This window comes from Micromonospora sp. NBRC 110038, from assembly GCF_020884815.1.
Taxonomy (GTDB): Bacteria; Actinomycetota; Actinomycetes; order Mycobacteriales; family Micromonosporaceae; genus Micromonospora; species Micromonospora haikouensis.
The window spans coordinates 622,852-851,983 of sequence record NZ_BBOL01000002.1 but is presented as its reverse complement, the minus strand read 5'-3'; the positions used below and the strand labels follow the sequence as shown (position 1 = coordinate 851,983).

The following is a 229,132-nucleotide window of genomic DNA, read 5'->3' as shown; positions in this document are numbered from 1 at the left end:
CTACCTGTTGATGCTGGCCGCGTTCGTGCTGCTCGGCGGGGCGCTGGGCGACCGCTTCGGGCGGCGGCGGGTCTTCCTCCTCGGGGTGGTCTGGTTCGCCGTCGCCTCTGCGCTGTGCGGCCTGGCCCAGGGCACCGGCTGGCTGGTCGCGGCCCGGTTCCTCCAAGGGGCCGGCGGCGCGCTGCTCACCCCCGGCTCGCTGTCGGTGCTCCAGTCCAGCTTCCACCCCGACGACCGGGGCCGGGCCATCGGCACCTGGTCCGGGCTCGCCGGGGTCTCCACCGCGCTCGGCCCGTTCGTCGGCGGCTGGCTGATCGACGCCCTGTCCTGGCGGTGGATCTTCTTCATCAACCTGCCGCTGGCCGTGCCGGTGGTCCTCGCCGCGCTGCGCTGGGCACCCGAGAGCCGCGACGTCGACGCCTCGCGTACCGGATCGGGCCGGCGACGGTTCGACGTGGCCGGCGCGCTGCTCGGCGCGCTCGGCCTCGGTGGCGTGACGTACGCCCTGATCGACGCACCGGCCCGCGGGGTGACCTCGCTGCCGGTGCTGGCGTCGGTGCTGGTCGGCGTGCTCGCCGCCGTGGCGTTCGTGCTGGTGGAACGCCGCCGGGGCGACACCGCGATGCTGCCCACCGGCCTGTTCGGCAGCCGGCTCTTCTCGGTGCTGAACGTCTTCACGGTGGTGGTGTACGCGGCCCTCGGCGGGTTCACCTTCTTCCTCTCCGTCTACCTGCAGAACGTCGTCGGCTGGTCGGCCATGCTCACCGGCCTGGCCACCGTGCCGATGACGGTGCTGCTGCTGGTCGGCTCGTCGCGGGCCGGCGCGCTGTCGGCCCGGATCGGGCCCCGGCTGCCGCTGACGATCGGGCCGGTCGTGGCCGCGCTCGGCCTGCTGCTGCTGCGCGGGGTGTCCCCGGGCGCGTCGTACTGGACGGACGTGCTGCCCGGGGTGACCCTCTTCGGCCTCGGCCTCACCCTCGTGGTGGCCCCGCTGACCGCCTCGGTGCTGGCCGCCGTCGCGGACCGGTTCGCCGGGGTGGCCAGCGGGTTCAACAACGCCGCGTCGCGGGCCGGCGGCCTGCTCGCGGTGGCCGCGCTGCCGCTGCTGGTCGGGCTGAGCGGCACCGGGTACGAGCAGGCAGCGGCGCTGACCGACGCGTTCCGGGGGGCGATGCTCTGGTGCGCGGGCGGGCTGCTGGCGGGCGCGGCGATGGCCGGCCTGCTGATCCACCGCCCCAGGTGAGCGGCAGCGCCCATGGGGAAGGGCCCCCTGCTACGCGGAAAGCGTCAACAGGGGGCCCTTCCTCGCACCTCAGGCGCGGGCGCGGTTGACGGCGCTGGTGACCGCCTTCACGGAGGCGGTGACGATGTTCGCGTCCACCCCGACGCCCCACACCGTGCGACCGTCCACCTCGCACTCGACGTACGCGGCGGCCTGCGCGTCGCCGCCGGAGGAGAGCGCGTGCTCGTGGTAGTCGAGCACCCGTACCGCCACGCCCACCGACTCCAGCGCGTTGACGTACGCGTCGATGGGGCCGTTGCCGACGGCGGTCAGCGACCGGGTGTCCGACCCGCCGACGCCGACCCGGGCCTCGATCTCGACCTTGCCGTCGACGGTGCCGATGGCGTAGCCGGCCAGCGTCAGCGCCGGGTCGCTCTGGTGGTCGACCAGGTAGTGCCCGGCGAAGATGTCCCACATGGTGCCGGGGTCGACCTCGCCGCCGCCGTGGTCGGTGACCTGCTGGACCACGCCGGAGAACTCGATCTGCAGGCGGCGGGGCAGGTCGAGCTGGTGCTCGCTCTTCATGATGTACGCGACGCCGCCCTTGCCGGACTGCGAGTTGACCCGGATGACCGCCTCGTAGGTGCGGCCCAGGTCCTTCGGGTCGACCGGCAGGTAGGGCACGGCCCAGGCGAACTCGTCGACCGGCACCCCGGCCGCCGCCGCGTCGGCGTGCAGGGCGTCGAAGCCCTTCTTGATGGCGTCCTGGTGGGAGCCGGAGAAGGCGGTGTAGACCAGGTCGCCCGCGTACGGGTGGCGTTCGTGCACCGGCAGCTGGTTGCAGTACTCGACGGCCCGCTTGATCTCGTCGATGTTCGAGAAGTCGATCATCGGGTCGATGCCCTGGGAGAACAGGTTGAGCCCCAGCGTCACCAGGTCGACGTTGCCCGTGCGCTCGCCGTTGCCGAACAGGCAGCCCTCGATCCGGTCCGCGCCGGCCAGCAGGCCCAGCTCGGCGGCGGCCACGCCGGTGCCCCGGTCGTTGTGCGGGTGCAGGCTCAGCACCAGGCTGTCGCGGCGGGGCAGGCGACGGTGCATCCACTCGATCGAGTCGGCGTACACGTTGGGGGTGGCCATCTCGACGGTCGCCGGCAGGTTGATGATCAGCTTGCGGTCCGGGGTCGGGTCGATCACCTCGATCACCGCCGAGCAGACCTGGAGCGCGTACTCCAGCTCGGTGCCCGTGTACGACTCCGGAGAGTATTCGTAGTAGATCTCCGTGTCGGGGGTGTGGATCTCCGCGTACTTCTGGCAGAGCCGCGCGCCGCTGGTGGCGATGTCGGTGATGCCGTCCCGGTCCAGGCCGAAGACCACCCGACGCTGGAGCGTGGAGGTCGAGTTGTAGAAGTGCACGATGGCCCGCTTCGCGCCGCGCAGCGACTCGAACGTCCGGTCGATCAGGTGCTCCCGGCACTGGGTGAGCACCTGGATGGTCACGTCGTCGGGGATCAGGTCCTGCTCGATGAGCTGCCGGACGAAGTCGTAGTCGGTCTGGCTAGCCGACGGGAAGCCGACCTCGATCTCCTTGTAGCCCATCTGCACCAGCAGCTGGAACATCCGGCGCTTGCGCTCGGGGGACATCGGGTCGATCAGGGCCTGGTTGCCGTCGCGCAGGTCCACGGCGCACCAGCGGGGCGCGGCCTCGACGTGCCGCGTCGGCCAGGTGCGGTCGGGCAGGTCGATCCGGAACTGCTGCTGGTAGGGCTGGTAACGGTGGTACGGCATCCGGCTGGGGCGCTGCCGGGCGAAGGGATCAGCGTCGGTGTCGGAGGTGGTGGCGGGTTGAGCCATGGCGGAGTGTTCCCCCTGAGTCAGGTGGCGTCAGCAATCGGAAGGCCGGCGACGGTGCGGCAGCGGCGGCTGGGCCGGTGCGGCGACGGTGCCGGGGCCGGCGCGGGGCGCCGACGGGAGGTTCGGATCTGCTGGACGGCGCGCTTCGACTCCGCGACGAGGTGCCGGCCGGTCAGGCCTCGTCGCGGCGACCAAGGAGAAGGTACGCCCGCCACATGACAGAGTGACCCTACGTGATGGGACGGGGGGTGGGAAGGCCGGTCCGCAGATTGAGACGGGAGTCGCAGCCGGCGGACATTCCTGCTGCTCCGACGCGGCGACCCCCGGCCGCGAGCGACCGGTGGCCGTCCCAGCTCGGCGTCACGCTCGGCCCCGCATCCGGCGCAGCTCAGCGCAGCAGCAGGTCGGCCAGGGGCCGGCGGCGGCGCAGGCCGACCTCCTGTTCCCGCAGCGCGGCGGGCAGGCTGGACGGGTCGCCGAGCCGGCCCACCGCCGCCACCACCAGCGGGCGGACACCGGCCGGCAGGTCCAGGTCGGCGGCGAGCCCGGCGTGGTCGAAGCCGGCGATCTGGCGCACGTAGAGCCCGAGCGCGGTGGCCTGCACGGTCAGGTGGGCCACCGCCTGGCCCAGGTCGTACGCCGCGCCGGTGCCGGCGTCGCGGGCGGCACCGCCGCCCGCGCCGGTGCCGGCGGCGAGGTGGGCGCCGAGCAGCAGGGCGGCGGCGTGCCGGGCCCACGGCTGGTCGTCCTCGGGCAGGTTGACCAGGATGCGTTTCCAGGTCTCGTCGTCCCGGTGGCCGAGGGCGAACCGCCACGGCTGGCCGTTGTCCGCCGAGGGTGCCCAGCGGGCCGCCTCCAGCAGCGAGGCGGCCTCGTCGGCGGTCAGCGTGGCGGCGGGGTCGAACGCCCGGGGGCTCCAGCGGAACGCGAGCAGCGGGGTCAGGTCAGCCATGGATCAAGCATGCCGTATCGGACTTTTCACCCCGCCCACGGGTTGGGCGAATGTGGCCGGAGCCACCCGTAACGGACAGTCGTTCAGGGCGTTGCCGTGCCCGACGGCGTCTCCGCCGAGGACTCCGCCGAGGGCTCCGGCGCGGCGACGCCGAGCGGCTCGCCGTCGGTGACCGGGCCGGCCAGCTGCACCGTCGCGGGCCCCGGGCCGGCCGGCCCGGCCAGGACGAGCGTGCCGCCGGTGGTCCGCACCGCCGTCGGGGTGCCGTCCGGGGCGTAGCAGTAGATGCCGACGTCCAGCGGGGCGTTCAGCGAGGCCGAGGTGGTGTCGACCGAGTAACAGGACCCGCTCGCGCCCTGCGGCGGCCGGGCCGGGGAGACCGCGAGCGGGGCCCGCCGGTCGGTGAGCACCTCCAGCCAGTCGGTGAACGGGTGCTGCACCCGGGGGTCCAGCCGGTGCGGGACGGTGTCCGTCGGGTCGCCGAGGCGTACGCAGCTCGCCGGCTCCGGCCGGCCCGCCGACGGCAGGCCGCACTGGTAGAGCCCGTCGGCCGTGGCGGCGAGCGACACGTCCGCCGTGCCGCCCAGCGCCCCGCCCGGCACGTCCACCCGCCAGGTGCCGTCGGCGGCGCTGGTCACCACGATCGAGCGGTCGGAACCGGTGCCGTCGGCCAGGGTGTAGCGGGCGGTGAAGCTCCGGTCCTGGGCCGCCGCGGCCAGGGCGGCCAACTCGTCGCGGGCGGCGTCGGCGGCGGCGGGCGCGGGGTCGGTGGGCGTCGGCGGGGCCGGCGCGGGGGCCGGATCGTCGGCGCAGGCGGCGAGCAGGGCCGGCAGGACGGCGAGCGCCGCGACGCCGGTCAGCCGCCGGGCCGCGCGGAGGTGGGCGTGCACCGGGTCATTCTGCGGTGCGCGGGCCGCGCCCGGGACCCCGCCGACGCCGTTGCGTGGGCGTGTCGCGTACCCGTCGGCGGGCTGGTGAGGGCGCGGCCCGGCCGGTCGGGCGGGCCGGATGGTGGGATCACCCGACCCGGCCTTCCGGGCCGCCGGATACCCTGATGGGGTCTGACAAGGTGCCACCGGCTGGTTGCCGGCGGTGCGACACGCTCGAAGGACGCGGGGAGGGAGTGCACCGTCGTGGCACTCGTGGTGCAGAAGTACGGCGGATCCTCCGTCGCCAACGCCGAGCGGATCAAGCGGGTGGCCGAGCGCATCGTCGCCGCCCGCAAGGCCGGCGACGACGTGGTCGTGGTGGTCTCCGCCATGGGCGACACCACCGACGAGCTGCTCGACCTGGCCAACCAGGTGAGCCCGCTGCCGCCGGGCCGCGAGCTGGACATGCTGCTCACCGCCGGGGAGCGGATCTCCATGGCGCTGCTCGCCATGGCCATCCACAACCTGGGGTACGAAGCCCGCTCGTTCACCGGCTCGCAGGCCGGCGTGATCACCACCTCCGTGCACGGCAAGGCGCGGATCATCGACGTCACCCCGGGGCGGCTCAAGGGCGCGCTCGACGAGGGCGCGGTGGTCATCGTCGCCGGCTTCCAGGGCGTCTCGCAGGACACGAAGGACGTCACCACGCTGGGCCGGGGCGGCTCGGACACCACGGCCGTGGCGCTCGCCGCCGCGCTGCACGCCGACGTCTGCGAGATCTACACCGACGTCGACGGCATCTTCACCGCCGACCCCCGGATCGTGCCGAACGCCCGGCACATCCGCCACGTCACCTACGAGGAGATGCTGGAGCTGGCCGCCTGCGGCGCGAAGGTGCTGCACCTGCGCAGCGTCGAGTACGCGCGCCGCGCGGGGCTGCCGATCCACGTCCGCTCGTCATACTCGACCAACACCGGCACGATGGTCACCGGATCGATGGAGGACCTTGCTGTGGAACAGGCACTGATCACCGGCGTCGCCCACGACCGCAGCGAGGCGAAGATCACGATCGTCGGGGTGCCGGACGAGCCGGGCGCCGCCGCGCGGATCTTCGACACCGTCGCCAGCGCCGAGATCAACATCGACATGATCGTGCAGAACGTCTCCACCGAGGGCACCGGCCGCACGGACATCTCGTTCACCCTGCCCAAGACCGACGGCCCGACCGCCATGGCCGCGCTCAGCAAGATCCAGGAGCCGGTCAAGTTCAAGGGCCTGCTCTACGACGACCACGTCGGCAAGGTCTCGCTCATCGGCGCGGGGATGCGGTCGCACCCGGGCGTCGCGGCCGGCTTCTTCGCCGCCCTCGGCGCTGCCGGCGTCAACATCGAGATGATCTCCACCTCCGAGATCCGGGTCTCCGTGGTCTGCCGGGACACCGACCTCGACAAGGCCGTCCGGGCCATCCACGACGCCTTCGAGCTGGGCGGCGACACCGAGGCCGTCGTGTACGCGGGGACCGGGCGGTAACGCCGTGCCGGCGCGGCCCACCCTCGCCGTGGTCGGGGCGACCGGTGCCGTCGGCACCGTCATGTGCGAGCTGCTGTCGTCGCGGCGCGACGTGTGGGGCGAGATCCGGCTGATCGCCTCCGAGCGGTCGGTCGGGCGGCGGGTGCGCTGCCGGGGCGAGGAGCTGACCGTCGGGGCGCTCACCCCGGAGGCGTTCGACGGCGTCGACGTGGCCATGTTCGACGTGCCCGACGACGTCTCCGCCGAGTGGGCTCCGGTCGCGGTGTCCCGGGGCGCGGTGGCGGTCGACAACTCCGGCGCGTTCCGGATGGACCGCGACGTCCCGCTGGTCGTCCCCGAGATCAACCCCGAGCAGGTGCGCAACCGGCCGAGGGGGATCGTCGCCAACGCCAACTGCACCACCCTCGCGATGATCGTGGCGATCGCCCCGCTGCACCGCGAGTACGGGCTGCGCGAGCTGGTCCTGGCGTCCTACCAGGCGGTCTCCGGGGCGGGGCAGGCCGGGGTGGACGCGCTGCACCTCCAGCTCGGCAAGATCGCCGGGGACCGGGTGCTCGGCTCCCGCCCCGGCGACGTGCGGCAGGCGGTCGGCGACGAGCTGGGGCCGTTCCCCGCCCCGCTGGCGCTCAACGTGGTGCCCTGGGCCGGCTCGCTCGCCGACGGCGGGTGGTCGTCCGAGGAGCTGAAGATGCGCAACGAGTCGCGCAAGATCCTCGGCCTGCCCGACCTGAAGGTCTCCGCGACCTGCGTACGGGTGCCGGTGGTGACCGGCCACTCCGTGGCCGTGCACGCCGTTTTCGCCACCGAGGTCGACGCGGAGGGCGCCCGGGAGGCGCTGCGCAACGCCCCCGGCGTGATCCTGGTCGACGATCCGGCCGCAGGCGAGTTCCCGATGCCGATCGACGCCGTGGGCACCGACCCGTCCTGGGTCGGCCGCATCCGCCGCGCCGTCGACGACCCGCGCGCCCTCGACCTCTTCGTCACCGGCGACAACCTGCGCAAGGGCGCGGCCCTCAACACCGCCCAGATCGGCGAGCTGCTGGCCAAGGAGCTGACCGCCCGCTGACGCCCTCCCGGTGAGGCGGCCGCTCAGGCGGCGGCCAGGCGTACGCCGTCGCGCCCCTGGCGCTTGACCGCGTAGAGGGCCTGGTCGGCGCGGCGCAGGGTCTGCTCGGGCGACTCGCCCGGCCGGGGCAGGGCGACGCCGACGCTGATCGTGCGGCCGGTGCCCCGGGCCGCCTCGGCCAGCCGCTCGGCGATGCGTACCGCCTCCTCGGGGCGGTTCACCTCGATCACGGCGACGAACTCGTCCCCGCCGATCCGGTACAGCTCGTCGCCCTGACGCAGCGCCGCCTCCAGCGCTCGGGCCAGCCCCACCAGCAGCCGGTCCCCGGCCTGGTGGCCGTACGTGTCGTTGACCGCCTTGAAGCCGTCCACGTCGATGGCCAGCAGCGCCGTACGCCCCGGGGTTGCCCGCGCGATCCGCTGCCCGAACGGCCCGGTGTGCCGCAGCCCGGTCAGCGGGTCGGAGCTGGCCTGCTCGCGCAGCCGCGCCAGCGTACGCAGCCGGTCCAGGCACGTCCACGCCTGCCCGGCGAGCAGCTCCATCAGGTTGACCGTCGTCGGGTCGGGCCGCAGCAGCCGCTCGTCGGCGACCAGCAGCACCCCGCCGCCGTCGGGCGGCCCGACGGGCACCGCCACCAGGGTGCGCACCCCGGCGTCGGCGAGCGGCCGATATTCCTCCGTGGGCGGGTGCCCCGCCTCGCCCAGGGTGTAGCCGGCGCCGTGCCGGTGGGCGCGGGTCACCATCCGGTGCAGGGCCGGCGCGCCCGCCTCGGTCAGCTCGGCCCGGATGCGGGACTCCAGCTCGCCCGGTGCCCCGGTGGGCGCGCCCAGCCGGGGGCCCCTCCCGCCGCCGGACAGCAGCAGCACGGCCGCGGAGAGGGTGGAGACCTCCCGGGCCGCGCAGATGGCCGCCGTCATCAGGTCCCACTCGGTGGGGGCGGCGGTCAGCGCGGCGGCGTGCCGCAGCAGCTTCTCGCTGCGGGTCTCGGCGGGCGGGCCGCCCAGTGCGGTGATCCGGGCGCCGAGCCGGGCGGCCACGCGTTCGGCGGTCTCCCGCCACGCGTCCAGCTCGACCGGGCCGGACCACTGGAGGTCGAGCACCCCGATCGGCCGACCCGCCGGGTCGAGGACCGGCACGCAGACCTCGGCGGTCACGTCGGGGCGTACCGGGAGGTAGTCGGGGTCGGCGGCCACGTCCGCGACGGTGGCGGGCTCGCCGGAGGCGTACACCCGGCCGACGACGCCGGCCTTCGGCGGGACGGTGGCGAAGACCTGCCACGCGCCGGTGGCGGCGACGCAGCGCAGCCGGTCGCGCACCTGGAGCAGCACGGAGATCGTGGCCGGCGCGTACCGGGCCAGCGCGGTGACGGTCCACTGGCACGCCTCGACGGCGGTCGACGCCATCGGCAGGCGGACCGTGACGTCCCGGACGACCCGGTGGTGATCTACGCGCACGTGGTTCCTGACAGGGGAGGGAAGCGGCCCGACCAAGCGTACTCACCGCAGCTCAGCAGGCTGCCACCAAGATCATTTACTTCGTACACATGTGCTATCCACAGGCTGTGGACGCGGCCTGTGGACGGGGCCGTGGGCCGAGGGCGGCGGCGATAGCCTGAAGACACCGGTCGACCTGGAGGCACGCGATGCTCATCGCCCAGCTCAGCGACACCCACCTCACCACCGGTCCGCTCGCCGCCGAGCCCGCCGCCGCGCTGCACCGGGCGCTCGGCCGGGTGCTCGGCCTGCGCCCCCGACCCGACCACGTCGTCATCACCGGCGACCTCACCGAGCACGGCAGCCCCGAGGAGTACGTCGCGCTGCGCGACCTGATCGCCCGGTTCCCGGTGCCGGTGCACCTCGTCGCCGGCAACCACGACGACCGCGAGTCGCTGCTCGACATCTTCGGCGGCACCCCGCACCTCGGCGGCGGCTACCTCCCCCACTACGCCGTCGAGCAGCCCGACGCGACCATCGTCGTGCTCGACTCCGTCAGCCCCGGCGAGCCGGCGGGCCGGCTCGGCCCCGAGCAACTGGCCTGGCTCGACGAGACGCTCGCCCGCCGGCCCGGGCTGCCCGCCGTCGTCTGCCTGCACCACCCGCCCGTCCCGGTGGGCCTGCCCTACCTCGACGGCATGCGCCTGCTCGACGGCGACGACCTCGCCACGGTGGTGGCCGCCCACCCGCACGTCGTCCGGGTCGTCGCCGGGCACGTGCACCGCCCCGTCACGGTCGGCTTCGCCGGCACGGTGCTGACCACCGCGCCGAGCACCTGGCGGCAGTCGTCGCTCACCCTCGACGAGGGCGACGAGATGGGATACGCCCTCGAACCCACCGCCTTCCTGCTGCACCTCGTCGCCGACGGCGGCTGCGTCACCCACACCGTGCAGGTGAGCCACGCGGCGGCCCGCACCGGCGCGTACTGACGTGCGCGAACTTCTTTGGTACGTCGCCTACGGCTCGAACATGCACGCCGACCGGCTCGGCTGGTATCTGGGCGGGGGCCGGCCGCCGGGCGGGCTGCGGACGTACCCCGGATGTCGGGACTGCCGGCCGCCCCGCCGGTCGGCGGCGGTGCTGGTGCCCGGCGGCATCTACTTCGCAGGGGAGTCCCGGGCCTGGACCGGTGGGATGGCCTTCTACGATCCGGGGCTGCCCGGCACGGCGGCGGCGCGGGCCTGGCTGCTCACCCGGGAACAGTTCGCCGACGTCGCCGCGCAGGAGATGTACCGGGAGCCCGGCGCCGACCTCGACCTGATCGGCGTCGCGGTCGCCCACGGCCGGGCCACCCTCGGCCCGGGGCGCTACGAGACGCTGCTGTGCACCGGGCTCCGCGACGGCGTGCCGATGCTGACCTTCACCGCACCGTGGCGGGCGGCGGACGTCGAGTGGACCGCGCCCGCCCCCGGGTACCTCGCGATGCTCGCCGCCGGCCTGCGCGAGGCGCACGGCTGGGAGCCGGCACGCATCGCCGGCTACCTGGCGGGCCGCCCCGGCGTCGCCGACCGCTGGGACCCTCGGGCCGTCGACTCGTTGGTGGCGGCCACACTCGCCGGGTGAGGCTCGCCCGCCCGGGACGTGCCCCGGTACTGCCGTTCGCGTCACGCTGCGTCGCCGTTCGCCCCGTGTTCTCCCGCCGTTCGCGTCACGCTGCGTCGCCGTTCGCGCGGTCCCTCGGCACCGTTCGGCCGCGATCGGTGGGCCCTGCGGGCGTAGTTGCCGGCGCGGGTGTCGAACCATCCACAGTGGCCGTCCGACGCCGATAGCCTCTGCTCACGTTCCGCGCCGGCACCCGTCGAGGGCCGGCCGTCAGCATGTGGGGGATCGTGTTGAAGAAGAGGCTGACCGGCATCGCCGTCGCTCTCGCCGTCACCGTCGGTGGCTCGCTCACCCTGGCCGCGCCCGCGCAGGCCGCCACCCCGGCGATCCAGATCACCAAGGCCTACTACAACTCGCCGGGCACCGACGACCGGTCGAACAGCAGCCTGAACGCCGAGTACGTGAAGCTGACCAACCGCAAGACCACGACCGTCAACCTCAAGTCGTGGACGCTGCGCGACAAGTCGAGCCACATCTACACGTTCACCAGCGACTTCAAGCTCGCCGCCGGGGCCAGCGTCACCATCCACACCGGCAAGGGCACCAACACCTCGACCCACCGGTACTGGGGGTCGGGCGCGTACATCTGGAACAACAGCGGCGACACGGCGTACGTGCGCGACACGGCGGGCAAGACCATCGACTCCTGCTCGTGGGGGAGCAGCGGCAGCTACACCAACTGCTGACGCTGTCTGTTGGTCGGCCGGCTCTCATGAGGGGGGAGCCGGCCGCCAGCGGCAGACCCTCCCGGCGCTGCGCGGGCACGTGCCGCTTGGCGGGGTCAGACCCTTCGGGCGCTGCGGGGGCACGTGCCGTTTGGCAAGATCGTGCTCGATCCCGGATCGAGTGGCCTCGGTCCCGGCTCGGAGGCCACTCGATCCCGGATCGAGCACGATCTCGAACGGTGGCCTCCCGCCGGGCCGGGCTCGGCGCGCCGTACGCCGGGTGGGTCTGCCATCCTGGGAGCGATGACGACGACCTGGCGACACCTGCCCGCGCCGGCCCGCGAGATCGCCCGGGCAGCCACCGACGCCGTGGCCGCCGCCCGGGTCCGGGACACCGAGGCGTACGACGAGGCGGTCGACCGGCTCGCCGGGGCGGACCGGTCCGGGCTGGTCCTCGGCGCGGTGGTCCGCCTGCTGCTGGAGGAGACCCACCCCGACGGGCTGGACGGCGACGACGTCCGGCAGGTGCTGGAATCGTGCGTGCGGGGCGCGGCGAGCTGGCGGCCGGACGTCGACCCGCACGTGGTGCTGGTGCTGCTGGCCGGCGCGCTCGGCGTGTACGACCCGGGCGACGACCCCACCCCGCCCGATCCGGCCGCGCTGGCCCGGCACGCGCCGCTGCTCCTCGCCCACCTGCTGACCGCGGACGCTTCGGAAGGGCCTCCGGCTGCGCCGGACCGGCCGCTCGACGGCCTGCTGACCGCCGCGTTCGCCGAGATCCGGCGCACCGAGCTGAACGACTGAGGCGTACGCGTGCTGCTCCGGGACGTCGACACCGGCGACGTCGGCGCGTACCGAAGGATGCTGCTCGACCTCTAAGTCATCCTCGATCATCCGTCATTCGAGGTTTCGCGAAGCGTTCACCTGCGGGTTCTGGTTGTGGGAATGTCGTCTGTGTCTATATACATGGAAGACGATGCATCCCGCCTACCCGGACGGAGCACCATGAACCGCACGCCGCGCATGGCCGCGACCACCCTCGCCGCCGCCCTCGTCGCCACCATCGGCCTGGCCGACCCCGCCTGGGCCGCCAGCTACTCCGCGCCCCTGCAGACCGCCGTCGCGGCCCTGCCGGTGGCCACCGAGATCCGCACCGGCTACAGCCGGGACCTCTTCCCGCACTGGATCGACGCCGACGGCGACGGCTGCAACACCCGCAACGAGGTGCTGCTCGCCGAGGCGGTCTCCGCGCCCACGATCAGCGGAACCTGCACGCTCTCCGGCGGACGCTGGTACTCCTACTACGACAACGCCTACTGGACCGCCACTGGTGACGTCGACATCGACCACATGGTGCCGCTCGCCGAGGCGTGGGACTCCGGCGCCCGCAACTGGTCCACCAGCCGCCGCCAGGCGTACGCCAACGACCTGGGCGACTCCCGCCCGCTGGTCGCGGTGACCGACAACGTCAACCAGTCCAAGGGCGATCAGGACCCGGCCACCTGGATGCCGTCGTACAGCTCCGCCCGCTGCCGCTACGTCAACGAGTGGGTGGCCACCAAGACCCGCTGGCGGCTCACCGTCGACACGGCCGAGAAGGACGCCCTGACGAGCTGGGCCAGCTCCTGCCCCAACGTCACCATCTCGGTGACGTACGCGTACTGAGCCACTGCCGTACGGTCGTGCACCCCGGCAGAACATCATCAGAGTGGCCGGCTCATGACGTCGGCATCTGTGATCGTTTCCGGGTTTCGAAGGCTGCGGCTGTTCGGGCGATCCGAAACAGCCTCGGAGTGCCCTGCCCCTCTGATTCCGAGACAGGGCACTCACTGGTGAGCCGTTACTGCACGAGCTTGTGTAGCCTGCTTGCGACGACCAGGCCGGTCAGAACGAGAGTTACGACGCCGGCAGCGATGCCCAGGGCGATCCCCGCGCCCGTGCCGATCGCTGACCCTGTCTGCATCCCTACGGTCAGACCGGTGACCGTTGCGGCCAGTAGACCCACGCTTGCCGTTACCAGCAAGATCAGTAGGTCTCGCTGGGCCAACAGGTACTGCTCGTGATGGTTGTCGGGCATTAGCCCCCCTTGATGGATCGATGTGTGCATCGTCTCGGACTCCAAGGTCTTTCGCGCCGTGCATGCACCCGTTGGTTACCGCCTGAGAGTGCGACGCTCAAGGCCTTGGCATGTGGTTGAACGACCCGGACCGCCTTTGGCAGCGGCACGGGTCAACCTTTTGGCCTCAAAACCATCTGGCATCCCATGATTTGCAACGTATGCCCGCTTTCGTGGCTTCCGATCTCGGAGTGTGGAAGACGGAAGGATTCTCTTCCGGGACTGCGCAGGTGAGCTGCGGTTCACCTGAAAGGGCTAGAAGCTGGCGAGATCAAGCCGATCCCTTGTCTGATTCTCATCGTTTAAACAGGTGAGAAGTGAGTCGGTTGTCTAGATGGATCGGCGCACGTCTCGGACAGGACGACCCTCTGTTACCGCAGGGGGTCGTTCGTCCCTGGCGAGCGTCCCAGGTTCTCGTGCCAGTGCTGGTGGCCGTGTCGAACCCGCTCGGTCGCAGCATCCGGTGATGAGCCGGTCACGATCCAGATATCACGCGTCCAGTCACCTGTCGGTGGGGGCGGGACACCGTTCGGACGTAGGCGGACAGGTGACCGGTTCCGGGCAGCGATAGAACGCGCACGGCTCGGGTGGTGCCGGCCTTGGGCTGCGTCAGTCGGGGGCTCGTCACCGGTTCCTCACGGAACCGGGGGGTGAGGTGCGGGGCGTGGGCATCGGGCATCCGCCACGCTGAACCGGTACGCGCGCACTCGACCAGCGGAGGTGACCGCCGGGTGCAGGCGTCGTTTGCTGCCTCCCGACCAGCACTGATCGGCAGGCAGGCCGGTCGGATCGGGTGTCATCCGAGGTCATCCGGTGTGCTGGGGGTCGTCCCGGTCCGGTATGGCTGGCTGGGTTGCTGTTCTCCGCTGCTGTACTTCCTCGGCGGTGTCGATGACGTCGCGGGCGGCTGCGGCCACGGTGCATCCCGACGTCCGGCAGATCGGGCAACGCCCGTCGCTGCCGGGTTGGTGGTCGCGGAGGATCTTGCGGGCGGTGAGGGCCAGCCGGTTGCGGATCTGGGCCAGGGAGACGACCGCTTCGTGGGCGTTGCCGAGGTCGAGGGCGGCGGCGACCCGGGCCGTCGACACGGCTGCCTGGGTCCGCCCGTAGGCGCGGAGCGCCTAGCCGAGTTGCACGGTGGCGGCGGCCACCAGGATGGGATCGCCGGTGGCGGTGAGCATGGCCCGGTCGGCGGCCAGCCAGGCAAGCTCGGCCTCACCCAGCTTCGTCAGCAGCGACGCGGTCACCCGGTACGCCTCCACCAGTGTCGCCCGCGCCTGCTCAGGGTCGTCGGCGTGCGCGCGCTGCGCGCCGGCCAACAGCTCCGGGACCATCGCGGTCACCCGCGCGTACCGGGCGTACTGGAAGCTGACCCACGTGTGGGCAGCATCCCGCGCGAGTTGATCCGCCGGCACCACGGCACGGTTGGTGACCGAGTGACCCACCGCGATGTCGTACGTCGACAGGGCCTCCCGGACCTGTTCGACGCCCTCGACCCGCCCGGTCACGTCGGCGGGCTGGGTGTCCCGGCCCAGCAGCACCGCCGCGCCGATCCGCAGCACGGCGGCGATGTCGTGGAGGGTCGAGACCCGGTCGAGGGACCGGACGCCCCGCTCGACCTTGTCCACCCAGCTCTTGGACTTGCCGAGCCGATCGGCGAACACCTGCTGCGACAACTGCCGTCGCCCCCGCCAGTGCGCCACCCGCCGGCCCACCGGCAACAGCTCAAGGCCGTTCACGACGCCACCGCCGGTCGGGCACCGCCCGGGTGGTCTCCTCGGCCGGTATACGTTCCTGCTCGGCCTGCGCCAGGATCCGCCGTCGGGCAGCTTCCCGTTCCGTCTGCTGGATCTGCTCACCCCTGCTGCCCTCGACTGGACCGGTGTCGCCCATTCCCCACCTCCGCTGGTAGGGGCGCGACGGCGTGCTCGTGGAAGGACCAACACCGCCGCGCCCGGCTCCGGGCGGGTCTCGGCGCTCTGGCGTGTTCGCGTCGATCCCGCCCTCGCTCACAGCATTGAGTGATCGGGCGGTTGCTCAAAGGTGTCGGGTGTCCGCTGGGCGGGTCGGCTGTCCTCTGTCAGCCGGCGGGCCGGTATGCCTCGTACACCTCGCGCAGCGCCGACGCCTCTGCCGTGTCGGTCTGCTCGACCCTTCGCAGCACCTCGCGCGCCCGCCACCAGTTCGACGGTGCCACCCGCCCGGAACGGATCGCCTCGGCGGCGACCGCGCTTGCCTCATCGGGCTGATCGGCAGCGACCAAGGCCAGGGCCAGGTCGAGGCGGGCAGACGCGGACCGCCGTGGCCTGTCGCCCCCGTCACCGCGCGGGTCCAACTCCGCCAACGCCACCCGGGCCACCTGCTCGGCAGCCGGGTCACCCGCCCACGACAACGTCGTCGCCGTGTACGCCAGCGCCTTCGTCGGGTCGTACCGGTAGTGGTGCTCGGCTCGCTCCGGCACGGGCAGGTTCGCGGTCAACCGCTCCAGGCGGTCCAGCGCTTCACGGGTCCGCCGCACGTCACCCACCCGGGCCAACCCCCGGCGCCTCCTGCGCCGTCGCCTGGATGTGCGCCGAGCTGCCCCGAGGTGCCAGCTGTTGGGCCTGCTGAGACAGGTCGATAGCCTGCCGATGCTCACCCTGGGTGAGCCGGTCCCACGCCCGGGTCTCCAGACACCACGCCTGAATCTCCGCATGCTCGGCATGTTCGGCGAGCGCCGCAGCAGCGACCAGGTGCGCGCCGGCTGCGGAACGCTGCCGAAGGTCGATGTGCACCGTCGCACGCAGCACGGTCAACCACCCGCCGGCAACGACCAGCCGCCGCCGCTGCACCAGGGTTCCCCGGCCATCCAGCAGCCGGCCCACGTACGCCAGGTGCCGGCGCACCATCGGCAGCAGGTCTGCCGGCGGGGTCGTCGCGTACGCGCTCGCCAGGCCGTCGACGCTGGCCTCGATCCGGGCGAGCGTCTCGGCGCTCACATCGCTGGCCCGCACCCGGGCAAGCAACTCGTCGGCCTCAGCATCATGGTCGACAGGCTGACCAACCAGCCGCGCGAGCGCACCGCCAGCCTGAAGAACCTCATCGAGATGCCGGGCCGTCTCGGGCGTCGGAGCCTTGGCACCCGTCTCCAGATCATGGAGGTGGCTCTTGCCCCGGTGCGCGAGCTGCCCGAGCGCCCGCAGCGACAGGCCCCGGTCGGCACGCAGAGCCCGCATCCGAGCCCCGAAACGCGGATCGACGTGCGACACAACGGCGCTCCCAGCCGGAATGACGAACCCGCTCAGCTTTAGTCAGCGGACAACCACTACTGACGGTACATCGAGACTGATGGAAAGTAGCGACCGCCGCTCGCGGACCCGGCCGGTCACCGCTTGACGACGATTAATGGTGTCCTGTGCGTCCTGGTGCCCCCGACGCCGACGCGAGGGAGTAGCGCTCGCATCCCGGCCGGGCCCTCACCGTGCGCCCCAGGCAACGCCTCCTAGGCGCACTGCTCGACCGCCGCCCAGCCGACGAGGACCCCACACCGACCCCCGTTGGGGGTGCGGACACAGGCTGTCGGCCGCTGCCAACCGGTGGCGGCCCTCGTCAACGAGCAGGTTCCGGACGTTGTCGGTTCGTGTTCCGCGTCGGACCGACCTAGGCGTTGGAGCGGCTCCATACTCTTGTCCCGACGCTAATAAAGCTAGCACGGGCGTAGGACATTCGGTATCGGTCGACAGACTGATTACAAGCTCACCGCAATCTCGCTAGATTCGCCGAGCTAATCAACGGGGGAAGGATCCGAAGTCTGTGCAGGCTCTACAGGGTCAAAAGAACGGTCACGCTTCCAGACGAGGCTCGGCCGACGATCAAGCGCAAAAGCCATCGATGCTGGTCCGACGAGGGCTGATTCCCGATACGCGTTCGCAACGGGTTCTCGCTCTGGCAACGTTCGTCAACATGATCGGCAGCGGCGTCTTTATGGTCAGCGCCGCGCTTTTCTTCACCCGTGTCGTTGGACTTCCATTGGCTCAAGTCGGTCTCGGAATGGGCATCGCGGCTGCCGTTGGCCTTTTTGCTGGCGTGCCGGTCGGGCATCTCGCTGACCGACGAGGGCCACGAGAGATCTATCTCTGGATGCTGGTCATTCAGGGCGCGGCGATGGCGGCGCTGGTACTCGTCCAGTCGTTCTGGTTGGTCTTGGTGGTGCTCTGTATGGGGGAACTCGCTCGCTCAGCGGGGGGTGCGGCGCGCGGTCCGCTGGTTCGCGGAATCGGCGGTGCTGACCTCACCAGATACCGCGCTTATCTACGCTCGATCGCAAATCTCGCCGGAAGCTGCGCCGCCGTGGCTGCTGGCTTCGCCGTGCAGTACGACACACGTCCGGCTTACCTGGCCCTGGTGCTGGGTAATGCGCTCAGTTTCGTGGCCAGTGCCGCCATCATTGCAGCGCTGCCGTCGCTACCGCCCGTGCCCGCGCCGCAAATAGCCAGCCCGTGGGAGGTGCTGAAGGACCGGGCGTATGTTGCCGTCACCGTGCTCGACGGCATCATGTCGATTCACCACCAGGTACTGCTCTTCGCACTGCCACTCTGGATCGTCGGGCACACCGACGCACCCCGATGGCTGATCGGCGGGGCAGCACTGGTCAACACCGCCTTAGTGGTCCTGCTCCAAGTCAGGGCTAGCCGAGGGGTCGATGACAGGGCCACCGCCGGGAAAGCCATGCGGCGTTCGGGCGTGGCGTTCTTCGTCGGCATGGCCGCGATGGCCGCAGCGGCAGGACTTCCCTCACGACTTGCGCTCACAGGCATCGTCGTCGGCATCATCGTCCACACGATCGGTGAACTGTGGCATACGGCCGGCTCGCTGGAACTCCGATTCAGCCTCGCTCCTGCCCACGCCCAAGGGCAGTACATGGGACTGTTCGGGTTCGGGGCCGGCCTGGCGAACGTGATCGCCCCCACCGTACTGGCACTCTTCTGCATCGCCTGGGGAGTCCCTGGTTGGCTCCTGCTCGGCGGGGTGTTCGTCGTGGCGGGTCTGCTGACGCCGTACGTCGTGCGGTGGGCGGAGCAGACGCGCCCGTACGCGAAGCAGCCCGCGTAGCTGGGCTCCCACCGCCACCACCCGGACGCCACCCGCGACGCCCTCAAGCGCCTCGGCGAGAGCCTGCGCTGACCGCTGCTGTACTCCACTGCTGTACAAAGCACCAGAGGGCACATCCTTCGAAAGGATGTGCCCTCTGACCTCTGTCGGGGTGGCCGGATTCGAACCGACGACCTCTTCGTCCCGAACGAAGCGCGCTACCAAGCTGCGCCACACCCCGAGGCGTGCGGACAAATACTAGCCCACCCGCCCCGATGGTCAAACTCGGTACCCCCACCGCCCCGCCGGGCCCCCGGTGCGCCCCCGGCCGATGTCGTAGACGGCTCAGCTCCCTAGCGCTCCGAGCAGCCCTGTCGTCCCGGAGCGGCCGCACCCGGCGGCTTCCGCGCCCGCCCCGACCGCGCCCGCCGCGCCTCCGCGAAGGGCGGCGGGCACGCCCGGGACGGCGGCCCGAGGCGGCGTACGTCACACTCGCCGCCACCCGCAGGGCGGCGGGGAGCGTCAGCGGGGGATCAGGGTGAGGATGCTCGCCTCGGGCCGGCAGGCGAACCGCACCGGGGCGGTCGGATGGGTGCCCAGGCCGGCCGAGACGTGCAGCCAGGCGTCCGACTCCGGCCAGCGGTGCAGGCCCTTCGCCATCGACCGGGGCAGCCCGCAGTTGGTCACCAGCGCCCCGAAGCCCGGCACGCAGACCTGCCCGCCGTGGGTGTGGCCGGCCAGCAGCAGCTCGAAGCCGTCGGCGGCCATCTCGTCGAGCACGGCCGGCTCGGGGGAGTGGGACAGCGCGATCGACAGCTCCGCCGCTGCCGAGACGGGGCCGGCGACGGAGTGGTAGTCGTCCCGCGCGATGTGCGGGTCGTCGACGCCGACCAGCTCGATCAGTCGCCCGCCCGCCTTGAGCGTCGTCCGGGCGTTGTTCAGGTCCGCCCAGCCGGCGCCGGTGAAGACGTCGCGCAGCTCGTCGTACGGCAGCTCGGCGCCCTCGCTGTATTCCCGGTCGGGCAGGAAGTAGCTGAACGGGTTCTTCAGCACCGGCCCGGTGTAGTCGTTCGAGCCGAACACGAAGGCCCCCGGGAAGTCCAGCAGCGGCGCGAGGGCGCGCAGCACGCCGGGCACCGCGCCCGGGTGGGCCATGTTGTCGCCGGTGACGACGACGAGGTCCGGGTCGAGCGCGGCCAGCGACGCCACCCAGTCCTGCTTGCGCCGCTGTTCGGGCATCATGTGCAGGTCCGACAGGTGCAGCACGCGCAGCGGCTCGGTGTCGGCCGGCAGCACCGGCACGTCGAACCGGCGCAGGGTGAACAGGTTGCGCTCGACGAGTGACGCGTACGCCAGGGTTGCCGCCCCGGCCGCGACGGTGCCCACGCCGAGTCGGAATAGTGTGCGCTTTCGCATGCCGTTCAGGGTAGTTTCACCGGTCATGAGCACGCTGAAGGACCGCCTCACCGCCGACATGCGCGCCGCCCTGAAGGCGCGCGACGAGCTGACCACCTCCACCCTGCGGATGGCCTTGGCGGCCGTCGGCACGGCCGAGGTCGCCGGCAAGGCCAAGCGCGAGCTCACCGACGACGAGGTGCTCGCGGTGCTGACCAAGGAGGCGAAGAAGCGGCGCGAGGCCGCGACCGCCTTCGCGGACGCCGGGCGCGCCGAGCAGGCCGCGAAGGAGAGCGCCGAGGGCGAGGTGCTGGACCGGTACCTGCCGAAGCAGCTCTCCGACGACGAGCTGGCCGAGCTGGTCGCGGGGGCGCTCGCCGCCGGCGGCTTCACCGGCAAGGCGCAGATGGGCCCGGCGATGAAGGCGGCCCAGGCCGCGGTGGCCGGCCGGGCCGAGGGGGGCCGGGTGGCCGCCGAGGTACGCCGCCAGCTCGGCCTCTGACGCGGGTGCCGGCGAGCGGGGAAACCGGCGGGGCAGGCCGTCCCCTCCGTCGGCGACGGCGTCTGACGCGCCTGGCTGGCGTGGGCGTCGTCGGCCTGCTGCTGGTCAGCGGCCCGTGGCTCTGGACGAAGATCGCCGCGCACGGCCACGTGCACGGCGAGGCCGACGCGCCGTCCGCCGACGTCGTCATCGTGCTGGGCACCGAGGTGGCGGCCGACCGGCGTCGTCCCGCCGACCGGCTGGCCGGTCGCCTGGAGACCGCTGCCGCGCTCGTGCGCGACGGGCGGGCCCGAGTGGTCCTCGTGTCCGGCGACGGTGGCGGCGCGTCCGGCGACGAGCCGACGGTGATGACGTCGTACCTGGTCGAGCTCGGCGTGGATCCCGGGCGGGTGGTGGCCGACCCGTTCGGGCTGGACACCTACGACAGCTGCGCCCGGGCCCGCGAGGTGTACGGGGTGACCCGGGCGCTGATCGTCACCCAGTCCTACCACCTGTCGCGGGCGGTGACGTTGTGCCGCGGTCTCGGCGTCGACGTGGACGGGGTGGCCGCCCGGTGTGCGGGCTGCCCGGCGGCCCTGCTCGCCGAAAAGGCGGTCCGTGACTACTTCGCCAGCGGGAAGGCGGCGTGGGACGCGGTCAGCGGGCGGCCGCCGGCGGTCCGCTCACCCGTCGACCCCGCCGTCCGGGACGCGCTGGCGCTCGGCTGACCGCCCGGCAGGCGGGCCAACGAGAACGGGCGGGCACCCCGGTTGAGGGGTGCCCGCCCGTCGTCACACGGGGTGCGGGTGCGGCCCGGTCAGCCGTTGCGACCCGGTCGGCCGCCCTGGCCGGGTGGGTTGCCCGGGCCGGGCCCGCCACCGGTGCCGCCGTTGGCCGGCGGGCTGGCGGGGGTGCCGCCGCTGCCGCTGCTGACCTCGATGACCACCACGCCGCCCTTGATGGTGCGCCCGTTCGGGCTGGTGCCGGCGGCCTGGCCGGCCGCGCAGCTCGACGGCACCTTGGCCGAGGAGACCACCGGGTCGAAGCCGGCGCCCCGCAGCCGGTCCTTCGCGGTTTCGACGTCCACGCACTTCACGTCGGGGATCGACCGCTGGTCACCCTCCATGATCTTGCCGCTGGGCGGGGTGAACTCGATGCCCTTCTTGCCCTTCATGGCGTCGCGCAGCGTCTCGTACACCGGGGGGTTGATGCCCGTCGGGGTGTCGTGGCCCATCTGCTGGTTGGTCTGCGGCCAGTCCGGGTCGGCCATGATGCCGGCGACCGAGTACTGCTTGGTCATCGCGACCAGCGACGAGGTCTTCTCCGAGTCGGTGGTGCCGGACTTGCCGGCCACCGGCTTGCCGACGATGCCCCGAACGTTGGGAGCGGTGGCACCGGTGCACTTGGAGGTGGACGACCGGTCGCCGACCGGGCAGCGGGCCGCGTCCACGGCCGCGCGGGCGACCTGGGTGCTGATCCGCTGCTCGCAGCGCGGGTTGGCGACGTCGAGCTTCTTGCCGTCCGGGCCCTTGATCTCCTGCACCGGGATCGGCTCGCAGTACTTACCGTCGGCCGCGAGGGTCGCGTACGCGTTGGCCAGGTCCAGCGGGGTGGTGGCCGACACGCCGAGGGTGAACGCGCCCCACTGGTGCGCCGCCTCCTTGTTGTTGGCGAAGTCCGCGTCCTCGGTCGAGCGGAACTGGATGCCCAGCTTCTGCGCCGCCTTGACCACGTTCTCCGCGCCGACCTGCTGCTGGAGCGGGACGAAGTAGGTGTTCACCGAGCGGCCGAACGCGCTCCACATGTTGTGCACGCCGGCCATCGACTCGACGGAGTTGGTCGGGCAGTAGTAAGGGCCCTGGCAGGCGGCCGGGCTGCTGGGACTGATGATGTATTCCGACTTGAACTGCTTCGGCGAGTTGATCGTGTAGCTGAGCGGGATGCCCTTCTCCAGCGCGGCCACGATCGTGAAGATCTTGAACGTCGAGCCGGCCTGGTATCCCTTGATGTCGCCGCCGCCGGAGAGCAGCGGGTTCACCGTGTTGGGGTAGTTGCCCCGGATGCCCTTGCTGCGCTTGCGCGGGTCGCTGTTCAGCTTGTTCTGCGGCTTCTTCGGATCGTCGATCTTGAAGTTGCGGTTCACCGAGAGCGCGCGGACCCGGCCGGTGCCCGGCTCGACGACCGCGACCATCCGGGCCGCCTTGCTGTTGACGCCCAGGTTCTTGCGGACCGCCTTGTCGGCGCCGTTCTGCGCCTGCGCGTCGAGGCTGGTGACGATCGTGTAGCCGCCGCTCTTGAGCCGCCGCTCCCGGTCGTACGAGGTCGAGCCGAACGTCTCCTGCTGCATCCACCAGCGGTAGAAGTAGTCGCAGAAGAAGCCCCACTCCTTCTTGTTGGTGGCGACGCAGCCGTTCGGGGTGGTCTTGTCCTTGATCACCATCTTGGTGGCCTTGGCCGCGTCACCCTCCTGCTGGGTGATCGCGCCGATCTTGACCATGTTGTCGATCACGTAGTTGCGCCGGTCCAGGGCGAGCGGGTACCCGGTCTTGGTGGTCGGGTCGTTCGTGCTCGGGGCCTTCACCATGCCGGCGAGCATGGCCGCTTCCTCGATCTTGAGCTTGCTCGGCGGCTTGCCGAAGTAGACCTGGCTGGCGGCGTAGATGCCGTACGCGCCGTTGCCGAAGGAGGCGAGGTTGAGATAGCGGGTGAGGATCTCGTCCTTGGAGAACTCCTTGTCGACCTGGAGGGCCAGCCGCATCTCGCGCAGCTTGCGGGCGCTGGTGTCCTCGGTCGCGGCGACGACGTCGGCCGGGTGGGTGGCCGAGTAGGCGATGGCCAGCCGGACGTACTGCATCGTCAGCGTCGACGCGCCCTGCTGGGAGTTCGCGCCGGACTGGTTGTTGACGAACGCCCGGGCGACGCCGTTGAGGTCGACGCCGTTGTGCTTGTAGAAGTCGTGATCCTCGGCGGCGATGATCGCCTTCGGCATGTACGGCGACATGTCGCCGAACTTCACGTCGCGCCGGTTCTCGTCGTACATGGTCGCGAGCGGCGTCTTGGCGTCGGAGGCGAGCAGGTAGCTGATCTGCGGCGCGCGGCCCACCGTCAGCTCCTTGGGCAGCGCCCCGAAGGTCTCAGCGCCGGCCTTGGCGGCCAGCCCGGACATCGCCACCGCGGGGAAGGCCGCCGCCGCGACCACCACGCCGGCCAGCAGGCCACAGACGAGCAGCGATGCGGCGTTGGTCAGCACATTATGGTCACGTTTCCGCATCCAGGTCACCTCGACAGGGTACGCGAGTAGGGAACGAGGGGCGCTGGGGCGTCTTTTCCCCATTTCCTGCGCGCGCCGACCTCGTTGTGCTAAACGCACGAGCCCTGGTGCGGGGTTGCGCGGATCCGCGATGAGTCTCCACCGATCGGAGGAGCGGCGCAGCGTTTTCACGTACTGCGGTCGGGTAGACGGGGGCCGAAGGCCCGGGAAGCCGGGAGTGTCCGTAATGATGGATTTTGCCGACAACGTTGCGTAATCATCCAACTACAGAGCATGATGGTTGGGGTGACAGCCACACGTCGTCCGTGCCGCCCTGGGGAGGCCGGCCGGACGACCGGGGGGATTCGACGGCTGGTCGCGCGAAGTCGGTAGGTACTGCAAGGGGGGACGTGTACACATGGGCATGATCACTGACTGGCCGTCACTGGCGGCGTGTCAGAACGGGGACCCGGACGCGCTGTTCGTACAGGGCGCTGAACAGAACGTGGCGAAGCGGATCTGCCGGAGCTGCCCAGTTCGGTACGAGTGCCTGGCCGACGCGCTCGACAACCGGATCGAGTTCGGGGTCTGGGGCGGCATGACCGAGCGGGAACGCCGGGCCCTGCTGCGCCGGCACCCCCAGGTCGCCAGCTGGCGGAAGATGTTCGAGGCGGCCATGAAGAAGAACGCGAAGGACAAGTCCGGCAAGGACAAGGTCCTCGTCCCGACCGGCTGACGGCCGGTCAGGCAGGCCAGGGCCGGCCGATCGCGGGCCGGCTCACGGCCGGCTGATCGCCGCGCCGATCGTCCGCAGCCCGTCGACGTCGTGCACGTCGGCGGGCTGCGCCGTCACCGACACCGCCGGCACCTGCGGGAACGCCTCGGTGAACCGGGCCGCCACCCGCTGCTCGCGCTGCGCCTGCTGGACCAGCGCGGCGTGCGCCCGCAGCACGTCGACCGTGCCGTCGTGCCCGCCGGCCTCGGCCAGCCGCTGCGCGGCGGCCAGGCACGCCTCGGCGTCCAGCGCCGGCACCGTCGGCTCGTGCACCCGGTTGAGCACCAGCCCGGCCAGCGGCATCCGCTCGGAGTGCAGCCGACCGGCGAAGTAGGCCGCCTCCCGGACCGCGTCGGGCTCCGGGGCCGCGACCAGCAGGAAGGCCGTCTCCCGCGCCTGGAGGATCCGGTACGTCTGCTCGGCCCGCTGCCGGAAGCCGCCGAACATCGAGTCCAGCGCCGCCACGAAGCCGGACAGGTCGGTGAGCAGCTGCGCGCCGAGCACCTTCTGCACCACCTTCGAGAACATCCCGAAGCTCGCGGTGACGAGGCTGAACATGCTGCGGCCCCCGCTGCGCGCCGGAGCCAGCAGCAGCCGCAGCATCCGGCCGTCGAGGAACCGGGAGAGCCGGGCCGGGGCGTCCAGGAAGTCCAGCGCCGAGCGGGACGGCGGGGTGTCCACCACGATCAGGTCCCACTCGCCCCGGGCGTGCAGCTGGCCCAGCTTCTCCATCGCCATGTATTCCTGCGTGCCGGCGAACGTCGAGCTCATCGCCTGGTAGAACGGGTTGGCGAAGATCTCCTGCGCCTTCGCCGGGTCGGTGTGCTGGAGCACCACGTCGTCGAACGTGCGCTTCATGTCCAGCATCATGGCGTGCAGCTCGCCGCCGCTGGCCTCCACGTCGATGCCCTTGACCTGGCGGGGCGTGTTGTCCAGCTCGGTCAGGCCCAGCGACTGGGCCAGCCGGCGGGCCGGGTCGATGGTGAGCACCACCGTGCGCCGGCCGTGCTGCTCGGCGGCGCGCAACGCGAGCGCGGCGGCGGTGGTCGTCTTGCCCACCCCGCCCGCCCCGCAGCACACCACGATCCGCACGCCCGGGTCGGCGAGGATCTGGTCGACGTCCAGCTGCGGCGCCGCGGCTTCGGAAGGCACCAATCGAGCGTATCGGGCTGAGCGCGGTCTCCGCGCCGTGCCGGCCGCCAGTGTGAGTCAATCCGCCCGCACGAGCGCCCGGGACAGCTCCGCCAGCCCCGCCCGGTCCACCCCTTCGGGCAGCAGCGGCAGCTCGGTCAGGGGCAGCCCCAGCTCGGCCAGGTCGCCGCGCAGCGAGTCCTCCAGCTCCCGGCGGACCCGCTGGTCCCGGGCCTCGGCGGCGAGCCCGGCGACGGTGTCCCGGTCGGCCGGCAGCCCGGCGGCGAGCAGGCCGCGCCGCAGCTCGGCGGCGGTCACCGGCCGGCCGGCGGGCAGCGGGGGACGGGCCGCGTTGACGATCACCCGCCCCACCGGGAAGCCGAGCTGGGTCAGCTCGGCGACGGCGTCCACCGTCTCCTGGACCGGCATCTCCTCCAGCAGCGTCACCACGTGCACCGCGGTCATCGGGGAGCGCAGCAGCGCGGCGACCCCCTCGCTCTGGGTCTTGATCGGGCCGACCTTGGCGAGCCGGGCCGTCTCCGCCGTGACGTTGAGGAACCGGCCGATCCGCCCGGTCGGTGGGGCGTCCAGCACCACCGCGTCGTACGCCCGGCGTTGGCCGGCCTTGCGGGTCGTCGCCTCCTTGACCTTGCCGGTGAGCAGCACGTCCCGCAGGCCGGGGGCGATGGTGGTGGCGAAGTCGATCGCGCCGAGCTTGCGCAGCGCCCGGCCGGCCGCGCCGAGCTTGTAGAACATGTCGAGGTATTCCAGCAGGGCCTCCTCGGCGTCCACCGCGAGGGCCCGCACCTCCCCGCCGCCGGGGGCGTCGGTGAGGTGCCGCTCGGCGTACGGCAGCGGTTCGGTGCCGAAGAGCTGGGCGATGCCCTGCCGCCCCTCGACCTCGACCAGCAGGGTGCGCCGGCCGTCGGCGGCCAGCGCCAGGGCCAGCGCCGCCGCCACGCTGGTCTTGCCGGTGCCGCCCTTGCCGGTCACGACGTTCAGGCGCGCCGGCCACTGCGTGGGGGCCGGGTCGGCCGGCCGCTCAGCTGCTCGCACCCGTCGAGCCTATCCACCCGGCCGGTGCCCCTCGGTCGGGTCGTCCGGTCAGGCGATCTCGCAGACCCACCAGCCGGTCTTCTGCACCACCGTGAAGCGGAGGTCCTGGTCGGCGACCTTCTCGTCGGAGGTCGTCATGGTCACCCTGGTGGTGACGGTGGCCCGGTCGCCGGTCTGGTTGTCCACCTTCGGGCTGGTCCAGCGGAACCGGGCGTCGGAGTACTGCTCGGCGTACCGCTTCAGCTCCGTGACCTTGGCGGTGATCTTCCGGTCGTCGCGGGCGGCGGCGCAGACGTAGCCGGCCGCCTTGCGGGCGTCCCGCTCCCGGTAGACGGCGGTGAGGAAGTTTTCCACGGCGACCGCCGGCTCCTTCGCGCCCTCGCCGCTCTCCGTGCTGCGCAGGGTGAAGAACGCGGCGGCACCGCCACCGCCGCAGAGCAGCAGCGCCAGGACCGCCACGATCGAGGCGACGAGCACGCCCCGCCGCTGCTTCGGCGCGACCGGGGCATGGTAGGGCGGGTATCCCGGTGGGGGCGGCGGGATCGCGCCTGCCCCCGGGCCCGACGGGCCGCCGAAGGGGGTGGGCTGGGCCGTCGGGGCGCCGAACGGCGCGGGTCCGGCCGGGGCGCCGAACGGGCCGGTGCCGGCCGGGGCGGGGGAGACCGGCCCGACGGGTGGGCCGGGCGTGTGGTCGCCGGAGGGCGGACCGCTGGGCGATCCGGTGGCGCCGCCGTTGGGCGGTTGGGTCATGTCGGTCCCCCGGGGGTGCGGCGCGTCGTCGTCCCGGTGGGACGCGAGCGCTGGTCGAGCGAAGGCGGGTGCGGAGGCGGCCGGGCCCGCGTGACCCGTCCGACGGGAAGGGTAACGGTGAACCCGGCCCAGGGTGGGGCCCCGGGCGGCCCGACCGACACGTCGATCACGGAAGCACGTTCGGCGCCATCCAGTACCGGACCGCAATCTGTCGCATATGTGACTTTCGGTGCCTGATCATGCGCGTCCCGTTGTCCCTGTCCGAAAACGGTCCTACGTTCGTGCCGACGCGGGGGCGGATCGGCGGATGGCCCGAGCCGGATGGTGACGACGTGATCAGGTGCGAGGCCCGGAGGCAGTAATGCGCGACACCGACAACATCTCCCGAGCCCAGTTCCCGCCGCAGACCGGTTGCGCCCGGCGCGCCGGGGCCGGCCCCGCCGGCGAGGACGGCCCGGTCACCGGCCTGCCGTTCAACGAGCGTTCCTACCGCCGGCTCACCGACCCGGGGGAGATGCTGCGCACGCTCAGCCGGCCCGCCGAGCGCCCCCGCGACGAGGAGGAGACCGGCTACGTCATCCACCTGCCGATCCGGGTGCCCGACCTGGCGACGGCGACCGCGCTGGCCGGGCGCGTGGCGGTCTCGCTCGGCTTCCTGCCCGAGCTGGACGCCGGGGAGACCACCGTCTCGACGGCCGACGACCAGAACAACCGGCACCGGGTCTTCTGCGACCTGCTGCTGCCGGACCGGTCGCGCTGCCCCCAGCGGTACGACCACGAGGGCCCCTGTGGCGAGCCGCCGATCGCCCCGGAGCAGCGTCCCGCGCCGGGCGGTCCCGCCGGATCGTAGGCTGGGGGCCGAAACAGTCGCCGCCTCCTAGGGAGCCCCGCACCGATGCAGAAGTGGGAATACTCGACCGTCCCGCTGCTGGTCCACGCGACCAAGCAGATCCTCGACAACTGGGGCGAGGACGGCTGGGAACTCGTCTCCGTGGTCCCCGGCCCCAACCCGGAGCAGCTCGTCGCGTACCTCAAGCGGCCGAAGGCGTGAGCGGCGTGGGCAACGGGCCGCACGCGAAGCTCGCCGAGCTCGGGTTGACGCTGCCCGAGGTGGTGCCCCCGGTGGCCAGCTACGTGCCGGCCGTGCAGTCCGGGCAGCACGTCTTCGTCTCCGGTCAGCTCCCGATGGCCGACGGCAAGCTGCTGGCCACCGGCAAGGTCGGCGCGGGGGTCTCCGCCGAGCAGGCCAAGGACCTGGCGCAGCGGTGCGCGCTGAACGGCCTCGCCGCCATCGACGCGCTGGTCGGCCTGGAGAACGTGGTCAAGGTCGTCAAGGTGACCGGCTTCGTGGCGAGCGCCCCCGGTTTCACCGGCCAGCCCGGCGTGATCAACGGCGCGTCCGACCTGTTCGGCGCGGTCTTCGGTGAGGCGGGCCGGCACGCTCGTTCCGCGGTGGGCGTCTCGGAACTCCCGCTGGACGCCCCGGTAGAGGTCGAGCTGATCGTCGAGGTCGCCTGACCCGCACCCCACCCCCGCGATCTTGCACTTCGGGCCCTGGGCGAAAGCCGCGTAGAGGCACGAAACCCGGGCCGCAAGTGCAAGATCGCGGGGAGTGGCGGGGGGAGTCGTACGATCGCTGGCATGACCGGGCACATCACGGCGGCCGTGGCCGCGCTGGCTGACGAGCTGCCGGGATGGGTGACCCTGCTGCGGGCACCGAACCCGGGGCCGATGACCCTCGACGGCACCAACACCTGGGTGCTGCGGGCCGGGCCCGGCGAACCCGCGCTGGTCGTCGACCCGGGGCCCGCCGACGACGGTCACCTGGCGGCGATCGCCGCCCACACCCCGGTCGCCACGGTGCTGATCACCCACGGGCACCCCGACCACACCGAGGGCTCGCCCCGGCTGCGCGAGCTGCTCGGCGGAGCGCCCGTGCGGGCCGTCGACCCCGCACACAGCCACGGCGGTCCGCCGCTGGCCGCCGACGCCGTCCTGCACGCCGCCGGCCTCACCGTGCGGGCGCTGCCCGCCCCCGGGCACACCGCCGACTCCGTCTGCTTCCTCGTCGAGCGCGGCGACGAGCGGGTGGTGCTCACCGGCGACACCATCCTCGGGCGGGGCACCACCGTCGTCGCCCACCCCGACGGGCAGCTCGGGGCATACTTCGACAGCCTGGAGCTGCTCTCGACGTACCGGGGGATCCCGGCGCTGCCCGGCCACGGCCCGGCGCTGGCCGACTGCGGCGTCGCCGCCGAGTTCTACCTCGCCCACCGCCGCGCCCGGCTCGACCAGGTGCGGCAGGCGGTCGCCGAGGGCGCGCGGACCGCGCCCGAGGTGGTGGCCCGGGTGTACGCGGACGTCGACCGGTCGCTGTGGTGGGCGGCCGAGTGGTCGGTCCGCGCGCAGCTGGACTACCTGGGGGTGCCCCCCGAACCGGCGGACCGGCCGTGACCTGCCCCGTCTGCGGGACGGTCGCCGTACCGGGGGCCCGGTTCTGCCACAACTGCGGAGCCGCGCTGCCGGCCGCCGCCACGCTGCCCGCCGCCGAACGGCGGGTCGTCACCGTGCTCTTCGGTGACCTGTCCGACTTCACCTCCTGGTCGGAGGACCTCGACCCGGAACGCGTCGGCGCGGTCACCGACCGGGTGCTCGCCGCCCTCGCCGGGGCCGTCAAGACGTTCGGCGGGCACGTCGACAAGCTCACCGGCGACGGGATCATGGCCGTCTTCGGCGCGCCCGTCGCCCACGAGGACGACGCCGAGCGGGCCGTCCGCGCCGCCCTGTCCATGCAGCGGGCCGTGCGCCGGGTGCTCGACGACGAGCGGGGCGGCGGCGCGCCGCTCGGCCTGCGCGTCGGCCTCAACACCGGCGACGTCATCGCCGGCATCCAGGCGGCCATCGAATACACGGTCATCGGCGACACCGTGAACACCGCCGCCCGGCTCGCCGACGCCGCCGCCGTCGGCGCCGTCTACGCCGGGGCGCGCACCTCCGCCGCCACCCGGCACGTGGCGTCCTGGCGGGCACTGCGCCCGCTGCGGCTCAAGGGCAAGCGGGAACCCGTCGAGGCGTACGAGCTGCTCGGCCTCCTCGACGCCCCCGGCACCCGATCCGGCCTCGGCGACGAGGCGCCGTTCGTCGGCCGGGAGACCGAGATCGGCCGGGTCGCCGGCCGGCTCGCCGAGGTCATCGACCGGGGTGAGCCCCGGGTGCTGCTGATGACCGCCGAGGCGGGCATCGGCAAGTCCCGGTTCGCCGCCGAGGTCGAACGCCTCGCCGCCGGCTACGACGTCGGCGCCGGCCGGTACGCCGCGCACACCGGCGCCCGGGTGCTGTCCGTGCGCTGCGCCGCGTTCGGCGAACGCCGCCGGCTCGCGCCCCTCGCCGACCTGGTCCGCGCCGCCGTCGGCCTGCCCAACGACGCGGCCACCGCGCTCACCCGGCCCGCCGTCGAGGAGCGGCTGCGCCGGCTCAACCAGCGCATCGGCCGGCTCGGCGACGACGCCCCGCCGGTCGCCGCCGACCAGCTGCTGGCCCTGCTCGGGTACGCCGACCTGCCCGCCGGCAGCCCGGCCGACCAGGGCGAGTGGGGCGGCGGCGCGCAGCAGCCCGCCGACGCCGACGCCGTGCCCAACGCGGTCGCCGACCTGCTCAGCGCCCTGGCCGCCGAGGCGCCGCTGGTGGTGCTCGTCGACGACCTGCACGACGCCACCACCGAGACGATCCGCGCCCTCGGGGTCACCCTGTCCCGCATCGCCGGCCCGGTGCTGGTGCTGCTGCTCGGCCGCCCCGAGCTGGTCCGCACCGCCGGCGCGCTGACCCGGGTCGCCGACGCCGAGGTGCACGCCCTGCCCCCGCTGCGCGGCGCCGACGCGGCCCGGCTGCTCACCAGCTATCTCGGCGGCGGGAAGCTGCCGCAGCCCGACGCCGACCGGCTGCTCGCCACCGCCCAGGGCAACCCGTTCTACCTCGCCGAGCTGGTCACCCTGCTCATGGAGCGGGGCGCGCTGACCGCCGTGGCCGACCGGTCCGCCCCGGCCAACTCCGGCTGGCGGCTCGCCCCCGGCTCGCTGGGCAGCCGGCTGCTCTCCCGCGACCTCGCCGCCGTGCTCGCCGCGCGCATCGACGCGCTGCCGCCGGACGCCCGGTCGGTGCTGCGCGACGCCGCCGTCGTCGGCGACACCGTGCCCGACGGCGCGCTGGAAGCGCTGCGCGAGCAGCGCGCCGGGCGGGACGGCCGACCGGCCGCCGTGGTCGCCGTCGAGCTGGACCGGGCCGTCGAGGAACTGCTGCAACGCCGGATGCTGCACCGCACCCGCACCGGGTACGCGTTCGCCACCCCACTGATGCGGGAGGCCGCGTACTCCGGGGTGAGCAAGGCCGAGCTGGCCGAGCGGCACGCGGCGCTGGCCCGGTGGGCCGCCCCCGACGGGTCGGCCGCGCCGGGCGGGTTCACCGACACCGCCCGGGACGCGTTCGTCGCCGAGCACGTCGAGCGGGCCGCCGCGCTCGCCGACGCCGTCAAGCTGCGCCCGGACGCGCCGGCCCGCACCGTCGCGCCGCTGGGCGTGGCTGCGCTGGGCCGGGCCGCCCGCCGGTCCCTGCAGGCCGGGGAGCCGGCCGCCGCCGTCGAGTACGCCGAACGCGCCGCCGAGCTGGCCCGCGACGGGCTGCCCGCCGCCGACCGGGTGGTGCACGCCCGCGCGCTGCTCCAGGTCGGCCGGCCCGGTGACGCGCTCGCCTACGCCGAGAAGATCGCCGCCAACGCCGGGGACGACGCGGGCACCCGGGCCAGCGCCCTGCTGCTCGCCGGGCAGGCCCACCAGACCCTCGGCGACCAGGGCCGGGCCGTGGCCTGCTGGCAGGAGGCGTTGCAGGTGGCCGGCGTCGGCGGGCTGCCCAACCTGCGCGCCTCGGCGATGCGCCGGCTCGGCATGGCCGACTTCATCGCCGGTCGGCTCGGCCAGGCCAGCAGCCGGCTCGCCGCGTCGTACCAGGTCAGCCTCACCGCTCAGGACCGGCGCGGCCAGGCGTGGTCGTTGCAGAACCTGGCCTGGGTAACCACCACCCGCGGCGACTTCGCCGGCACCGACGCCGTGCTGGGCCGGGCCGCCCGGCTCTTCGCCGAGCTGAAGGACCCGTACGGGCGGGCGTGGCTGCGCGGCACCACCGCGTTCGCCCGGCTGCTCGCCGGCCGGCTGCGCGAGGCACGCCGGCTGGCGCGGGTCTTCCTGCCGTTCGGGGAGCGGGTCGGCGAGGCGTGGGCCGTCGGCACGCTGCGCGCCGTCGAGGCGTTCGCCGGGGCGGAGCTGGGCGAGCTGAGCGAGGCCGACGGGGCGGCCCGCCGGGCGTACCGGGACTTCGCCGAGGTCTCCGACGACTGGGGGCGGGGCTTCGCCCTGGTGGCGCGGGGGGTGGTCGCCCGAGGGCTGGGCGAGCCGGAGCACGCCGCCGACCTGCTCGCCGACGCCATGTCGTACGCCGAGCGGACCTCGCACCCGCTGCTCACCGGGATGGCCGGCACGCTGCGCGGCTTCGTGGCGCTGGACCTGGGCGACTGCGAGACCGCCGAACGGTCGGCGCGGGCCGTGCTGACCGCCGTCGAGCCGCACAACCCGCAGGCCCCCGCCCAGGTGGGCCCCCGGGTGCTGCTGGCGACCGCCCGGCTCGCCGCCGGTGACCCGGCGACCGCCGTGGGGCTGCTCGCCCCGGTGGCCACCGCCGCCGCGAACGCGCCCTCGCTGCTGTTCTCCCGCCAGCAGACCATGGCCCGGTACGCTTCCGCGTTGCTCGCCCACGGCCAGCTCGACCAGGCGCTGGACTGGGCGCACCGGGCCGTGGCCGTCCCCGCCGAGGACGTGCGCAGCCAGGTGATCGCCGTGAGCGTGCTGGCCGAGGCGCTGGCCGCCTGCGGGCGTCCCGCCGAGGCGCTGGCCAGGGCCGAGGAGGCGGTGCGCCTGGCGTACGCGACGGAGCAGCGCAGCGAACGGCTCGCGGCGGACGCGCTGCGCGTGCGCCTGCGGGGGTAGGGCGGCGATCCTGTCGGTTCCGCCGATGCGGGTGTCGGCGGTAGCGACTACGGTGGCATCCCATGAGGCGGTCCACTGTGGGGCCGCCGTGCCCGTCCCCGGGAGGCGTGATGAGGCTGCCCCGCTCCAGTGCCGGCTGGACGATCGCGGTCTTCGGCGTCCTGGCGCTGCTGATGGGCGCGCTCGGGCTGCTCTGGCCGGAGGCGCAGCTGCGCATGCTCGGCTTCGAGGTGCCGCAGAGCCGGGCCGCCGGGGACTACACCGGCACGTTCCTGACGGCGTCGGCGATGGCGTCGTTCAACATGGGGGTCTACTACCTGCTGGCCACGGCCACCGAGTGGCGGGCCTTCTACCGGTTCACGGTCGTCTTCCGGCTGGTCACGTTCACCGTCTTCACCATCGTGGTGCTCGCCGACGTCGCGCCGGGGCGGTTCTTCATGGTGGCGCTCTGGGAGGGCCTGGGCGCGGTCGCCACCGCCGTGGCGCTGCACCTGGACGCCCGCCGTGCGGCCGCCGCGCCGGACGCGGCGGAGCCCGGGCGGCGGGTGCCGGCGGCGGCGGACAGCGGGCGTCCGGCAGCCGCGTCGGCGGACGGCGCCTCCCGGTCTGCGGGCGCGGACCGCTGAGTCACCGGACCGGTTAGGTATTTTCGAGCAGTGACCGACACCCCGCCCGGCGCCCTGCGGCTGCCCATCGTGCCTGGTCTGACCGATCTGGAGGTATTTGCCCGGGGAGGGTACGCGACCGTCTACCGGGCCACCCAGATCTCCGTCGGGCGGGAGGTCGCGGTCAAGGTCGAGAACCGCACCCTGGACAACGAGCGGGACCAGGCCCGGTTCCTGCGCGAGGCGCGGGCCGCCGGGAGGATGTCGTCCCACCCACACGTGGTGGACCTCTTCGACGTCGGCGTCACCGTCGACCGGCACCCCTACCTGATCATGGAGCTGTGCGACGGGTCGTACGCCGAACGGATGCGCACCTCGCCCCTGGGCCCGGCGGAGACCCGCGACCTCGGCGTCAAGATCGCCGATGCGCTGGCCCACTCGCACGCCAACGGCGTCCTGCACCGCGACGTCAAGCCGGCGAACATCCTGCACTCCCACTTCAACCCGGCGGTGCTGGCCGACTTCGGGCTCGCGGTGCTGGCCGAGGTGCGCGACCCGACGGTGACCCTGGAGGTGCTCACCCCCGCCTACGCGCCGCCGGAGATGTTCAACCACAGCCCGCCGTCGCCGGCCGTCGACGTCTACGCGCTCTGCGCCACCCTCTACGCCGTCATGTTCGGCCGGCCGCCCCGCTGGCAGTCCGAGCGCAGTCCCAGCCTCGTCACCGTGCTGGAGATGTTCCACCAGCCGATCCCCGGGCTGCCCGGGGTGCCGGAGGAACTGGTCGACGTGCTGCGGGCCGGCATGTCCAACGACCCGGGGGCCCGCCCGTCCGCCATCGAGCTGCGCGGCCTGCTCGCCGCCCTGCCGCTGGACCCGGTCAGCGCGCCCGTCAGCGGCGCCCCGGTCTCCGGTGGCCCCACGTCCGGCGGCCCGACGGGCACCACCACCGGCAGCCCGTCCACGTCCGGGGGCCTCTACGGCACCAGCCAGCCGGGAGTCACCGGCGGCCCGTCCACCTCCGGCGGCCTCTACGGCACCGGCCAGCCGGGCCGCGCCGCCCCGCGCCCCCCGGTGGACCACGACCATCCCACCGAGCCGGTGACGTCCGGGCGTCGCTGGCGGCGACGCTGGTTCCTCGGCGGCGCCGGGGCACTCGCGCTGGCCGCCTCGGCGAGCGCCGGGGCCTGGGTCGCCGGCAGCGCGCCGGCCACGCCGACGCCCACCCCCGTCGTCACGGTGGGCGGCACGACGACCGCCAGCAGGTGGGGGGCCCTGCCGGGCTGCGTCTCCGGGTCGGCGGGCCCGGCCGAGCTGCCGGCGGGCGCGCGGTGCGTCGCCGAGTTGCAGTGCTACGGGCCGATGCGGGTGCGCGGCACCCGGGCGGACGCGCCCCGACTGCCCTGCGACGGCCGGCACACCTGGGAGGCATACGCCGAGGGCGAGCTGCCCGCCGCCCTGGTCGACGCCGCGCACGACGAGGTGGCCGCCGACCCGCAGGTGCGCCAGGTGTGCAGCCCGGTGACGTTCCGGCTGACCAGCGGGATCGCGTACACCAGCGGTTGGCGGCTGGAGGTGCTGCCGCCGGCGGCGGACGGCCCGGACCGGACGTTCCGGTGCCTGGCCGGGCGCGGCGTCGACGGGCTGTACGAGCCCACCCTCACCGGTCGCTGAACCCGTTCGCGCCCTGGCGGCGTTCCCGCATGGCCCGCAGGTCGCGGCTGTCCAGCGCCTCCAGGGTGTCGGCGTCGACGTCGCTGAGCCGGGCCACGGGTTGCCCCGACCACTGCGCCGGCTCGTCGCCCCCGCGTTCGCGGGCCTCCTCGCGGCGGTGCCGCCCCTCCGTCACCGACACCCCGGCGATCATCACGAGCAGGACGCAGAGCAGGGCGAGCACCACCGCCACGATGCTGCGCGGCTGCCACCAGACCAGCGCCACCAGCAGGGCGACCGCCGCCAGCGACGCGGCGACCGCCACGACGGGCACGTCGGGCCGAGGGATTCGGGTCACCCGTCAAGGATGGCGGAGCCGGCCGCCCTGTCAACCGCCGCCCCCCGGTCACCGGCCCTGCGGGCCGCCCGCCCCGCCGGCCCGTCCGAGCTGCCGACGCCCGCCCGTCGCGGCGGCGCTCGCTCCCCAGTGGACGGGTGACGGCGCAGCGTCGAAGCGGCGAAATTCGTTACATCAGTCGGGGAAACGACCCTTTGCTGGGCATTTTCCGGGCGGTGTTCGTTGGCCTCGGTCCCTAGAGTGACGGGGGTCGGGGATGCCCCGACACGTCCTGTTCCCCACCGGAAGGCAGCCGAATGCCACGCACAACCCGGTCTCTCGCCGCAGCAGGAATCGCGGGGATCGTCCTCGCCGGAACGGCCGTCGCGCCGGCCGGCGCGGCACCGACCACCGCCGGCTTCGGTCGTCCGGCCACCTCGGACCGGACCGACCCCGTCGAGGCCAGGCGCGTCGACAGCGTGCCGACGCCGAAGCTCGACTGGTACGCCTGCTACGGCACCGCCGAGTGCGCCACCGTGCAGCTCCCGCTCGACTACGACAAGCCGAAGGGCGCCACCACCGAGGTGGCCGTGCTGCGGGTCAAGGCGCGCGACCAGAAGAACCGGATCGGCAGCCTCTTCGTCAACCCGGGCGGCCCCGGCGGCTCCGGCACCGACCTGGCGCTCGCCGCGCCGTACTTCCTCGGCGACGACCTGCTCGACCGGTTCGACATCGTCGGCGTCGACCCGCGCGGCGTCGCCGCCAGCGAGAACGTCAAGTGCTTCCCGTCGGTCAAGGAGCAGACCAAGGCGTACGCCGGGCTGAACGTGGCCTTCCCGTGGACGAAGGCCGAGGAGCAGGCGTACGTCGCCTCGTCGAAGGCGATCGGCAAGGCGTGCTCCAGCACCGGCAAGCCGCTCACCGGCGCCATGTCGACATCCGAGGTCGCCCGGGACATGGAGGTGCTGCGCCGGGCCGTCGGTGACAAGAAGCTGAGCTACCTCGGCTTCAGCTACGGCACCGCCCTCGGGCAGTACTACGCCAACATGTTCCCCGACCGGGTCCGGGCCGTCGTCGTCGACGGCGTGCTCAACCCGAACGCGTGGGTGGGGCAGGGCAAGGCCCGCAACCAGCTCCAGGAGACCCGGCTGGCCAGCGCCGACGGCGCGTACGCGGCGCTTCGGGAGATCCTGAAGCGCTGCGCCTCCGCCGGCCCGCAGGCATGCCCGCTCGCCGCCGGTGACCCCGTCGCCGCCGTCGAGACCGTGGCGAAGCGGCTGCGCAAGAAGCCGCTGGTCATCGAGGACCCGGACACCGGGGAGACGTACCCGGTCAGCTACGCCGACTACGTCGGCGCGATGCTCAGCGGGCTCTACTCGCCCTACGGCTACTCGGACATCGTCGGCATCACCGCCGACCTGCTGGTGCTCACCGACCCGGCGACGGCCACGGCGGCCCGCCGCGCCGAGGCCCGCACGGCGCTCGCCCACCGCGCCGCCACCGCCGCGACCCAGCAGGCCCGCCGCGGGTACGACTTCCCGTACAACAACAGCCTGGAGACCTTCCTCGGGGTGGACTGCACCGACGCGTACCACCCGAAGGACGCCGGCTCCTGGCCGGCGCTGGCCGCGAAGGAGGACGCGCGGGCGCCCTACTTCGGCCGGCTCTGGGCCTGGGCCACCTCGCCGTGCGCCCGCAACACCTGGACGGTGCGCGACGAGGACGCCTACACGGGGTCGTTCGACAAGCGCACCAGCGCACCGGTGCTGGTGGTCGGCAACTACTGGGACCCGGCGACCAACTACCAGGGCGCGGTCACGTCGGCGGCGCTGCTGCCGAACAGCCGCCTGCTCAGCAGCGACAACTGGGGCCACACCGCCTACGGCACCTCGGCGTGCGCGACCGGCGCCATCGAGGCGTACCTGATCAAGGGGACGCTGCCGGCCAAGGGCAAGGTCTGCGTCGGCGACGTCCAGCCCTTCGCCGAGCCGGCCGCCGGTGCGGCCGGCGACCGGGTCGCCGCGACCAAGGACGACCTGGCCCGGCGGGCCGCGCCGGCCCGGGGCGAGCCGAAGCGGCTGCCCCCGGTGGTCGCCCCGCTGCCGGCGGTCGGCACGCTGACCGTCCGCTGAGGACACCCGGGGGCACGGCGGGCGATCGGGCGCCCGCCGTGCCCCCGGGCCCGTCGGACGGGTGACCACGGTAATGGATCCCTTTGGCTACTGTCGGTGTCCCGCAGTTGCACGGGTCAGCGAGGTCGCCGATGAACCAGTTCCTCACCCGGTCCCGGGTCCGCTCCGTCGCCACCACCCTGGCAGTCGCGCTGACCCTGCTGCTCGCGGCTGCCGCCGGCTGCGACAGCCGGCAGGAGCCCCGGATCCCGTCCGTCAACGACAAGCTGCGCGAGACGCACATCTACGGCCAGCCGACGATCAGGATCGGCGTCTCCACGGTCGGCCCGCTGATGGGCGAGCTGCGCGACGGCACCTACGCCGGCTTCGACGTCGAGATCGCCCGGTACATCGCCGCCCAGCTCGGCTACGCGGGCGACCACCGGATCGAGTGGGTGCCGGTGTCCACGGAGGACCGCATCCCCGCCCTCCAGGGCGGGTCGGTCGACCTGGTGGTCTCCACCTTCTCGATGACCGAGGAGCGCGCGAAGCTGGTCAGCTTCGCCGGCCCGTACCTGGTGACGACCCAGGAGGCGATGGTCCCCAACCGGCTCCGGGACAGCATCCGTACGATCGAGGACCTGCGCGACCCCCGCTACAAGGTCTGCACCAGCGGCGGCTCGACCACCGAGGCCGAGCTGGGCAGGCACCAGATCCGGGTGTTCGTGGTCAAGGAGGTCGGCGACTGCGTCGAGGGCATCCTCGCGGGACGGTACGACGCGGTCAGCTCCGACGAGACCATCCTCGCCGGGTTCCTCTCCCGGCACCCGAAGGACTTCACGGTCGTCGACATGCCCTTCGGCACCAGCGAGCAGATCGGCGTCGGGGTGCCGATCAGCGACCCGGCGCTGCGCGACCTCGTCGCGTTCTTCCTCGACAAGAGCTACCAGCAGGGGCGCAGCGGGCAGAGCAGTCCCTGGCTCACCGCGTACCACCGGACCCTCGGGCCGTGGCTGCGACAGCCGAAGACCCAGCCGCCGACGCTGGACGTCCCGGAGCTGGTCGACTTCGACGACAAGGTCCGCCCCTCATGACCGCGCCGGTGGCCACCGGAGGCGACGACGTGCACGCACCGGGCTCCGGCGCGGCCGAGCGCCGGGCCCGCGCCAGCCAGTCGTTCTGGGCGGTCGTGGTGGCCGTGCCCGCCGTCTTCTCGGTGCTGCGGCTCGGCGTGGAGGCCGGCGGCGAACTCCAGACCACCCTGCTGCTGGTCGCCAACGTCGGGCCGGTCAACCTGCTCGCCGGGTTCCTCACCACGGCCGCCCGACTGCTCGCCACCGGGCTGGTCGCGGTGTTCGCCCTCGGCGCGGTGCTCGGCGTCAGCGTCGACCGGCTGCCCGGCCACCGCCGCCCGCTCTTCGCCCGCTGGGCGGAACTCACCCCGACCTGGTTCGTGTTGACCAGCTTCCTGCTCGCCCTGACCACCTGGCAGATCCTCTACCTGCCGCTGCTGCTGCCCGCGTTCGCCGCCGCGTTCCAGCTCCGCCCCGAGCGCCTGCACGAGCTGGCCGCGGCGCGGGTGCTGATCGTCGCGGCCCTGCTCGGCGGCTGGCTGTTCCTGCTCGCACCGACCCTGCTCGACGCCTGGCAGCAGGGCGAACCGCTGGTCGTGGCGCTCTTCGTCGTGCCGCCGGTGCTCGCGCTCGCCATCGCCGGCCCGCTGCCCGGCGCGGTGATCCGGCCGCTGGCCTCGATCACCCAGGCCGCCGTGCTGGCCATGCTGGTCTGGGCGGCGCTGCCGGTGATCAGCACGCCGGTGCTGCCGCTGACCGTCACCACCGTGCAGACCGCGCCCGACACCACGGAGGACGTGCGCGGCCACGTCGTCGTCGTGGACGACGTGAGCATGGTGTTGCTCCAGGAGCACGGCGGCGTCCGGTACGTGCCGATCGACCAGGTGAAGGCGCAGGTGCTCTGCCCGAGCGAGGGGGAGCTGCCCCGGCACCGGCTGCGGGTGCGCGACTTCCACGTGGAGGACTCGCTGCTGGAGGCGCTGGGGCGGCGGGTCCGCCCGGTACACCGCATCGACGCTGCCTGCCGGGTCACCGGCTGACCCCCCAGTTTGCTGGCCGAGGCGACGCCACTGCGGACCCCTGGACTCGCCGGGCGGCGATCACGGTATGTGATAGCTGCGCGGCCCGGGTCCGCTGAGCGGTTGATCTGACTCTTCGTCACGTTCCTTCGACCTCGCTGGGCGCCTCCCGTCCCCTTTGCTCTGCACCCCTATCCGCAACACCTGTCATGAGCTGGTTCTAGGCGAGAACGAGAACGCAGGAGGATGTGACGGCGGGTTGCGCTGCGTGATCCGTTGCGTAGGTGGGTGCAGAGCAAAGGGGCTCGCTGGGGTGGTGGCGTCGGGTGAGATGGTTGCGCTGCGTCACGCCTCGGTGGGGAACAGCGGGTGTGGGAGCGCCCGTCGCCAGTGTCGAAAGTGGTCGCGGGGAGTTGCGGAGAATGTGCGCAGCGTAGGCATACTGGGCGTTCCGGTTCGCGACGGCCGGGGAGCCGGCCGCCCTGCCACCGAGGAGTTCTCATGCTTCTACGTCGTACCGTCGGGCTGATCGTCACGGGTAGCCTCGCCGCCGCCGCGCTCCTGGCCCCGGCCACGCCGGCGGTCGCGGCCGTGACCTCCGGCGCGGTCTTCAACAACCCGACGGTGGCCAGTCAGCAGTACGCCATCGTCGAGCACGTGCAGCGGCTGATCCAGGGTGCCGCCTCCGGGTCCACGATCCGGGTGGCGATGTACCACTTCACGCTCACCCGGGTGTCGAACGACCTGTCGGCCGCGTACGACCGGGGGGTGAACGTGCGGGTCGTGGTCGACAGCCAGTCCCGCTCCTACCCGGCGGTGACGGGCCTGATCGCCAAGCTCGGGACGAACCGGGCCGCCGCCTCCTGGGTGACCGTCTGCACCACCGACCGGGCTTGCATCGGCAACCTGGGCACGCCGATCATGCACAACAAGTTCTTCCTGTTCTCCGACACCCTCGGGTCGACGAACGTCCTGGTGCAGAGCTCGGCCAACCTGACCAACGACAACGCCGAGCGGTACTGGAACAACGCGGTCACGATCGTCGGCAACACCGCCGTCTACAACTCCTACGTCACCTACCACGGTGACCTCGCCGCGCAGGTGAAGAACAACGACTACTACCGGACGACGTCCAGCGGCACCGCGAAGTCCTACTTCTTCCCCCGCGCCGGCACCACCCAGGACACCGACACGATCTACAACATGCTCAACGAGAACGTCACCTGCGAGGGGAACACCTCGACGGGCACCGAGACCGGCCGCACGATCATCCGCATCGGCATGTGGCACTTCAGCCGCAACCCGATCGCGACCAAGCTGCGCGAGCTGGCCGACCAGAAGTGCTGGGTGGAGGTCGTCTACACCGAGACCGACACCGACGTGCGCAACATCCTCTCCGGGCACGACCGGATCAAGCTGTACCAGATCACCGGCGACTACATCGTGCACTCGAAGTACATGCTCATCGAGGGAACGTACGACGGGCAGAAGGACACCAAGTGGGCGGTGACCGGCAGCCACAACTACTCCAACGCCGCGCTCCGCGAGAACGACGAGGCGCTGCTGCGGATCCAGTCGGCGACCATCCACGACCAGTACCGCTCGAACTTCTGGAGCCTGCGCGACGCCGCCGTGCCGGTGAGCTGACCGCGCCGGACGACGTACCCCGGGATCCGGCTGACCGGGCTACATTCCGATCATGGCGGAATACGACGGATCAGCCCCCGGGGTACGCGAGCTGACGGCACTGACCCTGAGCAAGATCTCGGTCGGGCCGGGCGACAACAACTGCTACCTGCTGCGCTGCCGCGCAACGGGTGCGCAGTTGATGGTGGACGCGGCGAACGAGCCGGAACGGCTGTTGGAGTTGTGCGGCGGGCGGCTCGACGCGGTGGTGACCACCCACGATCACTGGGACCACTGGGAGAACGGCCTGCCCGACGTCGTGTCGGCGACCGGGGCGCGCACCTACGCCGGCGCACCCGACGTGGACGGCATCACGGTCCCGACCGACGTACCCGTGGAAGACGGCGACGTCATCCGCTGCGGCGAGATCTCCCTCGAGGTCATCCGGCTGACGGGCCACACGCCCGGCGGCGTCGCCCTGCTGTACGACGATCCGGCCTGCCACCCGCACCTGTTCACCGGCGACTCGCTCTTCCCCGGCGGAGTCGGCAACACCTTCGGCAAGGCCGACGACTTCGCTTCGCTGTTCACCGACGTCAAGACGAAGGTCTTCGACCGGCTGCCGGACGACACGTGGGTCTACCCGGGCCACGGCCGGGACACGACGCTGGGCGCGGAGCGCCCGTCGCTGGAGGAGTGGCGCACCCGCGGTTGGTGACGTCAGCCCTGGCCGACGCCGCAGGCCACCGACTGCAGCCGAATCTTGGTACGAAAGCGCCCCCAGAGGGGCCCTTCCGTACCAAGATTGCCAGCGAGATCCGGGGTCAGCAGGCCTGGCGCTGGCCCGTGTAGTGGACGCCGGCGCGGCCGATCACGGTCTCGTCGCCCAGTCCGGTGTTCGCGCCGCGCGCGATGTAGCACGAGTACCGGTGCTGGTTGATCACCTCAAGGTGCACGTGGGCGCCGCTGTCGCCGTTGACCTGGTAGCAACTCGAATAGCGGAACCGGCCGGTCTCGCCGAGCTTGGTCCACGGCCCCACCGTCGCGCCCACGGCGATGCCACCGGGCTTGTTGTTGACGTGCATGACGTCCGCGCGGGCGAGGACCTGACCGGTCGTGGTGTCCCGCGCCTCCAGGCCGATGCGGTAGCCGCCGTCGGCGAGGTTGCCCGTGGCGCAGCCCGGCCGGACGGTCACGACCGTGACGGCGACCGGGTGGCCGGACGCGGTCTTGGAGCCGAAGGGGGAGACGATGGTGCCACCGGGGTTGCGGTAGATGTCCACCGCCCAGTCGTTGGTGTAGCCCCAGTTGCCGAAGACGATGTGGTGGGAGGCGGGGCCGGATTCCCCGAAGCGGTCCCAGGTCGAGGAGTCCTGGATCGGCGGGTAGACGCTGACCCAGTCGCCGTCCGGGTGGGCGCTGGCGGCGGTGGCCGGCGCGACGGCGGCACCGAGCGCGAGGACGACGGCTGCTGCCGTACGGGCGAACCTGAGGTGCATCGTTCCTCCGGGGTCTCCTGGCGAGGCGGGCAGGACCGGTCCGGCAACCGGTGGGCAGCGGCGGACCGGCGATGTCCAGCGATGCTATACCTGTCGATCTATCGATTTCTTGCCCTGCCTCGCGACGCTCTGCCCCCTACGTCGTGATCAAGAGAAGAGCGTCAAAGTTGATCTCGTCGATGACACAAACCTCTTGATCACCGAGGCGGGACGAGACGGTGGGCCGGCGGCGGCGCAGGATTCAGTAGGACTTGTCCTGGCCTAGGACGTGCTGGGCGACGAAGTTGAGGATCATCTCCCTGCTCACCGGGGCGATCCTTCCCGCCCGCACCGCGCCCAGCAGCGTCGCCACGCCGTACTCCGTGGTCATGCCCGCGCCGCCCAGCGCCTGCACCGCCGTGTCGACCGCGAGCGCGGCGGCCTCGCCGGAGGCGTACTTGGCCATGTTGCCGGAGACGCCGGCCTCCAGGTCGCGCCCCGCGTCGTACAGGGTGGCCGCCTTGTAGATCATGAGACGGGCCAGTTCCACCTGCACGGCCGCGTGCGCGAGCGGGTGCGCCACGCCCTGGTGGGTGCCGATGCTCCGGCCGCCCCACACCTTGCGGGTGGCCGTGTACTCGCTGGCGCGCTCGATCGCGTACCGGCCGGTGCCGACGCCCATCGCGGCCACCGTGATGCGCTCGGGGTTGAGCCCGGCGAACAGGGCGGGCAGGCCGGCGTCGAGCGACCCGCCGACCAGGGCGTCGGCGGGCAACCGCACGTCGTCGAGGTAGAGCATGAACTGGTTCTCCGGGGAGACGATCTCCATGTCCAGCTTGGACCGGGTCAGCCCGGGGGCGTCGGTCGGCACCAGGAACAGCGCCGGCTTGAGCTTGCCGGTCGCCGCGTCCTCGGTGCGGGCCACCACCAGCACGTACTGCGCCTCGTCGACGCCCGAGATGTAGCACTTGCGGCCGGTCAGCAGCCAGTCGTCGCCGTCGCGGCGGGCCACCGTGCCGAGCCGGTGGAAGTTGGATCCGGCCTCCGGTTCGGTGATCGCGAAGACCACCTTCAGCGTGCCGTCGGCCATGGCGGGCAGGAACCGTTGGCGCTGCTCCTCGGTGCCGTGCCTGCTGACGATCGTGGCGACGATGGCGGGGGAGACCACGAGCAGCAGCAGGGGGCAGCCGGCGGCGGCCAGCTCCTCGCAGACGATGGCCAGCTCGGTGATGCCGCCGCCCCCGCCGCCGTACCCGGTGGGGATGTTGACGCCGAGGTAGCCGAGCCGGGCGGCCTCCTCCCACAGCTCGGTGGTGTGCCCGCCGGCCTTCGCCTTCTCCACGAAGTAGCCGTGACCGTACTTTCGGCCCAGCGCCCGGACGGCGTCGCGGAGCTGCTCCTGCTCGTCGGTGAGGTCGAAGTTCATGACGTTGTCTCCTCGGGGGTGGTGACGACGGCCAGCACGGCGCCGGTGTCGACCTGGCCGCCGGCCGGCACCGGCAGCTCGGCGACCACGCCGTCGGCGGGGGCGAGCACGGGGTGTTCGAGCTTCATCGCCTCCAGGGTCAGCAGCAGGTCACCGGCGGCGACCCGCTGGCCGACCTCGACGTGCACCCGGGTCACCGCGCCGGGCAGCGGCGCGAGCAGCGACCCGGCCGCCAGCTCCGCCGTGGGCAGGGGGAAGCGCGGCAGCTCGGTGAGGCTCGCCGCCCCGTCCGGGCCGTCCACAAAGACCTGCGACCCCACCCGGTGTACGGAGTACGCGCGCCGCACGCCGTCGACGTCGAGGACCACCCGGTCCGGGGCGGCGGCGACCAGCACCACGCTGGGCGGGAGGGAAGGGGCGGCGGGCGGCCCCGAGCCCTCGGCGGGCGAAACCGAGCCGCCGGCCGACACCACCCAGTCGGCGAGTGCGCCGGTGCGGTCCAGTCGGTAGCGGACCTCGATCCCGTCGCCGTTCGGCACCGCGTACCGGGTGACCTGCGGGAACGCCGGCACGTTGCGCCAGCCGGAGGGGAGCCCGGCGAGCACCGGGGCCGCCGCCCGACGCGCCGCGGCCGAGGCGAGCGCGGCGGCGAGGGCGGCCAGCGGCAACTCGTCGGCCGGCAGCAGCGGGGCGAACACGTCGGGGTGCCGGTCGAGGAAGCCCGTGTCCACCTCGGCCGCCCCGAACGCGGGGCTGCGCAGCACCCGGACCAGCAGGTCCCGGTTGGTGGTCACCCCGTGCAGCTCGGCGCGGGCCAGCGCGCCGGCCAGCAGCCGGGTCGCCTCCGCCCGGGTCGGCGCCCAGGCGACCAGCTTCGCCAGCATCGAGTCGTAGTGCACGCCGACCGTCGAGCCGTCCGCCACGCCCGAGTCGAGGCGCAGCCCCTTCGTCGGGGCGAACTCGCCCGCCACCTGCGGCACCGCGAACCGGTGCAGGACGCCCGTCGCCGGCCGGTGGTCGCGCGCCGGGTCCTCGGCGCACAGGCGTACCTCGATGGCGTGGCCGTCGGGCGGCGGGGTCGCCGCCAGCGGCAGTGGCCCGCCCTCGGCGACCAGCAGTTGCAGGCGCACCAGGTCCAGCTCGGTGACCGCCTCGGTGACCGGGTGTTCCACCTGGAGGCGGGTGTTCATCTCCAGGAAGAAGAACTGCCCGTCCGGGGCGAGCAGGAACTCGACCGTGCCCGCGCCGACGTACCCGACCGCGCGGGCGGCGGCGACGGCCGCGGCGTGCAGCCGCTGCCGCACCCCGTCCGGCAGGACCGCCGGGGCCTCCTCGACGATCTTCTGGTGCCGGCGCTGGATCGAGCAGTCCCGCTCGCCCAGCGCCACGACCGTGCCGTGGGTGTCGCCGAAGACCTGCACCTCGACGTGCCGGCCCCGCTCGACGTACCGCTCGACGAAGACCGTGTCGTCGCCGAACGCCGCCGCCGCCTCCCGCCGCGCCGAAGCGACGGCCTCGGCGAGGCCGGCCGGGTCGGCGACGATCCGCATGCCGCGCCCGCCGCCCCCGGCGGACGCCTTGACCAGGACCGGGAAGTCGGTGATCTCGTCGGGATCGGTCCAGGTGGGCAGCATCGGCACGCCCGCGTCGGCCAGCAGCGCCTTCGCCGCCACCTTGTCACCCATCGCGGCGATCGCCTTCGCGGGCGGGCCCACCCAGGTCAGGCCCGCGTCGGTCACCGCCGCCGCGAACTCGGCGTTCTCGGCGAGGAAGCCGTAGCCGGGGTGCACGGCGTCCGCGCCGGTGCGGCGGGCCGCGTCCAGGATGAGGTCGACCCGCAGGTACGTCTCGGCGGGCGCGTTCCCCGGCAGGCGTACGGCGAGGTCGGCCTCGGCGACGAACGGCGCGTCGGCGTCGGCGTCGGAGTGCACGGCGACCGTGGCGACGCCGAGCGCCCGGCAGGTGGCGAGGACGCGCCGGGCGATCTCGCCCCGGTTCGCGACCAGCAGACGGGTGATCATGAAAGCAGCCCCCTACATCCGGAAGACGCCGAAGCCGGCCGCGCCCTTGACAGGTCCACTGTGGATCGCCGACAGGCAGAGCCCGAGGACGGTACGGGTGTCCCGGGGGTCGATCACCCCGTCGTCGTAGAGCCGGCCCGAGAGGAACAGCGCCCCCGACTGGGACTCGATCTGCTGCTCGACCATCATCCGCATGGCGGCGTCGGAGTCCTCGTCGAACTCCTGCCCCCGGGCGGCGGCGGCCTGCCGGGCCACGATCGACAGCACGCCGGCCAACTGCGCCGGCCCCATCACCGCCGACTTCGCGTTCGGCCAGGTGAACAGGAACCTCGGCTCGTACGCCCGCCCGCACATGCCGTAGTTGCCGGCCCCGTACGAGGCCCCCAGGTTGACCGTCAGGTGCGGCACCTTCGAGTTCGACACCGCGTTGATCATCAGCGCGCCGTGCTTGATGATGCCGCGCTGCTCGTACTCCGTGCCGACCATGTAGCCGGTGGTGTTCTGCAGGAAGACCAGCGGGGTGTCGGCCGCGTTGGCGAGCTGGATGAACTGGGCCGCCTTCTGCGCCTCCTCGCTGAACAGCACGCCCCGGGCGTTGGCGAGCACCCCGACCGGGTAGCCGTGCAGCTCGCCCCACCCGGTGACCAGCGCCGTCCCGTACGCGGGCTTGAACTCGTCGAACTCGCTGCCGTCGAGCACCCGGGCCAGCACCTCGCGCGGGTCGAACGGCACCTTCAGGTCGGCGCTGACGACGCCGAGCAGCTCCTCCGGGTCGTGCTTCGGCGGCGCGGGGAACGCGGTGCGCGGCGGCGGGCCCTGCTTGCGCCGGTTGAGCCGGCGGACGCACTGCCGGGCCAGCCGGATTCCGTCCCGCTCGTCGGACGCGAGGAAGTCGGCCAGGCCCGACCTGGTGGCGTGCATGGCCGCGCCGCCGAGGGACTCGTCGTCGGTGACCTCGCCCGTCGCCATCCGCACCAGCGGCGGCCCGGCCAGGTAGACCTGCGACCGGTCCCGGATCATGATCACGTGGTCGGACATCCCGGGCACGTACGCGCCGCCGGCCGTGGCGTTGCCGAACACCACGCTGACCGTGGGAATGCCCTCGGCCGAGAGCCGGGTCAGGTCGCGGAACACCCGCCCGCCCGGGATGAAGATCTCCGCCTGGGTGGGCAGGTCCGCCCCGGCGCTCTCCACCAGGTTGACCATCGGCAGCCGGTTGGCCAGGGCGATCTCCCCGGCCCGCCGGGTCTTCGCCAGCGACCACGGGTTGACCGCGCCGCCGCGTACCGTCGGATCGTTGGCCACGACCAGGCACTCCACGCCCTCGACGACGCCGATCCCGGTGACCACGCTGGCCCCGACGGGAAAGTCCGTCCCGTACGCGGCGACCGGCGACAGCTCCAGGAACGGGCTGTCCGGGTCGAGCAGCAGCTCGATCCGCTCCCGGGGCAGCAGCTTGCCGCGCTGGTGGTGGCGGGCCACGTACTTCGCGCCGCCGCCCGCGCGGGCGGTGTCGAGGGCCGCCTCCAGCTCGGCGAGCCGCTCCAGCAGGGCCTCCCGGTTGGCCCGGAAGGCCGGCGCGGCCGGGTCGAGCGTGCTGTCCAGTGTGGTCACCGCCCCATCTCCTCCGTCGGCAGGTCGACGACGCGGGAGCGCAGCAGCTCGCCCAGCGCCTTCGCCTGCGGGTCGAACCGGGTCGACGCGGCCACGCCCTGCCCGAGCAGCCCCCGGATCACGAAGTTCACCGCGCGCAGGTTCGGCAGCTCGTGCCGTTCGACGGTCAGCGGGGCGGTCTCCGGCAGCAGCTCGGCCAGCCGTTCGACGGTCAGCCAGTGGCGCAGCCACGCCCAGGTCGCGTCGGTACGCGCCCAGACGCCCAGGTTCGCGTCGCCGCCCTTGTCGCCGGAGCGCGCCCCGACCACCTCGCCCAGCGCCCCCCGCCGCGTGCGCTGAGGCTGCGGCTGCTCCGCGCGCTGCGGGTGCAAGGAAGGGCCCCCTGTTGACGCATCCTGTTGCACAGGGGGCCCCTGCAAGCACGTCACCGGCGGGGGAGCGACCGGCACCCGCTCGCCCGACGGCAGGACGGCCACGTGCTCCACCGCGTCCTGCGGCACGGCGTCGGCGGTGAACACCCCGTACGGGGTCGCGTCGCCGGGCAGGGTGGTCAGCGTGCAGCCCGGGTAGGAGGCCAGTGCCAGCTCCACGGCGGCGGCCGAGAACGCCCGCCCGGCCCGCGCCTTGTCGCCGTCCCGCAGGTGTACGTGCAGCAGCGCGCTCGCCGCCTCCGTGTCGCTCGCGTCCGGGTGGTCGGTACGGGCCAGCACGAACTCCAGCCCCGCCGGGCCGACCGCCGCCTCCAGTTGGCCCCGGACCAGGGCCGCCTTCGCCGGGATGTCCAGCCCACACAGGACGAACGTCATCGAGTTGCGGAACCCGCCGAGGCTGTTCACCCCCACCTTGAGGGTGGGCGGCGGGGGCGTGCCCCGGACCCCGGCGACGCGCACCCGGTCCGGCCCGTCGGCGGTCAGCTCGACCGTGTCCAGCCGGGTCACCACGTCCGGGCCCAGGTAGTCGGGGCCGCCCACCTCGTACAACAGCTGGGCGGTGACCGTCTCCACGGTGACCGCGCCGCCCGTGCCCGGGTGCTTCGTGACGACCGAGGAGCCGTCCGGGTGGATCTCGACGATCGGGAAGCCGGGGCGGTGCCCGCCGTCGGGCAGCTCGGTGAAGAAGCTGAAGTTGCCGCCGGTGACCTGCGCCCCGCACTCGATGAGGTGCCCGGCCACGGTCGCCCCGGCCAGCGCGTCGAGGTCGCCGCGCCCCCAGCCGTACCGGGCGATGGCCGGCCCGACCGCCAGGGAGGCGTCGGTGACCCGGCCGGTCACCACGACGTCCGCCCCGGCGTCGAGGCACGCGGCGATCCCGAAGGCACCCAGGTACGCGTTCGCGGTCAGCGCGTCGGGGCGGGGCAGGGCGTCGCCCTCGACGTACCCGATGCGGGCGGTGAGGCCGAGCCGGTCGGCGAGCGACCCGATCGCGGCGGCCAAACCGGCCGGGTTCAACCCGCCGGCGTTGGTCACGATCCGCACCCCGCGCTCCAGCGCCGTGCCGAGGCACCCCTCAAGCTGACGCAGGAACGTCTTCGCATACCCCAGGGCGGGGTCGCGCAGCCGGTCCCGGCCGAGGATCAGCATGGTCAGCTCGGCCAGGTAGTCGCCGGTCAGCACGTCCAGCTCGCCACCGTCGAGCATCTCCCGCCACGCGGTGGCCCGGTCGCCGTAGAAGCCGGACGCGTTGCCGACCCGCAGCGGCGCGCTCACGCGGCGACTGCGCAGGTTCGTAAGGTCGACCATCATGCCTCCAGTGGGCCGGTGGGGCGGGCCGGTCAGGGGGTGAGCAGGGTGGCGAGCTGGCGCTTCCAGGTGGTGAGCAGGGCGGCACGGCGGGCCGAGTCGTCGCTGAGCAGGTTGGCCACCCCGAGCCCGCGCAGCAGGTCGAGGGTCGCCTGCACGGCCTCGCGGACGCCGGGGCGGCGCTCGTCGACGCCGAGCAGCGCCACGGTCAGCCGGTGCATCTCCCGGCCGACCTGCCGTTCGAGGGGGACCAGGGCGGCGCGCAGCTCGGCGTCGGTGCGGGCGGCGACCCAGAGTTCGAGAGCGGCCACGAAGAGCGGGCCGGTGAACGCCGCGCCGAGCAGGTCGATCACCCGGTCGAGCCGTTGCGGCCCGGCGGGCAGCGCCTCGGCCTCGGTGCGCAGCTCGTCGGCCCGGCGCTGGGCCAGGTGCGCGACGGCGGCGGTGACCAGGGCGGCCTTCGTGGGGTAGTGGTGCAGCTGCGCACCCCGGGACACCCCGGCCCGGGTCGCGACGACCGTGGTGGTCGTGCCGGACCAGCCGTGCTCGACCAGGCACTCGACGGTCGCCTCCAGCAGCCGGGCCCGGGTGGCGCGGCTGCGCTCCTGCTGCGGGACGCGGGTCGGTGCGGCGGTCACCCGGTCAGCGTGCCGCCGCCAAAACAAACAGTCAAGCCTGACTTTTTTGTGCGCCGGATGGGGCCCGCCGGTCGGGATGCGCGCGTGGCGGGTGTCGTCCGCGCGCCAGGGGGCTGATGTGGTCCGCGCCCGCTAGGGAGCTGATGTCGCAGACGACTCACTGGCCGGGCGCCGGGCGATGTCGTAGACGACTCAGCTCCCTAGTGTGCCGCGCGGATGCCGTCTTGGGCGGGACCGGCGGGGTGCCGTCGCGGGGTCGGGTCAGCGACAGCCGTCGGGTCGGCGACCGTCGCGGGGTCGGGTCAGCGGCCGTCGCGGGGGGCGAAGACGGCCAGCGCCTCGGCGTCGCTGTACCGGGAACGCAGGTACTCGTCGGCCCAGCCGGCGGCGTCGGGGAAGCCGGACTCCGTTGCCACCCGCGCGCACGCCGCGTCGACGTCGAACGCGGTGCGCCGTAGCTGCACCCCCGGCCCGAGCAGCGCCCAGTCCGCCCCCGGCCCGCCGTACGGCATGCCGACGCTGCCCGCGTTGACCACCAGGCGCCGGTCGACCAGCCGGGCGAACGGCATGTGGGTGTGCCCGCAGACCACGGTCCGGACCTCGGCCGGCACGTCGGCGAAGACCTCGGCCCAGCGGGAAAGCCGGGAGTCCACGAGGACGACCTCCTCGTCGTCGCGGGGCGTGGCGTGGCAGAACAGCACCTCGCCCAGCCCCGCGACCGGCAGGGTCACCGCCGTCGGAAGCGCCGCCAGCCGGGCGACCTGGTCGTCGCGGAGCTGCCCCGCGGCCCAGTTCGACACCTCGTCCACGGCCGGCCGCCCGGCCCGCGCCTCGACCAGTTCCCGGTCGGCGTTGCCGCCCACCCAGCGGACCCGGTCGCCGAGCCCGGCGAGCAGGTCCAGCACCTCGACGGGCTGGGGGCCGGCCGCGATGTCGCCGGTGAGCACGATCAGGTCGGCGGCGGCCACGTCCGGCTCGGCCAGCACCGCCTCCAGCGGGGGCAGCGCGCCGTGGACGTCGGAGAGGACAGCGACCCGTTCCAGCATCTTCCCACGGTGACCCGGCCCGGTCGGGAGGTCCAGGGATTCTCCGCCGGGCAGAACCCGACCGGCGCGCGCGGGTGGGAGCGGTCAGACGCGGGCGCGGCGGGCCAGGCGCTCCGGGTCCAGGATGATGATGCTCTTGCCGTCGAGCCGCAGCCAGCCGCGCGAGGCGAAGTCGGCGAGCGCCTTGTTGACGGTCTCCCGGGAGGCGCCGACGAGCTGGGCGATCTCCTCCTGGGTCAGGTCGTGGGTCACCCGCAGCACGCCGCCGTCGCGGGTGCCGAAGCGCCCGGCCATCTGGAGCAGGTTCTTCGCGACCCGGCCGGGCACGTCGGTGAAGATCAGGTCGGCCAGCGAGTCGTTCGTCCGACGCAGCCTGCGGGCCAGCACCCGCAGCAGCTGCTCGGCGATCTCGGGCCGGTTGTTGAGCCACGGGCGCAGGGCCTGCTTGCGCAGGCGCACGAGGCGGGTGTCGGTCACCGCGGTGGCCGTCGCCGTGCGGGGGCCGGGGTCGAACAGCGACAGCTCGCCGACCATGTCCGACGGGCCCATCACGGCGATCAGGTTCTGCCGGCCGTCCGCCGCCCGGCGACCGACCTTGATCTTGCCGGACAGGAGGATGTAGAGACTGTCGCCGGGCTCGCCCTCGTTGAACACGACCTCGCCCTTGCGGACCTCGATCGTCTCCATCTCCTTGGCGAGCGCCTCGGCAGCCTCCGGGTCGACTCCCTGGAAGATCCCGCTGCGAGCCAGTACCTCGTCCATCGCGCACCTCCGCCTGCGCGTGCCGTCTTCTCGGCCGGGCCGCCGTCCGCTGATCCCTCGCGCGAGGCCAGTCTAGGCGCACGTGAGCGGTAATCAGAGCCGCACCCCTGGGAAACCCCTGGTCCCCCTCGCCGCGCCCGGGACGTAGGGTCGGCGGCGTGCTGACCGAGCCGACCCTGACCAGCCGCCACGAGGACGGCCGGGACGTCCCGCTGCTCGTGTGGCGCGCCGACCGGCCGTTACTGACCGTCAGCTCCGCGCCACTCGGCGGCGGGATCGGCGTACGGCACTGGGTGGTCAACGCGACCGTGCCCATGTCGTACCACCGGGACGACCCGGCCGACCACCTGGCCGAGCTGGCCGAGCAGCTCGGCCTCGACGGGCCCGGCGTCGGCCTGCTGACCGGCGTCGACGTCGCCGAGGTGGTCGCCCGCGTCGACTCCGCGGTGCGGGTCTGGGCGACCGTCGGGCTGGGCACCCCCGTCCAGGCCGCCGCGCCCGACCCCGCCGTCGCCACGCCCGCGCCCGCCCCGGCCCGGTGCGCCGCGTCCGCCCACCGGGTCGGCACGGTCAACATCGTGGTCGAGGTGCCCGCCCGGCTCGGCGACGCGGCCCTGGTCAACGCGGTGGCGACCGCGACCGAGGCGAAGGCACAGGCGATCCGGGAGCTGGGGCTCGCGGCCACCGGCACCCCCACCGACGCCGTCACCGTGCTCTGCCCGGCCGACGGCGAGCCGTCCGCCTACGGCGGGCCCCGCTCCGCGTGGGGCGCCCCGCTGGCCCGCGCGGTGCACGCCGCCGTGCTCGCCGGCGGGGCCGGGACCGTGGTCCCCTGGTCCGAACGGCGCACGGCCTGATTTTTCGGCCGATCGGCCATCGTCACCGCGTATCTCGCCCGGTAGCGTCGCGGGCGATGTATTCTCCCGCCCGCCCTGGCCCCCGTCCCCGCCTGCCCCGCGCCGGTGCCGCCCGCCCGCGCCGCCGCACAGCGCTCGCCCTCGGCGTGCTGCTCGGCACGCTGCTCGCCGGCTGCGCCGAGACGACCGACGCGCCCACCTGGCAGCCCGGCACCCGGGCCGGCGCGACCGGCACCGCCTCCCCGGCCCCCTCCGGCGACACCCCTGAGGGCAAGGTCGAGAGTGTGTCGCTCTCGGCCACCGGCGACATCATCATGGGCAACGCGCCGAACCGCCTCCCGCCGAACGGCGGCAAGGGCTTCTTCGACTCGGTGCAGAAGGCGCTCGCGGCCGACCTGGTGATGGGCAACCTGGAGGAGCCGCTCACCGTCGACACCGGCACCGGCAAGTGCGGGGCCAACTCGACCCGCTGCTTCCAGTTCCGCGCCCCGCCGGAGTACGCCGCGCACCTGCGCGACGGCGGGTTCGAGCTGCTCAACCAGGCCAACAACCACGGCTACGACTACGGCCCCAAGGGCTACCGCAACACCCAGGCCGCGCTGGAGAAGTACGACCTGGCGCACACCGGGGCGCCCGACCAGATCACCGTGGTCGAGGTCGAGGGCGTCAAGATCGCCGTCGCCGGCTTCTCGTCGTACGTCTGGTCCAACAGCCTGGTCGACATCGACGCCGCCAGCGCGGTGATTAAGAAGGCGGCCACCATGGCCGACCTCGTCGTGGTGCAGGTGCACATGGGCGGCGAGGGCGCGGACAAGACCCGGGTGCGCCCGGGCACCGAGATGTTCCTCGGCGAGAACCGGGGCGACCCGATCAAGTTCTCCCACGCCATGATCGACGCGGGGGCGGACCTGGTCGTCGGCCACGGCCCGCACGTGCTGCGCGGCATGGAGTTCTACCAGGGCCGGCTGATCGCCTACAGCCTCGGCAACTTCGCCGGCGGCGGCAACTCGCTGAGCAACAACGGCCGGCTCGGCTGGGGCGGCGTGCTCAAGGTGTCGCTGAAGCCGGACGGCAGCTTCGCCGGCGGCTCGTTCACCTCGACGTACATGAACTCGATCGGCAAGCCGACCATGGACCCGGACGACCGGGGCCTCGGCCTGGTCCGGGAGCTGAGTCGGCTGGACTTCCCGAAGAGCGGCGCCCGCCTCGACGACGAGGGCCGGATCACCGAGCCGTAGCCGGCGCCCGGCCACCCGGTCGCCGGGCGCGGCCGGGCCGCGTGGCTCGGCGGGCCGTCACCGGGTCGACGTAGGCTTTCCGTCGTGACCACCAGTCCCCCCGCAGCCAACGAGACCGACCTCGGCCGCACGCGTCGCGCCCGGAAGATCCACCGGGTGCTCACCCAGACGCACCCCGACGCCCACTGCGAGCTGGACCACACCAATCCGCTGGAGCTGGCCGTCGCCACCATCCTGTCCGCCCAGTGCACGGACAAGAAGGTCAACGAGGTCACCCCGAAGCTGTTCACCCGCTACCCGACGGCCGCCGACTACGCCGGGGCGGACCGGGCCGAGCTGGAGGAGCTGATCCGGCCCACCGGCTTCTACCGCAACAAGACCAACTCGCTGATCCGGCTGGGCCAGGCCCTCGTCGAGCGGTACGACGGGCAGGTCCCCGGCAAGCTCGACGACCTGGTGACGCTGCCCGGGATGGGCCGCAAGACCGCCAACGTCATCCTCGGCAACGCCTTCGGCGTCCCCGGCATCACCGTCGACACGCACTTCCAGCGGCTGGTGCACCGCTGGCGGCTGACCGCCGAGACCGACCCGGTGAAGATCGAGCACGCGATCGGCGCGATGTTCCCGAAGCGCGACTGGACGATGCTGTCGCACCGGATCATCTTCCACGGCCGGCGGGTCTGCCACGCCAAGAAGCCGGCCTGCGGCGCGTGCACGCTGGTGAAGCTCTGCCCGTCGTACGGGACGGGGCCGACGGAGCCCGCGCCGGCCGCGAAGCTGCTCAAGGGGCCCCGGGCGCGGGACCTGGCCGTCGCGGCGGGCGTCGACCCGGAGCTGGTGCCGCAGCAGGCGGTCGCCGCGGAGGCGCCGTGACGCACCGCTCCACCGCCCGGCGTCGGCCGTCCATCCCGGCGTCACGGTTGGCCCTGCGCCGGCCGGCGGCCCCACGTCTGCTGGCCGCCCTGCTCCTGCCGCTCGCGCTGCTCGTCGCCGCCTGCACGGCGACCCCGGCCGAGGAGAAGACGGCCGAGCCCCGGCGGAACACCCGGCCGTCGCCGTTCGCCGCCTGCGCGACCCTGACCGTGCCGCCCCCCTCGGCCGCGCCCACCCCCGCCGGGTCCGGCGGGCCGGAGCTGCCCGAGCTGACCCTGCCCTGCTTCACCGGCGGCGACCTCGTCGCCCTGCGGGACGTGCGCGGGCCGGCCGTGGTCAACCTGTGGGCGTCCTGGTGCCCGCCCTGCCGCAAGGAACTGCCCGCGTTCCAGCGGCTCAGCGAGCGCGCGGACGGCAGGCTCCAGGTGATCGGGGTGAACACCCGCGACAGCCGGGACGCCGCCCAGTCGATCGGCGAGGACTTCGGCGTGCGCTTCCCCGTCCTGTTCGACCAGGGCGAGAGCCTGCGCCGGGCGCTCAACCGCAACGCCGTCCCGCTGACCGTGCTCGTCGGCGCGGACGGCCGCATCCGGCACGTCGACACCTCCGGCGCGCTGGACGACGCCCGGCTCGCCGCGCTGGTCCGCGAACACCTCGGCGTGGTGGTGCCGGCGTGAGCCGTACGCCGCCGCCCTGGATGCAGCCCCTGCTGTCCCGGCTCGGCTCCGCCCGCGCCGAGGACTTCACCCGGATCGCCACCCCGGCCAGCGGCGGGCGGGAGAGCGCCGTGCTGGTGCTCCTCGGCGAGGAGCCCGGGGCAGGCCCGGACGTGCTGGTCCTGCAACGCGCCGCCACCCTGCGCAACCACGCCGGGCAGCCGGCGTTCCCCGGCGGGGCGGCCGACCCGGGCGACGCCGACTCGGCCGCCACCGCCCTGCGCGAGGCCAACGAGGAGGTCGACCTCGACCCGGCCAGCGTCACCGTCCTCGCCGAGCTGCCGAGGCTGTGGATCCCGGTCAGCGACTTCGTGGTGACCCCCGTGCTCGGCTGGTGGCACCGGCCGCACCCGGTGCACCCCCGGGAGCCGGCCGAGGTCGCGCACGTCGCCCGACTGCCGGTCGCCGAGCTGGTCGCCCCCGAGAACCGGCTGCGGGTACGCCACCCGAGCGGCTGGGTCGGCCCGGCCTTCTCGGTGCGCGGCATGCTGGTCTGGGGGTTCACGGCCGGGGTGCTCGCCGCCCTGCTGGAGATGGGCGGGTGGACCCGCCCCTGGCCGGACGACCGGGTCGTCGACCTGCCGCCGGCCGGGGCCGCCCCGGCGCCCTCCGCCGGCACCGACGCCGCCGACGAGATGGCCGGACCGCTGGCCTGACCGCCGGCGCGGCGGCGGGACGCTGACCGGACCGTCACGTTCCGCGAGCGGTGGGCACCCGGCGGGCCCGCTGCCCGTACCCTTGGGGCGTGTCCGCCGTGGATCTCGTTCTGCTCCTGCTCATGCTCGTGTTCGCGATCAGCGGATACCGTCAGGGCTTCGTCATCGGGGTGCTGTCGTTCTCCGGGTTCTTCCTGGGCGCGCTCATCGGTCTACAGGTCGGCCCGCTGCTGGCCCGCCAGTTCACCGACAGCGGCACCCGGGTGCTGATCTCCCTCGTCGCCGTGTTCGGGCTGGCCGTGGTGGGGCAGGCGCTGGCCGGCTGGCTCGGCTCGCACCTGCGCCAGACCATCACCAGCGACATCGCCAAGCGGGCCGACGACATCGGCGGGGCGGTCGTCTCGCTCTTCGCCGTCATGCTGGTCGCCTGGCTGGTGGCCGTGCCGCTGGGCTCGTCCTCGCTGCCCTGGCTGGCCTCCTCGGTGCGCAACAGCGCGCTGCTCACCGTCGTCGACCGGGTGCTGCCCGACCAGGCGCAGGAGTTGTCCACCGCACTGCGGGACACCGTCGACACCAACGGCTTCCCGGACGTCTTCGGCGACCTCGCGCCCACCCGGGCCCGGCAGGTCGAGCCGCCCGACCCGGCGCTCGCCGGCTCCCAGGTGGTGGCCGACGGCCGGCGTGCGGTGGTCAAGGTGCTGGGCTCCGCGCCGAGCTGCGCGCGCCGCATCGAGGGTTCCGGCTTCGTGTACGCCGACGACCGGGTGATGACCAACGCGCACGTGGTGGCCGGCACCCGGTCGGTGGCGGTCGAGCTGAACGGCGACCGGTACGACGGGGAGGTCGTCGTCTACGACCCGGACCGGGACCTGGCCGTGCTGCGGGTGCCGGGGCTGCCCGGCCCGTCCCTGCGGTTTGCCGCCGGCAACGCGGGCAGCGGGGCGGACGCGATCGTGCTGGGCTTCCCGCTCGACGGGCCGTACAACGCCCAGTCGGCGCGGATCCGGGACGTCGACCGGATCACCGGCCCGGACATCTACTCCTCCGGCGACGTGACCCGGGAGATCTACACGATCCGGGCGCTGGTGCGCAGCGGCAACTCGGGCGGGCCGCTGCTCTCCTCGAACGGCCTGGTGCTCGGGGTGATCTTCGCTGCGGCGGCGGACGACCCGAACACCGGCTTCGCGGTGACGGCGGCCGAGGCCCGCCCGGTCGCCCTGGCCGGCGCCGAGCGGACCCGCCCGGTCGGCACCGGCGAGTGCACCTGAGCGGCAGGGGCGCTGCCGCCCCCGGCGGCCGGCTCGGTCGCCCGGCTCAGGCGGTCGGGACCCGGCCCGGCCGTCCGGCTCAGGCCGTCGGGACCCGGGCCGGCCGTCCGACCGTGGGCAGCTTCTCCCGGCTCCACCGCACCCCCCGGTCCAGCACCGCCCGCGCCATGATCACCACGCACGTGCCGCCGTTGAGGAACGACGCCAGCACGTCGCTCGGGTGGTGCATGCCCCGGTACATCCGGGTCAGGGCGACACCGACCGGCACCAGGACGAGCAGCGCCCACCAGGCGACCTTCGCCGGGGTGCTCCGCGCCCGCAGCGCCAGCAGCACCGCGATGCCGACGTAGAGCGCCACGGCGGCCGACGTGTGCCCGGACGGGAAGCTGGACGTCGGCGGGGACACGTCCATGTGCTCGACCGCCGGGCGGCGGCGGTCGATGGCCATCGTGGTCAGCAGGAACACCAGCGCCTGGGCGCTGACCGCCGCGCACAGGAACAGCGGCTCCCGCCAGCGGTGCAGCACCAGCCGCAGGACCACCGCCACGATCGCGGTGACCAGCACGATCAGCTGGGTGCTGGCCAGCGTGCTGAACACCAGCGAGACGTTGTTCCAGCCGGCGGTCCGGTCGGCGGCCAGCTCACGGTTGACCGCGTCCTCCACCGTGAGCGGCCAGGTGTGCGCGAAGACCCGGGTGACGAGGACGCCGAGCAGCACCATGACGGAGAGCAGCAGGGCCACCGGCAGCAGCACCCGCCTGGCTGCCTGACCCACCAGTTCGGACATGGCCCGCCCAGTACCCGCGCGGGCCGCCCGCTACGCCTGCCCCCGGGCCGGGCGGGGCCGCTCCACCCCGTCGGCCGGTTCGGCCCCGTCGGCGGGCTCCGCCCCGTCGGCCAGTTCCGGCTCGACGCCTTCCGTGGTGGCGGGGCGCGCGGACCGGTGACCGGCCCGGGTGCGCCAGGTGCGGAAGGCGGCGGTGGTGGCGGCCACCGTCGCCACGCCCAGCAGCCAGCCGGCGACCACGTCGCTCGTGTAGTGCACGCCGAGCGCCAGCCGGCTCACCCCGGTCAGCACCGTCACCACGACGGCGGCGACCCAGAGCGCCCACCGCAGGGCGGGCCGCCGCCGGGCGTACGGGAGGAAGACCAGCAGCAGCACCCCGGCGGCGAGGGCCGCGTTCAGCGCGTGCCCGGAGGGGAACGAGTATCCGGCGGCCCGGGCGACCGGGTCCAGCAGGTCGGGCCGGTCCCGGCCCACCAGCAGCTTGAGCAGCGCGCCGAGCAGGCCGCCCGCCGCCATCGTGGTGACCGCCCACCAGGCCAGCCGCGGCGCGCGCCGGGCGAACAACCAGACCACCACGGCGAGTACGGCGACCCGCAGCGGCCCGGGACCGAACACGTTCGTCCACACGGTCATGAACCACACCCAGCCCGGGTGGCCGACGGCGTAGCCGTGCAGGTCGTGCGCGACCGCGGCGTCCAGCCGGTGCAGCGGCGGCCAGGAGCCCAGCACCAGCAGGGCGAGCAGGGCGAACGGCACCAGGACCAGGAAGACGGCGGTCGCGGCGAGGGTGAGCCGCAGCCCCAGCGAACGGTCGGGGTCGAGCCGGCGGGCCCGCCACGACGGCGACGCGTGGACGTGGGTGCGCTGACCGGACGTGCTCATGCCCGGCATCCCTACCCAGCGGGACGCCGGATCAGACCGGCAGGGCCGGGAATCGGGCAGGCCGGGCACGGAACCGGGCCGCGCCGCCGGGATGCGGTCAACGGCTGCGCTGGCGCAGCCGGCGGACCACCAGCGCGGCCCCGGCGACCAGGGCGGCGAGGAGGACCACGCCCGCCCAGAGCCGATGCGGGCCGGCGTCGTCGCGGCCGCCGGCCGGCTGGGCCGTCCAGCGGGTGTGCTGGCGGGGCGCGGTGAAGCCGAGCGGGTCCCCGCCGGCACCCGCGACCGGGGCGTCCTGCTCGGCGCCGGGCGCCGGGCCGAAGCCCACGACGCCGGGGGAGGACTGGTCGTCGAGCGGGTTGCGCCCCACCGGTGGCACGTCGGCGGTGAGCGCGGCGACCGGGTCGACCAGGCCGTACCCGAAGCGGTCGTCCCGGCCGGTGGGCCCGATGTCCCGGGCGGTGCTGATCAGCCGGTTGACCACCTCACCGGCGGACATCTGCGGCCAGCGGGCCCGGATCAGCGCGGCGGCCGCGGCCACCAGCGGCGACGCGAAGCTGGTGCCCTGCACCCGCCAGTAGCCGCTGCCGGGCCGGGCCCCGACCAGGCCGGTCGCCGGGGCGGTGAGGACCGTGGCGCGGCCGGTGATCGACCCGGACCACAGGTTGTCGCTGGCCCGTTCCAGGCCGGCGACGGCGATCACGCCCGGCTCCCGCGCCGGATACCAGACGTTGGTGTCGGAGGAGGCGGCGACGTTGCCGGTGCAGGCGACCACCACCACGTCGCGGGCGAACGCGTAGTCCAGCGCCGCAGCCAGGGCCGGGCTGTCGCCGCTGCCGCCGAGCGACAGGTTGATCACCCGGGCGCCGTTGTCGACGGCCCACCGGACGCCCCGGGCGACGATCAGCGCGTCGTCGTAGCGGTTCTCGTCGTCGAGGACCCGCACCGGGAGGATCTTCGCGTCGGGGGCGAGGCCCACCGCCCCCCGCCGGTCGTCGTTGCGGCCGGCGATCAGGCCCGCCACCGTCGTGCCGTGCCCGACCGGGTCCGGCCCGTCGGTGTCGCCGTCGTCGACCAGGTCGATGCCCGGCAGCACCTGGCCGGCCAGGTCCGGGTGGGAACCGTCCACCCCGGAGTCGATCACGGCGACGACGACCCCGCGCCCGGTCGAGGTGCGCCAGGCCGTCGACGCCCGCAGCTCGTCGAGCTGCCACTGCTCGTCGCGGACCTGGTCGGCACGGGCCGGCGTGTCGACGGGGGACACCCGCCAGAACGAACCCGCCGACACCGGCGCGGCGAGCGGGGCGAACCCGGGCAGCGCGGTGGGGGGCGGTGCGGCGAGGGCCGCCGGCGGAACCGGGCCGACGAGCGACACCGCGAGCGCGGCGGTGCCCACCAGCGCGCGGCCGGTGAACCGTCGCGCGGTCGCGGGCCTGCCGTGCCGAACCCCAGTCACATTCCCAGCCATTCATCGCGGCGGACACATGCTGCTCGGAGATTACCGGTTCCCACCCCCGTCACGCGCCATTCCGGGGTCGGATCACCGGGTCGTCGGTGGGGCGGGCCCCTACGGCGGGGGAAGATGGGCCAGCTGCACCAGGCGTACGCCCTCGCGCCGGGTCACCAGCCGGGCCCGCCCCGGCGGGAGCGGCCCGGGCCGGACCTGCCCGACGATCGCCCCCTCGTCGGGGCTGCCGGCCATCACCAGCCCCGGGGTCGACAACTCCTTGAGCCGCTGGAGGAACTGGTCGTAGCCCCGGCCGGTGCCGCCGGCCCGGCGCGCCAGCACCAGGTGCAGGCCGATGTCCCGCGCCTGGGGGAGGTATTCCTCCAGGGCCCGCAGCGGGTTGACCGGCCCGCTGGCCACCAGGTCGTAGTCGTCGACCAGCACGAACAGCTCCGGCCCCGACCACCACGACCGCTGGCGCAGCTGCGCCGGGGTGACGTCCGGGCCGGGCAGCCGCAGCTGCATGTAACCGGCGGCGGACTCCACCAGTTCCGTGGTGCGGGCGGCGGCCGTGCCGTAGCCGATCCGGTGCTCGGTCTCGATCGCGCCGAGCAGGCTGCGCCGGTAGTCGACCAGGATCACCCGCGCCTGCTGCGGGGTGAACCGGCTGACGATGGTCGCCGCGAGGGCCCGCAGGAACGACGACTTGCCGCACTCGGCGTCGCCGAAGACCAGCAGGTGCGGCTCGGTGGCGAAGTCGAGCACCACCGGGCGCAGGTCCGCCTCGGCGATCCCCACCGGCAGCGCCAGCCCGGCCGTCGCGCCCAGGTCCAGCTCCGCGTACGGCAGCACGGGCGGGAGCAGCCGGACCGGGGGCGCCGCCGGCCCGTCCCACGCCCCGGCGACCGCCTTGACCAGGGTCGCCGTGTCGCCCCCGGGCTCGGCCAGCCGGGGCAGGGCGGTGAGGAAGTGCAGGCTCTCGCCCGTCATGCCCCGCCCGGGCGTCTTGTCGGGGACGGTCGTCGCCGCCGCGCGGCGCACCAGCAGCGAGTCCGACGGGTCGCCGAGGCGCAGCTCCACGCGGGAGCCGAACAGGTCCCGGATCGCCGGGCGGTAGTCCGTCCAGCGGAGCGCGGTGGCCACCACGTGCACCCCGTACGACAGGCCCCGGGTGGCCAGCTCGGTGACCAGCGGCTCCAGGTCGTCGTACTCGCTGCGCAGCGTGTTCCAGCCGTCCACCACCAGGAACACGTCGCCGAAGGGGTCGGTGACGGGCTGCCCGGCGGCGGCGAGGGCGGCCCGTCGCTGCCGGTACGCGGCCATCGACTCCACCCCCAGCTCGGCGAAGCGGCGCTCCCGGTCGACCAGCACGGTGACCAGCTCCCCGACGGTGCGCCGCACCGCGGTCTGGTCGGTGCGGCCGGACACCCCGCCCACGTGCGGCAGGTCGCGCAGCGCGGTCAGCCCGCCACCGCCGAAGTCCAGGCAGTAGACCTGCGCCTCGACGGGCGTGTGGGTCAACGCCAGCGCGCACACCAGGGCGCGCAGCAGGCCCGACTTGCCGCTCTGCGGGCCACCGACCACGCCGACGTGCCCCGCCGACCCGCCGAGGGTGAGCCAGAGCAGGTCCCGCCGCTGCTCGAACGGCTTGTCGACGACGGCCACCGGCACCTGGAGCGCGCCGTGCAGCTCCGGGTTGGCGAAGGTCAGCCCGCGCGCCGGGTCGACGCCGACCGGGCCGAGCAGCTCGTCGAGGGTGGGCGCGGCGTCCAGCGGCGGCAGCCACACCTGGTGCGCGGGCGGGCCCTGCCCGGCCAGCCGCCCCACCAGCACGTCGAGCAGGCTGTCCCGGCCGGCGTCGTCCTCGGCGGTCGCCGTCAGCGCCGGGGTGGGCGGCTCCGGCACCGGCACCACGTGGGTGGTGAAGGTCAGCAGGCGGGGCGCGCCGGACCCGCCCGGACCCGTCGCGCCGCCCCGCCGCCGCAGCGGCCCCGAGACGTACGCGGCCTTGAAGCGCATCAGCGGCTCGGTGCCGAAGCGCAGGTAGCCGTGGCCCGGCGAGCGGGGCAGCTCGTGCGCGTCCGGCACCCCGAGCACCGTCCGGGACTCCAGGGCCGAGAAGGTCCGCAAACCGATCCGGTACGACAGGTGGGTGTCCAGCCCGCGCAGCCGCCCCTCCTCCAGCCGCTGGCTGGCCAGCAGCAGGTGCACCCCTAGCGACCGGCCCAGCCGGCCGATCTGCACGAACAGGTCGATGAAGTCGGGCTTGGCCGACAGCAGCTCGGAGAACTCGTCGCAGACCAGCAGCAGCGACGGCAGCGGGGCCAGCGGCGTGCCGGCCGCCCGCGCCCGCTCGTAGTCGCGCAGGCTGGCGTAGTTGCCGGCCCGGCGCAGCAGCTCCTGGCGGCGCATCAGCTCCCCGTTGATCGCGTCGACCATCCGGTCGACCAGCGGCAGCGCGTCGGCCAGGTTGGTGATCACCGCGGCGGTGTGCGGGAGCCGGTCGAAGGAGGCGAACGTGGCCCCGCCCTTGAAGTCGACCAGGACGAAGTTGAGCTGCTCGGAGCTGTGCGTGGCGGCCAGCCCGAGGACCAGGGTGCGCAGCAGCTCGGACTTGCCGGAGCCGGTGGCCCCGATCAGCAGCCCGTGCGGGCCCATCCCGTCCTGCGCGGACTCCTTGAGGTCCAGCTCGATCGCGCCGCCGTCGGCGCCCACCCCGATCGGCACCCGCAGCCGGTCGCGCGCCGACCGGGGCGCCCAGCCCTGCTCGGCCGTGAAGCCCTCCGGGTCGCCGATGCCGAGCAGCTCGGGCAGGCCCAGCTCGGCGTTGACCGGGGCGTCCGGCCCGCGTACGGCGGTGGCGAGCCGCAGCGGGGCGAGCCGGCGGGCGACCGCCTCGGCGTCGGCGGGCGCCAGCCGGTCGGGGGTGCCCACCTCGGCGTGCCCGTCGGCGGAGTGCGAGTGCAGCCGGCCGCCGCGCAGGTCGAGCAGGAGGGCGTACCGGTCGAGCAGCCGGGGCGGCGGGGTGTCCAGGTCGACCACGGTGACCGCGTCGATGCCGCCGTCGCCGACGAGGTCGGTGGCGCCGGTGAGGTCGCCGCCGTCGAGCACCACCACGACGTGCGGCCCGTCGGTCGCCGGGCCGGACGGACTGAACCGGGACCGGCTGGCCAGCACCTCGTCGAGGAGCCGTTCCAGCTCGACGGCGGAGCTGGTGACCAGCCGGACGGGGCCGACGGCGTCGGTGCGGGTGGGGTGGTGCGCGTGCGGCAGCCACTTCACCCACTCCCACAGCGCCCGCCGCTCGGGGCCGGCGCAGACGGCGATCAGCAGCTCGTCGGGGGCGTGGAACACCGCGAGCTGGGTGAGCAGCGCCCGGGCCAGCGCCTGCGCGTCGGGCGACCCGGTGCCGGGGCGGATGCCCGCCTCCGCGCCCTCCCGGGACGCCCCGCCGCGCACGAAGACCCGGGCGAAGCTGCGCAGCGACAGGGCCACCGGCAGATCGGGCACCACCGCGTACGCGTCGAGGAACCGCCGCAGCGCCCCGGCGGTCATCGGCTCCAGCTCCTCCAGCGGGCGGGTGACCGGGCCGACCAGCGGGGTGGCCAGGGTCTGCGGGCCGACGCCCACCCGCACCACGGCGAAGTCCGGGTCGCCGGGCCGGCGCTCCCACACGCGGTGGCTGTCGACGGTGGACCACAGCCGGCCCGGGTCGGGGTGGCGGTAGTGCAGCCCGGCCCGCTGCCGCTCGGCGGTCTGCCGGACCCGGCGGCGCAGCGTGCCCAGGTGCCGCAGGTATTCCCGGCGGGCGGCCATCATCTCCGACTTCTTCGGGGTGCCGGAGGCGCTGCCCCACGAGGTGACCAGCATGGCCAGGGAGGAGAGCCCGAACATCCCGCCGACCACGTACGAGTACGCCCCGCCGCCCCGGCCGAACATCATCGCCATCGCGACCGACCCGCCCAGCATGGGCAGCACCATCAGCGCCTGCTGCCAGCGGCCGCCGGTGACGGCGGGGATCTCCGGCGGGGCCTCGACGGGCAGCTCGCCGACCGGGATCTCCGGTGCCGGCCGCCGGGGTGGTCGCTTGATGACGACGGTGGACACTCGGCCTCCCCACAGCGCTCGGTAACCCGAGCCTGGCTCATCGTAGGTAAAGTCCTGTCGTCCGCGCAGCCACCGTCCCCCCTCGATATGGAGATGCGCCGATGACAGTCGGGTTGGCCCGGGTCACGATCAGCGCCCCCCAGCGCCGGGTCGACGTCGCCCTGCCCGAGCAGGTCCCCCTGGCCGAGCTGCTGCCCGAGGTGCTCCGGCACGCCGGCGAGGGGCTGGCCGACGACGGCGAACGGCACGGCGGCTGGGTGCTGCGCCGCACCGACGGGGCGGTCCTGGCCACCGCCCAGGCGCTGCTGCCGCAGGGGGTCCGCGACGGCGACGTGCTGCACCTGGTGCCGGCCCGCGCGCAGTGGCCCGAGCTGGAGTACGACGACGTGGTCGAGGCGATCGTCGACGGGGCCCGCCGCCGGGGTGCCGCCTGGTCGCCGGCCGCCACAAGGTGCGCCGCCCTGGCCGGGGCGGCCGTGCCGCTCGGCGTGGGGCTGCTCGCCGCCCTCGCCGCCGGCCCGGGGCCCGGGGCCGGCTGGCCCGTCGCGGTCGCGGTGGCGCTGCTGCTCACCCTCGCCGGGGCGGTCGCCTCCCGCGCGTACGGCGACGGGGCCACCGGCGCGACCCTCGGCGGCTATGCCCTGCCGTACGCGTTCGCCGCCGGCGCCCTCGCGGTCAGCTCCGGCGACCCGGTCGGCCCGGTCGCGCCGCTGCCCTGGCTGGGCGCCCCCGAGCTGCTGGCCGGCGCGGTGGCGCTGCTGCTGGTGGCGGTGCTCGGCCTGCTCGGGGTGGCCAGTCGGGTGCGGGTCTTCGTGGCCGGCGCGACCGTCGGCGCGGGCGGGGCGCTCGCCGCCCTCGGCGGGCTGACGCTGACCGCCGGGGGTGCCGCGGCGGTGCTGCTCTGCGCCCTGGTCTTCGCGCTCGGCGCGCTGCCGCTGCTGGCCATCCGGCTGGGCAAGATGCCGCTGCCGCCGATCACCCTGCCGGGCGACGACGGCCCCGGCGCGGACGCCGCCCGGGACCTGCCGGACCGGGCCCGGGTGCACGCGGCGGTGGCCCGCACCGAGGAGATGCTCACCGGGATGCTGCTCGGGCACGCCGTGCTGGTGGCCGGGGCGGCGGTGGTGCTGGTGACGGCGGGCGGCGTGGCCGGGCGGCTGCTGGTCGCCGTGGTCTGCGCGGTGCTGCTGCTGCGCACGCGGCTGTTCGTGGCGGTCCGCCACCGGGTGCCGCCGGTCGTCGCCGGGCTGGCGGGGGCCGTCCTGCTCGGCGGGGTGCTCGCCGTGGGCTCCGGGTCGGCGGGTCGGCTGGCGCTGGCCGTCGGCGGGCTGGCCGTCGCCCTGCTCGCCGTGGCGGCCGGCACCACGTACGCGCGGCGGCCCGCCTCCCCGTATCTGGGCCGGGCGGCCGACCTGGTGGACACGGCGCTGGTGGTGTCCGTGGTGCCGGCGGCCTGCGCGGTGCTCGACCTGTACGAGCGGGCCCGGGGGCTGCTCGGTTGAGCGGCTCCCGGGCCCGTCGGCGTGGGTGGGGTCAGTGGATGGTCTCGCCGCGCTCCTCGGCCTCCTTGGCCCGCCGGTACGACGCGCGGATCTCGGCCTCCGCCTCGACGCGACCGACCCAGGTCGCGCCCTCGACCGACTTGCCGGGCTCCAGGTCCTTGTACACCTCGAAGAAGTGCTGGATCTCCAGCCGGTCGAACTCGCCCAGGTGGTGGATGTCGCGCAGGTGCTCCTGGCGCGGGTCCTCGTAGGGCACGCAGAGGACCTTGTCGTCGCCGCCCTTCTCGTCGGTCATCCGGAACATGCCGATGGTGCGGCAGCGGATCAGGCAGCCCGGGAACGTCGGCTCGGGGACCAGCACCAGCGCGTCCAGCGGGTCGCCGTCCTCGCCCAGGGTGCCCTCGATGAACCCGTAGTCCGCCGGATACTGCGTGGACGTGAAGAGGGTGCGGTCCAGCCTGATCCGGCCGGTCGCGTGGTCCACCTCGTACTTGTTGCGGTGACCCTTGGGGATCTCAACCGTGACGTCGAAATCCATTTCCCACGCTCCCTCGTTTGCCCACGCTGGCTGACGGAACCAAGTGGCGGCGCCCCCGAGCAGGTGAATGCCCACCTGCCCGCTCCGGCCGCCGCATAGTGTTCGGACCGAAGTAGTGTCACCCAAGCTGTTTTCCGCACGGGGAGGAGGGGGTCGTGGGGAGGGAAGATTCACACTACCGCCCGCAGGGGGTTGACGGGCGGAAGAAGCCGCGCCCGGGGTCCGGGAGCGCGACCGGCCGGGTGCCGGTGCCCGAGGCGCACGTCCCGCGTGCCCAGGAGCCGGCCGTGGACGACTTCGATCCGGAGGCCACCGCCCCGATCGTGGGGTCCGGCGAGCCGGTGTGGCGGCCCCCGGACGCCGACCGCTCCCCGGAACTCGTCGCGACCCCCGCCCCCGCCGCGCCGGCCGTCCCCGGCGGGTCGGAGCCGGCCGCCGCGTCGGCCCCGCCCACGCCCGGCGGTCCCGGTGACCCGCCGGCCGGCCCCCCGCCGGGGTACGACCCGTCGCCCGCCCGCCGACGCCGCCTCCCGCTGGCCGTGCTCGCCGTGGTGCTGCTGTTCGCCCTGGTCGGCGCCGGCCTGGCGGTGGTCCGGCCCGGCCCGGTCGCCGGCTGGCTCGGCGACGGCAAGGACACCTCCCGGGCCGACGCCGAGGTCGTCGAGCCGGATCCGACCCCGGTCCTCGCCGGTCCGGACGCGCACGCCCCGGAGCCCACCGCCGACGGGGTGAAGGCCGCGATCGAGCCGCTGCTGGCCGCCCCGGAGCTGGGCGACCGGGTGAACGTCTCCGTGTCCGACGTGACGACCGGCCGGTCGCTCTACTCGCGGGGCGGCGACGACGCCACGGTGCCCGCCTCGGTGACCAAGCTGGCGACCGCGGTGACCGTGCTGGCCGCCCGCGGCCCCGACCACCGTGTGCCGACCCGGGCGGTGGCCGGCGCGGCACCGGGCGAGGTGGTGCTCGTCGGCGGCGGCGACCCGACCCTCGCGGTCGACGGCGACGGCTTCTATCCCGGCGCGGCCCGCCTCGACGACCTGGCCGAGCAGGTCAGGAAGGCCCTCGGCGGCACCGTGCCGACCCGGGTCACCGTCGACTCCTCGCTCTTCCCCGGCCCGGTCTACGGGCCCGGCTGGGACGCCGACATCCCGACCGGCGGGTTCGGCGCGGCGATCAGCGCGCTGATGACCGACGGCGCGCGGGTGGACCCGGTGGCGGCGAAGAAGAACTTCGAGGCGAGCCACGGCTGGGCGCAGCGCAGCCCCCAGCCGGACCTCGCCGCCGGCCGCGCCTTCGCCCGGCTGCTGGGGCTCTCCGGCGCCGCCGCCGAGGTCAAGCGGGGCACCGCGCCGGCCTCCGGCGGCGAGTCGACCGGCGCGGCCCCGGCCCCCGGCGCCGAGCTGGGCAAGGTCGAGTCCCCGCCGATGATCCGGCTGGTCGACATGATGATCACCGACAGCGACAACGTGATCGCCGAGGCGCTCGCCCGGCAGGTGGCGCTGGCCCGGGACCAGCCGGCGTCCTTCGCCGGCGGCGCGGCGGCGATGGACATCGTCCTCGGCGAGCTGGGCCTGCCCGCCGACGAGATCACCCTCTCCGACGCCAGCGGGCTGTCCCGCAGCGACCGGATCAGCCCCTCCCTGCTGACCGACCTGATCGCCATCGCCGGCGACGGCTCCCACCCGGAGCTCGGCAGCATCTTCGGCGGCCTGCCGGTGGCCGGCTGGTCGGGCACCCTCGACGGGCGGTACCGGTCGGACGGCACGACGGCCGGGGCCGGCGTGGTCCGCGCCAAGACCGGCACGCTGACCGGGGTGCACGCCATCGCCGGGCTGGTCACCACGGCCGACGGGCGGCTGCTCACCTTCGCCGTGCTCGCCGACAAGGCCCCGGCGGGCAGCCTCGACGACACCCGCCGCGCCCTCGACCGCGTCACGTCCGCCCTGGCCCGCTGCGGCTGCCGCTGACCGGTCCGCGGTGGTATGTCCTCCGATCACCGAAAGGTGGGGGTGTTCCGGCGCGGGTACGGTGGGTGCATGGCGCAGTTCGTGGACTGGGATCTGGCCGCCGCGACGGCGGGGGCCCTGGGCAAGTCGGGGCCCCGGGTGTCGTACGCCGAGGCCACCGAGGTGGTCTCCGAGCTGCGGCGGCTGACCGACGAGGCGGCCGGGCACGTGGCCGACTACACGGGGCTGCGGTCCCAGGTGGTCCACCCGCCCGTGCGGGTGGTGGACCGCCGGGACTGGGCGGCCACCAACATCGCCGGGCTGCGGGAGGTGATCACCCCACTGGTCAGCCGGCTCTCCGGCGACAAGCGGCCGGGCCCGCTCACCGAGGCGGTCGGCTCCCGGCTCACCGGAGTGCAGGCCGGCACCGTGCTGGCGTACCTGTCCGGCCGGGTCCTCGGCCAGTACGAGGTCTTCTCCGGCGACCCCGGCCAGCTGCTGCTCGTCGCGCCGAACATCGTCGAGGTGGAGCGGAAGCTCGGGGCCGACCCGCGCGACTTCCGGCTCTGGGTCTGCCTGCACGAGGTCACCCACCGCACCCAGTTCACGGCCGTGCCCTGGATACGGGCCTACTTCCTCGGCGAGGTGCAGGCGTTCGTGGACGCCTCGCAGGGCGGCGAGCACCTGCTGGAGCGGCTGCGCCGGGGTGTCGCCACCCTCTCCGACGCGGTGAAGGACCCGGACAGCCGGGCCAGCGTGCTGGACATCGTGCAGACCCCCGCCCAGCGGGCCGTGCTCGACCGGCTCACCGCGCTGATGACCCTGCTGGAGGGGCACGCCGAGTTCGTCATGGACGGCGTCGGCCCGCAGGTCATCCCCAGCGTCGAGTCGATCCGGGCCGCGTTCAACCGGCGCCGGGAGACCGGCAACCCGCTGGAGAAGGCGATCCGCCGGCTGCTCGGCGTCGAGGTCAAGATGCGCCAGTACGCCGAGGGCCGCAAGTTCGTCCACGGCGTCGTCGAGCGCGTCGGCATGGAGGGCTTCAACAAGATCTTCGGTTCCCCGCTGACCCTGCCCCGGCTCGACGAGCTGGGCGACCCCGACGCGTGGGTGGCCCGGGTGCACGGACCGGCCGGCACCCCGACCGCCGGCTGACCGTACGCCGATGCCCGCGCTCGCCCCGGCGGTCGCCGCCGTCCGGCTCGCGGTCCGCCGCGCGCTGACCGGGCTGCCCGGGGCCGGGCCGGTGCTCGTCGCCTGCTCGGGCGGGGCCGACTCGCTGGCACTGGCCGCCGCCGCCGCGTTCGTCGCGCCCCGGCTGGGCCGCCCGGTCGGCCTCGTCACCGTCGACCACGCGCTGCAGGCCGGCTCCGACCGGCGGGCCGCCGACGTCGCGGCCTGGGCCGCCGGGGCCGGCTTCGCGCCGGCCGAGGCGGTACGCGTCGACGTCGCCGGCCGCCCCGGCGGCCCCGAGGCGGCGGCCCGCGAGGCGCGCTACCAGGCGCTCGCCGAGGCGGCCCGGCGGCACGGGGCCGCTGCCCTGCTCACCGGGCACACCCGCGACGACCAGGCCGAGACGGTGCTGCTGGCGCTGGCCCGGGGCGCCGGCCCGCGCGGGCTGGCCGGGATGCCGCCCCGGCGGGACCTGGCCGGGGTGCCGCTGCTGCGGCCCCTGCTCGACGTGAGCCGCGAGCAGACCCGCAAGGCGTGCGCCGCGCTCGGCCTCACCCCGTGGGAGGACCCGCACAACGCCGACCCGTCGTACGCCCGGGCCCGGGTCCGGGCCGACGCGCTGCCCGCGCTGGTCCGCGCCCTCGGCCCCGGGGTGGTGGACAACCTGGCCCGGACCGCCCGCCTGGCGGCCGCCGACGCGGCGGCCCTCGACGAGCTGGCCGCCGCCGCCCTGCCCGCGACCTCGTCGGCCGGCAGCTCGTCCGCCGTCGACGGTCCGGCCGGCGTGCGGGCCCCAGGCGGCGGGCTGGTGGTGGCGGCGCTGGCCGGGCTCGCCCCGGCCGTGCGGACCCGGGTGTTGCACGCCTGGGCCCGGGAGCTGGGCGCGTCGCCGGCCGCGCTGTCGCACTGGCACGTCGAGGCGCTCGACGCCCTGGTCACCGCCTGGCACGGACAGGGCGACGTCCATCTGCCCGGCGGCCTGCGGGTGGCCCGCCGCGCGGGCCGGTTGACCGCGGCCGGCCCGGCCGGCTGACCGACGTCGCGCCGGCTGCGCCCACGCCGCCGCCCCGGCCGGCTCGGGTGATCGACTCCGTGCCGGCGACATGGGGGCTTCCGGCTCACGGTGACCCCGCCAGGTCGCCGGCCTGGAGTGGAGCACGCTGGAGGCTCAGGAGGCGGCGACGCGGTCGCGGAAGGTGGTGCGGTAGGCGTGCGGGGTGGTGCCGACCCGCCGGGCGAAGTGGTGCCGCAGCGCCGCAGCGTCGCCGAAGCCGGACCGGCCGGCCACGCTCTCCACGCTCAGCGCGGTCTCCTCCAGCAGCCGCCGGGCCAGCAGCACCCGCTGGTTGGTCAGCCAGTCGTGCGGGGTGGTGCCGGTCTCGGCGCGGAACCGGCGGGCGAAGGTGCGCGGCGTCATCCCGGCGCGGGCGGCGAGCTCGTCGACGGTGACCGGCCGGTCGAGGTGACCCACCAGCCACGCCAGGACCGGCTCCAGGGTGGGCGCCTCGGGGGCCTTCGGGATGGGTGCCTCGACGTACTGTGATTGGCCGCCGTCGCGGTGCGGCGGGACGACCATCCGGCGGGCGAGTCGGGTGGCGATTGCCGACCCGTGCTCGTGGCGCACCAGGTGCAGGCAGGCGTCGATGCCGGCGGCCGTGCCGGCGCCGGTGAGCAGGCGGCCGTCGGCCACGTAGAGCGAGTCGCAGCGGACCCTGGCCCGGGGGTGGCGGCGCTGCAGTTCGTCGACGTGCCGCCAGTGGGTGGTGCACTCCCGGTCGTCGAGCAGCCCCGCCGCGCCGAGCACGAACGCGCCGGTACAGACGCTGAGCACGTACGCGCCGCGCGCGTGCGCCCGGCGCAGCGCCGCCAGCACCTCGGGCGGTGCGACCGCGCCGTCGTGCCCGGGGACCGCCACGAGGTCGGCGTCCTCGACCGGCGTCAGGTCCGCGTTCGGGGTGACGAGGAAGCCGGAGGAGGTACGCACCGGAGCGCCGTCGGCGGCGCAGACGTCGAACCGGTAGCCGGGGAAGCCGTCGTCGGTGCGGTCGGTGCCGAACACCTCGGCGAACACGCCCAGCTCGAACGGGACCACCTGGTCCATCATGACGACGGCGACGGAACGGAGCATGTGACGAGGGTAACCGCTCGGGTGGCAGGAAATCGAGGTGCAGTGGCGTTCCTGCCACTGTCCCGCCGCCCGGCGGGGGCGCAGACTTGGGTCAAGTCCGGTGCGCACCGGCGGCGAAAGCATCCCAAAGCCTGCGAAAGCGAGCGCCGCCATGGAATCCCTGTTGCTCCTGCTCTTCCTGCTCTTCCTGGCCGCCGCCTCGGCGGCCGGCCTCACCGCCGACACCCGGGACTCGGCGGACTGGAAGCCCACCGACGGCGGCCGCCGGTGGCGGTCCCGCACCTGCTGACCTGATTGCTGTCGGTATGCGCGAGAAATGCCAGGCGGGGCCGGCCCCGAAAGAGGCGGCCCCGCCGACGGCGGACATCCGGCGTACGGCAGGCTAGGAGCCATGGCTGACGGCTCCTGGTACGACGCCGACATCGACCACGTGATCATTTCCGAGGCGCAGATCCGCGAGAAGACCGCAGAGCTGGCCAAGCAGGTGTCGGCGGATCACGCCGACGTCGACGGGCTGCTGCTCGTCTGCGTGCTCAAGGGCGCGGTCATGTTCATGGCCGACTTCGCGCGGGCGCTCGGCCGGCAGGGCCCCCCGGTCGAGCTGGACTTCATGGCGATCTCCTCGTACGGCCAGGGCACCACCTCCTCCGGCGTGGTGCGCATCCTCAAGGACCTGGACCGGGACATCGCCGGCCGGCACGTGGTGGTCGTGGAGGACATCGTCGACTCCGGCCTCACCCTGTCCTGGCTGCTGCGCTACCTGGAGTCGCGGTCGGCGGCCAGCGTCGAGGTCGTCGCCCTGTTCCGCAAGCCGGAGGCGATCAAGGTCCCGGTGCCGGTGAAGTACGTCGGGTTCGACATCCCGACCGAGTTCGTCGTCGGCTACGGCCTCGACTTCGGCGAGCGCTACCGCGAGCTGCCCTACGTCGGCGTGCTCAAGCCCGAGGTCTACGCCCGCGCCTGACCGACGGGCGCGGCGCGGTGCCCGTCAAGCGGACGTTCAGCGCACTCTCAGCTGATCGGACTACGGTAGAGGCCGGTGGTGTGGACGCACCCTCCACGTCCGACCCCTCGACCCGCGTGACCGGGCGGTCGGGTGGCCGGGCGGGGAAACCACGCCACGCCGGCTGAAACCCGGTTCGCCTTACGCGTAACTGCTGGCCTCGCAAGGCCACATGTCGCGCACACGGTGTACCGTCGAGTGACCGTGACGCGGCAGTGACGCGTCCCGGGGTCGAGGCCGGCCCGCACGGCGGCTCCGGCCGCCGCCGCGGCGGCGACAGCCATTCAGACGGTCAGGACGTCGATCAGGAGGATGCGGGCGTCTCGGCGCTCGACAACAGCATGGAACGTACGCGTTTCTTCCGCCGACCGGTGGTCTGGATCATCCTGGTCATCCTCGGCGCCGTTGTGCTCAGTCAGCTGTTCACCGCTGGTCCCAGCTACCACCGCGTGGACACTTCCGTTGCGCTCGACCAGCTGCACACCGCCAAGATCAAGAAGGCGGTCTTCCAGGACAAGGAGCAGACGCTCCAGCTGGACCTGGAGAACAAGACCAAGTTCGGTGACACCACCACCGACCGGATCGAGGCCCAGTTCCCGTACGAGGTCGGTGACGAGGTCTGGAACGACGTCCTCGCGGCCAAGGCGGCGAACCGGATCACCGGCCCGGCCGACACCAAGGTGTCGTCCGACAGCGTCTGGGTGAGCCTGCTGGTCAACCTGCTGCCCATCGCGCTGCTCGTGCTCCTGCTGCTGTTCTTCATGTCGCAGATGCAGGGCGGCGGCTCCCGGGTGCTCAACTTCGGCAAGTCCAAGGCGAAGATGATCACCAAGGACACCCCGAAGACGACCTTCGCGGACGTCGCGGGCGCCGAGGAGGCCGTCGAGGAGCTGCACGAGATCAAGGACTTCCTGCAGAACCCGGCGAAATACCAGGCCCTGGGCGCGAAGATCCCGAAGGGCGTGCTGCTCTTCGGCCCGCCCGGCACCGGTAAGACGCTGCTCGCCCGCGCCGTCGCCGGCGAGGCGGGGGTGCCGTTCTACTCGATCTCCGGCTCCGACTTCGTCGAGATGTTCGTGGGTGTCGGCGCGAGCCGGGTCCGCGACCTGTTCGAGCAGGCCAAGTCCAACGCCCCGGCGATCGTCTTCGTCGACGAGATCGACGCCGTCGGCCGCCACCGCGGCGCCGGCATGGGCGGCGGCCACGACGAACGCGAGCAGACCCTCAACCAGCTCCTCGTCGAGATGGACGGCTTCGACACCAAGGGCGGGGTCATCCTGATCGCCGCCACCAACCGGCCGGACATCCTCGACCCGGCGCTGCTGCGCCCCGGCCGCTTCGACCGGCAGATCCCGGTGGACGCCCCCGACATGGAGGGCCGCAAGGCCATCCTGCGGGTGCACGCCAAGGGCAAGCCGTTCACCCCCGACGTCGACCTCGACTCGGTGGCCCGGCGCACCCCGGGCTTCAGCGGCGCCGACCTGGCCAATGTGATCAACGAGGCCGCGCTGCTCACCGCCCGCAAGGACCAGCGGGCGATCACCAACGACTCCCTGGAGGAGTCGATCGACCGGGTCATCGCCGGCCCGCAGCGCCGCACCCGGGTGATGAGCGACCAGGAGAAGAAGATCACCGCGTACCACGAGGGTGGGCACGCGCTGGTCGCCTGGGCGCTGCCGCACGCCGCACCGGTGCACAAGGTGACGATCCTGTCGCGTGGCCGCTCGCTGGGCCACACGCTGGTCCTGCCGACGGAAGACAAGTACACCCAGACCCGCGCCGAGATGGTCGACACCCTGGCGTACGCGCTGGGCGGCCGGGCCGCCGAGGAGCTGGTCTTCCACGAGCCGACCACCGGCGCCGGCAACGACATCGAGAAGGCCACCGGGCTGGCCCGCGCGATGATCACCCAGTACGGCATGAGCTCCAAGCTCGGTGCGATCAAGTACGGCACCAGCGGCGACGAGCCGTTCCTCGGCCGCAACATGGGCCACGAGCGGGACTACTCCGACGCGGTGGCCGCCGAGATCGACAACGAGATGCGGGCGCTGATCGAGCTGGCCCACGACGAGGCCTGGGAGATCCTGGTGGAATACCGGGACGTCCTGGACAACATCGTCCTGGAACTGATCGAGAAGGAGACCCTCTCCACCGCCGACATGGCCCGGATCTGCGCCCGCGTGGTGAAGCGCCCGCCGATGGCCCCCTACAACGGCTTCGGCAAGCGTCAGCCCTCCACCGAGCCCCCGGTCCTCACGCCGACCGAGAAGGAGGCGCTCAAGGCGCAGGCCCAGGCCGACGGTGCCTCCGTCGGCGGCGGCCTGCCGGGCTCCAACAACTCGGACGGTACGCACTGAGCACCGACCCGACGCCCGGTCACGAGGCACCGATCCCGAGTGCCTCGTCGACCGAGCCCGACACCGACGGTCTGGACTACCTCGCCGCGCGGCTGGTCAACGGTAAGTTGACCGGTCGCCCGGTCGAGGAGTCCGTCGACCTGGCCCGCATCGAGAAAGCCGTACGCGAGATCCTCATCGCCGTCGGCGAGGATCCCGACCGCGACGGTCTCGTGAAGACCCCGGCCCGGGTCGCCCGCGCGTACGCCGAGCTCTTCGCCGGCCTGCGGGTCGACCCGGCGCAGGTGCTCAGCACCACCTTCGAGGCCAACCACGAGGAGCTGGTGCTCGTCCGCGACATCGATGTGATGAGCCTCTGCGAGCACCACCTGCTCCCGTTCCGGGGCAGCGCGCACATCGGCTACATCCCCGGGCCGGACGGCCGGATCACCGGCCTGTCCAAGCTCGCCCGGCTCGTCGAGGTCTTCGCCCGCCGTCCCCAGGTGCAGGAGCGGCTCACCTCGCAGATCGCCGACCTGCTGATGAGCAGCCTCGCCCCGCGCGGCGTCGTGGTCGTGCTCGAATGCGAGCACATGTGCATGGCCATGCGCGGCATCCAGAAGTCCGGAGCGAAGACCATCACCTCCGCGGTACGCGGCGTGCTCCAGCACGACGCCAAGTCCCGCGCCGAGGCGATGGCCCTGATCATCCCCCGCTGACCGGCGGGGCAATCCGACGCCGGGGCGACCACGCGGTCGCCCCGGCGTCGTCGTACCCGGCCCCTGGCCGCGCGGCCGGTCACGGCCCTGTTGGTCAACCGGCCAGCATCGCCAGCACGAGCCCGGCGGTGGTCAACACAGCCGGGACGAGACACACCAGGACCCCCCACCGGGGCGTCCGGTCCACCGGGCTGCCGGCCGGGGCACCGGCCCGCCCGCCCGGAGCGGAGGGCACGGCACCACCGCCGGTCAGCACGGCCGGGTCGCCCGCCGGGCGGACCGGGGCCGCACCGTGCGCCGCTGCCCCACCGGCGGGCCGTTCGGCGTTCCGTCCGGCGTGGTGTGCCGCCGCCGTCCCCGAGGTCTCGCCGAAGAGGCGGCCCACGCCGATCCAGCCCACGACGAAGGCGGCCGCAGGCATCGGGAGCCCGCACACCAGGGCCACCACGCTCGCCGGACCGGGACCCGTCGTCGCGTACAGCAGCACCTGAAGCAGCGGAACGACCAGCGCGAGCGGCCCGTAGACCAGCAGGTTGCGCAGCCGTGGCGGCCAGGTCCCCGCACCGGTCCGGCCGCGCCCGGCCAACAGGCCGTCCGCCCCGTCCGCCCACTCCCGCGCCGCGCGCAGGGCCGTCGACACCGCCGTCGGCCCGCCGACCATCTCCCGGGCCGCCTCGCTCAACTCCGGCGGCGACGGCGCCAACACGATCGGGGGTACGCCCAACTCGCGCAGCCGGGACCGCTGTGGTGCCAGCCGCTCGCGTACCCCGGTCAGCTCCTCGCGGGCGGCCTGCACCGCCCGGGCCTGCTCTGTCGCGGCGGTCGCCGCGCCCCGGCGTACCCCGTCGAGCTGGCGGGCGGCGGCGACGTACTCCGTCCACGCCGCGGCGCCGTCGACGGCGGGCACCGGGTCGACGCCGGTCCGCTGCCGGACCGGCCCCGCAGCCGGCGGCGCGGCGACGACGCTGATCGACTCCCGGCTCACTCGCCCTCCCCGTCGTCGGTCCCTGCCGTGGCACCGGCGGCCCCCGTCGCGGTGCCGCCTTCCGTCGGGGTGCCGCCTCCCGGCGTGGTGTCGGCTTCCGTCGGGGGGCCCGTCGACGGCGGAGCGTCACCGCCCGGACCGGCGAACGGCACCAGCAGGACGCCCCGCTCGTCCGGGCCGTCCCAGAGCATCGCCCGGCCCGGCCGGGGACGCCACTGCACCGGACGCCCGAACAGCGCCGCGAGCTGGGCTCCCGGCACGTCCACCGCGACCACGGCGGCCAGCTTGTCGAGATCGTCCTCGGCCCGGGCCATCGCCGTGAACGGCGGCACCGTGCGCCACCAGCCGAGCAGATGCCGGCCGGCGGGCGGGCCGTCCCGCAGCAGGACCCGCAGCCGGTCCGCCAGCAGCTCGTGAACGGCGGCCGGGTCGGCCGGCCGATCGCGCGTGTCAGGCCCGTTCGCCGGCCGCTCGTTGGCGGCGCGCCGGTCCGTCGGCCGCCCCTGCGGGGCAGGCCCGTCAGCCGGTCGCTCCTGCGAGGCGACCCTGTCCAACCCGAAGACCACGAGGTAACCGGGTTCCTCGGCGTCGACGGCGGCGAGCAGTCCCGGCAGGTCGACACGCTCCACCCGGTGCTGGCCGGCGAGGTCCGCCGCGAGGGAGTCCGCCACCGGTGCCGCCTCGGCGGCGAGTGCGGCCACCACGAACCGTCCCGTGCCCGGTGGGTGGTGCGCCGCGACACTACGGGCCGCGGTGGCCAACAGGGCGACCGCCTCCGCCCCCGGGCCGAGGACGGCCAGATTGCGGCCGGCACCCGCGCCCAGCGGCACCATGACCGTCGACCGGGACAGATCCACCGCCCGCCCCAGCAGAGCCACCGGTCCCCGAGCCCGTCCCGCGAAGGCCGCCCGGTAGTGCGGATCGTTACGCAACGACGGGCGCGCCCAACCGGCGAAGACGACCGGCGGAGCCGACCGCTCCGGACGGGCCGTCCAGAGCCTGCGCCGCAGCTCCCCGATCGTCTCCGGAGCCTCGTGCGGGTCGGGGAAGCGGACCATCCGCTCGTGCCCCCGGGTGGCACCCCGGGGACCGCCCAGGCCGCCCGCAGTGTTCACCACCGCACTGCCCACCGGCAGCCCGGCCGCGGCGTCGTTGCTCGGCTCCAACACCGGACCGCCGCCGGCCAGCGCCACCCGCACCGGGAACTGCCCGAGCATCGAGTCGCGGGTCGTCGGCCCGCCGGCGATCCCGAGACCGCCCTCCCCGGCCAGGACCAGGTGCACGCCGTACGCCCGACCGGAGCGGGCCAGGGCGTCCAGCCGGGCGACCGCGTCGGTGGCCAGCCGGTCCCGCTCGGCCAACAGGAGCGGAAGATTGTCGATCACGCAGACCACCCGGGGCAGGGCCTGGTGCTCACGCAGGCCGGCGAACCGCTGCCCACCGGCGCGCTGGCCGGCCTCCTCCCGGCGACGGGCCTCCGCCGTCAGCTCGTCGAGGAGGTCCAGCACGTACTCCCGGTCGGCGGCCATCCCCGCCGACCGCACCTGCGGCACCCAGGACCGGTCCCGCTCGGTCTGCAGGAACTCCGCGAACGACTCGCCGTCACCCAGGTCGGCCAGGTGCAGGACCAACTCGTCCGGGCCGTACCGGGCGGAGAGGCCGAGCAGCACGTTGCTGAGGAACGCGGCACGATCCGCCCCGGACCGCCCGCTGACCAGCCAGTGCGGGGTCAGCTCGGTGAATCCCACGGTCACCGGACGACCACCCGCGTCCCCGACCGTGGTGGAGACGCCCTCCGCGGAGCCCACCGCCCACAGTGGCGCGGTCGGGTCGGGCAGCAGGTCGGCCAGGCTGAGCCGGGAACCGGCCTCGATCTCCGTGGCCAGCCGTCGGCACACGGCGTCGACCAGCTCCGACGGCGGATCGTCGTCGACGAAGACGGGGGAGTTCAGCCCGCCGGGTGGCTCCGCCCCCGGACCCGCCAGGGAACTACCCGGCGGGTCACCCAGCAGCGCGTACGCGTTGCGCATGGCCAGGGGGGTGGCCTGCGGCAGGGGAGCCCGGGTCGCGTACGGGCCGGCCGGTGGCCAGCCGGCCACGATCAGGTGCAGGCCGGCAGCCCGACCCCGCGCCGCCAGCGCCTCGACCCGATCCAGATCGGCCGGACCCGTCGCCTCCGGCCACCCGGCCACGACCAGCAGCAGCGTACGGTCGTGCCGGCGCGGCCGGCCACTGCCCGGCGACACCCACTGCTCCGCCTCGGTGAGCACGGCCCGCAGCCCGGCGACGTCCGTGGCCGGCGGGGGCAGCAGGCCGGCGTCCGCGAGCCCGGCGAACGGGGCGAACGTGCCATCCGGTGGTGCAGCCCGTCCGGTGCCGGTGCCGCTGGTGTCGGTGGTCGCGGCCGGGCTCGCGCCTGTACCGCTGGTCGTGGCCGTGCGCGCGGCGGTGGCGGTGCTCGGTCCTGCGCCGGGCACCGTGTTCGTTCGCGCGCCGGTCGCGGTGCCGACGGTGGTGGTGCTGATGCTTGCGGCGCCGGTCCCGTCGACGACGCGGACCAGCAGGCAACCGGCGGGCGTGCCCGCCAGCAGGCGCAGCAGCACGGCCCGGAGCAGCCCCGCCACTCGTGGATCCCGGGCGTCGCTGTCGATCGTCAGATGGCCGGTGCCGAGCAGCGGCACGAGGGCGGGGAAGCGTGCGTCGTCCAGCGGCGCCGCCATGCCCACCCGGACGAACGGCGGTGGACCCTCGCCCGAAGGGGCCGCCACGGTGAGCGTCTCCAGTGACGCCCCCGCCCAGCCCGGTGCGAGCAGAGCCGCCGTGGACCGCAGCCGGTCCGCCAACTCGTACTGGCGGCGCTGGTCGGCCGGCGCGGGCCGGATCTCGTCGAGGATGGCGGCCGCCGCGGCGGCCGTCGCCTCCGCCCTGCGGTGCAGGGCAGCGGCGCGGTTGGTGCGTGTCCTCGGACCGAACACCGCGTCCACCCCCTCGTCCCGAGGTTGGGAACCCCTCCCCGAGCAGTGACGGTATCCCAGGTCCCGCCCGTCCTCAGGGATGCGGCACGGCGGGTGCGCCGGAGATGTCCATGACCGGTCGGATTCTCACCGCTGGGGGTCGTCCTGTCACGATCCGCTGCATCCTGGGCATTGGGTACGAGGCGTCCAGCCGATAGCCTCAAGGGGTGGAATCAGTGCAGCCCCCCGCCGGTTCCCAGGTCTCCCGCGTACCGGCGCAGCGGACCCCGCCGGAGCAGTTGGTGCCCCCGTCGGGGACACCGACGCCGGCACGTCGGCCGGGGCGGGTGCGGACCATCATCACGGTGGTGGCCGGGGTGCTCGGGTTGCTGCTCGTCGGCGGCGGTATCACCGCCTTCGTGCTGTACGACCGCGCGACCAGACCGGATCGCAGCGCCCCGGACGTGGTGGTCGACAACTATCTGCGTGCGTTCCTTGTCGACCGCAACGACATCAAGGCCGACCAGTTCACCTGCTCGCAAAGCACCCTTGAGATGGTTAGAGGGCTCCGCAGTGAGATCGAACAACGCGAAGCTCGCTTCGATGTCGATGTTCGGATTAGTTGGGGAGCGTTGACCCGCACGAGGACGGCTGATGGTGAATCGGTCGAGACGACGTTGACGATCTCAAGCTCAGCCAACGGCCAACCTCGTAGTAGCCGTCGGGAAGCTTGGACTTTCCAGGTCAGCGACGAAGCGGATGGCTGGCGTGTTTGTGATGCGCGCAAGGCCGGTTAGGACTCATTCGATCCAGAGGAGATGGACCGGAACCTCCAGGGTGGTGGGCGGCTGGCCTCGCCAGGCCCAGCGATACCACTCCAGTTCCGGCGTGACCCGAACGCAGATGTCCCCCTCGGCCCCCGAGTAGGTCTCGGTCACCGCGCGGAGGTCCCGCTGCTCACCGGAATCGGCTACGTGCACGACCCGGCGTCCCGTGACAGCGCCGGCCTCGAAGACGGGAGCCGGTGCCCGATGGGTCGGCGCGTCCAGGGAGACCAGGTTGACGCTGGAGACCCCGACCGGCGGGACGCTCGGCCGGTTTCCCAGGGTCTCGACCCACACCCGCTCGACCGGCACCAGCGGGGCAAAGACCTCGACCTGCTCGGACTCCGCGCGGTACCACTCCTGCTCGGGAATGACCGGCACGTACGTCCGGCTGTTTTGCACCACGCGTTCGTCGGCGCGCAGGTCGCCGCGCCAGCCGAGACCGGGCAGCCCGACCAGCACCCGCCGTCCCCGCAGTTCGACCCGTCCGGTCGCGGGCACGATCTCGACCGGCCTGGGTGGCTGGGGTGCCCAGTCAGGCTGGTCGGCGAAGGGGTCGGGAAGTGGCCCGGTCATGCGTACCGGAGTCCTACGCCTTGCCGTTCAGCGGCGCGCCCCGGTCCCGCATGAAGGGCACCGGGTTGACGGCACCACGACTGGACCGGTCCCCGTCGAGGTGTACCTCGAAGTGCAGGTGCGGGCCGGACGAGTTTCCGCTGCTCCCGACCTCACCGATCACCTCACCGGCCTTGACCAGTTGGCCGGGGACAACCCGAGGCTTGACGATCATGTGGCAGTACCGGGTCACGTAGCCGCCGGCGTGCAGTACGTCGACGAACCAGCCACACCCACCCTTGCCCGGATAGCCGTCCACATCGCAGCTCAGTTGGCCGTTGTTGGCAGGGTCGCAGCGGGCGACCAGCACCCGGCCCGTTGCCGCCACGCGGATCAGGGTGCGCTTCGGCGCAGCGATGTCCACCCCGTTGTGCCGGGGGCGACTGGCCGTCCGGAATCCGGAGCCGACGCCCCCCGGAATCGGCGCCGTCCAACCCGAGGCGGCGATCTGGCCGCGGGAGGCGGCATTGCAGATGCTGCGCTGAGCCACCTGCACCGTGCGGGCCGCCCCGCCGGCGAGCGCGTCGACGATCTTGCTGGCCAGTTCCTCGTGCTTTGCGTAGGCGTCGGGGAAGGCGCTCACCTGCACCCGCTGGGCGGCCCTGGTCAGCGAGAGCTGCTCCCATCCCGGGACCTTCACCAGCTTCTCGTAGAACTTGCGTGACGAGTAGGACGGATCCTGCAACTGCTCGGGAGACCCCCAGCCCTGGCTGGGACGCTGCTGGAACAGGCCCACCGAGTCGTGGTCGTTGCGGCTGCCCAGGTGGGGGAGGTTACGTAGGCCGGACTCCTGCATGGCGGTCGCGACGGCGATCACCCACCCGCGAGGCGGGACCTTCATGTCCGAGCCGACCTTGATGATGACCGCGGCGTTGCGGATCTGGCTCTCCCCGTACTGTGCGAAGCGAGGCATCTTGCCGGAGACCTTGACCTGGTGGGACGAGCCGCAGGCGGACTGGGCCTCTGGGGAAAGATCGTCGCTGCCGCCGCTCAGTTCGGTGAGGAAGAACGCCGCGGTCCCTCCGGTGCAACAGAGCAGCGCGAGCGTGGCGGTCAGTGCTACGGCCAGCGCGCCGAGCCGCAGCTTGCGCCGCGGGTTGTTGCTGTCTCCCGTTTGCTCGCTCATGTCCGCTCCCAGTCCACAGCGTCGACCAGCCACTGCCCCTCGGGGGCAATCAGTTCCAGGCGCAGCCGCCCGGTGTCGAGCGGAACCAACACCTCGACGAAGCGTTCCGTCCGCGGGCGGAGGCTCGCTTCGCCGGCCGTTCGTTCCGCCGGAACACCCGCCGGATCGGCGCCCGAAAGCTTCTCGGTGAGCTCCGGGGTGGAGAGCGGGCGCAGGGCCTCGTGCCACTCGTCCGCGCTGTTCCCGCGGCCACCGAGCCACGCGGCGACGAACCGGTCCGCGATCTGCTCGGGGGTCGGTGCGCCGGGGCGGGTCACCGGCGTCGGGGGCGCGGTGCCGCCGAGTACGCCGTCGTCACCGGAGGTCGGGTCGACGGTGGTGATCGGCTGCCGGGGCCGACTGCTCAGCCCTGCCGCCGGGTCCCCCGGACCGGACGCCAGCCGGGCGGCACCGATCACGCCGAAGACCAGAACCCCGATGGCCAGCGCGATGCCCAGGCGGGACCGCAACACCCGAGTGAAGAGGAACTCCACCACGCGTCGCATGGCCCTCACCGCGCTTCGGTGCGGATCCGCGGTGCGGAAGGCCGGGGCGTGGCCGGCTCGGCGGTGCCAGGCCGGTAGATGACGAAGGACGGGTTCTCCGCCGGAACGTCCGGCTCGGTCCAGGTCGAAGGCTGACGGCGTCGTGGTCGGGGCGCGGCGGGCCGCGCGGGGCTGCGTTGTTCCGGCACGGTGGCCTCGTCGGGACGTTCGCGTCCGTCGGGCCGCTGCCGCTCCGCGGCGTTCGCGTTGCCGACGGCGGCGTGGCTCGGGTCCTCGTGCCGGGCCTCGGGCCGCAGAGTCGTCCGCTCGACCGTCGCGCCGCGCTTCCGGGCCAGGGCCGGCTCGTTCGTGCCACCAGGCTCGGCCACGTCGAGCCTCGCAGCGGTGCGCATGTCCCGGAAGAACCGGCGGTGCCACGATCCCGCAGAGCTGACGGCCTCGCTGCTGTCCTTGCCGCCGAGCTGGGTGATCCGCCGGTACGGCCGCAGCAGCAGCCAGCCGACCACCCCGCAGAGCCAGACGAGCACCACCTGGAGCCAGCCCGCCAGGGTCGCCGTGCTCATGATCAGATCCACGGCGAAGAGGTAGATGGCGGCCCCGGTGCCGAAGATGGCGATGTTGAACACGGCGGCGACGACGGCGTTGGCCAGCCGGCGCAGCCCGGCGCTCGCCGGGCGCATCAGCCCAATCGTGCCGAGGATCGGCGCCGCGATCACCGCCCACCGGAAGATGAGGAAGCCCAACAGCACCAGCAGCGACGCGGTGAGGTCGAACATCGCGAAGAGCAGCGCGGCGAGCACGGCGATGAAGCCCGAGCCGACCCGGTCCATGTCCCGAAGGCCCTGGAGGTACTCGTACGCCTCCCGATCCTCGTTCTTGATCTGCTCCGCGACCCGGGCCCACTGCTGCTGCTTGGCGGAGATGGTCGTGTCCCGGGTCGCCGGATTGGCCCGGATCTTCTCCGTCTCCTCCCAGGACAGCGACTTGGCGTCGTAGAGCGCCGGTCCATACTTCTTGGCGGTCTCGCTGTCTGCCGATCCGAGCACCCCGCGCAGCCAGTTGCGGTAGAGCATGGACTCGGTCGCGGTGTCACTGGCCCGCACGGCAGGAGGCCGATTGTCCTTACACGCGGCGGGATCGGGATCATCGCACTGTTCAGGCGGGGTGTCCCGCGTCGCTGGCCCGACGGCGTCGTGGACCACGCCGAGGGTGGTGACGAGCGTGCCGTCGGCGATGTTCGCGGACTTCACGGGCCACGCGGCGAGGGCGGTCACCGCCACCATCACCAGCAGGGCCCAGCCGGCGGTGGTCATGGCGTTGCTCATGTCGGACTGGCGAGACCGCCAGAGCAGGTAGAGCCCCACCACGCAGAGCGTGATGATGCCGAAGACGCTGAACACCTTCTGGTAGACGGCCTTGGTGGCCTGCTCCACCAGGGGGTCGGCCCAGGCCCACATCGACCGGGGATCCCAGGCCCGCTCCCGCAGCGCGTTCGAGCCGCCGATGATCGCGGTGGCGATCATGAACTCGCCGTTCGCCACCGTGGTGGTGAACTTGTAGTCCGGATGGATCACCGCGGAGGCGCAACCGCCGGGCAGGTCGTAGGTCGGGAAGCTGTATCCGGCGTATCCGTAGTCGCTGTAGAGCCCCTTGGGGCCGGGCAGCTTGGCGGAGTCGGGGCGGGCGGCGAACCAGCCGGCGAGCCCCGAGTCGGGTGCGGAGGGGACCGGGGCGTTGCGGCACTCCACCTGGTCCTTGCTGACCGCGCCCAGCTTGCCGACGCAGGTGCGGAAGTCCGCCTGCCATTCCTGGGTGCTGCACAGGTCAGCCTTGGCCTGCGCGGTCGGCAGGGCGGCGTACGCCGCGTCGCCGCCCACGACCGGCCAGGAGACCGTGGCGCCGGCGAGTACGCCGAGCGCGAGCAGGAACGCCGCTATTCGGGCCCGGCCCCTCGCCATGTCACGCCTCCAGGTCCGCGATGGTCGGCAGTTGGCCCGCTGCCGCGGCGACCGCGGCGGGGGTGGTGTCCAGGTGGTCCAGCAGCCCGTCGACGTACGACACGTCCACCCGGACCTTCTGCACCCGCCCGTCGACGTCGCGCATGACGAACTCGCGGAAGCCGAGCCGGGTGGCGGAGGTGGCGTCCGCTGTGGAGAGGGAGGCCAGTGTCGCCTCGTACCCGTCGTTGACGGGGACGCGGAGCAGCCGCAGCGCCTCGGAGGCGATCTCGGTGTCCTCGGCGATGCGGCCGACGAACACGGTGGAGACGAGGTTCTGCACGTCGAGGCCGAGGATGTCGCGCGGGTTCTGCGAGGCCACCAGCGCGGCGAGGTTCCATTTGCGGGAGTCGCGGGCGAGGCGCACGAGGAACGACCGGCCGGAGCGCCAGCCCTCCATGAAGTGCGCCTCGTCCAGGCCGACCAGCTTCCTGGAGGACATCGACCCGCCGTAGCAGCGCCGCACCGCGAGCCGGTGAGCGGTGTGCAGCATGGGCAGCGCGAGCGCCTCCTCGGCCGACCAGTACTCGCGTTCGATCTTGAGGTCGGGCAGTCGCAGCCCGGCCATGGTGATCACGGTCAGTGCCGCGTCGGCGCCGAGCAGCCCCTCCGGCGGGCGGCCGAAGAAGAGCATGGCCAGCGGCATCTCGGCGGTGTCGAGCAGCAGGTTCGCCAGTTCCTTGCCGGCGTCGTCGTCGAGTTGACCGAGGCAGGCGACCACGTCGTCCAGGGTGGACGTCTCCTCGGCCGGCACCTGCCGGACCGCGTGCCGGAACAGGGTGGCGGTGGACGCCTCCCGGGCCACCTGCGGCGGCACCAGCATCATGCAGATGTCCTGCACCAGCATGCGCCGCTCGGCGCGGGCGTTGGAGACCGCGATCTCGAACTCCCGGTCGCCGGCCGCACCGGCGCTGAACTCGCTGCGCAGCGGCGTCGGGATGAGCGCGTACGGCGCCAGCGTCCCCTGCTCGGACCCGGTGAGGTTGAGCACCCGCGAGTATGGTCGCAGCTCCGGCATGCTGCACAGCCGGGCCAGCGGGCCGGACGGGTCGAGCAGGGTCACCTGCACCCCGCGCCGGGCGGCCAGGTAGCCCAGCGCGCCGAGCAGGGTCGACTTGCCGCCGCCGGGCTCGGCGACGAAGACCGCGAGCCCGGAGCGTTCCCGCACCTCCATCGGGAAGTGCAGGTCGAGGAAGACCGGCCGGCGGCAGGTGCCGGCGGTACGCCCGATCAGGTCGCCCCGCCGGTCGCCGACGGTGGACGCGGCCTGTGGGAGCGCGGCGGCGAGCAGGTTGACCGGCATCCGCCGGACGTAGCCGGTGTTGGCGATCGGCTCGCCGGGGATGAACTCGCGGGCCAGCCAGTCCTGGTTCTTCGGGTGCTGCAACGACACGCGCAGTTCCCGGGAGTAGAGCTGGATCAGCCGGCGGGCCCGCTCCAGGCACTCCTCCCGGGTGCGGCCGCCGACGGCGATGCGGTGCCAGCCGTGGGCCCGGGCGGAGTCGACCGGCAGGCCGGTGGTCATCTCGTCGCCGATGACCAGCGCCCGCTTGGCCAGCCGCTCCAGCTCGGGCGGGGCGTCGATGCCGTGCTCGGCGTAGTCGAGCTGCTGGGAGCGGATCATCCGCAGCCGGTGTTCGAGGTTGCGGAAGGAGTCACCGGAGCCGAGGATGTCGACCCGGGTGGAGATCTCCATCGGCCAGGGCAGCCGCTCGTGGAAGTGCAGCCAGGGCTCGTGCCGCTCGGGGATCTCCAGCGGCTCCATCCGGCCGACGGCGAGCACGGCCACGTGCCGCTCCTCGCCGGTCATCCGGTTGACCAGCTTGACCGTCGACCCGTACGGGGTGCGGTACCGCTCCACCTGCTCGGTGAGGGCGAGCAGGTCGCCGCGTTCCCACCGGCCGTTGGTGACGGGGGAGAGGGCGCCGGGCGGGGCCATGCAGAGCGCCACCGAGCGGTAGAGCAGCCACTCCAGCTCCTGGGCCGTGACCCGCCGGCCGCGCATGCCGAACGCCCCCAGCACCTCGTCGAACTGCTCGACGGTGCGGCCGAGCTTGCGGCGTTCGCCCTCGGCGACGCCGCGGCCGAAGGTGCGCAGGAGCCGTTCGGTGAGCGAGTCGCCGAGGGAGCGTCGGGCGAAGGTCACCCCGAGGTACGTCTGCCCCTCGGCGTGGTTGACGGACAGCAGGTGTCGCTGGGCGGCCACCAGGTGGTCGCCCCAGCCGGTGGTGCCCGGCACGTCCGGCAGCGGGGACGCGGTGTGCGCGTCGATGGTGCGGGCCCACTCGTCGGCCGGGAACGGGCGGGTGGTGCGGCGCAGGTGCAGCCGGAAGCCGGCGAGGCCGGCGTACTGCTCCGAGATCGCGGCGAGCAGGGCCTCCCGCTCGGCGTCGGGCCGGAACGCCCAGCGCACCTCGGGCAGCCAGTACCACGCCGTGACGGTGTTGGGGGTGAAGGTCAGGTGGCCGGCGATCTCGGTGATGGCCAGCTCGACCGACGGGTCACGGTCCCCGAACTTGATCTTCGGCGGCTTCACCTGCCGCGCGGGGCGGGCGGGCTTCGCGGGCTTGGCCGGCTTGGCGGGTTTGCCGGCCCGCTCCCGCCGTTCGGCCGTCCGCTGCCGGGGTGCCGTCACCTCGCGGCCGGCCGAGGGCTGCGCTGGCTCCGCCGCCGGGCGTGCCGGTCGGTCCGGCTCCCAGCCCCGGGGCGCTGCCTCGGCGTTGCGCTGCGGGGACGAGACGGAACCGCGCTGCGGGGACGGCGTGGCACCGCGCTGCGGGGCGTGCGCGTCCTCCCGCCGTGCCGACGGCTCGGCGTCCCGCTGCGGGGACCGCTCGGGTTCCCGGCGTGCGGGCGGCTCGGCGTCCTGCCAGCCGTACGTCTCGTCGTCGGGGTCGGTGGGCGGCGCGACCACGACCGGGGGTGGCGGCAGGTCGGGCGCGGGCGCCGGTCGCGCCGCCGGCAGCCGCTCGACGTGCTGCTGGGGGACCCGGGGCCGGCCGTGCGGCGTGGGGGCGGCGGGGGGCCGTTCGGCGGGGGCCGGCGGGATCTCGGCCCGTGCGGGCGGGGCCGCGACGGCCGGCGGCTGGTGCGGGATCGGGGGGTGCTCGCGGGCCGTGGGTCGGGGCGGCGCGGGCAGCGCGGGCCGGGGCACCGGGTGGGCGCCGCCGAAGAGGTCGAGGAACGGCGAGTCGATGTCGGCGCTGTCGGCGACCATCGGCGGGCTCGGCTCGGGGCCGGCCGGCACGGGGCGCCCGGGCGTGGGTCGGGGTGCCTGGAAGACGCCGACGCGGCCGTGGCCGGGGGTGGTGGCCAGGGCGGGGTCGAGGGCGACCTCGTCCAGATCCTCGTCCGGAGGGTAGTCGAACGAGCGCGCACGGTTACCGTGCGTGGCCGCGTGACGTCCTGCCGGGGAACCCGGCGTGGAAGAGCGACTCATGCCACCGCCTCATCCGCGTGCTGCTTCGGCCCGATCGGCGTACGCCCGGTCATGCCAGTTCCTCCCGGATCCTGATCCGGCTCGCCACCAGGCGCGGATCGCGCTGCTCGGCGGCCGACTCCCGGGTGCGCCGCCAGTCGGTCAGCGCGGTGCGGATCACCATGCGCGCGGGCCGGTCGGGGTCGACGTACCGGAAGATGAACGAGGTGCTCACGATGGCGAGCGCGATCTCCCAGGCGGGAAAGAGCTCGACCTGCAACGTGAACAGCCAGTGGATGAACATGTAGAGGGGTACGAGCAGCATGAACACGCCGTACTGGGCGTACGGCAGGTGGACGGGCAGGGTGTAGCCGGGCGGCCCGAGGTAGACCAGGCGGGCCCGGTAGATGTCGTCGTCGGTGCGCAGCCGCATCTGCCCGGGCCTATTCGAAGATCAGGTCGATCAGGTAATCACCGACGAAGAAGAGTGTGGCCGCTCCGGCGATGAAGGCCAGCCCGACGATCGCGATGGCGGAGCTGGTCAGGACCTTGGAGATCTCGCCGCGGCTGGCCCGGCCGATGAAGATGACGCCGAGCACGGCCAGCAGGATCGGCGCGATCTTGCTGGCGAAGAACGTGACGACGCTGTTGGTGTCGATGCCCTTGGGTGCCGGCTCGGCGAGTGGAGTCGACGCCAGGGTGTGGAGCGCGTGGGTGACGCCGGACGACGTCGCCTCCATGAGCTCGATGGCGATCACTGGAACCTCCCCATGTTGCGGCCGGCAAAGCCGCGGCGGTGCGGTAGGCGAGCTTGGCGGGATGGTGCTCACTCTGCGCAGTGTCGGCGACCCTGCGTTCGTCACCCACCACGCGGAGTAGTGAGCTTTGGGGGGATTTTTCCCGCTTCGGCCCTCCCTCCAGGCTTCGCCGTCTCGCTGCTGGGCAATTCCAAAGGGTACGGGCCGCCCCCCTTTGCGACAAGCCGCGAAGAGTCGGCCCGGAACGACCCGGACGACCGATCGTACACTCGTTCTAATTGCCATGTCAGGGGTGTCGCCGGCGGGGCGCACCGGGCTGCCGGAGCCCACCGCCACGACCGGTACCGTGCAGTCGTGACCGATCTGGTACGGACTCGGACCCCGGTGGTGATGGGCGTCCTCAACGTCACGCCCGACTCCTTCTCGGACGGCGGCCGATACGCCGATCTCGACGCCGCCGTCGCACACGGGGTGCGACTTAAGGAGGAGGGCGCGCACCTGGTCGACGTCGGCGGCGAGTCCACCCGTCCGGGGGCCGACCGGGTGGACGCCGCCACCGAGGCAGCCCGGGTGCTGCCGGTGGTCCGGGAGCTCGCCGCCACCGGCGTCGCGGTCAGCATCGACACCAGCCGGGCCCGGGTGGCCGAGGCCGCCCTCGCGGCCGGGGCGGCGGTGGTCAACGACGTGTCCGGCGGGCTGGCCGACCCGGACATGGCCCGGGTGGTCCGCGACGCCGGCTGCCCCTGGGTGCTCATGCACTGGCGCGGGCACTCGCGCGGCATGAGCGCGCTGGCCCACTACACCGACGTGGTGACCGACGTGCGGGCCGAGCTGGCCGAGCGGGTCGACGCGGCCCTGGCCGCCGGGGTGACCGCCGACCGCATCGTCATCGACCCCGGGCTCGGCTTCGCCAAGACCGCCGAGCACAACTGGCAGCTCACCGCCCGCCTGCCCGAGCTGCTGGAGCTCGGGCTCCCGCTGCTGTTCGGGGCGAGCCGCAAGTCGTACCTGGGCCGGCTGCTCGCCGCCGCCGACGGCACCCCCCGGCCGACCGCCGGCCGGGAGACCGCCACCGCCGCGACCAGCCTGCTCGCGGTCGCGGCCGGGGCCTGGGGGGTACGCGTGCACGACGTGCTCGGCACCGTCGACGCCCTGGCGGTCTGGCGGGCCAGCGGCAGTCCGCGCCTCGCGCCCGCCCGCGAGGGTGGGCGGGCGGCCGGCAGGGGCCCGAGGGCGACGGCAGGAGTCGGAAGTCCGACGGAGGGGGAACGGTGACCGACCGGATCACGCTGACGGGCCTGCGGGCGCACGGCCGGCACGGCGTCTACGACTTCGAGCGGGAGCGGGGGCAGGAGTTCGTCGTCGACGCCGTCCTCGAACTCGACCTCGCGCCCGCCGCCCGTTCCGACGAGGTGACCGACACGGTGCACTACGGGGAGCTGGCCGACCGGCTGGTCGCGGTGCTGACCGGCGAGCCGGTGAACCTGATCGAGACGCTCGCCGACCGGCTGCTCGCGATCTGCCTGGCCGATGACCGGGTGACGCGCGCGACGGTCACCGTGCACAAGCCGGAGGCGCCCGTGCCGCACGCCTTCACCGACGTCGCCGTCACCATGACCAGGACGCGGACCGACCCCCCACCGGCCGCACCGGACGGGGGTGCGGCGTGACCCGCGCCCTGCTCTCCCTCGGCAGCAACCTCGGCGACCGGGCGGCCCACCTGCGCTCGGCGGTCGACTGCCTCGGCGAGGCGGTGCTGCTGGTCTCGGGCGTCTACGAGACCCCGCCGTGGGGCGACGCGGACCAGCCCGCGTACCTCAACGCGGTGGTGCTGGTCGAGGACTTGGCGGCGGCCCCCCGGGACTGGCTGGCGCGGGCCCGGGCAGCCGAGCGGCGGGCCGGCCGCGAGCGCGACCCGGCGCGCCGCTTCGGCCCCCGCACCCTCGACGTCGACGTCGTCGCCGTCTGGGACGACGCCGGCGAGCCGGTGGTCAGCGACGACCCGGAGCTGACCCTCCCGCACCCCCGGGCCCACCTGCGGGCGTTCGTGCTCCGGCCGTGGATCGACATCCAGCCGTACGGGCGGCTGCCCGGGCACGGCTGGCTGACCGACCTGCTCAACGCCGAACCGGTGGCCGGCGACGCCCTGGAACTGAGCCCCCGACCGGATCTGGCGTTAGAGTCGTCGGCATGAGCCAGTGGAGCCGGCCGGCATGACCCAGGCGCAGTCCCGACCGCCGGGCGGGTCGGATCCCGACCGCTCCAGGATGGGCCCCACCCGGATCTCCACCCTGGTCGTCGCCGGCCTGGCCGCCGCGGCGGTGGCCTGGCTGCTGATCAGCACCCTCTACGGCGGCTTCCCGCGGCTGCCCTGGCTGCCGGTGGTCACGCTGGCCGCGTTGGCGGTGCTGGAGGCGTACGCGGCGGTCAACACCCGCAGCCGGATCGAGCGCCGGCCGGGGCGCGACCCGGTCAATCCGCTGCTGGTGGCCCGGTTCGTGGTGCTGGCGAAGGCGTCCGCCCTGGCCGGGGCGATCTTCGCCGGCTGGTGCGCCGGGCTGACCGGGTGGCTCTTCGTCGAGCCCACCCGGGCCGCCGCAGAGGACCGCCCGGCCGCCGGTGCCGGCCTGCTCGCGGCACTCGCCCTGGTGGCCGCCGCGCTGTGGCTGGAGCGGTCCTGCCGGGTGCCGGAGCGGCCCGAGGACGAGCGTGACGCCGACCGGCGGGAGGGCGGCCCGGGTCAGCGCTGAACACGGGGGGTTACGCCCGGAGCGGCGCGCAGGTACCGTGCCTGGCGACCGGAGAGCAACGGCCGCCCCGGTCCGCCCGGGTCGGACCCTGCGGCCGTGACCTGGGGAGGGCACGCGTCATGGGGCACGAGGATCCGGGCCGGCACAACCCCGTGGAGCCCTCGTCGGGCGTGCCCGCGTCGGTGCTGGAGAACGTCTTCGACGACCCGGCCCACGGCGAGCCGGGCCGCGACCGGGTCGCCGTGCACGTCGTCTGGGAACTGCTGCTGGCCGCGGCCCTCGCCGTACTGACCTGGCTGCTGTGGCAGGCCGAGCCGGCCGCGCTGCGTGACGACGGGCTGCGGTCCCTGCTGGTCGACGTGGTGGCGCTGGGGCTGCTCGTGCTGGCGGCCGGGCTGACCCTGCGGACCTCGGCCGTGAACCTGGCGGTCGGCCCGGTGGCGGTCGCCGCCGCCCTGCACGTCGCCGAGCAGGGCGACCGCGGGGTCGAGGTCGCGCTGGGCCACGCCGTGGCGGTGGCCGCCGTCGGCGGGCTGGCCGTGGGGCTCGCCGTGGTGCTGCTGCACGTGCCCGGCTGGGCGGCGAGCCTGGCCGGCGCGGCCGGCGTGGTGGTCTACATCCAGCAGCGCCCCGCGCCGGTGCTGGTGCAGGGCGGGTACGACCCCCGGGACACCGCGTTCTACCTCTTCGCCGGCTTCGCCGCCGTGGCCGTCCTCGGCGGACTGTTCGGGGCCATCCGCCCGGTGCGCCGCCTGATCGGCCGGTTCCGCCCGGTGGCCGATCCGGCCCGCCGCCGGGGCGGGGTGGCGGCCACCATCGTCGTGTTCGCCTTCGTCCTCTCCACGGTGTTCGCCGCGCTCGCCGGCATCCTGTTCGCCAGCAACGGCGACGGGCCCGTCGTCCCCACCGAGGGGCTGGGCTGGACGACGCTCGCCGTCGGCATCGCGCTGCTCGGCGGCACGAGCGCGTACGGCCGGCGGGGCGCGATCTTCGGCACGCTGCTCGCCGTCAGCCTCGTCGTGGTCCTGCGGGCCTGGCTGGACGCCGAGGGCTGGATCGTGAGCCGGTGGGCGGTCGGCGGGGTGGCCCTCGGCGTCGGGCTGGTGGTCACCCGGCTGGTCGAGACGTACGGGCGGCCCCGGACGGCGGGCGCGGACCCGGAGCCGGTCCCCCGGGGCGACGGCACGATCAGCTCCGGCTGGTCGGTGCCCCGGCCGGCGCCGGTGGGCGACTGGCCCCCGGCCCTGCCCACCCGCACCGACGACACCCCGACCGACCCCTGGGACGCGTCGCGCTGGGACGACCGCCCGCCGCGCTGGGACGCTGGCGACCGCTGACCTGCACGAGTAGGGGGCGGCGGCGCGCCGCCGGTGATCTCGCCGGTTAGGCTCGGCGGCATGACCGAGACACCTTCCACCGGCACCGGCGGGCACACGTTCGACGAGTTGGACGCGCTCTCCACGGAGGAGCTGCGGGAGCGGGCGTTCGCGACGGCCCGGGAGCGGCGCGACGTCGGGTTCTTCTGGTCGGTGCTGCGCCACCTGCCGAACGCCGACGAGGCCGCCGCGCTGGACGGCGCGCCGAACTCCGTCGGCCCGACCATCGACGAGGCGGCGGCGCTGTGGCGGGAGCTCACCGGGCACGGCTACGAGGAGTCCGCGCCGCTGCTGCGGGCCAAGTTCATCGACTACCTGATGAAGCACTGACCGGAGCGCGGTCACCGTGGTCCGCAGGTTTGCCCGCCGGGGCGCGCCGGGAACTGGTCGCCTCATGGCCGCCATCAACCGCTCGGGTGTCACCAGCCGGTCGGGCCCCGTCAGCCGGTACGGGACCGCGGCCGGCACCGGCACCCTCGCGGTGCTGCTGCTCGTCGCGGTCTGCGGCAGCCCGCTGTACGTCGGCTGGGCCGAGGACCACACCGACCCCGAGTCTGCCGGCGGCTGGTTCCTGCGGCTGCTGGCCTGGCCGGCGTGGCGGTTCGGCTCCGGCGACTCGGGGCAGGGCGTGCTCGCCACCGACCTGCGCGCCATCCTGCTGGTGGTCCTGGCGGCGGCCCTGCTCTACCTGCTGCCCGCGTCCCAGGTGGCCCGGGTGCAGGGGTCGGTGAGCCAGTTCTTCTCCGGCTGGGGCGCGTACGTGCTGGCCGCCGGCCTGGCCGCGCTGCTGAGCACGCTGCTCGGGCCGGCCCCGTCGCTGCTCGCCGCGCTGCAGGCCGCCGGCACCGGGGCCGGGTACGGCTTCCTCTCCGGCTGGATCATCGGCACGGCGAGCCTCGGCGGCCGGGCCTGACCGCCGCTGCGCAGCCCCGCCGCCCCGCCTGACTCAGGCCGTCTCCCGGCCGGCGCCCAGCGCGCGTTCCCGGGTGAGCACGCCGGCCGGCCCGCCGTCGGCGGTCACCAGCACCCGGTCCGCACCGGAGGTCAGCATCACCGCGAGCGCGTCGTACGCCGACGTGCCCAGCGCGACCTGCGGCAGCCCGGCCGGGTCGGCGGGGGCCGGCTCCAGCGCCTCCCGGGTGACCGGGGTGACCGCCAGCGCCCGGATGCCCCGGTCCGCGCCGACGAAGTCCCGGACGAACTCGGAGGCGGGCGCGGCGAGCAGGGCCGCCGGGGTGTCGTACTGCTCCAGCCGGCCGCCCTGGGAGAGCACGGCGATCCGGTCGCCGAGCCGGACGGCCTCGTCGAGGTCGTGGGTGACCAGCACGATGGTCTTGCGCACCTCGGCCTGGAGGCGCAGGAACTCCTCCTGCAGCCGGGTCCGCACGATCGGGTCGACCGCCGAGAACGGCTCGTCCATCAGCAGCACCACCGGGTCGGCGGCGAGCGCGCGGGCCACCCCGACCCGCTGCCGCTGCCCGCCGGAGAGCTCGTGCGGGTAGCGCCGGCCGAACCGGCCCGGGTCGAGCCCCACCAGCTCCAGCAGTTCCTCGCTGCGGCGGCGGATCCGGTCCCGGGGCCAGCCGAGCAGCCGGGGGACGGTGCCGACGTTGGCCACGACCGTCTGGTGGGGGAACAGGCCCACGTTCTGGATGACGTACCCGATGCGGCGGCGCAGCGCGACCGGGTCGACGCGGGTCACGTCCTCGTCGCCGAGCAGGATCCGGCCGGCGGTCGGCTCGATCAGCCGGTTGATCATGCGTAGCACGGTCGACTTGCCGCAGCCGGACGGCCCGATCAGCACCACCAGCTCGCCGGCCGGCACCCGCAGGCTCAGCTCGCGGACCGCCTCGGTGCCGTCCGGGTACCGCTTGCCGATGCCCTCCAGCGCGATGGCCGCCGCGGGGGTTCCGGCCGCCTCGGGTCCGGCGGCGCTCCGGGTGTTCGGGGTAACGTCCACGCATGTCCTTCCGCCTGAGCTACCGGGCCGACCCGAGTAACCCGTGGTTCTCCTGGCAGTACGTGCGGGACAACTCTGACACGATCGTCGCCGCGCTGCGCGACCACGCCTCCCTGACCGCCCGGGCCGTGCTGATCGCCGCCCTGGTGGCCCTGCCGCTCGCGGTGGCGGCCCACTGGTTCCGCCCCCTCGCCGGCCCGATCCTCGCGTTCACCGGGGTGCTCTACACGATCCCGTCGCTGGCCCTGTTCGCGTTCCTCGCGCCCTACCTCGGGATCGGGGCGGTGACGGTGCTCAGCGTGGTGGTGCTGTACGCGCTGCTGGTCATCGTCCGCAACGCCGTCGCCGGGCTGAGCCAGGTGCCGCCCGAGGTCCGCGAGGCGGCGGAGGGGATGGGGTACGGCCGGTGGGGCCGGCTGCTGCGGATCGAGCTGCCGCTGGCGCTGCCCGGCATCCTCACCGGCCTGCGGCTGGCCACCGTGTCGACCGTGGCGCTGGTGACCGTCGGCGTGGTGGTCGGCCGGGGCGGGCTGGGCCAGCTCATCTTCGCCGGCTTCCAGAACAACTTCTACAAGGCCGAGATCATGACCGGCACGCTGCTCTGCGTCCTGCTCGCCCTGGTGCTGGACCTGGTCCTCGCCGGGCTCGGCCGGGCGGTCACCCCCTGGCTGCGCGGGAGGGCCCGGTGAGCAACCCGGTCGGCCAGGCGGTGCTCTGGCTCAACGACCCGCTGAACTGGACCAACCCGGGCGGCATCCTCGACCGGCTCGGCGAACACCTCGGCATGTCGGCCGCGGCCGTGCTGCTCGGCTGCCTGGTGGCCTGGCCGGTCGGGCTGTGGCTCGGGCACACCGGTCGGGGCGGCGGGCTGGTCGTGCTGGTGTCCAACGTCACCCTGGCGATCCCCACCCTGGCCCTGCTGACCATCCTGCCGCTGACCTTCCTCGGGTTCGGCCGGCCCGCCGTGGTGGTCGCGCTGGCCGTGTTCGCGGTGCCGCCGCTGCTGGCCAACGCGTACACGGGGGTGCGGCAGACCGACCCGGAGGCCCGGGACGCGGCGCGCGGGATGGGGCTGTCGGGCGGGCAGGTGCTGCGCCGGGTGGAGCTGCCGCTGGCGGTGCCGTACCTGGCCGCCGGGTTCCGTACGGCGGCGGTGCAGGTGGTGGCGACGGCCGCGCTGGCCTCGTTCGTCAACGGCGGCGGGCTGGGCCAGATCATCCGGGCCGGCTTCGGCCTGGACATCGCCGCCGGTGGCGGGCAGATCATCGCGGGCGGTCTGCTGGTGGCGGGGCTGGCGATGCTGGTCGAGCTGGTGTTGGCCCTGGTCGAGCGGCTGGTCACCCCGCGCCCGCTGCGCCCGGCGCGGCGGCGGGCCAACCGCCGGGCCGCCGACGCCGTCGCCGGGAGCTGACGGCCCGGGTCACGCTCGGGTGACGATCCGGTGACGAACCTCGCCTCGGGTTGTCGGTCCCGGCGGGCAGGATGTTGGGTGGAAGATCGCGGGCGACGACAGGAGATCGTCCGTCGGACACGCGGCCGGCCCGGAGGGTCGCGCCGGGACACGGAAGGCGGGCTTGATGCGCGCACGTACACGGCTGGCCATCGGCGCGGTCGGCGCCCTCGCGGCGGCCGGTTTCCTCACCGGCTGCGGCGACGCCGGCTCCTCCGGCACCGAGGCCCCGCAGCAGGGGGCGTCGGGGGCGGGTTGCGCCCCGGTGGCCGGTGACCAGCTTGTCGTCCTCGCCGACGACAAGAAGCTCCAGAACACCGACAACGTCATCCCGGCGGTCAACGCCAAGGCGGCCACCCCGGAGCTGCTCGCGGCGCTGGACAAGGTCTCCGCCGCGCTGGACACGCCGAAGCTGATCGCGCTCAACAAGGCCGTCGACGTCGACCGCAAGACCAGCAAGGTCGCCGCCGAGGAGTTCGTCACGGCCAACAACGTCACCCAGGGCATCGCCAAGGGGTCGGGCGGCACGATCGTCGTCGGCGCCGGCAACTTCACCGAGAGCCAGACCATCGCCGAGCTGTACCGCATCGCGCTCACCGCCGCCGGCTACCAGGTCAAGGTGCAGCAGATCGGCAACCGGGAGCTCTACGAGCCGGCCCTGGAGAAGGGCGAGATCCAGGTCGTCCCCGAGTACGCGGCGACCATGGCCGAGTTCCTCAACACGAAGGCCAACGGCAAGGACGCCCAGCCGGTCTCCTCGCCGGAGCTGGACAAGACCGTCGCCGCCCTCAAGGCCGCCGGCGAGAAGGCCGGCATCGCCTTCGGCACGCCGTCCGCCGCCCAGGACCAGAACGCGTTCGCCGTCACCAAGGCGTTCGCCGACAAGTACGGGGTGAGCACGCTGTCCGACCTGGCGGCGAAGTGCTCCGGCAGCGCGACCGTGCTGGCCGGCCCGCCGGAGTGCCCGCAGCGTCCGAAGTGCCAGGCGGGTCTGGTGGAGGTCTACGACTTCAAGGCCGGCTCGTTCAGCTCGCTGGACGCGGGCGGCCCGCAGACCAAGAACGCCCTGAAGACGGGGAGCGCCAGCGTCGGCCTCGTCTTCTCGTCCGACGGGGCGCTCGCGGCCAGCTGACCCGCCCACCGGTCGCCGGTGTCCCCACCGGGCCCCGGCGACCGGTGCTGGCAGGGCGTTCCCAGTAGGCGGAACTCTCGGTAGGCTGCACATCCATGCCCGCCCCGGTTGCCGCCACCGACAGGCGTGATCCCCGACTGCTGTCCGTGCTGTTCTGGATCGGCGTGGCGCTGGCCCCCGTCGCGGCGCTGATCCTGCTGGTCGCCGACGGCAACGGCCCGCTGCGGTTCGCCGCCGTGCTGGCGATCGTCGCCGTGGTGCTGATCGGCCTGTCGATCGCGCTGCGCGCCGACGGCGACGGCGGGCACGGCGAGGCCGAGGAGCTGCGGGACGAGATCGACCAGCTGGGCCGGGAGCTGCGCGGCGAGATCGCGGCCGCCGCCCAGCGCGGCAACCAGGCGCTCGATGCGTCCCAGCGGGCCCAGGAACAGGTCGGCGCGCTGCGTCGCCGGCTGGACGCCGCGGCGGCCGGGATCGCCGCCGACCCCGAGCCGCCGGCTGCGCAGTCGGCGGGCACGCAGCCGGCGGGTGCGGGCCGGGCCCGGGTCGCGCCCGCCGAGACGTACGCCGACGCCGGCCCGCCCGGCGACGCCGACGCGGCCCCGGCGGGCCTGTTCCGTGCGCCCGCCCGCCCGGACGACGCGTCCCCCGGCCACCGCCCCCGGCCGACCCCACGCCACGGCGCGGACGGCCCGCCCCGACCGGGCGTCTACGGCGGCGACCGTCCGGCCCAGCCGGGCGTCTACGGCGGCGACCGTCCCGCCCAGCCGGGCGTCTACGGCGCGTCGGCCCGCCCGGCCGAGCCGGGCATCCGGGTGCCGCAGCCGGCCGCCCCCGACCCCGCGCCGGCCCCGGCCGCCGCCCCGGCCCCGCGCCCGGTCGGCATGGTCCGGCACACGGAGACCGTGCACGTCACCACCCGGCACACCGTCGTCGACGGGCCGGACCCGGCAACGGGCGGCTACGGCGGCTACGGCGGCGAGCGCTGGTCACCGGCTCCCGGAGGTTACGGCGACGGGTGGTCCCCGGCTGCGGACGACCGGTGGTCACCGCCTTCCCCGGAGCGGTCGTGGGCCGGCGGCCGACGACCGGCGACCGGCGAACCGGAGGGCCGGTCGTGGGCCGGGCACGCCGACCCGGCCGCCCACGTGCGGGGTGCCGACGCCCACCGGGACCCTGCCCAGGTCGACCCGGAGCCGTTCGACGACCGCGCCTGGGCGCGGCAGCCGCCCTCCCGGGACGAGCCGGCCCACGCCCCCCGCCCCCAGGCTTGGAGCGCGCCCGTGCAGCCGGAGGCGCGGGGCGTCTACGGCGGTGTGCCGGCCGGCGGCGGCGCGGCGGGTCGGTACGAGGCGGACCGCGCCCCCGCGTCCTCGCCCGCGCCCGCCGCCTCGGGCCAGTGGTCCGAGGCGGAGGCCGGCGACCGGTGGGCGGAGGTACGCGACGACGACCGGGGCCGGGAGGTCCGGGTCGGTGAGCGCCGGGCCACGGCGCACGCCGACGCGACCGGCAGCGGATACCGGGTGGAGGACCGCTGGGCGGCGGTCCGGCAGGGCGACCCCCACCCGGAGGGAGGCCCGGTGGACCGCTGGTGGGACGCCGCCGCTGCCGGACCGGGGACCGACCGGTCGGGCGGTTGGCCGGACGCGGACCGCAGCGGCGCGGGCCCGGACGGTCGGCCCGGCCGCGCGGAGCCGGGCAGCGGCACGGACTGGGACCGCGGGACGTGGTCGGAGCCGGCCTCCCCGGCGCTGCCGGCGGGCGGCGTGCCGGTGCCGGCGCAGTGGCGGCCGCCGGCACCGCGTGACGCGTGGTCGGCCGAGCCGGCACAGCGCGAGGCCCCGGCGGCCGGGTGGCGACCGCCGGCCCAACGCGAGGCACCGCCGGCGGAGCAGTGGGGCGCGGCGGAACCCGAGCCGGCCCGGCCCAGCCGGCACCAGCGCGCCGACGGGCAGCGGTACGGGTACCCGCCCCGCGACGAGACGCCCCGCGCCGGCGCTGCCCGCCCGGCCGACCACTGGCGCTGACCGGCGGCACGGGCCGGTCAGGACCGGGCGACCCGTTACTTGTCGATGTCTCCCACCACGAAGAACATCGAGCCGAGGATCGCGATCAGGTCCGGCACCAGGCACCCCGGCAGCAGGGTGGCCAGCGCCTGCACGTTCGCGTACGACGCGGTGCGCAGCTTCAGCCGCCACGGCGTCTTCTCGCCCCGCGACACCAGGTAGTAGCCGTTGATGCCGAGCGGGTTCTCCGTCCACGCGTACGTGTGCCCCTCGGGGGCCTTCACCACCTTCGGCAGCCGGGTGTTCACCGGCCCGGTGAGCCGGTCCACCCGCTCCAGGCACCGCTCGGCGAGGTCGAGCGAGACGTACACCTGGTCGAGCAGCACCTCGAACCGGGCGTGGCAGTCCCCGGCGGTCTTCGTCACCACCGGCACGTCGAGCTGGTCGTAGGCCAGGTACGGCTCGTCGCGGCGCAGGTCCAGGTCGAGCCCGGAGGCGCGGGCGACGGGCCCGGACGCGCCGAACGCGGCGGCGTCGGCGGCCGACAGCACGCCCACCCCGACGGTGCGGGCCAGGAAGATCTCGTTGCGCCGGATCAGGTTGTCCAGGTCCGGCAGGCGGCGGCGCACCTCGCCGATGGCGGCGCGGGCCCGGCCGGTCCAGCCCGCCGGCACCTCCTCCTTGAGCCCGCCGACCCGGTTGAACATGTAGTGGATCCGGCCGCCGGAGACCTCCTCCATGACCGCCTGGATGGTCTCCCGCTCCCGGAACGCGTAGAAGACCGGGGTGATCGCGCCGATCTCCAGCGGGTAGGACCCGAGGAACATCAGGTGGTTGAGCACCCGGTTCAGCTCGGCCAGGGCCATCCGCAGCCAGGTGGCCCGCTCGGGCACCTCCATGCCCATGAGCCGCTCGACGGCGAGCACCACGCCCAGCTCGTTGGAGAACGCCGACAGCCAGTCGTGCCGGTTGGCGAGCACGATGATCTGCCGGTAGTCGCGCACCTCGAACAGCTTCTCCGCGCCCCGGTGCATGTACCCGACGATCGGTTCGGCGGCGACCACCCGTTCCCCGTCGAGCACCAGCCTGAGCCGCAGCACGCCGTGCGTGGAGGGGTGCTGCGGGCCGATGTTGAGCACCATGTCGGTGCCGAGCTGCTCGCCGCCGGCCCCGGTGCCGACGGTCAGCTCGCGCAGGTCACCGGTGTCCGTGGTCATGCCCGTCATCGTGCCATGAGCGCATCGACGGCGACGCCGACCGGCTGGAGCAGCCACCAGTGCCCGCCGAGCCCGGCCGGGTCGGTCAGCTCGGCCACCGCCGACGCGGCGGCGAGCGCCCGCACGTAGCCGGCCGGGTCGGTGCCGGCCAGGCTCAGCGGCGGTCGCCCGCCGTCGGCCCCGAGCGCCCGCAGCGCCTCCCGCTGCGACACCAGGGTGTACGCGCACCCGGCGACCCGCTCACCGGCGGCGGCGACGGAATCCATGGCCACGTGGGCGGTGACGTCGCACGACCCGTCCGGCACCGGCGGCACCTGCCGCCCGCCCCGGTATCCGGTCAGCGTCCCGCCCACCGGCCGCGCCTGACGCAGGTGCCCGTAGTCCACGCCCAGCGCCACCCCCCGCCGCAGGCGCCCCACGACCCCGGCCCAGGCCAGATCCCGCCCCCGCCCCACCTCAACCCGCCCCCCGTACTCGGTGATCAAGAGGTTTGCGTCAGGTTCGGGCCCTTCCGCTGACGCAAACCTCTTGATCACCGGGCCTGGGGTGGGGGTGGGGGTGGGGTGGGTGGGGTGCCAGTGGGTCAGCCAGGTGTGGTCCTCATCGGTCAGTGGGGGGCCTGGGGTCTCCTCGCCCGTGCTCGGGTTCACCAGCTGGTAGCGCCAGCCGGTTTCGGTGGGGACGGCCACATCGACGGGGACGTTGTCCAGCCATTCGGTGGCCAACAGCAGGCCGGTGATTCCCGTCGGGGTCTCGGTCGTCCAGCCGATGGCCGGAGGCAGGTCCGGCGGGCGGGGGGCCAGTTCCACGGCCGTGAGGCGCAGGCGGCTGCTGAGGGACCCGGCCGCCTCGTCGGCCAGGGTGGCCAGGGCGCGCAGCAGCTCGCCCCGGCCGGCGCCCACGTCCACGATGTCGAACGGCGTGGGGAACCCGAGGGCGGCGTCGAGCCGCGTGACGAGCCGGAACACCGCCGCCGCGAACGCCGGGGAGGCGTGCGCGCTCGTGCGGAAGTGACCGGCCGGGCCCGCCCCGGCGACGAAGAAGCCCGCCGGCCCGTACAGGGCACGTTCCATCGCGTCCCGCCAGCGCAGTGCCGTGGAGTTCATCCCGCGTTCAGGGTCCGTCACCGTGCCGACCCTACGGTCTGCGGGCATGAGACGAATCGCGATCCCCGCGCTGGTGGCCGTACCGCTGCTGCTGGCCGCCTCCGGTGCCGCCGCCGCCCCCGCCCGGGACGACGCGCTGCGCGCGGTGCGGGCGGTGGCCGAGACCCCCAGCCTGTACGACGACGAAGCCGGCGGCGACGCCGACGCCGACGACCCCGCGATCTGGGTGCACCCGACCGACCGGGCCGGCAGCCTCGTGATCGCCACCGCCAAGAACGGCGGCCTGCGGGTCTACGACCTGGCCGCCCGCGAGCGGCAGGCGATCGCCACCCCGCCCGCCCCGGGCCCCGACGACGAGTCCGGCCGGTTCAACAACGTCGACCTGGTGGCCGGGTTCCGGCTCGGCGGGCAGCGGGTCGACCTGGCGGTGGTCACCGACCGGGGGCGCGACCAGCTCCGGTTCTACCGGATCGACCCGGCGACCCGGCTGCTCACCGACGTGACCGCGCCGGGCGTGCCGTACGCGTTCAGCCGGGACCAGGCCGAGGTCGACGTGCAGCGCACCGCGTACGGGCTGGGCACCTACGTCGACCCGGCCGGTGCCGCGTACGCGGTGGTGAGCCGGCGCAGCACCCCGGAGGTGGGGGTGTTCCGGCTGGTCGAGCGCGCCGGGCGGGTCACCTACCGGCCGGTGGACCGGCTGACGCTGCCGTCGGCGTTCACCCTGCCCGACGGCACCGCCTGGTCGCCGTGCACCGACCCGGGCGACGGCCCGCAGGTGGAGGGGACCGTGGTGGACCCGGACACCGGCGTGGTGCACCTGGCGCAGGAGAAGGTGGGCCTGTGGCGGACCCGGCTCGCGGGCGGCCGGTTCGCCGGGGCTCCGAAGCTGGTCGAGCGGGTCCGCGAGTACGGCGTGCCGGCGGCGTTCGACCCGGCGGAGGACGACTGCGTGACCGACTACCCGGCCGACCCCGGGTTCGGCGGTCGGATCGCGCAGGACGTGGAGGGGCTGACGATCTACCGGACGGGCCGCCTGACCGGCACCCTGGTCGTCTCCGCGCAGGGCGACGACACGTTCCACACGTACGACCGGCGCACCGGCCGCCCGACGGGCCGCTTCGCGGTGGTCGACGGCGCGGTGGACGGCTCGCAGGAGTGCGACGGCGCGGCGGTGACCGCGACCCCGCTGCCGGGCTTCCCCGGCGGGCTGCTGGTGGTGCACGACGGCCGGAACACCCCGGAGACCCCGGGCGGGGACGGCGAGGCACGCCCGGACACCGACTTCAAGTTCGTCGACGCCGGCTTCCTGCGCGGCCGGTGACCGTGGCCGGGCCGGGCCGCCGTGGCACCCTGCGGCGGCCCGGCCCGCGCCGGCGGTGAAGGTTTTCACACCTTCTTGTTGCGACCTCTTCACCGCGGCGCATACTTGCCATCGACCGGTACCCCCTTCGAGGACTGGATCGTTGCCATGAGCGCACCGCTGCGCCCGCGTCCGGCCGCCCCCGCGCGGGCCGTCGCACCCTCGGGCGGCGCCACACTCTCCTTTCCCCGCGTGCTGACCGTCGGCGTCCTCGGCGCCGGCCGGGTCGGCGCCGTGCTGGGCGCGGCGCTCGCCGCCGCCGGGCACCGGGTGGTCGCCGCCTCCGGCGTCTCCGGGGCGACCAAGGCCCGCATCGCCCTGCTGCTGCCCGACGCCGCCAACCGTTCCGCCACCTCCGTGGCCCGTGCCGCGACCGACCTGCTGCTGGTCGCCGTGCCCGACGACGAGCTCGCGGCGGTGGTGGCCGGCCTCGCCGAGACCGGGGCGCTGCGCCCCGGCCAGGTGGTCGCGCACACCTCGGGCGCGCACGGGCTGGGCGTCCTCGCCCCCGCCGCCGCCGTCGGGGCCCGCCCGCTGGCCCTGCACCCGGCGATGACCTTCACCGGTACGCCCGACGATCTCGGCCGGCTCGCCGGCATCTCGTACGGCGTGACCGCGCCGGCCGAGCTGCGCCCGCTGGCCGCCCGGCTGGTGGCCGACCTCGGCGGGGTGCCCGAGTGGGTGGGGGAGGCCGACCGCCCGCTCTACCACGCGGCGCTGGCGCACGGCGCCAACCACCTGGTGACCCTGGTCAACGAGGCGGCCGACCGGCTGCGCGACGCCGGGGTGGGCCAGCCGGAGAAGGTGCTCGCCCCGCTGCTGCGGGCGGCGCTGGAGAACGCCCTGCGCCTCGGCGACGACGCGCTGACCGGCCCGGTGTCCCGGGGCGACGCCGGCACCGTACGCCGGCACCTGGAGCGGCTGGCGGCGACCGCGCCCGAGTCGGTCGCGGCCTACCTGGCCCTGGCCCGGCGCACGGCGGACCGGGCCATCGCGTCGGGCCGGCTGCGCCCGGCGGACGCCGCGCCGCTGCTCGACGTGCTCGGCGGGACCCGACGAGAGGTGAGGCACGCATGACGGAGCTGGTGCGGACCCGCGCGGAGCTGGCGAAGGCGCGCGCCGCCCTGACCGGCACCGTCGGCGTGGTGATGACCATGGGCGCGCTGCACGCCGGCCACGAGACGCTGCTGCGCGCCGCCCGGGAGCGGGCCGACCACGTGCTGGTGACGATCTTCGTGAACCCGCTCCAGTTCGGGCCGAACGAGGACTTCGACCGCTACCCGCGCACCCTGGAGGCGGACCTGGAGGTCTGCCGGCGGGCCGGTGCCGACGTGGTCTTCGCGCCGGACCGGGGCGAGGTGTACCCGTACGGCGAGCCCCTCGTGCGGGTGGACCCGGGTCGGCTCGCCGACGACCTGGAGGGCCTGAGCCGGCCCGGCTTCTTCCACGGGGTGCTCACCGTGGTGCTGAAGCTGTTCCACCTCACCCGCCCCGACCTGGCGTTCTTCGGCGAGAAGGACTACCAGCAGCTCACCCTGGTGCGGCGGATGGCCCGGGACTTCGACGTGCCCGTCGAGGTGGTCGGCGTGCCGACCGTGCGGGAGCCGGACGGGCTGGCCCTGTCCAGCCGTAACCGCTACCTCTCGCCCCCCGAGCGGGAGGCCGCGCTGACCCTGTCCGCCGCGCTGCGGGCCGGCGCGGCGGCAGCCGACCGGGGCGAGCCCGGCGGCGAGGTGCTGGCCGCCGTGCACCGGGCGCTGGGCGACGGCCCGCCCGGGGTCGAGGTCGACTACGTGGCGCTCACCGACGCCGACCTGGAACCCGGGCCGCCCCCCGGGCCGGCCCGGCTGCTGATCGCGGCCAGGGTCGGCACCACCCGCCTGATCGACAACGTGGCGATCCGGCTCGCCCCCCGACCCTGACCCGTCCTCCCGCCCCGCGAAAGGCAAGGCACCCCGATGTTCCGCACCATGCTCAAGTCGAAGATCCACCGGGCCACGGTGACCCAGGCCGACCTGCACTACGTGGGCTCGGTGACCGTGGACGAGGACCTGCTCGACGCGGCCGACCTGCTCCCCGGCGAGCAGGTGGCGATCGTGGACGTCACCAACGGCGCCCGGCTGGAGACGTACGTGATCCCCGGCGAGCGGGGCAGCGGCGTGATCGGCATCAACGGCGCCGCCGCCCACCTCGTGCACCCGGGCGACCTGGTCATCCTGATCTCGTACGGGCAGTTCGACGACGCCGAGGCGCGGGCGTACCGGCCCCGGGTGGTGCACGTCGACGCCGACAACCGGGTGGTCGAGCTGGGCGCCGACCCGGCCGCGGCCGCCCCGGGCACCGCCGGCGACCCGGTTCCGAGCCCGCTGGCCGTCGTCGGCTGACCCGGGCCGCCCCGGCCGGATCCCCGCCGCCCGCGCCGCCGGGCGTCCGGGTCGACCCCCGCAGTCGACGCGGATGTCTGCCCGTACGCGGTATGTCACCGATGGTCATCCCTGGATACTCTTGGGTCCCGTCGCGAGCTGGTGGTTGGGGAGGCCCGATGCGTCGTGCGTTGACGAGCGTGTGCGCCGCCCTGGTCACGGCGGTCGTGCTGGCCGGCTGTGGGGGCCAGGCGGGCCTCGACGGCGACCTCACCGACGACTGGGCCGCCCCGCGGCCGGCGGGCCCGTTCACCCCGGCCGCCGAGGTCTGCCAGGTGGCCGACTTCGTCGACGTGCTGCCCCTGTCGGCGTACGCGCCGGTCGACTGCGCGCTGCCGCACCGGGTGGAGACCGTGCACGTCGGCGCGTTCCCGGCCGACCGGGCCGCCCCGCCCGGCAGCGGCTCGCCCGAGCTGCGCGCCCCGTTCGCCGACTGCGACACGAAGGCCACCGCGTACGTGGGGGACGACTGGCGGGCCGGCCGGCTCCGGCTGGCCGTGGCGGTGCCGTCGAAGACGGGCTGGACGTCCGGGGCCCGCTGGTACCGCTGCGACCTGACCGAGGTCAGCACCGCCGAGGCGGGCGCGACGCCGGTCACCCGCACCGGCAGCCTGCGGGACGCCCTGAAGGGGCCCTCCCCGCTGCGGCTGGGCTGCCAGCGCAGCGACAACGTCGGGCGGCGCGGCGCGCAGGTGCTGAAGCCGGTGGAGTGCGCCACCCGGCACGACGCCGAGTTCGTCGGGGTGTGGAAGGCGCCGGACAAGCCGTACCCAACCCGGGACGCCGACTGGCTTCCCTTCTACACCGGCTGCCGCACCGTCCTGGCCCGGTACGCGGGGGTGCCGGACGACGACGACCTGCGCTACCGCAGCGGCCTGGTGGTGCGCCCGCCGGGCGCGGGGCGCTGGCGGGTCGGCGACCGGGGGGTCCGCTGCTACCTGTGGCTCAGCGACCGCACGGTGACCGCCTCCCTGAAGGGCGCGGGCCCGGCCGGCCTCCCAATCCGGACGAAGTGACCGCCGCCCCGTCGGCCGGGCGCGGCGACGCCCCCCGCCCGACCCGGACGCAGGGCACGCCGGGCGCCCGGGGTAGCCCAAACCACTCGTCCCGCCCCCGCCGCCCGAGGTGAACGGCGTTCGGGTTGACTGTGCTCATGGACCTACCGACCGTCGACCTGCCCGTCCTGCCGACGATGCTGGCCGCGCCCGCGCCCGGTTGGGTGGAGACCACCGACGTGATCGTGGTCGGCTCCGGGGTGGCCGGGCTGACCGCCGCGCTGCACCTGCGCGAGGCCGGCCTGCACGTCACCGTGGTCACCAAGGTCAACATCGACGACGGCTCGACCCGCTGGGCCCAGGGCGGCATCGCCGCCGTGCTCGACCCGGCGGACACCCCGGCCGCGCACGCCTTCGACACCGAGGTCGCCGGGGTGGGGCTGTGCGACCCCGCCGCCGTGCGGGTGCTGGTGGAGGAGGGGCCGACCCGGCTGCGGGAGCTGATGCGCATCGGCGCGGAGTTCGACCGCCACCCCGACGGCTCGCTCATGCTCACCCGGGAGGGCGGGCACCGGGCCGACCGGATCGTGCACGCCGGCGGGGACGCCACCGGCGCGGAGGTGCAGCGGGCCCTGCACGCGGCGGTCCGCCGCGACCCGTGGATCCGGCTGGTCGAACACGCCCTCGTGCTCGACCTGCTGCGCGCCCCCGGCGACGGGCCCGGCGGGCTCGGCCCGGCCTGCGGGATCACCCTGCACGTGCTCGGCGAGGGCAGCGAGGACGGCGTCGGCGCGCTGCTGGCCCGCGCGGTGGTGCTCGCCACCGGCGGGATGGGGCAGGTCTTCTCCGCCACCACCAATCCGGCCGTCTCCACCGGCGACGGCGTGGCGCTGGCCATGCGGGCCGGCGCGGCGGTCACCGACGTGGAGTTCGTCCAGTTCCACCCCACGGCGCTGATCACCCCGGCCGGCGCCGGCGTGCCGGGGGCCGGCCGGGCGCAGCAGCCGCTCGTCTCCGAGGCGCTGCGCGGCGAGGGCGCGCACCTCGTCGACGGCGACGGCAAGCGGTTCATGGTCGGCCAGCACGAGCTGGCGGAACTGGCCCCCCGGGACGTGGTGGCCAAGGGCATCCACCGGGTCATGCTGGCCACCGGCGCCGACCACGTCTACCTCGACGCCCGGCACCTCGGCGGCGACTTCCTGGCCGGGCGCTTCCCGACCATCGTCGCCTCCTGCCTGGCCATCGGCGTCGACCCGGCCACCGACCTGATCCCGGTCGCCCCGGCCGCCCACTACGCCTCGGGCGGCGTCCGCACGGACCTGCGCGGTCGCACCTCCATCCCCGGCCTGTACGCCTGCGGCGAGGTGGCCTGCACGGGCGTGCACGGCGCGAACCGGCTGGCCAGCAACTCGCTGCTGGAGGGGCTGGTGTTCTCCCGCCGGATCGCCGAGGACATCGCCGCCGGCCTGCCCGAGCAGGCCCGGCCCGCCGAGGGCGGCGCGTGGGCCGGCGGGGGCGGCTGGGTGGTGCCCGCCGAGGGGACGCCCGCGCTGCAACGGGCGATGACCCGGGGCGCCGGGGTGCTGCGCTCGGCGGACACGCTCGCCGCCACCGCCACGGAGCTGGGCGAGCTGGGTTCCGGCCGGGGCACCCCGCGCACCGCCGACTGGGAGGCCACGAACCTGATCACGGTGGCGTCGGCGCTGGTCGCCGCCGCGTACGCCCGCCAGGAGACCCGGGGTTGCCACTGGCGGGAAGACCACCCGACGGCGGACGAGCGGTGGCGGGGCCACCTGGTCGCCGAGGTCGGGGCGCAGGGCAGGCTGACGTCTCGCTGGGAGGCTGGAGAGCGATGAGGGACACGACGGAGCAGGCGCTGCGGGCGGCCGGGCTGGACCCGGCCGAGGTACGGCGGGTGCTCGTCACCGCGTTCGCCGAGGACCTCGGCCCGGACTTCCTCGACGTCACCAGCGTCGCCACGATCCCGGCGACCCAGACCGACACGGCCGACCTGGTCGCCCGCGCCGACGGGGTGGTCGCGGGGCTGGCCGTGGCGGCCGCCGCGTTCGAGCTGGCCGCCGAGGTGACCGGCTTCCCGGCCGGCCCCGGTGCCGGGCCGGCTGCCGGCGCGAAGGCGGGCGGTGGCCGTACCGTCGAGGTGTCGGTCGTGGCCCACGACGGGCAGCGGGTGGCCCGCGGCGACGTGCTGGCGACGGTGGCCGGGCCGACCCGGCTGCTGCTCACCGCCGAGCGCACGGCGCTCAACCTGCTCTGCCGGATGTCCGGGGTGGCCACCCACACCCGGGCCTGGGCGGACGCGCTGGCCGGCACGAAGGCGACCGTGCTGGACACCCGCAAGACCACCCCGGGCCTGCGGGCGCTGGAGAAGTACGCGGTGCGGGCCGGCGGCGGCACCAACAAGCGGATGGGCCTGTACGACGTCGCCATGATCAAGGACAACCACAAGTTCGCGGCCGGCGGTGTCGCGGCGGCCTACCGGCGGGTCCGGGAGGTCTTCCCCGGCGTGGCGGTGCAGGTGGAGGTGGACACCCTCGCCGAGGCGCTGGAGGCCGTGGAGGCGGGCGCCGACTTCCTGCTGCTGGACAACATGACCCCGGCGACGCTGCGCGAGGTGGTGGCCGCGGTGGGGGACCGGGCGGAGCTGGAGGCGACCGGCGGGCTGACCCTCGACGTGGTGGCGGAGTACGGGGCGACCGGCGTGGACTACCTCTCGGTCGGCGCGCTGACGCACTCCTCGCCGATCCTGGACGTCGCGCTGGACCTGCGCCCCCGGTGAACCTCCGCGCGTCTAGGCTGCGTGCGTGCTGCTCTGCATCGACATCGGAAACACCAACACCGTGCTGGCGACCTTCGACGGCGACAAGCTGGTGCACTCCTGGCGGATCAAGACCGACGCCCGTTCCACGGCGGACGAGCTCGGGCTGATGTTCCGGGGGCTGCTCGCCGGTGACGCCGTGGAGATCACCGGGGTGGCCGCCTGCTCGACGGTGCCGGCCGCGCTGCGCTCGCTGCGGACGATGCTCGCCCGCTACTACGCCGACCTGCCGAGCGTCATCGTCGAGCCGGGGGTACGCACCGGCGTGCAACTGGCGATCGACAACCCGAAGGAGGTCGGCTCCGACCGGGTGGTCAACACGCTCGCGGCGTACACGCTGTTCGGCGGGCCGTCGATCGTGGTCGACTTCGGCACCACCACCAACTTCGACGTGATCAGCGGCCGGGGGGAGTTCCTCGGCGGCGCGTTCGCCCCCGGCATCGAGATCTCCTTCGACGCGCTCGCGGCCCGCGCCGCCCAGCTGCGCAAGGTGGAGGCGGCCAAGCCACGCTCGGTGATCGGCAAGAACACCGTCGAGTGTCTCCAGTCGGGGCTCTACTTCGGCTTCGCCGGGCAGGTCGACCGGATCGTCGAGCGGATGACCGAGGAGCTGGGCGAGGTGCGGGCGGTGATCGCCACCGGGGGGCTGGCGTCGGTGGTGATCGGCGAGTGCCGCACCATCACCCACCACGAGCCGATGATCACTCTCATCGGCCTGCGCATGGTCTACGACCGCAACGTGTGAGGTGCAAGGAAGGGCCCCCTGTCAACGCTTTCGGTAGAGAAGGGCACCCCTCTCACCCCGTACCCGTTGGGGCGGCGGCCGCGCCGAACGACAGGGCTTCGGTGGGGTCGGTCATGGCGGGAGGTTATCCCGTAACGGCCGCCAGAGCCCTTGAGTACGCTCGGCCCTGACCCCGCCGAAACTCCTTAGCTGAGGAAGCGTGCCGTGACCGAGCAGAACACCGTGCCAGTCGACCCCGCCGACGACCTTCCCGAGCAGATGAAGGTCCGCCGGGAGAAGCGGGACCGGATGCTCGCCGAGGGCGTCGAGCCGTACCCCGTCGGGTTCGCCCGGACCGACACCCTGGCCGAGGTCCGCGCGCGTTACGCCGACCTGCCCACCGACACCGCCACGGGCGACCGGGTCTCGGTCACCGGCCGGGTGATCTTCGTACGGAACACCGGCAAGCTCTGCTTCGCGACGTTGCGGGACGGCGACGGCACCGAACTCCAGGCGATGCTCTCCCTCGACCGGGTCGGGGCGGAGCGGCTGGACGACTGGAAGCGCCTCGTCGACCTGGGCGACCACGTCGGGGTGACCGGCGAGGTGATCACCAGCCGGCGCGGCGAGCTGTCGGTGCTGGCCGAGCAGTGGGCGATCACCGCGAAGGCGCTGCGCCCGCTGCCGGTGGCGCACAAGCCGCTCAGCGAGGAGGCCCGGGTCCGCCAGCGCTACGTCGACCTGATCGTCCGCCCGCAGGCGCGGCAGATGGTGCGTACGCGGGCCGCTGCCGTGCGGAGCCTGCGCGACTGCCTCCACGGGCAGGGCTTCGTCGAGGTGGAGACGCCGATGCTCCAGTTGCTGCACGGCGGTGCGGCGGCCCGGCCATTCGTGACCCACAGCAATGCGTTGAGCACCGATCTGTATCTGCGAATCGCACCGGAACTGTTTCTCAAGCGCGCCGTGGTCGGCGGCGTCGATCGGGTGTTCGAGATCAACCGTAACTTCCGTAATGAGGGCGTCGACTCTTCGCACTCGCCCGAGTTCGCGATGCTGGAGGCCTACGAGGCGTACGGCGACTACGACACGATGGCGTCGCTGACCCGTAATCTGGTGCAGGAGGCCGCGATCGCGGTCGGCGGCTCGACCGTGGTGACGCACGCGGATGGCCGCGAGTTCGATCTGGGCGGCGAGTGGCGCTCCGTGACGCTCTTCGGGGTGCTTTCGGAGGCGCTCGGTGAAGAGGTCACCGTCCGCACCGAGCGGGCCCGCCTCGTCGAGTACGCCGACAAGGTCGGCCTGGCCGTCGACCCGAAGTGGGGGCCGGGCAAGCTCGCCGAGGAGCTGTTCGAGGAACTGGTCGTGCCGGGGCTCCAGGCGCCGACGTTCGTGCGGGACTACCCGGAGGAGACCAGCCCGCTGACCCGGGCCCACCGCAGCGAGCCGGGGCTGGCCGAGAAGTGGGACCTCTACGTCCTCGGGTTCGAGCTGGGCACCGCGTACTCGGAGCTGGTCGACCCGGTCGTGCAGCGGGAGCGGCTCGTCGCCCAGGCCCAGCTCGCGGCGCGCGGCGACGACGAGGCCATGCGGCTCGACGAGGACTTTCTCCGGGCCATGGAGTACGGAATGCCCCCGGCCGGCGGCATGGGAATGGGAATCGACCGGCTGTTGATGGCGCTGACGGGCCTGGGAATTCGGGAAACCATCCTCTTCCCGTTGGTCCGCGCGGAGTAGCCGACCGGCCACACCGCTAGGGGCAGTTACCGCATCCTATTGACGAGGCAAGCATCGGGCGGGTTATTGTGCTCTCAGTTTGCAGGATCACCCTGCTCGAAAGGAATGTGGGACGTGGCCAAGCAGATCATTCACAAGCTGGTCGATGACCTGGACGGCGGGGACGCTGACGAGACCGTCAAGTTCGCGCTCGACGGCGTTCAGTACGAGATCGACCTGTCCGCCACGAACGCCGAGAAATTGCGGGAGGTTTTCTCGCCCTACGTCGCCAACGGCACCAAGGTGGGCCGGGGCGGCGTGGTGGTCGGCGGGCGGGCTGCGCGCGGCCGGGGCGGCGCCACCGCCGACCGTGAGCAGAACAAGGCGATCCGGGCGTGGGCCAAGCGGGAGGGCAAGGAGATCTCCGACCGGGGGCGCATCCCCCAGGAGATCGTCGACGAGTTCCACGCGAAGCGCTGAGCGCCGAGGCGGTCCCGGGTGACCGCCGCAGTCGCCGGGTGCGACAAGGCCCTCGGCGGGACAACCCCGACACGGGCGACACCGACGCCGGACCGGAGCACACCTCCGGGCCGGCGTCGCCGTGTCACCCCGCCGGGAAGAACCCGCTCCGCCGCGGCGTTGTCCACAACCGGTGGAAAACTCGTCCACAGCCTGTGGACAACCGGCCGTCGGCCTGGTCCGCTCGTCGGCCCGGCCGAACCGCCGCCCGACCCGGGTCTCCGGAGGGCGGCTGCGGGCCCGCGGGGAGGCCCGCAGCCGGGTCCCACCGCCCGTCCGAATTTCGCTCTGCGCGTACACGCGGAGACCCCGGAACACGCCCTGAGCGCGGACGGTTGGCTAAAACGACGCGTACCGGACCCCCGCGGAGGACACACGACCTCAGCGGAGTCGGTCCGCGGCGATAGAGTAATGAGGCAAGGACGCCCGTCCCGGACGTCCGCGCACCGGCCCCGCCGAGATCTGACCATCAAGGCGCACGGCACGTGAGGAGCACGAGGGCATGTTCGAGCGGTTCACCGACCGAGCGCGACGGGTTGTCGTCCTGGCCCAGGAAGAGGCCCGGATGCTCAACCACAACTACATCGGTACGGAGCACATCCTGCTGGGCCTGATCCACGAGGGTGAGGGTGTCGCGGCGAAGGCCCTGGAGAGTCTGGGGATCTCGCTGGAGGGTGTGCGTCAGCAGGTCGAGGAGATCATCGGTCAGGGCCAGCAGGCGCCGAGCGGGCACATCCCGTTCACGCCGCGGGCGAAGAAGGTCCTGGAGCTGTCGCTGCGCGAGGCGCTGCAGCTCGGCCACAACTACATCGGCACGGAGCACATCCTGCTCGGCCTGATCCGCGAGGGCGAGGGCGTCGCCGCCCAGGTCCTGGTGAAGCTCGGGGCCGACCTCAACCGGGTCCGCCAGCAGGTGATCCAGCTCCTCTCCGGCTACCAGGGCAAGGAGCCCGCGGCGGCCGGCACGACGACGGGCGAGGCCGCGCCGTCGACCAGCCTGGTGCTGGACCAGTTCGGTCGGAACCTGACCCAGGCTGCCCGCGAGGGCAAGCTCGACCCGGTCATCGGGCGGGAGAAGGAGATCGAGCGGGTCATGCAGGTGCTGTCCCGCCGCACCAAGAACAACCCGGTGCTGATTGGTGAGCCCGGCGTCGGCAAGACCGCCGTCGTGGAGGGCCTGTCCCAGAAGATCATCAAGGGCGAGGTCCCGGAGACGCTGAAGGACAAGCAGCTCTACACCCTCGACCTGGGCGCGCTGGTCGCCGGCTCCCGCTACCGGGGTGACTTCGAGGAGCGCCTGAAGAAGGTGCTCAAGGAGATCCGCACCCGGGGCGACATCATCCTGTTCATCGACGAGATTCACACCCTCGTCGGCGCGGGCGCGGCGGAGGGCGCGATCGACGCGGCGTCGATCCTCAAGCCGATGCTGGCCCGTGGCGAGCTGCAGACCATCGGCGCCACGACGCTCGACGAATACCGCAAGCACCTGGAGAAGGACGCCGCCTTGGAGCGGCGGTTCCAGCCGATCCAGGTGGGTGAGCCGTCCCTGGCGCACACGATCGAGATCCTGAAGGGCCTGCGCGACCGGTACGAGGCGCACCACCGCGTCTCGATCACCGACGCCGCCCTCGTGGCCGCCGCAACTCTGGCCGATAGATACATCTCCGACCGCTTCCTGCCGGACAAGGCGATCGACCTGATCGACGAGGCGGGCGCGCGGATGCGGATCCGCCGGATGACCGCGCCGCCGGACCTGCGGGACTTCGACGAGCGCATCGCGCAGGTGCGCCGCGACAAGGAGTCCGCGATCGACGCGCAGGACTTCGAGCGCGCCGCGCAGCTCCGCGACAAGGAGAAGCAGCTGCTGGGCCAGAAGGCGCAGCGGGAGAAGGAGTGGAAGGCCGGCGACCTCGACGTCGTCAGCGAGGTCGACGACGAGCAGATCGCCGAGGTCCTGGGCAACTGGACCGGCATCCCGGTCTACAAGCTGACCGAGGAGGAGACCTCCCGCCTGCTCCGCATGGAGGACGAGCTGCACAAGCGCGTCATCGGCCAGGAGGACGCGGTCAAGGCCGTCTCGAAGGCCATCCGGCGCACCCGGGCCGGCCTGAAGGACCCGAAGCGCCCGTCCGGCTCGTTCATCTTCGCCGGCCCGTCCGGCGTGGGTAAGACCGAGCTGTCCAAGGCGCTCGCGGAGTTCCTGTTCGGCAGCGAGGACGCCCTCATCCAGCTCGACATGTCCGAGTTCCACGACCGGTACACGGTGTCCCGGCTCGTCGGTGCCCCTCCCGGCTACGTCGGGTACGACGAGGGCGGGCAGCTGACCGAGAAGGTGCGGCGTCGGCCGTTCTCCGTGGTCCTCTTCGACGAGATCGAGAAGGCCCACCCGGACGTCTTCAACACCCTCCTCCAGATCCTGGAGGACGGGCGGCTGACCGACGGCCAGGGCCGGATCGTGGACTTCAAGAACACGGTCATCATCCTGACCACCAACCTCGGCACCCGGGACGTCGCCAAGGCCGTGTCGCTGGGCTTCCAGGCGTCGGAGGACTCGGAGTCCAACTACGACCGGATGAAGCAGAAGGTCAACGACGAGCTGAAGCAGCACTTCCGGCCGGAGTTCCTCAACCGGATCGACGACACCATCGTGTTCCACCAGCTGCGGCAGACCGAGATCCTCTCGATCGTGGACATCATGATCGCCCGGATCGAGACCCAGCTGCGCAACAAGGACATGGGGCTGGAGCTGACCGACAACGCCAAGAAGTACCTGGCGAAGAAGGGCTTCGACCCGGTCCTGGGCGCGCGGCCGCTGCGGCGCACGATCCAGCGCGACATCGAGGACAACCTGTCCGAGCGGATCCTGTTCAACGAGTTGACCCCCGGCCAGATCGTCGTGGTCGACTGCGAGGGCGACCCGGAGGACATCGACAAGTCCAAGCTGGTGTTCCGCGGCTCGGACCGACCCGCCGAGGTCCCCGACGCCGTCCCCGCCGAGCTGGGCGGCACCGAGGCCGCCTGAGCCGAGGGGCGGCACGGCAGCGGCAGCACGACAGCACGACGAGGAGCAGCGCGGCAGCGCGGCGACGAGTAGCACGACAGCGCGAGGCGACGGCCCGGCGGCGAGAGCCGCCGGGCCGTCGCCCGTTCCCCCGGGAGCGTGGATGCCGGGGATATGGGGGCATCAGGGGGCCCGGAAGCCGCCATGTCGGCGACATGGCGCCCCCGTCCCGGCGAGGCGGACCCCAACGGCCCGGGGCGGGTGCGCAGCCGGGCTGGGCGGGACCCGGGCCTGGTCGGGTCAGGCGTCCAGGGCCGGGGCCGGGATCGCCGGGCCGTCACCCGCGAGGCGGAACGACTCCCCACCGGCCGGTTCCACCAGGCCGTCGGTGACCAGCCCCGCCAGCGCCCGGGAGCGCTGCACGTCGTCGGTCCAGACCTGGTCCAGCCGTTGGCGCGGCACGGGCCCGCTGGACTCCCGCAGCACCGCCAGCAGCAGCCCGCGGACCTGGCGGTCCGTGCCCGCGTACCGCTGGGGACGCCGCGTCGGGCCGGCCGGCGCCGCCTGGCCGGAGGCCCGCCAGGCGCAGATCGACTCCACCGGGCAGACCGCGCACCGGGGCGACCGGGCGGTGCAGACGACGGCCCCCAGCTCCATGAACGCGGCGCTGGCCAGGGCGGCCTCGGCCGGCTCCGCCGGCAGCAGTTCCTCGGTGGCCACCAGGTCGGCGGGGCGGGTGGCCGGGCCGGCGTCCGGCTCCCCGGCGACCGCCCGGCTGACCACCCGCCGCACGTTGGTGTCCACCACCGGGTGCCGCTGCCCGTACGCGAAGGCGGCCACCGCCCGCGCCGTGTACGTGCCGACCCCCGGCAGGGCGAGCAGCTGCTCCAGCCGGTCCGGCACCTCGCCGCCGTGCCGCTCGACGATCGCCACCGCGCAGTCGTGCAGCCGCATCGCCCGGCGCGGGTAGCCCAGCCTTCCCCACATCCGGATCGCCTCGGCGGGCGGGTCGGCGGCGAGCGCGGCGGGCGTGGGCCAGCGGGCCAGCCACGCCTCGTACGCCGGCAGCACCCGCACCACGGGCGTCTGCTGGAGCATGACCTCGCTGACCAGGATCGCCCACGCGCCCACGCCGGGCACCCGCCACGGCAGGTCGCGGGCGTTGCGCTCGTACCACCGGCTGACGAGGGTGGCGAAGGTGTGCTCGGACATCGCGCCGTCGATCATGTCACGGGCCGCCTTCCCGCAGGTTGGGCGGGCCGGGCGGGGCGACGCGGAGGCCGCCCCCCGATCGGGCAGAATGCCCGGATGAGCGAGCTCGCGATCACCGTCATCGGCCGGGACCGGCCCGGCATCGTGGCCGACGTCGCCGAGGTGCTCGCCCGGCTGGGCGCGAACCTCACCGACTCCACCATGACCCGGCTGCGGGGCCATTTCGCGATGACCCTGATCTGTGTGGGCCCGGCCGCCGCCGACGTCGAGGCCGCGCTGGCCCCGCTCGCCGCCGACGGCCAGCTCCTGGCCACCGTACGGGCGGTCGCCCCCGACGGCGCGACCGCGCCGACCGGTGAGCCGTACGTGCTGGCGGTGCACGGCGCGGACCGGATGGGCATCGTCGCGGCGATGACGCGGGTCCTGACCGACGCGGGCGGCAACGTCACCGACCTGAGCACCCGGCTGACCGGCTCCCTCTACGTGGTGGTGGCGGAGGTCGACCTGCCGCCGGGCACCTTCGACGAGGTGGCCGGCCGGCTGGCGCGTACCGCCGCGGAGTTGGGCGTGGGGGTCAGCCTCCGCCCGGCGGACACGGACCTGCTGTGACGACGGAGTACGCGGGCCTCGCCGGCTGGACACCGGCGGCGCTGCCGGTGCCGGGGGAGGTGCGCCCGGTGGTGTCCGCCCCCGACCCGGTGCTCAGCCGGCCGGGGCCGGAGGTGGATCCGACCTCGGACGAGGTGGTCCGCCTGGCCGCCGACCTGATCGCCACGATGCGGGTCTCACCGGGTTGCGTGGGCCTCGCCGCCCCGCAGGTCGGCGTGGGCGCGCAGGTGTTCGCGGTGGACGTCACCGGTCACCCGAAGGCGCTCACCGTGCACGGCACGTTCGTCCTGTGCAACGCCCGGGTGGTGGAGGCGACCCGGTGGAAGAGCGGCCGGGAGGGCTGCATGTCGGTGCCCGACCTCACCGGCGACGTCAAGCGGGCCAGCCGCCTGGTCGTCGAGGGGCTGCTGCCGGGCACCGGGGCGCCGGTGCGGCTGGTCACCGACGGCTTCGAGGCGCGCGCCTTGCAGCACGAGATCGACCACTGTCTCGGCCTGCTCTTCCTGGACCGGGTGGCCGGGGCGCACGCGATCTACCAGCGCAAGGTCTACCAGTGACCGGTCCCGGCACCGCCGGGCCGGGTGCCGCTGCGGGCGGGACCGCCGTCCCCGGCGGGGTGTCGCTGTCGTGAGTGGAGGGTCGTCACGGTGAGCCGAGGGTGCTCCGGCGCGTCGCGCCCGACGACGGTGCGTCGCGCCGCTACGGTGGGGGCATCATGCGTCTGACGGTCGGCCCCCTGCCACCCGCCGTGTACTGGCGGCGTCGCGCCGTCGTACTTGGAGCGGGCCTTCTCTTCCTGATTGTCCTGCTCTATTCCTGTAATGGCGCGGGCAACACCGGCACCACGCCGCAGTCGAAGTCGACCCCGACTCCGACGGCGACCCCGGGTGCGGGCGACCCGTCGGCGGTGCCCGACCCGAGCGGCTCGGTGCTGACGCCGCAGACCGGCCTGCCGCCCGGCGGGTCGGACGACCCGGGCAGCGACCCGGGCTCGTCGGGGGGCGACGAGGGCGGGTCGAACGGCGGCCCCTCCGGCGGCGACGGCGCTCCGGCCGGGCCCGGTGCGGACGCCGGGACGTGCACCGACGCGGAGATCTCGGTGACGCCGGTGGTGCTGCCGACGTCGGCGCAGCAGGGCACCGTGGTCAGCCTCCAGCTCAAGATCAAGAACAAGTCGGACCGCACCTGCAGCCGCGACGTGGGCGCGGACTTCCAGGAGCTGTTCGTCAAGTCGGGCGCGGAGAAGGTCTGGTCCTCCGACACCTGCGGCAACGTCAAGGGCTCGGACGTGCAGTCGTTCACGCCCGGCTTCGAGCGGTCGTACCAGGTGGACTGGAACGGGCGGGACACCAGCCGCTGCAAGGACGGGCTCGCCAACGGCCCGTTCCCGCCGGCCGGGGCGTACCAGGTCTTCGGGCGGCTCGACACCAAGCTCAGCTCGCCGGTGAAGCTCACCATCACCGGCTGACGGCCCGCCCCGCCGCCGAGGCGGTTCCGACGCCCGGCACCCGGCGGCTCGGTTCCGCTGCCGCCGGGCGTCGGGCGCGTCAGACGTAGCGTTCGAGGATGGAGGCCTCGGCGAGCCGGGACAGCCCCTCCCGGACGCCGCGGGCGCGGGCGTCGCCGACGCCCTCGACGGCCTGCAGGTCCTCCACGGTGGCCCCGAGCAGCCGCTGGAGGCTGCCGAAGTGCAGCACCAGCCGGTCGACGATGGCCACCGGCAGCCGGGGGACCTTCGCCAGCAGCCGGAAGCCGCGCGGGCTGACCGCCGCGTCCAGCGCGTCGGAGGCAGCCGGGTAGCCGATGGCCTTCGCCACCGCGACCAGGTCGATCAGCTCGGTGGCGCCCAGCAGGTCCAGCTCCACCAGCGCCTCGTCGAGCGTGCGGGACTTGCGGCCGGCGGGCAGGTAGTCGCGGATGACCAGGGTGCGGTCGGCGTCCACGCCGGCCATCAGCTCGTCGAGCTGCAGCGCCAGGAGGCGACCGTCGGTGCCGAGCTCCACCACGTAGCCGGCGATCTCGTCGGCGATCCGGCGGACCATCTCCAGCCGCTGCACGACCGCCACCGCGTCCCGGACCGTCACCAGGTCCTCGATCTCCAGGGCGGAGAGGGTGCCGGAAACCTCGTCGAGACGCAGCTTGTAGCGCTCCAGGGTGGCCAGGGCCTGGTTGGCCCGGGACAGGATGGCCGCCGAGTCGTCCAGCACGTGCCGCTGGCCGTTGACGTAGAGGCTGATGATCCGCATCGACTGGCTGACGGAGATGACCGGGTAGCCGGTCTGCCGGGCCACCCGCTCGGCGGTGCGGTGCCGGGTGCCGGACTCCTCGGTCGGGATCGACGGGTCCGGCATCAGGTGCACCGCCGCCCGGACGATGCGGGTGCCGTCGCTGGACAGCACCACCGCGCCGTCCATCTTGCACAGCTCCCGCACCCGGGTCGCCGAGAACTCCACGTCGAGGGGGAAGCCGCCGGTGCACAGCCCCTCGACGACCTTGTCGTAGCCTAGGACGATCAGCGCGCCCGTGCGGCCACGCAGGATCCGCTCCAGGCCGTCACGCAGCGCGGTGCCGGGGGCCATGAGGGCGAGATTGGCCCGCAGCGGATCACCGCTCGCGCCGCCGACACTCCCGGTCACGCTGACGCTGATCGGACGGGCGGGCGAGCCCACGGCACCGGTGCGGGCGTGGGGTGTCGCGCCGGCGGTTTTGCTGGCATCGCGGTCGATCGGCACGCGCACAGTCTACGGACTGGCGTGCGGTGGGTGCTGTCGTGGTTACTGTGATGTGTCACGATGCCCCCTGTCGACCGTGTCGGGAGGCCCGCCGCGCTTGTCCGGAATCGCACCGGCGGTCCGACCCGACGGCCACCGTCGGTCACTCCGCCGATGCGCGGGCGGCACACTGGAGCGCCGAGCGCACGTCGGTGACCTCCATCACGCGCATGTTCTCGGGGCCCGCCCCGGCGCTCTCCGGGCCGCATCCCGGCGGCACGAGGGCCACCCGGAAGCCGAGCCGGGCCGCCTCGGCGAGCCGGCGGGGCACCGCGCCGACCCGGCGCACCTCGCCGGTGAGGCCCACCTCGCCGATCGCCACCAGGTGCGGGTTGATGGCGAGGTTGAGACCGCCGGAGGCGACCGCGAGGGCCACCGCCAGGTCGGCGGCCGGCTCCACCACCCGGATGCCCCCGACGGTGGCCGCGAAGACCTCCCGGTCGTGCAGGGTCAGCCGCTCGGCGCGGCGCTGGAGCACCGCCAGCACCATCGCCAGCCGGGCCCCGTCCAGCCCCGACACGGTGCGCCGGGGCGAGCCCGCCACGGTCGCCCCGATCAGCGCCTGGACCTCGGTGACCAGGGCCCGCCGCCCCTCCATCGCCACCGTGACGCAGGTGCCCGGCACCGGCTCCGAGTAGCGGGTGAGGAACAGCCCGGACGGGTCGGCGAGGCTGCTGATGCCGCCCTCGTGCATCTCGAAGCAGCCGACCTCGTCGGCGGCGCCGAACCGGTTCTTCACGCCGCGCACCATCCGCAGCGACGAGTGCTTGTCGCCCTCGAAGTGCAGCACCACGTCGACCAGGTGCTCCAGCACCCGGGGCCCGGCCACCTGGCCGTCCTTGGTGACGTGGCCGACCAGGACGGTGGCGACCCCCCGCTCCTTGGCCACGGCGACCAGGGCGGCGGTGACCGCCCGCACCTGGGTCACCCCGCCGGGCACCCCCTCGGTGCCGGCGGTGGAGATGGTCTGCACCGAGTCGAGCACCAGCAGCCCCGGCTTCACCGCGTCGAGGTGGCCGAGGACCGCGCCGAGGTCGCTCTCGGCGGCCAGCCAGAGCTGGTCGTGCAGGGCGTTCATCCGCTCGGCGCGCAACCGCACCTGGCTGACCGACTCCTCGCCGCTGACCACCAGCGACGGGCTGCCGGCGGTGGCCGCCCACTGCTGGGCGACGTCGAGCAGCAACGTGGACTTGCCGACCCCCGGCTCGCCGGCGAGCAGCACCACCGCGCCGGGCACCAGGCCGCCGCCGAGCACCCGGTCGAGCTCGCTCACGCCGGTGGGGCGGGCCTTGGCCGGTGCGGCGCTGATGGTGGCGATCGGCCGGGCCGGCTCGGCCGGCATCCGGGAGCTGACCACCCGCCCGGAGACGGTCGGGCCGGTCACCGTGCACTCGACCACCGAGCCCCACTCGCCGCACTCGGGGCAGCGCCCCACCCACTTGGGCGGCTGGTGACCGCAGGCGTCGCACTCGTAGGCGGGGCGGGGCTCACGGGCGGCCCGGCCGCGCGGGGTCGCCCTGGAGGGTGTCGATCGGGGCGTCGTCACACCGGAACGTTAGTCCCCCCGTACGACGAAGCACCGCCGGCGTGGCGGGTGCCACGCCGGCGGTGCGGTCGAGCTGTTACCGGTCGGCGGTCAGCCGCCGTGGCCGGAGCCCTCGGTGCCGCCCTCCGCGCCGTGCGCGCCCTCGCGCTGCACGATCTGGGACGGCTGCGGGAGCGGGGTCAACGGGACGCCGACCGGGGCCGGGGTGCTGACGGTGTTGCCGTTGCCGAAGTCGAAGGTCAGGTTGACCTGCTGGCCGGCGAGCAGCGCCTGGTTGAGGCCGACGAGCTGGAGCGACCGGCCACCCTGCACGTTGAGCTGGACGTAGCCGAGGGCGGGGATCTCGAACCGGGCCGGCTCCCCGGCCGGGGCCGACGGGCTCGGCGAGGCGGACGGGCCCTCCGACGCGCCCTCGGACGGCGAGGCCGACCCGGACGGCGAAGCGGACCCGGACGGCGACGCGGACCCCGAGGGCGAGGCGCTCTCCGACGGCGACTCGCTGGCCGACGCGGACGGGCTGGCCGAGGTGGCCGCGCCGCCGCTGATCACGATCTCCCGTGCGCTGTCCGTGGTGACGGTCACCGTCACCGGGCTCTGCGTGTCGTTGTAGAGCACCGCGTTGACGGCGGCGTTCGCGCCGGCCTGGTAGCCACCGGCGCCCGGGTACTCCACGTAGAGCCCGCGCACCTTGTAGGCGTTGTCCGAGGTCTGGATGTTGACGCCCTGGACCGACGGCTCCTTGTTGGCGGTCTCGGCCACCTGGCCGGCGCCGCAGCCGGTCGCCAGCAGGCCGGTCGCCGCCGCCACGCCGGACAGCAGCAGGGCCGCCCGCCGGGAACCCCTGATCGAGCGCGTCACGTCGGTCCTCCTCGTCACGATCCCCACCCGGCCGTCGCCGGGCACGGTGGCCATACCCGCGCAGACCGGCTTCAGGGTAGTTGGGGTTGATCGGGAGCCGCACGCCGACCCGGCACCACCACCTTCCCGGGCACTCAGAGCACCCGGCCGCCGGTGACCAGCAGCACCACGTCGATCAGGGCCACCAGCAGCACGGCCCGGAACGCGGCCACCCCCCGGTCGCCGGAGCGGCGGGCGTTGCGGCCGGCGTACCAGGTCAGGGGCGGGACCAGCGCGGCGGTCGCGACCGCCGACAGCCCGAACCACGACGGCGGCCCGGGCGGCCCGGCGACCAGGGTGACGGTCGCGGCGAGCAGCAGCGCGGCGGCGGCCACCCGGCTGCCGGCCGCGCCGAGCCGGTGCGGCAGCCCCCGCACCCCGGTCCGGGCGTCGTCGGCCAGGTCGGGCAGCACGTTGGCGAAGTGCGCGCCGGCACCCAGCAGAGCGGCGGCGGCCACCAGCCAGGCCGGCGGGCCGGGGGCGCCGGGCAGCGCGAGCACCACGAAGGCGGGCAGCGCGCCGAACGACACCGCGTAGGGCAGCACGGAGAACGGCGTCGACTTCAGCGGCCAGTTGTAGGCCAGGGCGGAGACCAGGGCCACGGTCGCCCAGACCGCCGCCGTGCGGTTGGTCGTCGCCGCCGCGAGCAGCACCGTGGCCAGGGCCGCGGCCCGCGTCGCCAGCCCCACCGCGCGCCGGCTCACCGCGCCGGCGGCGACCGGCTTGTCGGTACGCCCCACCGCCGCGTCCCGGTCGGCGTCCAGGTGGTCGTTGGACCAGCCGACGGCGAGCTGGCTGGCGAGCACCGTGAGCGCCACCGCGGCGACCCCGGACGCACGGTGCCCCACCCCCACGGCGAGCAGCCCCGCCACCACGGTCACCGCCGCAGCCGGCTCCGGGTGACTTGCCCTGAGCAGCCCTAACACCGTCGTCGCCATATGGGAAGTCTGGTCGTTACCGTCCGGTCGTGCCACGCTCGGTGCCATGCGTGACGGATCGTCCCCGGTGTCCGACCGGCCGCGCGTGCTGCCGCCGAACGATCCCCGGCAGTACGACGACCTGGCCGACGAGTGGTGGCGTCCCGACGGGGCGTTCGCGATGCTGCACTGGCTCGCCCGCGCCCGGGCGGCCCTGGTGCCGCCGGCCACCCGGCCCGACGCCCTCCTGGTCGACCTGGGCTGCGGCGCCGGCCTGCTCGCCCCGCACGTGGCGGGCAAGGGCTACCGGCACGTCGGCGTCGACCTCACCCGATCCGCCCTGGCCCAGGCCGCCGCGCACGGGGTGACCCCGGTCAACGGCGACGCCACCGCCGTGCCGCTGGCCGACGGCTGCGCCGACGTGGTGGCCGCCGGTGAGCTGCTGGAACACGTGCCGGACTGGCGGGCCGCCGTGGCGGAGGCGTGCCGGCTGCTGCGGCCGGGCGGCCTGCTGGTGCTGGACACGCTCAACGACACCGCGCTGAGCCGGCTGGTCGCGGTGGAGATCGGCGAGCGGCTGCCGACGGTGCCCCGGGGCATCCACGATCCACGGTTGTTCGTGGACGACCGGGAGTTGATCGCCGAGTGCGCCCGGCACGGCGTCGAGCTGCGGGTCCGGGGCGTCCGGCCGGAGGTGGGCGGCACCCTGCGCTGGCTGGTCCGCCGGCTGCGGGCCGCCCGCCGGCCGCCGCTGGGCGGCGGCCTGTCGCCGTCGGGCGGGCGGGAGCCCCGGATCAGGCCGGCCTGGTCGACGGCGGTGCTCTACCAGGGGCGCGGCGTCCGGCGCGGATAGCCGGGCGCGCGCCGGGGTACAGGTGAGGCCGGACCGCGACAGCTCCGCCTCTCGTTGGTGACGACGTGGGGTACGCGAACGAGAGGTGGGGAACGTGGCCGTACCGGTGATCGCGGGTCTGGGCACGGCGCAGCCGCCGGGGGCCACGCAGGACGAGCTCTGGTCGGGCTTCTTCGCCGGCCACTTCCCCGACGCCACCCGGGCGCTCGCGCAGCGGATCTTCGCCAACTCCGGCGTGACGCGGCGGCAGGCGGCGGTCAACCCGCTGCTGGAGGACGTCTCGGACTGGCCGACGGAGCGCCGGATGCGCCGCTACCAGGTCGAGGCGCTGCCGCTGGGCAAGGAGGCGGTCGGCCGGGCGCTCACCGCCGCCGGCCTGGACGCCGGGGACGTCGGCATGTTCATCGTCTGCTCGTGCACCGGGTACGCCACGCCCGGCCTGGACATCCTGCTCGCCCGGGACCTGGGCATGGCCCCGCACACCCAGCGGATGGTCGTCGGCCACATGGGCTGCTACGCGGCCCTGCCGGGGCTCGGCGCGGCCGGGGACTTCGTCACCGCCCGGCAACGGCCGGCGCTGCTGCTCTGCGCGGAGCTGACCAGCCTGCACATCCAGCCCGCGACGGCCCGGCTGGACACCCAGCAGATCGTCTCCCACGCCCTCTTCTCGGACGCCGCCGTCGCCGCCGTGGTCGTCCCCGGCGGCCGGGGGTACGCGCTGCGCGAGGTCACCGCCATCACCGACACGTCCACGGCGGACCACATGACCTGGGACGTCACCGACACCGGCTTCCGGATGGGGCTGTCCCCGAAGGTCCCGCAGGTGCTCTCCCGCCACGTCCGGGGCCTGGTCGACGGCCTGCTGGCCCGGCACGGCGCGACGCTGTCGGAGGTGGGCGGCTGGGCGGTGCACCCGGGCGGCCCGCGCATCCTGGACGTGGTGGAGCGCGAGCTGGCGCTGCCGCCGCAGGCGCTGGACGCGGCCCGCGCCACCCTGGACGCCCACGGCAACTGCTCCTCGGCGACGGTCATGCTGATCCTGGACCGGCTCCTGCGGGCGCAACGCCCGGCCGAGCGGATCCTGATGCTCGCCTTCGGCCCCGGCCTGACCCTCTACGCCGCCCTCCTGGACCACACCCCCTGATCCACCCCGCCCCTCCCCACCCCGGCCTCGCTTCGGTGATCAAGAGAAAAGTGTCAAAGTTGATCTCGACGATGACGCAAAGCTCTTGATCACCGAGCCGAGCGGGGGTGGGGCGGGGGGTTAGGCTCGGCGGTGTGGGTGGGGCGGGGGATGTCTGGGTGGATCGGCTGCGGGGCGGGGTGCTGGCCGGGCTGGCCGTGCTCCTCGTGGTCGCCGGCGGCGCGTGGTGGCGGGGTGCGGCTCCCCGGATCGACCCGACGGGCGGGCCGGACCGTTCGTCCGCCGTGGATCCTGTAGACGCTGTGGACTCCGTGCCAACGGGTCGGGAAACGGGTCGGGTCGTCCCCGGTGACAGTCCCCATGTCGTCGTCGATTCGGCGAACGGTCGGGTGATCTTCAGGTCCCCGCGCCGGGCCGTCGTCCTCGACGGACCCACCGGGCAGGTGCTGGCCGACGATGCCAGCGGGTCCGTCCCCTACGACCGGGGCGGCGACCTCGGTGGGTTCGGCACCCTGTGGCAGGCCCGGCTGACCCTGCGCCCCGGCATGCCGCCGCAGCAGCGTGCCGTTCCCGCCGCCGGGTCCCGGCCCCACCTGCTGCAGGCCCGGTGCACCGGCCCGGGAGAGCTGCTGCTGGTGGCCTTCCCCTTTGGTCAACGCGAGAGCCACCGGGTGGCGTGCGACGGCTCGTCCGCCACCGTGCTGCTGGACGGCGGGAAGAAGCTCCGCTTCGTCCTTGCCGTGTCCGGCGACGCCCCGGTCGTGGTCGATGCCCGGCTGGCGGCCCTGGCCTTCTGAGCCACCGCCCGTTCCTCCTGATCAGGTGCCGAGGCGGGCCAGGTCGGCGCGGTAGTCCTCGGCGGAGCGCAGCTCCGGCACCACCCGGACCAGCACGCCGGCGCGGTCGACCAGCAGCGCGGTGGCCGCCCCGGGCTGCGCCGGCAGCCGCAGGAAGGTGCGCAGGCCGCCGGCCGGGTCGGCGAGCGGGCGTACGGTCGCGGTGGCCGACGCCGGGGTGGCGTGGACCGTGCGGCCACCCTCCACGGTGACCACGGTCACGCCGGGCGGGGCGAGCGCCGCGGCCTCGGCGACCCGCTCGGGGCAGGGGCAGGCGTCCACCAGGATGATCACGGCGGGCGTGAGGCCGCGCAGCGAGACGGCCGAGTTCCCGGCGTCGACCAGGTCCAGCGCCGGCAGCGCCCGGCCGCTCAGGTCGGTCGCCGTCGGGTACGGCACGACGGTGGGGCGGTCGCCGCCCCGGGGCGACCGGGGCCAGGTGACGGCGAACAGGCCGGCGAGGGTGATCAGCAGCGTGACCAGCAGGACGAGCAGCGGCAGCCGCAGCGGTGGCCGGCCGCCGGGGCGGGGGAGCAGGCCGAGGCGGCGACGCCAGCGGGTCTGGTTGGCCTGGCGGCGCAGCTCGCGGCGGACCCGTGCCGCCTCCTCCGCGAGCGCGGACGGGTCGTCCGGCACGACGATGCGGCCCCACTCCGGTGGCAGACCGGGGAGGCCGTCGGCGGAGCCCTGGCCCTCTGCGTCGGGCATGCCCATCGGACCCCCTGCAACCGTCTCGGCGCGCGGACAGTGTTGTGCCTCCAGGGTCCCGCACCGCCGGGTCCTCCCGCTACACCTGGGCGCGGCTGGCGCGACCGGGATACCATGGGAACAGCGCATAGCCCGAGAAATCCACGCTCCGATCACCCGCGTCGGGGTGTCATCTGCCAATCACGGAGCGTGTTCAGACCATCGGTTTGGCCTCCTGTCAAGCTGAAGAAATACCTCTCACAGGGCCCCTGAGCTGCGCCAACGGTCAGGACAGCGGTGGGACATCGGTGCCTGAGCGTGTTACCCTAGACACAGCGAAAGGGGTTTCGAACCTATGGTTTTCAGTGTCGGCGAGACCGTTGTTTACCCCCACCACGGGGCCGCACTCATCGAGGCAATCGAGACTCGGGTCATCAAGGGCGAGCCCAAGCAGTACCTCGTCCTGAGGGTCGCGCAGGGTGACCTGACGGTCCGGGTGCCCGCTGAGAACGCCGAGATCGTGGGTGTGCGCGAGGTGGTCGGCGAAGAGGGCCTGGGCAAGGTCTTCGACGTCCTCCGGGCTCCGCACACCGAGGAGCCGACCAACTGGTCGCGGCGTTACAAGGCGAATCTGGAGAAGCTGGCCTCCGGCAACCCGCTGAAGGTGGCCGAGGTCGTGCGCGACCTGTGGCGCCGGGAGCGGGAGCGGGGCCTGTCGGCGGGCGAGAAGCGCATGCTCGCCAAGGCGCGGGACATTCTCGTCGGCGAGGTCGCGCTGGCCGAGAAGAGCACCAAGGACGAGGCGGAGACGCTGCTCGACAAGGTGCTGACCGAGGCCTGATCCGCACCTGATCATCGACCACCCCGCAGCAGCAGAATCCGAGGACCGCGACGTGACCGCGCAGCTCAATCCGCGCGGTGACGTCGCGGTCCTCGTGCCTGCGGCCGGTGCCGGCGTACGCCTGGGCCCGGGCGCGCCCAAGGCCCTGCGCCCCCTTGCCGGTGAGCCGCTGCTCGTGCACGCCGTGCGCCGGATCGCCGCCGCCGCGTCCGTGCACACGATCGTGGTGGCCGCCCCGGCGGCCGAGGTCGACGCGGTCCGCGACCTGCTGACCCCGGTCGCCCCGGTGACGGTCGTCCCCGGCGGGGCGGAACGCCAGGCGTCCGTGGCCGCCGCGCTGGCCGCCGTCCCCGCCGGCCCGGAGATCATCCTGGTGCACGACGCGGCCCGCGCGCTCACCCCGCCCGAGCTGGTCGAGTCCGTCGCCGCGGCGGTCCGCTCCGGGCACGACGCGGTGATCCCCGTCCTCCCGGTCGTCGACACGATCAAGGAGGTCGGCCCGGGCGAGGTGGTCCTCGGCACGGTCGACCGGTCCGCCCTGCGTGCCGTGCAGACCCCGCAGGGCTTCCGCCGCGCGGTGCTGACCGCCGCCCACGAGGCGGCCGGCGACCCGCTCACCGACGACGCGGGCCTCGTCGAGAAGCAGGGCGTGCCGGTGGTCTGCGTCCCCGGCTCCGAGCACGCCCTCAAGGTCACCCGCCCGTTCGACCTCGCGCTGGCCGAGCACCTGCTGGCCGGCGGCGCGTGACGCGTACCCTCGGTTCATGATCGTTCCTCGGGTGGCCATCGGCACCGACGTGCACGCCTTCGAGGCGGGCCGACCCTGCTGGCTGGCCGGCCTGCTCTGGCCCGACCAGGACGGCCTGGCCGGGCACTCCGACGCCGACGTGGTCGCGCACGCCGCCTGCAACGCGCTGCTCTCCGCCGCCGGCCTCGGCGACCTCGGCGCCAACTTCGGCGTGGCCGAGCCCGAATGGGCGGGCGCGCCCGGGGTGGCGCTGCTCACCGAGACCGCCCGCCGGGTCCGGGCGGCCGGCTTCGAGATCGGCAACGTCTCCGTGCAGGTCGTCGGTAACCGGCCGAAGATCGGGCCGCGTCGCGCCGAGGCGGAGGCGGTGCTCTCCGAGGCGGTCGGTGCGCCGGTGACCGTCTCCGCCGCCACCACCGACGGGCTCGGCTTCACCGGGCGCGGTGAAGGGCTCGCCGGCATCGCGGTGGCCCTGGTCCACCCGGTCCCGCCCGCGTAGGGTCGCCCGATGCCGAGCGACGCCACCGCCGAGGGGTACCTCCAGCGCGCCCAACTCCTGGCCGACCTCGGCCGGTACGACGAGGCCGCCGGGGAGGTCGGCCTCGCCCTCGCCCTGGAGCCGGCGAACGCCGACGCGCTGACCACCCTCGCCCGGGTGCACCTGGCCGCCGGCCGCCCCGTCGAGGCGCGCGCCGCCGCCGAGGCGGCCCTGGCCCTCGCGCCGGACACCGTCGCCCCGCTCGTCGCCCGGGGGCTGGCCCTGGTCGAGCAGGGCGAGTACGCCGAGGCGGCCGGCACCGCGGGCCGGTTGCTCGCCGCGGCCGCCGATGACGCGTACGCCCAGCGCAGCGCCGCCGCGATCCTGTCCGGCTCCCGCAACGGGCAGCCGGCCCTCAACGCCGCCTGGCGGGGCGTCGAGCTGGCCCCGGAGGAGTCCCAGGCGCACCTGGTGCTCGCCCTCGTCGCCGCCCGGCTGCGGCTGTACGACCTGGCCGAGCGGGCGTACCGGGAGGCGCTGCGGCTCGACCCGGAGCTGGACCGGGCCGGCGACGAGCCGGGGATCGTCCGGCTGGAACGACGCTGGTACGCGGCGGCGCTCGCGGAGCTGGCGGAGAGCGTGCCGGCCGTCCAGGCGGCCCCGGTCGCGCCCGACAGGCCCCGGGGCGTCGTCGACGACCTGCGCCGGCTCGTGCTGTACGGGGCGGGCTGGACCCTCGTGGGTGCCGTGCTGGTGGCGGTCGCGGCGGCCGGGACGTCGTCGTCCGGCCCGTCGAGGTTCCTCGCGGTGCTGGTGGCGGTGAGCGGGGCGGTGCTGGGCTGGTTGCTCGCGGCGCGGGTGCCCGGGCTGACCCGTACGGTGCTGCCGGGGCTGCTGCGCTCGGACCGCTCGCTGGCCCTGGCGGTGTACGCGGTGGCCGCCGGGCCTCTGCTGTTGCTGCTCTATGCGGTGGTGGGGACGCCGTGGCCGCTGGTTCTCGCGATCGCGGTGGCCGCGGTGGGGGAGTTGGCGGTGTTCTCCCGGACGGTGCGCTGAACGTCGTCCTGATGCTTCCAAGGCGCGTTCGTTGCGGTGCGTTGTGGTGGGGGTTCGCCGGGGCCCGCCCGCTCCGGGCGGTCAGGCTTGATCCCTGCGCGGGCGGGCCCCGGCGAACCCCTGACGTGGTCGCTGTCCGCCCCCGCTAGCCCGTGGCGAGGGCGGTCAGGCGGTCTGTCGAGATGCAGGAGGTCAGGCAGCGTTCCTTGGCGTCGTTGGTGAGCTGGGCCGTCCAGGTGGTGAAGCCACCGTCGCCGAGCTCGACGGGCTCGCCGCCGGGCGTCGCGGTGATCCGCAGCGCGGCGTCGACGTAGTAGCCCCGGCCGCGGGTGCGCTCGGGTTCCTCGGCGAGCGGCACGCCGCCCGCCGCGAGGGCGGGCCGGACCGTGTCGTCGAGGCGTTCCCGCAGCACGGGGGAGTCGAGGACGGTGAACCGCAGCGTCGGCGCGGCCGACGGCGCCAGGCGGGCGAGGACCCGCTGCCAGTAGCCGAGGTGCAGCGTCAGCAGCCGGGCCTCGGTGCGGCCCGAGCCGGTGTCGCGGGCGCTGGACACCAGCGCGAAGAGCCGGAAGTGCGCCTGCATCCCCGCGCCGAACCGCTGCGCCCGCAGCACCCGGTGGCTGGCCGCGAGGTGCACCGCGCCCCGCCCCTTCCCGCGTCGCCGCCGGTCGGCGGCCTCGACCGCCAGCGCGTTGGTGGGGTCGCTGACGACCTCCACCGGGCGGATGGTCGTGACGATGCGGTCCTGGCTGCCCGGGCCGACCGCCGCGCAGGTGCCCAGCGGCGCGACGGGGGACAGCTCCACGCCTGCCACCTCGGCGGGCAGCAGCTCCCACAGCAGCGCCTGCACGGCGGCGCTCGCGCGTGGGTCGCCGTCGGCGGGGCGGACGAACCGGTCGTCCCGCCAGCGGCGCAGCACCTCGGCGGGCCGCACCCGCGCGGCCCGCGTCCGGGCCAGGGAGAGCAGGAGCGTGGTCAGGTCCGCCGCCGGCAGGGCTTCCAAGGTCTCGCGTACGTCGCCGGGCAGCGCCGCCCACACCCGCCGCTCGGCGTCCGACATCCTGGCACCGCTCATCCGGTCACGATGGTCGATGCGGGGCGGCCGGTCCACCGAGTTACGCGGGCGGCCCGCCCGCGTCGGGTTCCTGCCGGGAGCTGTCGTATGCCTGGCGGGAGCTGCGGACGTGGTCGTGGTGGCGCATCGACCAGTGCAGCAGGCCGGTGAGCGGGTCGGTGAGGCTGCTGCCCTCGTCGGTGAGGGCGTAGTCGACCCGGGGCGGCACGCACGGGTGCACGGTGCGGGTGACCAGTCCGTCGCGTTCCAGGTTGCGCAGGGTGTGGGTCAGCATCCGTCGGCTGATGCCCTCGGTGGCGCGCTGGAGGTCGCTGAACCGGCGCGGGCCACCGCGCAGCAGCACCACGACGATCACCGTCCAGCGGTCGCCGATGCGGTCGAGGGTGTCGCGGAGCGGGCAGTGCTCGCGCATCGCCTCCGTCACCCGGACGTCGGGCGGGAGGGCCAGCTCCTGGGCCAGCCGGGCACCCGGCGGGGGCGTCGTCATCGGTTACTCCGGTGTGCCTGAGGCAGGCAGATGTGCCGTCTTCCGCGATCGATCCTCGCTGTCCAGGATGGGGGCGGCAACCGCCTTTCCCATGGCGGGCGAGGCCACGTTCGTGAACGGAGCGGGATCAGATGATCGTTGGGGTGACGGGGGCGTCCGGTGGGCTCGGCGGGCGTACGGTGCGGATGCTGGCCGGGGCGGGGCACCGGGTCGTGGCGCTGACCCGCGATCCGGGCGCGGCCCTGGCCGGGGCGGGCCGGGCGGCACCGGAGCGCGTCGAGGCACGGCGGGTCGACTTCGACGAGCCGGCCGGTCTCCCGGCGGCCCTCGCCGGGATCGACCGGCTGCTGATCGTGAGCACGGACGCCTGGGAGCCCGCGCGGCGGATCGCCCAGCACCGGGCGGCGATCGACGCGGCGGTGGCCGCCGGGGTGGGGCACGTCGTCTACACCTCCCTGGTGGCTTGCGACGGGCCGCCGGATCTGCTCAACGCCGCCCACCGGGCCACCGAGGAACAGCTGCGCGGCTGCGGGCTCCCGTGGACGATCCTGCGCAACGCCATCTACGCCTCGGGTGTCGCGGAGCTGCTGGCCCCCGCCGTGTCCACCGGGCGGCACGTGACGAACGCCGGGGACGGCGCGGTGGCGTACGTGGCCCGGGACGACTGCGCGGCCGTGGCCGCCGCCGTGCTGACCGCCGGGCCGGAGCCGGCCGGTGGCCTCGCGGGGCGGACGCTCGACGTGACCGGCCCCGAGGCCCTCACCGCCGCCCACCTGGCCGGCCTGCTCGGGGGGCGCCTCGGTCGGCCCGTCGAGGTCGTCCACCTCGACGACGACGCCTACCGGGACCGGCTGGTCGGGGCGGGGACCCCGGAGCCGGTGGCGGCGGCGCTCGTCGCCCTCGGGCAGGCCGTCCGGTCGGGGCGGTACGGGCGGGTCTCGACGACGGTGCCGGAGCTGACCGGCGGGCCCGCCCGCCGGGTCGATGCCTCCGTGGTGGTGGCGTCCTAGCCGGCCGGAGGGGCAGCGGGCCGGGCCCAGGTCCAGGCGTACGCGGGGTCCTCGCACTCGTCCGCCGCGGCGCACAGGTCGAGGGGGCGGAACGTGTCGACCATGACGGCCAGCTCGTCGAAGAAGTCGACGCCGATCGAGCGCTCGGCCGCGCCGGGCTGGGGGCCGTGGGTGAAGCCGGACGGGTGCAGGGAGATGGAGCCCTGCCCGATGCCGGAGCCGCGCCGGGCCTCGTAGTTGCCGCCGGTGTAGAACAGCATCTCGTCGGAGTCGACGTTGTGGTGGTTGTAGGGCACCGGGATGGCGTCGGGGTGGTAGTCGACCTTGCGGGGCACGAACGAGCAGATCACGAAGTTGGGGCCCTGGAACGTCTGGTGCACGGGCGGCGGCTGGTGGATGCGGCCGGTGATCGGCTCGAAGTCGTGGATGGAGAACGCCCACGGGTAGAGGTGGCCGTCCCAGCCGACGACGTCGAACGGGTGGTGGGCGTAGACGTACCTCGTCCAGCCGCGCCGGTGCCGGACCAGGACCTCGACGTCGGAGCCGTCGACGAGCAGCGGGGCGTCCGGCCCCCGGACGTCGCGCTCGCAGTAGGGCGAGTGCTCCAGGAACTGGCCGCGCACCGACAGGTAGCGCTTGGGCGGGCCGACGTGCCCGGCGGCCTCGACGGCCAGCAGTCGGGCCGGCTCGTCGCCGGTGGGGACGAGGCGGTGGATGGTCGACGTCGGGATGATCACGTAGTCGCCGGCCACCGCGTCGAGCGCGCCGAACGGTGACTCGACCCGCAGCGACCCGGACTCCAGGTAGAGGCAGTGGTCGCCGGTGGCGTCGCGGAACAGCGGGGACGGCCGGTCGGCCGACACGTACGCGATGCGCACGTCGTCGTTGGCGAGCAGGTAGCGCCGGCCGAGGATCGGGTCGGCCCCGGTGTGGTCGAGCTGGTGGGTGCGCAGGTGGCGGGGCTTGAGCGGCAGGTTGGGCACGCGGGTGACGGCCGGCGGGTCGTACGCCTCGGCGGCGACGATCGCGGTGGGGGCGTGCCGGTGGTAGAGCAGGGACGAGTCGGCGGAGAAGCCCTCCTGGCCCATCAGCTCCTCGGCGTAGAGGGTGCCGTCGGGCTGGCGGAACTGGGTGTGCCGCTTGCGGGGCACCTCGCCGACGCTGCGGTAGTACGGCATGTCGCCTCCCGATTCGTCGCGTTCACCCGAGCATGGGCGCGTTCACCGGTCATCGTCCCGTTCACCGGCCGCTGGCGTCCGATAGTCGGACGCTGTTGTCCGTTCCTTGTAGCGTCCCGTAAGTTCTTGTTCCGTGTCAACGCACGTGCCACACCTCCTCGCCGGCCTCGTCGACGACGCCGCCGTCTTCCCGCCCGGCAGCGCGGCGCTGCCCGACGCGCTCGCTGCGCACCGCCGGCACCGCGACTCCTGGTACGCCGACCTGGTCGGCCCGCTGCTCGTGCCCGCCTCGGCGGTCGTCTCCGGCGAGCTGGCCGCAACTCTGGCCGGCGGGCCGGGCAGGTCGGCCGGAGCGCCGGGCGGCCCGGCCGACCCCGCCGCGCCGGGCGGCGACAGCGCCGGAGGCCGCCTCGTGGTCGGGCTGATCGGCGACACCGGGATCGACGGGCTGCCCGCCGCGCTGGCCGCCCTGCCGGCCGGCGTCACCGCCCGCCAGGTCGAGGTGGCCGTCGCCAAGCGCGGCGAGGACCCCCTGCCCGGCCTGACCGCGCTGCTGGGCCTGGCCGGGCGGTCCGGCGGGGTCGACGTCCACGCCGAGCTGCCGCTGACGTTCGGGCTGATGGGGGCGCTCGACGCGGTCGCCGCCGCCCGCGCCGACGGGGTGCCGGTCGCGGCGAAGTTCCGCACCGGCGGGCTGGCCGCCGAGCTGTTCCCCACCCCGGTCGAGCTGGCCGCCGTGATCTGCGCCTGCCGGGACCGGGCGCTGCCGTTCAAGCTGACCGCCGGGCTGCACCACGCCGTGCGGCACCGCGACCCGGAGACCGGCTTCACCCACCACGGCTTCGGCAACGTGCTCGCCGCGACCCTCGCCGCCGCCGACGGGGCCGAGGTGGACGAGGTGGCCGCCGTGCTCGCCACCACCGACCCGGTGCCGCTGGTCGAGCGGGCCCGGGCCGCCCGCGCCGCCGACCGGCCGCTGTGGGTGGGGTACGGCTCGTGCAGCATCACCGAACCACTGACCGACCTGATCCGGCTGGGCCTGGTCGACGCAGGACACGACGTGAACGGGGGAGACGAGGCATGACCTGGGTGACGGGTGTCGAGGGCTCGGCGTACGGGGTGCGCAACCTGCCGTACGGGGTGTTCCGCTCCGGCGGCGGCGACCCCCGCGTCGGCGTACGGATCGGGGAGTTCGTGCTCGACCTGGGCGCGGCCGAGGCGGCCGGGCTGGTGCTGGCCGCCGGCGCGCTGGGCCGGTCCACCCTCAACGCGTTCCTGGCGCTGGGGCGGCCGCAGTGGACCGCCGTCCGGCAGCGGGTGACCGAGCTGCTCACCGACTCCACCCACCGGCCGGCCGTCGAGCCGCTGCTGGTGCCGCTGGCCGAGGCCGAGCTGCTGCTGCCGTTCGAGGTGGCCGACTACGTCGACTTCTACTCCTCCGAGCACCACGCGGGCAACGTCGGGCAGATCTTCCGCCCCGGCCAGCCGCCGCTGTTGCCCAACTGGAAGCACCTGCCGATCGGCTACCACGGCCGGGCCGGCACGGTGGTGGTGTCCGGCACGCCGATCGTCCGCCCCACCGGGCAGCGGGCCACCCCGGACGGGCCGGTCTGCGGGCCGTCCGTGCGCCTCGACATCGAGGCCGAGGTGGGCTTCGTCGTCGGCGTGCCCAGCGCGCTCGGCGAGCCGGTCGGAGTGGCCGACTTCGCCGACCACGTCTTCGGGGTGGTGCTGGTCAACGACTGGTCGGCGCGGGACATCCAGGCCTGGGAGTACCAGCCGCTCGGCCCGTTCCTCGGCAAGTCCTTCGCGACCTCCGTGTCGGCCTGGGTGACCCCGCTGGACGCGCTCGCCGACGCGTTCGTGCCCGCGCCCGAGCAGGACCCGCCGGTCGCGGAGTACCTGCGGGACGTGCCGCACGTGGGGCTGGACCTGCGGCTGGCCGTGGAGTGGAACGGCGAGCGGGTCAGCGAGCCGCCGTTCGCCACCATGTACTGGACGCCCGCCCAGCAGCTGGCGCACCTCACCGTCAACGGCGCGTCCCTGCGCACTGGCGACCTGTACGCCTCCGGCACCGTCTCCGGCCCCCGGCGGGACCAGGTCGGCTCGTTCCTGGAGCTGACCTGGGGCGGCGCGGAGCCGGTCACGGTCGGCGGCGCGGAGCGCACCTTCCTGGCCGACGGCGACACGGTCACCGTCACCGCCACCGCGCCGGGCCCCGACGGCACCACGATCGCCCTCGGCGAGGTGACCGGCACCATCCGCCCCGCCCGCTGACAGCCAGAGATCCCGGTCGCACATCAGGTGCGACCGGTGCCTGACCCCGCTCGTTGATCGAGCCGGGTTCCCCGCGTGGCGGAACCCGGCCGGCGGCTCCGGGTGGTGCCGCCCGGCCGTCGTGGGACGTCCCAACGGAGTGGAGGCAATCAACATGATCGATCTTGCGGGTGCCGTCTGGCGCACCAGCAGCCGCTCGAACGACCAGGGGCTGTGCGTCGAGGTGGCGGACAACCTCGTCAGCAGCGCCGGAGTCGTCGCCGTACGCGACTCCAAGGACCCGGCGGGTCCGGCGCTGACCGTCAGCCCGCCGGGCTGGACCGCGTTCGTCGACGCGATCCGGGTCGGGCGTTTCCTGGCCTGACCCTGACCCCGGGGTGCCCAGTCACCCCCGGATCGGCCACCAGCGGCGGAACTTCCGCCGCTGGGGCCCCACCGCGCGCTCACCCGCCGTACCGTGGACGACACGGGAGGTGTCATGTCGACGGTCACGGTCACCGAGTTCATCGAGGCGCCCGCCGTCGACCTCTGGCGGCTCCTCGTCGACCTGCCGGTCCGCGCCGACTGGCTCCGCACGGTCGGCGGGGTCGAGCTGCTCACCCCCGGCCCGCTCGCCCCCGGCACGGCCTGGCGGGAGACCCGCACCCGGCCGGACGGGGGCACCCAGGCCGAGGAGTTCGTCGTGGTGGAGTGCGTTCCGCCCCGGCGGCTGGTGCTCGCCTCGCCGGGCATCGGCGTGTCCTACCGCACCACCTGGGTCCTGCGCACCGTCCAGCGCCGCCGCCGGGCCTGCACCGCCGTCACCGTCGCGCAGGAGGCGGTCGCCACGGCACCGTACGGTCGGGTGCTGGCCCTGCTCTTCGGCGGCCTGGCCGCCCGCACGGTCGAGGGCACCTTCCGCCGCGACCTCGCCGACCTCTCCCGCGCCGCCCACCCACCGACCCAGGCCGAGGCGGCCTGAAAGCGCGCCGGGCCGGTGCGCCGGGCCGGGTGCCGGCCGGCACCGGAGCGGGCCGGCCTCGGTAGGGTGCCGGGCGGAGGTGCGGCATGACTGTGGCGAAGGGACGGCGGGGCGTCGCGATGACACTCGCGGCGCTGGTCGGCGTCGCGGCGGTCGCCTTCGTGGTCCACCGGGTGCTCGCGCCGGCCGAGGTGGAGACCCCCGCCCGCGCCGCCTACCCGGCCACGGCCACCCCGGCGATCGGCGTGGTGGGCCGGCTGCCGGCGGCCCCGCTGATCGTGGACGGCCGGCTCCGCGTCTACGCCGCCACCCGCCAGGTGTACGCCGACCAGCCCGCCGACTCCCGCAACCGGGTCAGCCCGTACTGGTCGTACCGGCGCTGGCCGGCGGAGGTCAGCGGGGTGGTGGCGGACGCGACCACGGTCGTCAGCCGCTGGTCGGACGGGAAGCTGGTGGCGCTGGACGCGCGTACCGGACGGGTGGCCTGGCAGTCCGACGGCCCGGAGCCCGCCGCCGGCTGGACCGCCCGCCGCACCGGGGCCGGCACCGTGTGGGCCCCGCCGGGGCTGTTCCTCGCCCGCGCCGCCGACGGCCGGCCCGTGCTGGTGGTCGCCGGCCCGCAGCGGGTCGCCGGCTTCGCGCTCGCCGACGGCCGGCGGCTCTGGTCGGCCGACGTGGACGGCGGATGCCGGGACGACGTCGCCACCACGTCGGCGGGGCGGCTCGTCACCGTCGACCGGTGCGCCACCCCGGTGGCCGTCGAGTTCCGCGACGTGGCCACCGGCACGCCGACGACCCGCCTGACGCCGGCCGGGGCCACCGCCGACCTGACCGTCACCCCGGTGGGCTGCGTGAGCATCCGCTCCCGGTGCCGGGGCCTGCACGCCGAGGGCTTCGCCGACGGGGCGGGCCGCGGCTGGCTGGTCGGCGCCGCCGATCCGGTCGCCGCCCCGGCCCTGGACCAGGCCGGGTCGGAGCTGGACGGCGACCGGGTCGTCGGCACGGCCGGCGGGGTGGTGACCGCGCGGTCGGCCCGCACCGGCGAGGAACTGTGGCGTCGCGCCGACCTCGGCCCGGCCCGGATCCTGGCCGTCCAGCCCGGCCGGGTGCACCTGCTCACCGAGACCCGGGACCTGGTCACCCTCGACCCGAGGACCGGCGCGCAGCGCTCCCGCTTCCGGCTGGAGGTGGGCCGCGACGGCATCGGCTGGGCCGCCGGCCTGGCGTACGCGGGCGGCGGCTACGTGGCGGTGGAGCGGCTGCGCGAGCCGGTCGCCCCGGACGCCGACGACCAGCGCTACTTCCTGATGTCCGAGCCGGTGCTGCTCGCCGCCACCTGAGCGACGGGGCGGCACCGGCTCGGGCCGGTCGGGTCAGGCCAGGGCCGGGTCGGGTCAGGCCAGGGCGGACTCCGCGACGGCGAGGAACGCGTCGTTCTCGGCCGGGGTGCCGATGGTGACCCGCACCCCGTCGCCCGGGAACGGCCGCACGATCACGCCGCGCGCCTCGCACGCCTTGCCGAACCCGACCGCCCGGTCGCCCAGCGGCAGCCACACGAAGTTGGCCTGGCTGGCCGGCACGTCCGGGACGAACTTGCGCAGCGCCTCGGTGACCCGGTCCCGCTCGGCGACGACCAGCGCGCAGCGCCGCTGCACCTCGTCGGCCTGCGCGAGGGCGGCGAGCGCCCCGGCCTGGGCGGCCATGCTGGTGGAGAACGGGGTGACCACCTTGCGCACGGCGGCGGCCACCTCGGGCGCGGCGACGAGGAAGCCGATCCGCAGGCCCGCCAGCCCCCACGCCTTCGACAGGGTGCGCAGCACGACCACGTTCGGCCGGTCGAGGTAGGTCAGGCCGTCCGGCACCTCGGCGTCGGTGACGAACTCCCGGTACGCCTCGTCGATGACCACCAGCACGTCCTCGCCGACGGCGTCGAGGAACCGGTCCAGCTCCGCCTTGCGTACGGCGGTGCCGGTCGGGTTGTTGGGGTTGCAGACCAGCACCATCCTGGTCCGGTCGGTCACCGCCGCGGCCATCGCGTCGAGGTCGTGCCCGTGCCCGGCGTCGTTGGGCACCCGCACGCTGGTCGCGCCGCTGGTGGCCGCGATGATCGGGTACGCCTCGAACGACCGCCACGAGTAGAGCAGCTCGTCGCCGGGCAGGCAGGTGGCCCGCACCAGGTGCTCGGCCAGCGCCACCGACCCGCAGCCCGTGGCGATTCGGTCGGGGTGCACCCCGTGCCGCTCGGCGAGCGCCTGGCGCAGCGCCACCACGCCCATGTCCGGGTACCGGTGCGAGCCGGCGACCGCCTCGGCGACCGCCTCCACCACGCCGGGCAGCGGCCCGTAGGGCACCTCGTTGCTGGCCAGCTTGATCGCCTCCGGCAGGCCCAGCTCGCGGGCCAGGTCGGCGGGGCTGCGGCCGGGCACGTAGTTGGGCAGCGCGTCGAGGTCGGCGCGGGTCAGCCGCAGCGGCGGCTCGTGACGTCCGGTGTCGGTCATGGGTTGTCTCCCGAAGGGGTGGCGGGGGCGGCGGGGTCGTCGGACGGCTTGGCGGTGCCGTCGGCCGGCTTGGTGGTGCGGGGAGGGAGCCGGACCACCACGGTCTGCGCGCGCTTGTCGTGCAGCGCCTGCCGCAGCGGGTGGTCGAACAGCGGCGACACGGCGTCGACGAGCTGGAGCAGCAGGCCGAAGCCGCAGCAGTACCAGAGCAGGGTGGGCAGGCCCAGCGTGCTCCACCGGCGCAGCGCCCGCCCGAAGCCGAGCGGCTGGTCGGCCTCGACCGGCACGGCCCGTACGCCGAGCAGCCGCTTGCCGAGGGTCTGCCCGTTGCCGGCCATCGCGGGCACCTCGTACGCGAACCAGAGGGCGGTGGCGATCAGCAGGATGGCGACCTGGAGCCCGCCGGCCTGCTCGCCGGGCTGCGGCAGCCCGTCGGTGGACGTGTCGCCGGCCATGCTCCGGCGCAGCACCTCCCGGAAGTAGGGGGTGACCTCCTCGACGTACCGGTAGACGAACCAGCCGTTGACGACGGCGTTGAGCAGGAACACCGCGCCGAAGTCGATCAACCGGGCGACGAACCGGGCGCCGAAGGAGGCCAGCGGCAGCCCGTGCGGGCGGGGCACCGGCGGACGCCCCGGCCACCCCGGGTACGCCCACCCGGGCGGGTACCCCTGCCCAGGTGCCGACGGCTGGCCGGGAAACCCGCCGGGCAGGCCGTACTGCGGGCCGCCGACGGGTCCCGGCTGCTGGCCGGGGTGCGGCGGCTGCCCGGGCTGCCCCGGGAACGGGGGCTGGCCGGACCCCGGCCAGCCGGGGAACGGGCCCGGGGCGGGCGGCGCGCCAGGCCCACCGGCCGAAGCGGGGACGCTGCCGGTGGTCGTCGGCGCGGCCGGACCGCCCTGGCCGGGGGCGGGGCTGGCCGGCGGCGGGGGCTCGACCGGGGGCGGCCCCTCCGGCGGGGTGGCGTCGACGGGGATCGGCGCGCCGATCCAGCCCTCACCGTCCCAGTACCTCCTGGTGTCGGGATCGGCGGGGTCGACGTACCAGCCTGGTTGCACGCTCACGGAGCAACCTTAACGACGACCGTCCGGGCGAACTTGTCGTGGAGGCACTGCTGCCAGGGCTTGTCCCCGAGCTGCCAGAACCCGTCGAGGTAGTTGAACCCGGGCACCACCGTGGCGGCGACGAACTGCACGAGGTAGCGCCGCCCGGCCATGCCGCGGTCGAGCGTCCGGGTCGGGTCGAGCGGGACGACCCGGAGCTTCATCACCTTCTTGCCCAGCGTCTGCCCGGACCGGAGCAGGTATTCGACGTGGTAGAGCCAGTAGAGCCCGAGCATCAGCACGACCAGCCCCAGCTCGGCCAGGAGCAGCGGCAGCACGAGGTCGGTCAGGAACGACTTGGGTTGGTATCCGAGGAGTTGGTCGACCGGCTCGGTCCGGGTGAACTGGTCGAACACGGTGAACCAGACGTACACCATTGCCGGCAGGAACAGCGTCAGGCCGACCAGGCCGGCGACGACGCTGTCGATCAGGAAGGCCAGCAGGCGGTCGCCGAAGCTGGCCAGCGGCTGCCCGCCGGGGCCGACCGGCACCGGCGGGCGCCCGGGGCGCGGCGGGGCCCACCCGGCCGGTGGTGGGGCGTAACCGCCCGGCGGGGTCCACGCTCCCGGCGGGGCCCAACCGCCGGGCGGGGCGTAGCCGGTGGGGCCGGGCTGCGCCGGGACGGCGTACCCCTGCGGGGCGGCGGGCGGCGCGACGCCACCGGCGGGCGGCTGCCCGCCGGCCGGCGGCGTCGGGTACGTCGGAGGCTGGGTCACGCTCGACAGTGTCGCAGGTGACTACAGGTTGCCCCGCTTCTCCTGCTCCCGCTCGATCGCCTCGAACAGGGCCTTGAAGTTGCCCTTGCCGAAGCCGAGCGAGCCGTGCCGCTCGATCAGCTCGAAGAACACGGTCGGGCGGTCCTGCACCGGCTTGGTGAAGATCTGCAGCAGGTAGCCGTCCTCGTCCCGGTCGACCAGGATCTTGCGGGCCTTCAGCTCCTCGATCGGCACCCGTACCCGGCCGATCCGGGCGCGCAGCTCCGGGTCGTCGTAGTACGAGTCCGGGGTGTCCAGGAACTCGACGCCGGCCGCGCGCATCGCGTCGACGCTGGCCAGGATGTCGTTGGTGGCCACGGCGATGTGCTGGGCCCCCGGGCCCTGGTAGAACTCCAGGTACTCGTCGATCTGCGACTTCTTGCGGGCCACGGCCGGCTCGTTGAGCGGGAACTTGACCTTGCGGGTGCCGTTGGCGACGACCTTGCTCATCAGCGCCGAGTAGTCGGTGGCGATGTCGTCGCCGACGAACTCCGCCATGTTGGAGAAGCCCATCACCCGCTTGTAGAAGTCGACCCACTCGTCCATCCGGCCCAGCTCCACGTTGCCGACCACGTGGTCGACGGCCTGGAAGAAGCGCTTCGGCTGGAGGCCGGCGTCGATCATCGGCTGCCGGTCCACGATCGGGCCCCGGGCCACGAAGCCGGGCAGGAACGGCCCGGTGTAGCGGGACCGGTCGACCAGGGTGTGCCGGGTGTCGCCGTACGCGTCGATGACCGCGAACCGGACCGTGCCGTGCTCGTCGCTCAGGTCGGTGGGCGCGGTGCGGCCCGTCGCGCCTTGGGCGACGGCGTGGGCGTACGCGGCGTCGACGTCGGGCACCTCCAGCGCGATGTCCACCACGCCGTCGCTGTGCTTCGTCACGTGCTCCGCGCCCGGGGCGTCGGGGCGCACCGCGCCGGTCAGCACGAACCGGGCCGAACCGCTGGTCAGCACGTACTCGGCGTAGTCGCGGAAGCCCTGCTCCGGCCCCCGGTACGCCACGCAGGTCATGCCGAACGCCGTCGAGTAGTAGTGCGCCGCCTGCTTGGCGTTGCCGACCATGAAGTGGACGTAGTCGAGCGCCTTCACCGGGAACGGGTCGCGGCTGATGTCGTGGTCGACGGCGCCGACGAGCCGGTCGACGTCGATCTCCTCGGTGGGCTTGGGTCGGTCGATCGCCTGGGTCACGGTGGCCTCCCTCGCGTACCGGCCGGCCTCGTGGGCCGCCGTGGGCTGGTTGTCCAGGAAGCATCGCCGGAACGGATTCGGTTGGGCAACAGTCGCGGTTAGCCCTGGTCAGGTTGCGCATTCGGTATGGTGTCGACCCGTGACCGCTGTGCAGGATGTCCAGCTCGACGAGCTGGACGCGCGACTGATCGAACTCTTCGCCGAGGAACCCCGGATCGGGGTGCTGGAGTGCTCCCGGCGGCTCGGGGTGGCCCGGGGCACCGTCCAGGCCCGCCTCGACAAGCTCGTCGACCGGGGGGTGATCGGCGGTTTCGGGCCGGACATCTCCCCGGCCGCGATCGGCTTCGCGGTGACCAGCTTCGTCACCCTGGAGATCAGTCAGCGGCTCGGGCACGACCCGGTGACCGCCCACCTCGCGGCGATCCCCGAGGTGCTGGAGGCACACACCATCACCGGCTCCAGCGACCTGCTCTGCCGGATCGTCGCCCGCTCCAACGCCGACCTCCAGCGGGTGATCGACCAGATCGTGGCGTACGAGGGGATCCGGCGGGCGTCGACGATCATCGCGCTCGCCCAGCAGATCCCGTACCGGACGCTCCCCCTGGTCCGCTCCGCCGCCCGGGGAGAAGGAAGGGCCCCCTCCTAACGCCTTTGGTAGAGGAAGGGCCCCTTTTAACACGCCGGTCACCGAGAAAGCGGCGCGACACGGCCACGCGGGCGCTCGGGGCGGCGGTGATCGTCGTTACCGTGTCCGGTGTGGCGAAGGTGGGCGGCCTCAGGATGCGTGGCTGGTTCCTGCTCGGCCTCGTCACGGTGGTCGTCCTCGCCGTGGCCGGGGTGTGGAACCCGTGGCCGGGCGTGTGGGACTGGGTCGACCGCAGCGAGCCCATCTCCGAGCCCGACGTCATCTGGCAGCAGCGCGTCGGCGGCACCCCGAAGAGCGTCACCATCGCCGGCGACACCGTGATCGTCGAGCAGCGCACCCGGGTCGAGGCGCGCAGCCTCGCCACCGGCGCGCAGCTGTGGGACCGCAAGGCCGACTGGGCCGCCGTGGCCGGCGGGGACCGCGACCCCGTCGTCGCCGTGGGCAAGCTCCTGGTCAAGGGGTACGAGGTGCTCGACCCCACCACCGGCGCGACCCGCCGCCGCGACGGCGACGCGGTGGCCGTGTGGACGTACCGGAACCTGCTGCTCGACGCCCACTGCGTCGAGGCGACCGACTGCACGCTCAGCGCCTGGGACCCGCGCGGCACCGCGCCGCTGTGGACGGCGTTCCTGCCCGGCGTCAGCACCGGCCTCTTCGCCGACAACCCCGACCTGCTCGGCACCCGCCGGCTCACCGCCAACCGGATCGACGCCGGGGCGGCCGGGCCGGAGCCGGTGCCGCCGCTGCTCGGCTTCCCCGTCGACGGCCGGGTGCACGTGGTGGACACCGCCACCGGCCGGGTGCTCCAGAACGTCGAGCCGGGCCGCGACGAGCGGCTCGCCGTGGTCGGCGGCCGGATGCTGCGGATCAGCGCGGTCGGCCGGGACGGCGCGTGCGCGTTCACCCTCACCGCGCACGACCCGACCACCGGCAAGCAGGTGTGGCGGCGCACCGGGATCAACCTGCGCACCGCCGACAGCGCCGGCTGCGTGCAGCGGGAGGACCCGCAGGGCGCGCGGAACGTGCTGATCGGCGTGGCCCCGGATGGCCGCGAGGCGGTCATCGACGGGTACGACGGGCGGCTGCTCCAGGTCAACGACGAGGGGCAGAAGCTGATCGCCGTGGACGACCGGTACGCGCTGCTGCGCACCGCCGACAAGCGCTCCATCGTCGCCCGGGAGCTGGGCGCGGACCGCACCCGGTGGACCCGGCCCACCGGCGAGAAGAACGGCGCGACGCTCACCCCGTACGCGGCGGTGCTCACGCAGGAGAAGCCGAACCGGCTGATCGCGCTGGACCCGCGTACCGGAAAGGAGCTGTTGGTGCTGCGGACCTCGGCCAACGCCCTGGCCGTGGGCCCGGCGGGCATGGTCATCGGCGAGGGCCGCGAGATCGGGTACGTCCGCTTCGGCGCGGGCGGCAGCGGGACCGCGCCCGGCGGCGACGCCGGGGTGCCCGGCCCCGGCAGCAGCGGCGGCGACCCCGGCGGCGACGCGCCGGGCAGCGGCGACGGGCCGGCCGACGAGGACCGCTGCGGCCCGAAGCGTGAGCTGTGCTGAGCGCCCGGCGAACGTGGCGCTGAGCGCCGCCCGGCGGGGCCGCCGAGAGCGGTGTGGAGAGCGAGGTCCCTTCAGGCACCCGTCGGGTGCGAGCGATCGACCGGTCTGCCCTAGGCTTTCCGCTCATGAGCAGTGCCGCCGCGTTCTCCTACGCTCCCTTGCTGCCGACCGGTGCCGACCAGACCGAGTATCGCCTGGTCACCGACGAGGGTGTCGACGTCGTCAACGGTCCGGGCGGGCGCCGGTTCCTCACCGTGGAGCCGGCCGCGCTGACCGCGCTGACCGCCGAGGCGATGCACGACATCGCCCACTTCCTGCGCCCCGCCCACCTGGCCCAGCTCCGGGCGATCATCGACGACCCGGCGGCCTCGCCGAACGACCGGTTCGTCGCGCTGGACCTGCTGCGCAACGCGAACATCGCGGCCGGCGGGGTGCTGCCGATGTGCCAGGACACCGGCACCGCCATCGTGATGGGCAAGCGCGGCCGGCACGTGCTCACCGACGGCGGCGACGCGGAGGCGATCTCCCGGGGCGTCTACCAGGCGTACACGAAGCTCAACCTGCGCTACTCGCAGCTCGCCCCGCTGACGATGTGGGAGGAGCGCAACACGGGCAGCAACCTGCCGGCGCAGGTGGAGCTCTACGCCGAGGACCCGGACGGGCACCCCGACGCGTACAAGTTCCTGTTCATGGCCAAGGGCGGCGGGTCGGCCAACAAGTCGTACCTCTACCAGGAGACCAAGGCGCTGCTGAACCCGACGCGGATGATGCAGTTCCTGGAGGAGAAGCTGCGGCTCATCGGCACCGCCGCCTGCCCGCCGTACCACCTGGCGATCGTCATCGGCGGCACCAGCGCCGAGTACGCCCTCAAGACCGCCAAGTACGCCTCCGCCAAATACCTGGACGCCCTGCCGACGCAGGGCTCGATGACCGCGCACGGCTTCCGCGACCTGGAGCTGGAGGCGGAGGTGCTGGAGCTGACCCGCAACTTCGGCATCGGGGCGCAGTTCGGCGGGCGCTACTTCTGCCACGACGTGCGGGTCGTCCGGCTGCCCCGGCACGGCGCGTCGTGCCCGGTGGCGATCGCCGTGTCCTGCTCCGCCGACCGGCAGGCCGTCGCCAAGATCACCCCGTCGGGCGTGTGGCTGGAGCGCCTCGAAACCGACCCGGCGCGCTACCTGCCCGACGTCACCGACGAGACCCTCGACGCCGAGCAGGTGGTGCGCGTCGACCTCAACCGGCCGATGGCCGAGATCCGCGCCGAGCTGTCGAAGTACCCGGTGAAGACCCGGCTGTCGCTGACCGGCCCGCTCGTCGTCGCCCGGGACATCGCGCACGCCAAGATCGCCGAGCGCCTCGACGCGGGCGAGCCGATGCCGCAGTACCTGCGCGACCACGCCGTCTACTACGCCGGCCCGGCCAAGACCCCCGAGGGGTACGCCTCCGGCTCGTTCGGCCCGACCACCGCCGGCCGGATGGACGCGTACGTGGAGAAGTTCCAGGCGGCCGGCGGCTCGATGGTGATGCTCGCCAAGGGCAACCGGTCCGCCCAGGTGACCCGCTCCTGCCAGCAGCACGGCGGCTTCTACCTCGGCTCCATCGGCGGCCCCGCTGCCCGCCTCGCCCAGGACTGCATCCGGCACGTCGAGGTCCTCGAATACGCGGAGCTGGGCATGGAGGCGGTCTGGAAGATCGAGGTGGAGGACTTCCCGGCCTTCATCGTCGTCGACGACAAGGGCAACGACTTCTTCGCCGAGGTCACCAAGCCGGTCCTCACCGTCGGCCGCCGCTGACCGTCCCCGGGAGACGTGAAGGGGGCACCGGGCCTGCGCCTGGTGCCCCCTTCGACCTATCCGTCGGATCAGCTCGGGTCGATGAAGATGTTGTAGTACGCCGGGCCGGAGACGACCCCCGCCGCCGTGCGGCTGCGCACCGTCAGGCTGTGGCCGTACGGCGAGTCCGCCGCCCAGCTCACCCGGGCCGTGCCATCCGCGCCGGCCGCGACGGTGGCCTCCGCCCCGTCGTCGAACGAGTACACGAACTCCGTGGTGCCCGGCAGCTGGGCGGTGAGCACGAACTCGCCGGTCTGCCCGACCACGGCACCGCCCTGCCAGCCGAACACGTCCGAGGTGACCAGCGGGCTCTGCGGATCGACCCGGAACGAGTAGTACTGCGCGTCCGTGGTCACCCCGGCGGCCGTCCGCGCCCGCACCCGCAGCTCGACCCAGCCGCCGTACTCGTTGTCGTACGCCGACGGCGTCCACTCGACGCTGGCGGTGCCGTCCGCGTTCGCCGCCACCGTCCGCTCCGGCTCGTCGCGGAACTGGTAGACGTACGAGGTGACGCCGGTGACCGAGGGGTGCGGGGCGAAGGTGAAGGTGCCCGGCACGCCCGGCCCGCCGCCGGTCGTGTTGCGCGGGTACGCCTCGGACGCCACGGTCGGCGCGACCGAGGCGGGGTAGAACGCCAGGCCGATCGGCTCGGACTCCACCCCGGCGCTGGTCCGGCTGAACACCTCGATCGTGTGGTACCCGGCGTCGGCCGGCGTGTACGAGACGGTCGCCCTGCCGTCCGCGCCCGCCCGGACGGTCCGCTCGTCGCCACGGTCGAACGCGTAGACGTACTCGGTGACGTCGGCCATCGCCGGGGCGAACGTGAAGCTGCCCTCGGTGCCGGCCGGCGCGCCCGGCGTCCCGTCGAACGGCCAGTCCTCCGAGGTGACGAACGGGGCGGTGCGCACGGAGAACGGGTATCCGGCGTCGCCGGAGAGCACGCCGTCGCGGGTGCGGCTGCGCACGTGCAGCGTGTTGTCGACCGCCGTCGGGGTGACGGTCACCGTGGCCGCCCCGGCGGCGTCCGCCGCCACGGTCCGCTCGGTGCCGCCGTTGAGCGACCACACGTACTCGACCACGTCGGTCATGTTCGGCGCGAACGTGAACTCGCGCGGCTGCCCGAGCCAGCCGTCGGGGTTGCCGTCGGTGACCGTCGGCGCGGTGTTGCGCACCCAGAACTCGTACCGGGTCTGCGGCGAGCGGTTGCCCGTGCGGTCCACGGCCTGCACGTTGAGCCAGTCCGGGCCGTACTCGTCGGGGGCGTAGCTGACCGTGGCGGTGCCGCCGGGGCCGGCGGCGACGTAGGTGGTGAGGCCCGAGCGGCCGTACCAGAATCCGACGACGTCGTCGGCGGCGCTGGTGAAGGTGAAGTCACCGGCGATCCCCGGGCCGCCGTGGCCGGGGAAGCTCCGGTCGGACGGGTAGTCGGTGGAGACCACCGTGGGCGCGGGCGGGCGGGTGGTGTCGACGGTGAAGCGGCACTCCGGCGACCAGGCGGAGGCGGCGCGCTCGTCGGCGGCGCGGACCGCGAAGGCGTACGTGCCGCCGTCGACCAGCAGGCCGCCGGGCACCGTGTACTGGATCGTGGCCGGGGCGTACCAGGCGGAGGAGGTCCACTCGGTGCGCTCGGCGGGGCGGTCCACCGGCCACCAGGCGAAGGTGGCCTGCACCCGGTCCCCGGCGTACGGCTCCAGCTTGTCCGGGTCGGTCACCTCGGCGGTGAGGACCGGCGTGGTGGTGCCGACCAGCAGCCCGTCGGCGCAGGCCCGGCCCGCGACGGTCAGCTTGCCCGGCACGTCGGGCGCGGCGTTGGCCTCCAGCGAGACGCCCGGCTTCTTCATCCGTCGCCCGAAGTGCTTGTTGCCCTCGTCGTCGCCGGCGATCCGGGCCATCAGGGTGAGCGAGTCGCGGCCGTCGGCGACGGCCTGCCGGAACACCTCGGTGACGCCCAGCTCCAGGTAGCCGGCCGGGCAGGGCGCGGTGGGACCGACGTCGCCGACCTTCTCGCGTACGGCGGGTGCGGTGTTCCAGGTGGGCGGGGCGGCCGGGGTGTCGGTGCGCCACAGCTCCAGCTCGCGCGGCTTCGTGCAGTCGGCGACCGTCGACTCCCCGGTGACGACCTGGGCGGTGATGATCTCCTTGCCCCGGTACGGGGTGAGGTCGAAGGTGAAGTAGGCCCGCGAGGTGTGCTTCACCCCGTCGGCCTGCCACGTGCCGACGGGCACGTCGGCGGCGGTGGTGGGGAAGGCGAGGGCGGGCTGCCGGGCGTCGGTGTAGCTGACGCTGGTGGGCAGGACGTACCGGGTCACGCCGGCACTGGCCGGCGCGGCGGTCACGGCCAGCGCGCCGGAGGCGGCGAGCAGGCCGGCGAGGCCGATGGTGGTCACGCGGCGCGGTGTGCGCCGCGGGCGTCCGGGACGAACGCCGGTGGAACCCCCGTTGAACTGCACGTCAGGCCCTTTCGTGGAAGGCAACGATTCCATGATCTTAATTACGTGACTGGCTCCGCGCCTTCGACTTTCGGCCCGCCCGTCCGCCTGGGCGGGCGATCATCTGCGGGGCGGCGACGGCCGGGGCAGGATGGTATGCGTGACGACTCCAGAGGCAGCGGGCTACCGGATCGAACGCGACTCGATGGGCGAGGTGGAGGTGCCCGCCGAGGCGCTGTGGCGGGCGCAGACCCAGCGCGCGGTGCAGAACTTCCCGATCTCCGGCCGGGGCATCGAGCCGGCGCAGATCAAGGCCCTGGCCCAGATCAAGGGCGCGGCGGCGCAGGTCAACGGCGAGCTGGGCGTGATCGACGCGGAGGTGGCCGCCGCGATCGCCACCGCCGCCGCACACGTGGCCGACGGCGGCTACGACGACCAGTTCCCCATCGACGTGTTCCAGACCGGCTCGGGGACCTCGTCCAACATGAACACGAACGAGGTCATCGCCACCCTGGCCAGCCGGGAGCTGGGCCGGGACGTGCACCCGAACGACGACGTCAACGCCTCGCAGTCCAGCAACGACGTCTTCCCGTCGTCCATCCACCTGGCGGCGACGCAGTTCATCGTCGAGGACCTGATCCCGTCCCTGACCCACCTCGCCGGTGCGCTGGAGACCAAGTCGGCCGAGTTCGAGACCGTGGTCAAGGCCGGCCGCACCCACCTGATGGACGCCACGCCCGTCACCCTCGGCCAGGAGTTCGGCGGGTACGCCGCCCAGGTCCGCTACGGCGTCGAGCGGCTGGAGACGGCGCTGCCCCGGCTGGCCGAGCTGCCGCTGGGCGGCACCGCCGTCGGCACCGGCATCAACACGCCGCTCGGCTTCGCTGCGGCCGTGATCGCCAAGCTGCGCGAGTCCACCGGCCTGCCCCTGAGCGAGGCGCGCAACCACTTCGAGGCGCAGGGCGCACGGGACGCGCTGGTGGAGACGTCCGGGCAGCTCCGCACCATCGCCGTCGGCCTCTACAAGATCGCCAACGACATCCGGTGGATGGGCTCCGGCCCCCGGGCCGGCCTGCGCGAGCTGCGCATCCCCGACCTCCAGCCCGGCTCGTCGATCATGCCGGGCAAGGTGAACCCGGTGGTCGCCGAGGCCGTGCGGCAGGTCTGCGCCCAGGTGATCGGCAACGACGCGGCGGTCGGCTTCGCCGGGTCGCAGGGCGACTTCGAGCTGAACGTCATGCTCCCGGTGATGGCCCGCAACCTGCTGGAATCCATCAAGCTGCTGGCCGCGTCGAGCCGCCTGCTCGCCGACCGCTGCGTGGCCGGCCTGGTCGCGAACGCCGACGTCTGTCTCGCGTACGCCGAGGGCTCGCCGTCGATCGTCACCCCCCTCAACCGCCACCTCGGGTACGACGAGGCCGCCTCGATCGCCAAGGAGGCGCTGGCCAAGGAGATGGCGATCCGGGACGTGGTGATCGCCCGGGGGCACGTGGCCAACGGCAAGCTCACCGCCGAGCAGCTCGACGAGGCCCTCGACCTGCTCCGGATGACCCACCCCTGACGCTCGCCCGTCGGATCACGCCCGGTCCGCGTGCCCAGCCGTGCGCGTACTCCCTGCGGGGCGTGAGCCGGGCGACCGCGTACGGCCGGGGCGCGGCGCAGGCCCGGCGCAGCCGGAGCGGCCGAAGCGCCGCGTGCGGGGACGATCGGACGGCGAGCCAGGAAGTCCTCTACGGAGACCGCCAGCCCCGGGTCGTCGCGGTGGCCGACGAGCCCGAGAATCTGCGTCGTCTCCAGCGAGCCGGGGAAGCTACCCTCGGCGCGGCGTTGCCCCCGCAGGAGTCGATCGATCGGTTGAGGGAAGTGGCGGAGTCATGGAGTTGATGGGTGCCCATTGGCGGAAGAGCAGCCGCAGCGGGTCGAACGACCAGTGTGTGGAGGTGGCGACGGATCTTCCCGGGGTGGTCGGGGTGCGGGACAGCAAGGACCGTTCGGGGCCGGTGCTGACCATCGACGCGCACGCGTGGCGGGCCTTCGTCGCGGCGGTCCCCCGCTGACCGGCCACACGGTGCCCGGACCGGAGGTCCTGGACCGCCTCGCCCAGGAGCGGATCGTCTGGCTGTGCACGGTGCGGCCGAACGGTTCGCCGCACGTCACGCCGGTCTGGTTCCTGTTCCGAGGCGACGAGTGGTGGATCTGGACACAGGAGCGGAACCGCAAGGTCCGTAACATCGTCGTCGATCCCCGGGTGTCGCTGGCGCTGCCTGACGGCAAGTTCCCGGTCGTCGCCGAGGGCGCGGCCGTGATCGTGCGCCAGCCGTTCCCCGAGTGGGTCGACGACGGGTTCCGCCGCAAGTACGACTGGGACGTCACCGCCCCGGCCGGGCCCGCCGGGGAGAACGTCTTGATCCGGGTCCCCGTCACCCGCTGGCTGATGGCCGGCAGTGCCTCGTGACCGCCGGTCGGCCGGTTGATCGACTTCATGTCGGCGACATGGCGGTATCCGGCGGGTCGGGATACCGCCACCCGCCCGACATGATCTTCAGCGTGAAGGGGGTGACGGGGGTGACGGGGGTCGACGGGTCCCGGGCGGTCCTGCTGGAGACGGGGCGGCTGCGGCTGCGCCGGTTCACGGAGGCCGATGCCGACGCCCTGACGGAGCTGGACTCGGACCCGGAGGTCATGCGCTACCTGACCGGTGGCCAGCCGACCCCGGCCGACGTGGTCCGGGGCGAGCTGCTGCCCCGCCTCCTGGCCGGGTACGACCGGTGCCCCGGCCTGGGCCGGTGGGCCGCCGTCGACCGGGCGACGGAGACATTCCTGGGCTGGTTCGCCCTGGACGCCCCGGCGGCGGAGCCCTCGCCCGGGGCCGCCGCCCCGCAGGCAGGCGTGCGGCCCGAGGCAGGTCCCCCGGCGGCGGAGCCCGTGCCCGGGGCCGCCCCGCAGGCAGGCCTGTGGCCCGGGGCGGGTGCCTCGAGAGCGGAGCCCGTGCCCGGGGCGGATGCCCCGCATGCAGGCCCCCTGCCCGGGCCGGCAGCGGGGGCAGCACCACCGGCGGCTGCACCACCGGCTGGGGCGCAACCGGCGGGGGCGCAACCGGCGGCGGTACCACCGGGGACGCAGGCCGAGTTGGGGTACCGGCTGCGGCGGGCGGCGTGGGGGCGCGGCCTGGCCACCGAGGGGTCCCGTGCCCTGCTCCGGTACGCGTTCGCCACCGTCGGCCTGGCCCGGGTGTGGGCGCAGACGATGGCGGTCAACACGCCCTCCCGCCGGGTGATGGAGAAGGCCGGACTGCGGTACGTGCGCACGTTCCACCTCGACTGGGACGACCCGATCGAGGGCACCGAGCACGGCGAGGTCGAGTACGAGCTGCTCCGCGCGGAGTGGGCGGCGCGCGAGGCCGGTTGATCGACGTCATGTCGGGCAGGTGGCGGTATCCGGCGGGTCGGGATACCACCACCCGCCCGACATGATGTTCAGCCCAGCGGGGATACCGCCACGTCGCCGACATGGCGGCGCGGCCCCGGGTCAGGACCGGGCGGCGGCCCGGCGGGCCCGGTAGGCGGTGACCGCCGCTCGGTTGCCGCACCCGGCGTCGCAGTATCGGCGGGACCGGTTCTTGGACAGGTCGACCAGCACGTTGTCGCAGTCCGGATGGTCGCACACGCGCAGCCGGCTCAGCTCGTCTCCGCGTACCAGGTCGGCGAGGGCCATCGCGGCCTCGACGGCCATCCGGGTGGGCAGCGGCGCGTCCCTGGGCACGGCGTGCAGGTGGTACGGCTCGTCGTCGTGGCGGATGAGCTGCGGCAGCGCCCCGGCGTCGCGCAGCAGCGCGTTGACGGTGGTGACGACCTCGTCGGTGTCGGCGTACCAGATCCGGCGCAGCCGGAGGCGCAGGTCCCGGACGGCCCGCAGCTCCGCCTCGGTGCGTTCGTGCCGGCCGGTCCAGCCGTGCGTGGCGAGGAACGCGTCCAGGGCCGCCACGTCGGGCAGCGCCTCGCCGTGGCTGCCCCCGGTGTTGACCAGCGCGGCGGCGGCGATCAGCGCGGGCTCGGTGTCATGGGCGAAAAGCAACTTGACTCCTGTCGGCCGACCGACCTAGCGTCATGAGCATAAAGCTACTTGACTCATGACGTCCCGAGGAGAGTCGATGCGTCAACGACCCACCGGCGTCGGTCTCGGCCTGGCGCTGCTGTCGGCCGTCACCTTCGCCACCTCGGGCACCTTCGCCCGTTCGCTGATCGAGGCCGGGTGGTCCGCGGAGGCCGTGGTGATCGCCCGGGTCGGCAGCGCGGCCGCCGTCCTCGCGGTGCCGGCGGTGCTGGCCCTGCGCGGCCGGTGGGACGTGCTGCGGCGCAACCTCGCCTCCGTGGGCGCGTTCGGGCTGCTCGCCGTCGCCCTGGCGCAGGCGTGCTTCTTCAACGCCGTGCGCTACCTCCCGGTCGGGGTGGCGCTGCTGCTGGAATACCTGGGCATCATCCTCGTGGTCGGCTGGATGTGGGCGGTCCACGGGCAGCGCCCGCGCCGGCTGACCGTGGCCGGGTCGGTGGCCGCGCTCGCCGGCCTCCCCGCCGTGCTGGACGTGACCGGCGGCGGTCGCCTCGACCCGGCCGGCGTGCTCTGGGGGCTGGGCGCGGCCGTCGGCCTCGCCGGCTACTTCGTGATCGCCGGGCGACTCGACGACGGCCTGCCGTCGGTGGCGATGGCCAGCGCCGGCATGGGCGTCGGTGCGGCGGCCCTGCTCGTGCTCGGCCTCGCCGGGGCGCTGCCGCTGCGGGCCACCTTCGGCGAGGTGACCTTCGCGGGGCAGCGCACGAGCTGGCTGGTGCCCATCGCCGGCCTCTCGCTGGTCGCGGCGGTCGTCGCGTACCTGACCGGGATCGCGGCGGCCCGGATCCTCGGGGCCCGGCTGTCGTCGTTCGTCGGGCTGACCGAGGTCATGTTCGCGGTGCTCGTCGCCTGGCTGGTGCTGGGCGAGCTGCCGACCGTGGTGCAGCTGCTCGGCGGCGCCCTGATCGTCGCCGGGGTCGCCCTGGTCCGCGTCGACGAACTGCGTGAGGCGCGGGCCCTCGGCCGGTCGCCCGCCCGCCCCGCCGAACCCGCCCTCGCGGCCGAGGCATGACCATCCGCCATCGCGCCGTCCGGGCCGGCAGCCGGCACCCGGTCGGGGTCGGCCGGGCCCGTGCCGGCGCGCCCAGCTCGGGGGAACAGGGCCGACGTGGCCCGGGAGCCGGCTCGGTGGCACCCTTGCCGGCATGCTGACCCACGTCGTGTTCGACGCCGACGAGACCCTGCTCGACCTGCGCCCGGCGGTCACCGGCGGGCTGGAGGCCGTACTCGAGGAGATGCGGCGGCTGACCCCGGCGGCGGCCGAGGTCACCCTCGCGGACCTGGAGTCGGACTGGGGTGCGGTCTTCGGGGCGTTGAGCGCCGCGCCGGTCAACGAGATCCGGCGGGCCGCGCTGGCCCGGTCGCTGGCCCGGGCCGGCCTCGACGCACACCTCGACGACCTCGCGGCGCTCTTCTTCGCCCGGCGCTTCGCGCTCACCCGGCCGTTCCCCGACGCGCTGCCCGCGCTCGCCGCCCTGCGCCCGCGCTACACCCTGGGTTACGCCACCAACGGCAACAGCCGCGCCGAACGCTGCGGGCTCACCGGCGAGTTCACCTTCGAGGTGTACGCGCACGAGAACGGCCTGCCGAAGAAGCCCGCCCCCGAGTTCTTCGCCGCCGTGGTCGAGGCCGCCGGGGTGCCCCCGCGTCAGATCGTGTACGTCGGCGACTCGCCGAGCCACGACGTCGTCGCGCCGCTGCGGGCCGGGATGCGGGCGGTGTGGCTCAACCGGGGTGGGCTGCCCCGCCCGGAGGGCGTGCCGGCCGACGCGGAGGTGTCCACGCTGGCCGCCCTGCCGGACGTGCTCGACCGGTACGCCCGGGTCGAACTGAGCGGCGCGTAGGCCGCCCGGCCGGCGGGCCGCGAGCCCGCCCCGCCGGCCGGCCCGTCGGCGCTGGATGACAGCGGGCCGACGAAAGCCTGATTGCCGTGTAATACGGACTCCCATCTAGCGGAACGCTCCCCGGTGGTATGGGATGGCTGCCACGTCCCTCAACGAGAGGATCTGATGTGGTGAGCAAGCGCTTCACCGCCGGTGCCGTCGCAACCGCAACGGCGTTGGCACTCACGGTGACCGGCGTGGTGGGCCCGGCCAATGCCGAGCCGACCGTGACCCGGGAGTTCACCGTCGTGGCGGAGTCCGGCGTCTCCGCCGACGCGGCGATCGCCGCGATCAAGGCCGCCGGTGGCACGGTCGTGTCCCGCACCGACGAGGTCGGCCTGTACCAGGTCACCAGCGACCGCGCCGACTTCGCCAGCCGGGCCGCCGCGAACGCCGCCCTGCTCGGCGCGGCCGAGAAGAAGGCCATCGGCCGCAAGCCGAAGCTCGACCGGGTCGAGCAGGAGAACCTCCTCGCCCAGGCCAAGGCCAAGGCGAAGGGCGCCCCCGCCAAGCGGGGCGCGAAGCTGGACCCGCTGGACGACAAGCTCTGGGGCCTGGGCATGATCCGGGCCGACAAGGCGCGCAAGGTGGAGCCGGGCGACCGCCGGGTCACCGTCGGCGTCCTCGACACCGGCCTCGACGCCAGCAACCCCGACCTGGCGGCGAACTTCAGCTGGTCACTGTCGCGCAACTTCGCCCCCGACATCCCCGAGGTCGACGGCCCGTGCGAGGTGGCGAGCTGCCTCGACCCGGTCGGCACCGACGACGGCGGGCACGGCACCCACGTCGCCGGGACCATCGGCGCCGCCGCCGACGGCTTCGGGCTCTCCGGCGTCGCCCCGAACGTGACCCTGGTCGAGCTCAAGGGCGGCCAGGACTCCGGCTACTTCTTCCTCGACCCGGTCGTCAACGCCCTGGTCCACGCCGGCAAGGCCGGCCTCGACGTGGTCAACATGTCGTTCTACGTCGACCCGTGGCTCTACAACTGCACGGCCAACCCGGCCGACTCGCCTGAGGCCCAGGCCGAGCAGCGGGCGACCATCGAGGCCATGACGCGGGCGCTCAACTACGCGCACCGCAAGGGCGTCACCCTGGTCGGCTCGCTCGGCAACAACCACGAGGACCTAGGCGCTCCGCGCACCGACTTCTCCAGCCCCGACTACGGCGCCGACCCGTACGAGCGGCCGATCGACAACGCGAGCTGCTGGGACTTCCCGGTGGAGGGCCCGCACGTGATCGGCGTGTCGGCGGTCGGCCCGTCCGGCAAGAAGGCCGACTACTCGAACTACGGCACCGAGCAGATCGCCGTGGCCGCGCCGGGCGGCTGGTTCCGCGACGGCTACGGCACCGACACCTACCGCCTCGACTCCAACATGATCCTCTCCGCGTACCCGAAGCACGTCCTCCAGGAGGAGGGCTCCGTCGACGAGAACGGCAACATCGTCGCCGGCTTCGAGGAGTCGGTGTTTAAGGAGTGCAAGGCCAACGGCGACTGCGGCTACTACACCTACCTGCAGGGCACCTCGATGGCGTCGCCGCACGTCAGCGGCGTCGCCGCGCTGATCGTCAGCAAGTACGGCAAGAAGGTCAAGGGCGGTCTGGGCATGGACCCGGACAAGGTGGAGCGGCAGCTCTACCGCACCGCCGCCGAGCGCGCCTGCCCGGAGCCCCGGCTGCAGACCTACACCAACGAGGGCCGTCCGGCCGAGTTCGACGCCTTCTGCGCCGGTAGCTCGACGTTCAACGGCTTCTACGGTCACGGCATCATCGACGCGTACGCCGCGGTGACGACCCGCATGTGACATCCCGGATCCTCTCCGGCTGGGCCCGGGCGACCACGGTCGCCCGGGCCCTCGCGCGTTTCCGGCTGCGGGCGTAGCTGGCGTCGCTCGTGTTGCGGGCGTCGCCGGGGTTCCGGGCGTCGCTGGCGTTGCGCGTGTTGCGGGCCTCGCTGGCGTTGCGCCATGTCGGCGACATGGCGGGGTCCAGGGGCCTGGGATGGCACGTTGTCGCCGACATGGCAGCGCAACCCCCGGCCCCGCCGCGCCCCGGCTCAGGCCCAGGCACAGGCCCGTTCGGGGCCAGGCTGCCGGGTTGGGGCGGGTCATCGCCGCCAGCCTCGGGACACCAGGGCGGCGCGCACCTCGCGGACCACCGCCGGGAAATCCCGGTGGAGGCGGCGGCTGGTCACGTGCAGCACGACCCAGCCCGCCCCGACGAGGTGGTTGAGCCGCTGGCGGTCGCGGTGCAGCTGCTCGGCGTCGGCGTGCCAGTGCCCGTCGTACTCGACGGCGACCCGGAAGGCCGGCCAGGCCAGGTCTGGGTGCAGGACCAGGCCCGACGCCAGCCGAACCGGGTGCTGGGTCACCGGGCGGGGCAGGCCGGCGAGCACCAGCCGCAACCGCAGCTGTGACTCCGGTGGCGACTGCGCGCCGCCGTCGGCGAGCCCGAACACCCAGCGGGCGCGCCGCCCGCCCGGCCGGTCGGCGTTGTGCTCGGTGACCGCCGTCAGGTCATCCCAGGTGACCAGCCCTCGGCCGAGCAGGCTGTCGACGATCGGCACCGCTTCGAACGGCTCCAGCCACACGGCCGTCTCCCATGCGGCCTGGGCCGGCTGCGTCCACCGCAGGGACCCGACACCGGCGGCGGTCCCGTCGATGATGCCCAGCCCGGCGGCGGTCCTCTCGACGGCTCCCTGGCCGGCGGTGGCGGGACCGGAGGCCGGGTCGGCGGCGGCTCCCGCCGCACCCGTCCGGCTGCCGGCTGGGTGGTCGTCGAGCGTCCGGTCGCCACCCGCCCGGCCGTCGAGTGTCCGGCCGTCGCCCGCCCGGGTGGCCGGGCCGCCACCCACTGGCAAGAGCGCCGGAGCAGCGCCGAGAGTGTGCACCCGGATGCCGGGCTGTGAGTCGATCCGGGCCGACCGGGGGACGAGCACATGCACGTCGTCGGTGAACGAGGCGGCGTGTTCGACGCCGAGCAGGTAGGCCGCCGACGGGCCGGCGAGCACCGCCTCGGGCGGCAACCGCAGCACGGCGGCGCGGCAGGCCAGGCCGTGGTCTCGGTGGAGTCGGGCGTCGGCGTACACGTCCTGACGCAGGCGCAGCCAGGACGCGCCGCGGAGCTGGTGCCGGCTGAGCAGCCCGAGCCGGACGGCCTCCGAGCCGCGGAAGACCTGCCGGGCCAGGGCAGCGGGGCGGGAAGGTTGTGGGGGCATGTCGACCAGCGTCACCGCCCCGGTACGCCCAGCGACACCCCTGTGGACAACCGGCCACCTCGCCGGCTCCCCACCCTGTGGATAACCGCCCGACCCGCCCTCGAATGTGCTAGCGGGGACGCGATGTCGGCAAGGTGGGGGTATCCGGCGGCGGGGATACCGCCATGTCGCCGACATGCCGGGCCCACCAGCCCAGCCGGCCCGCCCCACATGCCGGGCCCAGCCAGACCGGCCCAGCCTGACCAGGGCGGGCCGGGTCGAGCGGGCCGGATCGGGCCTGCGTCAGGGGGCCAGCGCCGCGCTGATCGCCGCCGCTGCCGCGAGCACCTGCTCGCCGACCGACTCCGGGTCCAGCGGGGCCAGCGCCACCACGCCGACGCTCGCCTCCAGCCCCGGCACGCCGAGCACCGGCGCGGCCACGCCGTACGCCCCGGGCTGCAACTCGCCGCTGGTGCTCACCGGGCCGGCGGATCCCGTGCGGGCGGCGAGGATGGCCCGCCCGGCCGCCCCCCGCTCCAGCGGATGCCGCGTCCCGGTCCGGTACGCCACGTGCAGCGACGTCCAGCTCGGCTCCACCACCGCCAGGGCGACCCCCTCGCCGCCCTCGACGACGGTCAGGTGCGCGGTCGCGCCGGCCTGCTCGGCGAGCCGCCGCAGGGCGGGCAGCGCCCCCTCGGCGAGCAGCGGCTGGGCCCTCCTGGCCAGGTGCAGCACGCCTGCGCCGAGCCGCAGCCGGCCGTCGCCGTCGCGGCGCACCATGCCGTGCCCGCTGAGCGCCCCGACCAGCCGGTAGACGGCCGCCCGGCCGATGCCGAGTCGGTTGGCCGCCTCGGTGACGGTCAGCCCGCCCGGTGCGTCGGCGACCAGGTGCAGCAGCCGCAGCCCCCGATCCAGCGTCTGAGCTGTCTCACCACCGCGCTCACCACCGCGCGTGCCGTCGTCGGTCCGGGTCGTCGTGCGCTCCTGCCGCGCCGCCTCATCCACGAGGGGCAGCGTACGACCCGGCACGGGACGAACCGGGAACGCGGGGCGGCGGACGACCCGGCGCGGGGCGAAGCGGCAACGCGCGGACGGCTACCCTGGAGCCGTGACGCTACGCCTGTATGACACCGCCACCCGATCGGTGCGGGACTTCGTCCCGCGGGAAGCCGGCAAGGTGGGGGTCTACCTGTGTGGTCTCACGCTCCAGGGTCCCCCGCACATCGGCCACCTCCGCTCCGGCGTCAACTACGACGTGCTGCGCCGCTGGCTGCTGGCCCGGGGGTTCGAGGTGCGGTTCATCCGCAACCTGACCGACATCGACGACAAGATCCTGGTGAAGGCCTGCGAGCAGGACCGGCCGTTCTGGTCGATCGCGTACGCCAACGAGCGGGCCCTGACCGCCGCCTACCGGTCGCTGAACGTGTTGCCGCCGACGTACGAGCCGCGGGCCACCGGGCACATCCCCGAGATGCACGAGCTGATCGCGAAGCTGATCGACACCGGGCACGCCTACCCGGCCACCGACGGCTCGGGCGACGTCTACTTCGACGTGGCGTCCTGGCCGGCCTACGGCGCGCTGTCCGGGCAGTCGCCCGACGCGATGCAGGCCGCCGACGACGCCCCGGAGCGGGGCAAGCGCGACCCGCGCGACTTCGCCCTGTGGAAGGGCGCGAAGCCCGACGAGCCGGCCGACGCCTACTGGCCGTCGCCGTGGGGGCGGGGGCGGCCCGGCTGGCACATCGAGTGCTCGGCGATGTGCTGGCGCTACCTCGGCGAAGAGTTCGACATCCACGGCGGCGGGCTCGACCTGACCTTCCCGCACCACGAGAACGAGATCGCCCAGTCGCAGGCGGCGGGCCTGCCGTTCGCCCGTTACTGGGTGCACCACGGGCTGCTCGGCATCGGCGGGGCGAAGATGGGCAAGTCGCTCGGCAACGCCCTCGACCTGGCGTACGTCGCCTCGCTCGGGGTGCGCCCGATCGAGCTGCGCTACTACTACGCGGCGGCGCACTACCGGTCGCACATCGACTACACCGAGGATTCGCTGCGCGAGTGGGCCAGCGGCTTCCGGCGGATCGAGGGATTCGTCCAGCGGGCCGCCGAGCGGGTCGGCCCCGGCGGGCTCGGCGAGCTGCCGGCCGGCTTCGTCGCCGCCATGGACGACGACCTGAACACCTCGGCCGCGCTCGCGGTCCTCCAGGAGGTGCTCCGGGAGGGCAACACCGCCCTGGCCGCCGGCGACGATGTGACCGTCCGCACGGCGCTCGGCTCCGCGCGGGCGATGCTGGATATCCTCGGGATCGACCCCCTCGACGAGGCCTGGACCGGCGGCGGCCGCGCGGACGACCTGCGCGGCGTGGTCGACTCACTGGTCGCGCTGGCCCTGGAGCAGCGCGCGCAGGCCCGCAGCCGCAAGGACTGGGCGGCCGCGGACGCCGTCCGCGACCAGCTCAAGCTGGCCGGCGTGGTGGTCGAGGACACCCCCCAGGGCCCCCGTTGGACTATTGGAGAGCAGGACTGATGGCCGGCAACTCGCAGCGCCGTGGCCGGCGACTGACGTCGAAGGCAGGTGCCCCCAAGGGCTCCGGTGGCAAGAACAAGGACGCCCTCGCGGGCCGGGGCAAGACCCTGCCCGCCGACGAGCGCCCCTGGCACAAGGCCTACTCGGGCACCGAGAAGCTGCCCCAGCGCACCGCCTGGAAGCAGGACAAGGAGCGCCGGGCGGCGGCCGAGGAGGGGCGCACCCCGAAGGTCGGCAAGCCGGGCACCAAGGACACCACCTGGGGCCGGGGCGGCGGCCGGGGGGTGCCGACCCTGCGGGGCGGCGCCGGCGGCCGGGGCGGCAAGCCGGCCGCCCGCAGCGGGCCCCGGGTCGCGCCGGGCCGCAAGTCCAACCCGGCGAAGGACAGCCCGGAGCTGCTGGTCGGGCGCAACCCGGTGCTGGAGTCGCTGCGCGCCCAGGTGCCGGCCACCGCGCTCTACACGGCCCACGGCATCGAGATCGACGACCGGGTCACCGAGATCGTCCGCACCGCCGCCGACCGGGGCATCGCCATCCTGGAGATCAGCCGGGCCGAGCTGGACCGGATGACCGGCGGGGTGCTGCACCAGGGCATCGGCCTCCAGGTGCCGCCGTTCGCGTACGAGCCGTTCGAGGATTTGGTGGCGGCCGCGCTGGAGCAGACGGCCCCGCTGCTGGTGGCCCTCGACGGGGTCACCGACCCGCGCAACCTCGGCGCGGTGATCCGGTCCGCCGCGGCGTTCGGCGCGCAGGGCGTGTTCGTGCCGGAGCGGCGGGCCGCCGGGATCACCGCGACCGCCTGGCGCACCAGCGCGGGCGCGGCGGCGCGGGTGCCCGTCGCCCAGGTCACCAACCTGACCCGGTCGCTGAAGGCGTGCCAGGACGCCGGGTTCATGGTCGTCGGCCTGGACGCCGACGGCGACACCGACCTGTACGACCTGGAGGCCGCCGTCGGCCCGCTGGTCGTGGTCGTCGGCTCCGAGGGGCGCGGGCTGTCCCGGCTGGTCGGCGAGACCTGCGACCTGACGGTGAGCATCCCGATGGTCTCCGAGGTGGAGTCGCTCAACGCCAGTGTCGCCGCCGCGGTCACCCTCGCCGAGGTGGCCCGCCGCCGGGCCGCGGAGTCCTGACCCACCGCACCCGACCGACGCGCCGGGCCGTCCCCGCACCAGGGGGGCGGCCCGGCGTGCGTCCGGCTCCGGCAGGCGTACGCGAAGGGGGCGGCCCGCCACCCGGCGGACCGCCCCCTCCCGTGCTGCTGCGTCAGATCCGCTTGCCGGTGGCGGCGTTGAAGACGTGGGTACGCCCGGCGCGCGGCTTGACGAACACGGTGTCACCCATGTTCGGCATGGTGCGCCGGTCGGTGCGGACCACGAAGCGCTCGTTGTGGCCCTCCAGCGCGGCGTGGCCGTAGACGTTCGCGTCGGAGCCCAGGTCCTCGACCAGCTCGACCACGACGGGCATGCCGCCCTCGGTGGGGCTGACCAGGTCGCAGTCCTCCGGGCGGAACCCGACGGTGACCTTGTTGTTGCCGCCCTCGGCGCGGGCCGCCTCGGCCTGCTCGCGGGTCAGCGGGATGTTCATCTCGGCGAACGCCGCGCCCTGCTCGCTGAACGGGACGGTCTTGATGTTCATGGCGGGGGAGCCCATGAAGCCCGCGACGAAGACGTTGGCCGGGGTGTCGTAGAGCGCCCGGGGGGTGTCCACCTGCTGGAGGACGCCGTCGAGCATGACCGCCACCCGGTGACCCATGGTCATGGCCTCGACCTGGTCGTGGGTGACGTAGACGGTGGTGATGCCGAGCTTCGCCTGCAGCGACGCGATCTGGGTACGGGTCTGCACCCGGAGTTTGGCGTCGAGGTTCGACAGCGGCTCGTCCATGAGGAAGACCTGCGGCTCGCGGACGATCGCCCGGCCCATCGCGACCCGCTGGCGCTGACCGCCGGAGAGGGCCTTCGGCTTGCGGCTGAGGTACTCCTCCAGCTGGAGCAGCCCGGCCGCCTCCTTCACCCGCCGGTCGATCTCGTCCTTGGGGGTCTTGCGCAGCTTGAGCGCGAATGCCATGTTCTCGTACACCGACATGTGCGGGTAGAGGGCGTAGTTCTGGAAGACCATCGCGATGTCGCGGGCCTTCGGCGGCAGGTGGGTGACGTCGCGGTCGTCGATGTAGATCGCGCCGTCGTCGACGTCCTCCAGGCCGGCGAGCATGCGCAGGCTGGTGGACTTGCCGCAACCGGAGGGGCCGACCAGGACCAGGAACTCGCCGTCCCCGATCTGGAGGTCGAGCTGGTTCACTGCGGGACGCTCGGTGCCCGCGTAGATGCGGGACGCCTTCGCGTAGGTGACCGTAGCCATGCTGGAGCGCTTCCTTTCACCGGCAGGAACGTGCCGGACGATCCGAGTGAAGGAGCGACCGGCGTCGTGTGACGCCGGCCATCGGGCGACACGCCGGGCAGCCGGGGCCACCGGAAGTGTCATCCGTGTCACTGCACGGTAAACGCCTTTTCGTATCCTGCCAAGACATGAAGCATCGGGTGGGACGGACGGCATACGCATTCCGGTCAGTCGGGCACAGCCGGGCATCAATCTCCGCGCGGTTTCGCCGGGCCGGCGACGAACGGTCGCCTCCCGGTTCGGAAAGATTGCGTTTTCCGTGCTCGGAGGGGCTGCCGAGGGGGATGTTCGCAGCTCTGTCGCTTATGCTGACCACGCACGATGCGCCCCTGTAGCTCAGCTGGCCAGAGCACTCGCCTTGTAAGCGAGATGTCGCCGGTTCGATCCCGGCCGGGGGCTCCAGTCCCACAAGGCGGTTCCGGCGTCCTGCCGGGCCGTCCCGGTGGCGTGACAGCAACGGCGACCGTAGCGCGACGGGGGTGGGATGAGCCGCGCCGTGGAGGAGTCCAACCGGGCGATGCTGCGCGCCCGCGACGCCATGGACCGGTCGTACGCCCAGCCGTTGGACATCCCCGCCCTGGCGCGGATCGCGCACGTCTCGCCGGCGCACTTCATCCGCACCTTCCGGGCCACCTTCGGCGAGACCCCGCACCGCTACCTGCAACGTCGTCGGGTCGAGCGGGCCATGTACCTGCTGACCCAGACCGACCGGGACGTCACCGACGTCTGCTTCGCGGTGGGGTTCGCCAGCCTCGGGACGTTCAGCCGGACGTTCCACCGGATCGTCGGCGAGCCGCCGACGGCGTACCGGCGGGGCCGGGCACCGGCGGACGTGCCCGCCTGCTTCGCCAAGGCCTGGACGCGACCCAGCAGTTTTGGATAAGCAGCAGGTCAGGGCGGTCGCATAGCGTTCCGGGCATGACGATGAACGCGATCAGCCGCTCCCAGATCTACGTGCTCGACCAGGACGAGGCGCTCGACTTCTACGTGGGCAAGCTCGGCATGGAGGTCAACACCGACGCCGATCTCGGCTTCATGCGTTGGCTGACGGTGAACCTGCCGGGCGACCCGGAGCGGGAGATCCTGCTGGAGAAGCCGGGGCCGCCGGCCCTCGACCCGGCGACGGCCGAGCAGGTGCGGGAGCTGCTCACCAAGGGCGCGCTGGGCGGCTACCTCTTCATGACCACCGACGACGCGCAGAAGACGTACGAGGACCTGGTCGGCAAGGGCGTGGAGATCACCGACGAGCCGACCGAGCGCCCGTACGGCATCGACTTCGGCATCCGGGACCCGTTCGGCAACAAGATCCGTATCGGGCAGATGTTCCCGCGCGGCTGAGCCCGTTCCCGTGTCGGCCGGGCCGGCGGGCGGCGGGCGCGCGGGTTAGCATCGCGCCTCCCGACCGGTGAGGTGACGATGGCGAGCCGCCTGCTCTTCCTGGCCCGGCACGGCGAGCAGGACCGGCCCGCCGACGGGCAGGACGGGCCCGACGGCGCTTCGGGCGACCCGCCGGAGGTCGGCCTCTCCGCCCGGGGCCGGCGGCAGGCGGAGTTGCTCGGCGAGCGGCTGCGCGAGGTGCCGTTCGCCGCCGTCCACCACGGGCCGCTGCCCCGGGCCGCGCAGACCGCCGGGCTGGTCGCCCGGTCGCTGCCCGGTGTCCCGGTGTACGCCACCGAACTGGCCGGCGACCACCTGCCGCACGACACCGACCCGGCGGGCCTGCCCCCGGCGTACGCGAGGCTCCTGGCCGCCTACTCGCCGGCCGAGCGGGTCGACGGGCCGCGGCTGACGGCGGCGGCCGTGGCCCGGTTCGCCGCCGTGCCGGCCGACGGCGACGACCGGGTCCTGGTGGTCACCCACACCTTCCTGATCGCCTGGCTGGTGCGGCACGCGCTGGACGCGCCGCCGGGGCGCTGGCTCGGGCTGGGCCACCACAACGCCGGCCTGACCGTGATCCGTTACCACTCGGTCGGCCCGGCGACCCTGGTCGCGGTCAACGACGTGTCCCACCTGCCGCCGGACCTGCGGGCCACCGGCCTCCCGGCGGCCTACCGCTTCTGATCCCCCGGCGGGGCGTCGTCGCCGGCGATGACCTCCACCCCGGGTCAGCGGGCGGCCGTGAGCACGAACTCGGCCAGCGCCGCCGCGGCCGGCGGCGGCGTGCCCGCGACCGGGCAGTCGGTCCAGTCGACCGTGGCGCCGCCGACGCTGACCTGGTATTCGAAGGCGTCGCCGCAGCGGCCGTCGGAGTCGTCCGTGCCGCCCTCGGCGATCCGGGGGGCGGCGGCGAGCTGCCGCAGCCGGTCGAGGTCGGCCCCGGTGAACCGGCCGGTCCGCCGTGCGCCGGCCCGGTCGACGGCCGTCCACCGGCCGTCCGGCTCGACGGTGACGGTGTCGTCCAGCCCGCCGTAGCCGCCGGAGCGCCGCACGACCACGCGGTCGGCGGCCACCGGGGCGGCGGTGCCGGTGGTCGCCGGGCCTCCGGTGGACCCCGCCGGGCCGGTGGTCGGCGCGTCCGGGGCGGGCGTCGGGCCGGTGACGCCGGAGGGGGCCGACGTGGGGGTGCCCGGGTCGCCGGCGGAGCATCCGACCGACGCCAGCGACGCGGTGACGGCGGCGGCGACGAGGACGGCGCGGAGGAGAGTCGATCTCATATTGGTGGGACGTGTCCGGACTCGACCCGGTTCCGTCACCTGCCGTTACTCATCCGTTCGGCCAGTGTTGGGGTCGGAAAGCGTTCCCACCCTTCCCCTCCCGTTCATGTGTCTCTATATCTACATGCGTGACTACCCCCGTCACATCTTCTTGCCAGGAGGGCACGTGAAGAAAACCCTCGCCGCTGCGAGCGCAGCGCTGCTGACCGGCGGCCTGCTCGCCTGCGTCACCACCACGGCGCAAGCGGCACCCCCCGCCGCCCCCACCCCGGACGCCGCCGCCGCGGCCCGTGCCGACTCGGTCCTGCGCGCCAACCCCGGTGCCGTGCAGGGGACCGGCGCGGAGGCCTACCAGGTCGTCCGCACCAAGGTGGACGGCAGCGGTGCCTCACACACCCGCTACACCCGCACCTACCACGGCCTGCGCGTCTACGGCGGTGACTTCGTCATCCACGCCACCGCGAACGGCCAGTACGCCGGGGCCTCCGTGGGCCTCGCCGCCCCGCTGACCCTCGGCACCAGCCCGAAGGTCACCTCCGCCAAGGCCAAGGCCGCCGCGCGCAAGGAGTTCTCCGGCTCGCTCACCGCCGTGGGCACCCCGGAGCTCTTCGTCGACGCCAGCTCCGGCAAGGGCCGCCTGGCCTGGGAGACCGTCGTCACCGGCTGGAAGGCCGACAAGCAGACCCCGTCGAAGCTGCACGTGATCACCGACGCCGTCACCGGCGCGCTCATCGGCTCGTACGACGAGATCGAGTCGGTCGCCGGCAGCGGAACCGGCATCTACACCGGCGCGGTCGCCATCGACACCACGCTCTCCGGCAGCACCTACCAGATGATCGACCCGGTGCGCGGCAACGGCACCACCTGCGACATGAACAACGGCACGTCGACCTGCACCACCTTCACCGACGCCGACAACGTCTGGGGCACCGGCGCCAACAGCAACCGGCAGTCGGCCGCCGTGGACGCCCACTTCGGGGCCGCCAAGACGTTCGACTACTTCAAGAACGTGCACGGCCGCAACGGCATCTTCGGCAACGGCGCGGGTGTGCCGAGCCGGGTGCACTACGGCAACAACTACGTCAACGCCTTCTGGGACGGCTCCCGGATGACCTACGGCGACGGGTCCAGCAACTCCCGTCCGCTGGTCTCCCTCGACGTGGCCGGCCACGAGATGAGCCACGGCGTCACCGAGGCCGTCGCCGGCCTGGTCTACTCCGGCGAGTCCGGCGGCCTGAACGAGGCCACCAGCGACATCTTCGGCAACATGGTGGAGTTCTACGCCGCCGCGCCGAGCGACCCGGGCGACTACCAGGTCGGTGAGAAGATCAACATCAACGGCAACGGCACGCCGCTGCGCTACATGTACAACCCGTCGCTGGACGGCTCGTCCGACTCGTGCTGGTCGACCAGCACCAAGAACAAGGACGTGCACTACTCCTCCGGCGTCGGCAACCACTTCTACTTCAACCTCGCCGAGGGCACCGGCGCGACCGCGTACGGCACCTCGCCCGTCTGCGGCTCCGCCCCGGCGGTCACCGGCATCGGCCGGGCCAAGGCCGAGAAGATCTGGTTCCGCGCGCTCGACGTGTACTTCACCTCCAACACGTCGTACGTCAACACCAGCAACCCGGCGAACACCGCGCGGGCGTACAGCCTGAGGGCGGCCACCGACCTGTACGGCAGCTGCTCCACGGAGTACAAGGCCGTCCAGGCGGCGTGGACCGCGGTGAACGTGGCCGGCAGCGACGCGCCCTGCTCGTCGACCGGTAACGACTTCTCCGTCACGCTCTCGCCGACCTCCGGCTCGGTCACCGCCGGCGGCTCCGCCAGCACCAGCGTGGCCACCGCCACCACCAGCGGCACCGCGCAGACCGTCGCGCTTTTCGCGTCCGGCCTGCCCTCCGGCGCGACCGCGTCGTTCAGCCCGGCCTCGGTGACCTCGGGCGCGTCGTCCACCCTCACCATCGCCACCAGCGCCAGCACCCCGGCGGGCACCTACACCGTCACGGTGACCGGCACCGGCACCTCGATCAACCACACGGCCACCTACACGCTGACCGTGAGCAGCGTCGGCGGCGGCTGCACCGGCGCGGGCCAGAAGCTCGGCAACGCCGGCTTCGAGTCCGGCAACACGGTGTGGACGGCCTCCTCCGGCGTCATCGCCCAGCACGGCACCAGCCAGCCGGCCCGCACCGGCACCTACAGCGCCTGGCTCAACGGGCGCGCCACCAGCAACACCGAGACGCTGTCCCAGTCGGTGAGCCTGCCGGCGGGCTGCAGCTCGTACAACTTCAGCTTCTGGCTGCACATCGACTCGGCCGAGAGCACCACGAGCACCCAGTACGACAAGCTCTCCGTGCAGGTGCTCAACTCGTCCGGGACGGTGCTGGCGACCCTGGCCACGTACTCGAACCTGAACAAGGCCACCGGGTACTCGCTGAAGTCGTTCTCGCTGGCGGCGTACGCCGGCCAGACCGTCACCCTGAAGTTCACCGGCACCGAGGACTTCTCGCTCCAGACGTCCTTCGTCGTCGACGACACCGCGGTCGACGTCGCCTGACGTAGCCGTACCTCTCCCGGCCCGGCGGCCACCCCACTCGGGTGGCCGCCGGGCCCACGTCGTTATCGTCGAGGGGTGGTGGCGGTGCCGGACGCGGAGCTGACCGTCGGGACGACCGGCCCGGTGGCCACGATCGTGATCTCCAATCCGGGGCGGCGCAACGCGATGACCCGGGCGATGTGGCGGCGGCTGCCGGTGCTGCTGGACCGGTTGGAGGCCGACGAGCGGATCCGCGCGCTGGTGCTCACCGGCGCGGCCGGCACGTTCTGCGCCGGCGCCGACCTCGGTGACCTCGACGAGCTGCTCGACGCCGGTGACGCCAGCATCGCCGTCGCCGCCGAGGAGCGGCTCGCCGCCTTCGCCCGGCCGACCGTCGCCGCGATCGAGGGTGCCTGCGTCGGGGGCGGCTGCCAGCTCGCGGTGGCCTGCGACCTGCGGCTCGCCGCCGCCGACGCCCGGTTCGGGGTGCCGCCGGCCCGGCTCGGCCTGGTCTATCCCGCGCCCACCACCCGGCGGCTGGCCCGGCTGGTCGGCCCGTCGGCCGCGAAGCACCTGCTCTTCACCGCCGAGCTGATCGACGCCGAGCGGGCCCTGCGGATCGGCCTGGTCGACGAGGTGCTGCCGCCGGACGGGCTCGCCGCCCGGGTGGCGGCGCTCACCGCCACGATCGCCGAGCGCTCCCGGCTCACCGTCGCCGCCGCGAAGGAGATCGTCGACGACCGGGCCGACGCGGAACGGATCGCCTGGTGGCACGGGCAGGTCCGGGACAGCGGGGAGGCCCGGGAGGGGGTGGCGGCCGCCAACGGGCGCCGGGCGCCCCGGTTCGGCTGGGCCCCGCCCGCCGCCGACGGACCGTCCACACCGGAACGCCCGGCACCCGGGCCCTGACCTGCCCGATCGGGTTTTCTCGATGATCGGTTGGTGTGACGGGGCCCATACTGGCACGCTGTGCCGGTGCAGATCGATCAATTCCTCAACGGCCGGTACCGCCTGGGAGATCGCATCGGCAAGGGCGGCACGGCGGTGGTCCACCGGGCGTACGACGAGCTGTTGGAACGCGAGGTGGCGGTCAAGGTCCTGCTCGGTTCGGACCGGGCCGCCCGCCGACGCATCCGCGCCGAGGCGAAGGCCGCCGCCCGGCTCTCGCACCCGAACGTCACCAACGTGTACGACTACGGCGAGGCGCTGACCCACACCGGAGAGCCCGCGCCGTACGTCGTGATGGAGCTGCTGCGTGGTCCCACCCTGGCCCGGCGGCTCGACGACGGACCGCTGCCGGCGGTGGAGGGGCTGCGGATCTGCGCGGAGGTCGCCGCCGCGCTCGCCGCGGCGCACGCGCGGGGTCTGGTGCACCGCGACGTCAAGCCGGCCAACGTCGTGCTCACGCCGTCCGGGGCGAAGGTGGTCGACTTCGGCACGGCTGCCGCCGTCGGCCAGCCGGAGATCGACTTCGACGGCAAGCTGCTGGGCACCCCCTCGTACCTGGCACCGGAGCGGCTCGACGCCGGGGAGGTGGTGCCCGCCTCCGACGTCTACGCGCTCGGGCTGCTCGTCCACCTTGTGCTCACCGACGAGCTGCCCTGGGAGACCGACACCCCCACCCAGATGCTGCGGGCCCACGTCTACGTCGAGCCGAGGCCCCTGCCGCCGGTCGACGGCGTTCCCGCCGAGGTGGCCGAGCTGTGCCGGCGCTGCCTCGCCAAGGACCCGGCCGCCCGGCCGTCCGCCGAGGAGGCGGCGGCGCGGCTGGCGGCGGTGGTCACCCGGATGCGGGCCGCCGAGGCGGCCCGGCCCGAGCCGACCGCTGCCGCCGCCGGTGACGGCCCGGCCGGCGGCGGTGCCGACCGGTCCGGCGGTGCCGGTCGGTCCGGTGCCGCGGGCGGGGGCGGGGCGGAGGCCGGCTCCGGCGACGCGCCGCGCGGGCCGGCACCGCGCCCCGCGCCCCGTCGGGATCCGGCCCGGCGGCGGTACCGGGCCCTGCTCGTGGTCGCCGCCGCGCTGGTCATCGCCGTGGCGACCGCCGGCTCACTCGCCGACTCGTCCCGCCCGCACCGGTCCGGCGCGGCCGGTCCGACCGGGTCGCCGGTGCCCTCCGCCGACGAGGTCGTCGCCCCCGTCGGCGAGGTCCGGCCCACCGGCGACGTCGGCGTCCCCGCCGGGGACGACGGCTCGCCGCGCCCCGGCGACCCCGCCCGCAGCCCCGCCCCGGGCGGCGGGGCCCCGGGCCCGTCGGCCCCCGGGGGGTCGGGCAGGTCGCCGTCGGCGGCCCCGTCCCCCTCCACCTCCGCGTCGTCGTCCGCCCCGGACTCCGGCGAGGACCCGGCCGAGCCGGCCCCCGCCGAGCCGCCGACGGTCGCGGTGCGCGCGAGCGGCGGCATCGTCCGGGTCTCCTGCACGGGCCAGAGTGCGGCGGTGACGTCGACCGTGCCGGCGGACGGCTACCAGGTCGAGGAGTACGTGCCGGGCCCCACCCGGGAGGTCCGCGTCGTGCTCGGCTCCGCCGCCCACGCCAGCGACGTCCGGGCGAGCTGCGCCAACGGCAAGGTGGTGCCGAGGGTACGCGAGACCGAGCGCTGACCCGGCCCGCGGTGTCACGGCCTGAGGTTGCCCGGCCGGGGCCGGCGGGTGCCGCGCCGGGGCGTACCCCCGACGCGGCCCCCCGTTCCCGCCGGCCGGCCGGCCACCGCCCCGCCAGCGACGCCCAGCTCGGTACGGCCGGCTCGTGCCGCAGCGGCATGCCCGCCTCGGCCGGTGTCCGGTCGCCCTTGCGCTGGTTGCACGCGTAGCAGGCGGCGGTGGTGTTGCGCCAGGTGTTGCGGCCGCCGCGCGAGCGGGGCAGGACGTGGTCGACGGTGCTGGCCGGCCCGCCGCAGTAGGCGCAGCACCGGTCGTCGCGGCGCAGCACACCCGCCCGGGACCAGGCCGGGCCGGCGCTGAACCGCCAGCGGGTCACCACGTACCGGACGAGGCGGACCACCCGGGGGACCGGGAAGATCCCGATCACCCGGTCCGGCTCGGCCTCGTGGATCTCGGCGACCCGGCGGCAGAGCATCCGGATCGCGTGCTGGACGGTGACCCGGTGCAGCGGGCCGAGGTCGGCGTTGATGACGAGGACGGCGTCCACCGGGTCTCCTTCCAGGGGCGACGGTGGGTCGGGCCGGACAGCGAAGAGCCGCCCGGGTCCGGCGGGGACGGGCGGCTCGACGCGTGCGGAGGCGCGTCAGCCGGGCCACCCTTCCCGGGGCGGGGAGAATCGGCAACCGTCGACGGGCAGCGCCGACGACACGCCTCTGACGTGCGACAACGACATGACCTTCTCCCGGTTGGCTGGTTGACCTTGCGCGATCACGGTAGGTCGGCGGGGGTGAGGCCGGCAACGTATTTCGATCCTCCGGGGACCTGGTCCGGGTGGCGTGGCCGTCGGGTCCGGGCGGCGGCCCGCGCGTCGGCCAGCGGCCCGTCGACCCGGCCGGCCATCCGCACGGTCAGCTCCCCCTCCAGCAGCGGCCGGTTGACCTCCCCGGCGACGGCGAGGGTCGGCCCGGACACCGTCCGCCAGATCGCGGTCAGGCCGGCGCCGAGCCCGACCAGGGCGACGGCCGCGCGGGTGGTGGGGGAGCCGGCCGCCGCGGCGGCGCTCACCCCGACCACCGCGAACAGCACCACCAGCAGGGGTACGAGCACGGGCCAGAAGATCCCCCGGGCCGCCTGCACGACCAGCTTCCGGTCCCGAATGATCACGTTCCGGGCGACGACCGCGTAGTCCTCCTCGTCGAGCAGGTCGCGTGGGTGCAGCCCCCCGGTCAGCACGTTGCGCCACCGGTCGCCCTGGTTGCGCAGCTCGCGGGCCAACTCGTCGAGGCCGGCCTCGGCCGGGTCGCCCACCAGGGCTCGGGTGACCGCGTCGGCCCACGCCCGCAGCGACCGGCGCACGACGGCGGCCGAGTACGGCGGCAGCACGCTGGCCAGCTCGTCGAGCCACCGGCTGATCTCGTGCTGCCGGCCGGCGAAGCGCCACGGCACCTGCTCGGCCTCGCCGTGCCGGACGGTGTCGGCCAGCGACCGGCCGAGGCGGTACGCCAGCCCGACCCGGGGGTTGGCGGCCATGGCCCAGCGCAGCACGTCCACGTTGAGGTCGTCCAGGGCGAGCAGCAGCGCCGCCGTCTCCTCTCCCACCGGGGCCGGTGTCGTCTCGGCCGGCAGGGCCGCTGTCGCCTCCGCCGCCGTCGTGTCGGTCGGCGTGGCCGCCCGGGTGGCGGCGGTGGACGGCGCGGTGGCACCGGTGCCGGTCAGCTCGGCGATCTGGGCCAGCGCGACGTCGATCCCGTCGAGGTGCATCCGCAGCCGCCGCCGGCCGGACATCTCGGTGAGGTTGGTCAGCTTCGCCGGCGGCCCGCCCGGACGCCGCTGCGGCGCCGACAGGTCGGCCGTCTGCGCGTGGTGGTACGCGTCGGCCAGCCACCAGCCCAGCCGCAGGGCCGTCACGACGCAGCCCCGCTCGTCCCGGAGCCGCCCGGCCGCGTCGTCGCCCCGGCGACCGAACGGGTCGACGCCCGACCCGCCGTACGCGTCGCCGGCCCGGCCGCCGTAGGCGTCGCCGGGCGGCGGCCCGTCGGCCGCGTCGCCAGCGGCCGGTTCGCGTCCCGCGCCCCGCTGGTGCACCGTCGACACCCGTCGACACCCCCCGTCCGACCTCCCGGGTGGGCCCTGCCGGCCACCCGGGCACCCCTTCGAGCATATGCACCAATAGTTTGCTTTGTGGTCAATTGGGGTGCGGGGTCGGGACCTTCGGCGGTGCCGGAGGGGCCCTTCCGCACCACCCTCGGGATCGCCGGCGATCGATGCTGAAGGTGACCGAAGAAGCCGCGACCGCCGAGGTGTGACAGATGAAGGCCGAACCGAGGACCGCCCCGTCGACCGAGCTCGACGCCATGGTCGACGCCCTCGTCTCCGACGGGCTCAAGGCCCTGGCCGAGTACGACCGGTTCACCCAGGAGGAGATCGACCGGATCGTCCGCAAGGCGTCCGTGGCCGCCCTGGACCGGCACGCCGAACTCGCCCGCCTCGCCGTGACGGAGACCGGCCGGGGGGTCTTCGAGGACAAGGCCGTGAAGAACATCTTCGCCTGCGAGCACGTCACCCACAGCATGGCGCGGGTGCGGACCGTCGGGATCATCAGCCGCGACGAGATCGACGGCATCGTGGAGATCGCCGACCCGGTCGGCGTCGTCGCCGGCATCACCCCGGTCACCAACCCCACCTCGACCACCATCTTCAAGGCCCTGCTGGCGCTGAAGACCCGCAACCCGATCGTCTTCGCGTTCCACCCGTCGGCGCAGCGGTGCAGCGTGGAGGCGGCCCGCACGGTCCGCGACGCGGCCGTCGCGGCGGGCGCGCCCGAGCACTGCGTCCAGTGGATCGAGCAGCCGTCGGTCGAGGCGACCACCGCGCTCATGCACCACCCCGGCATCGCCACCATCCTCGCCACCGGCGGCAACGCGATGGTCCGCGCCGCGTACTCGGCGGGCAAACCGGCGCTCGGCGTCGGTGCGGGCAACGTGCCCGCGTACGTCGAGGCCAGCGCGAAGCTCAAGCGCGCCGTCAACGACATCGTGCTGTCCAAGGCGTTCGACAACGGCATGATCTGCGCCTCGGAGCAGGCGGTGATCCTCGACGAGGCCGTCGCCGACGCCGCGCTCGACGAGTTCCGGGCCCTGCACGCGTACGTGGCGTCGGCGCAGGACAAGGCGAAGCTGGAGGCGCTGCTGTTCCCCGCCGGCCGGCTCAACCCGGACGTCGTCGGGCGGTCGGCGGAGTGGATCGCCGAGCGGGCCGGCATCACCGTTCCGCCGCGTACCTCGATCATCCTGGCGGAGGTCGACCGCGTCGGCCCCGACGAGCCGCTGACCCGGGAGAAGCTCTGCCCGGTCCTCGCGGTGCTGCGCGCCCCGACCCGCGAGCAGGGCCTGCGGTATGCCGAGGAGATGGTCGAGTTCCACGGCCTCGGCCACAGCGCGGTGATCCACACCGAGGACGAGGCGCTGGTCGAGGAGTTCGGGCAGCGGGTCAAGGCCGTCCGGATCATCTGGAACTCGCCGGCCTCCCAGGGCGGCATCGGCGACATGTACAACGCCTTCCTGCCGTCGCTGACCCTCGGCTGCGGCAGCTACGGCCGCAACTCGGTGTCGAACAACGTCTCGGCGGTCAATCTGGTCAACATCAAGCGGATCGGCCGGCGGACCAACAACATGCAGTGGTTCAAGGTCCCGTCGAAGATCTACTTCGAGCCGAACGCGCTGCGGTACCTCGCCGAGATGCCCGACGTGCACCGGGTCACCGTCGTCACCGACGCCACCATGACCCGCCTCGGCTTCGTCGACCGGGTCAACCGGATCCTCCAGCGCCGCCCCGGCCACATCGCGCTCCAGATCATCGACGACGTCGAGCCCGAGCCCAGCGTGGAGACCGTCGACCGGGGCGCCGCCCTGATGCGCTCCTTCCAGCCGGACACGATCATCGCCCTCGGCGGCGGCTCGGCGATGGACGCCGCCAAGGTGATGTGGCTGCGCTACGAGCACCCCGAGGTGGTCTTCGACGACCTGCGGGAGAAGTTCTTCGACATCCGCAAGCGCGCCTTCGCCTTCCCCACCCTCGGTGAGAAGGCCCGGCTGGTCTGCGTGCCGACCACCTCGGGCACCGGGGCGGAGGTGACCCCGTTCGCGGTCATCACCGACCGCCGCACCGGCAAGAAGTACCCCCTCGCGGACTACGCGCTCACCCCGACCGTGGCGATCGTCGACCCGGTGCTGACCGCCAGCATGCCGCGCGCCATCGCCGCCGACAGCGGCTTCGACGCGCTCACCCACGCCATCGAGGCGTACGTGTCGGTCTACGCCAACGACTTCACCGACGGCCTGGCCCTGCACGCGATCCGGCTGGTCTTCGCCAACCTGGAGCGCTCGGTGACCGGCGGCGACGCGGGCCCCGCCGCGACCGGCGACGCCGCCGAGGCGCGGGAGCGGATGCACAACGCCGGCACCATCGCCGGGATGGCGTTCGGCAGCGCGTTCCTCGGCATCGTGCACGCCATGTCGCACACCCTCGGAGCGACCTTCCACATCGCCCACGGGCGCACCAACGCGGTGCTGCTGCCGCACGTCATCCGCTACAACGGCACCGTCCCGTCGAAGCTCTCCGGCTGGCCCAAGTACGAGAGCTACCGCGCGCCGGAGCGGTTCGCCGAGATCGCCCGGACGCTGGGCCTGCCGGCGGCCACCCCGGCCGAGGGCGTCGAGTCGCTGGCGGCGGCCGTGGAGCGGCTGCGCGACGCGGTCGGCATCGAGCCGTCGTTCGCCGCGATCGGGGTGGACGAGGCGGCGTTCGAGGCGGCCCTGCCGCAGCAGGCGCTCAACGCGTACGAGGACCAGTGCGCGCCGGCCAACCCCAGGATGCCGATGCTCGACGACATGCAGCAGCTCATGCGGGCGGCGTACCACGGCACGCGCTGGACCGCCTGACGCAACAGGGTGCCTTTCCTCACCGGCCGGCGAGGAGGCCGCGGGGGCGGATCGAGCGGACCGGTTCGGCCGCCCCGCCCTCGGCGCGCAGGATGTGGTTCGCGGCGACGATCCCCGTCGCCGCGGACCGCTCCATCAGGGCGCTCGGGAAGTCGGTGCGGATGCCGTCGCCGGCCAGGTAGAGCCCGTCGGCGTCGGTGCGTACCCCCGGCCGCCGGGCGTGACTGCCCGGGGTGAACGCGGGGGCCTGCGCCTCGACCCGGGCCCGCAGCTCACGCACCCGCAGCCGGGCCGCCTCCGGCCACAGCGCCGCCAGCTCGGCGCGCATCCGCTCGGCCAGCTCCTCGGCCGGCACGCCCGGCTCGCAGGCGTACGCGTGCAGCTCCAGCACCGAGCCGCCGGTGCGCTCCGCCCAGCGGCGCGACTCGTTCTCCAGCCGGTGGTAGAGCGTCACCGAGTCCAGGGTGGGCTGGCGGGACACCCCGCTGAACACCGCCCGCCCGGCGTCGACGTCCCCGTCGCACCAGTAGCGGGCCACCGCGTACGGCGGGCCGGGGGTGCCGAACGCGGGCATCGCCGCCACCAGCTCCGGTGCGGCCCCGGTCAGCACCGGCGAGGCGGCGACGAGGGCGGCCAGGGCCGGCGGGTCGACGGCGAGCACCACGTGCCCGGCCGGGTACGCCGTGCCGTCGGCGGCGCTCACCCGCCAGCCGTCGGGGGTGCGGTCCAGCCGGGTCGCGGCGACGCCGGTGCGTACCCGCCCGCCGTGGCGCTCGACGTGCCGGGCCAGCGGCTGCCAGATGGCGGTGCCGTAGTCCTCGTCGGGGCAGTCGAACGCCAGCCCCTCCGGGTTGCCGAGCAGATAGAAGTGGAACTGGGCGATCATCTCGGCCGCCGACATCTCCGCCTCGTGGTTGAAGAACGAGTGGGAGAAGACCTCGAACAGCATCGCCCGGGCCCGGTCGGGCAGCCGCAGCGAGTTCAGCAGCTCGTCGGCGGTCCTGTCGTCGAACTCGGCGTACGTGCGCACCGGGTCGTAGGTGAGCAGCGGCAGCGCCGCGTCCCGGTCCATCGCCCGCAGGTCGGCCAGGCGCAGGCTGGGGCTGCGCAGCAGCAGGGCGAGCAGGTTGGCCGGCGGTGCCGGCGGCAGCCGCCCGAACTCCTCCGTCGGCCAGTCGGCGCTCAGGATCGGGTAGCCGGGGATCGGCTTGAGGAACCGCAGCTCCGGGTCGACCCGGCGCAGGATCGACCGCCAGTTGTAGTACTGCCGGAAGAACGCGTGGAAGCCGTGCTCGTTGGCCTGGACGCCGTCGGCCAGCTCCTGCGGCCACGCGCCGAGCCGGCCGCCGAGGGTCGGGGCGGCCTCCAGCACGGTCACCCGCACCCCGCGCTCGGCGAGCACCACCGCCGCCGACATGCCGGCGATCCCGCCGCCGACGACCACGGCCTCCACCGGGCGCGGCACGCGGTGGGCGCCACCGCCGCCCGGGTCCACCACGTGCTGCCGTACGCCGATCAGCCGACCCACCACCTGAGACAGTGCCATGCGCCCAGTCTGCCCGAGGTGCGAGGAAGGGCCCGTCAGGGCGCGGGGCAGCGGCGCTCGCGGTCGGAGGCGGGCCAGACGTACTCCAGGTCGGGGTCGACGTCGCCGAAGATCGGGCGGTAGTGGTCCGGGTCCTTGCGCAGCAGCGACGAGCGGTGGCTGCGGTGCAGGTCGTCGCGGCCCAGCCACGGCGGCAGCTCACCGGCGTCGGCCAGCTCCGCCTGGGTGCGTACGGTGGTCACGCCGCAGGCAGCGGCGAGGTCGGCGACCAGCGTCGCCGCGCAGGTGTCGGCCCGCCCCGGCCCGCACCACACCGCGCAGACGTCCAGGCCGTAGCGGACCAGCGCCTCCTCGTACCCGGCCCACATCTTCACCGCCGGGTGGTTGCGCCAGCCGTACCCGGGTCGGGTCAGCCCGCGCAGCACCTGGATGGCCTCCACCCGCTGCTTGCCGAGCCGCCGGGTGTCCAGCGCCCGCGCGCTGGCCAGGAAGTCCGGGTACGGCAGGAACGTCTGCATGCCCCGCTCTACCCGTCCCCGGGCGCGACAATCGTTCCCGATGATCGTTCATGATCACGGGGCTGCGCGGGCTCCGCGCCGCTGACTACGATTCGGCGCATGGCGGAGCCCCTGCGCGACCGCGCGCGCCGCGCGACCGGCTGGCGGCTGCGGGTCAACGGGGAGACCCGGCCGCACTACGTCGTCTGCGGGTCGGATCCGTTGGCCTACTGGGTGGTACGGGCGCTGCTCGCCACCGAGCTGGACTCCGGCCGGGCGCGGATCACCCTGGTGGTGCCGGAGCGCCGCCGCTCCGACGGCCCCGACGGGCGCGACCTTCCCGGCCTCCACGTCGTCCGCGCCGACCGGCTCGACGAGGTGACGTTCCGGCGGGCCGGCCTGACCGGCGCGGACGGGCTGGCGCTGCTGCACCAGGACGACGTCGGCAACATGCACGCCGCGCTCTGCGCGCAGGAGGTGGAGCCCCGGCTGCGGCTGGTGGTACGCATGTTCAACACCAGCCTCGCCAACGGGCTGCGGCAGCTCTTCCCCGACTCGGCGGTGCTCTCCGACGCGTCCATGGCCGCCCCCGCGTTCGTGGCCGCCGCGCTCGGCGAGGTCGCCCCGACGCACTTCCGGCACGGCGGGCGCACCCTCTACGTGGCGCGTCGCGCCGACGTACGCGAGAAGGACGTCGTGTGCGGGGTGGCCGACACCCGGGATGCGGCCCGGCCGCAGGTCCTGCCCGCCGACGAGTCGACGGCCGACGTGGTGCTGGCCGAGGCGACCGGGCAGCCGCCCGGCACGGAGCTGGCCGCCCGCCGGCTGGTCCGGGCCCGCCGCCGGCGGCGGCCCGTCGCCGTGCTGCTGCGGGCGGTCCGCAGCTTCGCCACCCGCAAGATCGGGATCGCGGTGCTGGTGCTGCTGGCCGTGATCGCCGCGCTGGGCTGGCTCAACGCCCGCGCCGCGCACGTGGGCTGGGCCGACGCGCTCTACCTCACCCTGGTCACCACGCTCACCGGCGAGGACCCGGACGTCGCCAAGCCCGTCGCCGCGCAGATCATGCAGGTGGTGCTCAACCTGGCCGGGCTGGCGCTGATCCCGCTGATCACGGCCGTGGTCGTCGACGGGATCGTCAACGCCCGGCTGGCCCTGCACACCGGCCGGATCCAGCCCGCCCGGTCCGGGCACGTCGTGGTCGTCGGGCTGGGCAACATCGGCACCCGCGTCATGGCCCAGCTCAACGACTTCGGCGTCGAGGTGGTCGCCATCGACAAGGACCCGGACGCCCGGGGCGCGTCGCTGGCGCACCGGCTCGGCGTGCCGGTGGTGATCGGCGACGCCGGTCGGGAGGAGACGCTGCGGTCGGCGTCCGTCGAGACCTGCCAGGCCCTCGTGGTGGTCTCCACCGACGACGACGTCAACCTGCGGGCCGCGCTGAACGCGCGGGGGCTCACCCCCGACCTGCGGGTGGTGCTGCGCCTGTTCGACGGCGACTTCGCCGAGCGCGTCCAGAAGGCGTTCGGCATCGGCATCTCGCGCAGCGTGTCGTATCTCGCCGCGCCGTCGTTCGCCGCCGCGCTGCTGGACCGGGCGGTGATCGCCACCATCCCGGTGGGTCGGCACGCCCTTCTGGTCACCGAGGTCCAGGTGGTCGCCGGGTCGCCGCTGGACGGCAGCCCGCTGTCCGCCGTGGCCCAGCCCGGCGCGGTACGCCTGCTCGCGCACGCCCGCCCCGGCCAGAAGGCGGACTGGTCGGCCGACCCCCGCCTGGTGATCACGGCCGGGGACCGGCTGACCGTGGTGGCCCGCCGGGCGGGGCTGACCGCCCTGCTGCGCGAGACCACCCCGCCCGCCCCGGAGCCCCCGCCCGCCGCGCCGCCCGGCCCACCCCCGCCCCGCACGAGCGAGGAGTGATGGGGCAACTGCCCGACTGATCAGTGGTGTCGGGGGCGGAGGGCGTACCAGGCGGCGCCCAGGGCGAGCACGCCGAACCCGGCGAGCACGCTGGCCAGCGGCAGGCTGACCGCGAGCGCCACGCAGCCGACCAGCCCCAGCACGGCGAGCAGCCGCACCGGCAGCCGGCGGCCCGGGTCGCGGCCCAGGGTGAGCGCCGAGGCGTTGGTGATGGCGTAGTAGACCAGCACCGTGCAGCTGGAGAAGCCGATCGCCCCGCGTACGTCGCCGACGAGCACCACGACCGTGACCACGGCGGCCACCGCCAGCTCGGCCCGGTGCGGCACCCGGCGCACGGGGTGCACGGCGGCCAGGCCGTGCGGCACGTCCCGGCGGCGGGCCATCGCCAGCAGGGTCCGGCCCACCCCGGCGACCAGCGACAGCAGCACCCCGGTCACCGCCACGGTCGCCCCGGCCCGCACCACCCAGGCCAGGCCGGGCAGCCCGGCGGTCGTCACCACGTCGGCCAGGGGCGCGGCGGACGCGGCCAGCCGCCCGGGGCCGAGCACCCCGAGCGCCACCACCGCCAGCACCAGGTAGATCGCCAGCACCACGCCGAGCGCCAGCGGCACCGCCCGGGGGATCGTCCGCTCCGGGTCGCGCACCTCCTCGCCGAGGGTGGCGATTCGGGCGTACCCGGCGAAGGCGAAGAAGAGCAGCCCGGCGGCGGCCAGCACGCCGTGCGCGCCGGGGCTGCTGGAGGCGCCGGGCCCGGCGATCCGGCCCGCGTCGAAGCCGCCGCCGAGCAGACCGGCCCCCGCGACCAGGGCCAGCACCGCCAGCACCACGCCCACCAGGGCCTTCGTGGCCGTCGCGGTCTTGCCGATGCCGCGCAGGTTCACGGCGGTCACCGCCGCGACGGCGGCGACGGCGACGAACCGGGCGCGCCCCGGCCAGAGGTACGCCCCGATGGTCAACGCCATCGCCGCGCAGCTCGCCGTCTTGCCGACCACGAAGCCCCAGCCCGCCACGAAGCCGGCGAACGGGCCCAGCCGTTCCCGCCCGTAGACGTACGTGCCGCCGGACTCGGGGTAGCGGGCCGCGAGCCGGGCGGAGCTGGTCGCGTTGCAGAACGCCACGAACCCGGCGAGGGCCAGCGCCACCAGCAGGCCCGCGCCGCCGGCCGACGCCGCCGCCGGGGCGAAGACCACGAAGACGCCCGCGCCGAGCATCGACCCCAGACCGATGACCACCGCATCGCGTACGCCCAACCGCCGCGCCAGCCGCTCCATGACCCGGACCCTAGGGGGTCGAGGTGAACAGCGCGGGACGATCCCAGCCGCGCAGCAACCGACCGGGCAGCGGCAGGTCGTCCCACGGCACCCGGTGCAGCAGCCGGTCCAGCAGGAGGCCCAGCAGCAGCGCGGCCAGCCCGTCGGTGAGCCAGTGGTAGTTCAGGTAGGTCGTGGTGACCAGCAGGATCGCCGGGGGAGCGAACCGGATCAATCGGTGCGCCGTCGGGCGCAGCCGCCCGGCCGTCAGCGCGACGAGCAGCGCCGCGATGACCCCGTACCAGACGATCGCGTTCGCCACGTGCCCCGACGGGTACGACATCGCGTACGCCCCGGCCGGCAGGTCGTTGAAGATGCGCACCGCCTCCTCGGGCGGCAGGAACGGCGGTTTCACGCTGGCGGTCGGCGCGGCCCGGTCGGTCCACAGCTTCAGCGGCCCGATGGTCGCGGACGTCAGCAGGAAGGCCCCGCCCACCAGCAGGAACGGCCGCACCGAGCGGTGCCGCCACGCCACGGCCACCGCCAGCGCGCCGGAGATCGGCATGAGCAGCCAGCCGCCCTGCCCGAGCAGGTTGAACACCTGCGCGGTCCGGTAGAGCGGCACCGGGTCGTGGGCGAACGCCCAGCGGCTCACCGCGAGGTCGAGCCCGAGCAGGGCCCCCCGGGCCAGCGCGAGCGTGATGGTGACCAGTCCGGCGAGCAGGAGCGCGTCGCACCACCAGCCGGCCGGGCGTACGGGCCTGAGCTGCACTTTCCGCCGTACCGTCTGGGTTTCACGCACGCGACCACGCTACCGGGCCGCTGCGTGGCCGCTGTGGGGCGAGGCACGATGGGGTGCGCTCCGGCGGGGTGACGCGTCATGCTGGTCGGCGTGCGGATCACCTCTGCCCTCGTGGACCCGGCGCTGCTCGACCTTCCCTGGTCGACCCCGTTGGAGGAGTGGCCTGCCGAGCACCTGGTGGCGTTGCCGCAGGGCATCTCCCGGCACATCGTGCGCTTCGTGCGCCTCGGCGGGTACGTCTACGCGGTCAAGGAGACCGGCGAGCGGGTCGCCGAGCGGGAGTACGACCTGCTGCGGGCGCTGGAGCGGATCGACTTCCCGTCGGTGGAGGCGGTGGCGATCGTCGCCGACCGGCAGACCGACGACGGGGAGCCGCTGGACCCGGTGCTGATCACCCGGCACCTCCAGTTCTCGCTGCCCTACCGGGCGTTGTTCTCGCACACGCTGCGCCCCGAGACGATGGGCCGGCTGCTCGACGCGCTGGCCGCCCTGATCGTCCGGATGCACCTCACCGGCTTCTTCTGGGGCGACTGCTCGCTGTCGAACACGCTGTTCCGCCGGGACGCGGGCGCGTTCGCCGCGTACCTGGTGGACGCCGAGACGGGTGCCCTGCACAGCTCGCTGTCCAACGGCCAGCGCGGCGAGGACCTGGAGATCGCTAGGGTCAACATCTTCGGCGAGGCGCTCGACCTCCAGGCCGCGGGCCTGCTGCACGAGTCGATCGACCCGGAGGTGGTGTGCGAGGAGGTCGTGCAGCGCTACGAGCGGCTCTGGCACGAGATCACCTACGAGCAGCAGGTCGAGCGGAAGGCCCGGCACGACATCGAGCGCCGGATCCGCCGCCTCAACGAGCTGGGCTTCGACGTGGCGGAGGTGGCCCTGTCCACCCTCGGTGACGGGCGGTACCTGGTGCGGCCGAAGGTGGTCGACGCGGGCTACCACCACCGCCGGCTGCTCCGCCTCACCGGGCTGGACGCCGAGGAGAACCAGGCCCGCAAGCTGCTCAACGACCTCGACGCGTACCGGGCGGAGAGCGACCTGACCGACGAGCAGCAGGCGTCGCACCGCTGGCTCACCGAGGTCTTCGAGCCGGTGGTGCGGGCGGTGCCGGCGCACCTGCGGCGCAAGCTGGAGCCGCAGGAGCTGTTCGCGCAGATCATCGAGCACAAGTGGCTGCTCTCCGAGCGCGCCGGCCGGGACGTCGGCATGCGGCACGCGGTGCAGTCGTACCTGGCCGACGTGCTGGTGCACCGCCCCGACGAGCAGGCCGTCCTCGGCGTCGAGGTCGACGCCCTGCCCTGACCCGCCCGCCCTGCCCTGACCCGCCCGGACCCGCCCGCCTTGCCCTGCCCTGACCCGGCCGCCCTGCCCGGCAATGCCTCCTGCCGACGCTAGCGAGCTGATGTCGTGGATGGATCGGGTGGCCGTCGGTGGTCATCGGAAGCCGTCGGGGCCGCAGGCGTGCGTCGTGCAGGGGGTGCGAACGTGCGTTGTCCGGGGCCGCAGGCGTGCGTTGTCCGGGGTTGCGAGTGCGCGTCGCCGGGGTCGGAAGCGCGCGTCGTCGGGTGCGTGATGTCGTAGACGACTCAGCTCCCTAGCGCGCGTGGTGCGCCTGTCGGGTCGGCCGCGTCACCGCGCCGTCGGGCGTCACCGCGCCGACGGGGGTCACCCCACGCTGAGCCACCGCGCAGAGGCACCGCCGCGCCGACGTCACTCCATCCAGGAGCCGCCGCGCATCACCCGGACCACGTTCAGGTCGTCGTCGAGGACGACCAGGTCGGCGCGGAGGCCGACCTGGAGCGCGCCGACCCGGTCGCCGAGGCCGATGGCGCGGGCCGGGGTGGTGGCCACCATCCGGCAGGCGTCCGCCATCGGCACGCCCGCGTGCACGGCGTGCCGTAGGGCCGCGTCCATGGTGAGGGTGCTGCCGGCGATCGCCCCGTCGGCGGCCAGCCGGGCCACCCCGTCGGCGACGGTGACGGCCTGGCCGCCCAGCTCGTACTCGCCGTCGGGCATGCCGGCGGCGGACATCGCGTCGGTGATCAGCGCGGCCCGTTCGGGGCCGGCGGTGGCGGTGACGAAGGTGAGCATGCCGTCGTGCAGGTGCACCCCGTCGGCGACCAGCTCGCAGACCACGTTCGGGGCGTCCAGCAGGGCCACGACGGGGCCGGGCTCGCGGTGGTGCACCGGGCGCATGCCGTTGAACAGGTGGGTGCCGACGCTCGCGCCGGCCGCCACGGCGGCCCTGGTCTGGTCGTACGTGGCGTCGGTGTGGCCGACGGCGGCGACCACCCGGTGGGCGGTGAGCAGCTTGATCGCCTCCAGCGCCCCGTCCCGCTCGGGGGCCAGGGTGACCATCCGCACCGCGCTCCCGCCCAGCTCGATCAGCTCGGTCAGCTCGGCGACGGACGGGTCGCGGAGGAACTGCGGATTCTGCGCGCCGCACCGGGCCGCCGACAGGTACGGACCCTCGAAGTGGACGCCGGCCAGCGTGCCCTCCTCGACGAGCGGCCGGTACGCGGCGGTCGCCGCCCGCATCAGCTCGAACGGCGAGCTGACCAGGCTGGCCAGCAGGGTGGTGGTGCCGTGCCCCAGGTGGAAGGCCGCCGCCTGGCGGGCGGATCCGGCGTCGCCGGTGGTGAACGTGTGCCCGCCGCCGCCGTGGGTGTGCATGTCCACGAAGCCGGGGACGATCCAGTGCCCGTCGCGCACCGACGGGTACTCGGCGACGGCGGTGATCCGGTCGCCGTCGAGTTCCACGCAGCCCTGCCGGATCACGCCGGTCGGGGTCACCACCTTGCCGTTCACCCGCAGGGTCATCGCTTCTCCAGATGTGTGAGGCGTGCCGGTACAGATCAGCGGGCGTCGAGCGCCAGCAGGGCGGCGCCGAGGCAGCCGGCCTCGTCGCCGAGGGCCGCCGCGGCGAGGCGCGGCCGGCGGTGGAACGTCATCCGCTCGTGCAGCGCGGCGCGCAGCGGGTCGAACAGGCGGGGACCGGCCTGGGCGAGGCCGCCGCCGACCACGACGGCCTCCACGTCGTACAGGGACTGGCCGGTGGCGAGTCCGTCGGCCAGCGCCTCGACGGCCTCCGCCCATACCCGGGCGGCGGCGGGCTCCCCGGCGGCGGCCCGGTCGGCCACGTCGGCGGCGCTCGTGGGCGTGCCGGCCAGCCCACCGCCGGCCAGCCCACCGCCGGCCAGCCCACCGCCGCCCGCCGCGCCGGTCGGCCCCGTACCGGTCAATCCCGCGCCGGTGGCCTCCGCGTAGCGGCGGGCGATCGCCGAGGCGGAGGCGACGGCCTCCAGGCAGCCGTCGCGCCCGCAGCCGCAGCGCGGGCCGCCGGGGCGGACGAGGATGTGGCCGATCTCCCCGGCGGCGCCGTGCGCGCCGGTGGCGGCCACGCCGTCGACGACGTGGGCGGCGGCGATGCCGGTGCCGATCGCGACGAAGAGCACGTGCCCGGTGCCCCGGCCCGCGCCGAGCCGGGCCTCGGCGAGGCCGCCGACGCGTACGTCGTGGCCGAGCGCCGTGGGCAGCCCGAGCCGCGCCGCCGCCAGGTCCCGCAGGGGTACGTCCCGGAAGCCCACGTTCGCCGACCAGACCGCCACCCCGGCGGCCTCGTCGACGACGCCGGGCACGGCGATGCCCAGCGCGACGGGGTCGAGCCCGTCGGCGCGGGCCTTGCCGGCCAGCCCCTCGGCGACGTCGAGGATCGTCTCGACGACCGCGTCGGGGCCCCGGCCCGCGTCGGTGGGGTGCCGCTCGGTGTGGACGGTGCTGCCGTCCGGGCGGACCAGCGCGCACTTCATGCCGGTGCCGCCCACGTCCAGTGCGACGACGACGTCGGCGGGACCGGCGGCGTCGGCTGGGCTCACGCGAGGACCACGGAGCGGGTCAGGTGGCGGGGCGCGTCGGGGTCGAGGCCCCGGCTGGTGGACAGGGCGACGGCGAACCGCTGGGCGAGGATCAGGTCGGCCATCGGGTCGACCGGCGTACGCCCGGCGGCCCAGCTCGTGAGCACGGCGCGGCAGCCGTGGGTGCGGCTGTGCACGAAGGCGGCGCCGGTGGCGGCGACGTCCTCGGCGAGCCCTTCGGGGATGTCGCCGAACGCCCAGACCAGCCGGCCAGGCGCGGCCACCGAGATCGGGCCGTGCCGGTAGTCCATGGCCGGGTACGCCTCGGCCCAGAAGGTGGCCGCCTCGCGGCACTTGAGCGCGGCCTCCTGGGCCAGCCCGATCGTCCAGCCCCGGCCGAGGAAGGTGACCTGCTCGATGCGGGCCGGGTCGATCGGCAGCGGGGCCCGGACGGCGACCTCGGCGTCGGCGGAGAGCGCGGCCAGGTTGTCGCCGAGGTGGGCGCGGAGCAGGGCCAGGGCGGTGGTGGCGAAGCGGGTCTGCACCACGGAGCGTTCGTCGGCGAACGGCATGGCGACCACGGCGGAGGCGACGTCCACGGCGGGGGAGGCCGGGTCGCCGACGATGACGGTGGTGGGGAGCTGGCCGCGCAGCGCGGCGAGCAGCTCCAGCACCTCGGTGGTGGTGCCGGAGCGGGTGACGGCGATCAGCCGGTCGTAGCGGCGGCCCGTGGGGAACTCGGACGCCTGGAACGCATCGGTCTCGCCGTGGCCGGCGGCCTCGCGCAGCCCGGCGTACGCCGTCGCCATGAACCACGACGTGCCGCAACCGACGACGGCGACCCGCTCCCCGGGGAGCGGCAGGTGCTCGGCGACCGTGGGGGCCAGCAGCGCTGCCTCCCGCCAACAGTCGGGTTGACTCGCGATCTCCGCGTGCACGAACGCCATGAGAACTCCTCGCTGGGAGGTCGTGCGCAATACGGCGCAATACGGCCGCCTTTCGCGCGTTATTCTGCGCGAAACCTCGCGTCTCTGGCAACCGGGTCCCCGATCGCGCAGAGCGGAGTTTTGCACCTTGGTAGTTTCGCGCACTACTGTGCACGCAATCAATCACCCTTCGTGCAGTCAGTGGAGGCGCCGCAGTGGACCGGTACGCCCGATGGAACGCGCTGCTGGAGATGCTCACTGACAACGGGCGGGTGAGCGTGGAGGAGGCCGCCGGGCGGCTGGACGTCTCCCAGGCCACCATCCGCCGCGACTTCGACCAGCTCGCCCAGCAGCAGATGATCACCCGGACGCGGGGCGGCGCGGTCGCCAACGGCGTCTCCTACGACCTGCCGCTGCGCTACAAGACGGCCAAGCACTCGGCCGAGAAACAGCGGATCGGGGCCGCCGCCGCCGCGCTGGTCACCCCGGGCACCGTGGTCGGCCTCAACGGCGGCACCACCAGCACGGAGGTGGCCCGCGCGCTGGCCGTCCGGCCCGACCTGAACACCAGCGCCGAGGGCGCGCAGCTCACCGTCGTCACCAACGCGCTCAACATCGCCAACGAGCTGCTGGTGCGCTCCCGGATGAAGGTGGTGGTCGCCGGCGGCGTGGTGCGGCCCAAGTCGTTCGAGCTGGTCGGCCCGCTGGGCGGGGCGCTGCTGCGCGAGGTCACCCTGGACGTCGCCCTGCTCGGCGTGGACGCGATCGACCCGCAGCTCGGCGCCGCCGCCCACCACGAGGGCGAGGCGGCGATGAACAACCTGATGGTGGCCCGCGCCAAGCGGGTGGTGATCATCGCGGACTCGTCCAAGCTGGGCGGTCACGCGTTCGCCCGGATCTGCCCCGTCGAGCGGGTGGAGACGCTGGTCACCGACTCGGGCGCGAACCCTGAGCTGGTGGAGGCGTTCCGCGCGGCGGGCGTCCACGTCGTCATCGCCTGACGCGCCGGACTGCATACCGGGTATTGCTTCCCCCTGCATACCGCGTATGGTGTGCGTCGTCACCGACTCATCGGGGGAGGCGCAGCTTGTCAGCTGTCCTGGAAATAGAAGGTCTACGCAAGACGTACAAGAGCCGCCGCCGGGGGGTCCGACACGCCCTCGACGGCTTCGACATGCGGGTCGAGCAGGGGCAGGTGCACGGCTTCCTCGGCCCCAACGGCTCGGGCAAGACCACCACCCTGCGTACGCTGCTCGGGCTCATCCGGCCCAACGGCGGCCGGATGGCGATCCTCGGGCAGGAGGTGCCCGCCGCCCTGCCCGCCGTCGTCGGCCAGGTCGGCGCGATCGTCGAGAGCCCCCAGTTCTTCCCGCACTTCACCGCCCGCGACACCCTGTCGCTGCTGGCCGGGGCGGGCGAGGTGCCGCAGACCCGGGTCGACGAGGTGCTGGAGCTGGTCGGCCTGCGCGACCGGGCCGGCGAGCGGGTCAAGACGTACTCGCTCGGCATGAAGCAGCGCCTCGCGGTCGCCTCGGCACTGCTCAAGAACCCGAAGCTGCTCATCCTCGACGAGCCCGCCAACGGCCTCGACCCCGGCGGCATCCGGGAGATGCGCACGCTGACCCGGGACCTGGCCGCCTCCGGGATGACCGTGCTGCTGTCCAGCCACATCCTCGGCGAGATCCAGCTCATCTGCGACTCGGTCACCATCATCTCGCTCGGCCGGCGGGTCGCCTTCGGCCCGGTCGACCAGGTGCTCGCCGAGCACTCCGGCGGGGCCGTGCGGGTCCGGCTGGAGGCGGTCACCGACCTGCCGGCGGCGGCCGACGCGCTCAGCCGGGCTGGCGTGGCGGTCACCGCCCACCCCGACCACCTGATGCTCGCCGGCGTCGAGAAGCCGGCCCAGGTGAGCCGGATCCTCGCCGGCCAGGGCCTCTACGTCAGCGAGCTGGCCCCCGTCACGGTCGACCTGGAGAGCGTCTTCCTGGAGTTGACCTCGACCGCGCCCGTGCCGGGGCAGCACCGCCAGGTCGACCAGTCCACGAAGGTCGGTGACGCGGGTCAGCCCGGCACCGTCGGGGGAGGTTGGGGCGCATGAGCCTCTATCGCACGGAGCTGCGCCGGCTGGGCAAGCGGCGCTTCGCGCGCTGGGCTACGGTGCTCGGCCTGCTGGTGCTCGGGGCGGTCCTCGTCGGGGTCTTCTTCACCAACCAGAAGATCGGCCCCGAGCAGCAGGCCGCCGCCCAGCGGCAGGCCGAGCAGCAGTACCAGGAGCAGGTGCGCTGGGCCGAGCAGGAGCGCAAGGCCTGCGAGCAGGCCAAGGCGTCCGGTCAGGACCAGCAGCAGGAGGGCCGGTTCCCGCCGGACTGCGAGATGATCACTCCGCCGCCGCCGGAGAGCATCGAGGCGCGGTGGTTCCTGCCGTCGACGTTCGACTTCCGGGCGAGCTTCGAGGAGATGATCGTCACCTTCACCGCGATCCTGGCGCTGCTCGGGTTCGTGATCGGCGCCTCCTTCGTCGGCGCCGAGTGGAGCTCCGGCGGGATGATGAACCTGCTGCTGTGGCGACCGCAGCGGCTCACCGTGCTGCTGACCAAGCTGGCGGCGCTGCTCACCGGACTCGTCGCCGTGACCCTGGCCACCGCGACGCTCTGGACCGCCGGGTTCTGGGTCGTCGGCACGCTGCGCGGCACCACCGAGAAGATGACCTCCGGGGTGTGGCAGTCGTTCGCGCTGACCGGGCTGCGCGGGCTGGTGCTGATCGTGGTCGCGGCGACCATCGGGTTCGCGCTGGCCTCGCTGGGCCGGCACACCGCGATGGCCCTCGGCGGGGCGATCGGGGCCGTCGTGGTCGGCCAGTTCGGCCTGGGCATCGTGATGTCGATGGCGGGGGCGCGCTTCGTCGAGGCGTGGCTGCTGCCGACGTACGGGCTCGCCTGGATGACGAAGAAGGTCACCCTGGAGGACTGGAACGCCTGCAACGCCACGTACTACGGCGAGTGCAAGCCCGCTACCTTCGACCTGACCTGGCAGCACGCCTCGATCCTGTTCTCCGTCGCGCTGGTGGTCGTCCTCGGGGCGGCGCTGGTCAGCATGCGCCGGCGGGACGTCGCCTGAGCGGTGACACCGGGTGGCCCGGACCGCACCGCACGTCCGATGCGGTCCGGGTCCGCCCTGGTTAGGCTGGGGATCCCCCCGGCCGGCGCGGCTTCGCCGGCCCTTCACCCGCCCGCGTGAGGACCGCCATGCCGCCTGCCGACGCCGCCCCGGCCGACACCGACCGGCCCGAGCCGGCGCGCCCCGGCGGCCGGGAGGCGACGGGCACCCGGGAGGGCGTCACCGTCCCCCCACCCCGGTCCGCGCCGGACGCCGCCACCCCCGCCCCGGCCACCCGCGCCGAACCCGGCGCCGCCGAACCCGAACCCGAGCCCGGAGCGGACCCGGCCGAGCCGGTCGCCGCCGCCCCCGGCCTCACCGAGAGGGAACTGCGCATCCTCGCCTTCGAGCAGCAGTGGTGGCGGCACGCGGGGGCCAAGGAGCAGTCGATCCGGGACACCTTCGGCCTCTCCGCGACGCGCTACTACCAACTGCTCAACGGGCTGCTGGACAATCCGGCCGCGCTGGCCGCCGAGCCGGTCCTCGTCGGCCGGCTGCGCCGGTTGCGCTCGTCCCGGGCCCGCAACCGGCGGCGCTGACCCGACTCAGTCGGTCTCGTAGCTGCGCAGGCCGTTGCCGATGGCGAAGAACGTCGGTGCCCACTCCCCGATGAAGATGCCCCACCGGTCCGCCCGGGCCACCCCCGCCCGCTCCAGGTGCTTGGACAGGAACCAGCTGGTGAAGGACAGGCCGATACTGACGAAGCCGGCCAGGTAGGCGTGTTCCGCCTTGAGACCCGACTGGTGCAACCGTGCCAACATGCGATCCCCCTGTCGCCGTCGAACGGCACCCGGCCCGCCGGCCGGCGCACCGCGCAGGCCCGTTCCGGGTGGCCAAATCCGATCCTGACGCTACCCGTGGTGACCGGCCCGTATCGTCGAGTTCTGGTGCTCGGGCCGCACCGACCCGGGACGCCTCCCCGTCGGGTCAGCGCCGGATCACCGGAGGGGACGGTGCATACGGCCCGTCCGGTGGGTCAGGCGGGTGCCGGCGGAGGGAGCGGAGCATGGCGGCAGCGCACCGGGGCGTACCGGCCGGGGACGCCCGGCCCGGGCGGACCGTGACGGCCGGGCGGGCGACGACCCCGGCGGAGGCGGCGGCCGCGCCGGGCACCCGCGCCGGCTCGGCGGGGCCGACGATGCGGGTACGGTCGGCCTCCGCGCCGGCACCCGGCCGGGCCGTCAACGAGGACCTGGTCTTCCGCTTCGGCCCGCTGGTCGGCGTGCTGGACGGCGCGACCGTGCCCGAGGGCTTCGCCACCGGCTGCGTGCACTCCCCCGCCTGGTACGTCCGGCACCTCGCCGCCCGGATCGGGCTGGCCGCCGCCGCCCGGCCCGCAGCCACCCTGGCGAGCACCCTCGCTGCGGCGATCCTCGCGGTACGGGCCGACCACGGCACCGACTGCGACCTCGACCATCCCGGCACGCCCTCGTCGACCGTCTGCCTGCTGCGGGAGAGCGGTGGGGAGGCGGACTGGCTCGTGCTCTGCGACAGCCCGCTGGTGCTCGACGTCGGCGGCCGGGTGCGCGCCGTCACCGACGACCGGCTGGAGCACGCGGTGGCCGACCTGCGCCGCACGGCGTCCACCCTGCCCGCAGGCCCTGGCGACGACCCGGTCACCCGGTTCCGGCGGGCCGTCACGGTGCAGCGGGAGCGGATGAACCGCACGCACGGCTACTGGGTCGCCGCCGCCGACCCCGACGCCGCGTACCACGCGATCACCGGCACGGAGCCGCTGCGCGGCCCGGGGAGCCTGCGCCGGGCGGCCCTGCTCACCGACGGTGCCTCCTGCGTCGTCGAGCAGTTCGGGCTCCTCGACTGGGCCGGCCTGCTCGACCTGGTCGCCGCCGAGGGGCCCGGCGCGCTCCTCGACCGGGTCCGCGCCGCCGAGCGCGACCGGCCGGACCGGCTGCGCCGGCACAAGGCCACCGACGACGCCTCCGTCGTCCTCTGCGAGTTCGGCCCCGGTCGAGCCACCGCCGGCCCGCCGACCGGCTCGTAGCTGCTGCCGGACCGGTCGAGGGAGGCCAAAGGGTGGACTCGGGCGGGTGCGGGACGGCAGACTTCGGCACGTGACGGGAACGGTCCGGTTGGAGCCGGTGGACGAACGGAACCTGGAGCCGCTGCTCTCGGTGGCGGTCGCCGAGGCCGAGCCCGACGACGTGATGCCCCCGGTCGACGCGCCGGCCGGCTGGTCGCACGCCCGGCGGGAGGCGTTCCGGGACTACTACCGCACGGGCATGGCGGGCCTCGACGGCCCCACCCACACCGCCATGTACGCGGTCCTCGTCGGCGGCGAGGTGCTGGGCATGATCCGGATGACCCGCCGCGCCGAGCCGGGGACGGTGGAGACGGGCATCTGGCTCGGCCGCTCCGCCCGGGGCCAGGGCGTGGGCGCGGCGGCCCTGCGCGAGCTGCTCGACCTCGCGGCGGCGGCCGGGATGCACACGGTGGTGGCGGAGACCACCCGGGACAACTCCGGTGCCGTGTCGGTGCTCCGCAGGTGCGGCGCGAAGCTGATCGAGGACGGCGACGCCGTGCGCGCCGAGATCTCCCTCGACGCCATCCCGCCCGCCTTCTGACCCACCCGGCACCGTCCTGGCGGCGGCGCGAGCCTCAGCGCGCGTCGCGGGCCTGCGCGTACGCGGCCAGCCAGGCGACCTGGGCCGGGTCGAGCGACGGGCGGACCCGCTGCCGCGCCGTCTCGACGTGCCCCGCCGTGACCGTCGACGCGGTCAGCGACTCCCGCATCGCGGCGAGCGCCGCCTCCCGCACCAGCGCCGCGCAGTCCGCCGCCGAGAAGCCGTCCAGCCCGGCACCGAGCGCCGCGAGGTCGACGTCGTCGGCGAACGGGACGTTGCGGGCGGCGGCGCGCAGGATCTCTGCGCGGGCGTCCCCGTCGGGCGGCGGCACGTACACCAGCCGTTCCAGCCGGCCCGGGCGAAGCAACGCCGGGTCCACCAGGTCGGGGCGGTTGGTCGCGCCGACCACCACCACGTTGCGCAGCGACTCCACCCCGTCCAGTTCGGTGAGCAGGGCGGCCACCACCCGGTCGGTGGTGCCCCCGTCGCTGGCCTGGCCGCGTACGGGGGCGAGCGCGTCCACCTCGTCGAGGAAGACCAGCGTCGGGGCGGCCTCCCGGGCCCGGCGGAACAGCTCCCGGACCGCCCGCTCGCTCTCGCCGACCCACTTCGACAGCAGCTCCGCGCCCTTCACCGAGAGCACGTTGGCCCGCCCCGAGCCGGCGAGGGCGGTCACCAGGTACGTCTTCCCGCAGCCGGGCGGCCCGTAGAGCAGCACCCCGCGCGGCGGCTGCACGCCCAGCCGGGCGAACGTGTCCGGGTAGGTCAGCGGCCACAGCACCGACTCCGTCAGCGTCTGCTTGACCTCGACCATGTCCCCGACGTCGTCGAGGGTGACGTCCGCCAGCTCCAGCGTGGACCCGGCCATCGTCGTCGGCCGGACCACCTCCAGGGCGGCGGCGAAGTCGGCCATCGCCACCGTCGGCGCGTCGGCCGTCTTCTGCCGCAGCGCGGCCCGCACCCCGGCCTCCCGCACCAGCGCCGCCAGGTCGGCGGCGACGAACCCGGGGGTACGCCCGGCGACCTCGTCCAGCCGGACGTCCTCGGCCAGCGGCACCTGGCGGGTCAGCACGGTCAGCTGCTCCCGGCGCAGCGCCTGGTCGGGCAGTGGCACGGTGATCCGCAGCGACAGCAGGTCCGGGGCGCGCAGCCCCGGGTCGACGGCCTCGGGGCGGCTGGTCGTGCAGACCACGGCCACCCCGGCCCGGACGGTCTCGGCGAGCACCTGGCGGAACACCGTGGCCACCGGCCCGGCGTCGTCGGCCGGGGCGAGCGCCTCCACGTCGGTGACCAGCAGCACGGCGGGGCCGTCGCCGCGTACCTCGTCGGCGGCGGCGCGCAGCCGCCGGGCCGCCGCGTCGTTGGCGAGCGCGGCCAGCTCGGGTGCCCAGACCGGGCGGACCCGGGCGCCCACCCGGGCGGCGACCGCCCGGACCAGCGCGGACTTGCCCGACCCGGCCGGCCCGGCGACCAGCACCCCGAGCGACACGCCGGTGCCCAGCCGGCCCAGCACCTCCCGGTGGTGGAACCCGAGGTCGAGCAGTTCGGTCAGCTCCTGCGCCTGCGCCCGCAGCCCCGGCAGCTCGTCCACGGCGGGCGCGGCGTCCGCCCCGGCGTCGTCGCCGTCGGGGGCCTGCCCGTCGGGCCCGGTCTCCCCGGTCGTCGCGTCGGGCCCGGCCGCCGGACCGTTCCCGGTGGCGTGGCCGGGTGCGCCGGCGTGGGCGGGACCGGCCGAGCCGCCGGCCCGGGTGGCCGGCCCGTGCTCCCAGCCGACCACGGTGTCCATGGTGACCAGCGCGGCGACGTCCGGCTCGGCGGCGGCCACGGTGAGCAGGGTGCTCGTCCAGGCGTACCCGACGCTGCTGGACAGGCGGTGCCGGGCCGCCGCGACGAGGGCGCGCACCGAGGCGTCCGGCAGCACGTCCTGCGGCAGCAGGGACACGTCGTCGCCGACGGTGACGACCTTGCCGAGCAGCGCGAGGCGGAGCATCTCGGGGGAGACCGCGGCGGTGGCCTGCACCGGCCCGGTGAGGGTCACCCGGCGGGCCGGGACCACCGGTGCGGGGCTCACCGTGACCTGCCCGCCGTCGCGTTCGCCCAGGTTGCCCAGGAGCAGGTCGTCGGCGTAGAGCAGCGCCGTGCTCGCGGCGGGCCCGGCCGGCGCGACGATCCCGGCGGTCACCCGGCGGCCGGCGAGCCGCACCGGGTCGCCGGGGCGCAGCGCGAGCGCCGTCAACACCTCCGGGTGCAACCGCACCACGCCGCGCCGGCCGTCCAGCGCGGCCGGTCGCAGGCTGGCGACGAGGGTCAGTTCGGGTGCGGGTGCGGCCATCGCCCGAGGTTAGCCGCAAGGAAGGGCCCCCTGTTAACGCCTACGGTAGAGAGGGCTCCCCCTCTCACCCCGCGTCAGCGCGTGGGGTCGGTGCTGTCGAGCAGCGAGGGGTCGCGCCGGATCAGCTCCGCCAGCCGGGCCGCCGGGTCCACCTTCAGCCGGTCGGCGTCGGACGGCCACGCCGGCACGGCCTTCACCGTCAGCGGCCACACCGGAGGCGGTACGGTCGCGGCCTCCGCGCCGACGGTCAGCCGCCCGTTCGACCAGCCGACCCGCAGCGGGTACGCCTGCCCGTCGTGCTCCACGCGCAGCGCGACCGTCATGCCGGGGTGCGCCGCCACCACCCGGGCGACCGCCTCGGCCACCTCGTCGACCGGGTCCCGCCCGGCGGGGCCGGCGGGGTGGGCGAGGGCCGGCGCGGCGGGCAGGGCCGGTACGCCGCCCGGCCGGCGGGGCAGGGCGTCCGCCGGGTCCTGGTCGACGTCGCCCGCCGGCCGGGGGCGGGCGGCCGGGGCGGCGGCGTCTCCCGTCCCCGCGTCGGATCCCGCTCCGGCGTCGACCCGTACGGCCGGGGCGGGATCCTGTCGCGCCTCGGCCCGTGCGGCCGGCTCGCCCCAGCCGACCGGGTGGGCCGTGGCCTGCGCCGGGACGGTCGGAGTCGCCGGCTCCCGGCCGGGCTCGTCGCCCGGGTCGGCACCCCGGCGGCGGAGCGCCTCCTCACGCCGGGCGAGCCGGGCCAGTGTCTCGTCGAGATCACCTCTCATGTCGCCACCCCTTCCGCGTGTGGACCGAACCGGGCCGGTTCAGTCCCTCCTGTCCCGGGTGGCCCGGTCCAGCGCCCGGTCCAGGACGACCAGCAGGGCGTCCCGCACCGAGAGCCGGTCCCGGGCGTCGAACTGCACCAGGGGGACCTGGTCGGAGATGGCCAGGGCCCACCGGATCGAGGGGAGGTCCACGGCCAGCCGGCCGTCGAAGGCGTTTACCCCGACGACGAACGGCAGCCCGGCCCGCTCGAAGAAGTCGATCGCCGGATAGCAGTCGTCCAGCCGCGAGCTGTCCACCACCACCAGCGCGCCGAGCGCCCCCCGGGCCAGGTCGTCCCACATGAAGCCGAAGCGGTTCTGGCCCGGCGTGCCGAAGAGGTAGAGCTTGAGGCTGCGGTCGATCGTCACGCAGCCGAAGTCCATCGCCACCGTGGTGGTGGTCTTGCCCGACCGCGCGCCGGGGTCGTCGATGCCGATCCCGGCGCTGGTCATCTCCGCCTCGGTGGTCAGCGGCGCGATCTCCGAGATGGCCCCGACCGTGGTGGTCTTGCCCACGCCGAAGCCGCCCGCGACCAGGATCTTGACCGGGATCGGGGGCGCGGACCGGCCCGGGCCGGCGTTCGGCGTGCCGTGCCGCAGCCCGGCGGGCGGTGCCGGGGTGGTCGGCGGGGCGGCGCGTCCGCTGGCCGGCGTGGCACCCGCCGGGGTGCCGTAGCGGGCGGCGGCGCTGTTGGCGGAGAGCCCGCTCAGCGGGGCCGGCGGCCATTCAGGAGATCGCACGGAGTCCATCAATCACTCGCAGGATGATGTCGGGGTCAAGGGCGTCGTTGGCGGTGCTGACGTGCACGTCGAGGTGGCCGGCGGCCCGGAGGTCACCGACCAGGATCCGGGTGACGCCGAAGTGCAGCCGGGTCCGGGCCGAGATCTCCGCCACGGAGATCGGTTCTCCGCAGAGCGCGATGATCGCCTGGAGCTCGGGGGCGAGCCGGGATACCGGCCCCGCGCCCCGGAGGCCGGGACCGGGCCGGGCGGTCACCTGGGTCTCCAGGCTGATCGCCGGGTCCACCCCGGCCACCCTGCCGGAGGTGAGCACGAACGGGCGTGGCCCGGCCGGCAGGTGCGGGTCGGGGGCGTCGAGCCGGCCGGGAAGGTCGTTCGCCGGGCTGCCGGGCGGTCCGTCGCCAGGGCCGCCCGGGAAGCCGAGGGCGCCCCCCGGGTAGCCGGGGCCGCCACCGGGAAAGCCGGGAGCGCCGCCCGGGAAGCCGGTAGCGCCGTCGGGGAACCCGGAAGCGCCGCCCGGGCCGCCGGGGTACCCGGGGCCGCCCGGCAGGCCCGCCGACTCGCCCGGCCCGCCGTCGACCGGGGACTGCGCCCGCAGGTAGGGCCGGATCCGGACGACGGGTTCCGGATCCGGCCCGGTGCCGGCGACCTCCGGGCTCACTGCTGGACGGCGTTCTTCAGCTCGGCGATCAGTCGTGGGGTGAGGGCGCTGCCGGCCCGTCCGGCGAAGAGGGTCATCTCGTACGCCACGGTGCCGAGGTTCGCCGACCGGTCGGCCACCACCCCGAGCACCGATCCGGCGCTGATCGAGCTGATCAGCAGGTAGCCGTCGGCCATGTCGACGATGACCCGGTTCAGGCCGCCGAGGGCGTACCAGCTCGCCGCGCCGCCGGCGAGGCTCGTCATGCCGGAGACCACGGCGGCGAGGCGCTCGGCGTTGGACCGGTCCTTGATCGCCGACATGGCCATCAGCAGCCCGTCGGAGGAGACCGCGATCGCCTCCATCACGCCGGCGGTGCTGGACGTGAACGAGTCCAGCAGCCAGTTGAACGTGCGGGCCTCGGGGCTGAGGTCGGTGGGGTGCTGGTGCTCGACGTTCTCGTGCAGGTACGGGCTGGTCACCGTGTTGATCCCTCTTCGTAGCGGCGGTCAGGACGGGCTTCACGCAGCGCGCGGGCGACGCCCGCCTCGAACTGGTTGATCAGGTCGCGCACCTCTCCCGGGTCGCCGGGGTCGGACGGGGGAGCGGGCCTGGGTGGCGGGACGGCCAGGTTGGCACCGGGGACCCGACGGGTGAGCCGGGGAGGGTCGGTGAGCAGGGGAGCCGCCGCCGGGCCCGCAGCAGCCGGGGGAGCGGCCGTCGGGCGGGCCGACACCGGGGGAGCGACCGTCGGGCGAGCCGTCGTCGGTGGCGCCGCCGGGGGGTGCAGTTCGGCCCGGCGTACCCCCGCTTCGAACTCCTCGACCAGCGCGCGGGCGGCGGCCGGGTCGGCGGTGGTGGCGTCCACCGGGCCGACGACCGGGCTGGTGTGGGGCAGGCTCGCGCCGGGCACCCGCTGGCGGATGCCGGACGCGCCCCGCGCCGTCCCGCCGGGCTGCGGGGCGGATCCGGGCCGCAGCCCGGTCGGGAAGGAGGTGCCCCGGGACCGGGCCGGCAGGACCGGTGTGCCGCCGGCCCCGCCGACCGGACCGGCGGCACGGGACGACCGGACGGTGCCGGGGGCCGCCGGGGGAGCGGCGGCGCCGGGCTCGACCGGGGTGCCGCCGACGGTCGGCGGGGCGTCCAGGGTGGGGGCGCCTGCGCGCCCGTTCGTGGCGGCCGGCGGCTCCGCGACCGCCCCGAAGGCGTTCCAGGAGTCGCCCGACTCCATCGACCGGGTGGCGCGGCTGAGCAGCTCGCGGTCCACGCCGAGGGCCACGCCGAGCGCCACGGTCCCGTCCACCGGCTTGCCGGCCGGCCCGGGGTGGGGGGTGGCGGCGACGGCCAGCGGCCGGCCGGAACCGGTCGGCTGCGGGCGGCCGGACGCGCCCGGCCGGTCCGGCGCGGTCGTCCCGGTCGCCGGGGCCCCGGCCTGGCCGGCGGGCGGCACGACCAGCAGCGCCGACGGGATCTCCAGCCGGGCGGTGACCCCGCCGCCGGTGGTCGGGGCGAGGTCCACCGTCCACCCGTGCCGGCGGGCGAGCCGGCCCACCACGAAGAGGCCGAGCACCTCGGTCGGGGCGAGGTCGAGCCGCTCCCGGCGGGTGAGCCGGGCGTTCTCCTCGGCCAGTCGTTCCTCGGTCATTCCGATGCCGTGGTCCACCACGGACAACCGCATGCCGTGCCCGGTCGGCTCGGCCGTCACCACCACGCGGGTGTGCGGCGGGGAGAAGACGGTGGCGTTCTCCATCAGCTCGGCCAGCGCCAGCACCAGGTCACCCACGGTGGACGGCGCCGCCGACACCCCGGCCGTGACCTGCACGTCGACGCGGGTGTAGTCCTCGATCTCGCCGAGCGCGAGCCGGACCACGTCGGTCAGCGGCACCGGGGCCACGTGCCCGTCGGCGCCGGTCGAGCCGGAAAGCACCACGAGGCTGCCCGCGTTGCGGCGCAACCGGCTGGAGACGTGGTCCAGCCGGTAGAGGTGCTCCAGCCGCCCGGGGTCGGTCTCCTGCTGCTCCAGCCGGTCGATCAGGGCGATCTGCCGGCCCACCAGGTTCTGCGTACGACGCCCGACGTGCCCGAACATCTGCGCCACGTTGCGCCGGCCGGCGACCTGCCGCTCCACCAGCCGGGCGGCGGTGTGCTGCACACGCTCGAACGCGCGGGCCAGGTCACCGATCTCGTCGCGGCCCCGGACGTCGACCGGGTCGAGGCGGATCGGCGGGACGTTCTCGCTCTCGTCGTCGGCGACCCGCACCAGCTCCGCCTCGGCGGCCCGGGCGACCCGTTCGGCGGAGCGGGTGAGGCGGGTCAGCGGGCGGGCGACCAACCGGGCCACCGCCATGCTGAGCAGCACCACGAGGAGCATGACCAGGGCTGCCGTGACGCCGACCACCCAGGCGGCGACGAGCGCCCGCCGTTCCTCCGCGCGCACCTGCGTGGTGACGTCCGCGGCGATCTTCTTCTCCACGAACTGGCCGAGGGTGATCATCGACTGGACGGAGGGGAAGAGCGTGTCCAGGGGCACCGTGGCGATGGCGGCGACAGGGTCCTTCTCGCTGTCGACGATGAACGTCGGGCTGGTCCGGGCGGCCACCGCCGCGTCGTCCAGCAGGGCCAGCTCCAACTGCTCGGGGGTGACCAGGCTGCGGAACCGGTCGGTGTCCACGCTCAGCGCGGCCATGCAGGCGATGTAGCTGGCGACGGTCTTCGGGTCGCTGGTCGCCCTGACCAGGACGATCAGCGTGGCGCACGCGCCCAGGCTCTCGTCGGCGCGGAGCAGCCCGTCCAGGGCCAGCACCTGCTGACCGACGGGAGTGGTGGTGTCCACCTTCCAGGTCAGCCGCAGCGAGTCGATCAGCTCCACGGCGAGCGGGCCGAAGGCCTCCATGACCCGGGCCGGGGTGGCCCGGCCGGCGAGCACGGCGGCGCGCACGTCGGCGAGCCCCCGTACCTGGTCGAGGGCGAGCCTGACCCGGTCGGTGAGCTGGCCGCCCAGCTCGGCGCGGATGTCGGCGACCCGGTCGTCCACGGTGGCCGACTTCTGGATCACCTCGGTGCGGGACGCCCGGCCGAGCAGCAGACCGACGGAGAGCAGTCGCTCCTGCTGGAGGTCCTGGACCAGGCTGCCGACCCGGCTGGCCACCCGGACGGCCTCGGCGGTGTCCGCCGCCCGCCCGGCGGTGGCGACCCGGTCGAGGACGATCGGCACGGCGAGCCCGACCATGCTGAGCAGCGGGACGATCACCAGCAGGGCGAGCTTGCCCCGGATGCGGAGCCTAGCGAGCATCGAAGGGCCCCCACCGCTCGGCGCTGGCGGGGCGGCCCTGCCCGGCCGGCTGGAGCATCCGGGGCTCGACCGGGGCGAGCGTGCCGGCCGGGGCGGCCCCCCGGGGGTCGGCCGGGGCGTCCCAGCCGGCGTCGTCGGCCGGCGGGCCGGTGTCGCCGCCGGCCGGTCGGCGGTCCCGCCCGGTCGGTCGGTCGCGGCGGGCGGTGATCAGCAGCGCGCCGAGCGCGGCGAGCAGCAGGACGGCCAGGACGGTTGCCCCGGCGGCGAGCCGGCGGTCCCGGTCGAGCTGGTCGATCCGGTCGGTCAGCAGCGCGTCCAACTCGTCGAGGATGACGGGCTGGAGCTGCCTGGCGGCCTCCTGCGCGGCGGTGCGGGCGGCGATGAGGTTGGTGAGCGCGCGGGCGGTCGCCGCCTCGTCCTGCAGCCGGGCCGACGAGGTCGGGGCGGCGAGCGCGCCGAGCCGCTCGATGGAGCGCTGGTAGGTGTCCAGCGGGGCGAGCACGTTCGCGCCGAGCTTGGTGCTGTCCGTGCTGTCCACGGCCGCGCGCAGGTTGGTGATCAGGTCGTTGGCGGGGCTGATGGCGCTCGTCCACAGGGCGCCGAGCTGGGACACCATGGCGATGCGCTGGGCGTCGGGGAGTTCGGCGGCGACGGCGGCCAGGTCGCCGAGCCGGCCGGTCGCCACGAGCGATTCGGGCAGCTCGTCGCTGATCGCGTCCTGGAGGTAGAACGAGTCGGCCTGCCGGTCCCGGACCAGCCCCGAGGCCTCGCGTACCTTGCGGTGCAGGGCCAGCAGCAGGTCGGTGGCCTCGCCGTACGCGGCGAAGGTCGCCTGCGGGTCGGTCAGCCCCTTCTCGGGCAGGGCCTCCAGCTTGGCCCGCAGCCCGGTCCACCGCTCGTGGGTGCGCAGCTCGTCGCCGAGGCGGGAGTCGGCGGCGGCGACGTCCTCGACGGCCCGGCCGAGCGACTCCCGGGACACGGTCCGGCCGGCGACGGCGGCGGACTGCGCGTCGACCAGGGCGAGGGTGAGGGGGCCGAGGACGCGCAGGTACTCCACGCCGAGCCGCTCGCGGACGATGAGGTCGCGTTCCTCGCCGCTGTGGCGGCGCTGCTGGACGAAGAGGAACGCCACCGGGGCGAGGAGCGCCACCACGAGCACCAGCGGCAGGACGCGGCCGGTGCGGTTGGGCCGTCGGGGGCCCCGCTGCGCGGGGACGGTCATGGGTTCTCCTCCGGCGACGGCGGATACGGGCAGGTGCCGGGCCTGCCGAGCAGTCCCGTTCACCGGACCGGAAAACTAGCGGACCGGCACGGGCACGCAGAGCCGCCGGCCGGTCAGTTTTGCGTCACTACGAGCGATGTCACCTGGTGTCGACCGATGCGACACCCTCGGTGGCGACTGCCCGGAGGAGATGGCCTGATCGGGTGCGATTTCGGTCGAACATCGGAATTCACATGATCCGAATTCATCCCGCTGGGATGCGGCGGACGCTGCGCAAACGATCAAAACGGGTCGCCGATCGGCCGGGCCGGACGGACGTACGGAGGATCTCAGGGAACGCTCAGGATCCGCACCGTACCGTTGCCGCATGAGATCGCCGTTGTCGGCCGCACCGGTCCGACGGGCCCTGGCCACCCGCCCCCGCCGGATCGTCGCCGGTTCGGTGGCGGTCGTGCTGCTGGCCGCCGCCGTGCTCTGGGCGGCCCGGCCCGGCGAGGCCGGCTTCCGCGCCGAGCCCGCGATGATCACCGTGCGTTCCGGGCCGGCCGGCGACGAGCCGGTCGACCTGGACACCACCTTCTACCTGCCCGACGGCGCCTCGGCGGACCGCCGGGTGCCGGCGGTGCTGCTCGCGCACGGCTTCGGCGGCACCAAGGAGTCGGTCCGCTCCGACGCCGAGGAGCTGGCCGGCCAGGGCTACGCGGTGCTCGCCTGGACCGCGCGCGGCTTCGGCCGCAGCGGCGGCCAGATCCACCTGGACAGCCCCGACTACGAGGTGCGGGACGCGCAGCGGCTGCTGGACTGGCTGGCCGCCCGGCCCGAGGTGCGCACCGACGCCGCCGGCGACCCCCGGGTGGGGGTGGTCGGCGGCTCGTACGGCGGCGGCCTGGCCCTGCTGCTGGCGGCCCAGGACCAGCGGGTCGACGCGATCGTCCCCATGATCACCTGGAACGACCTGTCCCGCGCGTTCCTGCCGGAGAGCACCGGCGGGCCCGCCACCTCCGGCGTGTTCAAGAAGGGCTGGGCGGGGCTGTTCTTCGGCGGCGGCGGCAACGCCGGCTCCGGCCCGGCCGGACTCTCCGGCACCTCCGCCGCCCAGCCCGAGGGCAACCCGGCCTCGGCGGGGCCGCCGAGCCCGGCACCGGGCGCGGGGCCGGGCACCGGTTCGGGGCGCGCGCCGGCCGGGGCCGCCGACCCGTCCTGCGGCCGGTTCGCCGCCGACGTCTGCGCCGCGTACCTGCGGATCGCCACCACCGGGCGGGGCGACCAGGCGGCCGTGGACCTGCTCCGGCGGTCCAGCCCGGCCGGCGTGCTCGACCGGATCAAGGCGCCCACCCTGCTGGTGCAGGGCGAGGCCGACACCCTCTTCCCGCTCGCCGAGGCCGACGCCAACGCGCGTGGCATCGCCGCCGCCGGCACCCCGGTCCGGGTGGCCTGGTTCACCGGCGGCCACGACGGCGGCGACGGGCCGCGCAACGACTCCGACCGGGTGAAGTACCTGACCGTGCAGTGGCTCGACCACTACGTCAAGGGCGAGGGGGCGGCCCCCGGCGACGACTTCACGTACTCGCGGATCGCCGGTTTCGACGCCCTCGACCGTGGCCTGGTCGCCACCGGCTTCCGCACCACCGACTACCCGGGGCTGGCCGGCGACGCGCGCCGCGAGGTCGCGGTGACCGGCCCGGCCCAGCCGGTCGCCAACCCGCCCAACGGCAACCCGGCGGCCATCTCCTCCGTCCCGTTCGCCGGTGCGCTCGGCTCGCTGCTCGGCGGGGTGGCCGGCGACGTGCCCGGCCAGCACGCCCGGTTCGAGTCGGCCCCGCTGACCGAGGCGGTGGACGTGGCCGGGTCGCCGACGGTCACGCTGCGGGCCGCGTCGGCCAGCGGCGAGGCGGTGCTGTTCGTGAAGCTCTACGACGTCGACCCGCAGGGCGCGGCGACGCTGCCCAACGGGCTGGTCGCCCCGGTCCGGCTCACCGGCCTGCCGGCCGACATCGGGGCCGCGAAGCCGGTCACGGTCGCCCTGCCGGCGATCGTCCGCCGGGTCGAGGCCGGGCACCGGCTGCGGGTCGTGGTCGCGACGTCCGACCAGGCGTACACGACGCCGGCCGAGCCGGCGGTCTACACCGTGGCGGCCGGCGACGACCCGCTGGTGTTGCCGACCGTGGCCGGCGAGCCGATCCCCACCACGGCCGTCGTCTGGCGCTGGGTGCTGGCCGGGCTGCTGGCCGCCATCGCGGTCGGGCTCGTCGCGGTCGTCCTGGTCGCCCGCCGCCGGCACCGCCGCCAGGACAGCTCGGTGCATCCCGAGTACGCGGACACGCCGCTGGCCGTGCGCCAGCTCCGCAAGGAGTACGCCGACGGCTTCGTCGCCGTGTCGAACGTCGACTTCGAGGTGCACCCCGGCCAGGTCGTCGGCCTGCTCGGGCCCAACGGCGCGGGCAAGACCACCACCCTGCGGGTGCTGATGGGGCTGACCCAGCCCACCGCGGGCGAGATCTACGTCTTCGGCCGGCGGCTGGTGCCGGGCTCGCCGGTGCTGTCGCGCATCGGCGCGCTGGTCGAGGGCCCCGGCTTCCTGCCGCACCTGTCCGGCCTGGAGAACCTGAAGGCCTACTGGCGGGCCACCGGCCGGCCGTGGGCGGACGCGCACTTCGACGAGGCGCTGGAGATCGCCGGCCTGGGCGACTCGGTGCACCGGAAGACCCGCAAGTACAGCCACGGCATGCGGCAGCGCCTCGCCATCGCCCAGGCCATGCTCGGCCTGCCCGAGCTGCTGGTGCTCGACGAGCCGACGGACGGCCTGGACCCGCCGCAGATCGCGGAGATGCGTCGGGTGCTCCAGCGCTACGCCACCGACGGCCGGGCGGTGCTGGTCTCCAGCCACCTGCTCGCCGAGGTGGAACAGACCTGCACCCACGCGGTGGTGGTCAACAAGGGGCGGATCGTCGCGTCCGGCCCGGTGGAGGAGATCGTCGGCGAGTCGCCGAGCGTGCTGTTCGACGTGACCGACCCCGACGCGGCGCGCGACGTGCTGGGCCGGCTGGCCGGCGTGACCGTGCTGCCCGACGCCGAGGGCCAGCTGGTGGTGGACACCAACGGCACCGCCCGCAGCGAGGTGGTGGCCGAGCTGGTCCGGGCCGGGATCGGGGTGGACCGGGTGGTGCCGCGCCGCCGCCTGGAGGACGCGTTCCTCGCCCTGGTGGGCGAGAACTCTCGGGGAAGCGGGGACCGGTGATGGCGCAGTCGTCTTCCACGGTGGGCGCGGCGACCGGCTACCGGCCGTCGGCGACCCTGCCGTTCGCGGCGGAGTTCCGCCGGCAGGCGTCGCGGCGGCGCACCCAGCTCGCGCTCGGGTTCATGGTGCTGCTGCCGCTGATCGTGCTGGTCGCGTTCCAGTTCGACTCGGGCAACGACGACGACGGCGGCGGGGGCGAGTTCTCCAGCCTCGCCGACCTGGCCACCTCGGGTGGGCTCAACTTCACCCTGTTCTCGTTGCTGGTCTCGGCGTCGTTCCTGCTGGTCGTGGTGGTGGCCCTGTTCTGTGGCGACACGGTGGCCAGCGAGGCGAGCTGGGGCAGCCTGCGCTACCTGCTGGCCGTGCCGGTGCCCCGGGCCCGGCTGCTGGCGGTGAAGCTGCTGGTGGCGCTCGCGTACTCGGGGTTGGCCCTGCTGCTGCTCGCCGGCACCGCCCTGCTCGCGGGCACCCTCCGGTACGGCTGGGAGCCGCTGCGCAGCCAGGTCTCCGCCCAGCTCGACCCGGCGGAGGGGCTGCTGCGGTTGGCGGCTGTGCTCGGCTACCTGGCGGTCGTCCTGCTGGCGGTGGCCGGGCTCGCGTTCCTGCTCTCGGTCGTCACGGACGCGGCGCTCGGCGCGGTCGGCGGCGCGGTGCTGCTGTGGATCCTGTCCAGCATTCTCGACCAGATCACGGCGCTCGGCGGGATCCGGGCGTTCCTGCCCACCCACTACGCCAACGCCTGGCTGGGGCTGCTGTCGACGCCGGTGCAGACCGACGACCTGGTGCGCGGCTGCATTTCCGCGATCGCCTACGCCACCCTGTTCTGGTCGCTGGCCTTCTGGCGTTTCACCCGTAAGGACGTCACGAGCTGACGGCGGGGAGGGGCAGCTACCCGCCGTCGTGACCGATCGGACCCGGCGGGCAGCCGAGCGTCCATAACCGATCAGGCGTCCGTGGTCGATCGGGCCTGACGCTCGTCCTCCGTGACCGATCCTGCCTGGCGTGGAGGTCGCGTCGAGCCGGTGTGCTGGTGGTGACGCCCTGCGTCTCACATGCCGTGGGAGCGTTCCCACGGAGAGGGACAAGTATCGACCTTATCAAATTCTTACCGCATTCTAGCTGCATTGACTTCTGTCACTGGAGGTGTGGTATGAACATTGACCGACTTGGCGGTCCCGTCCTGTCCCTGTTCCGCATGGTGATTGGCCTGCTCTTCCTGTTCCACGGCCTGTCGTCGCTGTTCGGTGTCTTCGGCGGTGCGCGAGGAACCGGTCAGGCGGTTCCGCTCGGCACCTGGCCAGGCTGGTACGCGGCCCTGATCCAGGCCGTCTGCGGCGCGCTGGTGCTGGCCGGGCTGTTCACCCGACCCGCCGCGCTGCTCGCCTCGGGCTCGATGGCGTACGCGTACTTCGTGGTGCACCAGCCGGAGGGGCTGCTGCCGCTGCGCAACGGCGGCGAACTGTCCGCGCTGTTCTGCTGGTCGTTCGTGCTCATCGCGGTGCTCGGCCCCGGGACGTGGGCCGTCGACACCCTGCTGGGCCGCCGCCGGGAGCCGGCCGTCGCGGCGCCCGCCCCGAGCAAGCGCTCGGTGCCTGCCTGACCCGACCGCCCGCCCCGCGGCGCCCCGACCTTGGACAGTTGTCGTTCACGACAGACAGGAACTGTCCAAGAATCGCCAGGCGGCACCGCGGGGCGGGCGGAAATTCGTCCGGGGTGGCCGAGTGGCTCACCTCCGAGAGCGTGCCCCCGGTCCGGCCGGTGGAATGGTCAGATCCCCCCGCACACCCGCCAGCCGCCGCCTTCCTCGACCAGGATGAGGACCTGCTCCCGTCCGGCGGCGGTGACGGTCACCTCGGCCCGGGACTGGCTGCCGGTGCTGCTGCTCACCTCGGTGGCGGTGACCCGGTAGTTGCCCAGGGCCGGCTCGGCCGCCCGGGCCCGGGCGAACTCCTCCTCGGTCACCTGGCTGCGCAGCTCGTCGCAGAGCCGGGCGTACGCGGCCGGGTGGTCGCCGGCCCGCACGTCGTCGAGGTAGGCGGTCGCGGCGTCCCGGGCGGGCGCGGTCGCGCCCTGCACGGTGCGGAAGAACCAGACGCCGCTGGCGGTGAACGCGCCGGCGCAGCAGAGCAGCGCCACGACGGCGGCCACGATGATCACGGTACGGGTCGTCCGGCCGGTCTTGTGGGGCTTCGGGGGCGGCCCGGGCAGGCCGGGACTCTGGGGTGGCCCGGGCATGCCGGGCGACGGGGGGTAGGTCACGCCGTCAGGCTAGAAAGCGCAGGCCACCCGCCCTTCCGGAAGCCCCGCAAGCTGTCGCATTGAGTGGCGACGACAGTGCGGAGAGTGGCGATGTGACCAAGTCGGCACCCCCGATCCGGCCCATACGCTGGGAAGCTCGGGTGGCGGTCGCCGCGATCCGCCGTAGACTCGGCGGCACAACTGAATACCTCATCCAGAGGGGCAGAGGGATACGGCCCGACGAAGCCCCGGCAACCACCCGTGCGTTCGATGACGAGCCGCGCGGACAGGTGCCAATTCCGTCCCCGCCGCAGGGTGCGATGCGGGGAAAGATGAGAGGACCTCCTCGACATGACGTCGACCCTCGCCGCGCCCGGCATCGACACCACCGCCAGCCCCGCCCGCGCCCTGGTCTGCCGCGCCTGTTCGGCGCGCTACCCGCTCGCCGCGCAGCACGCCTGCTACGAGTGTTTCGGCCCCCTCGAAGTCGACTACGACGCGGCGGCCCTGGCCCGGGTCACCCGCGAGCAGATCGAGGCCGGCCCGCAGAACCTCTGGCGGTACGCCGCCCTCCTGCCCGCCGGCCAGGACCCGGCCACCCGGGTGACCGTGGACCCGGGGCTGACCCCGCTGGTCGCCGCCGGCAACCTCGCCGCCGAGCTGGGCATCACCGCCCCCCTCTGGGTCAAGGACGACAGCGCCAACCCCACCCACTCGTTCAAGGACCGGGTGGTGTCGGTGGCGCTCACCGCCGCCCGGGCGCTCGGCTTCACCCGGTTCGCCTGCGCGTCGACCGGCAACCTGGCCAACTCGGTCGCCGCCCACGCGGCCCGCGCCGGTGCCCCGTCGATCGTGTTCATCCCCAGCGACCTGGAGCCGGGCAAGGTGGTGACCACCGCCGTCTACGGCGGGGAGCTGGTCGCCATCGACGGCTCGTACGACGACGTGAACCGGCTCTGCGGCGAGCTGGTGGAGACCGACGAGTTCGAGGACACGGCCTTCGTCAACGTCAACGTCCGGCCCTACTACGCGGAGGGCTCCAAGACCCTCGGGTACGAGGTGGCCGAGCAGCTCGGCTGGCGGATCCCGGCCCAGGTGGTCATCCCGATGGCGAGCGGCGAGCTGCTCACCAAGATCGACAAGGCGTTCAGCGAGCTGGTCGAGATCGGCCTCGTCGAGGCCCCGGCCGGCGGCTGGAAGGTGTTCGGGGCACAGTCGGCCGGCTGCAACCCGATCGCGGCGGCCCTGCACGCCGACACCGACACCATCACCCCGGTCAAGCCGACCGGCATCGCCAAGTCGCTGAACATCGGCGACCCCGCCGCCGGCCTCTACGCGCTGGAGGCCGTGCGACGCACCGGCGGGTGGATGGAGTACGTCGACGACGACGAGATCCGCGCGGGCATCCGGCTGCTGGCCCGTACCACCGGGATCTTCGCCGAGACCGCCGGCGGGGTGACCGTGGCGGTGCTGCGCAAGCTGGTCGAGTCCGGCCGGCTCGACCCGACGGCGGAGACCGTCGTGTTCAACACCGGCGAGGGGCTCAAGACCATCGACGCCGTCGCCCCGCAGGTCGGCCCGACCCACCGGATCAAGCCCTCGCTGCGCGCCGCCCGCGACGCCGGCCTGCTCGGCTGAGTCCCCGTCCGGCCCGGGCCGCCGTGCCGGGTCGAGAGCTTGATCGACTCCGGGTCGGCGACATGGGGGCATCCGCCCGCCGGGACACCCCCATGTCGCCGACATCGCGCGCCTTCACGAAGGGCGCCGATCCGTCGGGTAACCGACGTTTTGCCCTCCGTACGCAAAAACCCGCCGCCGAGGACTTGACGGCAGGAACCGGACGGCGCAAGATGCTCCGTGCGGGAGGGCGTTTCGCCGTAGACTTTAAGTTCTTACGACCCAACGCCGGAGGCGTTGTGCGATCGTCCCTCCCGACCAACGTCCGATCGGGCCAGCGGAAAATTCGCTGGCCCGATCGTCTTTCCCCGGCCACCCTCGGCCCATGGGCATCACCATCACCCCGATCGACCCGGCGGACCAGGGCGCGGTCGACGCCGCGTACGGGATCCGGGCCGCCGCCGACCAGGCGGACGTCCCCGACTTCCCGCCGCTGTGCCGGCAGCGCTTCGAGGCGGCGGTCCGGCACCCGATGCCGGGCAACGTGCCGGTCTGGGCGCTGGCCCGGCTCGACGGCGCGCCGGCCGGCTACCTCGCCCTGGACCTGCCGCAGCTCGACAACACCGACAACGCCACCGTCGACCTGTTCGTGCACCCGGCGCACCGGCGGCGCGGGGTCGGCCGGGCCCTGCACGCGCACGGCGTGGAGCTGCTGCGCGAGCGGGGGCGCAAGCGGGTGATCGGCGCGACCGTCGCGGCCCTGCCCGGCGGGCCGGCGCGCGGCGGGGCCGGCGGGGCGTTCGCCGCCACCACGGGGGCGCGGGCGGTGCTCGCCGAGGTCCGCCGCCGCCTCGACACCACCCGGCTCGACCAGGCCGCGCTCGACGCGGCGCTGGCCGACGCCCGGTCCCGCGCCGCCGGCTACCGCACGGTCCGCTGGCAGGGCGCGGCTCCGCAGGAGTACGTCGCCGACGTCGCCCACCTCGACGGCCGGCTGATGGCCGACGCGCCCCTGGGCGAGATGGAGTGGGAGCCGGAGCGCGTCGACGTCGAGCGGATCCGGGGCGTCGAGCGGGCGTTGGACGCGCGGGGCCGCCGCCGCTACCACCACGGGGCGGTGCACGCCGCGTCCGGGCGGCTGGTCGCCTGGACGACGATCGACGTCGGCCCCAACGTGCCGTGGCACGCGTGGCAGCAGACCACCATCGTCGACCCGGCGCACCGGGGCCACCGGCTCGGGCTGCTCGTCAAGGTCGAGAACCTGCGGTACGCGCTCGCCCACGAGCCGGGACTGCGCGCGGTGGACACCTTCAACGCGCAGGCCAACACGTACATGATCGCCATCAACGAGGCGCTCGGGTTCCGCCCGGTCGACGCCTGGACCGACTGGCAGCTCACCCTCTGACCGCCGGCCGGCGGCGGGGTCGGCGGGCGGCCGGCGGCGTCCGCCGACCCTACTGCCCGCAGGCCGGCTGCGGCATGATGGCGGGCATGACGGAGACCCCGCATCCCGAGTACGACAAGCACGCCGACACCCTGCACCGGGCGCTGACCGCGATCACGGAGCGCGGGTACTGGTCCGCCTATCCCGAGTCACCCAGCCCCCGGGTCTACGGCGAGACCGCCGCCGCCGACGGCAAGGCCGCGTTCGAGGCGTACCTGAACGGCGACTTCCCGCTCGACCAGCCCGGCACCGGCGACCGGGTCGCCACCGAGGCCAGCCCCTTCGGGCTGGAGCTGAACGTGCGCTACCCGCACCCGGGCGCCGACGAGCTGGTGGCCGCCGCCTCCGCGGCCCTGCCCGCCTGGCGCGACGCCGGCCCGCAGGCCCGCGCGGGCATCTGCCTGGAGATCCTCGACCGGCTGCACAAGCACGTCTTCGAGCTGGCCAACGCGGTGCAGTTCACCAGCGGCCAGGCGTTCGTGATGGCCTTCCAGGCCGGCGGCGCGCACGCGCTGGACCGCGCCCTCGAAGCGGTCGCCTACGCGTACGCGGAGATGACCCGCCACCCGGGGACGGCCGGCTGGGAGAAGGCCGCCGGCAAGGGCGACCCGCTGCGGATGACCAAGACGTTCCACGTGGTGCCGCGCGGGGTGGCCCTGGTGATCGGCTGCAACACCTTCCCGACCTGGAACTCCTACCCCGGGCTGTTCGCCTCGCTGGTCACCGGCAACCCGGTGGTCGTCAAGCCGCACCCCCGCGCGGTGCTGCCGCTCGCGATCACCGTGAAGTACGCCCGCGAGGTGCTCGCCGAGGCCGGCTTCGACCCCAACCTGGTGCTGCTCGCCCCCGAGGCCCCCGGCGAGAAGCTCGCCACCACCCTCGCCCTGCACCCGGCCGTGAAGATCGTCGACTTCACCGGCTCCACCGAGTACGGCGACTGGCTGGAGGCCAACGCCCGGCAGGCGACGGTCTACACGGAGAAGGCCGGCCTGAACACGGTGGTGATCGACTCCACCGACGACTTCGCGGGGCTGTGCCGCAACCTCGGCTTCACGCTGACCCTCTACAGCGGCCAGATGTGCACCACCTCGCAGAACATCCTCATCCCCGCCGGGGGCATCGACACCGACCAGGGGCACAAGAGCTTCGACGAGGTGGCCGCCGGGATCGCCGCCGCCGTGGGCAAGCTCACCGCCGACCCGGCCCGGGGCGTCGAGCTGACCGGCGCGATCGTCAACGACGGGGTGCTGGAGCGCCTCGACGAGGTCACCAAGGTCGGGGCGGCGGTGCTGGAGTCGCGTACCGTCGAGCACCCCGCCTTCCCCGGCGCGGTGGTGCGGACGCCGACCATCGTCAAGCTGGCCGCCGCCGACACCGCGACGTACGGCCGGGAGTGGTTCGGGCCGATCTCGTTCGTGATCGCCACCGACTCCACCGCGCACAGCCTGGAGCTCCTGCGCGCCACCGTGGGCGAGTCCGGGGCGCTGACCGCCGCCGTCTACTCGACCGACCCGGCGGTGCTGGACGCGGCCGAGGCGGCGGCGATCGACGTCGGGGTGCACCTGTCGTGCAACCTGACCGGCGGCGTCTTCGTCAACCAGTCGGCGGCGTTCTCCGACTTCCACGGCAGCGGCGCCAACGCGGCGGCGAACGCGGCGCTGACCGACGGCGCGTACGTGGCGAACCGGTTCCGCATCGTCCAGAGCCGCCGCCCCGCCTGAGGTGCAAGAGGGGCCCCTTGTCAACGCCTTCTGTTGCACAGGGGCCCCTGCAGCACCTCCGCCTCAGGCCGGGCGGCGCATCTGCAGCTCGCGCAGGGCGGGGAGCCTCGGGTGCGGGACCCGCACGCCCGTGTCGACGAAGCCCAGCCTCCGGTACGCCCGGTGGGCGCGGTCGTTGCCGACGACGACCTCCAGCATCAGCTCCGGCCGACCGCACTCCCGGGACCAGGCGGCGACCCCCTCGATCAGCGCGGCGAGCAGCCCGGTGCCGCGCCGGGCCGGCGTGACGTAGACGGCGTAGACGACGGTGAGGCCGGGCTCGTCCGCCGAGACCGTCCCGCCGGCGTGCCCGAGGAGTCGCCCGGCGGGGCCGCCGGGCCGGTCCGCGCCGGGGTCGGCGACGAACTGGGCGGTGTGCCGGCCGCTGGCGACCGACGCGACGCGGGCCGCGTACTCGGCGTGCGGGCGGGCGGCGGCCTCCGCCAGGGTCTCCAGGAAGGCCAGCGGCGCGTCGGCGAGCATCTCCAGCCGCAGCGCCCGCATCCGGGCCGCGTCCGGCAGGGTCACCCGGCGTACGTCGGCTGCCCGTGCGGCGGTGTCGGCCGTCCCCGTCGGGGCGCTGCCCGGGTCGGTCGGCGGGCGGGAAACTGCTGTCATCCCGCATACCTATCGCAGTGATGGCCGCCTATGCAGTGCCGGGTTGAGGTCGGTCCGTTATAGCCCCATTTGTGGCCGTGCGCCATCGTCACTCCTCGTGTAGCGTGCGATTTCGGTCACTGGTTTCCCGGTCGGCGCAGACGGGTGAAACCGGTGTTCCCGGGGCCGCCGGTTCCGTCGGCGTACCCGCTCGTGGAAGGCCGCGCGACGTTAGGAAGTGCACCGTGGCACAGGGCACCGTGAAGTGGTTCAACGCCGAGAAGGGCTACGGCTTCATCGCCGTCGACGGCGGGCAGGACGTCTTCGTCCACTTCTCCGCCATCGAGATGGACGGCTACAAGGCGCTGGACGACGGGCAGCGCGTGGAGTTCGAGATCGCCCAGGGGCAGAAGGGGCCGCAGGCCGAGCGCGTACGCGTCGTCGCCTGACCGCCCGACCGCTGGGGCCCGCGGGCGGGCGGGCCGCCGGTGGCGGGCGGAGCGCGTCGTCCCCGGGCGGAGCGCGTCGCCCCGGGGCGGCGGAGGCGGGTCGGGCCAGGGAAGATCGTGAGCCGTTCCGGCGTCGCCGCTGAGGAGGGCCCATGTCCCAGCCACCCCCACCCGATCGATCCCACCCGGGGCCCGAGGGGCCGGCTGCGGTCGGTCCCCCGCCCGTCCGGCACCCCACCGGGTTCCCGGCCCACCCGGGCCAGCAGCCCTATCCCGGCCAGCAACTTCACCCCGGCCAGCAGCCCCACCCCGGCCCGGTGCTACCGCCGGCGCACGCCGTGCCGTACCCGCCGGGCCACCCGTTTCCGCCGGGCTACGCGGTGCCGTGGCCGCCGCCCGGCTACGACCCGGCGGACCCGCTGGTCACCCTGCCCGGGGAAGGGCTGAGCGGGTGGTTCTCCCGGTGCTCCGGCGCGCTGCGCCGCAGCTGGCGGCTGCTCGTGCCGGTCCTGGCCCTCACCCATGCCCTGCCGACGTTCCTGCTGCTGTTGGCGACCGTGCCGCTGTACCCGCTGCCGCCGCTGGAGCCCACCGCGCCCGGCGAGCCGCCGCCCCCGCTGCCCGACGGCTACCTCGGTGACCTCGGTGTCTTCCTCGCCGCGATGATCGGCCTCGGCTGCCTGCTCGGGTTCGTCGAGGCGGTCGGCTGGGCCGCCGGCACCCGCGTGGTGGCGCGGCAGGCCGCGGGCGAGCCGGCGTCGGTGGGCGACGCCCTGGCGTACGGCCTGCGCCGGGCCCCGGTGCTGTGGGGCTGGACGGTGGTCTACGTCCTGCTGATGCTGGTCGGATTCGTGCTGTGCTACCTGCCCGGCCTGTACGTGATGGCCGCGCTGAGCCTGTTCGGCCCCGTGCTGCTGTTCGAGGGCGGCGCCCCGCTCGGCCGGGCCCGGCAGATGTTCCACGCCCGCCTCGGGCCCGTGCTCGGGCGGATGGCGCTGGTCGGGTTCGCCGCCTCCCTCGCGTCCATGGTCGTGGCCCCGATCCAGGTCGCGACCGTCCTCTTCGCCGACCCGGCCGACGCCGCCTCGCTGGACGGCTGGAACGTCGCGTACGCCGTGGGCGCCGCCCTGGTCGCGGTGCCGGTGGCCCTGGTCTACCTGGTCGGCCTGGTCGTCACGTACGCCGAGCAGCGGGCGCACGAGGGTCCGGTTACCGCCGCCCGGCTGGCGGGTGAAATCGGCTGAACCGGTGGGCCGGGTCGCGCTGGTCAGGCGGGGTCGACCCGGCCCGTCCGCCGCATCGTGCTTGCACTCGGCAGGGCAGAGTGCTAAACAAGTCATTGGCACTCGCCTTGGGTGAGTGCCAATGGTCGGGACGGTGGGGCCACGGCCGCACGGCGGACATCCGTCGGGTGGCACATGGCCGGTCGTCGCGGGCTATCCGGCCCGGCCGAGGAGACGTCGTCGTCGCCAGGTGGCGACGTCCCAAGGTGCGTACACCAGGCGGCCCATCCGGGACACACACTCGGGTGGCCCGTGAGTGTCCAGGAGGACAACGCCGTATGGCCAAGATGATCGCGTTCGACGAAGAGGCTCGCCGCGGCCTCGAGCGGGGCATGAACCAGCTCGCCGACGCCGTGAAGGTGACCCTCGGCCCGAAGGGCCGCAACGTGGTGCTCGAGAAGAAGTGGGGTGCCCCCACCATCACCAACGATGGTGTGAGCATCGCCAAGGAGATCGAGCTCGAGGACCCGTACGAGAAGATCGGCGCCGAGCTGGTCAAGGAGGTCGCCAAGAAGACCGACGACGTGGCCGGTGACGGCACGACGACGGCGACCGTCCTGGCCCAGGCCCTGGTCCGCGAGGGCCTGCGCAACGTGGCCGCCGGCGCCAACCCGATGGCCCTGAAGCGGGGCATCGAGGCCGCCGTGGCCAGCGTCTCGGAGGAGCTGTCCAAGCTCGCCAAGGACGTCGAGACCAAGGAGCAGATCGCCTCCACCGCCTCCATCTCCGCCGGTGACAGCACCGTCGGCGAGATCATCGCCGAGGCGATGGACAAGGTCGGCAAGGAAGGCGTCATCACCGTCGAGGAGAGCAACACCTTCGGCCTGGAGCTCGAGCTCACCGAGGGCATGCGCTTCGACAAGGGCTACATCTCCGCGTACTTCATGACCGACCCGGAGCGCATGGAGGCCGTCTTCGACGAGCCCTACATCCTGATCGCCAACAGCAAGATCTCGTCGGTGAAGGACCTGCTCCCGATCCTGGAGAAGGTCATGCAGTCGGGCAAGCCGCTGCTGATCATCGCCGAGGACGTGGAGGGCGAGGCCCTGCCGACCCTGGTGGTCAACAAGGTCAAGGGCGTCTTCAAGTCCGCGGCCGTCAAGGCCCCCGGCTTCGGCGACCGCCGCAAGGCCATGCTGACCGACATCGCCATCCTCACCGGTGGTCAGGTCATCAGCGAGGAGCTCGGCCTCAAGCTGGAGGCCGCCGGCCTCGACATGCTGGGCCGCGCCCGCAAGGTCGTGGTGACCAAGGACGAGACCACCATCGTCGACGGTGCCGGCGACGCCGAGCAGATCCAGGGCCGGGTCAACCAGATCCGGGCCGAGATCGACAAGAGCGACTCCGACTACGACCGCGAGAAGCTGCAGGAGCGCCTGGCCAAGCTGGCCGGCGGTGTTGCGGTGATCAAGGTCGGCGCGGCCACCGAGGTCGAGCTGAAGGAGCGCAAGCACCGCATCGAGGACGCTGTCCGCAACGCGAAGGCCGCCGTCGAGGAGGGCATCGTCCCGGGTGGTGGCGTCGCGCTGGTGCAGGCCGGCAAGACCGCCTTCGACAAGCTGGACCTGACCGGCGACGAGGCCACCGGCGCGCAGATCGTCAAGATCGCGCTGGACGCCCCGCTGCGGCAGATCGCCGTCAACGCCGGCCTCGAGGGTGGCGTCGTCGTCGAGCGCGTCCGCAACCTGGACGCCGGCCACGGCCTCAACGCCGCCAGCGGCGAGTACGTGGACCTGCTGGCCGCCGGCATCATCGACCCGGCCAAGGTGACCCGGTCGGCGCTGCAGAACGCCTCGTCGATCGCGGCGCTCTTCCTCACCACCGAGGCCGTCGTCGCGGACAAGCCGGAGAAGACCCCGGCCGCCGCGGCTGGCCCGGGCGGCGGGGACATGGACTTCTGAGTCCAGCCCCACCCGAGTTCAGCTACACCGCACGTCGAAGGGGCGGGTCGCGTCAGCGGCCCGCCCCTTCCGCGTCGCGCCGGCCCACCACCGCCGGTGACCCCCACCTCGGCGACACGCCCGCCGACGGCTCTCACGTCGGCAGGGGCGGCTGGTCGCGTCGCCTCCCGGCCCGGCCGGACGGCCGGCGAATGCGGATCGGCTCGTCGACGCGGATCGGCTCGTCGACCAGGACCACCGGCTCCTCGGCCGCGAGCGCGTCGCCCCCGGCCATCTCCGCCAACTGCTCGGCGTCGCCGTAGTCCAGCCGGTCGAACGGCAGTTGCCCCGCGATCTCCTCGACCGGCACCCAGGCGGCGGGGCGCAGGTCGTCGGCCTGTGCGTCGTCCGTGGTCATCGCTGCCTCCTCACCTCGACGGTAGGTGGCCGTCGATGGCCGGGACGGCTGAACGGCGCTATCCGCCCCCGTGCCCGTTTCGCCCCTCAGCGCGCCGCGCTGACAGCGGCGTACGCGTCGACCAGGCCGGCCCCGGCGATGTTCGCGTCGCCGCCGCAGGCGTCCGCCGGCTTGCGGGAGGCGTACGTCGCCCCGGCCGGGACGGCGGTGTCACGCAGGATCCGGCGGGTGCGCTCCAGGTCCCCGATCAGCGCCGGGTTCGCCGACCACATCAGCGCCACCACGCCCGCGACCTGCGGGGCCGCCATCGACGTGCCGTCGAGGGTGGCGTACCCGCCGCCCGGCATCGCGGAGAGCACCCCCACGCCCGGGGCGACCACGTCCGGCTTCGCCGCGCCGGGCACCGGCCCCCGGCTGGAGAAGTCGGCGACCTGGCGGTCCCGGTCGGTCGCCCCGACGGTGAACACGTCCGGGTACGTCGCCGGCGGGTCCTCGATCGACCGGCAGTACGGCCCGGTGTTGCCGGCCGCCGCGACCACGAAGATGCCGGCCGCGTCCAGCGCGTCGGCCGCCGGCCGCAGCGCCGCCGGGTCGCAGCCCTCGATCGGCGGGCAGCCCCACGAGTTCGTCAGCACCTGCGGGGCCCGCTCCGGACGCCCGTCGGTGAACGGGTCGCCGCCCGCCGGGAACGGGGCCAGCATGAACTGGAGGCAGTCGAGGTAGCGCGCCGGGCTGCCGAGGTTGCGGTCCAGGTTGACGCAGCCGACCCAGCTCGCCCCGGGGGCCACCCCGATCCCGTCCCGCCCGACGGCGCTGCCCGTCGTGTGGGTGCCGTGGCCGCCCTGGTCGGTCGGCGCGCGGGTGCCGTCCCACGGGTCGTACCAGGAGTCGTCGCCGCCCCGGAAGCCGCCGGCCAGCGCCGGGTGCCGCCCGTCCACCCCGGAGTCGGAGCTGCCGACCACGATGCCGGCCCCGGTCACGCCGAGCTGCGACCAGACCCGGTCGGCGCGGAGCAGGGAGACGTTCCAGGCCGGCCCGGAGGGTGCCGGCTGATCGCCCCGGCTGGTCGGTGCCCCGGCCGGCAGCGGGCGCAGCCGCTGGCTCAGCAGCACCCGGTCCACCTCCGGGCGGCGCGACAACCAGGCCCGCACCGCCGGCCCGCCGTCCACCTCGATCGCGTTGACCAGGTAGTACGGCGTCGGGTCGAGCCCCAGCCGGGTCAGGTCGCGGCGCAGCCCCGCCTGGGTGCGCTCGGCCGTGGCCACCAGCCGCCGGTAGACCTCCCGGGCACGGGCGTCCCGGCCCGCCTGACCCGCCCCGCCGGCCGGCACGCCGCCCAGGTCGGCCTGCTCGCGCAGCACCACCAACAGCCGCTCGCCGTGCAGGCCGGGCTGGCCGGGGCCGAGGTAGACCAGCGCCGCCCCGGCGAGCAGCACCCCGGCGGTCGCCGCCGCCACCGGCCGGCTCGGCGCGCGGCCACGCGGGCGGGCCAGCAGCACGCCGTACGCGATCGCCAGGAGCGCGGCCACCGCGAGCCCGGCAGCGGCCGCGACCGCCACCCAGAACGGCACGTCCCGGGTGGCCGCCAGGAGCAGGGTGATCTCCTCCGGGTCGGCGAAGGCCAGCGGCCCGAACGCGGCGAGCCCGACCAGCCAGCGCACGGGCGCGGTGCCGGCGGACCCGCCGGCCCGCAGCGCGGGCGCCTGGAGGGCGGCCAGCGCGAAGCCGAGCGGCGGCAGGGTCAGCAGGGCGGGCAGCTGCGCGCCGGACTGCCCGGTGCCGGCGGCGAGCAGCAGCAGCGCCACCCCGGCCACCAGGCCGCCGACCAGCACCAGCCGCGCCGGCCGGTGCGGCGGCCCGCCCGCGAGGTGCGCCCAGAACCGGGCGTCGAGCAGCGCCCCGGCGAGGACGCCGACGGCCGCCGCGGCCGCCGCCGCGAGCCCGGTCTCCAGCAGCCCGCCGAGCGCGCCGAACCACGCCCAGGGCAGCAGCGTCGCCAGCCCGGCGGCCACCGCCAGCCAGGTCACGGCCGCCTGCGCCGCCGGTACGGTCCGGGGCGAACCGGCCGGGGCGGCGGGCCCGGCAGGCGCGTCGGGGTCGTGCGGCCGGTCGGGGTCGTGCGGCCGGTCGGGGTCGTGCGGCCGGTCGGGGTTGGCTGCCGGCGGCGTCGGCGCAGGGGCGGGCGCGGGGGCCGGCGCGGGGCCCCGGACCAGCCGGGGCAGCACCACGGCGAGCAGGACGGCCGTCGCCGCCAGCGCGGCCAGGTACGCCTCGTGGTGCACCGGCGGCAGGGCGCGCAGGCCGGTGAGCGCGCCGAGGGCGAGCAGCCCGGCGAGCCAGGCCCGGCCGGTGGCCCGGACCGCCCCGGAGCGGGGCAGCAGGGCCAGCAGCAGCGCCGGCACCGCGGCCAGCAGCACCGTCACGGCGGCGACCACCGGCCACAGCCAGACCACCCGGTCCAGGCCGGTGGCGAGCCGGACCTGGTCGGCCAGCCAGCCGACCAGCTCACCCGGCACGGCGACCGCGACCGTCCAGCACCCGACCAGCACCGCCGCCACCACGGGCCACGGGCCGGGGCGGGCCGGCGGGACGGCCATGGGCGGCGGAAAGGGACGACCTGCGTACGGACCGACCTCCATGCCCCGACAGTACGGCCGGATCACGACATGCCGCGTGGTGGCCACGGCGGTTACGGTGGACGGGTGCGTGACCCCAACGTCTCCCGAAGCGTCGCCGGCCAGCTCTCCCCGGCGCGCCGCGCCGCCGACCTGCGGCGACTGCGCGCCGAGCGGTTCGACGTCCTGGTGATCGGCGGCGGCGTCACCGGTGCCGGCGCGGCGCTGGACGCCGCCTCCCGGGGCCTGAAGGTGGCCCTCGTGGAGGCGCGCGACTTCGCCGCCGGCACCTCCAGCCGGTCCAGCAAGCTGATCCACGGCGGCCTGCGCTACCTGGAGCAGTTGGAGTTCCACCTGGTCCACGAGGCGCTCACCGAGCGGGGGCTGCTCGCCACCCGGCTCGCCCCGCACCTGGTCCGGCCGGTGCCGATCCTGGTCCCGCTGCCCGCCGGCAAGGGCGTGCGCGACCTGCCCGGCCGCACCTTCCGCCGCTCCTACTACGGCCTCGGCGTGGCCGCGTACGACGCGTTCGCCGGGCTGTTCGGGGGCGGGCGGGGGATGCCGCTGCACCGCCACCTCACCAGGGAGGGCGCGCGGCGGGTCTTCCCGAGCCTGCGGGCCGACGGCCTCGCCGGGGCGATCCGCTACTACGACGGGCAGGTCGACGACGCCCGGCTGGTGGTCACCCTGGCCCGCACCGCCGCCAGCCTGGGGGCGACGGTGGTCAGCAGCACCCGCGCCGTCGGCCTCGTCCGGCAGGCGCGCGAGGTGACCGGGGTCCGGGTCCGCGACCTGGAGGCGCCGACCGGCTCACCGGACGCCGAGTTCGAAGTACGCGCCCGCACCGTCGTCGCCGCGACCGGCGTGTGGACCGACGACATGTCGCGGATGCTCAACGACGTCGGGCTGCGCCGTGGGGTCCGGGTCCGGGCGTCGAAGGGGGTGCACCTCGTGGTGCCCCGCTCGGCGATCACCGGCGAGACGGGCCTGATCCTGCGCACCGCCACCAGCGTGTTGTTCGTCATCCCCTGGGGCGGGCACTGGATCATCGGCACCACCGACACCGACTGGCGGCTCGACCGGTCCCACCCGGCCGCCTCCGCCCGCGACATCGCCTACCTGCTGGAGCAGGTCAACACGGTGCTGGACCGGCCGCTGACCACCGACGACATCGAGGGCGTCTACGCCGGGCTACGGCCGCTGCTGGCCGGCGAGGCGGACTCCACCTCCAAGCTGTCCCGGGAACACGCGGTGGTCGAGCCCATGCTCGGGCTGCTGCTCGTCGCCGGGGGCAAGTACACGACGTACCGGGTGATGGCCTCCGACGTGGTGGACCGCGCGGCCCGCCGGCTCGGCGGGGTCCGCCCGTCCCGCACGGCCGACCTGCCGCTGCTCGGCGCCGACGGGTACGCCGCGATGTGGCGGGACCGGGCCGACCTGGCCCGCCGACACGGGGTGCCGGTCGGCGTGGTCGAGCACCTGCTGGAGCGCTACGGCACCCTCACCCTCGACCTGTTGGCGCTGGTCGACGCGGATCCGCTGCTCGCCTCCCCGCTGGCCGGCGCGCCGGAATACCTGGCGGCCGAGGTGACGTACGCGGCCCGCGCCGAGGGGGCGCTGCACCTGGAGGACGTGCTGACCCGGCGTACCCGGATCTCCTTCGAGACCGCCCACCGCGGCCTGGAGTCGGCCGAGCACACCGCCGAACTGATGGGCGCGGTGCTGGGCTGGGACGCGGCGACCCGGGCGCGTGAGGTCGCGCACTACCGGGCCCGGGTGGAGGCGGAGCGGGAGTCGCAGCTCATGCCGGACGACGCGACGGCGGACGCGGCCCGGCTCGGCGCGCCGGACGTGCGCGGCTTCGCGGCGGATCGGGGCGCCGACGGCGATCCGGTCGAACTCCCGTCGTCCCCCCGGTAGCCGAACCCTTACCGGAGGGCGGTCCACCCCTGTCCGGCCGCTCGGCCGGTACCCGACGGCACCATGATCGGGTACGTTCCGGCGCGTGATCCGCCCTTTCCGCGCGCGTTCGATCATCCCGTTGGCCGCCGGTGCCCTGCTCGTCGCGGCGCTCGCCGCCTGCTCGACGGTCGGACCGGTCCGCCGGGCCGGCACGGCGACCGCCCCGCCGCCCGACGGGTCGCCGGCATCACCGGCCGGTGGCGCGGCGGCCGGCGGGCCGGTACGGGTCGAACTGGTGCAGAAGCACGGCCAGGACGGCCCGGTGCGGACGCTGTCCGTCCAGCCCGACGGGCGGTGGGACTGCGCCAACTGCGCCGGCGACGACGTCCGGTCGTCCGGGCAGCTCGACCCCGAGCAGACGCAGCGGCTGCGCGCGCTGCTCACCGACGAGCGGCTGGCCGCCGAGACCGACAAGGCCCGGGGCTACCGGGTGAGCTGCATCGACGCCCTGACGTCCGTGCTGGTCACCGCGCCGGGCCCGATCACGATCGAAGACTGCCCGGGGGAGGAGCGGCCACCCCTGGGGTACGAGATCCTGCTGCTGCTCACCCAGGCCACCCCGGCGGAGGCCACCGCCTGACGGTCGGGCCCAGGATCGCGTCAGAACACCTTGCCGGGGTTGAACAGCCCCGTCGGGTCGAGCGCCGCCCTGATCGCCTGGTGCACCCGCACCCCGACCGGCCCGATCTCCCGGGCCAGCCAGTCCCGCTTGAGCAGCCCCACCCCGTGCTCGCCGGTGCAGGTGCCGCCCAGCTCCAGCCCGAGCCGCATGATCTCGTCGAACGCCCGCCGGCCCCGCTCCACGCTCGCCGGGTCGGCGCGGTCGACCACGATGTTCGGGTGCAGGTTGCCGTCGCCGGCGTGCCCCACCACCCCGATCGGCACGGCGCACTCCTCGGCGATGCGGGCCACCCCGTCCAGCAGCTCGGCGAGCGCCCCGCGCGGCACCGCCACGTCGTCGATGACCAGCCCGCCGTTGCCACCCGGGTACGTGTCGGCGGCGAACTTCTCCATCGCCGGGTGGGCCAGCCGGCGGGCCTGGAGCAGTGCCGCCGCCTCCACGGCGTCGGTGGCCGCGTAGACCTCGTCGGCACCGGCGGCCTCGCACACCTCGGCGATCCGCGCCAGGTCGTCGGCGGCCCGCGAACCGGTGTCCACGGCGGCCAGCAGCAGCGCCTGCGCGTCGGTGCGCAGCCCCATCGGCTGGTACGCCTCGATGGCCCGCAGGTGGGTGCGGTCGAGCAGCTCCAGCAGGCTCGGGGTGAGGCCCTTCGCGGCGATCTGCGCCACCGCCGTGCCGGCGTCCGCCGTCGAGTCGAAGACGGCGACCAGGGTGAGCGACTCCTCCGGGGCGGGCCGCAGCGCCACGGTCACCTCCGTGATCACCCCGAGGGTGCCCTCCGAGCCGACGAAGAGCCGCGTCAGGTCGTAGCCTGCGACGCCCTTGGCGGTGCGCCGCCCGGTGCGCAGCACCTCGCCGGAGGCGAGCACCACCTCCAGGCCGAGCACGTACTCGGTGGTCACGCCGTACTTGACGCAGCACATGCCGCCCGCGTTGGTGGCGACGTTGCCGCCGATCGTGGACGACTCCCAGGAGCCCGGGTCCGGCGGGTAGTAGAGCCCCTCCCGGCGCACCGCCCCGGCCAGTGTCGCGTTCACCACACCGGGCTGGACCACGGCGATCCGGGCCACCGGGTCGATCTCCAGGATCCGGTCCATCGCCACCGTGCTCAGCACGACCGCGCCGTCCACCGCGTTCGCCGCGCCGGCCAGCCCGGTCCGCGCCCCCTGCGGCACCACGGGTACGCCGTGCCGGGCCGCCGCCCGGACCACGCCGGCCACCTGCGCGGTGTCGCGGGGGCGGACCACCACCAGCGGCGTGCCCGAGGCGCACAGGTCGGCCTCGTCCCGCTCGTGCATCCGCAGCAGGTCGGGGTCGGTCAGGACGGCGGCGTCGCCGAGGAGGGCGCGCAGGTCAGCGAGGAGGGGGGATCCGGCCATGCAGGAGAGGCTAACCGGCGGCTAGGTTGGCGGCCATGCTGTATGTGGACCGGCCCGCCTGGCCGGCGCGCGGGCGCCTCTGGTCCCACCTGATCAGCGACGTCTCCCTCGCCGAGCTGCACGTCTTCGCCGAGACGCTGGGCGTGCCCCGGCGCGCGTTCGACCGGGACCACTACGACATCCCCGCCGAGCGGTACCGGATGGCGGTGCTCCTCGGCGCGCGGGTCGTCCCGAGCCGCGACCTGGTCCGCCTCCTGCGCGCGGCCGACCTCCGCCGCCCCAAGCACCTCCACCGCCCGGCTCCCCACCCCCGCCAGCCCTCGTGATCAAGAGAAATGCGTCAGGGTCGATCTCGACGATGACGCAAACCTCTTGATCACCGACCTCAGGGGCGGGGGCAGGGGGCGGGGTCAGGGGGCGGTGAGGGTGGTCAGTTCGCGGGTTAGGTTGGCGTGGGCCTGAGGGGTCCAGTGGGTGTGCAGGTGGGGGTGGCGGTAGAGGGTGGGCAGGGACAGGAGCTGGTCCAGGATCCTCGCGCGGCCCCGGCGGAAGTCGCCGTCCGGCACGTGCGCGTACTCCTGCCGGACGGCGGCTGCGTAGCGGTCGTACTCCTCGGGCGTCCCCGCCAGCACGGCCAGGTCGGCGTCGCAGAGCAGCGCCCCGTCGCGGTCGTCGGCGGCGACCGCGTGCCCGGCGGTGAGCAGCACCAGCCGGCGCACCTCGGCCACCGCCGCCGCCGGCACCCCGAGCCCGGTGAGCAGCCCCTCGGCGAGGTCGGCGCTGGCCCGCTCGTTGGCGTCACCGGCGGCGCGCGGGTCGTAGACCGCGTCGTGGCACCAGGCGGCGAGGCGGACCAGGTCCGGACGGTCGGCGAAGCCGGCGTACGCGTCGACCACGTCGAGGACGGCGGTCAGGTGCCGGACGGTGTGGTAGCGGCGGTGCGGCTCCCGCCAGCGGACCAGCAGCTCCTGCCCGGCGCGGGCCATGGCGGGGCCGTCGGGTGCGCCAGCCCCCCGGACCGCCGCCCGCCACCGGTCCACCAGGCCGGCACCCCGGTCGTCGTCCAGCGCTGTCACCCGGTCGAGTCTGCCGCAGCGGGCGAGGATTCACCGTCCCCGCCGCGGGTAGTCCCCGCCATGGCCGTGGCCCGGGACCGCCGACCCTCGCTGCTGCGGCGTGCCGGGATGCGCGACGGCGACGGCGACGTCGACGCGCCACGGATCGCGGCGGCCATGGAACAGCTGCGCCACCGGGGCAAGGCCACGCTGCACGACCGGCTGCACCGGGTGCGGATGGCGCTCGGGTTGGCCGTCCAGGCGGGGCTGGCCGCGGCGCTGGCCTGGATCGTCTCCCACGAGCTGCTGCACAACCCGCAGCCGGTCTTCGCGCCGATCTCGGCGGTCGGCACCCTCGCCGCGTCGGTCGGCCAACGGCTGCGGCGGACGGTCGAGCTGATCGTCGGGGTGGCGGTCGGGGTGTTCCTGGGCGACGTGCTGATCTATTTCCTGGGCACCGGCGGTTGGCAGCTCGGGATGGTGGTGACGGCGGCGATCCTGCTGACCATCTTCTTCGGCGCGAGCGTGGCGATCGTCATCCAGGCCGCCGCCACGGCCGTGCTGATCGTCACGCTCAGCCCGTCCACCGAGAACCTGGAGATACCGCGCTTCGTGGACGCGTTCGTCGGCGGCGGGATCGCGCTGGTGGTGACGGCGATCCTGCTGCCGCTGAACCCGCTGCGGGTGATCAACCGGGCCGCCCGGCCGGCGCTCGACCTGCTCGCCGACCAGCTCGACGTGGCCGCCGCCGCGCTGCGCGACCGCGACCGCGACAGCGCCCAACGTGCCCTGGAACGGCTCCGGGAGAACAAGGCGGAGCTGGCCACCTTCACGGAGGCGATCGAGGGCGCGAAGGAGACCAGCACCCTCTCCCCGGCCCGCTGGCACCGGCGCAGCGAGCTGACCCACTACGCCGACGCGGCCGAGCCCATCGACCGGGCGATGCGCAACAGCGGCACCCTGATCCGGCGCTCGGTCACCATGATCGAGGACGGCGAACCCGTGCCCGACCCCATGCCCGACGCGGTGGGCCACCTCGCCGAGGCGGTCCGCCTGCTCCGCCACGAGTTCGCCGTCGGGGCGGAGCCGGAGAAGGCCCGGGAACGGTCCCTACGGGCCGTCAGCGAGGCCGGCCGGGCGTACGAGCAGGGGGTCGGGTTCTCCGGCAGCGTGGTGGTCGCGCAGGTGCGGACCACCGCCAGCGACCTGCTGGTGGCCTCCGGCATCGAGCAGCAGGAGGCGAACCGGCTGGTCCGCGAGTCGTTCGGCGAGCAGGAGAAGCCGGCCCCGGAGGCGGGCGAAGGCGAGCCCGGCCCCCGGAGGTCGCCCGCCGCCCCGTCCGTCGGCTGAGCGGCCGGGGCGGGGCCGCGCTCGGCCCCGCCCCGGGCCGATCGGTTCAGCCCAGCTCGGCGAGGGCGGCCAGCAGGCGGTCGACGTCCCGCGCCGTGCTGCCCAGGCCCAGGCTCGCCCGCAGGGCGGTCGGCGGCAGGTCCGTCCGGCCGCTGCGGGCCGCCGCCTCGGCGAGCAGCCGCCGGGCCAGCGGGTGGGCGCAGAACAGCCCGTCGCGGACCCCGACGTCGTGCCGGGCCGCCAGCTCCGCCGCCACCTCGCCCGAGTCCCGGCCGGCGACGACGAACGAGACGATGCCCACCCGGGGCGCGTCCGGCCCGAAGGTACGCAGCTCCACCACGTGCGGCAGGGCGGCCAGGCCCTGCCGGAGCCGGGCCAGCAGGGCCTGCTCCCGGGCGTGCAGCGCGTCCCGGTCGGCGTCGGCGAGGGCCGCGCAGACCGCCGCGAGGGCGACCGCGCCGAGCAGGTTGGGGGTGCCCGCCTCGTGCCGGGCCGGGCCGGCGGCCCAGCGCACCTGGTGGGTGGCGTCCCCGACGTGGCTGGTCGCGCCTCCACCCGCCAGGTACGGCGGGGCCGCGTCCAGCCAGCAGCCCCGCCCGAGCAGCACGCCCGCGCCGAACGGCGCGTACAGCTTGTGCCCGGACACGGCCAGGTAGTCCACGCCGAGCGCGGCGACGTCGACCGGCGCGTGCGGGGCGAGCTGGGCGGCGTCCACGGCGATCCGGGCGGCGTGCCGGCGGGCGACGGCGGCCAGCTCGGCCACCGGCCAGCGTTCCCCGGTCACGTTGCTGGCCCCGGTGACCGCCACCAGCACCGGCGGGCCGGCGGGGCGTGCGCCGCCCGCCGCGCCCGCGGCCCCCGGCGTCGCGTCCCGGCGCAGCTCGGTCAGCGCCGCGTCCAGCGCCCGGACCGCCTCGCCCGGGCCGGCCGGCACGGGCAGCCGCACCGAGCCGCGCGGCCAGGGCAGCAGGTTGGCGTGGTGCTCCCCGGCGAACGTCACCACCGTCGTCCCGGCGGGCAGGGCGCGGGCCAGCAGGTTCAGCGCGTCCGTCGTGTTGCGGGTGAAGATCACGTGGTCGCCGGGCCGGGCGCCGAAGAAGTCGCCGACGGTCTGCCGGGCCCGCTCGTAGGCGAGGGTGCAGCGCCGCGACAGCGCGCCCGCGCCGCGGTGCACGCTGGCGTACCAGGGGAGCAGCTCGGCCACGGCGTCGGCCGCCGCCCGCGCGCACGGCGCGCTGGCCGCGTGGTCCAGGTTGGTCTGGCCCGGCACGCCGAGCACGTCGAGCGGCCGCGACGACGCCGGCGCGGTCCACGCGGGCAGCGGGGCGGGCGGGGGTACGAGGGTGACGGTCATGCCGACCTCCGGGGTCCGGGGACCCCGGGTGACGCCACCGGAGACGGGGTCCGCGCTTGCCCAGCGCCGGACGGGGCTGGGCCCGGTCATCACCCGGGGCACCCCACCGCGAACTCGACGAGGGTTGCCGGCCAGCAAGCCGGGGCTTGACGCTGGCGCTCGTGACCTGCCGACAGGATAACGGTCGGCGGATGCGCCCGGAACGGGCGGCGGGGGGTGACTACGCTGACAGAATGGCCGACACCCCACCCGGCGGCGCCCCGGTGCCGCCGTGGACCGCGCCCGACGTCCCCGCGCCGCCCGGCGGGTCCGCCCCCCGGATGCCGCTGCGTCGGCTGGGCTGGCGGCGGTTCCTGGTGCTGGCCCTGGTGGTGCTGCTGATCGCGGCGTGCGCGGTCTACATGCTCTTCGTGCTCGGCTCCAACCTCGGCGCGCAGGCGCTGCTGATCGGGGTGGTCGCCGCGATCCTGCCGGTGCCGGTGCTGGTCTCCTGCTTCCTGTGGCTCGACCGGTACGAGCCGGAGCCGCTGAAGTACCTGATCTTCTGCTTCGCGTGGGGCGCGTTCGTCTCGACGGCCGCCTCGCTGACCGTGAACGAGTTCTTCGCCGCCCGCTTCGCCGACTGGGGGCTGCCGAACGCCCTCACCGGCGTGCTGGTCGCCCCGTTCATCGAGGAGCTGACGAAGGCGCTCGGGCCCATCCTGCTGCTGATCTTCCGCCGCCGCGAGTGGTCCGGGATCACCGACGGCCTGGTCTACTGCGGGCTGTCGGCGGTCGGCTTCGCCATGGTGGAGAACATCCTCTACCTGGGCGGCTACGGCTACGCCTCCGGCGTCGACGAGTACGGCCCCGCCACCGGCGCGCGGCAGGTCATCGCGATCTTCATCGTCCGGATCCTGCTGTTCGGGTTCGCGCACCCGCTGTTCACCTCGATGACCGGGGTGGGGCTCGGCATCGCCGCCCGCACGGCCGACCGGCGGGTGCGGTTCCTCGCTCCGCTCGCGGGCCTGCTGCTGGCGATGATGCTGCACGGCACCTGGAACCTGCTGCCGTCGCTGGCCCAGGCCACCGGCCAGGCCATGATCGCCCTGTACGGCTACCTCGGCGTGATGGTGCCGATCTTCTTCGCCATGGTCGGGCTGGCCATCTGGCTGCGCGGCTGGGAGGGGCGGCTGACCGAGCGCACCCTGCCCGACTACGTGCGGGCCGGCTGGCTCACCCCGCCCGAGGTGGCGTCGCTGGGCAGCCTCGGCCGGCGGCACGCGGCCCGCACCTGGGCCCGCCGGGTGGCCGGCGACGCGGGCCTCAAGGCGATGCGGGGATACCAGTTCTCGGCCACCCGGCTGGCGCTGCTGCGCGACGGGATGCGCCGGGGGCTGGACCGCCGGCCCGCCGACCAGGAACGAACGATTCGGGAGGAACGGGAGCTGCTGGACGCGCTCACCGCGTACCGGGCG

198 protein-coding genes, 2 tRNA genes, 4 pseudogenes and 2 riboswitches (2 of these 206 running past the window's edge) are annotated in these 229,132 nt (G+C 74.5%); of the genes and pseudogenes, 120 read left to right on the top strand and 84 right to left on the bottom strand.

The genetic code is table 11. The annotated features are described in order from the left end of the window. Positions 1–1,243, top strand: partial view of an MFS transporter gene (locus LPU61_RS11555; RefSeq protein ID WP_043966366.1) — the 3' portion only. 152 nt of this gene lie to the left of the window's left edge; the window shows 1,243 of its 1,395 coding nt (coding positions 153–1,395); its start codon lies off the left edge, out of view; its stop codon occupies positions 1,241–1,243. 69 nt (positions 1,244–1,312) lie between these two features. On the opposite strand, the gene leuA is transcribed toward LPU61_RS11555, so the two are convergent. The 3 genes from leuA to LPU61_RS11540 all read right to left on the bottom strand — a co-directional run bounded on the left by leuA (position 1,313) and on the right by LPU61_RS11540 (position 4,915). Continuing rightward, positions 1,313–3,073 carry a 2-isopropylmalate synthase gene (leuA, locus tag LPU61_RS11550; protein ID WP_229404886.1) on the bottom strand — a complete coding sequence of 587 codons (1,761 nt, stop codon included), beginning with the start codon at positions 3,071–3,073 and terminating at the stop codon, positions 1,313–1,315. 388 nt (positions 3,074–3,461) lie between these two features. Then, positions 3,462–4,025 carry a nitroreductase family protein gene (locus tag LPU61_RS11545; protein WP_229404885.1) on the bottom strand — a complete coding sequence of 188 codons (564 nt, stop codon included), beginning with the start codon at positions 4,023–4,025 and terminating at the stop codon, positions 3,462–3,464. Between the two features lie 83 nt (positions 4,026–4,108). After that, positions 4,109–4,915, bottom strand: a complete 807-nt coding sequence (locus LPU61_RS11540; protein WP_229404884.1) for a hypothetical protein — start codon at positions 4,913–4,915, stop codon at positions 4,109–4,111. A gap of 243 nt (positions 4,916–5,158) precedes the next feature. Here LPU61_RS11540 and LPU61_RS11535 point away from each other — a divergent pair, with 243 nt between their 5' ends. After that, positions 5,159–6,424: an aspartate kinase gene (locus tag LPU61_RS11535; protein WP_043964901.1), complete on the top strand. Its 1,266-nt coding sequence runs from the start codon at positions 5,159–5,161 to the stop codon at positions 6,422–6,424. Between the two features lie 4 nt (positions 6,425–6,428). Next, on the top strand, positions 6,429–7,490 hold the full coding sequence (locus LPU61_RS11530) for an aspartate-semialdehyde dehydrogenase (protein WP_043964903.1): 1,062 nt from the start codon (positions 6,429–6,431) through the stop codon (positions 7,488–7,490). 23 nt (positions 7,491–7,513) lie between these two features. Here the strand turns inward: LPU61_RS11530 and LPU61_RS11525 are convergent, their stop codons facing one another. After that, positions 7,514–8,893, bottom strand: a complete 1,380-nt coding sequence (locus LPU61_RS11525; protein ID WP_229404935.1) for a diguanylate cyclase — start codon at positions 8,891–8,893, stop codon at positions 7,514–7,516. Between the two features lie 239 nt (positions 8,894–9,132). Here LPU61_RS11525 and LPU61_RS11520 point away from each other — a divergent pair, with 239 nt between their 5' ends. From LPU61_RS11520 to LPU61_RS11500, 5 genes are all read left to right on the top strand, one after another. Further along, on the top strand, positions 9,133–9,912 hold the full coding sequence (locus LPU61_RS11520; RefSeq protein WP_229404883.1) for a phosphodiesterase: 780 nt from the start codon (positions 9,133–9,135) through the stop codon (positions 9,910–9,912). Position 9,913: 1 nt separating this feature from the next. Next, a complete protein-coding gene (locus LPU61_RS11515; protein WP_229404882.1) occupies positions 9,914–10,546 on the top strand; it encodes a histone deacetylase in 633 nt (210 codons plus the stop codon). Positions 10,547–10,812: 266 nt separating this feature from the next. Continuing rightward, the gene (locus LPU61_RS11510; RefSeq protein WP_229404881.1) at positions 10,813–11,271 is read left to right on the top strand and encodes a lamin tail domain-containing protein; all 459 of its coding nucleotides are present in this window, start codon (positions 10,813–10,815) and stop codon (positions 11,269–11,271) included. 282 nt (positions 11,272–11,553) lie between these two features. After that, the gene (locus LPU61_RS11505) at positions 11,554–12,054 is read left to right on the top strand and encodes a hypothetical protein (RefSeq protein WP_229404880.1); all 501 of its coding nucleotides are present in this window, start codon (positions 11,554–11,556) and stop codon (positions 12,052–12,054) included. Positions 12,055–12,255: 201 nt separating this feature from the next. After that, positions 12,256–12,915 (top strand): HNH endonuclease family protein, encoded by a 660-nt coding sequence (locus LPU61_RS11500; protein ID WP_229404879.1) that lies wholly within the window; start codon positions 12,256–12,258, stop codon positions 12,913–12,915. Positions 12,916–13,090: 175 nt separating this feature from the next. Here the strand turns inward: LPU61_RS11500 and LPU61_RS11495 are convergent, their stop codons facing one another. The 4 genes and pseudogenes from LPU61_RS11495 to LPU61_RS11480 all read right to left on the bottom strand — a co-directional run bounded on the left by LPU61_RS11495 (position 13,091) and on the right by LPU61_RS11480 (position 16,581). Then, a complete protein-coding gene (locus LPU61_RS11495) occupies positions 13,091–13,327 on the bottom strand; it encodes a hypothetical protein (protein WP_043964908.1) in 237 nt (78 codons plus the stop codon). A gap of 845 nt (positions 13,328–14,172) precedes the next feature. Then, positions 14,173–14,454: a hypothetical protein gene (locus LPU61_RS11490; RefSeq protein ID WP_229404878.1), complete on the bottom strand. Its 282-nt coding sequence runs from the start codon at positions 14,452–14,454 to the stop codon at positions 14,173–14,175. Positions 14,455–14,487: 33 nt separating this feature from the next. After that, positions 14,488–15,105, bottom strand: coding sequence for a helix-turn-helix domain-containing protein (locus LPU61_RS11485; protein WP_229404877.1), 618 nt, complete (start codon positions 15,103–15,105; stop codon positions 14,488–14,490). Between the two features lie 270 nt (positions 15,106–15,375). Further along, a pseudogene (locus tag LPU61_RS11480) lies at positions 15,376–16,581 on the bottom strand (helix-turn-helix domain-containing protein). A 577-nt stretch (positions 16,582–17,158) separates the two neighbouring features. On the opposite strand from LPU61_RS11480, the gene LPU61_RS11475 reads away from it, so the two are divergent. Then, complete coding sequence (locus LPU61_RS11475) at positions 17,159–18,457, top strand: MFS transporter (RefSeq protein WP_229404876.1); 1,299 nt, start codon at positions 17,159–17,161, stop codon at positions 18,455–18,457. 146 nt (positions 18,458–18,603) lie between these two features. Here the strand turns inward: LPU61_RS11475 and LPU61_RS11470 are convergent. Together LPU61_RS11470 and LPU61_RS11465 are read right to left on the bottom strand one after the other, a co-directional pair. Then, positions 18,604–18,677: transfer RNA gene (locus LPU61_RS11470), tRNA-Pro, on the bottom strand. Between the two features lie 281 nt (positions 18,678–18,958). Then, a complete protein-coding gene (locus LPU61_RS11465) occupies positions 18,959–19,852 on the bottom strand; it encodes a metallophosphoesterase (protein WP_229404875.1) in 894 nt (297 codons plus the stop codon). Between the two features lie 25 nt (positions 19,853–19,877). Here LPU61_RS11465 and LPU61_RS11460 point away from each other — a divergent pair, with 25 nt between their 5' ends. Both LPU61_RS11460 and LPU61_RS11455 read left to right on the top strand, forming a co-directional pair. Beyond that, positions 19,878–20,333, top strand: a complete 456-nt coding sequence (locus tag LPU61_RS11460) for a GatB/YqeY domain-containing protein (RefSeq protein ID WP_074472220.1) — start codon at positions 19,878–19,880, stop codon at positions 20,331–20,333. An 80-nt stretch (positions 20,334–20,413) separates the two neighbouring features. Then, complete coding sequence (locus tag LPU61_RS11455; protein WP_229404874.1) at positions 20,414–21,040, top strand: vancomycin high temperature exclusion protein; 627 nt, start codon at positions 20,414–20,416, stop codon at positions 21,038–21,040. A gap of 89 nt (positions 21,041–21,129) precedes the next feature. Here LPU61_RS11455 and LPU61_RS11450 read toward each other — a convergent pair whose 3' ends face one another. Beyond that, positions 21,130–23,583, bottom strand: coding sequence for a transglycosylase domain-containing protein (locus LPU61_RS11450; protein WP_229404873.1), 2,454 nt, complete (start codon positions 23,581–23,583; stop codon positions 21,130–21,132). Positions 23,584–23,980: 397 nt separating this feature from the next. On the opposite strand from LPU61_RS11450, the gene LPU61_RS11445 reads away from it, so the two are divergent. Next, the gene (locus LPU61_RS11445) at positions 23,981–24,298 is read left to right on the top strand and encodes a WhiB family transcriptional regulator (RefSeq protein WP_043964926.1); all 318 of its coding nucleotides are present in this window, start codon (positions 23,981–23,983) and stop codon (positions 24,296–24,298) included. A 42-nt stretch (positions 24,299–24,340) separates the two neighbouring features. Here LPU61_RS11445 and LPU61_RS11440 read toward each other — a convergent pair whose 3' ends face one another. From LPU61_RS11440 to LPU61_RS11430, 3 genes are read right to left on the bottom strand one after another with little or no spacing between them, the layout of a single operon-like run. Further along, on the bottom strand, positions 24,341–25,492 hold the full coding sequence (locus tag LPU61_RS11440) for an ArsA-related P-loop ATPase (protein WP_176734170.1): 1,152 nt from the start codon (positions 25,490–25,492) through the stop codon (positions 24,341–24,343). 54 nt (positions 25,493–25,546) lie between these two features. Continuing rightward, positions 25,547–26,524 carry an ArsA-related P-loop ATPase gene (locus LPU61_RS11435; RefSeq protein WP_043964930.1) on the bottom strand — a complete coding sequence of 326 codons (978 nt, stop codon included), beginning with the start codon at positions 26,522–26,524 and terminating at the stop codon, positions 25,547–25,549. A 48-nt stretch (positions 26,525–26,572) separates the two neighbouring features. Continuing rightward, on the bottom strand, positions 26,573–27,274 hold the full coding sequence (locus LPU61_RS11430) for a hypothetical protein (RefSeq protein ID WP_043964932.1): 702 nt from the start codon (positions 27,272–27,274) through the stop codon (positions 26,573–26,575). Positions 27,275–27,635: 361 nt separating this feature from the next. Here LPU61_RS11430 and LPU61_RS11425 point away from each other — a divergent pair, with 361 nt between their 5' ends. The 7 genes from LPU61_RS11425 to LPU61_RS11395 all read left to right on the top strand — a co-directional run bounded on the left by LPU61_RS11425 (position 27,636) and on the right by LPU61_RS11395 (position 35,585). Beyond that, the gene (locus LPU61_RS11425) at positions 27,636–28,124 is read left to right on the top strand and encodes a hypothetical protein (protein ID WP_043964934.1); all 489 of its coding nucleotides are present in this window, start codon (positions 27,636–27,638) and stop codon (positions 28,122–28,124) included. A gap of 45 nt (positions 28,125–28,169) precedes the next feature. Further along, the gene (locus LPU61_RS11420; protein ID WP_018222171.1) at positions 28,170–28,325 is read left to right on the top strand and encodes a DUF4177 domain-containing protein; all 156 of its coding nucleotides are present in this window, start codon (positions 28,170–28,172) and stop codon (positions 28,323–28,325) included. Positions 28,326–28,330: 5 nt separating this feature from the next. Then, positions 28,331–28,792 carry a RidA family protein gene (locus LPU61_RS11415; protein WP_229404872.1) on the top strand — a complete coding sequence of 154 codons (462 nt, stop codon included), beginning with the start codon at positions 28,331–28,333 and terminating at the stop codon, positions 28,790–28,792. A gap of 123 nt (positions 28,793–28,915) precedes the next feature. Next, positions 28,916–29,728 carry an MBL fold metallo-hydrolase gene (locus tag LPU61_RS11410; RefSeq protein ID WP_043964936.1) on the top strand — a complete coding sequence of 271 codons (813 nt, stop codon included), beginning with the start codon at positions 28,916–28,918 and terminating at the stop codon, positions 29,726–29,728. Next, positions 29,725–33,306, top strand: coding sequence for an adenylate/guanylate cyclase domain-containing protein (locus LPU61_RS11405; RefSeq protein WP_043964938.1), 3,582 nt, complete (start codon positions 29,725–29,727; stop codon positions 33,304–33,306). The genes LPU61_RS11410 and LPU61_RS11405 overlap by 4 nt, the downstream gene beginning before the upstream one ends. Positions 33,307–33,416: 110 nt before the next feature. Continuing rightward, positions 33,417–33,932, top strand: coding sequence for a hypothetical protein (locus tag LPU61_RS11400; RefSeq protein WP_043964940.1), 516 nt, complete (start codon positions 33,417–33,419; stop codon positions 33,930–33,932). A gap of 30 nt (positions 33,933–33,962) precedes the next feature. Next, positions 33,963–35,585, top strand: coding sequence for a serine/threonine-protein kinase (locus LPU61_RS11395; RefSeq protein ID WP_043964941.1), 1,623 nt, complete (start codon positions 33,963–33,965; stop codon positions 35,583–35,585). On the opposite strand, the gene LPU61_RS11390 is transcribed toward LPU61_RS11395, so the two are convergent. Next, positions 35,572–35,922, bottom strand: a complete 351-nt coding sequence (locus tag LPU61_RS11390) for a hypothetical protein (RefSeq protein ID WP_144420315.1) — start codon at positions 35,920–35,922, stop codon at positions 35,572–35,574. The two genes, LPU61_RS11395 and LPU61_RS11390, sit on opposite strands and share 14 nt — an antisense overlap. Before the next feature lie 296 nt (positions 35,923–36,218). Between LPU61_RS11390 and LPU61_RS11385 the strand changes: the two genes are divergently transcribed. The 5 genes from LPU61_RS11385 to LPU61_RS11365 all read left to right on the top strand — a co-directional run bounded on the left by LPU61_RS11385 (position 36,219) and on the right by LPU61_RS11365 (position 42,448). Further along, positions 36,219–38,033, top strand: coding sequence for an alpha/beta hydrolase (locus LPU61_RS11385; protein ID WP_229404871.1), 1,815 nt, complete (start codon positions 36,219–36,221; stop codon positions 38,031–38,033). A gap of 131 nt (positions 38,034–38,164) precedes the next feature. Continuing rightward, entirely contained in the window at positions 38,165–39,106 is a 942-nt protein-coding gene (locus LPU61_RS11380; protein WP_229404870.1) for a transporter substrate-binding domain-containing protein, read from the top strand. Further along, positions 39,103–40,125, top strand: a complete 1,023-nt coding sequence (locus LPU61_RS11375; protein WP_043964944.1) for a hypothetical protein — start codon at positions 39,103–39,105, stop codon at positions 40,123–40,125. The genes LPU61_RS11380 and LPU61_RS11375 overlap by 4 nt, the downstream gene beginning before the upstream one ends. A 480-nt stretch (positions 40,126–40,605) precedes the next feature. After that, the gene (locus tag LPU61_RS11370) at positions 40,606–41,751 is read left to right on the top strand and encodes a phosphatidylserine/phosphatidylglycerophosphate/cardiolipin synthase family protein (protein ID WP_229404869.1); all 1,146 of its coding nucleotides are present in this window, start codon (positions 40,606–40,608) and stop codon (positions 41,749–41,751) included. 52 nt (positions 41,752–41,803) lie between these two features. Further along, positions 41,804–42,448, top strand: coding sequence for an MBL fold metallo-hydrolase (locus LPU61_RS11365; protein ID WP_043964945.1), 645 nt, complete (start codon positions 41,804–41,806; stop codon positions 42,446–42,448). 106 nt (positions 42,449–42,554) lie between these two features. On the opposite strand, the gene LPU61_RS11360 is transcribed toward LPU61_RS11365, so the two are convergent. The 8 genes from LPU61_RS11360 to LPU61_RS11325 all read right to left on the bottom strand — a co-directional run bounded on the left by LPU61_RS11360 (position 42,555) and on the right by LPU61_RS11325 (position 52,454). Then, the gene (locus tag LPU61_RS11360) at positions 42,555–43,229 is read right to left on the bottom strand and encodes a hypothetical protein (protein ID WP_198956594.1); all 675 of its coding nucleotides are present in this window, start codon (positions 43,227–43,229) and stop codon (positions 42,555–42,557) included. A gap of 241 nt (positions 43,230–43,470) precedes the next feature. Further along, positions 43,471–44,634, bottom strand: a complete 1,164-nt coding sequence (locus tag LPU61_RS11355; RefSeq protein WP_229404868.1) for an acyl-CoA dehydrogenase family protein — start codon at positions 44,632–44,634, stop codon at positions 43,471–43,473. After that, positions 44,631–46,655 (bottom strand): biotin carboxylase N-terminal domain-containing protein, encoded by a 2,025-nt coding sequence (locus LPU61_RS11350; RefSeq protein WP_229404867.1) that lies wholly within the window; start codon positions 46,653–46,655, stop codon positions 44,631–44,633. Before LPU61_RS11350 ends, LPU61_RS11355 begins: the two co-directional genes overlap by 4 nt. Positions 46,656–46,667: 12 nt before the next feature. After that, positions 46,668–48,269, bottom strand: a complete 1,602-nt coding sequence (locus LPU61_RS11345) for an acyl-CoA carboxylase subunit beta (RefSeq protein ID WP_229404866.1) — start codon at positions 48,267–48,269, stop codon at positions 46,668–46,670. After that, positions 48,266–49,975, bottom strand: coding sequence for an acyclic terpene utilization AtuA family protein (locus LPU61_RS11340; RefSeq protein WP_229404934.1), 1,710 nt, complete (start codon positions 49,973–49,975; stop codon positions 48,266–48,268). The genes LPU61_RS11345 and LPU61_RS11340 overlap by 4 nt, the downstream gene beginning before the upstream one ends. Positions 49,976–50,040: 65 nt before the next feature. After that, the gene (locus LPU61_RS11335) at positions 50,041–50,646 is read right to left on the bottom strand and encodes a TetR/AcrR family transcriptional regulator (RefSeq protein WP_043964950.1); all 606 of its coding nucleotides are present in this window, start codon (positions 50,644–50,646) and stop codon (positions 50,041–50,043) included. A 302-nt stretch (positions 50,647–50,948) separates the two neighbouring features. Further along, positions 50,949–51,692, bottom strand: coding sequence for a metallophosphoesterase (locus LPU61_RS11330; RefSeq protein WP_229404865.1), 744 nt, complete (start codon positions 51,690–51,692; stop codon positions 50,949–50,951). An 84-nt stretch (positions 51,693–51,776) separates the two neighbouring features. Further along, a complete protein-coding gene (locus LPU61_RS11325) occupies positions 51,777–52,454 on the bottom strand; it encodes a Crp/Fnr family transcriptional regulator (protein WP_007073398.1) in 678 nt (225 codons plus the stop codon). A 158-nt stretch (positions 52,455–52,612) separates the two neighbouring features. On the opposite strand from LPU61_RS11325, the gene LPU61_RS11320 reads away from it, so the two are divergent. From LPU61_RS11320 to LPU61_RS11295, 6 genes are all read left to right on the top strand, one after another. Then, entirely contained in the window at positions 52,613–53,311 is a 699-nt protein-coding gene (locus tag LPU61_RS11320; RefSeq protein WP_043964958.1) for an adenosylcobinamide amidohydrolase, read from the top strand. Between the two features lie 56 nt (positions 53,312–53,367). Continuing rightward, the gene (locus LPU61_RS11315) at positions 53,368–54,549 is read left to right on the top strand and encodes a CapA family protein (protein ID WP_229404864.1); all 1,182 of its coding nucleotides are present in this window, start codon (positions 53,368–53,370) and stop codon (positions 54,547–54,549) included. Between the two features lie 84 nt (positions 54,550–54,633). Then, entirely contained in the window at positions 54,634–55,422 is a 789-nt protein-coding gene (gene nth / locus LPU61_RS11310) for an endonuclease III (protein ID WP_043964962.1), read from the top strand. A gap of 77 nt (positions 55,423–55,499) precedes the next feature. Next, the gene (locus tag LPU61_RS11305; RefSeq protein WP_374199650.1) at positions 55,500–56,099 is read left to right on the top strand and encodes a TlpA family protein disulfide reductase; all 600 of its coding nucleotides are present in this window, start codon (positions 55,500–55,502) and stop codon (positions 56,097–56,099) included. Then, positions 56,096–56,794 (top strand): CoA pyrophosphatase, encoded by a 699-nt coding sequence (locus tag LPU61_RS11300; protein ID WP_043964966.1) that lies wholly within the window; start codon positions 56,096–56,098, stop codon positions 56,792–56,794. The genes LPU61_RS11305 and LPU61_RS11300 overlap by 4 nt, the downstream gene beginning before the upstream one ends. Positions 56,795–56,883: 89 nt before the next feature. Further along, entirely contained in the window at positions 56,884–58,062 is a 1,179-nt protein-coding gene (locus LPU61_RS11295) for a MarP family serine protease (protein ID WP_043964968.1), read from the top strand. Between the two features lie 79 nt (positions 58,063–58,141). Here LPU61_RS11295 and LPU61_RS11290 read toward each other — a convergent pair whose 3' ends face one another. The 4 genes from LPU61_RS11290 to eccCa all read right to left on the bottom strand — a co-directional run bounded on the left by LPU61_RS11290 (position 58,142) and on the right by eccCa (position 65,285). Beyond that, complete coding sequence (locus tag LPU61_RS11290) at positions 58,142–58,849, bottom strand: phosphatase PAP2 family protein (RefSeq protein WP_229404863.1); 708 nt, start codon at positions 58,847–58,849, stop codon at positions 58,142–58,144. A gap of 30 nt (positions 58,850–58,879) precedes the next feature. Next, a complete protein-coding gene (locus LPU61_RS11285) occupies positions 58,880–59,731 on the bottom strand; it encodes a phosphatase PAP2 family protein (protein ID WP_229404862.1) in 852 nt (283 codons plus the stop codon). Between the two features lie 97 nt (positions 59,732–59,828). Continuing rightward, a complete protein-coding gene (gene mycP / locus LPU61_RS11280; protein WP_229404861.1) occupies positions 59,829–61,199 on the bottom strand; it encodes a type VII secretion-associated serine protease mycosin in 1,371 nt (456 codons plus the stop codon). A gap of 99 nt (positions 61,200–61,298) precedes the next feature. Next, the gene (eccCa, locus tag LPU61_RS11275; protein WP_229404860.1) at positions 61,299–65,285 is read right to left on the bottom strand and encodes a type VII secretion protein EccCa; all 3,987 of its coding nucleotides are present in this window, start codon (positions 65,283–65,285) and stop codon (positions 61,299–61,301) included. Positions 65,286–65,386: 101 nt separating this feature from the next. Here eccCa and eccD point away from each other — a divergent pair, with 101 nt between their 5' ends. After that, the gene (eccD, locus tag LPU61_RS11270) at positions 65,387–66,787 is read left to right on the top strand and encodes a type VII secretion integral membrane protein EccD (protein ID WP_229404859.1); all 1,401 of its coding nucleotides are present in this window, start codon (positions 65,387–65,389) and stop codon (positions 66,785–66,787) included. 31 nt (positions 66,788–66,818) lie between these two features. Here eccD and LPU61_RS11265 read toward each other — a convergent pair whose 3' ends face one another. Further along, entirely contained in the window at positions 66,819–67,325 is a 507-nt protein-coding gene (locus LPU61_RS11265; protein WP_007073387.1) for an inorganic diphosphatase, read from the bottom strand. A gap of 539 nt (positions 67,326–67,864) precedes the next feature. Here LPU61_RS11265 and dacB point away from each other — a divergent pair. The 3 genes from dacB to tilS all read left to right on the top strand — a co-directional run bounded on the left by dacB (position 67,865) and on the right by tilS (position 71,477). Next, the gene (dacB, locus tag LPU61_RS11260) at positions 67,865–69,292 is read left to right on the top strand and encodes a D-alanyl-D-alanine carboxypeptidase/D-alanyl-D-alanine-endopeptidase (RefSeq protein ID WP_229404932.1); all 1,428 of its coding nucleotides are present in this window, start codon (positions 67,865–67,867) and stop codon (positions 69,290–69,292) included. Between the two features lie 69 nt (positions 69,293–69,361). After that, complete coding sequence (locus LPU61_RS11255; RefSeq protein ID WP_229404858.1) at positions 69,362–70,426, top strand: zinc-dependent metalloprotease; 1,065 nt, start codon at positions 69,362–69,364, stop codon at positions 70,424–70,426. 10 nt (positions 70,427–70,436) lie between these two features. Further along, complete coding sequence (tilS, locus tag LPU61_RS11250) at positions 70,437–71,477, top strand: tRNA lysidine(34) synthetase TilS (RefSeq protein WP_229404857.1); 1,041 nt, start codon at positions 70,437–70,439, stop codon at positions 71,475–71,477. A gap of 135 nt (positions 71,478–71,612) precedes the next feature. On the opposite strand, the gene LPU61_RS11245 is transcribed toward tilS, so the two are convergent. Then, positions 71,613–72,572, bottom strand: coding sequence for a GlxA family transcriptional regulator (locus tag LPU61_RS11245; protein ID WP_229404856.1), 960 nt, complete (start codon positions 72,570–72,572; stop codon positions 71,613–71,615). 151 nt (positions 72,573–72,723) lie between these two features. Between LPU61_RS11245 and LPU61_RS11240 the strand changes: the two genes are divergently transcribed. From LPU61_RS11240 to folE, 4 genes are all read left to right on the top strand, one after another. After that, positions 72,724–72,861, top strand: a complete 138-nt coding sequence (locus LPU61_RS11240; protein WP_176734168.1) for a hypothetical protein — start codon at positions 72,724–72,726, stop codon at positions 72,859–72,861. Between the two features lie 102 nt (positions 72,862–72,963). Next, positions 72,964–73,536: a hypoxanthine phosphoribosyltransferase gene (gene hpt / locus LPU61_RS11235; RefSeq protein WP_043964985.1), complete on the top strand. Its 573-nt coding sequence runs from the start codon at positions 72,964–72,966 to the stop codon at positions 73,534–73,536. Between the two features lie 380 nt (positions 73,537–73,916). Then, positions 73,917–75,932 (top strand): ATP-dependent zinc metalloprotease FtsH, encoded by a 2,016-nt coding sequence (ftsH, locus tag LPU61_RS11230; protein WP_043966385.1) that lies wholly within the window; start codon positions 73,917–73,919, stop codon positions 75,930–75,932. A 32-nt stretch (positions 75,933–75,964) separates the two neighbouring features. After that, a complete protein-coding gene (folE, locus tag LPU61_RS11225) occupies positions 75,965–76,630 on the top strand; it encodes a GTP cyclohydrolase I FolE (protein ID WP_043964986.1) in 666 nt (221 codons plus the stop codon). A gap of 94 nt (positions 76,631–76,724) precedes the next feature. Here the strand turns inward: folE and LPU61_RS31860 are convergent, their stop codons facing one another. Then, on the bottom strand, positions 76,725–77,615 hold the full coding sequence (locus LPU61_RS31860) for a hypothetical protein (protein WP_374199642.1): 891 nt from the start codon (positions 77,613–77,615) through the stop codon (positions 76,725–76,727). After that, on the bottom strand, positions 77,612–80,599 hold the full coding sequence (locus LPU61_RS11215; RefSeq protein ID WP_229404855.1) for an FtsK/SpoIIIE domain-containing protein: 2,988 nt from the start codon (positions 80,597–80,599) through the stop codon (positions 77,612–77,614). The genes LPU61_RS31860 and LPU61_RS11215 overlap by 4 nt, the downstream gene beginning before the upstream one ends. Before the next feature lie 206 nt (positions 80,600–80,805). Here LPU61_RS11215 and LPU61_RS11210 point away from each other — a divergent pair, with 206 nt between their 5' ends. Continuing rightward, positions 80,806–81,366 carry a hypothetical protein gene (locus tag LPU61_RS11210; protein ID WP_091278050.1) on the top strand — a complete coding sequence of 187 codons (561 nt, stop codon included), beginning with the start codon at positions 80,806–80,808 and terminating at the stop codon, positions 81,364–81,366. 3 nt (positions 81,367–81,369) lie between these two features. On the opposite strand, the gene LPU61_RS11205 is transcribed toward LPU61_RS11210, so the two are convergent. Genes LPU61_RS11205 through LPU61_RS11175 form a run of 7 tightly spaced genes read right to left on the bottom strand, consistent with a single transcriptional unit; the run spans position 81,370 to position 89,852 of the window. Beyond that, a complete protein-coding gene (locus tag LPU61_RS11205) occupies positions 81,370–81,969 on the bottom strand; it encodes a hypothetical protein (protein ID WP_229404854.1) in 600 nt (199 codons plus the stop codon). Between the two features lie 13 nt (positions 81,970–81,982). Continuing rightward, complete coding sequence (locus LPU61_RS11200) at positions 81,983–83,134, bottom strand: M23 family metallopeptidase (protein WP_229404853.1); 1,152 nt, start codon at positions 83,132–83,134, stop codon at positions 81,983–81,985. After that, the gene (locus LPU61_RS11195; protein ID WP_229404852.1) at positions 83,131–83,688 is read right to left on the bottom strand and encodes a hypothetical protein; all 558 of its coding nucleotides are present in this window, start codon (positions 83,686–83,688) and stop codon (positions 83,131–83,133) included. Before LPU61_RS11195 ends, LPU61_RS11200 begins: the two co-directional genes overlap by 4 nt. Next, positions 83,685–85,637 carry a DMT family transporter gene (locus tag LPU61_RS11190; RefSeq protein ID WP_229404851.1) on the bottom strand — a complete coding sequence of 651 codons (1,953 nt, stop codon included), beginning with the start codon at positions 85,635–85,637 and terminating at the stop codon, positions 83,685–83,687. The genes LPU61_RS11195 and LPU61_RS11190 overlap by 4 nt, the downstream gene beginning before the upstream one ends. Position 85,638: 1 nt before the next feature. After that, positions 85,639–89,115 (bottom strand): ATP-binding protein, encoded by a 3,477-nt coding sequence (locus LPU61_RS11185; protein ID WP_229404850.1) that lies wholly within the window; start codon positions 89,113–89,115, stop codon positions 85,639–85,641. Positions 89,116–89,164: 49 nt separating this feature from the next. After that, entirely contained in the window at positions 89,165–89,527 is a 363-nt protein-coding gene (locus tag LPU61_RS11180) for a hypothetical protein (RefSeq protein WP_043965000.1), read from the bottom strand. A gap of 10 nt (positions 89,528–89,537) precedes the next feature. Beyond that, complete coding sequence (locus LPU61_RS11175) at positions 89,538–89,852, bottom strand: hypothetical protein (RefSeq protein WP_043965002.1); 315 nt, start codon at positions 89,850–89,852, stop codon at positions 89,538–89,540. A gap of 354 nt (positions 89,853–90,206) precedes the next feature. Here LPU61_RS11175 and folP point away from each other — a divergent pair, with 354 nt between their 5' ends. The 7 genes from folP to LPU61_RS11140 all read left to right on the top strand — a co-directional run bounded on the left by folP (position 90,207) and on the right by LPU61_RS11140 (position 94,891). After that, positions 90,207–91,127, top strand: a complete 921-nt coding sequence (gene folP, locus LPU61_RS11170; RefSeq protein ID WP_043965004.1) for a dihydropteroate synthase — start codon at positions 90,207–90,209, stop codon at positions 91,125–91,127. After that, positions 91,124–91,522: a dihydroneopterin aldolase gene (gene folB / locus LPU61_RS11165; RefSeq protein WP_043965006.1), complete on the top strand. Its 399-nt coding sequence runs from the start codon at positions 91,124–91,126 to the stop codon at positions 91,520–91,522. The genes folP and folB overlap by 4 nt, the downstream gene beginning before the upstream one ends. Next, positions 91,519–92,046: a 2-amino-4-hydroxy-6-hydroxymethyldihydropteridine diphosphokinase gene (folK, locus tag LPU61_RS11160; RefSeq protein WP_229404849.1), complete on the top strand. Its 528-nt coding sequence runs from the start codon at positions 91,519–91,521 to the stop codon at positions 92,044–92,046. Before folB ends, folK begins: the two co-directional genes overlap by 4 nt. A gap of 19 nt (positions 92,047–92,065) precedes the next feature. Continuing rightward, positions 92,066–92,602, top strand: a complete 537-nt coding sequence (locus tag LPU61_RS11155) for a DUF3180 domain-containing protein (protein ID WP_043966390.1) — start codon at positions 92,066–92,068, stop codon at positions 92,600–92,602. Positions 92,603–92,721: 119 nt separating this feature from the next. Further along, positions 92,722–93,939 carry an ABC transporter permease gene (locus LPU61_RS11150; protein WP_229404848.1) on the top strand — a complete coding sequence of 406 codons (1,218 nt, stop codon included), beginning with the start codon at positions 92,722–92,724 and terminating at the stop codon, positions 93,937–93,939. 60 nt (positions 93,940–93,999) lie between these two features. After that, a complete protein-coding gene (locus LPU61_RS11145) occupies positions 94,000–94,308 on the top strand; it encodes a hypothetical protein (RefSeq protein ID WP_074472273.1) in 309 nt (102 codons plus the stop codon). 64 nt (positions 94,309–94,372) lie between these two features. After that, positions 94,373–94,891: a hypothetical protein gene (locus LPU61_RS11140; protein ID WP_043965013.1), complete on the top strand. Its 519-nt coding sequence runs from the start codon at positions 94,373–94,375 to the stop codon at positions 94,889–94,891. Between the two features lie 33 nt (positions 94,892–94,924). On the opposite strand, the gene LPU61_RS11135 is transcribed toward LPU61_RS11140, so the two are convergent. Then, positions 94,925–95,938 (bottom strand): ABC transporter ATP-binding protein, encoded by a 1,014-nt coding sequence (locus LPU61_RS11135; RefSeq protein ID WP_229404847.1) that lies wholly within the window; start codon positions 95,936–95,938, stop codon positions 94,925–94,927. Positions 95,939–95,940: 2 nt separating this feature from the next. Between LPU61_RS11135 and LPU61_RS11130 the strand changes: the two genes are divergently transcribed. The 4 genes from LPU61_RS11130 (at position 95,941) to LPU61_RS11115 (ending at position 100,547) form a co-directional block, all read left to right on the top strand. Further along, complete coding sequence (locus LPU61_RS11130) at positions 95,941–96,627, top strand: ABC transporter permease (protein WP_229404846.1); 687 nt, start codon at positions 95,941–95,943, stop codon at positions 96,625–96,627. Continuing rightward, positions 96,624–97,349 (top strand): ABC transporter permease, encoded by a 726-nt coding sequence (locus tag LPU61_RS11125; protein ID WP_077938030.1) that lies wholly within the window; start codon positions 96,624–96,626, stop codon positions 97,347–97,349. The genes LPU61_RS11130 and LPU61_RS11125 overlap by 4 nt, the downstream gene beginning before the upstream one ends. A gap of 166 nt (positions 97,350–97,515) precedes the next feature. Further along, positions 97,516–98,520 (top strand): glycine betaine ABC transporter substrate-binding protein, encoded by a 1,005-nt coding sequence (locus LPU61_RS11120; RefSeq protein WP_077938031.1) that lies wholly within the window; start codon positions 97,516–97,518, stop codon positions 98,518–98,520. 95 nt (positions 98,521–98,615) lie between these two features. Further along, positions 98,616–100,547 (top strand): hypothetical protein, encoded by a 1,932-nt coding sequence (locus tag LPU61_RS11115; RefSeq protein ID WP_229404845.1) that lies wholly within the window; start codon positions 98,616–98,618, stop codon positions 100,545–100,547. A gap of 35 nt (positions 100,548–100,582) precedes the next feature. On the opposite strand, the gene LPU61_RS11110 is transcribed toward LPU61_RS11115, so the two are convergent. After that, positions 100,583–101,752, bottom strand: coding sequence for an NADH-quinone oxidoreductase subunit D (locus tag LPU61_RS11110; RefSeq protein WP_199486087.1), 1,170 nt, complete (start codon positions 101,750–101,752; stop codon positions 100,583–100,585). Further along, the gene (locus tag LPU61_RS11105) at positions 101,749–102,849 is read right to left on the bottom strand and encodes an SAM-dependent methyltransferase (RefSeq protein ID WP_229404931.1); all 1,101 of its coding nucleotides are present in this window, start codon (positions 102,847–102,849) and stop codon (positions 101,749–101,751) included. Before LPU61_RS11105 ends, LPU61_RS11110 begins: the two co-directional genes overlap by 4 nt. 46 nt (positions 102,850–102,895) lie before the next feature. Between LPU61_RS11105 and LPU61_RS11100 the strand changes: the two genes are divergently transcribed. From LPU61_RS11100 to LPU61_RS11050, 11 genes are all read left to right on the top strand, one after another. Then, positions 102,896–104,173 (top strand): phytase, encoded by a 1,278-nt coding sequence (locus LPU61_RS11100; protein ID WP_229404844.1) that lies wholly within the window; start codon positions 102,896–102,898, stop codon positions 104,171–104,173. 147 nt (positions 104,174–104,320) lie between these two features. Continuing rightward, the gene (locus LPU61_RS11095; protein WP_229404843.1) at positions 104,321–105,289 is read left to right on the top strand and encodes a Rossmann-like and DUF2520 domain-containing protein; all 969 of its coding nucleotides are present in this window, start codon (positions 104,321–104,323) and stop codon (positions 105,287–105,289) included. Beyond that, positions 105,286–106,134, top strand: a complete 849-nt coding sequence (panC, locus tag LPU61_RS11090) for a pantoate--beta-alanine ligase (protein WP_229404842.1) — start codon at positions 105,286–105,288, stop codon at positions 106,132–106,134. Before LPU61_RS11095 ends, panC begins: the two co-directional genes overlap by 4 nt. A 36-nt stretch (positions 106,135–106,170) precedes the next feature. Continuing rightward, positions 106,171–106,596 carry an aspartate 1-decarboxylase gene (panD, locus tag LPU61_RS11085; protein WP_229404841.1) on the top strand — a complete coding sequence of 142 codons (426 nt, stop codon included), beginning with the start codon at positions 106,171–106,173 and terminating at the stop codon, positions 106,594–106,596. A 158-nt stretch (positions 106,597–106,754) separates the two neighbouring features. Next, entirely contained in the window at positions 106,755–107,651 is an 897-nt protein-coding gene (locus LPU61_RS11080; RefSeq protein ID WP_229404840.1) for a septum formation family protein, read from the top strand. A gap of 137 nt (positions 107,652–107,788) precedes the next feature. Next, positions 107,789–109,486, top strand: coding sequence for an L-aspartate oxidase (locus LPU61_RS11075; RefSeq protein ID WP_229404839.1), 1,698 nt, complete (start codon positions 107,789–107,791; stop codon positions 109,484–109,486). Further along, positions 109,483–110,427 (top strand): carboxylating nicotinate-nucleotide diphosphorylase, encoded by a 945-nt coding sequence (nadC, locus tag LPU61_RS11070; RefSeq protein WP_043965035.1) that lies wholly within the window; start codon positions 109,483–109,485, stop codon positions 110,425–110,427. The genes LPU61_RS11075 and nadC overlap by 4 nt, the downstream gene beginning before the upstream one ends. Before the next feature lie 25 nt (positions 110,428–110,452). Continuing rightward, the gene (locus LPU61_RS11065; protein ID WP_043965037.1) at positions 110,453–111,211 is read left to right on the top strand and encodes a type III pantothenate kinase; all 759 of its coding nucleotides are present in this window, start codon (positions 110,453–110,455) and stop codon (positions 111,209–111,211) included. Positions 111,212–111,415: 204 nt separating this feature from the next. Next, positions 111,416–112,924 carry a lysine--tRNA ligase gene (gene lysS / locus LPU61_RS11060; RefSeq protein ID WP_229404838.1) on the top strand — a complete coding sequence of 503 codons (1,509 nt, stop codon included), beginning with the start codon at positions 111,416–111,418 and terminating at the stop codon, positions 112,922–112,924. Between the two features lie 114 nt (positions 112,925–113,038). Then, complete coding sequence (locus tag LPU61_RS11055; protein ID WP_198956599.1) at positions 113,039–113,383, top strand: Lsr2 family protein; 345 nt, start codon at positions 113,039–113,041, stop codon at positions 113,381–113,383. Positions 113,384–113,924: 541 nt separating this feature from the next. Further along, positions 113,925–116,444, top strand: a complete 2,520-nt coding sequence (locus LPU61_RS11050; RefSeq protein ID WP_043965043.1) for an ATP-dependent Clp protease ATP-binding subunit — start codon at positions 113,925–113,927, stop codon at positions 116,442–116,444. A gap of 279 nt (positions 116,445–116,723) precedes the next feature. On the opposite strand, the gene LPU61_RS11045 is transcribed toward LPU61_RS11050, so the two are convergent. Continuing rightward, positions 116,724–117,635, bottom strand: coding sequence for an A/G-specific adenine glycosylase (locus LPU61_RS11045; protein ID WP_229404930.1), 912 nt, complete (start codon positions 117,633–117,635; stop codon positions 116,724–116,726). A gap of 96 nt (positions 117,636–117,731) precedes the next feature. On the opposite strand from LPU61_RS11045, the gene LPU61_RS11040 reads away from it, so the two are divergent. The 3 genes from LPU61_RS11040 (at position 117,732) to LPU61_RS11030 (ending at position 119,712) form a co-directional block, all read left to right on the top strand. Continuing rightward, complete coding sequence (locus LPU61_RS11040; RefSeq protein WP_043965045.1) at positions 117,732–118,244, top strand: glycine cleavage system protein R; 513 nt, start codon at positions 117,732–117,734, stop codon at positions 118,242–118,244. Then, positions 118,241–118,801, top strand: coding sequence for a peptide deformylase (locus LPU61_RS11035; protein WP_043965047.1), 561 nt, complete (start codon positions 118,241–118,243; stop codon positions 118,799–118,801). The genes LPU61_RS11040 and LPU61_RS11035 overlap by 4 nt, the downstream gene beginning before the upstream one ends. A gap of 158 nt (positions 118,802–118,959) precedes the next feature. Next, positions 118,960–119,712 (top strand): hypothetical protein, encoded by a 753-nt coding sequence (locus LPU61_RS11030; RefSeq protein WP_229404837.1) that lies wholly within the window; start codon positions 118,960–118,962, stop codon positions 119,710–119,712. Between the two features lie 79 nt (positions 119,713–119,791). On the opposite strand, the gene disA is transcribed toward LPU61_RS11030, so the two are convergent. The 4 genes from disA to LPU61_RS11010 all read right to left on the bottom strand — a co-directional run bounded on the left by disA (position 119,792) and on the right by LPU61_RS11010 (position 124,396). Beyond that, positions 119,792–120,976 carry a DNA integrity scanning diadenylate cyclase DisA gene (gene disA, locus LPU61_RS11025; RefSeq protein WP_074472796.1) on the bottom strand — a complete coding sequence of 395 codons (1,185 nt, stop codon included), beginning with the start codon at positions 120,974–120,976 and terminating at the stop codon, positions 119,792–119,794. Between the two features lie 142 nt (positions 120,977–121,118). Continuing rightward, on the bottom strand, positions 121,119–122,561 hold the full coding sequence (radA, locus tag LPU61_RS11020) for a DNA repair protein RadA (protein ID WP_043965049.1): 1,443 nt from the start codon (positions 122,559–122,561) through the stop codon (positions 121,119–121,121). 90 nt (positions 122,562–122,651) lie between these two features. Then, entirely contained in the window at positions 122,652–123,419 is a 768-nt protein-coding gene (locus LPU61_RS11015) for a hypothetical protein (protein WP_229404836.1), read from the bottom strand. Positions 123,420–123,553: 134 nt separating this feature from the next. Continuing rightward, complete coding sequence (locus tag LPU61_RS11010) at positions 123,554–124,396, bottom strand: UbiA family prenyltransferase (protein ID WP_043965051.1); 843 nt, start codon at positions 124,394–124,396, stop codon at positions 123,554–123,556. A 46-nt stretch (positions 124,397–124,442) separates the two neighbouring features. On the opposite strand from LPU61_RS11010, the gene LPU61_RS11005 reads away from it, so the two are divergent. From LPU61_RS11005 to LPU61_RS10995, 3 genes are all read left to right on the top strand, one after another. After that, complete coding sequence (locus tag LPU61_RS11005; protein ID WP_229404835.1) at positions 124,443–125,228, top strand: methyltransferase domain-containing protein; 786 nt, start codon at positions 124,443–124,445, stop codon at positions 125,226–125,228. A 94-nt stretch (positions 125,229–125,322) separates the two neighbouring features. Continuing rightward, positions 125,323–126,372, top strand: coding sequence for a type III polyketide synthase (locus LPU61_RS11000; protein WP_043966405.1), 1,050 nt, complete (start codon positions 125,323–125,325; stop codon positions 126,370–126,372). A 389-nt stretch (positions 126,373–126,761) separates the two neighbouring features. Then, positions 126,762–127,169 (top strand): hypothetical protein, encoded by a 408-nt coding sequence (locus LPU61_RS10995; protein ID WP_043965054.1) that lies wholly within the window; start codon positions 126,762–126,764, stop codon positions 127,167–127,169. Between the two features lie 21 nt (positions 127,170–127,190). On the opposite strand, the gene LPU61_RS10990 is transcribed toward LPU61_RS10995, so the two are convergent. Next, positions 127,191–127,922 (bottom strand): hypothetical protein, encoded by a 732-nt coding sequence (locus LPU61_RS10990; protein ID WP_043965056.1) that lies wholly within the window; start codon positions 127,920–127,922, stop codon positions 127,191–127,193. Positions 127,923–128,250: 328 nt separating this feature from the next. On the opposite strand from LPU61_RS10990, the gene LPU61_RS10985 reads away from it, so the two are divergent. The 4 genes from LPU61_RS10985 to LPU61_RS10970 are packed head-to-tail and all read left to right on the top strand — an operon-like array spanning position 128,251 to position 131,018. Beyond that, positions 128,251–128,736, top strand: coding sequence for a CarD family transcriptional regulator (locus LPU61_RS10985; RefSeq protein WP_007073334.1), 486 nt, complete (start codon positions 128,251–128,253; stop codon positions 128,734–128,736). Positions 128,737–128,788: 52 nt separating this feature from the next. Beyond that, positions 128,789–129,484, top strand: a complete 696-nt coding sequence (ispD, locus tag LPU61_RS10980; protein ID WP_043965062.1) for a 2-C-methyl-D-erythritol 4-phosphate cytidylyltransferase — start codon at positions 128,789–128,791, stop codon at positions 129,482–129,484. 16 nt (positions 129,485–129,500) lie between these two features. Further along, the gene (gene ispF, locus LPU61_RS10975; protein WP_043965064.1) at positions 129,501–129,983 is read left to right on the top strand and encodes a 2-C-methyl-D-erythritol 2,4-cyclodiphosphate synthase; all 483 of its coding nucleotides are present in this window, start codon (positions 129,501–129,503) and stop codon (positions 129,981–129,983) included. 9 nt (positions 129,984–129,992) lie between these two features. Continuing rightward, the gene (locus LPU61_RS10970) at positions 129,993–131,018 is read left to right on the top strand and encodes a tetratricopeptide repeat protein (protein WP_229404834.1); all 1,026 of its coding nucleotides are present in this window, start codon (positions 129,993–129,995) and stop codon (positions 131,016–131,018) included. A 145-nt stretch (positions 131,019–131,163) separates the two neighbouring features. Here the strand turns inward: LPU61_RS10970 and LPU61_RS10965 are convergent, their stop codons facing one another. Together LPU61_RS10965 and LPU61_RS10960 are read right to left on the bottom strand one after the other, a co-directional pair. Continuing rightward, positions 131,164–132,093 carry a hypothetical protein gene (locus LPU61_RS10965; protein WP_229404833.1) on the bottom strand — a complete coding sequence of 310 codons (930 nt, stop codon included), beginning with the start codon at positions 132,091–132,093 and terminating at the stop codon, positions 131,164–131,166. Between the two features lie 40 nt (positions 132,094–132,133). Further along, positions 132,134–132,580, bottom strand: a complete 447-nt coding sequence (locus LPU61_RS10960; RefSeq protein WP_229404832.1) for a helix-turn-helix domain-containing protein — start codon at positions 132,578–132,580, stop codon at positions 132,134–132,136. 131 nt (positions 132,581–132,711) lie between these two features. Here LPU61_RS10960 and LPU61_RS10955 point away from each other — a divergent pair, with 131 nt between their 5' ends. Further along, positions 132,712–133,590, top strand: coding sequence for an NmrA family NAD(P)-binding protein (locus LPU61_RS10955; protein ID WP_229404831.1), 879 nt, complete (start codon positions 132,712–132,714; stop codon positions 133,588–133,590). On the opposite strand, the gene LPU61_RS10950 is transcribed toward LPU61_RS10955, so the two are convergent. Next, positions 133,587–134,768: a homogentisate 1,2-dioxygenase gene (locus LPU61_RS10950; RefSeq protein ID WP_229404830.1), complete on the bottom strand. Its 1,182-nt coding sequence runs from the start codon at positions 134,766–134,768 to the stop codon at positions 133,587–133,589. The genes LPU61_RS10955 and LPU61_RS10950 overlap by 4 nt on opposite strands. Positions 134,769–134,901: 133 nt before the next feature. Between LPU61_RS10950 and LPU61_RS10945 the strand changes: the two genes are divergently transcribed. The 5 genes from LPU61_RS10945 to LPU61_RS10925 all read left to right on the top strand — a co-directional run bounded on the left by LPU61_RS10945 (position 134,902) and on the right by LPU61_RS10925 (position 139,346). Further along, positions 134,902–135,852: a hypothetical protein gene (locus LPU61_RS10945; protein WP_043965073.1), complete on the top strand. Its 951-nt coding sequence runs from the start codon at positions 134,902–134,904 to the stop codon at positions 135,850–135,852. Beyond that, on the top strand, positions 135,849–137,045 hold the full coding sequence (fahA, locus tag LPU61_RS10940) for a fumarylacetoacetase (protein ID WP_229404829.1): 1,197 nt from the start codon (positions 135,849–135,851) through the stop codon (positions 137,043–137,045). Before LPU61_RS10945 ends, fahA begins: the two co-directional genes overlap by 4 nt. A 154-nt stretch (positions 137,046–137,199) precedes the next feature. Further along, positions 137,200–137,409, top strand: coding sequence for a DUF397 domain-containing protein (locus tag LPU61_RS10935; protein ID WP_043966409.1), 210 nt, complete (start codon positions 137,200–137,202; stop codon positions 137,407–137,409). A gap of 114 nt (positions 137,410–137,523) precedes the next feature. Then, positions 137,524–138,006, top strand: a complete 483-nt coding sequence (locus LPU61_RS10930) for an SRPBCC family protein (protein WP_077938059.1) — start codon at positions 137,524–137,526, stop codon at positions 138,004–138,006. 86 nt (positions 138,007–138,092) lie between these two features. After that, entirely contained in the window at positions 138,093–139,346 is a 1,254-nt protein-coding gene (locus tag LPU61_RS10925) for a PQQ-binding-like beta-propeller repeat protein (protein ID WP_043965076.1), read from the top strand. A 54-nt stretch (positions 139,347–139,400) separates the two neighbouring features. Here the strand turns inward: LPU61_RS10925 and hisC are convergent, their stop codons facing one another. Genes hisC through hppD form a run of 4 tightly spaced genes read right to left on the bottom strand, consistent with a single transcriptional unit; the run spans position 139,401 to position 143,550 of the window. Next, positions 139,401–140,504, bottom strand: coding sequence for a histidinol-phosphate transaminase (gene hisC / locus LPU61_RS10920; RefSeq protein ID WP_043965077.1), 1,104 nt, complete (start codon positions 140,502–140,504; stop codon positions 139,401–139,403). Then, complete coding sequence (locus LPU61_RS10915) at positions 140,501–141,568, bottom strand: RDD family protein (protein WP_229404828.1); 1,068 nt, start codon at positions 141,566–141,568, stop codon at positions 140,501–140,503. Before LPU61_RS10915 ends, hisC begins: the two co-directional genes overlap by 4 nt. Further along, on the bottom strand, positions 141,565–142,323 hold the full coding sequence (locus tag LPU61_RS10910) for an RDD family protein (protein WP_229404827.1): 759 nt from the start codon (positions 142,321–142,323) through the stop codon (positions 141,565–141,567). The genes LPU61_RS10915 and LPU61_RS10910 overlap by 4 nt, the downstream gene beginning before the upstream one ends. 21 nt (positions 142,324–142,344) lie before the next feature. Continuing rightward, positions 142,345–143,550 carry a 4-hydroxyphenylpyruvate dioxygenase gene (hppD, locus tag LPU61_RS10905; RefSeq protein ID WP_229404826.1) on the bottom strand — a complete coding sequence of 402 codons (1,206 nt, stop codon included), beginning with the start codon at positions 143,548–143,550 and terminating at the stop codon, positions 142,345–142,347. A gap of 139 nt (positions 143,551–143,689) precedes the next feature. On the opposite strand from hppD, the gene LPU61_RS10900 reads away from it, so the two are divergent. The 3 genes from LPU61_RS10900 to LPU61_RS10890 all read left to right on the top strand — a co-directional run bounded on the left by LPU61_RS10900 (position 143,690) and on the right by LPU61_RS10890 (position 147,548). Then, positions 143,690–144,196 (top strand): Lrp/AsnC family transcriptional regulator, encoded by a 507-nt coding sequence (locus tag LPU61_RS10900; RefSeq protein WP_043965086.1) that lies wholly within the window; start codon positions 143,690–143,692, stop codon positions 144,194–144,196. 134 nt (positions 144,197–144,330) lie between these two features. Further along, on the top strand, positions 144,331–145,755 hold the full coding sequence (locus LPU61_RS10895; RefSeq protein ID WP_229404929.1) for a PQQ-binding-like beta-propeller repeat protein: 1,425 nt from the start codon (positions 144,331–144,333) through the stop codon (positions 145,753–145,755). 125 nt (positions 145,756–145,880) lie between these two features. Then, a complete protein-coding gene (locus tag LPU61_RS10890) occupies positions 145,881–147,548 on the top strand; it encodes a fumarate hydratase (protein WP_043965088.1) in 1,668 nt (555 codons plus the stop codon). A gap of 68 nt (positions 147,549–147,616) precedes the next feature. Here the strand turns inward: LPU61_RS10890 and LPU61_RS10885 are convergent, their stop codons facing one another. Then, on the bottom strand, positions 147,617–149,974 hold the full coding sequence (locus LPU61_RS10885) for a hypothetical protein (RefSeq protein ID WP_229404825.1): 2,358 nt from the start codon (positions 149,972–149,974) through the stop codon (positions 147,617–147,619). Between the two features lie 193 nt (positions 149,975–150,167). On the opposite strand from LPU61_RS10885, the gene LPU61_RS10880 reads away from it, so the two are divergent. The 5 genes and pseudogenes from LPU61_RS10880 to LPU61_RS10860 form a co-directional block, all read left to right on the top strand. Next, complete coding sequence (locus LPU61_RS10880) at positions 150,168–151,577, top strand: class II fumarate hydratase (protein ID WP_229404824.1); 1,410 nt, start codon at positions 150,168–150,170, stop codon at positions 151,575–151,577. Positions 151,578–151,890: 313 nt separating this feature from the next. After that, on the top strand, positions 151,891–152,073 hold the full coding sequence (locus tag LPU61_RS10875; RefSeq protein ID WP_229404823.1) for a DUF397 domain-containing protein: 183 nt from the start codon (positions 151,891–151,893) through the stop codon (positions 152,071–152,073). Between the two features lie 11 nt (positions 152,074–152,084). Then, positions 152,085–152,471, top strand: coding sequence for a pyridoxamine 5'-phosphate oxidase family protein (locus tag LPU61_RS10870; protein WP_228986989.1), 387 nt, complete (start codon positions 152,085–152,087; stop codon positions 152,469–152,471). A 38-nt stretch (positions 152,472–152,509) separates the two neighbouring features. Beyond that, positions 152,510–152,860 (top strand): annotated as a pseudogene (locus LPU61_RS10865) (GNAT family N-acetyltransferase); the annotation flags it as partial. A gap of 267 nt (positions 152,861–153,127) precedes the next feature. Beyond that, positions 153,128–153,424, top strand: a pseudogene (locus LPU61_RS10860) (GNAT family N-acetyltransferase); the annotation flags it as partial. Positions 153,425–153,544: 120 nt separating this feature from the next. Here the strand turns inward: LPU61_RS10860 and LPU61_RS10855 are convergent. Continuing rightward, positions 153,545–154,090 carry a CGNR zinc finger domain-containing protein gene (locus LPU61_RS10855; RefSeq protein ID WP_043965103.1) on the bottom strand — a complete coding sequence of 182 codons (546 nt, stop codon included), beginning with the start codon at positions 154,088–154,090 and terminating at the stop codon, positions 153,545–153,547. Positions 154,091–154,166: 76 nt separating this feature from the next. Between LPU61_RS10855 and LPU61_RS10850 the strand changes: the two genes are divergently transcribed. The 3 genes from LPU61_RS10850 (at position 154,167) to LPU61_RS10840 (ending at position 157,811) form a co-directional block, all read left to right on the top strand. Then, positions 154,167–155,138, top strand: coding sequence for a DMT family transporter (locus LPU61_RS10850; RefSeq protein ID WP_229404822.1), 972 nt, complete (start codon positions 154,167–154,169; stop codon positions 155,136–155,138). Between the two features lie 133 nt (positions 155,139–155,271). Next, on the top strand, positions 155,272–155,970 hold the full coding sequence (locus LPU61_RS10845) for an HAD family hydrolase (RefSeq protein WP_229404821.1): 699 nt from the start codon (positions 155,272–155,274) through the stop codon (positions 155,968–155,970). 170 nt (positions 155,971–156,140) lie between these two features. Then, on the top strand, positions 156,141–157,811 hold the full coding sequence (locus LPU61_RS10840) for a S8 family serine peptidase (RefSeq protein ID WP_043966427.1): 1,671 nt from the start codon (positions 156,141–156,143) through the stop codon (positions 157,809–157,811). Between the two features lie 302 nt (positions 157,812–158,113). Here LPU61_RS10840 and LPU61_RS10835 read toward each other — a convergent pair whose 3' ends face one another. Further along, complete coding sequence (locus LPU61_RS10835; protein WP_043966429.1) at positions 158,114–159,223, bottom strand: hypothetical protein; 1,110 nt, start codon at positions 159,221–159,223, stop codon at positions 158,114–158,116. 282 nt (positions 159,224–159,505) lie between these two features. Next, entirely contained in the window at positions 159,506–160,117 is a 612-nt protein-coding gene (locus LPU61_RS10830) for an IclR family transcriptional regulator (RefSeq protein ID WP_043966431.1), read from the bottom strand. A gap of 193 nt (positions 160,118–160,310) precedes the next feature. Here LPU61_RS10830 and cysS point away from each other — a divergent pair, with 193 nt between their 5' ends. Further along, positions 160,311–161,726, top strand: a complete 1,416-nt coding sequence (gene cysS, locus LPU61_RS10825; RefSeq protein ID WP_229404820.1) for a cysteine--tRNA ligase — start codon at positions 160,311–160,313, stop codon at positions 161,724–161,726. Continuing rightward, positions 161,726–162,856 carry a 23S rRNA (guanosine(2251)-2'-O)-methyltransferase RlmB gene (gene rlmB, locus LPU61_RS10820; RefSeq protein WP_043965110.1) on the top strand — a complete coding sequence of 377 codons (1,131 nt, stop codon included), beginning with the start codon at positions 161,726–161,728 and terminating at the stop codon, positions 162,854–162,856. The genes cysS and rlmB overlap by 1 nt, the downstream gene beginning before the upstream one ends. A 133-nt stretch (positions 162,857–162,989) precedes the next feature. Here rlmB and LPU61_RS10815 read toward each other — a convergent pair whose 3' ends face one another. Beyond that, a complete protein-coding gene (locus LPU61_RS10815) occupies positions 162,990–164,081 on the bottom strand; it encodes an ABC transporter ATP-binding protein (RefSeq protein ID WP_043965111.1) in 1,092 nt (363 codons plus the stop codon). 364 nt (positions 164,082–164,445) lie between these two features. Here LPU61_RS10815 and LPU61_RS10810 point away from each other — a divergent pair. The 4 genes from LPU61_RS10810 (at position 164,446) to LPU61_RS10795 (ending at position 166,181) form a co-directional block, all read left to right on the top strand. Further along, positions 164,446–164,522: transfer RNA gene (locus LPU61_RS10810), tRNA-Thr, on the top strand. An 82-nt stretch (positions 164,523–164,604) separates the two neighbouring features. Further along, positions 164,605–165,003, top strand: a complete 399-nt coding sequence (locus LPU61_RS10805) for a helix-turn-helix domain-containing protein (RefSeq protein ID WP_043965113.1) — start codon at positions 164,605–164,607, stop codon at positions 165,001–165,003. A 35-nt stretch (positions 165,004–165,038) separates the two neighbouring features. Then, the gene (locus LPU61_RS10800) at positions 165,039–165,458 is read left to right on the top strand and encodes a VOC family protein (RefSeq protein WP_043965115.1); all 420 of its coding nucleotides are present in this window, start codon (positions 165,039–165,041) and stop codon (positions 165,456–165,458) included. Between the two features lie 78 nt (positions 165,459–165,536). After that, entirely contained in the window at positions 165,537–166,181 is a 645-nt protein-coding gene (locus LPU61_RS10795) for a histidine phosphatase family protein (RefSeq protein ID WP_043966432.1), read from the top strand. Between the two features lie 44 nt (positions 166,182–166,225). Here the strand turns inward: LPU61_RS10795 and LPU61_RS10790 are convergent, their stop codons facing one another. Then, positions 166,226–166,774 (bottom strand): hypothetical protein, encoded by a 549-nt coding sequence (locus tag LPU61_RS10790; RefSeq protein WP_052503861.1) that lies wholly within the window; start codon positions 166,772–166,774, stop codon positions 166,226–166,228. A gap of 166 nt (positions 166,775–166,940) precedes the next feature. Here LPU61_RS10790 and LPU61_RS10785 point away from each other — a divergent pair, with 166 nt between their 5' ends. The 3 genes from LPU61_RS10785 (at position 166,941) to LPU61_RS10775 (ending at position 171,914) form a co-directional block, all read left to right on the top strand. Next, a complete protein-coding gene (locus tag LPU61_RS10785; RefSeq protein WP_229404819.1) occupies positions 166,941–169,337 on the top strand; it encodes a M4 family metallopeptidase in 2,397 nt (798 codons plus the stop codon). A 78-nt stretch (positions 169,338–169,415) separates the two neighbouring features. Continuing rightward, positions 169,416–170,225, top strand: coding sequence for an enoyl-CoA hydratase/isomerase family protein (locus LPU61_RS10780; protein WP_043966436.1), 810 nt, complete (start codon positions 169,416–169,418; stop codon positions 170,223–170,225). 66 nt (positions 170,226–170,291) lie between these two features. Beyond that, positions 170,292–171,914 carry a serine/threonine-protein kinase gene (locus LPU61_RS10775; RefSeq protein ID WP_229404818.1) on the top strand — a complete coding sequence of 541 codons (1,623 nt, stop codon included), beginning with the start codon at positions 170,292–170,294 and terminating at the stop codon, positions 171,912–171,914. Between the two features lie 106 nt (positions 171,915–172,020). On the opposite strand, the pseudogene LPU61_RS10770 reads toward LPU61_RS10775, so the two are convergent. Next, positions 172,021–172,461 (bottom strand): annotated as a pseudogene (locus LPU61_RS10770) (HNH endonuclease); the annotation flags it as partial. Between the two features lie 221 nt (positions 172,462–172,682). After that, positions 172,683–174,008 (bottom strand): hypothetical protein, encoded by a 1,326-nt coding sequence (locus tag LPU61_RS10765; RefSeq protein ID WP_229404817.1) that lies wholly within the window; start codon positions 174,006–174,008, stop codon positions 172,683–172,685. Between the two features lie 215 nt (positions 174,009–174,223). On the opposite strand from LPU61_RS10765, the gene adhE reads away from it, so the two are divergent. Next, the gene (adhE, locus tag LPU61_RS10760) at positions 174,224–176,854 is read left to right on the top strand and encodes a bifunctional acetaldehyde-CoA/alcohol dehydrogenase (RefSeq protein ID WP_229404816.1); all 2,631 of its coding nucleotides are present in this window, start codon (positions 174,224–174,226) and stop codon (positions 176,852–176,854) included. A gap of 19 nt (positions 176,855–176,873) precedes the next feature. Here adhE and LPU61_RS10755 read toward each other — a convergent pair whose 3' ends face one another. Next, the gene (locus LPU61_RS10755; protein ID WP_229404815.1) at positions 176,874–178,400 is read right to left on the bottom strand and encodes an FAD-dependent oxidoreductase; all 1,527 of its coding nucleotides are present in this window, start codon (positions 178,398–178,400) and stop codon (positions 176,874–176,876) included. Positions 178,401–178,435: 35 nt separating this feature from the next. Further along, a complete protein-coding gene (locus LPU61_RS10750) occupies positions 178,436–178,918 on the bottom strand; it encodes an MSMEG_6728 family protein (protein ID WP_043965127.1) in 483 nt (160 codons plus the stop codon). A 99-nt stretch (positions 178,919–179,017) separates the two neighbouring features. Here LPU61_RS10750 and LPU61_RS10745 point away from each other — a divergent pair, with 99 nt between their 5' ends. Continuing rightward, positions 179,018–180,814 (top strand): potassium channel protein, encoded by a 1,797-nt coding sequence (locus tag LPU61_RS10745; protein WP_043965129.1) that lies wholly within the window; start codon positions 179,018–179,020, stop codon positions 180,812–180,814. A 20-nt stretch (positions 180,815–180,834) separates the two neighbouring features. Here the strand turns inward: LPU61_RS10745 and LPU61_RS10740 are convergent, their stop codons facing one another. Together LPU61_RS10740 and LPU61_RS10735 are read right to left on the bottom strand one after the other, a co-directional pair. Next, positions 180,835–182,085 carry an APC family permease gene (locus LPU61_RS10740; protein ID WP_229404814.1) on the bottom strand — a complete coding sequence of 417 codons (1,251 nt, stop codon included), beginning with the start codon at positions 182,083–182,085 and terminating at the stop codon, positions 180,835–180,837. 10 nt (positions 182,086–182,095) lie between these two features. Beyond that, positions 182,096–182,866, bottom strand: coding sequence for a phosphatase PAP2 family protein (locus LPU61_RS10735; RefSeq protein WP_043965132.1), 771 nt, complete (start codon positions 182,864–182,866; stop codon positions 182,096–182,098). A 90-nt stretch (positions 182,867–182,956) separates the two neighbouring features. Here LPU61_RS10735 and LPU61_RS10730 point away from each other — a divergent pair, with 90 nt between their 5' ends. Further along, positions 182,957–184,168: a DUF4032 domain-containing protein gene (locus LPU61_RS10730; protein ID WP_043966440.1), complete on the top strand. Its 1,212-nt coding sequence runs from the start codon at positions 182,957–182,959 to the stop codon at positions 184,166–184,168. Between the two features lie 408 nt (positions 184,169–184,576). On the opposite strand, the gene nagA is transcribed toward LPU61_RS10730, so the two are convergent. From nagA to LPU61_RS10715, 3 genes are all read right to left on the bottom strand, one after another. Beyond that, positions 184,577–185,686, bottom strand: a complete 1,110-nt coding sequence (nagA, locus tag LPU61_RS10725) for an N-acetylglucosamine-6-phosphate deacetylase (protein WP_229404813.1) — start codon at positions 185,684–185,686, stop codon at positions 184,577–184,579. Positions 185,687–185,721: 35 nt separating this feature from the next. Beyond that, positions 185,722–186,675 carry an ROK family protein gene (locus LPU61_RS10720; RefSeq protein ID WP_229404928.1) on the bottom strand — a complete coding sequence of 318 codons (954 nt, stop codon included), beginning with the start codon at positions 186,673–186,675 and terminating at the stop codon, positions 185,722–185,724. Between the two features lie 62 nt (positions 186,676–186,737). Beyond that, positions 186,738–187,667: an SIS domain-containing protein gene (locus tag LPU61_RS10715; RefSeq protein WP_043965140.1), complete on the bottom strand. Its 930-nt coding sequence runs from the start codon at positions 187,665–187,667 to the stop codon at positions 186,738–186,740. A 194-nt stretch (positions 187,668–187,861) separates the two neighbouring features. Here LPU61_RS10715 and LPU61_RS10710 point away from each other — a divergent pair, with 194 nt between their 5' ends. The 4 genes from LPU61_RS10710 (at position 187,862) to LPU61_RS10695 (ending at position 191,341) form a co-directional block, all read left to right on the top strand. Beyond that, positions 187,862–188,647, top strand: a complete 786-nt coding sequence (locus LPU61_RS10710) for a DeoR/GlpR family DNA-binding transcription regulator (protein WP_043965142.1) — start codon at positions 187,862–187,864, stop codon at positions 188,645–188,647. An 86-nt stretch (positions 188,648–188,733) separates the two neighbouring features. Further along, the gene (locus tag LPU61_RS10705) at positions 188,734–189,744 is read left to right on the top strand and encodes an ATP-binding cassette domain-containing protein (RefSeq protein WP_255700021.1); all 1,011 of its coding nucleotides are present in this window, start codon (positions 188,734–188,736) and stop codon (positions 189,742–189,744) included. After that, on the top strand, positions 189,741–190,763 hold the full coding sequence (locus LPU61_RS10700) for an ABC transporter permease subunit (protein ID WP_043965147.1): 1,023 nt from the start codon (positions 189,741–189,743) through the stop codon (positions 190,761–190,763). The genes LPU61_RS10705 and LPU61_RS10700 overlap by 4 nt, the downstream gene beginning before the upstream one ends. Positions 190,764–190,891: 128 nt before the next feature. Continuing rightward, positions 190,892–191,341 carry a DUF3263 domain-containing protein gene (locus LPU61_RS10695; protein WP_043965149.1) on the top strand — a complete coding sequence of 150 codons (450 nt, stop codon included), beginning with the start codon at positions 190,892–190,894 and terminating at the stop codon, positions 191,339–191,341. Between the two features lie 6 nt (positions 191,342–191,347). Here the strand turns inward: LPU61_RS10695 and LPU61_RS10690 are convergent, their stop codons facing one another. Continuing rightward, on the bottom strand, positions 191,348–191,563 hold the full coding sequence (locus LPU61_RS10690) for a hypothetical protein (RefSeq protein ID WP_043965151.1): 216 nt from the start codon (positions 191,561–191,563) through the stop codon (positions 191,348–191,350). 245 nt (positions 191,564–191,808) lie between these two features. On the opposite strand from LPU61_RS10690, the gene LPU61_RS10685 reads away from it, so the two are divergent. Together LPU61_RS10685 and LPU61_RS10680 are read left to right on the top strand one after the other, a co-directional pair. After that, the gene (locus tag LPU61_RS10685) at positions 191,809–192,804 is read left to right on the top strand and encodes a hypothetical protein (protein ID WP_229404812.1); all 996 of its coding nucleotides are present in this window, start codon (positions 191,809–191,811) and stop codon (positions 192,802–192,804) included. Between the two features lie 70 nt (positions 192,805–192,874). After that, entirely contained in the window at positions 192,875–193,384 is a 510-nt protein-coding gene (locus LPU61_RS10680) for a GNAT family N-acetyltransferase (RefSeq protein WP_043965153.1), read from the top strand. A 34-nt stretch (positions 193,385–193,418) separates the two neighbouring features. On the opposite strand, the gene LPU61_RS10675 is transcribed toward LPU61_RS10680, so the two are convergent. The 7 genes from LPU61_RS10675 to LPU61_RS10645 all read right to left on the bottom strand — a co-directional run bounded on the left by LPU61_RS10675 (position 193,419) and on the right by LPU61_RS10645 (position 202,414). Continuing rightward, positions 193,419–195,716, bottom strand: a complete 2,298-nt coding sequence (locus LPU61_RS10675; protein WP_229404811.1) for an AAA family ATPase — start codon at positions 195,714–195,716, stop codon at positions 193,419–193,421. 74 nt (positions 195,717–195,790) lie between these two features. Then, on the bottom strand, positions 195,791–196,480 hold the full coding sequence (locus LPU61_RS10670) for a hypothetical protein (protein ID WP_229404810.1): 690 nt from the start codon (positions 196,478–196,480) through the stop codon (positions 195,791–195,793). 39 nt (positions 196,481–196,519) lie between these two features. Continuing rightward, on the bottom strand, positions 196,520–197,269 hold the full coding sequence (locus LPU61_RS10665; RefSeq protein WP_229404809.1) for an ATP/GTP-binding protein: 750 nt from the start codon (positions 197,267–197,269) through the stop codon (positions 196,520–196,522). Next, complete coding sequence (locus tag LPU61_RS31855; protein WP_374199639.1) at positions 197,247–197,921, bottom strand: DUF742 domain-containing protein; 675 nt, start codon at positions 197,919–197,921, stop codon at positions 197,247–197,249. The genes LPU61_RS10665 and LPU61_RS31855 overlap by 23 nt, the downstream gene beginning before the upstream one ends. Beyond that, positions 197,918–198,382 (bottom strand): roadblock/LC7 domain-containing protein, encoded by a 465-nt coding sequence (locus LPU61_RS10655; protein ID WP_043965159.1) that lies wholly within the window; start codon positions 198,380–198,382, stop codon positions 197,918–197,920. The genes LPU61_RS31855 and LPU61_RS10655 overlap by 4 nt, the downstream gene beginning before the upstream one ends. Further along, entirely contained in the window at positions 198,379–201,192 is a 2,814-nt protein-coding gene (locus LPU61_RS10650; RefSeq protein WP_229404808.1) for a sensor histidine kinase, read from the bottom strand. The genes LPU61_RS10655 and LPU61_RS10650 overlap by 4 nt, the downstream gene beginning before the upstream one ends. Then, entirely contained in the window at positions 201,182–202,414 is a 1,233-nt protein-coding gene (locus LPU61_RS10645; protein WP_229404807.1) for a hypothetical protein, read from the bottom strand. The genes LPU61_RS10650 and LPU61_RS10645 overlap by 11 nt, the downstream gene beginning before the upstream one ends. Positions 202,415–202,781: 367 nt before the next feature. Here LPU61_RS10645 and LPU61_RS10640 point away from each other — a divergent pair, with 367 nt between their 5' ends. From LPU61_RS10640 to LPU61_RS10630, 3 genes are all read left to right on the top strand, one after another. Further along, positions 202,782–205,652: an alpha/beta fold hydrolase gene (locus tag LPU61_RS10640; RefSeq protein ID WP_229404806.1), complete on the top strand. Its 2,871-nt coding sequence runs from the start codon at positions 202,782–202,784 to the stop codon at positions 205,650–205,652. After that, positions 205,652–206,524, top strand: coding sequence for an ABC transporter permease subunit (locus LPU61_RS10635; RefSeq protein ID WP_043965166.1), 873 nt, complete (start codon positions 205,652–205,654; stop codon positions 206,522–206,524). Before LPU61_RS10640 ends, LPU61_RS10635 begins: the two co-directional genes overlap by 1 nt. Before the next feature lie 278 nt (positions 206,525–206,802). Beyond that, positions 206,803–207,252, top strand: coding sequence for a DoxX family protein (locus tag LPU61_RS10630; RefSeq protein WP_043965169.1), 450 nt, complete (start codon positions 206,803–206,805; stop codon positions 207,250–207,252). Positions 207,253–207,419: 167 nt separating this feature from the next. On the opposite strand, the gene LPU61_RS10625 is transcribed toward LPU61_RS10630, so the two are convergent. Further along, complete coding sequence (locus LPU61_RS10625; RefSeq protein WP_229404805.1) at positions 207,420–207,911, bottom strand: hypothetical protein; 492 nt, start codon at positions 207,909–207,911, stop codon at positions 207,420–207,422. Positions 207,912–208,097: 186 nt separating this feature from the next. Continuing rightward, positions 208,098–208,229, top strand: a riboswitch (SAM riboswitch). A 12-nt stretch (positions 208,230–208,241) separates the two neighbouring features. Here LPU61_RS10625 and thrC point away from each other — a divergent pair. The 3 genes from thrC to paaN all read left to right on the top strand — a co-directional run bounded on the left by thrC (position 208,242) and on the right by paaN (position 212,672). After that, positions 208,242–209,528, top strand: a complete 1,287-nt coding sequence (thrC, locus tag LPU61_RS10620; protein ID WP_043965173.1) for a threonine synthase — start codon at positions 208,242–208,244, stop codon at positions 209,526–209,528. Positions 209,529–209,892: 364 nt separating this feature from the next. Continuing rightward, entirely contained in the window at positions 209,893–210,912 is a 1,020-nt protein-coding gene (locus LPU61_RS10615) for a GNAT family N-acetyltransferase (RefSeq protein WP_043965176.1), read from the top strand. Between the two features lie 86 nt (positions 210,913–210,998). Next, complete coding sequence (gene paaN / locus LPU61_RS10610; RefSeq protein WP_199486091.1) at positions 210,999–212,672, top strand: phenylacetic acid degradation protein PaaN; 1,674 nt, start codon at positions 210,999–211,001, stop codon at positions 212,670–212,672. A gap of 63 nt (positions 212,673–212,735) precedes the next feature. On the opposite strand, the gene LPU61_RS10605 is transcribed toward paaN, so the two are convergent. Then, positions 212,736–213,215 carry an N-acetyltransferase gene (locus tag LPU61_RS10605; RefSeq protein WP_043966445.1) on the bottom strand — a complete coding sequence of 160 codons (480 nt, stop codon included), beginning with the start codon at positions 213,213–213,215 and terminating at the stop codon, positions 212,736–212,738. Between the two features lie 338 nt (positions 213,216–213,553). Between LPU61_RS10605 and LPU61_RS10600 the strand changes: the two genes are divergently transcribed. From LPU61_RS10600 to groL, 3 genes are all read left to right on the top strand, one after another. Continuing rightward, positions 213,554–213,757 (top strand): cold-shock protein, encoded by a 204-nt coding sequence (locus tag LPU61_RS10600; protein ID WP_007073263.1) that lies wholly within the window; start codon positions 213,554–213,556, stop codon positions 213,755–213,757. Positions 213,758–213,909: 152 nt separating this feature from the next. Next, complete coding sequence (locus tag LPU61_RS10595) at positions 213,910–215,001, top strand: hypothetical protein (RefSeq protein WP_229404804.1); 1,092 nt, start codon at positions 213,910–213,912, stop codon at positions 214,999–215,001. Positions 215,002–215,318: 317 nt separating this feature from the next. Further along, positions 215,319–216,941 carry a chaperonin GroEL gene (groL, locus tag LPU61_RS10590; RefSeq protein ID WP_043965179.1) on the top strand — a complete coding sequence of 541 codons (1,623 nt, stop codon included), beginning with the start codon at positions 215,319–215,321 and terminating at the stop codon, positions 216,939–216,941. Positions 216,942–217,074: 133 nt separating this feature from the next. Here the strand turns inward: groL and LPU61_RS10585 are convergent, their stop codons facing one another. Together LPU61_RS10585 and LPU61_RS10580 are read right to left on the bottom strand one after the other, a co-directional pair. Then, positions 217,075–217,338, bottom strand: coding sequence for a hypothetical protein (locus tag LPU61_RS10585; RefSeq protein WP_077938125.1), 264 nt, complete (start codon positions 217,336–217,338; stop codon positions 217,075–217,077). An 86-nt stretch (positions 217,339–217,424) separates the two neighbouring features. Beyond that, positions 217,425–219,977 (bottom strand): S8 family serine peptidase, encoded by a 2,553-nt coding sequence (locus LPU61_RS10580; RefSeq protein ID WP_374199638.1) that lies wholly within the window; start codon positions 219,975–219,977, stop codon positions 217,425–217,427. Positions 219,978–220,004: 27 nt separating this feature from the next. Between LPU61_RS10580 and LPU61_RS10575 the strand changes: the two genes are divergently transcribed. Further along, a complete protein-coding gene (locus tag LPU61_RS10575; RefSeq protein WP_043965180.1) occupies positions 220,005–221,873 on the top strand; it encodes a glycerol-3-phosphate dehydrogenase/oxidase in 1,869 nt (622 codons plus the stop codon). Between the two features lie 85 nt (positions 221,874–221,958). Next, positions 221,959–222,495 carry a hypothetical protein gene (locus tag LPU61_RS10570; protein ID WP_229404803.1) on the top strand — a complete coding sequence of 179 codons (537 nt, stop codon included), beginning with the start codon at positions 221,959–221,961 and terminating at the stop codon, positions 222,493–222,495. Positions 222,496–222,515: 20 nt separating this feature from the next. Here LPU61_RS10570 and LPU61_RS10565 read toward each other — a convergent pair whose 3' ends face one another. Beyond that, positions 222,516–223,916: an FAD-binding oxidoreductase gene (locus LPU61_RS10565; RefSeq protein ID WP_229404802.1), complete on the bottom strand. Its 1,401-nt coding sequence runs from the start codon at positions 223,914–223,916 to the stop codon at positions 222,516–222,518. 35 nt (positions 223,917–223,951) lie between these two features. Here LPU61_RS10565 and LPU61_RS10560 point away from each other — a divergent pair, with 35 nt between their 5' ends. Next, positions 223,952–224,242, top strand: a complete 291-nt coding sequence (locus LPU61_RS10560) for a DUF4031 domain-containing protein (RefSeq protein WP_229404801.1) — start codon at positions 223,952–223,954, stop codon at positions 224,240–224,242. A gap of 84 nt (positions 224,243–224,326) precedes the next feature. Here the strand turns inward: LPU61_RS10560 and LPU61_RS10555 are convergent, their stop codons facing one another. Next, positions 224,327–224,902: a metal-dependent phosphohydrolase gene (locus LPU61_RS10555; protein WP_229404925.1), complete on the bottom strand. Its 576-nt coding sequence runs from the start codon at positions 224,900–224,902 to the stop codon at positions 224,327–224,329. A gap of 156 nt (positions 224,903–225,058) precedes the next feature. Here LPU61_RS10555 and LPU61_RS10550 point away from each other — a divergent pair, with 156 nt between their 5' ends. Next, the gene (locus LPU61_RS10550) at positions 225,059–226,321 is read left to right on the top strand and encodes an aromatic acid exporter family protein (RefSeq protein WP_374199649.1); all 1,263 of its coding nucleotides are present in this window, start codon (positions 225,059–225,061) and stop codon (positions 226,319–226,321) included. Between the two features lie 46 nt (positions 226,322–226,367). Here LPU61_RS10550 and LPU61_RS10545 read toward each other — a convergent pair whose 3' ends face one another. After that, the gene (locus LPU61_RS10545; protein ID WP_229404800.1) at positions 226,368–227,675 is read right to left on the bottom strand and encodes an aminotransferase class V-fold PLP-dependent enzyme; all 1,308 of its coding nucleotides are present in this window, start codon (positions 227,673–227,675) and stop codon (positions 226,368–226,370) included. Positions 227,676–227,722: 47 nt separating this feature from the next. Beyond that, positions 227,723–227,842, bottom strand: a riboswitch (SAM riboswitch). A gap of 66 nt (positions 227,843–227,908) precedes the next feature. Here LPU61_RS10545 and LPU61_RS10540 point away from each other — a divergent pair. After that, positions 227,909–229,132 carry the 5' portion of a PrsW family intramembrane metalloprotease gene (locus LPU61_RS10540; RefSeq protein ID WP_229404799.1) on the top strand. The gene runs 240 nt beyond the window's last position, so 1,224 of the gene's 1,464 nt are visible here — the first part of the coding sequence; it begins with the start codon at positions 227,909–227,911; its stop codon lies beyond the right edge, outside the window.

Bases quoted from the DNA above. Each gene is read 5' to 3' on its own strand.
- LPU61_RS10850 (WP_229404822.1), top strand. From the start codon at position 154,167: ATGCGTCAACGACCCACCGGCGTCGGTCTCGGCCTGGCGCTGCTGTCG.
- LPU61_RS10930 (WP_077938059.1), top strand. From the start codon at position 137,524: ATGTCGACGGTCACGGTCACCGAGTTCATCGAGGCGCCCGCCGTCGAC.
- LPU61_RS11525 (WP_229404935.1), bottom strand. From the start codon at position 8,893: ATGGCGTCGACCGCCGTCGAGGCGTGCCAGTGGACCGTCACCGCGCTG.
- LPU61_RS10950 (WP_229404830.1), bottom strand. From the start codon at position 134,768: ATGCCGTACTACCGCAGCGTCGGCGAGGTGCCCCGCAAGCGGCACACC.
- groL (WP_043965179.1), top strand. From the start codon at position 215,319: ATGGCCAAGATGATCGCGTTCGACGAAGAGGCTCGCCGCGGCCTCGAG.
- LPU61_RS10795 (WP_043966432.1), top strand. From the start codon at position 165,537: ATGGCGAGCCGCCTGCTCTTCCTGGCCCGGCACGGCGAGCAGGACCGG.
- LPU61_RS11180 (WP_043965000.1), bottom strand. From the start codon at position 89,527: ATGCGGCTGCGCACCGACGACGACATCTACCGGGCCCGCCTGGTCTAC.
- LPU61_RS10750 (WP_043965127.1), bottom strand. From the start codon at position 178,918: ATGCAGACGTTCCTGCCGTACCCGGACTTCCTGGCCAGCGCGCGGGCG.
- LPU61_RS11330 (WP_229404865.1), bottom strand. From the start codon at position 51,692: ATGCTGGAACGGGTCGCTGTCCTCTCCGACGTCCACGGCGCGCTGCCC.
- LPU61_RS10595 (WP_229404804.1), top strand. From the start codon at position 213,910: ATGTCCCAGCCACCCCCACCCGATCGATCCCACCCGGGGCCCGAGGGG.
- LPU61_RS11040 (WP_043965045.1), top strand. From the start codon at position 117,732: ATGAGCGAGCTCGCGATCACCGTCATCGGCCGGGACCGGCCCGGCATC.
- LPU61_RS10815 (WP_043965111.1), bottom strand. From the start codon at position 164,081: ATGGCTACGGTCACCTACGCGAAGGCGTCCCGCATCTACGCGGGCACC.
- nadC (WP_043965035.1), top strand. From the start codon at position 109,483: ATGAGGGACACGACGGAGCAGGCGCTGCGGGCGGCCGGGCTGGACCCG.
- LPU61_RS10555 (WP_229404925.1), bottom strand. From the start codon at position 224,902: ATGGCCCGCGCCGGGCAGGAGCTGCTGGTCCGCTGGCGGGAGCCGCAC.
- LPU61_RS10875 (WP_229404823.1), top strand. From the start codon at position 151,891: ATGGAGTTGATGGGTGCCCATTGGCGGAAGAGCAGCCGCAGCGGGTCG.
- LPU61_RS11420 (WP_018222171.1), top strand. From the start codon at position 28,170: ATGCAGAAGTGGGAATACTCGACCGTCCCGCTGCTGGTCCACGCGACC.
- LPU61_RS11245 (WP_229404856.1), bottom strand. From the start codon at position 72,572: ATGCTCCGTTCCGTCGCCGTCGTCATGATGGACCAGGTGGTCCCGTTC.
- LPU61_RS11005 (WP_229404835.1), top strand. From the start codon at position 124,443: ATGCGTGACGGATCGTCCCCGGTGTCCGACCGGCCGCGCGTGCTGCCG.
- LPU61_RS11385 (WP_229404871.1), top strand. From the start codon at position 36,219: ATGCCACGCACAACCCGGTCTCTCGCCGCAGCAGGAATCGCGGGGATC.
- LPU61_RS11325 (WP_007073398.1), bottom strand. From the start codon at position 52,454: ATGGACGAGGTACTGGCTCGCAGCGGGATCTTCCAGGGAGTCGACCCG.
- LPU61_RS10715 (WP_043965140.1), bottom strand. From the start codon at position 187,667: ATGGCGTTCGTGCACGCGGAGATCGCGAGTCAACCCGACTGTTGGCGG.
- LPU61_RS11120 (WP_077938031.1), top strand. From the start codon at position 97,516: ATGCGCGCACGTACACGGCTGGCCATCGGCGCGGTCGGCGCCCTCGCG.
- LPU61_RS10630 (WP_043965169.1), top strand. From the start codon at position 206,803: ATGAACATTGACCGACTTGGCGGTCCCGTCCTGTCCCTGTTCCGCATG.
- LPU61_RS10645 (WP_229404807.1), bottom strand. From the start codon at position 202,414: ATGACCGTCCCCGCGCAGCGGGGCCCCCGACGGCCCAACCGCACCGGC.
- LPU61_RS10800 (WP_043965115.1), top strand. From the start codon at position 165,039: ATGACGATGAACGCGATCAGCCGCTCCCAGATCTACGTGCTCGACCAG.
- LPU61_RS10955 (WP_229404831.1), top strand. From the start codon at position 132,712: ATGATCGTTGGGGTGACGGGGGCGTCCGGTGGGCTCGGCGGGCGTACG.
- LPU61_RS10585 (WP_077938125.1), bottom strand. From the start codon at position 217,338: ATGACCACGGACGACGCACAGGCCGACGACCTGCGCCCCGCCGCCTGG.
- LPU61_RS10745 (WP_043965129.1), top strand. From the start codon at position 179,018: ATGGCGGAGCCCCTGCGCGACCGCGCGCGCCGCGCGACCGGCTGGCGG.
- eccD (WP_229404859.1), top strand. From the start codon at position 65,387: ATGACAGTCGGGTTGGCCCGGGTCACGATCAGCGCCCCCCAGCGCCGG.
- LPU61_RS11290 (WP_229404863.1), bottom strand. From the start codon at position 58,849: ATGTCCGAACTGGTGGGTCAGGCAGCCAGGCGGGTGCTGCTGCCGGTG.
- LPU61_RS11010 (WP_043965051.1), bottom strand. From the start codon at position 124,396: ATGGCGACGACGGTGTTAGGGCTGCTCAGGGCAAGTCACCCGGAGCCG.
- LPU61_RS10895 (WP_229404929.1), top strand. From the start codon at position 144,331: ATGCGTGGCTGGTTCCTGCTCGGCCTCGTCACGGTGGTCGTCCTCGCC.
- LPU61_RS11460 (WP_074472220.1), top strand. From the start codon at position 19,878: ATGAGCACGCTGAAGGACCGCCTCACCGCCGACATGCGCGCCGCCCTG.
- LPU61_RS10805 (WP_043965113.1), top strand. From the start codon at position 164,605: ATGAGCCGCGCCGTGGAGGAGTCCAACCGGGCGATGCTGCGCGCCCGC.
- LPU61_RS11500 (WP_229404879.1), top strand. From the start codon at position 12,256: ATGAACCGCACGCCGCGCATGGCCGCGACCACCCTCGCCGCCGCCCTC.
- LPU61_RS11115 (WP_229404845.1), top strand. From the start codon at position 98,616: ATGCCCGCCCCGGTTGCCGCCACCGACAGGCGTGATCCCCGACTGCTG.
- LPU61_RS10580 (WP_374199638.1), bottom strand. From the start codon at position 219,977: ATGGAGGTCGGTCCGTACGCAGGTCGTCCCTTTCCGCCGCCCATGGCC.
- LPU61_RS10960 (WP_229404832.1), bottom strand. From the start codon at position 132,580: ATGACGACGCCCCCGCCGGGTGCCCGGCTGGCCCAGGAGCTGGCCCTC.
- LPU61_RS11240 (WP_176734168.1), top strand. From the start codon at position 72,724: ATGGAATCCCTGTTGCTCCTGCTCTTCCTGCTCTTCCTGGCCGCCGCC.
- LPU61_RS10605 (WP_043966445.1), bottom strand. From the start codon at position 213,215: ATGCGGGCGCTGCGGCTGGAGATGCTCGCCGACGCGCCGCTGGCCTTC.
- LPU61_RS11520 (WP_229404883.1), top strand. From the start codon at position 9,133: ATGCTCATCGCCCAGCTCAGCGACACCCACCTCACCACCGGTCCGCTC.
- LPU61_RS10650 (WP_229404808.1), bottom strand. From the start codon at position 201,192: ATGCTCGCTAGGCTCCGCATCCGGGGCAAGCTCGCCCTGCTGGTGATC.
- LPU61_RS11205 (WP_229404854.1), bottom strand. From the start codon at position 81,969: ATGACCGGGCCACTTCCCGACCCCTTCGCCGACCAGCCTGACTGGGCA.
- LPU61_RS11130 (WP_229404846.1), top strand. From the start codon at position 95,941: ATGTCCTTCCGCCTGAGCTACCGGGCCGACCCGAGTAACCCGTGGTTC.
- panC (WP_229404842.1), top strand. From the start codon at position 105,286: ATGACGGAGCTGGTGCGGACCCGCGCGGAGCTGGCGAAGGCGCGCGCC.
- LPU61_RS11200 (WP_229404853.1), bottom strand. From the start codon at position 83,134: ATGAGCGAGCAAACGGGAGACAGCAACAACCCGCGGCGCAAGCTGCGG.
- LPU61_RS11075 (WP_229404839.1), top strand. From the start codon at position 107,789: ATGGACCTACCGACCGTCGACCTGCCCGTCCTGCCGACGATGCTGGCC.
- LPU61_RS11155 (WP_043966390.1), top strand. From the start codon at position 92,066: ATGACCCAGGCGCAGTCCCGACCGCCGGGCGGGTCGGATCCCGACCGC.
- LPU61_RS10845 (WP_229404821.1), top strand. From the start codon at position 155,272: ATGCTGACCCACGTCGTGTTCGACGCCGACGAGACCCTGCTCGACCTG.
- tilS (WP_229404857.1), top strand. From the start codon at position 70,437: ATGCCCGCGCTCGCCCCGGCGGTCGCCGCCGTCCGGCTCGCGGTCCGC.
- LPU61_RS10560 (WP_229404801.1), top strand. From the start codon at position 223,952: ATGCTGTATGTGGACCGGCCCGCCTGGCCGGCGCGCGGGCGCCTCTGG.
- LPU61_RS11255 (WP_229404858.1), top strand. From the start codon at position 69,362: ATGGCGCAGTTCGTGGACTGGGATCTGGCCGCCGCGACGGCGGGGGCC.
- LPU61_RS10615 (WP_043965176.1), top strand. From the start codon at position 209,893: ATGGGCATCACCATCACCCCGATCGACCCGGCGGACCAGGGCGCGGTC.
- adhE (WP_229404816.1), top strand. From the start codon at position 174,224: ATGAAGGCCGAACCGAGGACCGCCCCGTCGACCGAGCTCGACGCCATG.
- LPU61_RS11030 (WP_229404837.1), top strand. From the start codon at position 118,960: ATGCGTCTGACGGTCGGCCCCCTGCCACCCGCCGTGTACTGGCGGCGT.
- LPU61_RS11425 (WP_043964934.1), top strand. From the start codon at position 27,636: ATGCGCGACACCGACAACATCTCCCGAGCCCAGTTCCCGCCGCAGACC.
- LPU61_RS10890 (WP_043965088.1), top strand. From the start codon at position 145,881: ATGAGCAGTGCCGCCGCGTTCTCCTACGCTCCCTTGCTGCCGACCGGT.
- LPU61_RS11355 (WP_229404868.1), bottom strand. From the start codon at position 44,634: ATGAACTTCGACCTCACCGACGAGCAGGAGCAGCTCCGCGACGCCGTC.
- LPU61_RS11400 (WP_043964940.1), top strand. From the start codon at position 33,417: ATGAGGCTGCCCCGCTCCAGTGCCGGCTGGACGATCGCGGTCTTCGGC.
- LPU61_RS10835 (WP_043966429.1), bottom strand. From the start codon at position 159,223: ATGCCCCCACAACCTTCCCGCCCCGCTGCCCTGGCCCGGCAGGTCTTC.
- LPU61_RS11350 (WP_229404867.1), bottom strand. From the start codon at position 46,655: ATGATCACCCGTCTGCTGGTCGCGAACCGGGGCGAGATCGCCCGGCGC.
- rlmB (WP_043965110.1), top strand. From the start codon at position 161,726: ATGGCCGGCAACTCGCAGCGCCGTGGCCGGCGACTGACGTCGAAGGCA.
- LPU61_RS10565 (WP_229404802.1), bottom strand. From the start codon at position 223,916: ATGGCCGGATCCCCCCTCCTCGCTGACCTGCGCGCCCTCCTCGGCGAC.
- LPU61_RS11505 (WP_229404880.1), top strand. From the start codon at position 11,554: ATGACGACGACCTGGCGACACCTGCCCGCGCCGGCCCGCGAGATCGCC.
- ispF (WP_043965064.1), top strand. From the start codon at position 129,501: ATGATCGTTCCTCGGGTGGCCATCGGCACCGACGTGCACGCCTTCGAG.
- LPU61_RS10575 (WP_043965180.1), top strand. From the start codon at position 220,005: ATGCCGCGTGGTGGCCACGGCGGTTACGGTGGACGGGTGCGTGACCCC.
- LPU61_RS11140 (WP_043965013.1), top strand. From the start codon at position 94,373: ATGGCCGCCATCAACCGCTCGGGTGTCACCAGCCGGTCGGGCCCCGTC.
- panD (WP_229404841.1), top strand. From the start codon at position 106,171: ATGTTCCGCACCATGCTCAAGTCGAAGATCCACCGGGCCACGGTGACC.
- LPU61_RS10935 (WP_043966409.1), top strand. From the start codon at position 137,200: ATGATCGATCTTGCGGGTGCCGTCTGGCGCACCAGCAGCCGCTCGAAC.
- LPU61_RS11445 (WP_043964926.1), top strand. From the start codon at position 23,981: ATGGGCATGATCACTGACTGGCCGTCACTGGCGGCGTGTCAGAACGGG.
- LPU61_RS10700 (WP_043965147.1), top strand. From the start codon at position 189,741: ATGAGCCTCTATCGCACGGAGCTGCGCCGGCTGGGCAAGCGGCGCTTC.
- LPU61_RS11495 (WP_043964908.1), bottom strand. From the start codon at position 13,327: ATGCCCGACAACCATCACGAGCAGTACCTGTTGGCCCAGCGAGACCTA.
- LPU61_RS10965 (WP_229404833.1), bottom strand. From the start codon at position 132,093: ATGAGCGGTGCCAGGATGTCGGACGCCGAGCGGCGGGTGTGGGCGGCG.
- LPU61_RS11450 (WP_229404873.1), bottom strand. From the start codon at position 23,583: ATGCGGAAACGTGACCATAATGTGCTGACCAACGCCGCATCGCTGCTC.
- LPU61_RS11265 (WP_007073387.1), bottom strand. From the start codon at position 67,325: ATGGATTTCGACGTCACGGTTGAGATCCCCAAGGGTCACCGCAACAAG.
- LPU61_RS11380 (WP_229404870.1), top strand. From the start codon at position 38,165: ATGAACCAGTTCCTCACCCGGTCCCGGGTCCGCTCCGTCGCCACCACC.
- LPU61_RS11430 (WP_043964932.1), bottom strand. From the start codon at position 27,274: ATGACCCAACCGCCCAACGGCGGCGCCACCGGATCGCCCAGCGGTCCG.
- LPU61_RS10695 (WP_043965149.1), top strand. From the start codon at position 190,892: ATGCCGCCTGCCGACGCCGCCCCGGCCGACACCGACCGGCCCGAGCCG.
- LPU61_RS11370 (WP_229404869.1), top strand. From the start codon at position 40,606: ATGCTTCTACGTCGTACCGTCGGGCTGATCGTCACGGGTAGCCTCGCC.
- LPU61_RS10740 (WP_229404814.1), bottom strand. From the start codon at position 182,085: ATGGAGCGGCTGGCGCGGCGGTTGGGCGTACGCGATGCGGTGGTCATC.
- LPU61_RS11050 (WP_043965043.1), top strand. From the start codon at position 113,925: ATGTTCGAGCGGTTCACCGACCGAGCGCGACGGGTTGTCGTCCTGGCC.
- LPU61_RS11545 (WP_229404885.1), bottom strand. From the start codon at position 4,025: ATGGCTGACCTGACCCCGCTGCTCGCGTTCCGCTGGAGCCCCCGGGCG.
- LPU61_RS10985 (WP_007073334.1), top strand. From the start codon at position 128,251: ATGGTTTTCAGTGTCGGCGAGACCGTTGTTTACCCCCACCACGGGGCC.
- LPU61_RS11110 (WP_199486087.1), bottom strand. From the start codon at position 101,752: ATGACGGGCATGACCACGGACACCGGTGACCTGCGCGAGCTGACCGTC.
- LPU61_RS11285 (WP_229404862.1), bottom strand. From the start codon at position 59,731: ATGAGCACGTCCGGTCAGCGCACCCACGTCCACGCGTCGCCGTCGTGG.
- LPU61_RS11190 (WP_229404851.1), bottom strand. From the start codon at position 85,637: ATGGCGAGGGGCCGGGCCCGAATAGCGGCGTTCCTGCTCGCGCTCGGC.
- LPU61_RS11045 (WP_229404930.1), bottom strand. From the start codon at position 117,635: ATGTCCGAGCACACCTTCGCCACCCTCGTCAGCCGGTGGTACGAGCGC.
- LPU61_RS10970 (WP_229404834.1), top strand. From the start codon at position 129,993: ATGCCGAGCGACGCCACCGCCGAGGGGTACCTCCAGCGCGCCCAACTC.
- paaN (WP_199486091.1), top strand. From the start codon at position 210,999: ATGACGGAGACCCCGCATCCCGAGTACGACAAGCACGCCGACACCCTG.
- LPU61_RS10640 (WP_229404806.1), top strand. From the start codon at position 202,782: ATGAGATCGCCGTTGTCGGCCGCACCGGTCCGACGGGCCCTGGCCACC.
- hpt (WP_043964985.1), top strand. From the start codon at position 72,964: ATGGCTGACGGCTCCTGGTACGACGCCGACATCGACCACGTGATCATT.
- LPU61_RS10990 (WP_043965056.1), bottom strand. From the start codon at position 127,922: ATGGGCATGCCCGACGCAGAGGGCCAGGGCTCCGCCGACGGCCTCCCC.
- LPU61_RS10670 (WP_229404810.1), bottom strand. From the start codon at position 196,480: ATGAGAGGTGATCTCGACGAGACACTGGCCCGGCTCGCCCGGCGTGAG.
- LPU61_RS11465 (WP_229404875.1), bottom strand. From the start codon at position 19,852: ATGCGAAAGCGCACACTATTCCGACTCGGCGTGGGCACCGTCGCGGCC.
- LPU61_RS10545 (WP_229404800.1), bottom strand. From the start codon at position 227,675: ATGACCGTCACCCTCGTACCCCCGCCCGCCCCGCTGCCCGCGTGGACC.
- fahA (WP_229404829.1), top strand. From the start codon at position 135,849: ATGACCTGGGTGACGGGTGTCGAGGGCTCGGCGTACGGGGTGCGCAAC.
- mycP (WP_229404861.1), bottom strand. From the start codon at position 61,199: ATGGCTGGGAATGTGACTGGGGTTCGGCACGGCAGGCCCGCGACCGCG.
- LPU61_RS11315 (WP_229404864.1), top strand. From the start codon at position 53,368: ATGTATTCTCCCGCCCGCCCTGGCCCCCGTCCCCGCCTGCCCCGCGCC.
- LPU61_RS10635 (WP_043965166.1), top strand. From the start codon at position 205,652: ATGGCGCAGTCGTCTTCCACGGTGGGCGCGGCGACCGGCTACCGGCCG.
- LPU61_RS10720 (WP_229404928.1), bottom strand. From the start codon at position 186,675: ATGAAGTGCGCGCTGGTCCGCCCGGACGGCAGCACCGTCCACACCGAG.
- ftsH (WP_043966385.1), top strand. From the start codon at position 73,917: ATGGAACGTACGCGTTTCTTCCGCCGACCGGTGGTCTGGATCATCCTG.
- LPU61_RS11150 (WP_229404848.1), top strand. From the start codon at position 92,722: ATGGGGCACGAGGATCCGGGCCGGCACAACCCCGTGGAGCCCTCGTCG.
- LPU61_RS11080 (WP_229404840.1), top strand. From the start codon at position 106,755: ATGCGTCGTGCGTTGACGAGCGTGTGCGCCGCCCTGGTCACGGCGGTC.
- LPU61_RS11105 (WP_229404931.1), bottom strand. From the start codon at position 102,849: ATGAACTCCACGGCACTGCGCTGGCGGGACGCGATGGAACGTGCCCTG.
- hisC (WP_043965077.1), bottom strand. From the start codon at position 140,504: ATGACCGACACCGGACGTCACGAGCCGCCGCTGCGGCTGACCCGCGCC.
- LPU61_RS10685 (WP_229404812.1), top strand. From the start codon at position 191,809: ATGGCGGCAGCGCACCGGGGCGTACCGGCCGGGGACGCCCGGCCCGGG.
- LPU61_RS11365 (WP_043964945.1), top strand. From the start codon at position 41,804: ATGGCGGAATACGACGGATCAGCCCCCGGGGTACGCGAGCTGACGGCA.
- nagA (WP_229404813.1), bottom strand. From the start codon at position 185,686: ATGACCCTGCGGGTGAACGGCAAGGTGGTGACCCCGACCGGCGTGATC.
- LPU61_RS10675 (WP_229404811.1), bottom strand. From the start codon at position 195,716: ATGGCCGCACCCGCACCCGAACTGACCCTCGTCGCCAGCCTGCGACCG.
- LPU61_RS11145 (WP_074472273.1), top strand. From the start codon at position 94,000: ATGACCGAGACACCTTCCACCGGCACCGGCGGGCACACGTTCGACGAG.
- leuA (WP_229404886.1), bottom strand. From the start codon at position 3,073: ATGGCTCAACCCGCCACCACCTCCGACACCGACGCTGATCCCTTCGCC.
- LPU61_RS10665 (WP_229404809.1), bottom strand. From the start codon at position 197,269: ATGGACTCCGTGCGATCTCCTGAATGGCCGCCGGCCCCGCTGAGCGGG.
- LPU61_RS10755 (WP_229404815.1), bottom strand. From the start codon at position 178,400: ATGGCACTGTCTCAGGTGGTGGGTCGGCTGATCGGCGTACGGCAGCAC.
- LPU61_RS11410 (WP_043964936.1), top strand. From the start codon at position 28,916: ATGACCGGGCACATCACGGCGGCCGTGGCCGCGCTGGCTGACGAGCTG.
- LPU61_RS10690 (WP_043965151.1), bottom strand. From the start codon at position 191,563: ATGTTGGCACGGTTGCACCAGTCGGGTCTCAAGGCGGAACACGCCTAC.
- LPU61_RS11100 (WP_229404844.1), top strand. From the start codon at position 102,896: ATGAGACGAATCGCGATCCCCGCGCTGGTGGCCGTACCGCTGCTGCTG.
- thrC (WP_043965173.1), top strand. From the start codon at position 208,242: ATGACGTCGACCCTCGCCGCGCCCGGCATCGACACCACCGCCAGCCCC.
- LPU61_RS10925 (WP_043965076.1), top strand. From the start codon at position 138,093: ATGACTGTGGCGAAGGGACGGCGGGGCGTCGCGATGACACTCGCGGCG.
- LPU61_RS11375 (WP_043964944.1), top strand. From the start codon at position 39,103: ATGACCGCGCCGGTGGCCACCGGAGGCGACGACGTGCACGCACCGGGC.
- LPU61_RS11185 (WP_229404850.1), bottom strand. From the start codon at position 89,115: ATGAGTCGCTCTTCCACGCCGGGTTCCCCGGCAGGACGTCACGCGGCC.
- LPU61_RS10880 (WP_229404824.1), top strand. From the start codon at position 150,168: ATGGTATGCGTGACGACTCCAGAGGCAGCGGGCTACCGGATCGAACGC.
- LPU61_RS11360 (WP_198956594.1), bottom strand. From the start codon at position 43,229: ATGCACCTCAGGTTCGCCCGTACGGCAGCAGCCGTCGTCCTCGCGCTC.
- LPU61_RS11095 (WP_229404843.1), top strand. From the start codon at position 104,321: ATGAGCGCACCGCTGCGCCCGCGTCCGGCCGCCCCCGCGCGGGCCGTC.
- LPU61_RS10790 (WP_052503861.1), bottom strand. From the start codon at position 166,774: ATGAGATCGACTCTCCTCCGCGCCGTCCTCGTCGCCGCCGCCGTCACC.